196 protein-coding genes, 1 tRNA gene, 3 pseudogenes and 1 riboswitch (2 of these 201 running past the window's edge) are annotated in these 230,686 nt (G+C 63.3%); of the genes and pseudogenes, 107 read left to right on the top strand and 93 right to left on the bottom strand.

Annotated features, from left to right (window positions below):
* The 7 genes from CSQ92_RS09560 to CSQ92_RS09530 form a co-directional block, all read left to right on the top strand.
* Positions 1-190, top strand: partial view of an ExeA family protein gene (locus CSQ92_RS09560; protein WP_034781117.1) — the end only. The gene continues 716 nt to the left of window position 1, outside the view; the window shows 190 of its 906 coding nt (coding positions 717-906); the start codon falls outside the window, past its left edge; it ends in the stop codon at positions 188-190.
* 17 nt (positions 191-207) lie between these two features.
* Complete coding sequence (locus tag CSQ92_RS09555) at positions 208-1,299, top strand: tetratricopeptide repeat protein (RefSeq protein WP_257219179.1); 1,092 nt, start codon at positions 208-210, stop codon at positions 1,297-1,299.
* Positions 1,300-1,372: 73 nt separating this feature from the next.
* Positions 1,373-2,020 carry a hypothetical protein gene (locus tag CSQ92_RS09550; RefSeq protein ID WP_143450321.1) on the top strand — a complete coding sequence of 216 codons (648 nt, stop codon included), beginning with the start codon at positions 1,373-1,375 and terminating at the stop codon, positions 2,018-2,020.
* Positions 2,017-2,448 carry a hypothetical protein gene (locus CSQ92_RS09545; RefSeq protein WP_034781121.1) on the top strand — a complete coding sequence of 144 codons (432 nt, stop codon included), beginning with the start codon at positions 2,017-2,019 and terminating at the stop codon, positions 2,446-2,448. Before CSQ92_RS09550 ends, CSQ92_RS09545 begins: the two co-directional genes overlap by 4 nt.
* Before the next feature lie 87 nt (positions 2,449-2,535).
* A complete protein-coding gene (locus tag CSQ92_RS09540) occupies positions 2,536-3,438 on the top strand; it encodes an alpha/beta hydrolase (RefSeq protein WP_257219178.1) in 903 nt (300 codons plus the stop codon).
* 88 nt (positions 3,439-3,526) lie between these two features.
* Positions 3,527-4,189, top strand: coding sequence for a DUF2625 family protein (locus tag CSQ92_RS09535; protein WP_099393967.1), 663 nt, complete (start codon positions 3,527-3,529; stop codon positions 4,187-4,189).
* 229 nt (positions 4,190-4,418) lie between these two features.
* The gene (locus CSQ92_RS09530) at positions 4,419-4,877 is read left to right on the top strand and encodes a nuclear transport factor 2 family protein (protein WP_099393966.1); all 459 of its coding nucleotides are present in this window, start codon (positions 4,419-4,421) and stop codon (positions 4,875-4,877) included.
* Positions 4,878-4,915: 38 nt separating this feature from the next.
* On the opposite strand, the gene CSQ92_RS09525 is transcribed toward CSQ92_RS09530, so the two are convergent.
* From CSQ92_RS09525 to CSQ92_RS09515, 3 genes are all read right to left on the bottom strand, one after another.
* Entirely contained in the window at positions 4,916-6,019 is a 1,104-nt protein-coding gene (locus tag CSQ92_RS09525) for an HD-GYP domain-containing protein (RefSeq protein WP_099393965.1), read from the bottom strand.
* A 54-nt stretch (positions 6,020-6,073) separates the two neighbouring features.
* Positions 6,074-7,252, bottom strand: a complete 1,179-nt coding sequence (locus CSQ92_RS09520; protein WP_099393964.1) for a pyridoxal phosphate-dependent aminotransferase — start codon at positions 7,250-7,252, stop codon at positions 6,074-6,076.
* An 83-nt stretch (positions 7,253-7,335) separates the two neighbouring features.
* Positions 7,336-7,770, bottom strand: a complete 435-nt coding sequence (locus CSQ92_RS09515; RefSeq protein ID WP_070281998.1) for a putative toxin-antitoxin system toxin component, PIN family — start codon at positions 7,768-7,770, stop codon at positions 7,336-7,338.
* Positions 7,771-7,800: 30 nt separating this feature from the next.
* Between CSQ92_RS09515 and yaaA the strand changes: the two genes are divergently transcribed.
* The gene (yaaA, locus tag CSQ92_RS09510) at positions 7,801-8,571 is read left to right on the top strand and encodes a peroxide stress protein YaaA (protein ID WP_070281999.1); all 771 of its coding nucleotides are present in this window, start codon (positions 7,801-7,803) and stop codon (positions 8,569-8,571) included.
* Positions 8,572-8,608: 37 nt separating this feature from the next.
* On the opposite strand, the gene CSQ92_RS09505 is transcribed toward yaaA, so the two are convergent.
* Positions 8,609-9,412 carry an outer membrane protein assembly factor BamD gene (locus CSQ92_RS09505; RefSeq protein ID WP_034781139.1) on the bottom strand — a complete coding sequence of 268 codons (804 nt, stop codon included), beginning with the start codon at positions 9,410-9,412 and terminating at the stop codon, positions 8,609-8,611.
* Positions 9,413-9,501: 89 nt separating this feature from the next.
* Between CSQ92_RS09505 and CSQ92_RS09500 the strand changes: the two genes are divergently transcribed.
* Both CSQ92_RS09500 and pgeF read left to right on the top strand, forming a co-directional pair.
* Positions 9,502-10,527, top strand: coding sequence for an RluA family pseudouridine synthase (locus CSQ92_RS09500; RefSeq protein WP_034781141.1), 1,026 nt, complete (start codon positions 9,502-9,504; stop codon positions 10,525-10,527).
* Positions 10,527-11,312 (top strand): peptidoglycan editing factor PgeF, encoded by a 786-nt coding sequence (gene pgeF / locus CSQ92_RS09495; protein ID WP_099393963.1) that lies wholly within the window; start codon positions 10,527-10,529, stop codon positions 11,310-11,312. Before CSQ92_RS09500 ends, pgeF begins: the two co-directional genes overlap by 1 nt.
* A 16-nt stretch (positions 11,313-11,328) precedes the next feature.
* On the opposite strand, the gene CSQ92_RS09490 is transcribed toward pgeF, so the two are convergent.
* Positions 11,329-11,553 carry a hypothetical protein gene (locus tag CSQ92_RS09490; protein WP_306508607.1) on the bottom strand — a complete coding sequence of 75 codons (225 nt, stop codon included), beginning with the start codon at positions 11,551-11,553 and terminating at the stop codon, positions 11,329-11,331.
* Positions 11,554-11,644: 91 nt separating this feature from the next.
* Between CSQ92_RS09490 and phaC the strand changes: the two genes are divergently transcribed.
* Positions 11,645-13,390 carry a class I poly(R)-hydroxyalkanoic acid synthase gene (gene phaC, locus CSQ92_RS09485; RefSeq protein ID WP_180276979.1) on the top strand — a complete coding sequence of 582 codons (1,746 nt, stop codon included), beginning with the start codon at positions 11,645-11,647 and terminating at the stop codon, positions 13,388-13,390.
* Positions 13,391-13,615: 225 nt separating this feature from the next.
* On the top strand, positions 13,616-14,179 hold the full coding sequence (phaR, locus tag CSQ92_RS09480; RefSeq protein WP_010399000.1) for a polyhydroxyalkanoate synthesis repressor PhaR: 564 nt from the start codon (positions 13,616-13,618) through the stop codon (positions 14,177-14,179).
* Positions 14,180-14,270: 91 nt separating this feature from the next.
* Here the strand turns inward: phaR and CSQ92_RS09475 are convergent, their stop codons facing one another.
* Positions 14,271-15,866: a hypothetical protein gene (locus tag CSQ92_RS09475; RefSeq protein WP_099393962.1), complete on the bottom strand. Its 1,596-nt coding sequence runs from the start codon at positions 15,864-15,866 to the stop codon at positions 14,271-14,273.
* A 307-nt stretch (positions 15,867-16,173) separates the two neighbouring features.
* On the opposite strand from CSQ92_RS09475, the gene rimO reads away from it, so the two are divergent.
* Entirely contained in the window at positions 16,174-17,529 is a 1,356-nt protein-coding gene (gene rimO / locus CSQ92_RS09470) for a 30S ribosomal protein S12 methylthiotransferase RimO (RefSeq protein ID WP_175444794.1), read from the top strand.
* Between the two features lie 82 nt (positions 17,530-17,611).
* Here rimO and CSQ92_RS09465 read toward each other — a convergent pair whose 3' ends face one another.
* Complete coding sequence (locus tag CSQ92_RS09465) at positions 17,612-18,187, bottom strand: PEP-CTERM sorting domain-containing protein (protein ID WP_099393961.1); 576 nt, start codon at positions 18,185-18,187, stop codon at positions 17,612-17,614.
* 207 nt (positions 18,188-18,394) lie between these two features.
* Here CSQ92_RS09465 and CSQ92_RS09460 point away from each other — a divergent pair, with 207 nt between their 5' ends.
* Positions 18,395-19,561, top strand: coding sequence for a cystathionine beta-lyase (locus tag CSQ92_RS09460; protein WP_092606878.1), 1,167 nt, complete (start codon positions 18,395-18,397; stop codon positions 19,559-19,561).
* Between the two features lie 36 nt (positions 19,562-19,597).
* Here the strand turns inward: CSQ92_RS09460 and CSQ92_RS09455 are convergent, their stop codons facing one another.
* A complete protein-coding gene (locus CSQ92_RS09455) occupies positions 19,598-19,960 on the bottom strand; it encodes a DUF4870 family protein (RefSeq protein WP_070256844.1) in 363 nt (120 codons plus the stop codon).
* 86 nt (positions 19,961-20,046) lie between these two features.
* Here CSQ92_RS09455 and CSQ92_RS09450 point away from each other — a divergent pair, with 86 nt between their 5' ends.
* Complete coding sequence (locus CSQ92_RS09450) at positions 20,047-21,921, top strand: serine hydrolase domain-containing protein (protein ID WP_180276978.1); 1,875 nt, start codon at positions 20,047-20,049, stop codon at positions 21,919-21,921.
* A gap of 4 nt (positions 21,922-21,925) precedes the next feature.
* Here the strand turns inward: CSQ92_RS09450 and CSQ92_RS09445 are convergent, their stop codons facing one another.
* From CSQ92_RS09445 to CSQ92_RS09415, 7 genes are all read right to left on the bottom strand, one after another.
* On the bottom strand, positions 21,926-22,192 hold the full coding sequence (locus CSQ92_RS09445; RefSeq protein ID WP_092605444.1) for a hypothetical protein: 267 nt from the start codon (positions 22,190-22,192) through the stop codon (positions 21,926-21,928).
* On the bottom strand, positions 22,189-23,043 hold the full coding sequence (locus tag CSQ92_RS09440; protein ID WP_180276977.1) for a DUF692 domain-containing protein: 855 nt from the start codon (positions 23,041-23,043) through the stop codon (positions 22,189-22,191). The genes CSQ92_RS09445 and CSQ92_RS09440 overlap by 4 nt, the downstream gene beginning before the upstream one ends.
* Positions 23,033-23,947, bottom strand: coding sequence for a TIGR04222 domain-containing membrane protein (locus CSQ92_RS29020; protein WP_099393959.1), 915 nt, complete (start codon positions 23,945-23,947; stop codon positions 23,033-23,035). The genes CSQ92_RS09440 and CSQ92_RS29020 overlap by 11 nt, the downstream gene beginning before the upstream one ends.
* Positions 23,944-24,672 (bottom strand): nucleotidyltransferase domain-containing protein, encoded by a 729-nt coding sequence (locus tag CSQ92_RS29550; protein ID WP_139144156.1) that lies wholly within the window; start codon positions 24,670-24,672, stop codon positions 23,944-23,946. Before CSQ92_RS29550 ends, CSQ92_RS29020 begins: the two co-directional genes overlap by 4 nt.
* A 98-nt stretch (positions 24,673-24,770) precedes the next feature.
* Positions 24,771-25,613: a phosphoserine phosphatase SerB gene (serB, locus tag CSQ92_RS09425; RefSeq protein ID WP_070256887.1), complete on the bottom strand. Its 843-nt coding sequence runs from the start codon at positions 25,611-25,613 to the stop codon at positions 24,771-24,773.
* Positions 25,614-25,668: 55 nt separating this feature from the next.
* The gene (gene mfd, locus CSQ92_RS09420) at positions 25,669-29,112 is read right to left on the bottom strand and encodes a transcription-repair coupling factor (RefSeq protein ID WP_099393958.1); all 3,444 of its coding nucleotides are present in this window, start codon (positions 29,110-29,112) and stop codon (positions 25,669-25,671) included.
* Positions 29,113-29,330: 218 nt separating this feature from the next.
* On the bottom strand, positions 29,331-30,266 hold the full coding sequence (locus CSQ92_RS09415; protein ID WP_099393957.1) for a 5'-nucleotidase: 936 nt from the start codon (positions 30,264-30,266) through the stop codon (positions 29,331-29,333).
* Between the two features lie 340 nt (positions 30,267-30,606).
* Between CSQ92_RS09415 and CSQ92_RS09410 the strand changes: the two genes are divergently transcribed.
* The 4 genes from CSQ92_RS09410 to CSQ92_RS09395 all read left to right on the top strand — a co-directional run bounded on the left by CSQ92_RS09410 (position 30,607) and on the right by CSQ92_RS09395 (position 38,098).
* Positions 30,607-32,394 carry a methyl-accepting chemotaxis protein gene (locus CSQ92_RS09410; protein ID WP_099393956.1) on the top strand — a complete coding sequence of 596 codons (1,788 nt, stop codon included), beginning with the start codon at positions 30,607-30,609 and terminating at the stop codon, positions 32,392-32,394.
* 344 nt (positions 32,395-32,738) lie between these two features.
* A complete protein-coding gene (locus CSQ92_RS29545) occupies positions 32,739-34,337 on the top strand; it encodes a methyl-accepting chemotaxis protein (protein WP_306532418.1) in 1,599 nt (532 codons plus the stop codon).
* Positions 34,337-35,269: a putative bifunctional diguanylate cyclase/phosphodiesterase gene (locus CSQ92_RS09400; RefSeq protein ID WP_180276976.1), complete on the top strand. Its 933-nt coding sequence runs from the start codon at positions 34,337-34,339 to the stop codon at positions 35,267-35,269. The genes CSQ92_RS29545 and CSQ92_RS09400 overlap by 1 nt, the downstream gene beginning before the upstream one ends.
* A 99-nt stretch (positions 35,270-35,368) precedes the next feature.
* On the top strand, positions 35,369-38,098 hold the full coding sequence (locus CSQ92_RS09395) for an ATP-binding protein (RefSeq protein WP_180276975.1): 2,730 nt from the start codon (positions 35,369-35,371) through the stop codon (positions 38,096-38,098).
* Between the two features lie 3 nt (positions 38,099-38,101).
* Here the strand turns inward: CSQ92_RS09395 and CSQ92_RS09390 are convergent, their stop codons facing one another.
* Positions 38,102-39,019: a lipase secretion chaperone gene (locus CSQ92_RS09390; protein ID WP_099388057.1), complete on the bottom strand. Its 918-nt coding sequence runs from the start codon at positions 39,017-39,019 to the stop codon at positions 38,102-38,104.
* Positions 39,020-39,029: 10 nt separating this feature from the next.
* Positions 39,030-39,944: a lipase family alpha/beta hydrolase gene (locus CSQ92_RS09385; RefSeq protein ID WP_099393953.1), complete on the bottom strand. Its 915-nt coding sequence runs from the start codon at positions 39,942-39,944 to the stop codon at positions 39,030-39,032.
* A gap of 375 nt (positions 39,945-40,319) precedes the next feature.
* On the opposite strand from CSQ92_RS09385, the gene CSQ92_RS09380 reads away from it, so the two are divergent.
* Positions 40,320-40,979, top strand: coding sequence for a TetR/AcrR family transcriptional regulator (locus CSQ92_RS09380; RefSeq protein ID WP_070254233.1), 660 nt, complete (start codon positions 40,320-40,322; stop codon positions 40,977-40,979).
* Positions 40,980-41,081: 102 nt separating this feature from the next.
* Here CSQ92_RS09380 and CSQ92_RS09375 read toward each other — a convergent pair whose 3' ends face one another.
* Entirely contained in the window at positions 41,082-43,409 is a 2,328-nt protein-coding gene (locus CSQ92_RS09375; RefSeq protein ID WP_257219177.1) for a penicillin-binding protein 1A, read from the bottom strand.
* 199 nt (positions 43,410-43,608) lie between these two features.
* On the opposite strand from CSQ92_RS09375, the gene CSQ92_RS09370 reads away from it, so the two are divergent.
* Positions 43,609-45,876, top strand: coding sequence for an OPT family oligopeptide transporter (locus tag CSQ92_RS09370; RefSeq protein ID WP_099393951.1), 2,268 nt, complete (start codon positions 43,609-43,611; stop codon positions 45,874-45,876).
* 56 nt (positions 45,877-45,932) lie between these two features.
* On the opposite strand, the gene CSQ92_RS09365 is transcribed toward CSQ92_RS09370, so the two are convergent.
* Together CSQ92_RS09365 and CSQ92_RS09360 are read right to left on the bottom strand one after the other, a co-directional pair.
* Entirely contained in the window at positions 45,933-46,862 is a 930-nt protein-coding gene (locus tag CSQ92_RS09365) for an AAC(3) family N-acetyltransferase (RefSeq protein ID WP_099393950.1), read from the bottom strand.
* Positions 46,855-48,048: a terpene cyclase/mutase family protein gene (locus tag CSQ92_RS09360; RefSeq protein WP_099393949.1), complete on the bottom strand. Its 1,194-nt coding sequence runs from the start codon at positions 48,046-48,048 to the stop codon at positions 46,855-46,857. The genes CSQ92_RS09365 and CSQ92_RS09360 overlap by 8 nt, the downstream gene beginning before the upstream one ends.
* A gap of 146 nt (positions 48,049-48,194) precedes the next feature.
* On the opposite strand from CSQ92_RS09360, the gene CSQ92_RS09355 reads away from it, so the two are divergent.
* The gene (locus CSQ92_RS09355; protein ID WP_034755374.1) at positions 48,195-48,422 is read left to right on the top strand and encodes a hypothetical protein; all 228 of its coding nucleotides are present in this window, start codon (positions 48,195-48,197) and stop codon (positions 48,420-48,422) included.
* A gap of 9 nt (positions 48,423-48,431) precedes the next feature.
* On the opposite strand, the gene CSQ92_RS09350 is transcribed toward CSQ92_RS09355, so the two are convergent.
* From CSQ92_RS09350 to CSQ92_RS09335, 4 genes are all read right to left on the bottom strand, one after another.
* Positions 48,432-48,812: a hypothetical protein gene (locus tag CSQ92_RS09350; protein WP_099393948.1), complete on the bottom strand. Its 381-nt coding sequence runs from the start codon at positions 48,810-48,812 to the stop codon at positions 48,432-48,434.
* Between the two features lie 13 nt (positions 48,813-48,825).
* Complete coding sequence (locus tag CSQ92_RS09345) at positions 48,826-50,529, bottom strand: hypothetical protein (protein ID WP_099393947.1); 1,704 nt, start codon at positions 50,527-50,529, stop codon at positions 48,826-48,828.
* Between the two features lie 12 nt (positions 50,530-50,541).
* Positions 50,542-51,234 carry a UPF0149 family protein gene (locus CSQ92_RS09340; protein WP_099388050.1) on the bottom strand — a complete coding sequence of 231 codons (693 nt, stop codon included), beginning with the start codon at positions 51,232-51,234 and terminating at the stop codon, positions 50,542-50,544.
* A gap of 130 nt (positions 51,235-51,364) precedes the next feature.
* Positions 51,365-52,813, bottom strand: coding sequence for a peptide MFS transporter (locus CSQ92_RS09335; RefSeq protein ID WP_440589170.1), 1,449 nt, complete (start codon positions 52,811-52,813; stop codon positions 51,365-51,367).
* Between the two features lie 368 nt (positions 52,814-53,181).
* Here CSQ92_RS09335 and ppnN point away from each other — a divergent pair, with 368 nt between their 5' ends.
* The 11 genes from ppnN to CSQ92_RS09280 all read left to right on the top strand — a co-directional run bounded on the left by ppnN (position 53,182) and on the right by CSQ92_RS09280 (position 63,748).
* Complete coding sequence (gene ppnN, locus CSQ92_RS09330) at positions 53,182-54,552, top strand: nucleotide 5'-monophosphate nucleosidase PpnN (protein ID WP_034782951.1); 1,371 nt, start codon at positions 53,182-53,184, stop codon at positions 54,550-54,552.
* A 203-nt stretch (positions 54,553-54,755) separates the two neighbouring features.
* Positions 54,756-55,823 (top strand): LacI family DNA-binding transcriptional regulator, encoded by a 1,068-nt coding sequence (locus CSQ92_RS09325; protein ID WP_099393946.1) that lies wholly within the window; start codon positions 54,756-54,758, stop codon positions 55,821-55,823.
* A 210-nt stretch (positions 55,824-56,033) separates the two neighbouring features.
* Positions 56,034-56,840, top strand: a complete 807-nt coding sequence (locus CSQ92_RS09320; RefSeq protein ID WP_092605401.1) for a transporter substrate-binding domain-containing protein — start codon at positions 56,034-56,036, stop codon at positions 56,838-56,840.
* A 91-nt stretch (positions 56,841-56,931) separates the two neighbouring features.
* Complete coding sequence (locus tag CSQ92_RS09315; RefSeq protein ID WP_099393945.1) at positions 56,932-57,624, top strand: amino acid ABC transporter permease; 693 nt, start codon at positions 56,932-56,934, stop codon at positions 57,622-57,624.
* Between the two features lies 1 nt (position 57,625).
* Positions 57,626-58,276, top strand: coding sequence for an amino acid ABC transporter permease (locus tag CSQ92_RS09310; protein WP_099393944.1), 651 nt, complete (start codon positions 57,626-57,628; stop codon positions 58,274-58,276).
* Positions 58,263-58,997: an amino acid ABC transporter ATP-binding protein gene (locus tag CSQ92_RS09305; RefSeq protein ID WP_099393943.1), complete on the top strand. Its 735-nt coding sequence runs from the start codon at positions 58,263-58,265 to the stop codon at positions 58,995-58,997. The genes CSQ92_RS09310 and CSQ92_RS09305 overlap by 14 nt, the downstream gene beginning before the upstream one ends.
* Positions 58,994-59,740, top strand: coding sequence for a sugar phosphate isomerase/epimerase family protein (locus CSQ92_RS09300; protein ID WP_099393942.1), 747 nt, complete (start codon positions 58,994-58,996; stop codon positions 59,738-59,740). The genes CSQ92_RS09305 and CSQ92_RS09300 overlap by 4 nt, the downstream gene beginning before the upstream one ends.
* Complete coding sequence (locus CSQ92_RS09295; protein WP_257219176.1) at positions 59,737-60,711, top strand: sugar kinase; 975 nt, start codon at positions 59,737-59,739, stop codon at positions 60,709-60,711. Before CSQ92_RS09300 ends, CSQ92_RS09295 begins: the two co-directional genes overlap by 4 nt.
* Before the next feature lie 19 nt (positions 60,712-60,730).
* A complete protein-coding gene (locus CSQ92_RS09290; RefSeq protein WP_034782942.1) occupies positions 60,731-61,690 on the top strand; it encodes a 2-hydroxyacid dehydrogenase in 960 nt (319 codons plus the stop codon).
* Positions 61,691-61,717: 27 nt separating this feature from the next.
* The gene (locus CSQ92_RS09285; protein ID WP_099393941.1) at positions 61,718-62,734 is read left to right on the top strand and encodes a porin; all 1,017 of its coding nucleotides are present in this window, start codon (positions 61,718-61,720) and stop codon (positions 62,732-62,734) included.
* A 12-nt stretch (positions 62,735-62,746) separates the two neighbouring features.
* Entirely contained in the window at positions 62,747-63,748 is a 1,002-nt protein-coding gene (locus CSQ92_RS09280; RefSeq protein ID WP_099393940.1) for a Gfo/Idh/MocA family protein, read from the top strand.
* 74 nt (positions 63,749-63,822) lie between these two features.
* Here the strand turns inward: CSQ92_RS09280 and lysS are convergent, their stop codons facing one another.
* From lysS to prfB, 3 genes are all read right to left on the bottom strand, one after another.
* On the bottom strand, positions 63,823-65,352 hold the full coding sequence (lysS, locus tag CSQ92_RS09275) for a lysine--tRNA ligase (RefSeq protein ID WP_099393939.1): 1,530 nt from the start codon (positions 65,350-65,352) through the stop codon (positions 63,823-63,825).
* 18 nt (positions 65,353-65,370) lie between these two features.
* Complete coding sequence (locus tag CSQ92_RS09270) at positions 65,371-66,066, bottom strand: HAD family hydrolase (RefSeq protein ID WP_099393938.1); 696 nt, start codon at positions 66,064-66,066, stop codon at positions 65,371-65,373.
* 2 nt (positions 66,067-66,068) lie between these two features.
* Positions 66,069-67,173 (bottom strand): peptide chain release factor 2 gene (gene prfB / locus CSQ92_RS09265; protein WP_115057524.1). Its coding sequence is split into 2 segments (ribosomal slippage): positions 66,069-67,091 and positions 67,093-67,173, totalling 1,104 coding nucleotides; the frame shifts between segments, so codons are not numbered across the junction.
* Between the two features lie 202 nt (positions 67,174-67,375).
* Here prfB and CSQ92_RS09255 point away from each other — a divergent pair.
* On the top strand, positions 67,376-69,409 hold the full coding sequence (locus CSQ92_RS09255) for a bifunctional 2',3'-cyclic-nucleotide 2'-phosphodiesterase/3'-nucleotidase (protein WP_099394645.1): 2,034 nt from the start codon (positions 67,376-67,378) through the stop codon (positions 69,407-69,409).
* Positions 69,406-69,897, top strand: a complete 492-nt coding sequence (locus tag CSQ92_RS09250; protein ID WP_099393937.1) for a tetratricopeptide repeat protein — start codon at positions 69,406-69,408, stop codon at positions 69,895-69,897. Before CSQ92_RS09255 ends, CSQ92_RS09250 begins: the two co-directional genes overlap by 4 nt.
* Before the next feature lie 12 nt (positions 69,898-69,909).
* On the opposite strand, the gene CSQ92_RS09245 is transcribed toward CSQ92_RS09250, so the two are convergent.
* Both CSQ92_RS09245 and CSQ92_RS09240 read right to left on the bottom strand, forming a co-directional pair.
* Positions 69,910-70,308 (bottom strand): hypothetical protein, encoded by a 399-nt coding sequence (locus tag CSQ92_RS09245; RefSeq protein WP_070254185.1) that lies wholly within the window; start codon positions 70,306-70,308, stop codon positions 69,910-69,912.
* 9 nt (positions 70,309-70,317) lie between these two features.
* On the bottom strand, positions 70,318-71,193 hold the full coding sequence (locus CSQ92_RS09240; RefSeq protein ID WP_143450319.1) for a hypothetical protein: 876 nt from the start codon (positions 71,191-71,193) through the stop codon (positions 70,318-70,320).
* Between the two features lie 345 nt (positions 71,194-71,538).
* On the opposite strand from CSQ92_RS09240, the gene CSQ92_RS09235 reads away from it, so the two are divergent.
* From CSQ92_RS09235 to CSQ92_RS09220, 4 genes are all read left to right on the top strand, one after another.
* Positions 71,539-72,696, top strand: coding sequence for an ABC transporter substrate-binding protein (locus CSQ92_RS09235; RefSeq protein WP_070254187.1), 1,158 nt, complete (start codon positions 71,539-71,541; stop codon positions 72,694-72,696).
* A gap of 85 nt (positions 72,697-72,781) precedes the next feature.
* Entirely contained in the window at positions 72,782-73,672 is an 891-nt protein-coding gene (locus CSQ92_RS09230; protein ID WP_034782923.1) for a branched-chain amino acid ABC transporter permease, read from the top strand.
* 7 nt (positions 73,673-73,679) lie between these two features.
* A complete protein-coding gene (locus CSQ92_RS09225) occupies positions 73,680-75,623 on the top strand; it encodes a branched-chain amino acid ABC transporter ATP-binding protein/permease (RefSeq protein WP_070282035.1) in 1,944 nt (647 codons plus the stop codon).
* A 10-nt stretch (positions 75,624-75,633) separates the two neighbouring features.
* Positions 75,634-76,356: an ABC transporter ATP-binding protein gene (locus CSQ92_RS09220; RefSeq protein ID WP_034782920.1), complete on the top strand. Its 723-nt coding sequence runs from the start codon at positions 75,634-75,636 to the stop codon at positions 76,354-76,356.
* A 64-nt stretch (positions 76,357-76,420) separates the two neighbouring features.
* Here CSQ92_RS09220 and CSQ92_RS09215 read toward each other — a convergent pair whose 3' ends face one another.
* The 7 genes from CSQ92_RS09215 to CSQ92_RS09185 form a co-directional block, all read right to left on the bottom strand.
* On the bottom strand, positions 76,421-76,741 hold the full coding sequence (locus CSQ92_RS09215) for a DUF2288 domain-containing protein (RefSeq protein WP_070254191.1): 321 nt from the start codon (positions 76,739-76,741) through the stop codon (positions 76,421-76,423).
* 51 nt (positions 76,742-76,792) lie between these two features.
* Positions 76,793-77,494 (bottom strand): RES family NAD+ phosphorylase, encoded by a 702-nt coding sequence (locus CSQ92_RS09210; RefSeq protein ID WP_099393935.1) that lies wholly within the window; start codon positions 77,492-77,494, stop codon positions 76,793-76,795.
* Positions 77,494-77,931 carry an MbcA/ParS/Xre antitoxin family protein gene (locus CSQ92_RS09205; RefSeq protein ID WP_034755432.1) on the bottom strand — a complete coding sequence of 146 codons (438 nt, stop codon included), beginning with the start codon at positions 77,929-77,931 and terminating at the stop codon, positions 77,494-77,496. Before CSQ92_RS09205 ends, CSQ92_RS09210 begins: the two co-directional genes overlap by 1 nt.
* Positions 77,932-78,068: 137 nt before the next feature.
* Positions 78,069-80,690 carry a S53 family peptidase gene (locus tag CSQ92_RS09200; protein WP_099394644.1) on the bottom strand — a complete coding sequence of 874 codons (2,622 nt, stop codon included), beginning with the start codon at positions 80,688-80,690 and terminating at the stop codon, positions 78,069-78,071.
* Positions 80,691-80,773: 83 nt separating this feature from the next.
* Positions 80,774-80,860, bottom strand: a riboswitch (cyclic di-GMP riboswitch).
* 275 nt (positions 80,861-81,135) lie between these two features.
* Positions 81,136-81,549 carry a fosfomycin resistance glutathione transferase gene (gene fos, locus CSQ92_RS09195; protein WP_099393934.1) on the bottom strand — a complete coding sequence of 138 codons (414 nt, stop codon included), beginning with the start codon at positions 81,547-81,549 and terminating at the stop codon, positions 81,136-81,138.
* A 231-nt stretch (positions 81,550-81,780) separates the two neighbouring features.
* Entirely contained in the window at positions 81,781-83,481 is a 1,701-nt protein-coding gene (recJ, locus tag CSQ92_RS09190; protein ID WP_092605370.1) for a single-stranded-DNA-specific exonuclease RecJ, read from the bottom strand.
* Complete coding sequence (locus tag CSQ92_RS09185; protein ID WP_099393933.1) at positions 83,478-84,530, bottom strand: hypothetical protein; 1,053 nt, start codon at positions 84,528-84,530, stop codon at positions 83,478-83,480. The genes recJ and CSQ92_RS09185 overlap by 4 nt, the downstream gene beginning before the upstream one ends.
* Before the next feature lie 392 nt (positions 84,531-84,922).
* On the opposite strand from CSQ92_RS09185, the gene CSQ92_RS09180 reads away from it, so the two are divergent.
* The 11 genes from CSQ92_RS09180 (at position 84,923) to CSQ92_RS09130 (ending at position 100,218) form a co-directional block, all read left to right on the top strand.
* A complete protein-coding gene (locus CSQ92_RS09180) occupies positions 84,923-88,435 on the top strand; it encodes an SdrD B-like domain-containing protein (protein ID WP_180276974.1) in 3,513 nt (1,170 codons plus the stop codon).
* A gap of 112 nt (positions 88,436-88,547) precedes the next feature.
* On the top strand, positions 88,548-89,213 hold the full coding sequence (locus CSQ92_RS09175; RefSeq protein ID WP_070254198.1) for a PEP-CTERM sorting domain-containing protein: 666 nt from the start codon (positions 88,548-88,550) through the stop codon (positions 89,211-89,213).
* 201 nt (positions 89,214-89,414) lie between these two features.
* Positions 89,415-91,580, top strand: a complete 2,166-nt coding sequence (locus tag CSQ92_RS09170) for a type I secretion system permease/ATPase (protein ID WP_257219175.1) — start codon at positions 89,415-89,417, stop codon at positions 91,578-91,580.
* Positions 91,577-92,890 carry an HlyD family type I secretion periplasmic adaptor subunit gene (locus tag CSQ92_RS09165; protein WP_099393930.1) on the top strand — a complete coding sequence of 438 codons (1,314 nt, stop codon included), beginning with the start codon at positions 91,577-91,579 and terminating at the stop codon, positions 92,888-92,890. Before CSQ92_RS09170 ends, CSQ92_RS09165 begins: the two co-directional genes overlap by 4 nt.
* Complete coding sequence (locus CSQ92_RS09160; protein WP_230521295.1) at positions 92,890-94,182, top strand: TolC family protein; 1,293 nt, start codon at positions 92,890-92,892, stop codon at positions 94,180-94,182. Before CSQ92_RS09165 ends, CSQ92_RS09160 begins: the two co-directional genes overlap by 1 nt.
* A gap of 94 nt (positions 94,183-94,276) precedes the next feature.
* Positions 94,277-95,554: a lipoprotein-releasing ABC transporter permease subunit gene (locus CSQ92_RS09155; RefSeq protein ID WP_034788543.1), complete on the top strand. Its 1,278-nt coding sequence runs from the start codon at positions 94,277-94,279 to the stop codon at positions 95,552-95,554.
* Positions 95,555-95,586: 32 nt separating this feature from the next.
* Positions 95,587-96,852, top strand: a complete 1,266-nt coding sequence (locus tag CSQ92_RS09150) for a lipoprotein-releasing ABC transporter permease subunit (RefSeq protein ID WP_034788539.1) — start codon at positions 95,587-95,589, stop codon at positions 96,850-96,852.
* A gap of 16 nt (positions 96,853-96,868) precedes the next feature.
* Entirely contained in the window at positions 96,869-97,594 is a 726-nt protein-coding gene (gene lolD / locus CSQ92_RS09145; RefSeq protein ID WP_099393929.1) for a lipoprotein-releasing ABC transporter ATP-binding protein LolD, read from the top strand.
* Between the two features lie 12 nt (positions 97,595-97,606).
* Positions 97,607-98,404, top strand: coding sequence for a TatD family hydrolase (locus CSQ92_RS09140; RefSeq protein WP_099394643.1), 798 nt, complete (start codon positions 97,607-97,609; stop codon positions 98,402-98,404).
* Between the two features lie 4 nt (positions 98,405-98,408).
* Entirely contained in the window at positions 98,409-99,650 is a 1,242-nt protein-coding gene (locus CSQ92_RS09135; RefSeq protein ID WP_099393928.1) for a PQQ-dependent sugar dehydrogenase, read from the top strand.
* Positions 99,651-99,744: 94 nt separating this feature from the next.
* Positions 99,745-100,218 carry a T6SS effector amidase Tae4 family protein gene (locus CSQ92_RS09130; protein WP_070254202.1) on the top strand — a complete coding sequence of 158 codons (474 nt, stop codon included), beginning with the start codon at positions 99,745-99,747 and terminating at the stop codon, positions 100,216-100,218.
* A 3-nt stretch (positions 100,219-100,221) separates the two neighbouring features.
* On the opposite strand, the gene CSQ92_RS09125 is transcribed toward CSQ92_RS09130, so the two are convergent.
* Positions 100,222-102,207, bottom strand: coding sequence for a helicase-related protein (locus tag CSQ92_RS09125; protein ID WP_099388027.1), 1,986 nt, complete (start codon positions 102,205-102,207; stop codon positions 100,222-100,224).
* A gap of 86 nt (positions 102,208-102,293) precedes the next feature.
* Positions 102,294-103,127 carry a class I SAM-dependent methyltransferase gene (locus CSQ92_RS09120; RefSeq protein WP_099393926.1) on the bottom strand — a complete coding sequence of 278 codons (834 nt, stop codon included), beginning with the start codon at positions 103,125-103,127 and terminating at the stop codon, positions 102,294-102,296.
* 184 nt (positions 103,128-103,311) lie between these two features.
* Between CSQ92_RS09120 and CSQ92_RS09115 the strand changes: the two genes are divergently transcribed.
* Both CSQ92_RS09115 and CSQ92_RS09110 read left to right on the top strand, forming a co-directional pair.
* Entirely contained in the window at positions 103,312-105,747 is a 2,436-nt protein-coding gene (locus CSQ92_RS09115) for a DNA internalization-related competence protein ComEC/Rec2 (RefSeq protein WP_099393925.1), read from the top strand.
* Between the two features lie 44 nt (positions 105,748-105,791).
* Entirely contained in the window at positions 105,792-106,313 is a 522-nt protein-coding gene (locus CSQ92_RS09110) for a GNAT family N-acetyltransferase (protein WP_099393924.1), read from the top strand.
* Between the two features lie 3 nt (positions 106,314-106,316).
* On the opposite strand, the gene CSQ92_RS09105 is transcribed toward CSQ92_RS09110, so the two are convergent.
* Positions 106,317-107,240, bottom strand: a complete 924-nt coding sequence (locus tag CSQ92_RS09105; RefSeq protein WP_099393923.1) for a LysR family transcriptional regulator — start codon at positions 107,238-107,240, stop codon at positions 106,317-106,319.
* Positions 107,241-107,391: 151 nt separating this feature from the next.
* On the opposite strand from CSQ92_RS09105, the gene CSQ92_RS09100 reads away from it, so the two are divergent.
* The 5 genes from CSQ92_RS09100 to CSQ92_RS09080 all read left to right on the top strand — a co-directional run bounded on the left by CSQ92_RS09100 (position 107,392) and on the right by CSQ92_RS09080 (position 110,886).
* Positions 107,392-108,153, top strand: a complete 762-nt coding sequence (locus CSQ92_RS09100; RefSeq protein WP_034784407.1) for a sulfite exporter TauE/SafE family protein — start codon at positions 107,392-107,394, stop codon at positions 108,151-108,153.
* A 21-nt stretch (positions 108,154-108,174) separates the two neighbouring features.
* Complete coding sequence (locus CSQ92_RS09095; protein WP_099393922.1) at positions 108,175-108,870, top strand: HAD family hydrolase; 696 nt, start codon at positions 108,175-108,177, stop codon at positions 108,868-108,870.
* A gap of 58 nt (positions 108,871-108,928) precedes the next feature.
* Positions 108,929-109,729 carry an alpha/beta fold hydrolase gene (locus CSQ92_RS09090; protein ID WP_099393921.1) on the top strand — a complete coding sequence of 267 codons (801 nt, stop codon included), beginning with the start codon at positions 108,929-108,931 and terminating at the stop codon, positions 109,727-109,729.
* Between the two features lie 133 nt (positions 109,730-109,862).
* Positions 109,863-110,432 (top strand): dCTP deaminase, encoded by a 570-nt coding sequence (gene dcd, locus CSQ92_RS09085; RefSeq protein ID WP_034755486.1) that lies wholly within the window; start codon positions 109,863-109,865, stop codon positions 110,430-110,432.
* Positions 110,433-110,544: 112 nt separating this feature from the next.
* Positions 110,545-110,886 carry a FlxA-like family protein gene (locus CSQ92_RS09080; protein WP_099393920.1) on the top strand — a complete coding sequence of 114 codons (342 nt, stop codon included), beginning with the start codon at positions 110,545-110,547 and terminating at the stop codon, positions 110,884-110,886.
* A gap of 42 nt (positions 110,887-110,928) precedes the next feature.
* On the opposite strand, the gene CSQ92_RS09075 is transcribed toward CSQ92_RS09080, so the two are convergent.
* Together CSQ92_RS09075 and CSQ92_RS09070 are read right to left on the bottom strand one after the other, a co-directional pair.
* On the bottom strand, positions 110,929-112,428 hold the full coding sequence (locus CSQ92_RS09075) for a HAMP domain-containing sensor histidine kinase (protein WP_099393919.1): 1,500 nt from the start codon (positions 112,426-112,428) through the stop codon (positions 110,929-110,931).
* Positions 112,429-112,430: 2 nt separating this feature from the next.
* A complete protein-coding gene (locus CSQ92_RS09070) occupies positions 112,431-113,120 on the bottom strand; it encodes a response regulator transcription factor (RefSeq protein WP_099393918.1) in 690 nt (229 codons plus the stop codon).
* A gap of 192 nt (positions 113,121-113,312) precedes the next feature.
* Here CSQ92_RS09070 and CSQ92_RS09065 point away from each other — a divergent pair, with 192 nt between their 5' ends.
* Together CSQ92_RS09065 and CSQ92_RS09060 are read left to right on the top strand one after the other, a co-directional pair.
* Complete coding sequence (locus CSQ92_RS09065; protein ID WP_099393917.1) at positions 113,313-113,807, top strand: Spy/CpxP family protein refolding chaperone; 495 nt, start codon at positions 113,313-113,315, stop codon at positions 113,805-113,807.
* Positions 113,808-113,961: 154 nt separating this feature from the next.
* A complete protein-coding gene (locus tag CSQ92_RS09060) occupies positions 113,962-114,816 on the top strand; it encodes a dioxygenase family protein (RefSeq protein WP_099393916.1) in 855 nt (284 codons plus the stop codon).
* On the opposite strand, the gene CSQ92_RS09055 is transcribed toward CSQ92_RS09060, so the two are convergent.
* Both CSQ92_RS09055 and CSQ92_RS09050 read right to left on the bottom strand, forming a co-directional pair.
* Complete coding sequence (locus tag CSQ92_RS09055; RefSeq protein WP_099393915.1) at positions 114,813-116,252, bottom strand: DUF1501 domain-containing protein; 1,440 nt, start codon at positions 116,250-116,252, stop codon at positions 114,813-114,815. The two genes, CSQ92_RS09060 and CSQ92_RS09055, sit on opposite strands and share 4 nt — an antisense overlap.
* Before the next feature lie 10 nt (positions 116,253-116,262).
* Positions 116,263-118,068: a DUF1800 domain-containing protein gene (locus CSQ92_RS09050; protein WP_099393914.1), complete on the bottom strand. Its 1,806-nt coding sequence runs from the start codon at positions 118,066-118,068 to the stop codon at positions 116,263-116,265.
* Positions 118,069-118,492: 424 nt separating this feature from the next.
* On the opposite strand from CSQ92_RS09050, the gene CSQ92_RS09045 reads away from it, so the two are divergent.
* The 8 genes from CSQ92_RS09045 (at position 118,493) to CSQ92_RS09010 (ending at position 126,697) form a co-directional block, all read left to right on the top strand.
* Positions 118,493-119,059 (top strand): hypothetical protein, encoded by a 567-nt coding sequence (locus tag CSQ92_RS09045; protein ID WP_099393913.1) that lies wholly within the window; start codon positions 118,493-118,495, stop codon positions 119,057-119,059.
* A 63-nt stretch (positions 119,060-119,122) separates the two neighbouring features.
* Positions 119,123-119,851 carry a hypothetical protein gene (locus tag CSQ92_RS09040; RefSeq protein ID WP_099393912.1) on the top strand — a complete coding sequence of 243 codons (729 nt, stop codon included), beginning with the start codon at positions 119,123-119,125 and terminating at the stop codon, positions 119,849-119,851.
* A 4-nt stretch (positions 119,852-119,855) separates the two neighbouring features.
* Entirely contained in the window at positions 119,856-121,211 is a 1,356-nt protein-coding gene (locus CSQ92_RS09035) for a hypothetical protein (RefSeq protein WP_099393911.1), read from the top strand.
* A gap of 10 nt (positions 121,212-121,221) precedes the next feature.
* On the top strand, positions 121,222-123,396 hold the full coding sequence (locus CSQ92_RS09030) for an 8-amino-7-oxononanoate synthase (protein WP_099393910.1): 2,175 nt from the start codon (positions 121,222-121,224) through the stop codon (positions 123,394-123,396).
* 20 nt (positions 123,397-123,416) lie between these two features.
* Positions 123,417-124,463, top strand: coding sequence for an aminotransferase class I/II-fold pyridoxal phosphate-dependent enzyme (locus tag CSQ92_RS09025; protein ID WP_099393909.1), 1,047 nt, complete (start codon positions 123,417-123,419; stop codon positions 124,461-124,463).
* The gene (locus CSQ92_RS09020) at positions 124,447-125,274 is read left to right on the top strand and encodes a GIY-YIG nuclease family protein (protein ID WP_143450317.1); all 828 of its coding nucleotides are present in this window, start codon (positions 124,447-124,449) and stop codon (positions 125,272-125,274) included. The genes CSQ92_RS09025 and CSQ92_RS09020 overlap by 17 nt, the downstream gene beginning before the upstream one ends.
* 34 nt (positions 125,275-125,308) lie before the next feature.
* Positions 125,309-125,959, top strand: a complete 651-nt coding sequence (locus tag CSQ92_RS09015; RefSeq protein ID WP_099393907.1) for a hypothetical protein — start codon at positions 125,309-125,311, stop codon at positions 125,957-125,959.
* Positions 125,960-125,968: 9 nt separating this feature from the next.
* The gene (locus tag CSQ92_RS09010; protein ID WP_099393906.1) at positions 125,969-126,697 is read left to right on the top strand and encodes an amidohydrolase family protein; all 729 of its coding nucleotides are present in this window, start codon (positions 125,969-125,971) and stop codon (positions 126,695-126,697) included.
* Here the strand turns inward: CSQ92_RS09010 and CSQ92_RS09005 are convergent.
* The 4 genes from CSQ92_RS09005 to CSQ92_RS08990 all read right to left on the bottom strand — a co-directional run bounded on the left by CSQ92_RS09005 (position 126,657) and on the right by CSQ92_RS08990 (position 132,116).
* Complete coding sequence (locus CSQ92_RS09005; RefSeq protein WP_257219174.1) at positions 126,657-128,075, bottom strand: sigma-54-dependent transcriptional regulator; 1,419 nt, start codon at positions 128,073-128,075, stop codon at positions 126,657-126,659. The genes CSQ92_RS09010 and CSQ92_RS09005 overlap by 41 nt on opposite strands.
* Before the next feature lie 291 nt (positions 128,076-128,366).
* On the bottom strand, positions 128,367-130,625 hold the full coding sequence (locus CSQ92_RS09000; protein WP_099393905.1) for an arginine/lysine/ornithine decarboxylase: 2,259 nt from the start codon (positions 130,623-130,625) through the stop codon (positions 128,367-128,369).
* 238 nt (positions 130,626-130,863) lie between these two features.
* Positions 130,864-131,349 (bottom strand): dihydrofolate reductase, encoded by a 486-nt coding sequence (locus tag CSQ92_RS08995; protein ID WP_099393904.1) that lies wholly within the window; start codon positions 131,347-131,349, stop codon positions 130,864-130,866.
* On the bottom strand, positions 131,346-132,116 hold the full coding sequence (locus CSQ92_RS08990) for an alpha/beta fold hydrolase (protein WP_099393903.1): 771 nt from the start codon (positions 132,114-132,116) through the stop codon (positions 131,346-131,348). Before CSQ92_RS08990 ends, CSQ92_RS08995 begins: the two co-directional genes overlap by 4 nt.
* A 222-nt stretch (positions 132,117-132,338) precedes the next feature.
* Between CSQ92_RS08990 and CSQ92_RS08985 the strand changes: the two genes are divergently transcribed.
* From CSQ92_RS08985 to CSQ92_RS08970, 4 genes are all read left to right on the top strand, one after another.
* On the top strand, positions 132,339-132,914 hold the full coding sequence (locus CSQ92_RS08985; RefSeq protein ID WP_034784423.1) for a TerD family protein: 576 nt from the start codon (positions 132,339-132,341) through the stop codon (positions 132,912-132,914).
* A 243-nt stretch (positions 132,915-133,157) separates the two neighbouring features.
* Positions 133,158-134,411 (top strand): TerD family protein, encoded by a 1,254-nt coding sequence (locus tag CSQ92_RS08980; protein WP_099393902.1) that lies wholly within the window; start codon positions 133,158-133,160, stop codon positions 134,409-134,411.
* 9 nt (positions 134,412-134,420) lie between these two features.
* Entirely contained in the window at positions 134,421-135,764 is a 1,344-nt protein-coding gene (locus CSQ92_RS08975; protein ID WP_099393901.1) for a VWA domain-containing protein, read from the top strand.
* Positions 135,765-135,928: 164 nt separating this feature from the next.
* Positions 135,929-138,196, top strand: a complete 2,268-nt coding sequence (locus CSQ92_RS08970; RefSeq protein WP_099393900.1) for an outer membrane beta-barrel family protein — start codon at positions 135,929-135,931, stop codon at positions 138,194-138,196.
* Here the strand turns inward: CSQ92_RS08970 and CSQ92_RS08965 are convergent.
* Both CSQ92_RS08965 and CSQ92_RS08960 read right to left on the bottom strand, forming a co-directional pair.
* Positions 138,193-139,233, bottom strand: a complete 1,041-nt coding sequence (locus CSQ92_RS08965; RefSeq protein WP_099393899.1) for an SMI1/KNR4 family protein — start codon at positions 139,231-139,233, stop codon at positions 138,193-138,195. The two genes, CSQ92_RS08970 and CSQ92_RS08965, sit on opposite strands and share 4 nt — an antisense overlap.
* A complete protein-coding gene (locus CSQ92_RS08960) occupies positions 139,233-140,207 on the bottom strand; it encodes a thymidylate synthase (protein WP_099393898.1) in 975 nt (324 codons plus the stop codon). The genes CSQ92_RS08965 and CSQ92_RS08960 overlap by 1 nt, the downstream gene beginning before the upstream one ends.
* A 205-nt stretch (positions 140,208-140,412) precedes the next feature.
* Between CSQ92_RS08960 and CSQ92_RS08955 the strand changes: the two genes are divergently transcribed.
* Together CSQ92_RS08955 and CSQ92_RS08950 are read left to right on the top strand one after the other, a co-directional pair.
* Entirely contained in the window at positions 140,413-143,118 is a 2,706-nt protein-coding gene (locus CSQ92_RS08955) for a bifunctional diguanylate cyclase/phosphodiesterase (protein WP_070280814.1), read from the top strand.
* A gap of 198 nt (positions 143,119-143,316) precedes the next feature.
* Positions 143,317-144,750, top strand: a complete 1,434-nt coding sequence (locus CSQ92_RS08950; RefSeq protein WP_034784427.1) for an OmpP1/FadL family transporter — start codon at positions 143,317-143,319, stop codon at positions 144,748-144,750.
* Between the two features lie 152 nt (positions 144,751-144,902).
* On the opposite strand, the gene CSQ92_RS08945 is transcribed toward CSQ92_RS08950, so the two are convergent.
* From CSQ92_RS08945 to wrbA, 9 genes are read right to left on the bottom strand one after another with little or no spacing between them, the layout of a single operon-like run.
* A complete protein-coding gene (locus tag CSQ92_RS08945) occupies positions 144,903-145,994 on the bottom strand; it encodes a threonine aldolase family protein (RefSeq protein ID WP_099393897.1) in 1,092 nt (363 codons plus the stop codon).
* 9 nt (positions 145,995-146,003) lie between these two features.
* A complete protein-coding gene (gene leuE / locus CSQ92_RS08940) occupies positions 146,004-146,678 on the bottom strand; it encodes a leucine efflux protein LeuE (protein ID WP_099393896.1) in 675 nt (224 codons plus the stop codon).
* Positions 146,679-146,689: 11 nt separating this feature from the next.
* Positions 146,690-148,552, bottom strand: a complete 1,863-nt coding sequence (locus CSQ92_RS08935; RefSeq protein ID WP_034784430.1) for an ABC transporter transmembrane domain-containing protein — start codon at positions 148,550-148,552, stop codon at positions 146,690-146,692.
* Positions 148,553-148,588: 36 nt separating this feature from the next.
* A complete protein-coding gene (locus CSQ92_RS08930; protein ID WP_099387999.1) occupies positions 148,589-149,665 on the bottom strand; it encodes a lipocalin-like domain-containing protein in 1,077 nt (358 codons plus the stop codon).
* On the bottom strand, positions 149,665-152,256 hold the full coding sequence (locus CSQ92_RS08925; protein WP_099393895.1) for an FtsX-like permease family protein: 2,592 nt from the start codon (positions 152,254-152,256) through the stop codon (positions 149,665-149,667). Before CSQ92_RS08925 ends, CSQ92_RS08930 begins: the two co-directional genes overlap by 1 nt.
* Positions 152,244-152,672 (bottom strand): DUF4124 domain-containing protein, encoded by a 429-nt coding sequence (locus CSQ92_RS08920; RefSeq protein WP_099393894.1) that lies wholly within the window; start codon positions 152,670-152,672, stop codon positions 152,244-152,246. The genes CSQ92_RS08925 and CSQ92_RS08920 overlap by 13 nt, the downstream gene beginning before the upstream one ends.
* Positions 152,669-154,099: an FAD-binding oxidoreductase gene (locus tag CSQ92_RS08915; RefSeq protein WP_099393893.1), complete on the bottom strand. Its 1,431-nt coding sequence runs from the start codon at positions 154,097-154,099 to the stop codon at positions 152,669-152,671. Before CSQ92_RS08915 ends, CSQ92_RS08920 begins: the two co-directional genes overlap by 4 nt.
* Positions 154,096-154,506, bottom strand: coding sequence for a DUF2069 domain-containing protein (locus CSQ92_RS08910; RefSeq protein WP_373606041.1), 411 nt, complete (start codon positions 154,504-154,506; stop codon positions 154,096-154,098). Before CSQ92_RS08910 ends, CSQ92_RS08915 begins: the two co-directional genes overlap by 4 nt.
* Positions 154,506-155,114, bottom strand: a complete 609-nt coding sequence (wrbA, locus tag CSQ92_RS08905) for an NAD(P)H:quinone oxidoreductase (protein WP_070280806.1) — start codon at positions 155,112-155,114, stop codon at positions 154,506-154,508. The genes CSQ92_RS08910 and wrbA overlap by 1 nt, the downstream gene beginning before the upstream one ends.
* Before the next feature lie 67 nt (positions 155,115-155,181).
* On the opposite strand from wrbA, the gene CSQ92_RS08900 reads away from it, so the two are divergent.
* Complete coding sequence (locus CSQ92_RS08900) at positions 155,182-156,558, top strand: YihY family inner membrane protein (protein WP_257219172.1); 1,377 nt, start codon at positions 155,182-155,184, stop codon at positions 156,556-156,558.
* A 20-nt stretch (positions 156,559-156,578) separates the two neighbouring features.
* Here the strand turns inward: CSQ92_RS08900 and CSQ92_RS08895 are convergent, their stop codons facing one another.
* The 4 genes from CSQ92_RS08895 to CSQ92_RS08880 are packed head-to-tail and all read right to left on the bottom strand — an operon-like array spanning position 156,579 to position 162,144.
* A complete protein-coding gene (locus tag CSQ92_RS08895; RefSeq protein ID WP_099393891.1) occupies positions 156,579-158,579 on the bottom strand; it encodes a DUF6630 family protein in 2,001 nt (666 codons plus the stop codon).
* 26 nt (positions 158,580-158,605) lie between these two features.
* A complete protein-coding gene (locus CSQ92_RS08890; RefSeq protein WP_099393890.1) occupies positions 158,606-159,997 on the bottom strand; it encodes a PoNe immunity protein domain-containing protein in 1,392 nt (463 codons plus the stop codon).
* Between the two features lie 28 nt (positions 159,998-160,025).
* Positions 160,026-160,832, bottom strand: a complete 807-nt coding sequence (locus CSQ92_RS08885) for an alpha/beta fold hydrolase (protein WP_099393889.1) — start codon at positions 160,830-160,832, stop codon at positions 160,026-160,028.
* Between the two features lies 1 nt (position 160,833).
* Positions 160,834-162,144, bottom strand: a complete 1,311-nt coding sequence (locus tag CSQ92_RS08880) for an O-acetylhomoserine aminocarboxypropyltransferase (RefSeq protein ID WP_099393888.1) — start codon at positions 162,142-162,144, stop codon at positions 160,834-160,836.
* 284 nt (positions 162,145-162,428) lie between these two features.
* Between CSQ92_RS08880 and CSQ92_RS08875 the strand changes: the two genes are divergently transcribed.
* Both CSQ92_RS08875 and CSQ92_RS08870 read left to right on the top strand, forming a co-directional pair.
* A complete protein-coding gene (locus CSQ92_RS08875) occupies positions 162,429-163,052 on the top strand; it encodes a 2OG-Fe(II) oxygenase (protein WP_099393887.1) in 624 nt (207 codons plus the stop codon).
* Positions 163,053-163,276: 224 nt separating this feature from the next.
* Complete coding sequence (locus CSQ92_RS08870; protein ID WP_010398828.1) at positions 163,277-163,723, top strand: CBS domain-containing protein; 447 nt, start codon at positions 163,277-163,279, stop codon at positions 163,721-163,723.
* Between the two features lie 69 nt (positions 163,724-163,792).
* Here the strand turns inward: CSQ92_RS08870 and CSQ92_RS08865 are convergent, their stop codons facing one another.
* On the bottom strand, positions 163,793-166,054 hold the full coding sequence (locus CSQ92_RS08865; protein WP_070255853.1) for a putative bifunctional diguanylate cyclase/phosphodiesterase: 2,262 nt from the start codon (positions 166,052-166,054) through the stop codon (positions 163,793-163,795).
* Between the two features lie 433 nt (positions 166,055-166,487).
* Between CSQ92_RS08865 and aroC the strand changes: the two genes are divergently transcribed.
* The gene (gene aroC / locus CSQ92_RS08860; RefSeq protein WP_099393886.1) at positions 166,488-167,582 is read left to right on the top strand and encodes a chorismate synthase; all 1,095 of its coding nucleotides are present in this window, start codon (positions 166,488-166,490) and stop codon (positions 167,580-167,582) included.
* Between the two features lie 111 nt (positions 167,583-167,693).
* On the opposite strand, the gene CSQ92_RS08855 is transcribed toward aroC, so the two are convergent.
* Both CSQ92_RS08855 and CSQ92_RS08850 read right to left on the bottom strand, forming a co-directional pair.
* Entirely contained in the window at positions 167,694-169,190 is a 1,497-nt protein-coding gene (locus CSQ92_RS08855) for an HDOD domain-containing protein (RefSeq protein WP_070255859.1), read from the bottom strand.
* Positions 169,187-170,926 (bottom strand): putative bifunctional diguanylate cyclase/phosphodiesterase, encoded by a 1,740-nt coding sequence (locus tag CSQ92_RS08850; RefSeq protein ID WP_099393885.1) that lies wholly within the window; start codon positions 170,924-170,926, stop codon positions 169,187-169,189. Before CSQ92_RS08850 ends, CSQ92_RS08855 begins: the two co-directional genes overlap by 4 nt.
* A 396-nt stretch (positions 170,927-171,322) precedes the next feature.
* Between CSQ92_RS08850 and CSQ92_RS08845 the strand changes: the two genes are divergently transcribed.
* From CSQ92_RS08845 to CSQ92_RS08830, 4 genes are all read left to right on the top strand, one after another.
* On the top strand, positions 171,323-173,005 hold the full coding sequence (locus tag CSQ92_RS08845) for an isovaleryl-CoA dehydrogenase (RefSeq protein WP_099393884.1): 1,683 nt from the start codon (positions 171,323-171,325) through the stop codon (positions 173,003-173,005).
* Positions 173,006-173,160: 155 nt separating this feature from the next.
* Entirely contained in the window at positions 173,161-173,811 is a 651-nt protein-coding gene (upp, locus tag CSQ92_RS08840) for a uracil phosphoribosyltransferase (protein WP_010398816.1), read from the top strand.
* A 22-nt stretch (positions 173,812-173,833) separates the two neighbouring features.
* The gene (locus tag CSQ92_RS08835) at positions 173,834-174,196 is read left to right on the top strand and encodes an Hpt domain-containing protein (protein ID WP_070280690.1); all 363 of its coding nucleotides are present in this window, start codon (positions 173,834-173,836) and stop codon (positions 174,194-174,196) included.
* A gap of 298 nt (positions 174,197-174,494) precedes the next feature.
* A complete protein-coding gene (locus tag CSQ92_RS08830; protein ID WP_010398811.1) occupies positions 174,495-174,698 on the top strand; it encodes a cold-shock protein in 204 nt (67 codons plus the stop codon).
* Between the two features lie 366 nt (positions 174,699-175,064).
* Here the strand turns inward: CSQ92_RS08830 and CSQ92_RS08825 are convergent, their stop codons facing one another.
* Positions 175,065-175,976, bottom strand: a complete 912-nt coding sequence (locus CSQ92_RS08825) for a LysR family transcriptional regulator (RefSeq protein ID WP_096235744.1) — start codon at positions 175,974-175,976, stop codon at positions 175,065-175,067.
* A gap of 216 nt (positions 175,977-176,192) precedes the next feature.
* On the opposite strand from CSQ92_RS08825, the gene aceB reads away from it, so the two are divergent.
* On the top strand, positions 176,193-177,791 hold the full coding sequence (gene aceB / locus CSQ92_RS08820) for a malate synthase A (protein WP_070280688.1): 1,599 nt from the start codon (positions 176,193-176,195) through the stop codon (positions 177,789-177,791).
* 80 nt (positions 177,792-177,871) lie between these two features.
* On the opposite strand, the gene gloB is transcribed toward aceB, so the two are convergent.
* Positions 177,872-178,681: a hydroxyacylglutathione hydrolase gene (gene gloB / locus CSQ92_RS08815; RefSeq protein ID WP_070280686.1), complete on the bottom strand. Its 810-nt coding sequence runs from the start codon at positions 178,679-178,681 to the stop codon at positions 177,872-177,874.
* Between the two features lie 19 nt (positions 178,682-178,700).
* Between gloB and CSQ92_RS08810 the strand changes: the two genes are divergently transcribed.
* The 5 genes from CSQ92_RS08810 (at position 178,701) to CSQ92_RS08790 (ending at position 181,664) form a co-directional block, all read left to right on the top strand.
* The gene (locus CSQ92_RS08810) at positions 178,701-179,477 is read left to right on the top strand and encodes a class I SAM-dependent methyltransferase (RefSeq protein ID WP_034784446.1); all 777 of its coding nucleotides are present in this window, start codon (positions 178,701-178,703) and stop codon (positions 179,475-179,477) included.
* A complete protein-coding gene (gene rnhA, locus CSQ92_RS08805) occupies positions 179,470-179,907 on the top strand; it encodes a ribonuclease HI (protein ID WP_034784447.1) in 438 nt (145 codons plus the stop codon). The genes CSQ92_RS08810 and rnhA overlap by 8 nt, the downstream gene beginning before the upstream one ends.
* Positions 179,908-180,008: 101 nt before the next feature.
* Positions 180,009-180,725, top strand: a complete 717-nt coding sequence (gene dnaQ, locus CSQ92_RS08800) for a DNA polymerase III subunit epsilon (RefSeq protein ID WP_034784448.1) — start codon at positions 180,009-180,011, stop codon at positions 180,723-180,725.
* 81 nt (positions 180,726-180,806) lie between these two features.
* Positions 180,807-180,881, top strand: a tRNA-Val gene (locus CSQ92_RS08795).
* 291 nt (positions 180,882-181,172) lie between these two features.
* On the top strand, positions 181,173-181,664 hold the full coding sequence (locus tag CSQ92_RS08790; RefSeq protein ID WP_218964044.1) for a hypothetical protein: 492 nt from the start codon (positions 181,173-181,175) through the stop codon (positions 181,662-181,664).
* 410 nt (positions 181,665-182,074) lie between these two features.
* Here CSQ92_RS08790 and CSQ92_RS08785 read toward each other — a convergent pair whose 3' ends face one another.
* On the bottom strand, positions 182,075-183,001 hold the full coding sequence (locus tag CSQ92_RS08785; RefSeq protein ID WP_306532417.1) for an NAD(P)H-dependent oxidoreductase: 927 nt from the start codon (positions 182,999-183,001) through the stop codon (positions 182,075-182,077).
* Here CSQ92_RS08785 and CSQ92_RS08780 point away from each other — a divergent pair.
* Both CSQ92_RS08780 and CSQ92_RS28645 read left to right on the top strand, forming a co-directional pair.
* On the top strand, positions 183,000-183,905 hold the full coding sequence (locus CSQ92_RS08780) for a LysR family transcriptional regulator (RefSeq protein WP_099393883.1): 906 nt from the start codon (positions 183,000-183,002) through the stop codon (positions 183,903-183,905). The genes CSQ92_RS08785 and CSQ92_RS08780 overlap by 2 nt on opposite strands.
* Before the next feature lie 380 nt (positions 183,906-184,285).
* Positions 184,286-184,837: a hypothetical protein gene (locus CSQ92_RS28645; protein WP_143450316.1), complete on the top strand. Its 552-nt coding sequence runs from the start codon at positions 184,286-184,288 to the stop codon at positions 184,835-184,837.
* 39 nt (positions 184,838-184,876) lie between these two features.
* Here CSQ92_RS28645 and CSQ92_RS29345 read toward each other — a convergent pair.
* Positions 184,877-185,020, bottom strand: a pseudogene (locus tag CSQ92_RS29345) (IS5/IS1182 family transposase); the annotation flags it as partial.
* Positions 185,021-185,072: 52 nt separating this feature from the next.
* Positions 185,073-186,731 carry a glycoside hydrolase family 13 protein gene (locus tag CSQ92_RS08775; protein WP_180276973.1) on the bottom strand — a complete coding sequence of 553 codons (1,659 nt, stop codon included), beginning with the start codon at positions 186,729-186,731 and terminating at the stop codon, positions 185,073-185,075.
* A gap of 483 nt (positions 186,732-187,214) precedes the next feature.
* On the opposite strand from CSQ92_RS08775, the gene CSQ92_RS08770 reads away from it, so the two are divergent.
* The 7 genes and pseudogenes from CSQ92_RS08770 to CSQ92_RS29610 form a co-directional block, all read left to right on the top strand.
* The gene (locus CSQ92_RS08770) at positions 187,215-187,631 is read left to right on the top strand and encodes a PAAR domain-containing protein (protein WP_099387980.1); all 417 of its coding nucleotides are present in this window, start codon (positions 187,215-187,217) and stop codon (positions 187,629-187,631) included.
* Positions 187,628-188,140 carry a DUF4123 domain-containing protein gene (locus CSQ92_RS08765; RefSeq protein WP_225317467.1) on the top strand — a complete coding sequence of 171 codons (513 nt, stop codon included), beginning with the start codon at positions 187,628-187,630 and terminating at the stop codon, positions 188,138-188,140. The genes CSQ92_RS08770 and CSQ92_RS08765 overlap by 4 nt, the downstream gene beginning before the upstream one ends.
* Positions 188,124-188,471 (top strand): hypothetical protein, encoded by a 348-nt coding sequence (locus tag CSQ92_RS08760; protein WP_099393881.1) that lies wholly within the window; start codon positions 188,124-188,126, stop codon positions 188,469-188,471. The genes CSQ92_RS08765 and CSQ92_RS08760 overlap by 17 nt, the downstream gene beginning before the upstream one ends.
* Positions 188,471-189,055 (top strand): Tox-REase-5 domain-containing protein, encoded by a 585-nt coding sequence (locus CSQ92_RS08755; RefSeq protein WP_099393880.1) that lies wholly within the window; start codon positions 188,471-188,473, stop codon positions 189,053-189,055. The genes CSQ92_RS08760 and CSQ92_RS08755 overlap by 1 nt, the downstream gene beginning before the upstream one ends.
* Positions 189,056-189,134: 79 nt before the next feature.
* Positions 189,135-189,788, top strand: coding sequence for an immunity 52 family protein (locus CSQ92_RS08750; protein WP_180276972.1), 654 nt, complete (start codon positions 189,135-189,137; stop codon positions 189,786-189,788).
* A gap of 539 nt (positions 189,789-190,327) precedes the next feature.
* Positions 190,328-191,041, top strand: a complete 714-nt coding sequence (locus CSQ92_RS08745) for an immunity 52 family protein (RefSeq protein WP_257219171.1) — start codon at positions 190,328-190,330, stop codon at positions 191,039-191,041.
* Positions 191,042-191,161: 120 nt separating this feature from the next.
* Positions 191,162-191,295: pseudogene (locus CSQ92_RS29610) on the top strand (IS110 family transposase); the annotation flags it as partial.
* Positions 191,296-191,594: 299 nt separating this feature from the next.
* Here the strand turns inward: CSQ92_RS29610 and CSQ92_RS08740 are convergent.
* Both CSQ92_RS08740 and CSQ92_RS08735 read right to left on the bottom strand, forming a co-directional pair.
* Positions 191,595-191,924: pseudogene (locus tag CSQ92_RS08740) on the bottom strand (LysR family transcriptional regulator); the annotation flags it as partial.
* The gene (locus CSQ92_RS08735) at positions 191,917-193,452 is read right to left on the bottom strand and encodes an MFS transporter (RefSeq protein WP_257219170.1); all 1,536 of its coding nucleotides are present in this window, start codon (positions 193,450-193,452) and stop codon (positions 191,917-191,919) included. The pseudogene CSQ92_RS08740 and the gene CSQ92_RS08735, both read right to left, overlap by 8 nt.
* 192 nt (positions 193,453-193,644) lie before the next feature.
* Here CSQ92_RS08735 and CSQ92_RS08730 point away from each other — a divergent pair, with 192 nt between their 5' ends.
* Positions 193,645-194,547, top strand: coding sequence for a LysR family transcriptional regulator (locus tag CSQ92_RS08730; RefSeq protein WP_099393878.1), 903 nt, complete (start codon positions 193,645-193,647; stop codon positions 194,545-194,547).
* Between the two features lie 429 nt (positions 194,548-194,976).
* Here CSQ92_RS08730 and CSQ92_RS08725 read toward each other — a convergent pair whose 3' ends face one another.
* Positions 194,977-196,200 (bottom strand): FAD-dependent monooxygenase, encoded by a 1,224-nt coding sequence (locus CSQ92_RS08725; RefSeq protein WP_099393877.1) that lies wholly within the window; start codon positions 196,198-196,200, stop codon positions 194,977-194,979.
* A 137-nt stretch (positions 196,201-196,337) separates the two neighbouring features.
* Here CSQ92_RS08725 and CSQ92_RS08720 point away from each other — a divergent pair, with 137 nt between their 5' ends.
* Positions 196,338-197,255, top strand: coding sequence for a LysR family transcriptional regulator (locus CSQ92_RS08720; RefSeq protein ID WP_092606833.1), 918 nt, complete (start codon positions 196,338-196,340; stop codon positions 197,253-197,255).
* Positions 197,256-197,338: 83 nt separating this feature from the next.
* Here CSQ92_RS08720 and CSQ92_RS28635 read toward each other — a convergent pair whose 3' ends face one another.
* The 4 genes from CSQ92_RS28635 to CSQ92_RS08710 form a co-directional block, all read right to left on the bottom strand.
* Positions 197,339-197,608, bottom strand: coding sequence for a hypothetical protein (locus tag CSQ92_RS28635; protein WP_034784458.1), 270 nt, complete (start codon positions 197,606-197,608; stop codon positions 197,339-197,341).
* A 370-nt stretch (positions 197,609-197,978) separates the two neighbouring features.
* Positions 197,979-198,170 carry a hypothetical protein gene (locus CSQ92_RS29340; RefSeq protein ID WP_257219169.1) on the bottom strand — a complete coding sequence of 64 codons (192 nt, stop codon included), beginning with the start codon at positions 198,168-198,170 and terminating at the stop codon, positions 197,979-197,981.
* Complete coding sequence (locus tag CSQ92_RS29335) at positions 198,167-198,433, bottom strand: helix-hairpin-helix domain-containing protein (RefSeq protein WP_257219168.1); 267 nt, start codon at positions 198,431-198,433, stop codon at positions 198,167-198,169. Before CSQ92_RS29335 ends, CSQ92_RS29340 begins: the two co-directional genes overlap by 4 nt.
* 112 nt (positions 198,434-198,545) lie before the next feature.
* The gene (locus CSQ92_RS08710; RefSeq protein WP_099393876.1) at positions 198,546-200,018 is read right to left on the bottom strand and encodes a hypothetical protein; all 1,473 of its coding nucleotides are present in this window, start codon (positions 200,016-200,018) and stop codon (positions 198,546-198,548) included.
* Between the two features lie 136 nt (positions 200,019-200,154).
* On the opposite strand from CSQ92_RS08710, the gene yddG reads away from it, so the two are divergent.
* Positions 200,155-201,060, top strand: a complete 906-nt coding sequence (gene yddG / locus CSQ92_RS08705; RefSeq protein WP_099393875.1) for an aromatic amino acid DMT transporter YddG — start codon at positions 200,155-200,157, stop codon at positions 201,058-201,060.
* A 59-nt stretch (positions 201,061-201,119) separates the two neighbouring features.
* Here yddG and CSQ92_RS08700 read toward each other — a convergent pair whose 3' ends face one another.
* The 11 genes from CSQ92_RS08700 to CSQ92_RS08655 form a co-directional block, all read right to left on the bottom strand.
* Positions 201,120-201,407 carry a hypothetical protein gene (locus tag CSQ92_RS08700; protein WP_099393874.1) on the bottom strand — a complete coding sequence of 96 codons (288 nt, stop codon included), beginning with the start codon at positions 201,405-201,407 and terminating at the stop codon, positions 201,120-201,122.
* Positions 201,408-201,472: 65 nt separating this feature from the next.
* Positions 201,473-202,834, bottom strand: coding sequence for a Vps62-related protein (locus CSQ92_RS08695; protein ID WP_099393873.1), 1,362 nt, complete (start codon positions 202,832-202,834; stop codon positions 201,473-201,475).
* A 104-nt stretch (positions 202,835-202,938) separates the two neighbouring features.
* Positions 202,939-203,982, bottom strand: a complete 1,044-nt coding sequence (locus tag CSQ92_RS08690) for a helix-turn-helix domain-containing protein (RefSeq protein WP_099394636.1) — start codon at positions 203,980-203,982, stop codon at positions 202,939-202,941.
* A 41-nt stretch (positions 203,983-204,023) separates the two neighbouring features.
* Entirely contained in the window at positions 204,024-204,197 is a 174-nt protein-coding gene (locus CSQ92_RS29015) for a hypothetical protein (RefSeq protein ID WP_180276971.1), read from the bottom strand.
* Positions 204,198-204,217: 20 nt separating this feature from the next.
* Positions 204,218-205,381 carry an MFS transporter gene (locus tag CSQ92_RS08685; RefSeq protein WP_099393872.1) on the bottom strand — a complete coding sequence of 388 codons (1,164 nt, stop codon included), beginning with the start codon at positions 205,379-205,381 and terminating at the stop codon, positions 204,218-204,220.
* An 87-nt stretch (positions 205,382-205,468) separates the two neighbouring features.
* Positions 205,469-206,050: a violacein biosynthesis enzyme VioE gene (vioE, locus tag CSQ92_RS08680; RefSeq protein ID WP_099393871.1), complete on the bottom strand. Its 582-nt coding sequence runs from the start codon at positions 206,048-206,050 to the stop codon at positions 205,469-205,471.
* Positions 206,051-206,060: 10 nt separating this feature from the next.
* Positions 206,061-207,179: a tryptophan hydroxylase gene (locus tag CSQ92_RS08675; RefSeq protein ID WP_099393870.1), complete on the bottom strand. Its 1,119-nt coding sequence runs from the start codon at positions 207,177-207,179 to the stop codon at positions 206,061-206,063.
* Positions 207,179-208,468 carry an FAD-dependent oxidoreductase gene (locus CSQ92_RS08670; protein WP_070256920.1) on the bottom strand — a complete coding sequence of 430 codons (1,290 nt, stop codon included), beginning with the start codon at positions 208,466-208,468 and terminating at the stop codon, positions 207,179-207,181. The genes CSQ92_RS08675 and CSQ92_RS08670 overlap by 1 nt, the downstream gene beginning before the upstream one ends.
* 1 nt (position 208,469) lies before the next feature.
* Positions 208,470-211,490 carry an iminophenyl-pyruvate dimer synthase VioB gene (vioB, locus tag CSQ92_RS08665; protein WP_099393869.1) on the bottom strand — a complete coding sequence of 1,007 codons (3,021 nt, stop codon included), beginning with the start codon at positions 211,488-211,490 and terminating at the stop codon, positions 208,470-208,472.
* The gene (locus tag CSQ92_RS08660; protein WP_099393868.1) at positions 211,487-212,794 is read right to left on the bottom strand and encodes an FAD-dependent oxidoreductase; all 1,308 of its coding nucleotides are present in this window, start codon (positions 212,792-212,794) and stop codon (positions 211,487-211,489) included. Before CSQ92_RS08660 ends, vioB begins: the two co-directional genes overlap by 4 nt.
* A gap of 542 nt (positions 212,795-213,336) precedes the next feature.
* A complete protein-coding gene (locus CSQ92_RS08655; RefSeq protein WP_099393867.1) occupies positions 213,337-215,490 on the bottom strand; it encodes a TonB-dependent receptor in 2,154 nt (717 codons plus the stop codon).
* A gap of 365 nt (positions 215,491-215,855) precedes the next feature.
* Between CSQ92_RS08655 and CSQ92_RS08645 the strand changes: the two genes are divergently transcribed.
* Positions 215,856-218,087, top strand: a complete 2,232-nt coding sequence (locus CSQ92_RS08645) for an NADP-dependent isocitrate dehydrogenase (RefSeq protein WP_034786464.1) — start codon at positions 215,856-215,858, stop codon at positions 218,085-218,087.
* Between the two features lie 93 nt (positions 218,088-218,180).
* On the opposite strand, the gene CSQ92_RS08640 is transcribed toward CSQ92_RS08645, so the two are convergent.
* The 3 genes from CSQ92_RS08640 to CSQ92_RS08630 all read right to left on the bottom strand — a co-directional run bounded on the left by CSQ92_RS08640 (position 218,181) and on the right by CSQ92_RS08630 (position 220,471).
* Positions 218,181-218,624 (bottom strand): DUF411 domain-containing protein, encoded by a 444-nt coding sequence (locus CSQ92_RS08640; protein ID WP_034786439.1) that lies wholly within the window; start codon positions 218,622-218,624, stop codon positions 218,181-218,183.
* 68 nt (positions 218,625-218,692) lie between these two features.
* Positions 218,693-219,079: a hypothetical protein gene (locus CSQ92_RS08635; protein WP_143450315.1), complete on the bottom strand. Its 387-nt coding sequence runs from the start codon at positions 219,077-219,079 to the stop codon at positions 218,693-218,695.
* Positions 219,080-219,127: 48 nt separating this feature from the next.
* The gene (locus tag CSQ92_RS08630; RefSeq protein WP_099393865.1) at positions 219,128-220,471 is read right to left on the bottom strand and encodes a sensor domain-containing protein; all 1,344 of its coding nucleotides are present in this window, start codon (positions 220,469-220,471) and stop codon (positions 219,128-219,130) included.
* 256 nt (positions 220,472-220,727) lie between these two features.
* Here CSQ92_RS08630 and CSQ92_RS08625 point away from each other — a divergent pair, with 256 nt between their 5' ends.
* From CSQ92_RS08625 to CSQ92_RS08610, 4 genes are all read left to right on the top strand, one after another.
* Positions 220,728-222,353, top strand: a complete 1,626-nt coding sequence (locus CSQ92_RS08625) for a hypothetical protein (protein ID WP_143450314.1) — start codon at positions 220,728-220,730, stop codon at positions 222,351-222,353.
* 107 nt (positions 222,354-222,460) lie between these two features.
* Complete coding sequence (locus CSQ92_RS08620; protein WP_099393863.1) at positions 222,461-222,994, top strand: sigma-70 family RNA polymerase sigma factor; 534 nt, start codon at positions 222,461-222,463, stop codon at positions 222,992-222,994.
* 5 nt (positions 222,995-222,999) lie between these two features.
* Complete coding sequence (locus tag CSQ92_RS08615; RefSeq protein ID WP_257219167.1) at positions 223,000-223,923, top strand: FecR domain-containing protein; 924 nt, start codon at positions 223,000-223,002, stop codon at positions 223,921-223,923.
* Positions 223,924-224,028: 105 nt separating this feature from the next.
* The gene (locus CSQ92_RS08610; protein ID WP_099393862.1) at positions 224,029-226,572 is read left to right on the top strand and encodes a TonB-dependent siderophore receptor; all 2,544 of its coding nucleotides are present in this window, start codon (positions 224,029-224,031) and stop codon (positions 226,570-226,572) included.
* A gap of 76 nt (positions 226,573-226,648) precedes the next feature.
* Here the strand turns inward: CSQ92_RS08610 and CSQ92_RS08605 are convergent, their stop codons facing one another.
* Complete coding sequence (locus CSQ92_RS08605; RefSeq protein WP_034786435.1) at positions 226,649-228,013, bottom strand: amino acid permease; 1,365 nt, start codon at positions 228,011-228,013, stop codon at positions 226,649-226,651.
* A gap of 153 nt (positions 228,014-228,166) precedes the next feature.
* Complete coding sequence (locus CSQ92_RS08600; protein WP_205412592.1) at positions 228,167-228,607, bottom strand: acyl-CoA thioesterase; 441 nt, start codon at positions 228,605-228,607, stop codon at positions 228,167-228,169.
* Between the two features lie 135 nt (positions 228,608-228,742).
* Here CSQ92_RS08600 and CSQ92_RS08595 point away from each other — a divergent pair, with 135 nt between their 5' ends.
* The 3 genes in view from CSQ92_RS08595 to CSQ92_RS08585 are tightly spaced (at most 17 nt apart) and all read left to right on the top strand, a layout consistent with a single transcriptional unit that may run on beyond the window.
* Positions 228,743-229,477 (top strand): GntR family transcriptional regulator, encoded by a 735-nt coding sequence (locus CSQ92_RS08595; protein WP_099394634.1) that lies wholly within the window; start codon positions 228,743-228,745, stop codon positions 229,475-229,477.
* A complete protein-coding gene (locus CSQ92_RS08590) occupies positions 229,452-230,219 on the top strand; it encodes an SDR family NAD(P)-dependent oxidoreductase (RefSeq protein WP_257219166.1) in 768 nt (255 codons plus the stop codon). The genes CSQ92_RS08595 and CSQ92_RS08590 overlap by 26 nt, the downstream gene beginning before the upstream one ends.
* Before the next feature lie 17 nt (positions 230,220-230,236).
* Positions 230,237-230,686, top strand: the 5' portion of a protein-coding gene (locus tag CSQ92_RS08585; RefSeq protein ID WP_099393861.1) for an aspartate/glutamate racemase family protein. It continues 243 nt past the right edge of the window; the window shows 450 of its 693 coding nt (coding positions 1-450); the start codon lies at positions 230,237-230,239; the stop codon falls past the right edge of the window.

The raw sequence follows: 230,686 nt of genomic DNA, 5'->3' as shown, positions 1-230,686 counted from the left end.
GCACAAGGCGCTGATGGTGGCGTATGGCGAAGGCCGGCAGCAGGTGAGCGGCCGCCACGTGGCGCTGGCCGCCAGCGATACCCTGGCCAGCAAGCCGCGCCGCTTTTGGCGGAAGCCGTGGCCATGGCTGGCAGGCGCCGGCGTGCTGGCCGCCGCCTGCGGCGTGAGCTGGACTTTATTGAACCGATGACGAAGATGAGCCTGTAGATGAGCCTGATTAACAAGATGTTGCAAGACCTCGATGCCCGCGGCACTCCCGATGGACGCGGCGACGCGGCCGGCATCCGCTCCGTGCCCGAACGCGAGCGGGGCGTGTCGCGCGCGCTGGTCTTCGGCGGCGCTGCCGGCCTGACGGCCGCCGCCATCGCCCTGGGCTGGGTTTACCTGAAGCGTCCGGCCGTGCCGCCCGTGCTGGTCAGCGTGGCCAGCACGCCTGTTTTGGCTCCTGTGTCGGCTCCCGTGCCGGCGCCGGCGCCGGCGCCTGCCGCCGTTGCTCCCGCGCCTGCGCCCGCGCTCGTGCCCGTGCCCGTCGCGGCGGCGGAACCCGAGCCCGTGTTCCTGGCCGAGGAAGCCGCCCCCGCGCCGAGCAAGGCGCGGCCCGCCGAATTGCGCCGCGTCGTGGAAAAAGCTGCCAAGCCCGCCGCCGCGCCCATGGTAAGGACGGCATTGCCCGCTGCCAGCGAACGCATCATCGACGGCAAGCAAGTCACCGCGCAGCAGCGCGTGGAGAACGAATACCGGCGCGCGCTGGCCCAGTTGCAGGATGGCCGCGTTTCCGACGCCATGCTGGCCTTGCAGCAGACCCTGCAGATGGACCCGCGCCACCAGGGCGCGCGCGAAACCCTGGTGCGCCTGCTGCTCGAAGCGCAGCGCCCGGACGAGGCGGCCCGCCAGCTGCAGCTGAGCCTGGCGCTGGACCCGAAACAGCCGGCGCAAGCCATGATGCTGGCCCGTTTGCAGCTGGACAAGACCAGCGGCGGCGCGGCGGCCCTCGACACCCTCATGCGCAGCCTGCCGTACGCCAGCGACAGCGGCGAGTACCGCGCCTTCCTGGCCGGCGTGCTGCAGCGCGAACAGCGCTACCGTGAAGCGTCCGAGCACTACCAGCAGGCCCTGCAGACGGCGCCCGACAACAGCGTCTGGTGGATGGGGCTCGGCATCGCCTTGCAAGCCGACAACCACCCGGCCCAGGCGCGCCAAGCGTTCGAGCGCGCCAAGGGCTTGCAAACTTTATCTCCCCAGTTGCAGGCGTTTGTCGAGCGCAAACTGGTGCAGCTGACGGCGGTTGGCACCAAGTAAGCGCTAGCCGAGCGCACCACATACATCTCCCCCGCAAGCGACATCGTAGGCTGGGGGGATGGATCTGTAGCACATGACTGAGGCGGATGATCCCGCAAACAAGATGACCACTGCCTGGAAATTCTCCGATGCCCCCAATACTGCCTGCTTCACGACCACGGAGGTATTGAATGGTGCTCCCGTCGTGCATGTGTCCCATGATTACGAAGGGGATTGGCAATTTCACGGCGAGCCAGGCGCAACAGTATCGAGCTCCGTCAAAATCGTCAGTTTGGCATACATGATAGGTCGCGATGATGTGCTGGCGCGCCTGCATGACTTGCCCTATGGCTGGAGCGCGCAATGGAATGCAGGCGCAGGAAGCTGGGAGCGTTTCAAGGACAATCCGTTTCCCTCGTTTTCGGAGCATGGCTATTACCTGGAAGACGCCATCTGGCTTGCCCAGTATTTGACAGATATCAAGCCTCCGCCTGTGGAAGTGCGCGAGCAACTGGCTATCGGTTCGTGCGTGAAACTGGTTTTTCGCTTCGCCGCCGAAGATGGTGCGCGCGAAGATGGCCAGTGCGAAAGAATGTGGGTGCTAGTGACGGGTATCGATGAAGGGGAAGGCTGGTACACCGGCACCATCGAGAATGATCCGCAGCATCCGGCGGCCAGATACGGCGACCTTATCTCGTTTCATCCCCTGCATGTCGCAGATATTGCTCATGAACAGGCATGAAAGGAAACGCCGTGCGAAATGAACGCGAAGGTGCGAAAGACGCCCGTCAGGAAATCAAGCGATACCAAGAGCATATCAATTCGCCTCGCCTTTGCCCGGATCAGTGTTATCGCATGGCCAGTCCGACTTATGCCTTGGTGGGCTACGTCAATCAGGTAACGGGACTTTTCTTGAGCAAGAACTATTACATGATCCCAATCTTCCTTCAGCGCGCATACGGGGTGCTGCTGGCATTGAAGCCGGAACGTGTCAGTGAACCGTATCGTCATCTGATCGAGCAGTATCTGAGCCATGTCGCGCATTTCATCGTCAACTATCAATGCCTGGCGGAAGATGAGCGGCAAGCCGCACAATGTATCCCACCGGCGTTGCTGGCGACCGTGCCTGTTTCGTTACCGCGAGACCTGGTCATACCGGGCGAGTTTTGACGGTATTGTTGCCGACCTCGCCTGCGAAATTCCCTGCGACATTCATGTGGCTGTCGCATGCTTACTGTGATAAGGAAGGAAGCCCATTTGAAATCTTTTAGCCTGCTCTTTGCGTTCTGCTGCCTGTGCAACAGCGCACTTGCCGCGCCCGCCAGCGCGCCTGCCAGCTACGTTCTGGACAATACGGAAGTGCGCGATATCCGTGCGCAAGCCCTGAAACGCGATTATCAGCTGTATGTCGCCTTGCCCGATTCCTATCGGCAGGGGAATAAACGCTATCCGGTGCTGTTTGTCGTCGATGCCAATTATTCGTTTGCCATCGTGCGCAATATCGCGCAGCGCCTGAACAAGCATGCGGGGATGGAGGAAGTCATCGTGGTCGGCTTGTCGTACGCCAACGGCGAAGGCGGGGTGTACAGCCGCCGCCGCGACTACACACCCACCACGCCGCGCAAGCATGATTACCGCTCGGATATGCCGGGGCGGCAACCGGCGTTCGGCGAAGCGAAGGCGTATGGCCAGTTCATCTCGGGCGAGGTGTTTCCGTTTATTGCGCAACAGTATCGCGTCAACATGCAGCGCAAGGTCTTCATCGGCCATTCTTACGGCAGCCTGCTGGGCCTGCAATTCCTGCTGACGGAACCGCGCACCTTCGAGCACTACATTCTCGGCAGTCCGTCGCTGTGGTACGACGCCGGCGTCATGTTCGACCGCGAACAGGCGTATGCCGCCAGCCACAAGGACTTGCCCGCGTCCGTATTCTTTGGCATCGGCGGCCTGGAAAAGCTGGCGGCGGGCAAGAAGCGTTCGCGTTCGGAAGAGGACGCTGACATGGTGGCCGACTTGCGCGAGTTCGACGGGAAGTTGACATCGCGCAAGTTCCCCGGCCTGAAGACGCGCTTGCGCGTCTTCGCGGATGAAGATCACGCGAGCGTGTTTCCTTTCGTGCTCACGCATGGATTGCGGGCGTATTTGACGTCCGCAAAATGAAGGGTGCAGGGCGCCGCCCGCCAGACAGCGCCAGCGCCGCCATGCATACTCCGACCGCCGGAAGCGGTCATCGATAAGGTCAGCTGACATGCGTACATTGAATGAATTATTGGATAGTGAAGACCCGGCGTTTCCGCTGATCAGGCAATGGGCCAGCGAGGCCGACATCCCGGTGGAATTGCTGCCGCCCTCGGCCGGCAGGGAAGATGTGCTGCTGAGCCTGCAAGTCACCACGCGTTCACCCCTCGGCGCGATCGCCTACGAAACCGGCGGCATCCTGGTGGATGACGGCTGGCTACGGATATTGGGGTCCGGCCATGACAAGCTGGGCCGGAACATTGTTACGTGGAACGAAGGAAAGGCCGAGGGCTTTCTGTTGGTGGCCGACGACGTGCTCGGCGGCTTTTTTGCCATCAACGGCGGCGCGCTCGGGGCCGACCAGGGCAAGATGTATTACCTCGCGCCCGAGACACTGGCATGGGAAGCGCTGGAGATCGGCTACACGGCGTTCGTCGAATGGGCTTTTACTCGCCAGTTGCGGCAGTTTTACGGCCGGCAGTCGGGCGATGCGCAGGAATTTGACGAATTGCCCTTGCCCGGCGACCTTTGCCTGAATTTTTATCCATTTCTGTGGACGCAAGAAGGTTCCCTCAAGACCAGCTCGCGGCGCGCCATTCCGGTGGAAGAGCAGTGGGCGCTTAACCTTGATCTGCAACAGAAGTTGCTGGACGCTCCTGCGGGCGCGAACTGAGGCATGGCTTGCGGGCGTATCTGAGGGCATCGCCATGCGCATCCCGGGCCGGCGAAATGGCGTTTCAACCCCCGATTCAAGCGCTTTGTCGCAATGGCCGGCGCGAGAAAAGGGCAAGGGGATAGCATACGGTGGGCTTTCTCGCGATGCGCCGCCCGCCAGCGAGTGTCCGATATTGCCGCGGCAGGCAACGGATGCTTCTCAATGACCTCGACCAGGATGAATACGCATGAAATTGACCCTTCCACATGTCCTCTCCACTTGTTTGCTGGGCGCCTTGGGCGTGATCGGCAGCGCGCACGCGGCTCCCGCCGATGCCGAACTGGTCGCCTTGGTGCAGCGCCATGCGCAGGCGCAGAGTAACTTTGATCAAGTGGCCTTGAACGCCATCACGGCGGAGAATTATGTGGAAATATCGCCGGTAGGCGAGGTGGACGGGCGTGAAAAAATGCTCGCCTTCTATGCGCCGGAGCAGAAGCGGCCGAGTCCACAGCTCCAGGTCGATGAACCGGTGGTGCGCCTGTTTGGCGATACGGCGCTCATCTCGGCGCGCCTGTCCTACCGTCTCAACCAGGATGGGACCGCCCGCAGCTTCGCCCTGCGCGCCGGTTATGTCGCTCGGCTTGTCGACAAGCAATGGCTGCTGGTCAGCGCACAGTACACGGGCATCCGCCCGCCGAAACCGTGAAGTGCCCCGTGCCTGGCGCCCGGCGTTGCCCGGCCAGCCTACAACCTCGCCTCGTCCCCCCACACATGCCGCATGCTGAAATGTAGGCCGGCATCGTCCTCGTGCAGTGATGACACGATGGCGTAACGGCTGTCGGCCGTGTCGCGGGGAGACAGTTGTGCCAGCTCGGCGGGGGCCAGCGGCGCGCCCATCGGGTCGCTGAGCGGATGCACGTGGCCGGCGCCCCGTTGCGTCACCACTCCCAGCTCGCCGCTGCGCAGGCGCACCAGGGTGCCGGGCGGATACTTGCCCAGCAGGTTGACGAACTGTTCGCCCAGCAGCGCGTCGATGGGCATGCCCTGGTCGAGGAAGATATGCTGCAGCGCCTGGTCGGGCACGATGGAACGGCGGTAGTTGCGCGCCGAGACGCGGGCGCAATAGCGGTCGGCCAGGCCGATCAGCTTGGCATTTTGCAGGATTTCATCGGCCGTGCGCCCCTGCGGGTAGCCGCTGCCATCGTCGTTTTCATGGTGCAGGAGCACGCAGCTCAGCCATTCCTCGTCATCGACGCCGGCGCAGCGCAGCAATTCCGCGCTTTCCTGCGGGTGCTGGCGCACGATGCGCATTTCATCGTCATTCAGGGGGCCGCGCCGGTCCTGGAAACTGTCGTGGTGGCGCAGCATGCCCACGTTCATCGTCAGCGCGGCCGCGCCGATCAACAGCAGTTCATCGTGGGACTTGTGCATGCTGCGGCCCACCAGCATGGCCAGCAAGGCCGTTTCGATGCAGTGGCGCACGGCGTAGCTGCCGGCGATCTGGTTGAGGAGGATGCTGGCCAGGGCGATATCGGCATCGTGTTCCAGCGCGCGCAGCAGTTCGCGGGCGATGTCGCGCACGTCGCGCTCGGCATTGTTTTCGCTGCGCAAGGCCAACAGCAAGCGTTCCAGGCGCTGCGCCGCCTCGTTGAGCTGGCGCAAGACGGAAGGCTGATCCGGCGTGCCCACATACAGGCCCAACTGCATTAGCCGCCCCAGCTGTGCGCCATCCGTGATGATCTGCCCCTTGCGCAGTTGCGGGCCGGCACTATGGTCGGCGAGAAACAGATCCCAGGGCAGGGGTTCGCCGGGAACCAGGTCGGCCGGGCCGATGCGACGCTGTACCATGTTGTTGTTCCTCAGTCATTCTCTGCGCCGCAGCGCAGCAGTGCCGTATTTACATTAAATGCTGCGCAGGCGCTCCAGCGCCAGGCGCAAGGTCTCGTCTTTCTTGGCAAAGCAGAAGCGCACGATGCCCGATTCCTTGCCCTGCGCATAAAACGCGGACACGGGAATGGCGGCCACCTTGATTTCCGCCGTCAGCCATTCGGCGAACTGCGCTTCGGTCTCTTGCGAAATAGCATCGTAGCGCACGCACTGGAAATACGTGCCGTCGGCCGGCAGCAGGCTGAAGCGACTGCCCGCCAGGCCGTCGCGGAACAGGTCGCGCTTGTGCTGATAAAACGCGGGCAAGTCCAGGTAGGGCTGCGGGTCCGCCATGTAGGCGGCCAAGCCGTGCTGCATCGGCGTGTTGACGGTAAAGACGTTGTACTGGTGCACCTTGCGAAACTCCGCCGTCAAGGCGGCCGGGGCCGCCACATAGCCGACCTTCCAGCCCGTCACGTGATACGTCTTGCCAAAGCTGGAAACGATGAAGCTGCGCGCCGCCAGTTCCGGGTTGCGCGAGAGCGACGCATGCGGCACGCCGTCGTACACCATGTGCTCATACACTTCGTCGGACAGGATCAAAATTTGTGTGCCGCGCACGATGTCGGCCAGCGCGGCCACATCGGCAGGGCGCAAAATCGTGCCCGTCGGATTGTGCGGCGTGTTGATGATGATCAAACGCGTCTTGCTGCTGACGGCGGCGGCCAGCTTGTCCCACGGCATGCTGTAGCCCTCTTCGCCCACCTGCATCGACACCAGCACGGGCACGCCGCCGGCCAGCGCGATGGCGGGCAGATAGCTGTCGTAGGCCGGTTCGATGACGATGACTTCATCGCCCGGGTGCACGCAGCACAGGATGGCCGTGGTGAGCGCCTGCGTGGCGCCGGCCGTGACGGTGATTTCCGTGCCTGCGTCATAGCTGTGGCCGTACAAGCTGGCGATCTTCGCGGCAATGGCTTCGCGCAGGGGCGCGGCGCCCGTCATCATCGGATACTGGTTGTGGCCGGCGCGCATGGCGTCGTTGACGAGGTCGACCAGTTTTGGGGCGCAATCGAAATCGGGGAAGCCCTGGCCCAGGTTGACGGCGCCATGCTGGGCCGCCAGGCTGGACATGCGGGTAAACACGGTGGTGCCCACGAGAGGCAGGCGGGTGGTCAGGGCGGGAGTCGGGTAGGGCAGGGACGGGCTGTTCATGAACGGTAGGGTCGCGGTGCGGAAAGTGGAATCGTTCCCCATTCTAGCGCAGCGCGCCCCGTTGCGTGTGGGGCTTTGGCGCCTCAGCCTGGCAATGCCCAGCCTTCCGGCACCATGATCTTGAACATGCCGGCCTTGGCCGTCTTGCGGGCCAGTTTCAGCAGGGCCTTGTCCTTGGTGATGAGGATGTCGGCGTTGGCGTCGCGCGCCAGTTCGAGGAATTTCTGGTCATCCTTGTCCGTGCAGACGGGCAGGCGCACGCCGGAGACGGGCGGCGCCACGACGGTGATATGCGCGTCGAAGCGGGCGGCCGCGACGGCGCGGCTGGCTTCGTCGAGCGGCAGATGCTTGTAGTGCAACACGACAAGATATTCCGCGCGGCAATCTTCGCGCGTGATGGCGTGCACGGCGCCGCTTTCCATGGCTGCCAGCAGGGGCGCCCAGCGCGGGTCGTTGAAGACGAACAGGTCGAGGCAAACGTTGGTGTCGAGGACGAGTTTTTGTGGAGCAGGTATCATGTCGGCAATTCTATTCTGTAGTGATAATTTATGTTGATCGTGCTTTCGCCCGCCAAGAGTCTCGACCTGGAGACGCCGCCAACAACCTCGTTGCACAGCACCCCCGATTTTCTCGACCATTCCGCCCAGCTGATCGAGCGCATGCGCCAGTTCTCGCCTGCCGAAGTGGGCAGCCTGATGGGCATTTCCGACGCCTTGTCCGCCTTGAATGTGGCCCGCTACGCTTCCTGGACGCCCAAGCTGGCGGAAGCGCGCCAGGCCATCATGGCTTTCAATGGCGACGTGTATGCCGGTTTCGAGGCCCGCAGCCTGCAGCCGGCCCAGCTCGACTATGCCCAGTCGCGCGTGCGCATCCTGTCAGGCCTATACGGCTTGCTGCGCCCGCTGGACCTGATCCACCCGCACCGCCTGGAAATGGGCACGCGCCTGTCGACCGCGCGCGGCAAGGATTTGTACGCGTTCTGGGGCGACACCATCACCAATGGACTGAACCGCACGGCCAGGGAGCAGGGGGCGAAAGTGCTGGTCAATCTCGCTTCCGAAGAATATTTCAAATCCGTCAAGCCGCGCCAGCTGGACGTGCCCGTCATCGCGCCCGTGTTCGAGGACTGGAAGAACGGCAAGTATAAAATCATCTCGTTCTACGCCAAGCGCGCGCGCGGCATGTTGGCCCGCTATGCGGCAGTCAACCAGATCCGCGACCCGCAGCAGCTGAAGCAATTCGATGTCGATGGCTATGGTTTCGTGCCGGAAGCGTCGAACGATACGAGCTGGGTGTTCCGGCGCAAGGTTGGCGAATAAGTAAAAAAACCGGGCTAGCCCGGTTTTTTATTGCAGCTTACTGCCAGAATTTCCACCACTTGCGTTCCTTGTTCACCCCTTCCGGGCTGAGGAATGCCGTGTTCGGGTAGTTCTTGGTCAGCACGCGCAAGGCATCGTCGCGCAAGTCGGTCAAGCCCAGCTTGTCATACGAGCGGTACATGATGAACAGCGCTTCTTCGATGGCCGGCGAGGCACGGAAGTCGCTGACCGTCGTTTGCGCGCGGTTGGCGGCGGCCAGGTAGGCGCCGCGGCGGAAGTAATAGCGCGCCACGTGCACTTCGTATTTCGCCATGGCATCGATCAAATAGTTCATGCGGGCCAGCGAATCGGGCGCGTATTTGCTATTTGGGAACTTGTCGACCAGTTGCTTGAACGCCGCAAACGCTTCGCGCGTAGCTTTCGGGTCGCGCTCGGTCGGGTCTTGCTCGTACAGGAAGTTCAGGAAGCTGATCTGGTCGTTAAAGCTGATCAGGCCACGCAAGTAGTACATATAGTCTACATTGGCGTGGTTCGGATGCAACTTGATGAAGCGTTCGACGGCAGCCAGTGCCTGCGCCTGGTCTCCCGACTTATAATACGCGTAAGCGATCTCCATCTGCGCTTGCAGAGCATAGTTGCCGAAAGGATAGTTAGCCTCCAGCTTCTGGAACAGGCCGATTGCAGCTTCATAGTGCTGCCCGGCCATTTCTTCACGCGCCTCCGAGTATAATTTCGTAACGGACCAGTTTTTGGTCTCATCCACTTTTTCAGGCAACAAGCTGCAAGCGGACATGCCGAGCAGAACGACTGAAGCGACTACCAACGATAATTTTTTTTGCATGACGTTTTGCAAGAAGGTTTTAACCAAGATTTTACAATAGGCTGATTATAGCCGATGGGAATGCTGTGATATTAACTCCGAAGCCTAATTTGGCTGACCCCGCGTTTGACTCCCTTTCTGACCATGCTGCCGAAGAGGCGTTTGACGGCGATTTTGCCGCTGACGACGTCTTCGAGGAAATGGCCCCGATTACATTGGAACTGACGCCGGACGCCTGCGGCCACCGCCTCGATAAAGTCATCGCCCAGCTGGTGCCGCAATACTCGCGCAGCCGCTTGCAATTGTGGCTGGAAGCCGGTTTCGTGACCGTCGATGGAAAAGTTGCCAAACGCAACATGACCGCCTATGGCGACGAGAAGATCGTCATTCTGCCGCAAAGCGCGCCGGAAGACGAGGCTTTTAAGCCGGAAGCGATGGAATTGAACATCGTGCACGAAGATGAGCATATCATCGTCATCAACAAACCGGCCGGACTGGTCGTTCATCCGGGGCCCGGCAACTGGTCGGGCACCTTGCTCAACGGCCTGCTGCACCACTGCCCGCAGCTGGCTGGCGTGCCGCGCGCCGGCATCGTGCACCGTCTGGACAAGGATACCAGCGGCCTGATGGTCGTCGGCAAGACCCTCGCTTCGCAAACGGACCTGGTGCGCCAGTTGCAGGCGCGCACCGTCAAGCGCGAGTATTTCGCGCTCGTGTGGGGCACGCCGAAAATGGCGGGCACCATCGATGCCTCCATCGCGCGCCACCCGCGCGACCGCGTCAAGATGGCTGTCTCGGAGAATTTCACCGCCAAGCCCGCCATCACGCACTATGAATTGATCGGCAGCGGCGAACTCGACCGCCGTCCCGTGAGCCTGATGCAATGTCGCCTGGAAACAGGCCGCACGCACCAGATCCGCGTGCACATGCAGCACCTGGGTTTTGCGCTGGTCGGTGACTACGTGTACGGCAAGCAGCACCTGGTGTCCGTCTTCTCGCGCCAGGCACTGCAGGCGCGTCGCCTGGGCCTCGTGCATCCGGGCACCCTGGAAGCGTGCGAGTGGATCGTGCCGCTGGCCGATGATTTCGCTCAGCTGATCGCCACCGCCGGCATTCCCGAGCCGGAACAGGTCTGATGACGGCTGCCTTGCCTTATATCACTCCCCATTGGCCAGGCTTGCCCGCGAACGTGGGCGCGCTGGCGACCGTGCGCGCGGGCGGCGTCAGCCAGGGTCCGTATGGTGACGGGCAGGGCGGTGGCGGCTTGAACCTGGGCACGCACGTGGGCGATGATCCTGCGCATGTGCTGGCCAACCGCGCGCGGCTGGTGACCGTCTTGCCAGCGCAGCCGGCCTGGCTGTCGCAGGTGCATGGCGTGGCCGTGGCCGATGCCGGGAAGCTGGACGGTTGCGTGCCCGATGCCGACGCCAGCATCGCCACGCAGCCTGGCGCCGTGTGCGTCGTGATGACGGCCGATTGCCTGCCGGTGCTGTTCTGCTCGACGGATGGCCTCGTCGTCGGTGCGGCTCACGCGGGCTGGCGCGGCCTGGCCAACGGCGTCTTGCAGCGCACGGTGGACAGCATGCGGGCGCATGGCGCGACGGATATCCTTGCCTGGCTGGGGCCGGCGATTGGTCCGCAGCAATTCGAAGTGGGACACGACGTGCTGCAAGCGTTCCGCGACGGCGCGCGCGATGATGTCGAGCGGCAAGTATTGAGCTCCGCCTTCGTCGCCATCGCTGGCAAGCCGGACAAGTACCTGGCCGACATCTATGCGCTGGCGCGCACCATGCTGCTGCGCGATGGCGTGGCGCAAGTGGCGGGCGGGGAATATTGCACCGTCAGCGATGCGGCGCAGTTTTACTCGTACCGGCGCGATGGCGTCACGGGACGACAGGCCAGCTTGATCTGGCGCAAATAATCTGCACGGCAGACACTTATGTGTCTGCCGTTTTTGTTTTATCGTCTGCTGAGGCCAGCGCGCGGGCCTGCAGTTCCGCGATGCGCGCCGCCTTGCGTTTGCGTCTCCTTGAGCCCGTCAGATAGAATAGGATGGACAGCGGGATGACGCAGTACAGCACGAAGGTCATCACCCCGGCGACGATGGACGGTTCCGTCAGCGCCATGAGGCCGACGACATAGATCCAGGCAACAGCGGTCATGAGCATCATTGGTATTGGCAGTCAGTAAGAGTTTGCATGCAGGTGGCCCGGAAGTAATTATTTATCAATTCTTGAATGGATTTATATAGCTATGAACATGCCCGATCCTCAAATGATGACCAAGGAATGGATGGCGCAGATCAGCAATCCTGAACAGTGGAAGACGTGGTTCAACATGGTACCGCAGCCCCAGGGCAATCCGATTGCCGGCATTTTGCAGGATGCGGGCGCCAGCATCAAGCCGGAAGCGATCGAGCAACTGAAAAATGCCTACGTGGCCAAGCTGACGGGCTTGTGGGCCGACTTTATGGCCGGCAAGGCGCCGGAATTGAAAGACCGCCGTTTCTCCGCGCCCGCCTGGCACGCCAGCCCCCTGTCGGCCTTCAATGCGGCTGCCTATTTGCTGAACGCCGAGTTTCTCAGCGCCATGGCCGACGCCGTGGAAGCGACGCCGCACCAGAAGCAAAAGATTGCGTTTGCCGTGCAGCAAATTGTCGACGCCATGTCGCCCGCCAATTTTCTCGCTACCAATCCCGACGCCCAGCAAACCCTGATCGAGACCAAGGGTGAAAGCCTGGCCAAGGGCTTGAGCAATATGCTGGCCGATATGGGCAAGGGCCGCATCTCGCAGTCCGACGAATCGGCCTTTGAAGTGGGCCGCAACGTGGCCACCACGCCGGGCACAGTGGTGTTTGAAAATGCCTTGTTCCAGCTGATCCAGTACACGCCAAGCACCCCCACGGTACACCAGCGGCCGCTGCTGATGGTGCCGCCATGCATCAATAAATTCTATATCCTTGACTTGCAGCCGGAAAACTCGCTCGTGCGCTATGCGGTGGAGCAGGGCAATACCGTGTTCCTGATGTCCTGGCGCAATCCGGACATGAGCATGCAGCACCTGACGTGGGACGATTACGTCGAGCAAGGCGTGATCGAAGCCATCAAGGTCACGCAGGAAATCAGCGGCCAGGACAAGCTCAACATGTTCGGCTTTTGCGTCGGCGGTACCATTGTCTCGACGGCGCTGGCCGTGCTCAAGGCGCGGGACGAGAATCCGGCCGCCAGCCTGACCCTGTTGACCACCTTCCTCGATTTCTGCGACACGGGCGCGCTCGACGTCTTTATCGATGAGCCGCAGGTGGCGCTGCGCGAGCAAACCCTGGCCAAGGGCGGCCTGATGTCGGGCCGCGACTTGGGCAGCACTTTCTCCAGCCTGCGACCGAACGACCTCGTGTGGAACTATGTGCAGTCGAATTATCTGAAGGGCAAGGAGCCGCCCGCGTTTGACTTGCTGTACTGGAATGGCGATGGCACCGGCTTGCCTGGCCCCATGTTCTGCTGGTATCTGCGCAACACTTACCTGGAAAACAGCTTGAAAGTGCCGGGCAAGCTGACGGTGGCCGGGGAAAAGGTCGACCTGAGCAGTATCGACGCGCCCGCTTTCATCTACGGTTCGCGCGAAGACCATATCGTGCCCTGGGGCGCGGCGTATGCCAGTACGGCCGTGCTGAACCCGAAAAAACCGAAAGCCAACCGCTTCATCCTCGGCGCTTCGGGCCACATCGCCGGCGTGATCAATCCTGCCTCGAAGAAAAAACGCAGCTACTGGAGCAATGACGCAGGCAAAGGCGTCCGCACGGCGAAAGCCAAGCCCTTGACTGCCGAGCAGTGGATGGAAGGCGCGACAGAGCACGTGGGTAGCTGGTGGCCTGAATGGGCGGCCTTCCTGGCCGAACACGGCGGCACGCAGGTGAAGGCGCCTGGCAAGCCGGGCAACAAACGCCACGCGGCAATCGAGCCGGCGCCGGGGCGGTATGTTAAAGTCAGGGCGGACTAGTTTACAAAAGCTTCTGGCCTGGCAAGACCGGCGTAATCTCCGGTCTTGTCAGGAATCTACTTTTAGTTGCGTTGCAATAAATGCGGGAATCTACTACCCTGATGTGCAATGGAGCCGTTTTCCACTCTATAATGGAAAACGTAGGCAGGTGCGAAAGCGGACCCACGTTCGCTTTTTTTTCGGATTAACTCAGTATGCGCTGCGGCGCAATAAGTGGAACTTGTGATGAGTAGTGCAAAAAAAAGTATAGACCGCCTGATTAAAAAATATCCCAACCGCCGTCTGTATGACACGCAAACCAGTTCCTACATCACCTTGACGGACGTCAAGCAGCTGGTGTTGGACAATGAGGTGTTTACCGTCGTCGATGCCAAATCCAATGAAGATTTGACGCGCAGCATCTTGCTGCAAATCATTTTGGAAGAGGAAGCGAATGGCGCGCCCATGTTCTCGAGCAGCGTGCTGTCGCAGATCATCCGCTACTATGGCCACGCCATGCAGGGCATGATGGGATCCTACCTGGAAAAGAACGTGCAAGCGTTCACCGATATCCAGCACAAATTCACGGGCACGTCGGCCGGCAGTTTCGAAGGCAAGCCATTCAGCCCGGAAATGTGGACCCAGTTCATGAATGTCCAGGGTCCGATGATGCAAGGCATGATGAACAACTACATCGACCAGAGCAAGAGCCTGTTCGTGCAGATGCAGGAACAGATGCAAAGCCAGAGCAAGAATCTGTTCGGCACCTTCCCGTTCGTGCCGCCAGTGCCGCCGACGGACAAAAAGTAAGCCGCAGTCCATGCGGTCCACACAACGGCACAGGAATTCCTGTGCCGTTGTGCTTTGCGGATGTCATGCCGGCGGCTGCCGATGCTGCATGCTATTGCTTCAGTTGTTGCAGCGTGGAGAGCAGGTCCTGGTTTGAATGCTCGAGCTTCCATGTTTTGGCATTGTCCATGGAACTGTAAATGCTGACGCGACCCTTGAAATCTTCCTGGATATTGAGCGCAAGGCCGGAAGGGAAAATCATTGGCGTCTGACGCAATGTATATGGTGCATACGGCCCCCAGGTTTGACCATCGTCGCTGCTGACCAGCAGTGCGCCCTCGTTATACATGCCCGCTTCCATCAGCAATCTGCCGTCATTGAGCGGCGCCACGGGCGACATCAGGACTTTGAACGGCGAAACGATCGTCTTCCAGTTCTGGCCGCGATCCCGTGAAATATAGGCGTCGGGAAATCTTCCCGCCAAGCCAGCCGCTACCAGAACGCTTTCCGTCCCATTCGGTTGATGGGTAAATTGCGTCAGGTTTTTCTTGTGCGGACTAAAGCGTTCGGTCAACTTGCCCGTGCTGTAATCGAGTTCGCCGATCAAGCCGCTTTCCAGCGCATAGCCGATGCGGCCCGCGTCTTGCCACGTCCAGAGCAAGCCCGGGCCATGCAGCCAGGATCCGGGCAAGGTGGCGTGGTACACGGATCGCCAGTCGCCAGCGTCCAGTTGGTTCGCATGGAAAATGTTCAACTCGTCTCCCTTGCGATGCATCAGGTACCAGCCATCCCTGGGGTTGCCCCCGATGCGCAGCAGATTGCCGGGCGGTAGGTTGCCTGTATCGACAGGTGACAGCTGCTCACTGTCACGCGCCTTGCGGAGCAGGGAACCGGATTCGCCTACCGCAATCAATTCGGCATTGGGCAGGTCGACAGGAAACACGCAGGACAGCGACTCAACCGATGGCGCATTGAGGATGCTCCATAGCCCTTGCGTCGAGCGCATCAGGACGGCACCCATGCGGCTGGCGGCAGCCACCCGGCCATCGGGCATTTCGGTGGTGCACTCGGCCCCGGCCGGGTGGGCGCGGGCAAATTGCTCGACATCGTCCTGGGCGTGGCGTGGCGTGCTCCAGCCAGGAGCGGCAGCAGCGCCGAACATGGCGTTGTAGTCAGGGGCAAAGCGCCGGATCAATTCCGCATTCGATGCCACCTGGGCGCTACGGCCGTATTGCACGCCGAAATTGCCGCGTGTCACAATCAGCCGGCCCAGATCCGTCGATTTGCCCGCTTCGATCTTGAAGCTTCCCACGATGGTCGAGTACACATGCAAGAGCTTGTTGGCACGGGTATCGATTAATTCGACAAACTCATACTCGCCAGGCGGCAGGGCGCCAAGGAACAGGGACGTATCGCCTGCCATCGCGCTGTCGACCTTTTTCATCACCAGGTTTTCGGAAACCAGCTTGAAATCACTGCGCTGCTCCCCCGCCACGACACGGCGTAACTTGATCATATTGAAACCGTAAATATCTTTGGTATTCGACGTGATGCTGACCGCCACCGGGGTTTCTCCCGATTGTGCTTGCATTTTCAGTGGATCAACCACCGAGGTGTTGACGGCGCAGCCGTTCAGCAGCAATGCGCTCAAACCGCAAGCCGCGACAGCCAGGCGCCGCGCTTTCAGATTGGAAATGGAAAAGGACATGGGACTCATTTAGTTTTTTAAAAAACAATTATATGCCAGTCATTAGTTTCTTTGTGGCATTATTTTTTAATTTCTTGATACCGGTGATGCGTGGCGGAACCTGCTTCAAGCACTGACCTGATGGCAGTGACCGGAGCATAGTTGCGGTGGAAGCGTTGCAGATGCGCCAGCAAAAGGAGTCCGCGCTGACAGCAAGGGGCGGCTCGGGGTACAATAGCCGATTCGCCTCACCATTTTCTAGCTGCCAACTATGTCTGAAATTCACCGTATTCCCGTTCCTTCCGCCCAGCCCGAGGCCATGCTGGCCATGCCAGGTGCGGCGCCGAAAGTGGGCTTTGTCTCGCTCGGCTGCCCGAAAGCGCTGGTCGACTCCGAACAAATCCTGACCCAACTGCGCGCCGAAGGCTACGAAACGGCGAAATCCTACGCTGGCGCCGATCTGGTGATCGTCAACACCTGCGGTTTTATCGATGCTGCCGTGCAAGAGTCGCTCGACGCCATCGGCGAAGCGCTGGCTGAAAACGGCAAAGTGATCGTGACCGGTTGCCTGGGCGCCAAGAAAGATGCTGCCGGCGACGACATCATCATGAAGGTGCACCCGAAAGTGCTGTCCGTCACGGGCCCGCACGCGCTGGCCGAAGTGATGGATTCCGTCCACTTTCACCTGCCGAAACCGCATGCGCCATTCCTCGACCTGGTGCCGCCGCAAGGCGTCAAGCTGACGCCGAAGCACTATGCCTACCTGAAAATTTCCGAAGGCTGCAACCACCGTTGCAGCTTCTGCATCATCCCATCGATGCGCGGCGATCTCGTCTCGCGTCCGATCGGCGAACTGATGATCGAAGCGGAAAACTTGTTCAAGGCCGGCGTCAAGGAATTGCTGGTCATTTCGCAAGACACCTCGGCGTATGGTGTGGATGTGAAATTCCGCTCCGGCTTCTGGAATGGCCGTCCCGTGAAAACCCACATGACGCAACTGACGGAAGCGCTGGGCGAACTGGCCAAGACCTACGGCGCCTGGGTGCGCCTGCACTATGTGTATCCATACCCGCACGTGGACCAGATCATTCCGATGATGAGCGGCGGCCACATCCTGCCTTACCTCGACATTCCGATGCAGCATGCGCATCCTGACGTATTGAAGCGCATGAAGCGTCCGGCCAGCGGCGAGAAAAACCTCGACCGCATCCAGGCCTGGCGCGCCATCAATCCGGACCTGACGATACGCTCGACCTTCATCGCCGGTTTCCCAGGCGAAACGGAAGCGGAATTCGAGTACTTGCTGGACTTCCTCAAGGAAGCGCAGATCGACCGCCTCGGCTGTTTCGCCTATTCGCCTGTCGAAGGCGCGACCGCCAACGCCATCGCCAACCCCGTGCCGGAAGAGCTGCGCGAAGAGCGCCGCGGCCGCGTGATGCTGCTGCAGGAAGAAATCTCGAAAAAACGCCTGCAAGCCAAGGTCGGCAAGACCGTGCGCGTGCTGATCGATGAAGTCACCCGCTCCGGCGGCGTGGGCCGTTCGTCCGCCGACGCGCCGGAAATCGATGGCGTCGTGTACGTCAAGCCGCCATTCGAGCCGCACCGCAAGCTGGCGGTCGGCCAGTTCGTCGATGTCACAATTACGTCCGCAGATGCGCATGACCTGTGGGGTGCTGCAGAGTAACGCTGTCTTGGTTGACCGATCGCGTTGATGTTGTTCTGCAAAGAGGGATCGCCAGTTGGCGGTCCCTCTTTTTTTTCGTGTGTTAAATGGCGCGGCGCCGGCGCCGCATCCAGCTGATTCCGGCCAGGCCCAGCATCAGCATGGCATAGGTTTCAGGTTCGGGTACGGGGAGCAGCACGGGACTGATCGTCAGCCTGGTGTCGGGCGACCAGCGTACGCGGATGCTGTTCGAACCGGGATCGAAAGGATGGTAATAGGTGTAGGCGAAAGAGTCGCCCGTCTTCAAGGTGCCAAAATCGATGGTATCGGGATAGCTGCCGGTGAAATACGCTGAAATCTTCAAGCCGCCTTCAGCCGAATACTCCAGTACATTGACGCCGCAGCGCATGTAGATATTGCCATTGTTGCAGTCGTGGTAGTAGTTCTGTCCATTGAACACCAGGTTGTAGGCTTCGTTTTTCGTGATGATATTGTCGCCATTGGCATTGTTGACATTAAAGCTTCCTTCCAGTCGCAAGTCGGGGTTCCATGCGCCGCCGTTCAAGTCATCATAAAAACCGGTATAGGAAAAATTGACCAGGTAAGGCGTGGCCGGAGCGGCCAGCGCCGTCGTCGTGGCCGCGGCCAGGGCGCAAGCCAGTACTGCATTTCTCAACATGGAGTATCCCTTCAGATTGAAATGTATAAATTCAAAATATTAAAAATAAAGCATGCAAATAATACATGATTAATATTAAGCCACTATCGGATTTATTCTTTCATTCACCATGCGCCTGACACCAGTTGTACGGCGGTTTCTGAGCAAAGCCCTTACAATCAAGGCGGATCGCAATTATTGCAGTCCGTTTTTTTATTTGCCGACACCATGACCACACCCAAATCTCCGCAAACCGCGCTGATCCACAGCGATTACCAGGCGCCGCAAGGCTTTGCCGCGTTTCCCAACGCCATACATCACGCATCGACCGTGCTGTTCAAGGATGTGGCGGCCATGCGCTCGGGCGACTGGAAAGAGAAGAATGCCTATACCTACGGCTTGCACGGCACACCCACCACCTTCACGCTGGAAGCGCGGCTGGCCGAGATCGAAGGGGGCAAATATTGCCTGCTGGCGCCGTCGGGCCTGGCGGCCATCGCCATGGCGGACTTTGCCCTGCTGAAAACGGGCGACGACGTCTTGTTGCCGGAAAATATCTACAACCCGAACCGCGAACTGGGACGCTGGCTGTCGCAGGACTTCGGCATCACGGCCCGCTATTACGATCCGCTCATCGGCGCCGGCATCGCCGGCTTGATCCAGGAGAATACCAAGCTCATCTGGACGGAAGCGCCCGGTTCCGTGACGATGGAAGTGCCGGACTTGCCTGCCATCTGCGCGGCCGCCCACGCGCGCGGCGTGCTGGTAGCGTTGGACAACACCTGGTCGGCCGGCCTGGCCCTGCGCGGCTTTGAGCTGGGCGTGGACATCATCATGCAGGCGCTGACGAAATACCAGTCGGGCGGCTCCGATGTGCTGATGGGCGCGCTCATCACGCGCGAGCGGGCGCTGCACGACCGCCTGGCGCAGGCGCACATGCGTCTGGGCATGGGCGTGGGGGCGGACGACGCCTACCTGCTGCTGCGCGGCTTGCCCACCATGAAACTGCGCTTCGACGCCCACGATGCGGGCGCGCGCACGGTGGCCGCCTGGCTCAAGGGACGTAGCGAAATTGCCACGGTGCTGCATCCGGCTTTCGAGGATTGCCCCGGCCACGCCATCTGGCGGCGCGACTTCACGGGCGCGGGCGGCCTGTTTTCCGTGCTGTTCGATGCCCGCTACACGGAGGCGCAGACGGACCGCTTCGTCGATGCCTTGCAGTTGTTCAAGATTGGCTACAGCTGGGGTGGCGCAAACAGTCTGGTGATGCCGTACCGCATCGCGGCCATGCGCAAGGGTTGGAAGTTGCCGGGCCAGCTGGTGCGCCTGAACGTGGGACTGGAAGATCCGCAGGATCTGATCGCCGATATCGAACGGGCGTTCGCGGCGATGTAGGCAGCGGCAAGCCGTTGGCTTGCCGCGAAGCACCTTTTACATGGGCACGGGCTTGTTGTTGTTCAGGTCGAGGAAGCCGCGCAGCAAGCGGTAGGCTTTCCACAGCCAGGCCACGCCCCACACGATGAGTGCCAGCGGAATGCCGATCAGCGTGATCCACAGGATGGCGCCGACGACGATCCAGGCCGCGTACCACCAGAAGGAACGGATCATCCAGCTGTGATGGCTGTGCACGAAGGTCCCGGCCGCCTCGTCCCGCTTCACATAATTGATGATGAGCGGAATGAAGGAAAACGCGCCCAGCGAAAACACAAAGCTGGCGCCATGTATCAGGTACAACCACCAGGCCAGGTTCTTGGTCTGCTGGAGTTGGGTATCCAAAATAATATCTTGTGACATGAAAGCTCCCGTCGTTGCTCAATTTTTAATTGTAACAAGCAAAGCGGCACGGGAGCGCAGTCCATGCAAAAAGGCAGAATACATTGTTGAAACGAGATCGTTATCCCACCCTGGCCGCGCGCGCCAGGTCATGGCTGCGCCAGGCCTTGCCGGCCTTGCTGCTGTGCGCCAGCGTGGCCCACGCCGCCGCCCCCCTGGAAGCGGAGTTTGCCGCCGGCTTGAAGGAAGAGGGCCTGGCAGGCGCTGTCTGGAGTGAAGTTTTGCCCGACGGAACAGTCAAAGTTGGCGCGTCCGGCTTGCGCGATGCTGCCAAGCAAATACCCATGCAGGCGGACACGCGCATGCAGGTGGGCTCCGTGGGCAAGGTGGCGCTGGCGCTGGGCATCTTGCGCCTGGTCAGCGAAGACCGGCTCACGCTCGACACGCCCCTGCAACAGGTGCTGCCGGAACTGGCGCTGAAAAACCCGTGGCAAGCCAGCGATCCCGTGCGCATCCGCCACCTGCTGGCGCACACGTCCGGCCTCGATAACGTGCGCTTCTGGCAGGCGTTCAGCCTGAACCCGGCGCCGGACATGCCGCTGGCCGAGGCGTTTGACGGCGGCCGCAATCTGCTGCGCGTGCGCGCGCGGCCCGGCAGCCGCTACGCGTATTCGAACATGGGCTATGGCTTGCTGGGCATGGTGATCGAGAAAGTCACGGGCCAGCCGTACGAGCGTTACCTCGATGCGCAGCTGTTGCAGCCGCTGGGCATGGCGGACAGCACGTTTGCCTTCGTCACGCAAATGAGCACGCAGGCGGGAGCGCATGCCGACCCGCGCCTGGCCATGGGCCACTTCGAGCATGGCGTGGCGCAGCCGGCCGTGCCCCAATACCTACGTCCGGCCGCGCAATTTACCACCACGGCGGCCGACATGGGCAAGCTGGCGCAATTCCTCATGGGCGACGGCAAGCTGCAGGACAAGCAATTCATCGACATGGCACTGATGGGCGCCTTGTCCGAACCGGCCGGCACGGACGCGGCGCAGGCGGGCCTGGCAACGGGCCACGGCCTGGCGCTTGCCGTGCGCGACCGCCACAATGTGGTGGGCGCCTGCCATCCTGGCACGGCCGTGGGTTTCCGCGCCATGCTGTGCATCTATCCGGAGCAGAACAGCGCCTTCTTCGTGGCCTTCAATACGGATGCGGAGCAGGCCGACTATGAACGCTTCAACCGCCTGCTGCTGCGCGATCTGGAGCTGCCGCTGCGCGCGCCGGCCCCGCGCGGCACGCCCGCGCCCACGGTGGAAAACTGGCAGGGCGTGTACGTGCCGTCGCCCAGCCCCATGGCCAGCATGGCCTGGGTCGATGCCGTCTTTGGCTTTACGCGCCTGAAATGGGATGGCGAGTCGCTGTTTCTGATCCCGTTCCAGGGCGAGCCTAAGGAACTGGAACCGGTGGGCGGCTTGCTGTTCCGCGCCAGCGACCGCAGCACGCCGTCGCACGTGCTGATGCAAGAGGATGGCAAGCATGTGCTCAGCGACGGCTTGCGCAGCTATGAGCGCGCATCGATGCTGCGCATGCTGGTGCTGTGGGGCAGCCTGGCCCTGGGTGCTGCCGGCTTGCTGTATGTGCTGGTGGTGGGCGTGTGGCGCGCTGCGCGGCGCAGCCTGGGACGGGGCGACCATCTGTTCGCGCCCTTGCTGTCGCTGCTGGCGCTGCTCTTGCCGCTGCCGTTTTTCTATTTCCAGTCCTACCTGCGCCTGGGCGACGTCACCATCGCCAGCGTGCTGCTGGCACTGGCGACAGGCGCGCTGCCGCTGGCGACGGCGTTCGGCCTGGCGCGCTGCTGGCGCAGCCGCGGCACGGCGGCCGAGGCGGGCTCGTGGGCGAAATGGGATTGGGTGGCCTTGCTGGCGGCCTTGCAGCTGCTGCTGGTGCTGGCCTGGTGGGGGCTGCTGCCGCTGCGGCTGTGGCACTTGTAGGCCGTCAGGTCCAGGCAGCCAGCAGCCGGCGCCACCAGCGCTGCGCCGGCCTGGGCTGGCCGCCCTGTTCGGCGCGTCCGGCCCGCTTGGCACGATAGCTGGCCGCCGCCATCTGCAGGCCGATGTGGTCCATCGATGCCATGGCATCGACTTCCTGCGGCGACAAGCCCTGTAGCAAGGCTTGCGCACGGGGCTCGCGCAGGAAGGCTGCACGCAGGGCGTCGTCCGTGTACAGCCTTGCCAAATAGGTTTCCAGTGCGGGGGAACTCATGCGTTTCGCCCCGCGCGCAAGGCCGCGCGCGCCAGCTCCAGCTGGTCCAGCACATGCTCGAACGATGGGTAATTGCCGTCGCGTTCGACGATCACCGTCAGGGGCTGGGGCGCCTGGCGCGCCAGCACGGTCAACAGGGCGAAGACGGCGGGCGGCACGTCGTGCAGATGGTCGTCCAGCAGGCGCTGGCCGCCGCCCGGCGCGTCGATCCAGTGGCCGCCGCTCAGGTGCACGGCGCCAACCCTGTCCAGCGGCAAGCGCAGCAGCAGTTCCTCCGGTGCCTCGCCAAAATTGACGGCATTCGCATACAGGTTGTGCAGGTCGAGCAGCAGCGGCACTTGCGCGCCGTGGATGATCTGCGCCAGCCATGCGGCTTCGTCCAGCGTGCTGGCGGGCGGCTGCACCAGGGTGGCGATGTTTTCCATCAGCGGCGCGCTGCCGACGATGCGCGTGGCCAGCGCGATATTGGCGATGGCGCCGGCGGCGCTGTGCGGCGTGCGCGGCGGCGCTGCCAGGTGGCCGATTTCCACGCCGCCGGCGCGCACAAAACTCAGGTGCTCTGACCACGACTCGGCTTGCACCTCGTGCATCAGGCGCGCCATCGCATGCAGGCGGCGCGGGTCGGCCGGTATCGTCGACGCCAGGCCCATGCCCACGCCGTGCAGGCTGACCGGCACCTGGCGCGCCAGGCTGCGCAAGGCGTCGATGCCGGCGCGCGAGGCGCGGTAATAGTCGTCGGCGATCACTTCCAGCACGTCGATGTGCGCCAGGTTGGACAGGATGCCGGAAGCGAGTTCGCCGCGCCAGCCCAGGCCGACGCGGTCGCGTGCCGGACTCTTGTCAGCTGCCACAGCCGCCACCACCGCCGCAACCGCCACAGCCGCCGGAAGAGCCTCCACCGTCGCCACCGCCCGATGACGAGTCGCCCGAGCTGCTGGACGAGGAGTCGCCGCCCGTGTTTTTTCGGGGTACCGGGTACAGCTCGGCGACATAGGCGTACACGGACACGGGCAGGGCGCCGAGGCCGAAGATGGCGGCCAGCAGTGCCATGTCGGCGCTGCTGCTGCCTGGGTTCAGGCGCGACGAGCGCATGTTCAGGCGGCCAAACAGCATGCGCAAGTCGGTCAGCAGCCGCTGTGCGCTCCAGCTGGTCGCCTGGGTGCGCAAGCCGCGCAGCATGAGCAGGAATATCACCAGCAGCAGGGCCAGGAACAGCAGGTTGTAGTGCTGGCGGCTGATGGCGATGACGGCCTTGACGGCGGCCACCGTCAGCAGCAGGTAGCGCGCGGCCCCGGTGATGCGTTCGCGCCGGCGCAGCAGCCGCGGTCCGACCAGCAATTCCTGCCATTTCAAGGAGTCCAGGTAGGCGCGGCACGATGGCAGCATGTCTGCCTGCTCGGCCAGTTCCCTGCTGTGGCCCTGGCGGCCCAGATACAGCCGCAGTACGTCGCGTTCGATGTCGTGATTGGCGAAGCGCAGGCTGTCGGCGCTGGCCGTTTCCAGCAGCGGGCCATCGGCGCGCAGCAAGCCGCGGTCGACCAGCACGATGGCGGCAATTTTCACGGCTTCGAGGGCGCCGCCGCGCAAGAAGGCGATGCGGTAGGGATCATCGGCCAGCGACAGCTTGGCATGCGGATTGCGCAGCTCCTGGCGTATCAGCAGCTCGCGCGCGAGGTAGTACACGAGCACGCCGAAGATCAGGTAGGCCAGCAGGAACCATGGCCCGCTCCAGTCAAAGGGATTGAAGCCGTTCACCGCATGTGCTCCGCGTGTTCGCGCAAGTGTCCGGTAATCGTCATCAAGCCCGTAAAGGCGGGCAGCGCTTGCCCCGGCGCCAGGCGCGCCGTTTCGCGCGCCGCCGACATGGCTTGCAAGGCGGAGTGCAGGGCAGGGTCGCCCAGCTGGTCGACAAACGCTTCGAGCGCCTGCTTGCCGGACAGCGCGGACTTGCCCTCCAGCTGCGCCAGCGAGGCCGCCGCCGCACGCAGCGGACCGGCTGCGTCGGCGATGGCGCCGGCCAGCTGTTCCTCATTCAGGCTCAATAGCATATACCGTTCGCGCATGCGCACCTGCTGGTTGAGCAGCACTTGCCGCAGCCGGCGCAGCACGGCGTCGCGGCTGGTGTGCAGGCTGGCGAAAGGGTCTAGGCCGTGCAGCACCTTGTGGCGCGCGATGATGTCGGCGAACTTGACGGCGAAGGCGTCGGCGGCCTGCGTCAATTCGCTGTCGAGCAGGAACATCACCTGCAAATCGATGGCGGCGTGCGCCAGGCGCAAGGGCCCGCGCAATGTATCGGCCGCCTGCGGCGTAAAGCGCTTGAGCAGCAACAGCAGGTTGACGTCGGAGGTGGCGCGCACCTGGCCATCGGCGGCCGAGCCAAACAGCACGGCGGCGGCAAGGTCGTCGCCAAACGCGCTGTGCGCGGCGGCGACAAACACATCCAGGTGGCGTTGTATCTCTTCTGGCAGCGGTGGCGGCATGCGGTGTACTTTCACGATGGGTTGGCGGGATGCGCATAAGTTTTCAATATAGCAAACTTATGCCATCGTGCGCGCACCGTCCGCCAGATGGCGCCAACTCAGGTCAATACGTTGAGCAAGCCATCGAGTCCCACGAAGTTCAGCGCCACGTCGGCCTGCGAGCGCACCACGGGCTTGGCGCGGAAGGCCACGGACAGGCCGGCGATGCCCATCATTTTCAAGTCGTTGGCGCCGTCGCCCATGACGATGGCTTCAGACGGCGAAATGCCCATCTCCTTGCACACGCGCTCCACCGTGCGCTGCTTTTCCTCGGCGTCGACGATCCCGCCGAGGACTTTGCCCGTCAGCTTGCCGTCGACGATTTCCAGTTCGTTCGCGTGCGTGTAGTCGAGGCCGAGGCGCTCTTTCAGGCGTTCGGTGAAGAAGGTGAAGCCGCCCGACACCAGCAGGGTTTTCAGGCCGGCCTTCTGCACGGCCGCCAGCATGGCTTGCGCGCCCGGCGACAGTTTCAGGCGCTCGTCGTAGACGCGCTGCAGGGCCGATGCATCGAGGCCTTCGAGCAGGGCCACGCGCTGCTTCAGGCTGGCGCTAAAATCGAGTTCGCCGCGCATGGCCGCTTCCGTGATGGCCGCCACTTGCGGTTTCAATCCCTGCATGTCGGCGATTTCATCGATGCACTCGATGGTGATCAGGGTCGAATCCATGTCCATCGCCACCAGCTTGAATTCACTCAGTTCGCGCTGGCCCATCATGTAGGTGGCGTCCAGCTGCGCCGCCTGGGCCGCCACTTCGATGGTGGGGCGCAGCGCCGGCGAATAGGCGATCTGCTCGCAGCGCACGGCGTTCGGGCCGAGGCGCGTGATGGACGTGGGCGCGGCCAGCGCGGCGATGCGCTCGAGGCGGGCGCTATCGCCGTCCAGGCCCTGCAGGATCAGATTCATGGTGATGGTCTTGGTATTGTTCATGGGTCAGCCCTGCATAAATGATAGGAATAGTCTAAACCGTCAATTGCTTGATGGTGGTCTTGATCTGCGTCACGCGCGCGGCCAGGTCCGGCATGGCGGCCGTGATTTTCAGCTTGTCCTGGCCATGCAGCTTGATATGGCGGTTCTTCTGGATCAAGTCGATGATGCGCATCGGGTCGATGGGCGGCTTGGCCATGAATTGCAGGGTGGCCGCCTCGCCATGCACGTCGATCTTGACGATGCCCACGGTTTTCGCGGCGATGCGCAGGCGGTGCGTCTCGACCAGGGCCTTGACGGCGTCGGGCAGCTTGCCGAAGCGGTCGATCAGCTCTTCCTGGATATCGTCGATCTTGTCCTGCGTGGCGCAGTTGGCCAGGCGCTTGTAGATCGACAGGCGCTCGTGCACGTCGCCGCAGAAGTCGGCCGGCAGCAGGGCCGGCACGTGCAGGTTGATCTCGGTGGTGGACGCCAGTGGCGCCGCCAGGTCCGGCTCCTTGCCCGCTTTCAGCGAGCGCACGGCTTCGTTGAGCATGTCCGAATACAGCTGGAAGCCGATTTCCGTCATCTCGCCCGACTGGCTCTCGCCCAGCACCTCGCCGGCGCCGCGGATTTCCAGGTCGTGCATGGCCAGGTAAAAGCCGCTGCCCAGTTCTTCCATCTGCTGGATGGCGTCCAGGCGGCGCTGCGCCAGTTTCGTCAGGCCCTGCACATCGTGCACCAGCAGGTAGGCGTAGGCCTGGTGATGCGAGCGTCCGACCCGGCCGCGCAGCTGGTGCAGCTGCGCCAGGCCGAACTTGTCTGCGCGGTGCATGATGATGGTGTTCGCCGTCGGCACGTCGATGCCCGTCTCGATGATCGTCGTGCACAGCAGGATGTTGAAACGCTGGGCGACGAAGTCGCGCATGACCTTTTCCAGGTCGCGTTCATGCATCTGGCCGTGCGCCACGGCGATGCGCGCCTCGGGCAGCAATTCCGTCAGCATGGCCAGGCGGTTCTGGATGGTTTCCACCTCGTTGTGCAGGAAGTAGATCTGGCCGCCCCGTTTGAGCTCGCGCAAGCAGGCTTCGCGGATGATGGCTTCGCCCTCGCTGCGGACAAAAGTCTTGATGGCCAGGCGCTTTTGCGGCGCCGTGGCGATGATGGAAAAGTCGCGCAAGCCTTCCAGCGCCATGCCCAGGGTGCGGGGGATCGGCGTGGCCGTCAGGGTCAGCACGTCCACTTCCGCGCGCAGCGCCTTCAAGGCTTCCTTCTGGCGCACGCCGAACCGGTGTTCCTCGTCGATGATGACCAGGCCCAGGCGCGTAAACTTCACGTCGTCGGACAGCAGTTTATGCGTGCCGATGACGATGTCGATGGTGCCGTCGGCCATGCCCTTGAACGCCTGCGTGATCTCCTTGCCGCTGCGGAAGCGCGACAATTCCGCGATGCGCACGGGCCAGTCGGCAAAGCGGTCGGCGAAGGTTTGCGCATGCTGTTCCGCCAGCAGGGTGGTGGGCGCCAGGATGGCTACCTGCTTGCCGCCCATGACGGCGATGAAGGCGGCGCGCAGCGCCACTTCCGTCTTGCCGAAGCCGACGTCGCCGCACACGAGGCGGTCCATCGGTTTGCCGGAAGTCATGTCCTTGATGACGTTGTGGATGGCCTCGGCCTGGTCCGGCGTTTCGTCGAAGCCGAAGCTGTCGGCGAAGCGCTGGTAGTCGTGCGACGAGAATTCGAACGAGTGGCCCTGGCGCAGCGCGCGGCGGGCATACAGGTTGAGCAGCTCGGCGGCCGTGTCGCGCACCTGTTCGGCGGCGCGCTTTTTCGCCTTTTCCCACTGTCCCGAGCCGAGCGAATGCAGCGGCGCATCTTCCGGCGAAGCGCCCGAATAGCGAGAGATGACATGCAGCTGCGACACGGGCACGTACAGCTTGGTGTCCTTGGCGTATTCCAGGTGCAAAAATTCCGTCTCGCCTTCGCCCAGGTCCATGCTGGTCAGGCCCATGTAGCGCCCGATGCCGTGGTTGATGTGCACGACGGGGTCGCCGATCTTCAGCTCCGACAGGTCGCGCACCATCGATTCGACCTGCGTCACGCCTTCCTGCTTCTTGGTGCCGACCCGGCGGCCGGAACCGGCGTACAGCTCCGTCTCGGTGATGAAGGATAAATTTCCTTCCGGCGTAAACAGCTCGAAGCCCGCGTGCAGAGGCGCCACGCCCAGCATCAGCTTGGCGCTTGATTGCAAAAAGCCGTCGCTGCCTTCCACGGGCGTCAGGTGCAGATCGTATTCGGTGAAGTACTGCTGCAGGGTTTCGCGGCGGCCGTTCGATTCGGCGCAGATCATCACGCGGCGGCCCGATTGCAGCAAATAGCTGCGCAGGTTGGCCAGCGGGTCGTCGGCGCGGCGGTTGACGGCGATGTTCGGCACGGGGGCCGACAGTTCGGACGCCAGCGCATCGTTCGATTTGGCGATCGCCAGGCGCGGATACGGCTTGGCCAGGCCGAAGAACTGCTCGTCGGACAGGAACAGCGATTCGGGCGGCAGGATCGGCCGCTCGCGGTCCGCCTTCAAAAAGCGGTAGCGCGACTGGGTATCGGTCCAGAAGCGGCCAATGGCCGCGTCGATCTCGCCTACCAGGGCCAGCGAGGCGTCTTGTGGCAGGTAGTCGAACAGGGTGGCCGTTTGTTCAAAAAACAGGGGCAGATAGTATTCGATGCCGGCCGAGGCGATGCCGCTGCTGATGTCCTTGTAGACGACCGAGCGCGATGGGTCGCCCTCGAACTGTTCGCGCCAGCGGTTGCGGAAGGTGGTGCGCGCCGCTTCATCCATGGGGAATTCGCGCCCCGGCAGCAGCCGCACTTCATGCACGGGATACAGCGAGCGCTGGGTGTCCGCGTCAAACGTGCGGATGGTCTCGATGGTGTCGCCGAACAGGTCGAGCCGGTAGGGCAAGGCCGAACCCATGGGGAACAGGTCGAGCAGGCCGCCGCGCACCGAGTATTCGCCGGGCGACATCACTTGCGACACATGGCTGTAGCCGGCCAGGGTCAGCTGCGACTTCAGGCGCGCTTCGTCGAGCTTTTCGCCCTTCTTGAAGAAGAAGGTGTAGGCGGCCAAAAAGGACGGCGGCGCCAGGCGCACGAGGGCCGTGGTAGCCGGCACGATCAGCACGTCGCACTGGCGCGTCTGGATTTCATGCAGGGTGGCCAGGCGCTCGGAGACCAGGTCCTGGTGCGGCGAAAACGCGTCGTAGGGCAGGGTTTCCCAATCCGGCAGCAAATGGCAGCGCAGGTCCTTGCCGCCAAACCACGGGATTTCATCGAGCAGGCGCTGGCCATCGCTGGCCTGCGCCACCACCACGGCCAGCATCTGGCCCCGCGCTTTCAATTCCAGCGCGGCCAGCGCCAGGGCATAGGCGTCGGATGAACCATACAGGGCGGGCAGCGCATAGCGGTTGCCGGGCTTGGGGAGGGCTTTTGTTAAGTCTAAGGACATGCAGGCGATGACACTAGTGGCAGAGGCAGTTGAATGGGACAGCTGTGGTGCGCGCAGCGCCGCCAGTGACGGCGCCGACAGGCGAGATTATAGACCATCACTTATATCTCCGCGCTTGAGAAAACCGTCGTGAGCGGCAGTGATTTGTGGCTAAGAAGCGCAACCGTACTTTAGTACGGTGAGCATCGCAGGCCGCAAAGCACGACGCGCAGCAGGTTTTATCCTGCGCGGACATTCGCAATGCCGAACGGGACATGCACCATCGGGATGGTGCCGCCCGCCGATTTGAGGTGGCTCAACTGGTCATCGAAGAAGATATGCGGCTTGAACACGGCCAGCACGCGGGACTTGTCCATGCCGCCGAGGAAAAACGTTTCGTCGGCCGCCACGCCCCAGCTTTTCAGGGTCGTCACGACCCGCTCGTGCGAGGGCGCGTTGCGCGCCGTGATGATGGCGATGCGCAGGATCTTTTTATAGCCGGGGTCGCGCCGCTGGGCCCTTTCTTCCAGGCGCTGCATGGTGGCCAGCTTCTGGAACAGGCCGGCCAGCGGGCCGGGGCGGTGCGGTGTGCCCACGTTCAGGGTTTCATGGGCGTGGAATTCATCGACGTCGTTATTGCGCTTGAATACGCTTTCCGCTTCGTCGTCAGCGATCACGCCGTCGAAATCGAAGGCCACGCGCAGTTCCTCGTCGTTTTCGTCGTCTTCCGTGCGCGACGGCAGCACCAGGCCGGCAGGATAGTCGCAGGCCAGGGCGCTGCGCACGTCGTCCTCATTCGCGCTGAGGAACAGCGACGCGTTGAAGGCGGGCAGGTAGGGGTAGGGCGACTTGCCTGTCATGAAGGCGGCGCGCGAAATGTCCAGGCCGTAGTGAGCGATGCTGTGCATGACGCGCAAGCCCGTTTCCGGCGAATTGCGCGAAAACAGCACCACTTCCACGGGCGACTGGCGCGGATAGTGCTTGTTGATGTTCAGGAAGCGGCGGATGAAGGGAAAGGCCACGCCGCGCGGCAAGACCGTGTCGATATGCGTTTCCTGGTATTTGCGGTATTCCTCCGGGCCGTTGTCGAGGTAGACCTGGTGCGATTCGGCCAGGTCGAACAGGGCGCTGGAAGCGACCCCGATCACCAGTTTGTGTTCGATAGGATAAGCCATGGTCTGCCTGTTGTTTGCTTGTTGCTCATCTTATACGACTATCAACTGCGTAGCCAATAGCGACGCGCGGGGATTTTTTGCACCAAAGCAGGGCATGGGACGGCTTTTCGATGCCACTGTGCAAGGCGCACCACAGTAAGGAAAGAAATATTGATTTGTATCAAGTATGTAGCTGTCAGCGCGTCCGTTTTCCACTATGCTTCCACTTATAAAATCTCGCCAATTGTAACGAAGCGTACGCCCCATCCCCGCCGCCTTTATACAAGTGTCAGCTGTTTTACTCGAACATGCCAGCCCCGACTTCGCCAGCAGTCTTCGTGACTTTATAAAGGACCTCGCCATGTTTAAGAATTTACTGATCAAATGGAAGTTGGCGACGCTTGTCGCCGTGATGATGGTGGCCTTGCTGGTGGTGGGCATCAGCGGCTACACGGGCATCGCCACCGTGGGGCGTGCCGTCAATGAAATCGGCGTGGTGCGCCTGCCGTCGATCCAGGGCTTGATGATGATCAGCGAAGGCCAGACGGCCGTTGCCGCCGCCACCCTGACGGCCGCCATCTATGAAAACAATTACCAGGCACAGGACAAGTTCGCGGAAGCGCTGCAGCTGCGCACGCGCGCCTGGAACAATATCGAGGCGGGCCGCAAGCTGTACGAACCGCTGCCGCAAACTACCGAGGAAGCCGCGCTGTGGCAGCGCTTCCAGGGCGAGTGGACGGCCTGGAAGGCGGACGACGACAAGGTGCGCGCCATCTTGCGCCAACTGGCCGACAACCGCGACGAGCCGCGGCAGAAAGAGTTGTTCGTGGCGTTCTACAAGCAGTACCAGGATTCGCGTGCGCTGTTCGGCAAGGCCGAAGGCACGCTCAACGACATCATCAAGCTCAATAACGGCGTGGCCGATGCCAGCGTCAAGGACGGCAGCGCGGCCGTCATCCGCTCGGAAAGCCTGATGGTCATCCTCGGCTTGCTGGCCTCCGCGCTGGGCATCGGTTGCGCCGCCTACATCACGCGCGCCATCACGCAGCCGATCAACTCGGCCGTGAAAGTGGCGCAGACGGTGGCCTCGGGCGACCTGACCAGCCACATCGAGGTGCACACGACGGAAGAAACGGGCCAGCTGCTGCAGGCGCTCAAGGACATGAATTCCAGCCTGGTCAGCATTGTCGGCCAGGTGCGCAGCGGCACGGAGACCATCGCCACGGCCTCGTCGGAAATTGCCAGCGGCAACCTGGACCTGTCCTCGCGCACGGAAGAGCAAGCCAGTTCGCTGGAAGAGACTGCGTCGTCGATGGAAGAGCTGACGTCCACCGTGCGGCAGAACGCCGACAATGCCCAGCAGGCCAACCAGCTTGCGCTGAGCGCCTCGGGCGTGGCTGTGAAAGGCGGTGAGGTGGTAGGCAAGGTGGTGCAGACCATGGACGCCATCAACGACTCGTCGCGCAAGATCGTCGACATCATTTCCGTCATCGACGGCATCGCCTTCCAGACGAATATCCTGGCCTTGAATGCCGCCGTGGAAGCGGCGCGCGCAGGCGAGCAGGGACGCGGTTTCGCCGTCGTGGCGACGGAAGTGCGTAATCTTGCCCAAAGATCCGCTGGCGCAGCGAAAGAGATCAAGACCCTGATCGGCGACTCCGTGGTGGCGGTCGACGCGGGCAGCAAGCTGGTGGCCGAGGCGGGCAGCACGATGGCCGAAATCGTCTCCAGCGTGCAGCGCGTGACGGACATCATGGCGGAAATCAGCCTGGCCACGCAGGAGCAAAGCTCGGGCATCGACCAGATCAACCAGGCCATCGGCCAGATGGACCAGGTGACGCAGCAGAACGCGGCCCTGGTGGAAGAGGCGGCCGCCGCGGCCGAATCCCTGCAGGAGCAATCGGGCCAGCTGGCCGACGTGGTCAGCGTCTTCAAGCTCGATGGCGCCCAGGCGCCTGCCGCGCGCGCAAACGCGAACGCAAAGCCGGCCGCGCCGCGCGCCGCGCTGGCCAGCGCCGCGCCGAAGCGTCCGGCAGCGGGTCCTGCATCGCGTCCCGCATCACGCCCCACCGCAGGCCGCCCGGCCTTGCACGCCGTGCCATCCCAGCGCCAGAGCGCGCCGCGCGACGACGAGTGGGAAGTGTTCTGACGGATTGACGGCGCCAGCATGCGCTTCCGGACGGCCGCCTTGCGCGGCCGTTTCCACATGCGCGCACAGGTTCGCACTGCGGTTACTACTTACTAAAAAAACAGCGTTATAAGAATAGCTGTTTTGCCATCTAAGCAAATCTTTTCAAAACTTAACGCGACATTGCTTGTGAGATAACTCACACTGCCTGCCGTACCACCCTTGTTCCCGCCTCGGCCACATCCCGGCTGACCCCTCCGCCTGCTGCGTCCAGCCATTCGTGGCAGGCGGCAGCCATTGCCGTCAGCCTTGCATGCGAGCCCGGCGCGATGACCGATGCACCACACTGAAGGATGCGAATAAAGATGGCAAATATGAAAATCGGCACGCGCCTGCGCTGCTCCTTTGCGTTGTTGACCTTGCTGCTGCTGGCGACCGCCGTGCTGGGCATGCTGCGCCTGTCCAGCCTGGAACTGCGCATGCGCGACGTGATCGATGACAAATATCCGAAAACCGTGCTGGCCAACGACATCATCAAGAATGTCAACATCATCGCGCGCTCCTCGCGCAACCTGCTGCTGATGACGGAGCCGCAGCAGCTGGCGCAGGAACGCGCCACCATCGCCAAGGCGGGGGGCGAAACGGAAAAGGGCCTGGCGCAGCTGGACAAGGTGGTGCTGTCGCCGCAGGGCCGCCAGCAGATGGCGGCCGTGACGCAGGCGCGGGCCACGTTCAACGGCGGCCGCGACAAGGTACTGGCCCTGCTGGAAGAAGGGGCGCGCGATGAAGCGACCAGTTTGCTGCTCGGCACCGTGCGCGGCGACCAGCTGCGCTACATGGCGGCGCTGGAAAGCCTCATCGCGCACCAGCATGACCTGATGGAGGAGGCGGGCGCCCAGGTGCGCCACGAATACGCCACGGCGCGCAACATGATGCTGGCACTGAGCGCGCTGGCCGTGCTCTTTTCGCTCGTCACGGCCTGGCTGGTCACGCGCAGCATCGTCAATCCGCTGCGCCATGCCCTGACCGTGGCGCAGACCGTGGCCGCTGGCGATCTGACATCGACCTTCGGCCGCCACGGCGGCGATGAAACGGGCAAGCTGCTCGACGCGCTGTGCATCATGAACGGCAACCTGCTCGACATCGTGCAGCAGGTGCGCAGCGGCACCGACACCATCGCCACGGCGTCGTCGCAGATCGCGGCAGGCAATATCGACCTGTCGTCGCGCACCGAGGAGCAGGCCAGCTCGCTCGAACAGACGGCGTCGGCCATGGAGGAACTCAGCTCCACCGTGCAGCAGAACGCGGACAATGCCCGCCACGCCAGCGTGCTGGCCGTCGAGGCGGCGAATATCGCCGGCGCTGGCGGGCAAGCCGTGGGGCAGGTGATCCATACCATGGACGCCATCAGCGCTTCCTCGGCGCAGATCGCCGACATCATCGGCGTGATCGACATGCTGGCCTTCCAGACGAATATCCTGGCCCTGAACGCGGCCGTGGAAGCGGCGCGCGCGAGCGAGCAGGGGCGCGGCTTTGCCGTCGTGGCGACGGAAGTGCGCAACCTGGCGCAGCGCAGCGCGGCGGCGGCGCGCGATATCCGCGCCCTGATCGCCAATTCCACGCAGCAGGTGGACGCGGGCGCGGCCCTCGTGGCGCAGGCTGGCGCCACGATGCAGGAAGTGGTGGCGGCCGTGGGCCGTGTCAGCCAGATGGTGGCCGACATCACGGCTGCCAGCGCGGAGCAAAGCACGGGCATCGGCCAGGTCAGCCAGGCGGTGCTGCAGATGGATGAAGTGACGCAGCAGAATGCCGCCCTGGTGGAAGAGGCGGCGGCCGCGTCGCAATCGCTGGAAGGCGAGGCGGCGAAGCTGCTGCAGGTGGTCAGCGTGTTTCGCCTGCAGCAGGGACCGGCGCACACCTTGCCGCGCCGCAGCGTGCCGGCCGCGCCGCGCCTGCTGGCCTAGTGGCGCGCCTGGCAAGGTTCTGGCTCGGCTGCGTCGTGCTGTGGCGGGCGCGGCGCCAGGCGCGGGTTGGGCCGGCAGGCGAACCGGTGGCGTCGGCGCGCAGCCGGGAGCTGCAAGCGCGCCTGGACAGCGCCATCGTCGCTGGCGAGTTCCGCTTTCACTACCAGGGCAAGTTCGATACGGCGCAGCTGCGCCTGGTCGGCCTGGAAGCACTGCTGCGCTGGGAGCATCCGCGCCATGGCCTGATCTACCCGAACGAATTCATCGGCCTGGCCGAGCAGACGCAGGCCATCGCGGCGCTGGGCAACTGGGGCATCGATGCGGCTTGCCGCCAGCTGGCGCAGTGGCGCGCGGCTGGCCTGCCTTTGGTGCCGGTCGCGGTGAATGTCTCGGCGCGCCAGCTGTGCCAGCCGCACTTGCCTGACTTCGTGCTGGGCTGCCTGCGGCGCCACGCCATTCCTCCCGGCCTGCTGGAGCTGGAAGTGACGGAAAGCTGCTGTATCGACGACATGGCGCAGGCGGCGCAGGGATTGCGCCAGCTGCGCGCGCTGGGCCTGAGCATTTCGCTTGACGATTACGGCACCGGCCATTCGGGCTTGAGCCATGTCAGGATGCTGCCGATTCACACCATCAAGATCGACCGCTCCTTCATCCGCGACCTGGATGGCAGCGCAGGCAGTGACGCCGTGATCGTCGCCTCGACCATTGCGCTGGCGCATGGCCTGGGCTTGCAGGCGCTGGCCGAGGGCGTGGAAAACGGGGAACAGCTGGCGCAGCTGCGGCGGCTGGGCTGCCCGCAGGTGCAGGGCTTTTACCTGCACCGCCCGGCGCCCGCGTCCGAGGTGGCCGCGTTGCTGTCCGCTGGCGCGCCGGCCGGCCTTGTAACAGTGCCGAAACACGGCGCCATGCGGCATGGCGCGGATGCTCAGTAGAATATGGCCACTGCAAGCCGCGTGCTTTAACACCTTCTCCTCCACGCAAGAATGATAAACAGTCCTGTCCCGGCCTATGTCTTTGGCCCGTTTCGCCTTTTGCCGCTAGAACGCCTGCTGTTCGAGGGCGATCGCGCGCTGCGCCTGGGCAGCAGGGCCATGGACTTGCTGCTGGCCCTGCTGGAGCGCGCCGGCGACATCGTCGACAAGCATGAACTGGTGGCCATCGTCTGGCCCAATGCCGTGGTCGACGACGCGACCTTGCGCGTGCACCTGGCGGCGCTGCGCAAGGCGCTTGGCGATGGCCGCGATGGCCAGCGCTACATCACCACCATCCCCGGGCGCGGCTACGGCTTCCTGGCGCCGCTGGCGCACACGGGCGGGCCGGCGTCCGGTACGGCGGGCGCCGAACCGCGGCATAACCTGCCCGTCATGCTGACGCGCATGCTGGGCCGCGCCGAGGTGCTGCAAACGATGGCCAACCAGCTGCTGCAATTGCGCCTGCTGTGCATTGCCGGTCCGGGCGGCATCGGCAAGACCACCCTGGCAGTCGTCCTGGCCACGCGGGTGCTGCGCCGCTATGCCGACGGCGTGTGCTTCGTCGACCTGTCGCCGCTGGACGAGGGGCATCTGGTGCCGCTGGCGCTGGCCACGGCGCTGGGCGTGGCGGTGCCGGCCGGCGACGCCATGCCGGTCCTGCTGGCCTATCTGCGCCCGCGCCACATGCTGCTCGTGCTCGATAACTGCGAACACGTGATCGGCGCGGCCGCCACCCTGGCCGACGCCTTGCTCAAGGGCGCGCCGCTGCTGCACGTATTGGCCACCAGCCGCGAGCCGCTGCGCCTCACCAGCGAACAGCTGCAGCGCCTGCCCGCGCTGGAATTGCCGCCGGCCGATGCCGTGCCCGATGCGGCGGCGGTCCGGCACTTTGCCGCGGTGCAGCTGTTTTGCGAACGCTGCGCGGCCGTCGACGATACTTTCGTGCTGGCCGACGCCGACGTGCCCGTGGTGGTGGATATCTGCCGGCGCCTCGATGGCATTCCGCTGGCGCTGGAGCTGGCGGCCGGGCGCATCGGCCATTTCGGCTTGCACGAATTGCGCCGCCAGCTCGACGACCGCTTTCGCCTGCTCACGCGCGGCGCGCGCAACATGCCCTTGCGCCACCAGACCTTGCGCGCCACCCTGGACTGGAGCTACGGCCTGCTCGACGCGCAAGAGCGCCAGGTGCTGCAGGCGCTGAGCGTGTTCCGGAGCCGCTTCCGGCTGGAGTCGGCCAGCGCCGTGGCGGGATGCGACGTGTTCGACACGCTGGCCGACCTGGCCGCCAAGTCCCTCGTCAGCATCGAGTTTTGCTGCCAGCATGTGTATTACCGGCTGCTCGACACCACGCGCGCCTATGCTGGCGCGCAGCTGTCGGCGGGCGGGGGCGAGGGCGCCGTGCTGCTGCGCCATGCGCGCCATTGCCTGGGACTGGCCGGGCGCATCGCCGCCGACTGGGCAAGCATGCCGCCGGCCCGCTGGAGCGCGTGCTATGGCCGCCATGTCGATGACCTGCGCGCCGCCATCGACTGGGCTTTCGGCGAGGAGGGCGACGTGGCGCTGGGCGTGGCGCTGACCTTGGCCGCGCAAACCCTGTTCTACCAGCTGTCGCTGATGGATGAATACCGCGTACGCGTCGAGCGGGCGCTCGAGCGCATGGCCGCGCACGCGGTGGACGACCCTGACAGCGAGATGCAGCTGCATGTCTCGCAGGCGCACCTGCTGCTGCATACGCAGGGCATCACCGGCACCATGCTGCGTTCGTTCCAGCGCGGCTATGCGCTGGCCATGCGCACGGATGATGGCAGCCGCCGCGCCGAAGCCATTTGCGGCATGTGGATCTGCAGCCTGAAGCTGGCCGATTTCCAGCGCGCCGACAACTACGTCACCGAGCTGGCCGTCCTGTGCGCAACGCGCGACGACATGGCGATGCGCCTGGTGCTGGCGCGCATGCGCTCCGTGGGCGAATATGTGCAGGGACGCTACGCGCAGTCGGCGGCGCTGGCGCGCATGGTGCTGGCGCATCCCGAGGGCGCGGCGCAGCTCGGTTTCAACAATGCCTTGCTGGCCGATCACCAGGTTTGCCTGCGCGGCACGCTGGCGCGCTGCCTGTGGATGCAGGGCCGCCCCGACGATGCCCTGGTCCTGGCGCGCGAGGCGGTGGCGGTGGGCTTCGAGCACAATGGCGTCACGCTGTGCGTGGCGCTGGCCATCAATGCCATTCCCGTCGCCCTGTGGTGCGGGCAGCGGGAACTGGCGCATGCGTGGATTTGCCTGCTGTGCGAACACGCGGCCCGCTATGGCTTGCTGTACTGGAGCGCCTGGGGCGCCGCCTACCAGCGCCTGCTCGACGGGGGCGAGGCGATGTCGCCATTCCCCTGGCCGTCGGTGCGCAGCTGGCCGATACAGGTCGATTTGATGGCCACCCTGCACGACGCGGCCGCCGATAGCCAGGCGCTGCGGCGCGCGCGCATGGGCCTGGCGCCGTGGAGCGCACCCGAAGTGCTGCGCCGCGACGCGCATCACCGCTGGCGCGCGCTGGCGCACGGCGATGCGGCCGGCCTGGAAGCGGTGCGGGCGCAGCTGGAAGAAGCGCTGCTGCTGGCCAGGGGCCAGCAGGCGCCGGGCTGGGAACTGCGCTGCGCCACCAGCCTGGCGACCGTGCTGCAGGCGCAAGGCCGCGGTGCCGCCGCGCATGCCGTGCTGGCTCCTGTCCATGCGGGCTACCGGCAGGGGCGCGAGAGCACGGACGTGATGGCGGCAGCAGCCTTGCTGGCGCAGCTGGCCTGATGGCTATTCGTAGGCACCCAGTCTGCGCTGTTCCTCCGGCGAGAAACTGGCGTCGCGCAGCCGCTGCAGGGCTGCCGCATCCTGCGCGCCGCCGGGCAGGCTGTTTTTTTGCGCCTGGTAGGCGATGATGCGCTGCTGCCACTGCGATTCCTCGCGGTCCAGTTCCGCCAGGCGCGCCGCCGCTGCCGGCGTGAACGTGCTGGCGCGCAGGCGGTAGACTTCATTGTCGCCGCCGCCCTGTGCCCGCAAGGTCTTGACGGAGGCGTCCAGCTGCGCCACCTGCAGCGGCGCGTCGCGCGCGGCGCGCTGGGCCGGCGACATTTTCTGGTCCAGCGCGGCCAGTTGCGCCTGGCGCTGTGCTTCGTCGAGCGAGGCATCGCCGAGTATGGCCATGCGCGCCACGGCGTCGTCGTCATACGCGTCGCTGGCACCGAACAGGCCGGCGCTTTCCTCGGCTGTAAAGTAGTTGCCGCGCAAGGCGCGCATGGCTTGCAGGCGCGCGCGCGCCGCCAGGGCCGCATCGGCTTGCGCCGGCAAGGCCTGTTCCGCGCCGGCCAGCGCCTGCTTGTAGGCCAGGTACGCGCCCAGCAGGCGCTTGGCTTCGCGGGCGGGGACGGGCGCCAGGCGCCGGTCCAGTTCCGCCTCGATCTGGCTGCGGATGGCGGCCAGCGGCTTTTCGCCGAGGCCCGCCAGGTAGTAGTCGAACAGGTGGCCCAGTTCCGCATCGACCACCAGCTTGTCGCCGGCGGCCACCGTCACGTTGCCGTCGGGCCGCGTGCCTTCCATCGAGCGCACGAACGCGAACAGGTCCGGTTCCGTCTTTTCCGGCGGCGGGGCGGGCGGTTCCCCGGGGCGCAGCACCAGGTACAGGGCCAGGGCCGCCAGGCTGCCGCCGATGATCCATTTCGCGTTCGTGCGCATCGTAGGCTCCTTACAGTCCCAGGCCTTGCAGGCGGTTGGCTTGCTGGCGGAAGACCGTAACGGGGTTCGTCTCGAACAGGTTGACGATGCCGACGAACTGGTTGACTTCATCGAGATGATTCATGGCGTAGTCGTCGCGGATCACCTTGCCCAGGTGGCTGGAGCAGCTGCTGACCAGGCCATCGTTCTTGACGCCGCCGAAGGCCAGGCTGATGGCGGCCAGCAGCGGGTCGCCCACGTCGAGCACATTCGTGTACGGTTGCGCGCCGCTCCATGAAAAGTAGTGCACGCCTTGTACCTGGTAGGCGCCTTCGCCGCAGGCGGAGGTGGGCACGCCTTGCGGGTGGCGGCTGTTGAAGGCCAGCGAACCGGCCGTCGACAGCGAGGCCAGCGAGGCGCCCGCGTTTTGCGGCAAACCCTTGCTGCCCGACAAAATGCCGATCAGGGAGGCGAGCGCGTTGCCCAGCGCGCCGCTGGTGTTGGGTATGGCGCCGCTGAGGATATCTGCCACCTTGGAGCCCTTGTTGACGCCGGCCACGCTGGTGACGGACGCCACCAGGTCGGGGCGCACGGAGGCGACATAGCGGGCCGTGGGGCCGCCGTGGCTATGGCCGATCAAATTGACCTTGGCCGCGCCGGTGGCGGCGAGGATTTGCCGCACCTGCGACAGCAGCTGCTCGCCGCGCACTTCCGTGCTGTTGGCGGCCGACACGGTGGTCACATACACTTGCGCACCGCCGCTGCGCAGGGCGGTGGGGACGCCGTAAAAATATTCGACGGGACCGAGCTTGTCGAAGCCGAACAGGCCGTGCACCAGCACGATCGGGTACTTCGTCTGCGTGTAGCCGGCGGCGCTGGCGCTGCCGGGCAGGATGGCGAGGGAAAGCAGAAGGGTGGATAGCAGTTGCCAAAAGCGAGTCTTCATTTTGTCTCCGTTATGTATTATTAATAGTGGAAATGAGTGGAAATGTCGATGCTGTAGCGATGAACCGTGCGCTCCTGTACATTCTCGATGCATTAAAAATAGCGAGCGCTCGGTTTTTTGAATGTAGCACTGCTGGATTTAAATTGCATTTGAATTGCATGATGCAGCGCAATAACTGTGGGAATTTGACGTTGCTTATATGCCCATTGCATAGTTGAAAAGTCAAATAGTTGTTTTCCTGAGCTATAATCGGCCCGGCATCAGCCGTCCCGCCGTCTTGCCATGCCGCGTCCAGGCATGGCATGGATATCGCTCCTACACCGTTACTTGGGAATGCACTTGTCGACCCATTTTAATTTTGAACAGTTTCAGCAGATGACGCCTTTGAATGGCGAAAACATCTGGGAATATATTCTTGACCGCCACGCGGAACGTATCGGCGTCAAGCGCCGCAAGCCGGCGCTGGAAAATCTTGAACGCATCTTCGTCGCCACCTTCCGCCTGGCCAATGACGTGGGTTTCCGCGCCATGAGCTTGCGTGACCTGTGCCGCGAGACGGGGCTGTCGATGGGCGGCCTGTATGGCTACATCACCAGCAAGGACCAACTGGCCGAAATGATCGAGGACGTGGTGCGCCACGCCACGCAAGCCTTGCCCTTGCTGTTCGCCGACGTGAAGTCGCCGCTGGACCGACTGGAGGCGATGATACGCTCGTCGATCTACCTGTCCGAAGTGCTGCAGCCGTGGTTTTATTTTGTCTTCATGGATTCGCGCGTGCTGCAGGTGGAGCAGCGCAGCATGGCGAAGAATTCGGAACTGTATGTGCAGACCCTGATCGCCGCCACCATCGGGGAAATCGAACCGAAGCCGCAGGGCGATCCCACCTTGCTGGCCGCGCACTGCCTGGCACTGTTCCAGGACTGGTACGTGAAACGCTGGAAATACCGCGCGGCGAAGGTCAATGTCGACGATTTCGCCGATAGCGTCGTCAGTACGGTGCGCGGGTATTTGAACATGACCGGTAGGTCGGATTAGCGGGGCCGCCGAGGCGTAGCGTAATCCGACACGCGCGGACGGCGGCTCATGTCGGGTTACGCCGTTCCGGCTAACCCGACCTACGCGAACTGCCCTTTACCATCAGTTCGTGGTTTCTGGCGGCACCGTCTCCGGCACTGCCGCCGGGTCGGTCGGCGTCTCCATATCCATATCCAGCGTTTTCACGCCGTTCATGTCGATGAATTCATCGTACTGCCATTCGCCATCGACCTGGCTCAGGCCCGCCGGCACGGCGCGCGTGATTTGCGGGCGCGTCGACAGGGCCGTGCGCATGTAGTCGATCCAGATCGGCATGGCCAGGGTCGAGCCGAATTCGCGTCCGCCCAGGGACTTGGGCTCGTCATAGCCCATCCACGCCACGGCCACGATGCCGCCGCCATAGCCGGCGAACCAGCCGTCGACGGCGTCGCTGGTGGTACCCGTCTTGCCGGCGATGTCGCTGCGTCCCAGTTTTTTCGTCGCCGCGGCGCCCGTGCCGGTGCGCGCCACTTCGCGCAGCATGCTGTCCATCACGAAGGCGTTGCGCGGGTCCAGCGCCAGGGTCTTGTCGTCGTTCGGCGCGGGCGGCTTGGTCTGCATCAGCACCGCGCCCTTGGCGTCGACGATGCGGTCGATCAGGTAGGGTTCCACCTGGTGGCCGCCATTGGCGAACAGGGCGTAGGCGCCCGCCATCTGCACGGGCGTGACGGAACCCGTGCCCAGCGCCATGGTCAGATTGCTTGGCTGGCGGGCCGGGTCGAAGCCGAATTTTTCCATGAAGTCGTGCGTGTACGACACGCCCAGCGCGCGCAGGATGCGTACCGAGGCCACGTTCTTCGACTGCGCCAGCGCGTAGCGCATGGTGATGGGACCATCGAACTTGAAGTCGTCATTCTGCGGCGCCCAGACCTTGCCGCCCGCCTGCATTTCCAGCGGCGCGTCGTTGATCAGGGTGGCCGGCGAAAAGCCTTTTTCCAGCGCCGCCGAATACACGAACGGTTTCATGGCCGAACCGGGCTGGCGCCACGCCTGCGTCACGTGGTTAAACTTTTGCAGGTTGTAGTCGAATCCGCCCACCATGGCGTGGTAGGCGCCCGTCTCAGCATCGAGAGAGACGAAAGCGGCGGCCACCAGCGGCACTTGCGTGATGGCCCAGTTGCCCTTGGCGTCCTGGGTGATGCGGATCACGGCGCCCGGGCGCAGCTTGATGCCGGCGCTCGCCTTGGCGGACAGCGCAGGGGCGGCAAAGCGCAAGCCGTCGCCCGTGATGGCCTTGGCGTCGCCATCGCCCGTGTCGGCGATCACTTTGCCGTTCACCACTTCCGTGACGACGGCGGCGATCAGGCCATCGCTGTCCGGGCGTTTTTGCAGCGCCGCGTCGATGGCGTCGTCGCGCTGCTCGGCCTCAAGCGGCATGTCGATGAAGGTCTCCGGGCCGCGGTAGCCGTGGCGCTGGTCGTAGGCGATGACGTTGCGGCGCGTCGAGGCGTAGGCCGCGTCCTGGTCCGCCTTCAAAATCGTCGTGTAGACGCTGATGCCCTTGGTGTAGCTGCCTTCCTTGAACTGCGCAAACACGGCCTGGCGCGCCAGTTCGGCCACGTATTCGGCGTGCGTATCGAATCCCTGCTTGCCGCGGGTATTGATATGCAGCGGCTGGGCCAGCGCCTGCCGGTACTGGCCTTCGCTGATGTAATCGAGTTCGCGCATGCGTTTCAATACCAGTTGCTGGCGCGCGTGCGCCTTTTTCGGATTGCTGATCGGGTTGTGGCGCGAGGGGTTTTGCGGCAGTCCGGCCAGCATGGCCATTTCCGCGATCGACAGTTCCGACAGGGGCTTGCCGAAATACGTCTGCGCCGCGCTGCCGAAGCCGAACGAGCGCTGGCCCAGGTACATCTGGTTCATGTACAGCTCGAGGATCTGGTCTTTCGACAGGGCAGCCTCGATTTTCAGGGCCAGCATGATTTCATTGAGCTTGCGCGAGGCGACTTTTTCACGCGTCAGGAAGAAGTTGCGCGCCACCTGCATGGTGATGGTGGAGCCGCCGCCGTGGCCGAAGCCGTGGCGCAGGTTCGACAGCACGGCGCCGCCGGCGCGCACGAAGTCGATGCCGTGGTGTTCGTAGAAGCGGCCATCTTCGATGGCCAGCAAGGCTTTCTTCATCATTTCCGGCACTTGCGCGATTGGCACGAAGTCGCGGTGTTCCTCGCCGAATTCGCCGATCAGCACATTGTCGGCCGTGTACACGCGCAGCGGTATCTTCGGCTGGTAGTCCGTGATGACGTCCAGTTCGGGCAGGCGGGGGCGCACGTACAGGAACAGCCAGGCAGCCAGCAGCACGGCTGCGGCCAGCGCGGCGCAGCCGGCGATGATGAAGCCGCGCACGGCGGCGCGGCGGGAAGGCCAGGGGAATCCGGTTCGTTTGTCAGTCAAGGCAGTCTCACGTGAGCGTGCAAGGCACGGTGGCAGCGATTATAGACCAATGCGCCAGCGCTTCCTGTGCGGGCATGGCGGCGGGGCCGGGCTCAAAAAACCTTTTCATCGAAACGCGGCTGTGCGATAGTCTCGGCTTCAAGAAAATAGCCCGGACGTCGATCCGGGCTGTTTATTTTTAAAAATTAAGGAAATATCCATGGCAAAAGATGCAACACCGAGCGTCGTGAAGCCCTACATCCCGGCCGATGCGAAGCTGCCCGAGATGACCTTCCGAGCGCTGTTCATGGGCGTCATCCTGGGGATGGTCTTTGGCGCCTCCTCGCTGTACCTGGTGCTGAAAGTGGGCCTGACCGTCAGCGCCTCGATTCCCGTCGCCGTGATCGCCATCACCCTGTTCGGCCTGGCCAAGAAGGTGGGTGGCAAGGATTCGTCGATCCTGGAAAACAGCATCACGCAAACGGCCGGTTCGGCCGGCGAATCGCTGGCCTTCGGCCTGGGCGTGACCATGCCCGCCATCCTGATCCTCGGCTTCGACCTGGAAATCTCGCGCGTCATGCTGGTCGGTATCCTCGGCGGCCTGCTGGGCATCCTGATGATGATCCCCATGCGCCGCACCATGATCGTCGACCAGCACAAGGAACTCAAATTCCCCGAAGGCACGGCTTGCGCCGAAGTGCTGAAGGCGGCCGCCACGGAAGAATCGCGTATCGCCGCCGGCGAAAGCATCGAGAAGGATTCGGCTGCCGCGCTGGACGCCAAGCGCCGCGCCAAGATCATCTTCGGCGGTTTTGCCGTCGGCTTGCTGTATAAAGTCTTCAATATCTCGTTCAAGGGCTGGAAGGATACGCCGGGCGTGGAATTTGCCGCGCCGCTGAAGGGCGGCTCCATCGGCGCCGAGATCTCGCCTGAATTGCTGGGCGTGGGCTACATCATCGGCCCGCGCATCGCCGCCACCATGGCGGCCGGCGGCGTGCTGTCGTACCTGCTCCTGATCCCGATGATCAAGTTCTTCGGCGACAGCCTGACCACCGTGCTTTCGCCAGGCACCAAGTTGATCAGCGAAATGGGCGCCGACGATGTGCGCAGCGCCTACGTGCTGTACATCGGCGCGGGCGCCGTGGCCGCCGGCGGCCTGATTTCGCTGGTGCGCGCCATGCCCATGATCTGGCGCAGCCTGTCGGCCGGCCTGAAGGGCATCGGCAAGGGCGCCAAGACCAATTCCACCTTGCGCACGGACCAGGATATCCCCCTGAAATGGGTCATCATCGGCTGCCTGTCCATCATCGCCGTGATCACTTTCGCCACGCCGCTGCACATGAATTTCCTCGGCGCGCTGCTGATCCTCGTCTTCGGCTTCCTGTTCGCCACCGTGTCGTCGCGCCTGACGGGCGAAATCGGCTCGTCGTCGAACCCGATCTCCGGCATGGCCGTGGCTACCTTGCTGTTCACCTGCCTGATCTTCCTGATCATGGGCTGGACGGGCGGGCGTTACTATGTGACGGCCCTGTCGGTGGGCGCCATCGTCTGCATCGCCGCCAGCAATGCGGGCACCACGTCGCAGGACTTGAAAACGGGCTACCTGGTGGGCGCCACGCCGCGCCTGCAGCAGTACGCGATTCTGGCGGGCGCGCTGTCGTCGGCCCTGATCCTCGGACCGATTTTGCTGAAACTGAACGAAGCGAGCACCGTCTACGTGCCGGCCGCGCAAGTGGCGCCTGGCCTGACGGTCGATGCGTCGAAGCTGACGGTGACGGGCGAACTGCATGGCCCGCAAGCCGAGACGGACCACAACACGTATAAAGTCTGGCAAAAGACGGACACCGTGGGTGGCCCGGCCGGCAAGTATTTCGTCAAGGAAGACGGCCAGCTGGCTTACCTGGTCGATCCGGGCATCAATGGCCATTACAGCAAGCGTCCGGACGGTTCGGAAGTGAAGAAATACGATGCGCCTAAGGCCGTGCTGATGTCCTACATCATCAAGGGCATCCTCGACCAGCAGCTGCCGTGGACCCTGGTACTGTTTGGCGTGATGATCGCCGTGGTGCTGGAAATGGCCGGCATTCCGTCGCTGGCGTTTTCCGTGGGCGTATACCTGCCGCTGTCGTCCACCTTGCCGATCTTCGTCGGTGGCCTGGTGCGCTGGCTGGCGGACCGCCGCAACAACAAGCTGGAACACAACGCGAAACTGAACGAGGAAGAGCGCCAGCTGGCGGGCGACCGCAGTTCGGGCGTGCTGCTCGCTTCCGGCTACATCGCCGGCGGCGCGCTGGCTGGCATCATCATCGCGATCACGGCCGGCGTGCTGACGCACTTCGACCAGATGATGGCCGACTGGGCCGAGCACGGCAACCCGTTCTACGCGGGCCTGCACTCGGACGCGCTGTCCCTGCTGCCGTATGCGGCCATCATCGTGCTGCTGTATATCGTGGCGCGCGAGAAGAAAGCGGGCAGTTCGCAGGCTTGATGTTGTAGCCAACCCAAGGAAAACCGCCCGGCGTCATGACGATCCGGGCGGTTTTTTTATGCGCGCCCGATGGGCCGCGCCGCCAGTTGCGCCGCGCTCGCGTAGATCGTCACGTGCTCAATGGCCAGTCGGTGCAGGTGCGCATAGAACGCCTGCGCCGGAATGCACCACGCCGCCGCATCGCCAACTTGCCCGTTGATGCGCAGCCCGGCGGCATCGAATTCCCGGTGAAAGTAATCGCGCAGGTCGCCGCGGCCGGGCTGGTCGATGCGGCGCTGCGCGATTGCCGGCTCGAAAGGGCGCACGGGCACTTCCCAGCGACGGCCCGCGTGGTCCAGGCAAGCCAGCAGCTTTGTATCGTCTTCCCATACGGGCACGGGAAAGGCGTCGCCCATGGCGTCTTCCAGCGCGTGATAGAACGTCACCGGTCCCATGGAAATGCCGAGGCCCAGCACCTTCGCGTGGTCGCAGCCGATGAACCGCTGCCAGGGCGAGTCGATGCCGAAGATCGAGGGCGCGCGGTGGTGCGCCTCGGTGAGATATGCTGCATGGCGGCCCCACGCGGACACGGAGTGGGTCGGGTGGATGCTGCGATGGATCGCATCGCTGGCCAGGAAGGCTTCCGGCAAGCGCCCCATGTGCGTGCCATGGCGGCGCGGGTCGAACACATAGCCTGGCATGGCGCAGGCGGCGCGCAGCGTGCCGCCCGGCAGATAGTAGGTGGGCAGCAGCAGGGTGCCTTGCGGGCCGACGGCGTCCTGCAGGGCGCCTATCACGGCCAGCGCGCCGCCTTCCACGTAGCCGAGGCTTTTCAGCGATGAATGCACGAACAGCGTATCGCCTGGCGCCACGCCGAGCCTCGCCAGGCCGGCGGCCAACCCGGCGCGCGTCACGTGGGGCGCGCTGTGGCGCACATGCCGGGCGCTGGCGGCGCGGCGCCATGCGTCCAGCGCGGCGTGGATGGCGTTTCTTGCATGTTCAAGCATCGCCGATGTCCATTTCCAGCAGGTTGGCATCGATGCAGAATTTGGCGGCCCAGTTCAGGTAAGCCCAGGTGCCGTAGTCGCCATCGACGGGAAACGAGCCCTTGACGCCGCCGCGCGCGTGCGCGGGACCGTCGATGCTGACCGAGCGCCGCACGAAACTATTCAGGCGGCGAGCCGCATCGCGGTAGCGCCGTTCGCCCGTGATCTGGTACAGCAGGAACAGACAATGCGCGTTTTGCGCGGAACCCGTGAGGCAGGCGTAGCTGGCCCCTGGCTGGAAGTCGGGACCGAGGCGGCCGGCCAGGTGGCCGTCGGCCGCCACGGCCCTGGCGATGCCCGTTCCGGTGCGCGCGGCGGCGTCCAGCAGGTCGGCGCGCGCCGAAAAGCGGTGCGCTTCGAGCAGGCCGCGCAAGGCGTAGCCGATGGTATGGGTCAGGGGCTGCAGCGGGTTGTCCAGGCAATTCGAGGCGAACCAGCCGTTGGGACGCTGTTTGGTCAGCGCCCAGTCGACCTGGCGCAGGCCGGCCGCGCCATAGCCGTGGCCCGGCGCGACGCGGTCCGCTTCGAACAGGCCCCACGCCACGTGCGTTTCATAGGCCTTGTCGCCGGCGCTGGCGAACGGGGTCGGATGTCGGCGCCAGCAGCCATCGGCATCCTGGCTGTCGCGCAGCCACCTTGCCGCGCGGTGCATGGCGTCCTGGTATGCCGCGCCGTACGCTTGCACGCCGGCGGCCAGGCCAAGCAGGATCTGGCCCGTGTTGAAGGTGACGGGCACGCGCGGCGTGGAATCGATCTTCCCGCCCTGGTAACCGCCTTCCGGGAACTGGATGGCCACGCACCAATCGAGCATGCGCCGCGCGCGTCCGTGCAGCGCATCATCCCCGCCCTCGTCGCCCGTGCGCTGCGCCAGGGCGATGAGGGTGGGGATGATGTAGCCGGTGGTCTCCGGGTAGGAGCTCGACCAGCCTGTCAGCAGGCTGTAGTCGCGCGCGACGCCGCCGTCGTTTGATCTGGAATTGTCCTGCGCCGCGCATAGCCAGGCCGTGCAGGCATTGACGACGGCTTGCGGGCCGGGGTCGAAGGCAGGCAAGCCGCGCCGGTCCGACAGGCGCTCCATGCGCGCCGCTGCCGGCAGGCTCGCCTGCGGCGCCAGTGTATTCCGGATCTTCGTGAGCAAGGTGCGCATGGCAGCGATGGCGTGGTGGTTGGCTCCGGTTACTGTAGCGCTGGCAGCTGCTATGCCGATTGACTTGCCGCAAGGTTTTGTCGTCGCATCGCTGCCGCCGGAATTGACGCATAATGGATGCCTCACCACCGTTGACGAGGCCCGCCATGAACAATGTCACGCTTGAGTACTCGGTCGTCACCAATCCCGACTCCTTTGTCGGCTTCAAGTACTACGTCAAGGCGGGACAGGCATTCGATGCCGACGATTTCGCCTATTCCTACAAGCTGAAACGCTCCGACCTGGACCCGGACAGCGTGCTGGCCACGCGCGAGGCGGCGGCGAATCTGCAGCCGGGCGAGTGGCTGACGGTGTCGCATTCGATTGCGGCGTAGCCGGCAGCCCTACGCTGGCGCAAACCAGGCGCGCAATTCATCCTCGGCGCGCTGCGCCGTCTCCCGCGTCAAGGTCAGCACGATGATCTTTTCCTGCGCCGGGCGGTGCCCATCGCTGCCGGCCAGCTCGATGGCTTGCTCGAAGCTCGTGTAGCCGTGGCCGCATTCATGCGGGCATTGCTGCACGATGCGCGCCGCCTTGCCGGCGTTCCTGTCGGCCAGGTTGACGATGGGATTGCCGTCATGGAACGGCTGGCCATTGGCAAACGCGGTGCGCAGATACGTCGTGCACTGCCCGTCGAGGAAGGCCAGGCGCGCCTGCCACCAGGCCTCTGCCGCCGCATACGCGGCCTGGTCCTCGAGAAAATCGGCAAACAGGAAGTCGTTCATATGGTTTCCTTGGCTAGATGCCGAACACTTTCAATATGGCGTCCGTAAAACCCTCGAACCAGCTGCCCACCTTGCCCGGCTGCTTGCCGTGGCGCGGGGTTTCTTCGTACAGGTAGACGCCATTGTCGCCGTCGAAGCGGTCGTTGAGCAACGCTTGCTGGCCGCGCAGGTAGGGGATGAAGGTTTCGCTGCGCAGGGTCGAATACAGCACGTCGGTGGTAAAGCCCAGGGTGGCGGACTGGCTGATGGAGCGGCCCTGGCCGGCCCGTTCCAGGCGCACGCCGCGGCAGCCGCGCACGATCAGGGTGACGGGGCCGCGAAAGACGATGAAGCGCAGCTGCAGGGTGAGCCAGGCGTGCAGGCTGCCCAGGCGCCAATGGCTGCTGATCGCCAAAGGCTGGCCCGCATCGGTGATCAAGCCGACCAGTCCCCGTGGCTGGAACACGAGGGCGCTGCCGGCAGGCAGGTGGACGACGGCCACTTCCAGCAGCGGGTCGTCGCTGGCGGAAATCGTCACGGATGCCGTCGTTTCGCTTTCCAGCCGCGTCAGCGCCACCATGCCGGCGGCCAGGCTGGTGAACGGGAAGCGCCAGTCCAGCAGCCACTGTGTGCGTTTGATGCTGCTGACGGGCGACGATTGCAGGTATTCGGGATGGAGCAGCATCTGCTGCCCAGGTTTTAGCTGTAATGCCTGCGACACGGCGGAGATGCGCGATTCGCCATGCGGCGGCAGGGGCAGGGAGCTGCCATTCAGCTGCAGTTCGCGCGCGATCGACAGCGGCGGCAAACGGGAAGCGACGGGCGCCAGCACGAAGTAAAAGAAAGCCTTGATGGCGACGGGCAGCAGGATGGCCGACAGCACCAGCAGGGCGGCCGTGGGCGCCACGTCCAAGACGGGGGCGCGCCAGCGGGCGATCCAGTTGCGCGCCAGTTGTCCTTCGCCCGCCGCGATGGCCTTTTGCACGGGCGCCAGCGCGCCGGCCAGCGCTGGCTCGTCGATGGCAAATGGGGCGGGGCGGGCGGCGGTCGTGGCGTTGCCGGTGCGCGCGCGCTGCGCTGCCCAGGCCTGGTAGGCTTGCAGATTGATCTCGCGCAGGCGCTGGCCCTGCGCTTCAAGCAGCGACAGCTGCGCGTAAGCGTCGCTGCCGGGCAGGCGGGCCGCCACGGGGTGCCGCGCTTCCAGTTCCCGGCGCTGGCGCAGGTTGTGCTGCAGCGCCGCATACGCGCTCACGTGTGCCGCGTGCAGGCGCGCCAGCGTCTGCCGCGCATCCTCGCCGCTCAGGGCCGCTTGCAGGGCGGTCAGATAACGGGCTTCCTGCACCAGCACTTCGATCTCCACGCGGCGCGCGGCTTCCTCCTGCGCGTGCAGGGCCAGGGTGTTCGTATCGGGCAGGGGAAGGGTAAACAGCGATGGCTGCTGCCGCGCGCGCAAGGCCGCCAACTGCGCCTGGACTTGCGCCAGGCGGGCCGTGATGGCTGTTTGTGAGGTTTTTTGCAGGGCGTTGACGCGCGCCGTGGCCGCAGCGGCCAGGCCAGCGCCATGCTTGTCGGCGCCGTCGGCGGCCAGCCTGAGTGCGGCGATGGTCTCGCTGCTGGTGCTGTAGGCGCGCCATTCGGCCAACAGCAAGCGTCCGGCCAGCAGGATGACGATGAACAGGGCGAACTGCAGCGCGTGGCGCAGCAGGAAGCGCAGGATGGCCGTCAGCAGCTGGCGCAAGCTGGCGTCGCCTTAGCCTTGGCTGGCCGCGCTATCGGCGTCGGCGCAGCATTTCTTGTACTTTTTGCCGCTGCCGCAGTGGCACGGGTCGTTGCGGCCCGTCTTCGGCACTTCGCGCAAGACGGTGGCGCCGGGCTGGCTGTGAGCCTGGCTTTTCAGGTGGCGCTGGCGCGCCCAGGCCGCGTTGATGGCGATCACGGAAGGAATTACGCCATCCATGGCCGTTTCGGCCGCATCGTCATCGAGTTCGCCGGCCGTGGCCAGGTGCTGGAACGGCGCCAGGTATTGCGGGTGGCTGACGGCCAGGGCCGCCCACTGGGGCTTGTCCAGGCTGGTGCCAAGGACAAAACCGGCGCACCAGGCGGGCACGCTCCATTCGGGGCCGCATACGTAGATGGGCTCGAAACTGTCCGGGTCTTTCGCCAGCCATTCGACCATGTAGGCATGGTGGCGCTGCGCCAGGCTGGCCGCCCGTTCGCTGGCTTCGTCCTGTGCCGGCAAGGCGCTGCCGGCAGCCTTGTCCCAGACCCAGGGCAGCCATTGTTCCGGCGTGATCTGTTTCGGGCTCAGGGCGACGGCCGTGAGAAAACCTTCCAGCATCGACACGTCCATGGCACGGCTGGCCAGCGCAGGCGCGGCCAGCAGGGTGTCGAGTTCGGCGTATTCGTCGTCGGAGAGGGGCGAGGTGGTGGAGATGCTGGACATGGGATTTTTCAGTAATGTGGGTGGATGGCCGCTGGCCCTGGCGGTATTGTACCGCCAGGCAATGGGAAAAACGGCGCCGGAATGAAAAACGGCGGCCCGCAGGCCGCCGTTGTCAGCTATGGCAGAAAACTTACTTCACGCCGTGCATCAGTTTGTTGATCAGCGGTGCGATCAGGAACAGCACGACGCCGGCGCCCAGCAGGGACCAGAAGCCGAAGGTGTAGCCGGACAGTGCCGATTGCACCGACATGCCGCTTTCGCCGCTGACGTGGCTGGCGAAGATGCCGGACAGGTTGTTGCCGATACCGGTCGACAGGAACCAGCCGCCCATGCCCAGGCCGACCAGGCGCACTGGCGCCAGCTTGGTGACCATCGACAGGCCGATAGGCGACAGGCACAGCTCGCCGATCGATTGCAGCACGTACACGGTGGCCAGGGTCCAGAACGGGATCTTGTTATCGGCGCCAACCAGGCTCGACAGAGCGAAGATCAGCAAACCGAAGGCCAGGGCATTGCCCAGCAAGCCCAGGCCGAATTTGCGCGGGATCGAAGGATTGACGTTGTGGCGCGCCAGGAAGACCCAGACGGCGGCGATGATCGGCGCGAAGACGATAATGGCGACCGAGTTGACGGTCTGGAAGTAGGCGGTCGGGAAGATCCAGAAGCCCAGGTCGCGGTTGACGATCTTGTCAGCCAGGAAGGTAAACGAGCTGCCTGCCTGTTCGAAGAACATCCAGAACAGGATGTTGAAGACAAAGATCAGCAGCATGGCGATGACGCGGTCACGCGCCACTTTACCGTTGCGTATGCCTTCGATCATCAGCATCACGGCCAGGCCGATGAACAGCGCGGTCAGGACGATTTGCAGTTTTTCAGCGCCGACGGTCAGCAGGAAGTACACGAGCGGGATCACGCACAGGGAGCCGACGGCCACCCAGATGACGCGCATCGGGTTGCCTGCGCCGGCTTCCGGAGCGCCGATGCCCTTCAGGGCGCGGCGGCCGATGGCGAACCATACCAGGCTGATGAGCATGCCGAAACCGGACGCCATGAAGACCATCTTGTACGAAGGCATGGCGCTGGTGCCGAAGATCGACTCGGCCAGCCACTGGGTGAAGACAGGGGCAACCATGGCGCCCATGTTGATACCCATGTAGAAGATCGTGAAGCCACTGTCGCGGCGCGGATCGGCTGTCGTGTACAGCTTGCCGACCATGGTCGAGATGTTCGGCTTGAACATGCCGTTACCGACGATCATGGTGGCCAGGCCCAGGTTGAAGATGTCCTGGTTCGGTACCGAGATGCAGAACAGGCCGGCAGCCATGAAGACGGCGCCCAGCAGGATGGAGCGCTGGTAACCGATGACCCGGTCGGCGATGTAGCCGCCGAACAGGGCGCCGGCGTACACCAGCGCGAGGAAGGAACCATAGGTAAGGTTGGCCGCAGCCTGTCCCGAACCGTCGCCGCCGTGGAACTGGGCAACGATGTACAGTACCAGCGCCCAGCGAACTCCGTAGAACGCGAAGCGTTCCCAGAATTCAGTCATGAACAACATCCACAATGGGCTTGGATGGCCCATAATCTGCTTGAACTCGGGAATAACGGCTTCCTTGTTGGGCGTAGTCGCACCGCTCATGCGGTTCCTCCTGAAAAATTATTATAGTCAATCGATACAACGAACTTATGGAAGCCTGCGGGCGGCGGGGACTCTCATGAAGAACCTCACGCACGGGAATTCCAATAGGCTGGCATTCTAATCTACAAATTGCGCTGAGCGAAGATTTCGATTCGCATTAGCAAGAATGACTGTTTCATATTAGTCAAACCGGTTTGCAGGCAAGGGCGGCCCGGGCGATTTTGCGGCGGCACAGCACAACTTGCCTGACTTGTCGTATATTAAGGCTGCAAGACCTTCGAGCATCGATTTTTAAAGGGATTTTTCGCATTATGGAACACGACGTTATCGATACTCTGGTTTCACCGGAAGGCCGCCTGGACGTGCTCTCCAAGACTGAAGTCAACAAACTGCTCGACACCAGCCAGGGCGGCCTGTACAACACTTTCCGCCGCTGCGCGCTGGCAGTGCTCAATTGCGGCAGCACCATCGACGATGGCCGCGCCCTGCTGGAGCGCTACCAATCGTTTGAAATCTCCATCATCCAGCGCGAGCGCGGCATCAAGCTCGACATCAAGGGTGCGCCGGCCATCGCCTTTGTCGACGGCAAGATGATCAAGGGCATCCACGAGCACCTGTTTGCCGTGCTGCGCGACATCATCTTCGTCAGCGATGAAGTGACGGGTAACCCGAAATTCGACTTGCAGAGCACGGAAGGCGTGACGGACGCCGTCTTCCACATCCTGCGCAACGCGAACGTGCTGCAAACCCAGCTCAACCCGAACCTGGTCGTGTGCTGGGGCGGCCACTCGATCAACCGCGCCGAATACAATTATTCGAAGGAAGTGGGCTACCAGCTGGGCTTGCGCGGCCTCGATATCTGCACCGGTTGCGGCCCCGGCGCCATGAAGGGCCCCATGAAGGGCGCCACCATCGGCCACGCCAAGCAGCGTTTGCACAATGGCCGCTATCTGGGCATCACCGAGCCAGGCATCATCGCGGCCGAATCGCCGAACCCCATCGTCAACGACCTCGTCATCATGCCGGACATCGAGAAGCGCCTGGAAGCGTTCGTGCGCGCGGGCCACGGCATCGTCGTGTTCCCCGGCGGCGCCGGCACGGCCGAGGAGATTTTGTATATCCTCGGCATCCTGCTGCACCCGGACAATGCCGAGATTCCTTTCCCGCTGATCTTCACGGGCCCGGAAACCTCGCGCGAGTACTTCGTGCAGATCAACCAGTTCATCAGCGACACCCTGGGCCCGGAAGCGCAGCAGCGCTACAAGATCATCATCGACGACCCGGAACTGGTGGCGCGCGAAATGCTCGAAGGCATACGCCAGGTGCGCGAATTCCGCAAGGCGCACAGCGACGCGTATTACTTCAATTGGCTGCTGAAGATCGACCACGAATTCCAGAAGCCGTTCCAGCCCACGCATGAAAACATGCGCAACCTGAGCCTGCACAAGAACCAGCCCACGCACTTGCTGGCGGCCCAGCTGCGCCGCGCGTTTTCGGGCGTGGTGGCGGGCAACGTCAAGGATGACGGCATCCGCTCGATCGAAGAGCACGGCAACTTCGAGATCCACGGCGACAAATCCATCGCCGGCCCCATGGACGCGCTGCTCGCTTCCTTCGTGGCGCAGCACCGCATGAAACTGGCGGGCACGGCATACGTGCCTTGCTATACCGTGGTCCAGTAAGTCGTTTTTCAAGCAGCGCCGTCCGCCCCCTGCGTGTGCAAGGGTAGGGCGGCGCCTTTCATCCGCGTTCCCGGCCATGCCCCCATCGTGTTCCTTCGCCGCCACAGGCAATCAAATCGCTTGCGTCATCGATTCGTGGGTGCTATCTTTGGAACCGGTTCCAAAATAAAAATATGCATATCAACAGGTAGTGGAGATCAACCTTGGATTCAGTACGCGGCAGCAAAAAAACAGTCTCCGGCGAGCCGGCCCGGCCCGTGACCATCGCCCAGGTGGCGCGCGAGGCGGGCGTGTCGAAGACGAGCGTGTCGCGCTTTCTCGGCGGCGAACTCGATGCCCTGTCCGAGAACATCCGCCAGCAGATCACCAGCACCATCGCGCGCCTCGGCTACCAGCCGAACCAGATGGCGCGCGGCCTCAAGCGTGGACGCACGCGCCTGATCGGCATGGTCGTGGCCGACATGCTCAATCCCTACACGGTGGCCGTGCTGCAAGGCGTGGAGGCGGCTTGCCAGCAGCATGGCTATACCTTGATTCTGTGCAATACCGGCAATGACGAACTGCGCGAGCGCCAGTCGCTTGCCGCGCTGCGCTCGTACAGCGTGGAAGGGCTGATCGTCAACACGCAGGGGCGCAATATCGAGTCGTCCGATTTGCAGCAGGCGGGCATGCCCATCGTGCTGGTCGACCGCCGCATCGAAGGCGTCGATTTCGACCTGGTGGGCCTGGACAATGTGCAGGCTGGCCGGCTGGCCACGGCGCATCTGATCGGGCAGGGTTTCGACGCCATCGCCTTTGTCGCGCCGCCCTTGACGGGTGTCAGTTCGCGCCTGATGCGCGCCGACGGTTTCCAGTCCGTGATGGCCGAGCATCCGGGCTGCGTGGGCGAAGTGCTGGCGGTGGACCTGGACGACCGGCCTTCCATCGACGCACAGGTGCGTCTATGCCTGGCGCAATGGCGCGGCCGCCGCGTGGCGCTGCTGGCCTCGAACGGCATGGTGGCGCTGGAACTGGCGCTGATGCTGCAACGCCTTGCATTGCGCATGCCGCAGGACGTGGGCTTGCTGGGCTTTGACGAATTGCCATGGTCGCCGCTGGCTGGCCTGAGCACGATCGAGCAGCAGACCTATGAAATCGGCTTTTCGGCGATGACGTGCATGCTGTCGCGCCTGCAGGGCGATCAGTGCCCGCCGCGCGAGGTGCTGTTGCCAGGCAAGCTGATTGTGCGCAATTCTACCCAGGGTAGCGAAGTGCGCAAGGACGGCGATTGACGGGAAGAGGGCGTTTGCCCTTTTTTTTGGGTAAGTAATGGAACCGGTTTCATAAAAGGTGTTTTCACCGGAAAGGGGCATGAATCGGCAAGGCAGGGCAATGGCAGGAGGTTGGTACAACACGGCAAGAGACGATCTGAATCGTCCATTTGACAATATTTCCGGAAATGCCTCGACGAGGCCGGTACCGGGATCACAGGAGACGGAAACATGAAGATGACCACACTGTTCTATTCGAAAATACTGGCTTGCGCACTGGCAGCCACGTGCGCCCTGGGCGCAGCCGCCGACGCCGGCGCCCAGACGCTTGGCGACCTGATCAAGAAAGGGAAGCTGACCATCGGCGTGGTCAGCGGCACGCCGCCGTTTGGCAGCATCGACGCCAAGGGCGTGCCCGTCGGCTATGACGTCGACGTCGCCAACCTGATCGGCAAATACCTGAACCTGCCCGTGGAAGTGGTGCCCCTGACGGCGCCGTCGCGCGTGCCGTCGCTGGAATCGGGCAAGGTCGATTTTCTCGTGGCGACCCTGGCGCCCACGCCGGAGCGGGCCAAGACACTGATGTTTACCATGCCCTACAGCGCGTTTGAGTTGGCGATCGTCGCGCCGGTCGGCGGTAAACTCAAGGCCCTGGCCGACCTGAAAGGCAAGAAGGTGGGCGTGACGCGCGGCACCACGAATGACACGGCGCTGAGCCGCATGGCGCCGGCCGGCACCAGCATCGTGCGTTTCGAGGATGATGCCACCGTTACCCAGGCCTTGCTCAGCAAGCAGGTCGATGCCGTCTCGATCCCCAGCACGATGGCGCTCGACATCATCAAGACGCGCGGCGCGGGCAAGATCGAGGTCCGCTTCGCCTACTCGCTGCAACCGAACTCGATGGCGGTGCGCCGCGGCGACTTCGAACTGCACCAGTGGCTCAACAACTTCATCTACTACGTCAAGCTGAACGGCGAACTCGACGCCATCGCGCGCAAGTGGAGCGGCGCGCCGCTGCCAGCGCTGCCGACCTTCTGATACCGCCACCCGCACAGGGAGAGTGTTTGTCCGCACGGCGCGCCGCCATGGTGGCGTCGCCGGGGATGCGCACGTAGAAAAGGAGTTGAGTATGCCGTATGAATTTCATTTCGAACTCGTCATGCAATCGCTGGACCGCCTGTTGTGGGGTGCGGCGCTGACGATACGCCTGAGCGCCCTGTCCATGGTGCTGGGGCTGGCGGTGGGCGTCTGCGCCGCCGTCATCCTGAAGAATGGTCCCGCCTATGCCCGCGCGGTGGTGCGCGCCTATGTCGAGATCATCCGCAGCACGCCATTCCTGGTGCAGCTGTTCATCATTTACTTCGGCTTGCCGTCGCTGGGCCTGCAGCTCGACGCGAACGGCGCCGCGCTGGTCGCCATGACGGTCAACCTGGGCGCCTACGCGGCGGAAATCGTGCGCGCCGGTATCGGCGCCGTGCATCCGTCGCAGCTGGAGGCGGCGCAGGCGCTGGGCATGACGCGCTGGCAGGTGATGCGCCACGTAGTGCTGCTGCCGGCGCTGGAAAAAGTGTATCCGGCGCTGGCCAGCCAGTTCACGCTGATGATGCTTGCCTCGAGCGTCGTGTCGGCCATTTCCGCCGAAGAACTGACCGCCGCGGCCCACCTGCTCGACGCGGAAACCTTCCGCAGCTTCGAGATCTACATCGTCGTGATGGTGCTGTACATCCTGCTGGCCCTGCTGTTCCGCTTCGGTTTCTGGGTGCTGGGCCAGATCGTCTTCAAACGCCGCCGCCGTCTGGGCGCGGTGCGCATGGGAGCATGACATGATCAGTGATTTTTCCTGGGATAACCTGCAATTCCTGCTCGAGGCCACGCGCTGGACCATCGGCCTGTCGCTGATGGTCTTCATCACGGGCGGCATCGCCGGCTTCGCCGTGGCGCTGCTGCGCACGGCGCGCAGTCCCGTCCTGCGCTGCATCAGCGCCCTGTACATCCAGCTGATCCAGGGCACGCCCGTGCTGATCGTGCTGTTTCTCACCTATTACGGCCTGGCCCTGTTCGGCTACAAGCTGTCGCCGGTCATCGCGGCGGGGGCGGCGATGACGATCTTTGCCAGCGCCTACCTGGGCGAGATCTGGCGCGGCTGCATCGAAGGCGTGCAGCGGCAGCAGTGGGAAGCATCGGCCGCGCTGGCGCTGAACCGCTACCAGCAGCTGCGCTACGTCATCCTGCCGCAGGCGCTGCACCATTCGCTGCCGCCGACGGTGGGCTTCATGGTGCAGATCATCAAGAACACTTCGATCACCTCGATCATCGGCGTGGTGGAACTGACGCGGGCAGGGCAACTGGTCAGCAACGCGACCTTCCTGCCTTTCATCGTCTTCCCCGTCGTCGCCCTGATCTACTTCGCGCTGTGCTATCCGCTGTCGCGCTACAGCCATTCACTGGAAAGGAAATTCCATGCCCATCGTTGAAATTGACAATATCAGCAAGAGCTTCGGCGCCAACCATGTGCTCAAGGGCGTGTCGTTCGCCGTCGAGCGGGGCCAGGTGATCGCCGTGATCGGCCGCAGCGGCTCCGGCAAGAGCACGATGCTGCGCTGTATCAACGGCCTGGAAACCATCGACAGCGGCAGCATCGTCGTGGCCGGCCATACGCTGACGGCGCGCCAGGAGCATCTGCTCGACTTGCGCAAGGATGTCGGCATGGTCTTCCAGAGCTACAACCTGTTCCCCCACCTGACCGTCGAAGAAAACGTCATGCTGGCGCCGCGCATCGTCAAGAAAGTGCCCGACGCCCAGGGCCGCGCCACGGCGCTACGTGTGCTCAAGCAGGTGGGCCTGGACCACAAGCGCGAAGCCTATCCCGAGCAGCTGTCGGGCGGCCAGCAGCAGCGCGTGGCGATCGCCCGTTCGCTGGCGATGGAGCCGCAAGTGATGCTGTTCGACGAAGTGACGTCGGCGCTCGACCCCGAGCTGACGCAGGAAGTGCTGAAGGTGATGGAAGAGCTGGCGCAGGCCGGCATGACGATGCTGCTGGTGACGCACGAGATGGAGTTCGCGCGGCGCATGGCCGACGTCACCGTCTTCATGCACCAGGGAACGGTGTGGGAGAGCGGGCCTTCGGAAGCCTTCTTCAGCAACCCGCAAACGCCCGAAGCGCGCCAGTTCGTCGGCGCGGGAGCGATCAAGTGAGCCCCGTCCTGGTGGCGGCATCGGCCTATGGCGCAAGCAGGGTACGGCAATTGGGGCAAAGCCATTTCATCGACGTGGTGGCCGATGCGGGCGGCGCCGGCATCGAGATCCGTCGCGAACTGTTTACTTCCGACTTGCCGGACCTGGCGCGCATGGGCGCGGCGGTGGCCGCGCGTGGCCTGTACTGCGTGTATTCCACGCCCATCGAATTGTGGGGCGCGGACGGATTGCTGCAGCACGAGCTGCTGCAGCAGATGCTGGACGAGGCGGCGCGCCTGGGCGCGCGCTACCTGAAGGTGTCGCTCGGTCATTACCCGGCCGCGCCGGAGCTGCCGGCCTTGAAGGCCCGGCTGGCGTCCGCGTCCGTGGCACTGCTGGTGGAAAACGACCAGACGGCCCATGGCGGCAGGCTGGCGACGATGGCGCGCTTCCTGGCGGCGGCGCGCGAAGGCGGACTGCCGGTGGGGCTGACCTTCGACATCGGCAACTGGCGCTGGGTGGGCGAGGACGCGCAGCAGGCAGCGCGCCTGCTGGCGCCGTACGTGCGCTATGTGCACTGCAAGGCTGTCCTTGACGACGGCGGAAGGCTGTCCGCCTGCGCCGTTTCCGAGGCCGATCCGGCCTGGCGCGCCGTCTTCGCGCACTTTGCGCCGGGCGTGCAGCGGGCCATCGAATTCCCGCTCGAGGGCGCCGACCTGGTGGCCGAAACGGGCCGCTACATTCAAATCCTGGAGGCCGCATGATCAAACACGAAATGCTGCAAGGGGAGCACGCGCTTGATGTCGTCACCTACGGCGAGGCGATGGCGATGTTCGTTGCCGAGGAAACTGGCGACCTGGCGGCCGTGGCGCATTTCACGCGCCGCCTGGCCGGCGCCGAGACGAATGTCGCCATCGGCCTGGCGCGCCTGGGCTTGCGCGTCGGCTGGCTGAGCCGGGTGGGCGACGACTCGTTCGGCCGCTTCATCCGCGCCAGCGTGCAGGCCGAGGGCGTCGATTGCAGCCGGGTCGTCACCGTCGCCGGCCAGTCCAGCGCTTTCCTGCTCAAGGAGAAGGCCGAGAACGGCGCCGATCCGCTGGTCGAATACTTCCGCAAGGGTTCTGCCGCCAGCCGGCTGGCGCCCGAGCACTTCGACCCCGCCTATTTCCTGTCCGCTCGTCATCTGCACGCCACGGGCGTGGCCGCGGCGCTGTCCGAGACCAGCCTGGCATTCGCCGGCCAGGCCCTTGACTTCATGCGAGCCAACGGCCGGAGCGTATCGTTCGACCCGAATCTGCGGCCCTCGCTGTGGCCGTCGCAAGCCGTGATGGTGGAACAGATCAACCGCCTCGCCGCCAAGGCGGACTGGGTGCTGCCCGGCCTGGGGGAGGGGAAAATCCTCACCGGCCACGACCTGCCGCACGACGTCGCCGGCTTTTACCTGCAGCAGGGCGCGCGGCTGGTGGTCATCAAGCTGGGCGCCGAGGGTGCCTATTACCGCACGGCCGATGGCGACAGCGGCATGGTGCTGGGCGAGCGCGTGGCCAACGTGGTCGACACGGTGGGCGCCGGCGACGGCTTCGCGGCCGGCCTGGTCAGCGCCTTGCTGGAAGGCTTGCCGCTGGCGCAGGCGGTCAGGCGCGGCAACCGGGTCGGCGCCTTCGCCATCCAGGTGGCCGGCGACATGGAAGGCTTGCCGACCCGCGCCCAGCTCGACGCGCTGGTCCCATCTTGAACCGAACAGGGGAAAACTCGTGAAAAAACATGTGGTTGTGTATAAAAAGCTGGCCGAGCCGCTGCTGGCGCGCTTGCGCGCCGAATGCGAGGTGACGTACTTCGAAGCGATCGATGCGGGCAACCGCGCCGCCTTCGCGGCCGCCATCCGCGGCGCGCACGGCTTGCTGGGCGCCAGCGTGCGCCTGGACCGCGAACTGCTGGACCCGGCGGAAGAGCTGCGCATCATTTCCACCATTTCCGTGGGCGTCGACCAGTTCGACGTCGATTATTTGCGCGAACGGGGCATCTTGCTGGCCAATACGCCCGACGTGCTGACGGAGACGACGGCGGACACGATCTTCGCGCTGATCCTCGCCAGCGCGCGGCGCGTCGTCGAACTGGCCGAATTCGTCAAGGCGGGACGCTGGACGCGCAGCGTGGGTGAAAGCCAGTACGGCGTCAACGTGCATGGCAAGACCATCGGCATGCTGGGCATGGGCCGCATCGGCCGCGCCGTCGCCCGCCGCGCCGCGCTCGGCTTCGGCATGCAGGTGCTGTATGTGAATGGCGAAGCGGTGCCCGAGGTGGAGGCGGCGCTGGGCGCGCGCCAGGTGGCGCTCGACGACTTGCTGGCCGGCTCCGATTTCGTCTGCGTGGTGCTGCCGCTGACGGCGCAGACGGAACGCATGATGGGCCGGCGCGAGTTCGCGCTGATGCGCCCCGGCGCCATCTTCATCAACGGTTCGCGCGGGCGCATCGTCGACGAGGCGGCGCTGATCGAGGCGCTGCAGCAGGGCGCCATCCACGGCGCCGGTCTCGACGTGTTCGAGCGCGAACCGCTGGCGCCGGACAATCCGCTGCCGGGCATGGCCAACGTGGTGGCGCTGCCGCACATCGGCTCGGCCACGCACGAAACGCGCTACGCCATGGCGCAGCAGGCCGTGGACAACCTGCTGGCAGGCTTGCGCGGCGAGCGTCCGCGCCATCTGGTGAGCTAAGCGCAGTATCCACAGACAGGGAAAGAGATGAAGAAGAAGGTAGTAGGGGCAATGATCATTGGCGCCGGCAGCGGCCTGTGTTGCGCGCAGTCGAACGTGGCCGTGTACGGCATCATGGACATGGGCGTGGTGTCCGAGAGCGGCGGCCCCGGGGGCAGGGTGCTCAAGCTGACCAGCGGCATCGCCAACGGCTCGCGGCTCGGTTTCAAGGGCAGCGAAGACCTGGGCGGCGGCATGACGGCGATGTTCACGATGGATGCGGGCATCCTGGCCGACACGGGCGCTTCGGCCCAGGGCGGCCTGCTGTTCGGGCGCCAGGCCTTCGTCGGCCTGGGCGGCGCGGCGGGCACGCTGCGGCTGGGCCGCCAGTACACCTTCATCGACAGCAGCCTGGGGGCGCTGGACCCGTTTTACCTGGGTTTTGCAGGCAGGATGAGCAATGTCTTCACGGCCGGCTACATCAGCCGGGTCGACAACAGCATCACCTACAGCTCGCCCGTGCGCGGCGGCCTTTCCGGTGAACTGGCGTACGGTTTCGGCGAAGTGCCCGGCGACGCTTCGGCTAAGCGCTACACGGGCGCGGCGGCCACCTATGCCAGCGGGCCGCTGTACGTGCGCATGGCGCACCAGGATGCCAACACCATATCCAGCGCGCTGGTGGCGGGCAGGGCGCGCAACACGGTGCTGGGCGCCACCTGGGACTTCGGCGTGGTCAAGGCGCATGGCGCCGTCGCCGTCAGCAAGAGCACGGCGGGCGCGGCCACCACGGTCGACAGCGCGGACCTGATGCTGGGCGCCACCTTGCCGGTGGGCCCGCACCGCGTCCTGTTCTCGTACGTGCGGCGCGACGACCGGCGCGCCGCCAACGGCGACGCTTCCCAGGTCGGCATCGGCTACACCTATGCGCTGTCGAAGCGCAGCACCTTGTATGCCGCCTACGCGCATATCGACAACCGCAACGGCGCCGCCTATGTGGTGGGCAATGCCACCGACAACGGCACCGGCAACCAGGCCTGGAACCTCGGCCTGCGCCACACTTTTTAACGGGAGAATCGAATGAAGAAGATCGGATGGATTTTGGTGGGCGCCAGCACCGTGGCACGCGAATGGATGGTCGACGCGATCCGCCAGCAGGGCGATGCCGAAGTGCTGGCCGTGGTCAGCAGGGACGCCGCGCGCGGCGCCGCCTTTGCCGCGCAATTCGGCATCGGCGCCAGCTACACGGACCTGGATGCGGCGCTGGCCCATCCGGGCGCGGACGCCGTGTACATCAGCACCACCAACGAGTTGCACATGGCGCAAACCTTGCAAGCAGCGCGCGCCGGCAAGCACGTGCTGTGCGAGAAGCCGCTGGCGCTGAACCTGGACGACGCCCGCCGCATGGTGGACGGCTGCGTTGAAGCGGGCGTGGTGCTGGGGATTAACCACCACCTGCGCAACGCCGCCAGCCACGGCAAGGTGCGCGAGCTGATACGCGCCGGCGAGATCGGCCAGCCCCTGTATTGCCGCGTGCTGCACGCGAACAACCTGCCGCAGCACCTGCGCGGCTGGCGCCTGGACGCGCCGGAGTCGGGCGGCGTCACGCTCGACATGTTCGTGCACGACGTCGACACCCTGCGCTTCCTGCTGGACTCGGAGCCGCGCCACGTGACGGCCTGCGCCACCAGCGGCGGCATGACGGTGGCCGGGCTGGAAGAGGGCCTGATGGCCGTCATCGAGTTCGACAACGGCACCCTGGTGCAGGTGCACGACGCGTTCAACGCGCCGCATTCGCTGTCCGGCGTGGAAATCATCGGCAGCAAGGGCACCATCTTCGCCACGGGCGTGATGACGCAGCGCCCCGTCGGCAGCATTACCCTGACGCGCGACGGCGGCAGCATCGACATCCCCGTCGAGCATGAAAACCTGTACGTGCGCTCGGTGCGCGCCTTCCAGCGCGCCATGCGCGGCGAAGGGCAGCCGGCCGCCACCGGCGACGACGGCATGCGCGCGCTGGCCACGGCATTGGCGGCGCAGCAGGCCAGCCGCAGCCACCGGCGCGTGACCCTGGCCGGCTGACGGCCGGCCGCAGACGTAAAAAAGGCCGCCTGATCGTAAAAATCAGGCGGCTTTTTATCGGCTTGCGGCCGTGATTATTCTTCGCGGCGTAAATGCGGGAACAGCAAGACGTCGCGGATGTTCGGCGAATCCGTGATGATCATCATCAGGCGGTCGATGCCGATGCCGCAGCCGCCGGCTGGCGGCATGCCGTATTCCAGCGCGCGGATGTAGTCGGCGTCGTAGAACATCGCCTCTTCATCGCCGGCGTCCTTGGCGGCCACTTGCGCCAGGAAGCGGGCCGACTGGTCTTCCGCGTCGTTCAACTCGGAGAAGCCGTTGGCGATTTCGCGGCCCACCATGAACAGCTCGAAGCGCTCGGTGATGCCGGCCACCGTGTCGGAAGCGCGCGCCAGTGGCGACACTTCGACCGGGTAGTCGATGATGTAGGTCGGTTCCCACAGCTGCGCTTCAGCCGTTTCTTCGAACAGCGCCAGTTGCAGCGCGCCCAGGCCGGCCGTGGCGAACGGCTTGACACCAAATTTCTTCAGCTCTTCCTTGATGAATTCCGCATCGTTCAACTGCTCCGGCGTGTAGCCCGGTGCGTACTTGTTGATCGCTTCGACGATGGTCAGGCGGTGGAACGGCTTGGCCAGGTCCAGCTCGCGGCCGCCATAGGTCAGGGTGGCGGTGCCGTGCGCGTCGATGGCGGCCTGGCGGATGACGGCTTCCGTGAAGTCCATCAGCCATTTGTAGTCGGTGTAGGCCGCGTAGAATTCCATCATCGTGAATTCAGGGTTGTGACGGATCGACACGCCTTCGTTGCGGAAGTTGCGGTTGATCTCGAACACGCGGTCGAAGCCGCCCACCACCAGGCGCTTCAGGTACAGCTCGGGCGCGATGCGCAGGAACATTTGCATGTCCAGTGCATTGTGGTGCGTGATGAACGGCTTTGCCGCCGCGCCGCCCGGGATCGTGTGCAGCATCGGCGTTTCCACTTCCATGAACTCGTTCTTTTCCATGAAGCGGCGGATCGACGAGATGGCGGCGGTACGCGCCTTGAAGGTGCGGCGCGTCTCTTCGTTCATGATCAGGTCGACGTAGCGCTGGCGGTACTTCGTTTCCTGGTCGGCCAGGCCGTGGAATTTGTCCGGCAGCGGGCGCAGCGACTTGGTGATCAAACGCAGTTCCGTGACCTTGATGGTCAGTTCGTCCGTCTTGGTCTTGAACAGCGTGCCCGTCACGCCCAGGATATCGCCCAGGTCATAGTGGTGCAGGGCGGCCATGGCCGCTTCGCCGGTGAGATCCAGCGTGGCGTAGATCTGGATGCGGCCGTCGGCTTTCGGGCCGGAGGCGTCCTGCAGGGTGGCGAAAGCGGCTTTCTTGCCCGCTTCGCGCTTGAGCATCATGCGGCCGGCCAGCACCACGGTGACAGGTTCGGCTTCCAGCTCTTCGCGCGTCTTGGCGCCGTATTGCGCGTGCAGATCGGCCGCCTTGTGCTCGGGGCGGAAATCGTTCGGGAAGGCGACGCCTTGTTCGCGCAGTGCTGCCAGCTTGACGCGGCGCTCGGCGATGATCTTGTTTTCATCGGGGGCGGCGGCTTGTTCTTGGATATCCGTAGTCATGGTGTTCTTCGTTGGTGATTATTGATGATGTGGTGCCAGCGCTGGCGCCACGCTGGCAAACAGTGCGTCGACGTCGAGCGAGGAGAAATCCGGCACGATGGCAATGACGTTGTCGAAGGCGGCAAACGCTTCCGCCGGCAGGGTGGTGGTGAGTACCACGACCCGCATGCCGGCACGGCGCGCCGCTTCCACGCCCAGGGGCGCGTCTTCAAAAACGATGCAGTTGTGCGGCAGCGCGCCGGCCAGCAGCGCGCCTTTCAGGAAAACGTCCGGGTGCGGCTTGCCCCGTTCCACGTCGGCGGCGCCGACGATGGCGTCGAAGCGGTGGCGCAGGTCCAGGCCGTCGAGCGTGAACGCGATGTTCTCGTCCGGCGCGGCCGTGCCCACCACCAGTCCCACGCCAGCCTGGCGCGCGCTGGCGATCAGCCGGTCGAAGCCAAGCACCGTGGCCAGGTGCGGGCCATACAGTTCGCGGTAGACGACTTCCTTTTCAGCCAGCAGGGTGACGTGGTCGGCTTCCTCGCCCAGGTACTTGGCGATGATTTCGTGTCCCTGCCGTCCTGCCGTGTCGCGGAAAAAGGCGTCCGCGTCCAGCGCATGGCCGTGGCGTTCAAAGAACGCCAGCCACGATGTCGTGTGGAAGGCCATGTTATCGACAATCGTGCCATCCATGTCGAACAGGAAGGCGCGCTGCGCCGGAGCGGATGCGTTCATCCTTATACGCCTTGCTTGAGCGAGGCGGAAATGAAGTCGTCGATGTCGCCATCGAGCACGCCCTTGGTATTGCCCGTCTCGAAACCGGTGCGCAAGTCCTTGATGCGGGACTGGTCCAGCACGTAGGAGCGGATCTGGTGACCCCAGCCCACGTCCGTCTTCGAATCTTCCAGCTTTTGCTGCTCGCTCATGCGCTTGCGCAGTTCATGCTCGTACAGTTTCGCTTTCAGCATTTCCATCGCTTCGGCGCGGTTGCGGTGCTGCGAACGGTCGTTCTGGCACTGCACCACGATGCCGGTCGGCGCATGGGTCATGCGGACGGCGGAGTCGGTCTTGTTGATGTGCTGACCACCGGCGCCCGACGCGCGGTAGGTATCGACGCGGATATCGGCCGGGTTGACGTCGATCTCGATCGAATCATCGACTTCCGGATACACGAACAGCGACGTAAACGAGGTGTGGCGGCCGTTGGCCGAGTCGAATGGCGACTTGCGCACCAGGCGGTGCACGCCCGTTTCCGTGCGCAGGAAACCATAGGCGTGATCGCCCTCGACCTTCAGGGTGGCCGTCTTGATGCCGGCGACCTCGCCGTCGGACTGCTCCAGGATTTCGACCTTGAAGCCCTTGCGTTCGCAATAGCGCAGGTACTGGCGCAGCAGCATCGAAGCCCAGTCCTGGGCTTCCGTGCCGCCGGCACCAGCCTGGATGTCGATGAAGCAGTTGTTCGGGTCCATCGGATTGTTGAACATCCGGCGGAATTCCATGCTTTCGATGACCTTGCGGATTTCCTGCACGTCCTGCTCGATCGCTTCGAGCGTGTCGTCGTCGCCTTCTTCGCGGGCCATGTCGAACAGGTCGCGGGTGTCGCGCAGGTCGGCATCGGCCTTGGCCAGGGTGAAGACGATGGCTTCCAGCGCCTTCTTCTCTTTACCAAGGTCCTGGGCGCGCTTCGGATCGTTCCAGACGGTTGGGTCTTCCAGTTCTTCGTTGACTTGCTCTAGTTTCTCCGACTTGACAGTGAAGTCAAAGATACCTCCGAAGTTCGGCTTCGCGGACCGTCAGGTCGTTGAGCAGGGCGGAGATGATATTGATGCGTTCGGCTTCCATAATGTTCTGGTCTTCTATGGTGAAATCAAACCCTGAATTATACGCGAGCGCGGCGCGTTTCCGCTGCCGCCGCGGCGCAATTGCTGCCGCACGGGGCAATAAAATGACGATTTTGCTGTATTTGCGACAATATTTTTGCCTTGATGATGGCTACCGTGCTGCGTATGATGCTGGCGATATTGTCTTTCCACAGGAATACATCATGCTTCAATCTCCCCGTCTCGCCCTGTTACCGCTGCTGCTGGCCGGCTGCGGCGCCTTGCCGCCCGCCGCCCACGGACCCGCCCAGCCGCTGGCCGCCGCGCCCGCGGGCAGCAGCGCCACCCTGGCCCTGCTGGAGACGACGGACTTGCACGCGAATGTGCTCAGTTATGACTACTACAAGCTGCAGGCGGAACCGTCGATCGGCCTGGAACGCACGGCGGCGCTGATCGCCCAGGCGCGCGCGCAGTTCCCGAACAATCTTTTGCTCGACAACGGCGACACCATCCAGGGCACGGCCCTGGCCGACTACCAGGCGCTCGTGAAACCGCTGGCCTGCGACCAGACCCTGGCCATCTACAAGGCCATGAATCTGCTGAAGGTCGATGGCGGCGGCATCGGCAACCACGAATTCAACTACGGCCTGGCGTTCCTGAACCAGGTGACGGGCAATCAATTCGACGTCGACAGCGTCGATGCCGGCAAGCCGCGCTGCGCCGGCCCCGCGTTCCCGCAAGTGCTGGCCAACGTCTACAGCGTCAAGACGGGCAAGCCCCTGTTTGCGCCATATCACATCATCGACAAGCAGATCACGGCGACAGGCCCCGATGGCAAGGCCGTGACGAGCATCGTAAGGGTCGGCATCATCAGCTTTGCGCCGCCCACCATCATGGCCTGGGACAAGCGCTGGCTCGAAGGGCGCGTCTACACGCAGGGCGTGCGCGAGACGGCGGAAAAATTCATTCCCGAGATGCGCGCCAAGGGCGCCGAGCTGGTGGTGGCCATTTCGCACGGCGGCTTGGATAGCAGCCCGTATTCGCCGACCATGGAAAACGGCAATTACTACCTGTCGCAAGTGCCGGGCGTGGACGCCATGCTGATCGGCCACTCGCACCAGCTGTTCCCGAACGCGGCCAGCACGGTGCCGCAGTTCAATCTGCCCGGCGTCGACAAGGTCAAGGGCCTGGTCAATGGCGTGCCCACCGTGATGGCCAATTTGTGGGGCAAGCACCTGGGCGTGATCGGTTTGCGCCTGCGCCACGACGGCAAGCAGTGGGTCGTCGACAAGAGCGCCACCACGGTGGAAGCGCGCGGCATCCAGAACGGGGACAAGAGCTACGTCCAGGCCGATCCTGCCATCGCCAGGCTGGTGGCGGAAGAGCACGCGGCGACGATTGCCTACGTGCAGACGCCCGTCGGCGCCACGGACTTCCGCATGTCGACGTATTTTGCCGACGTGGGCGACGTCAGCGCCATCGAAGTGGTGAACCAGGCGCAGGCGGGCTATCTGGCCGCCTACGTCAAGGCGAACTTGCCGCAGTATGCCAACCTGCCGGTGCTGTCGATGTCGTCCCCGTTCAAGAGCGGCTCGGCCGGCGTGTCCGACTACACGGACGTCAAGGCGGGCAATGTGGCGCTGAACAACGCGGCCGACCTGTATTTGTATCCGAACGCGCTGTACGGCGTGAAGATGAATGGCGCGGAGCTGAAAGCCTGGCTGGAACAGTCGGCGCAGCGCTTCAACACCATCGATCCGAACAAGCTGGAAGCGCAGGAACTGGTCAACACGGCCCATCCGAGCTACAACTTCGACGCCATCACCAGCGCTGACGTGCGCTACCAGATCGACGTCACGCAGCCGCCGGGCCGTCGCATCCAGGGCCTGACGTACCAGGGCAAGCCGGTGGACGCGGGCCAGGAATTTTTGATTGCGACGAATAACTACCGCGCCAGCGGTGGCGGCAATTTCCCTGGCCTCGACGGCAGCAAGACGGTGGTGGCCTCGCCCGACAACAACCGCGAACTGCTGATTGCCTATGTCACGCAGCAGAAAAACCTGACGCGCGCGAAAAACGGCTCGGCGCGCAGCTGGCGCTTTGCCAAGGTTGCCACGAAGGGCCCGGTGGTCTTTCATTCGGCGCCGAACGTGATCGAGCTGGCGAAAGCGGCGGGCATCGATAACGTCACGCAGCTGAAGCCTGATGATGGTGCGGGCAAGGGCTTTGCGCTGTACCAGCTCGACCTGTCGAAATGATGCTGGCAAACCTGCTGCTGGCCGCCGCGCTGGCGTCCCCCGCGGCAGCTACGGCGCCCGATGCCACGGCACAGGCCAAGGTCTTGATGCGGGCGAGCGAGGCGACTCAGCCGCAGGCGCGCGCCCTGTTCGAACAGGCGGCGGGGCAGGGCAGCGGTCCTGCCGCGTACTACCTGGGCTTGATGCACAAGAACGGCATGGGCGGCCCGCAAGACAGTGCCGCCGCGCTGCGCTGGCTGGAACTGGCTGCGCAACGCGGCGTGGCGCCGGCCATGTTCATCGTGGCGAACCTGCTGCAGGACAGCGACGAAGCTACGGCGCGCTACTGGCTCGACGCTGCCTGCGACCTCGAATACCCGGAAGCGCTGCAGCAGAAGTCCGTCGCCCTGGCGGAGGGCCGCATGGGTTATGCGCACAATGAGGAGCAGTCCTTCCTGTACCTTAAGATGGCGACGCACGCGATGGGGCACAGGGCGGAAGAGCCGTGATTGTCCGCCAGGTCAGGCCCGCAGGCTATTCGCAGCCTCGGCAATGGCCAGCGGGTTGCGCGACAGCAGGGCGGCAGCCAAGTCCAGCAGGCCTGCCGCTGCCTTGATGGCCGCATGCGTGTGCCCGATGTCGGCCACGGTTTTCCTGCCTTGGTCGATGGCCGTGTTCACATTGGCCAATGCCTGCTGCGCACCCTGGTTGATCAGGTAGATGCCGTGGGCGCGGAAAAAAGACACCATCTGATCCAGGTGGCTTTCATATTGTTTGAGATCATGCAGCACGGCTGACGGTGTTGGCGGCGTGCGGTCGGTCAGCGCGATGCGCAGCTCCAGTACCTGGTTCGAGGCCTGTGCCAGCTTGTCGGCGATTTCCGTGGTTTGTTTTTCATCGAGTGCGATAGCGTTGCCCATGTCCGGCTCCTACCAAGGGGATGGTGAATAATTGGCGGCCTGCTTTTGCAGGGTATCGACTTGCCTGGCAAAAGTGTCCAGTTGACGCTCCACTGCCGGGTCTTGCATGGACTTGGCGCGCAAGGTGCTGAGACTGTTTTGCAATTCGGTCATGGCGGCAAGATAGGCCTCGATGACCTTGCCACGCTCCTGCAATTGCCGCCCATCCAGGTAGAGCTTGGCCTTCAGATAGTTGCTGGTCACGGGTTCCCTGCCGGCGGCGTTGTCGAGCGAGCGATTCAGGGATGCCAGCGTCAGGCTCTCGTCGTGCAGATTGGCCTGGTAGTTTTGCTGCGCATATTTTTTCAGCGCATTGCTGATGATATAAATATCGTCCTCGCGCGCCAGCAGTTCGTTGATTCCCGACTGCTGTCTTTGCTGCGTGACGATCTGGCTGATCAGTACGCTCAGGCGCGTGACCTTGTCCAGCTGGTCGGCGTCGAGTACTGGCGCCATGCCGCCCGACCGCTGCAAGGCGCCCAGCGAACCGCCAAGGGCGCCGATCTCATCCTTGTAGTTCGCCAGCTTGTCGTTGGCCAGCGCGGCAAGTACTTCCGCGTAGCGCTTCAATACATCGTTCAGTTCGGCTGTACCCGCCAATTGCGCCGCATAGTCCTTGCAGCGCCGGAGCAGGTCCTGTTCCGTTTCCTGCGCAACGTAGGGGCGGTCGGTGATGATGCTGTTGCGCCGTACATTATTGGTGCAACTGCTCATGGAGTACGTCAGCATGGGTTTGAATACTTCCGTGATCGCCACCGTCTGTCCCGCGAACTTGTCGACCGGCGTGAAGTTCTTGCAGGCGCTACTCATGCCGGCGATCAGCAGGCAGGCGCAGATGCTTGTCATGGGCTGGCGCATAGGGTCTCCATGGTAGGGAAGGGATTGCCGCCATGGCCGGTTGACCCTGGTTCAATGACCATATCACCATTGCATGGCCATACTTTTGACGCAGGTCAGACATATGCACCGTGTGTCAAGGTGTAGCACCTGTGTCAATTTGCGTCATATTTTCCTTACAAAAGACTGACAACAGGCCTGCAATTGCGGCTTTTCCGCATGTTGCGACGCGTCATATGTAGTTGTTGCTGGTGCATGTTTACTCACCTACAATGATTTATCGATGGGGCGGTTATCCAGCGTACGACTATAAAAATAAGTGGCATTAAAAACGTTGTATCAGAGGAGATGACAATGAATTTGAAACAGAAATTGCTCGTGGCAAGTTTGGTTTTGGGTTTCTCGCAGGCGGCAGTCGCAGCCGACCCCATCAAGATCGGCGTGTCCGGTCCGTTCACGGGCGGTTCCGCGCCGATGGGCGTGTCGATGCGCGACGGCGTCAAGCTGGCTGTTGCTGAGATCAATGCCAAGGGCGGCGTACTGGGCCGTTCCCTGCTGCTGATCGAGCGCGATGACGAAGCGAAGAATGAACGCGGCGTGCAGATCGCGCAGGAACTCATCAACAAGGAAAAGGTCGCCGCCACCGTCGGCTATATCAACACGGGCGTGGCCCTGGCTTCGCAGCGCTTCTACCAGGAAGCGAAAATTCCCGTCATGAACAATGTGGCGACGGGCTCCATCGTCACCAAACAGTTCGCCGACCAGCCGGAAAACTACATTTTCCGCAATGCGGCCAATGACACCATCCAGTCCGGCATGATCGTGCATGAGGCGGTCGAGAACCGCAAGTTCAAGAAAGTGGCGATCCTGGCCGACTCCACCAACTATGGCCAGCTGGGCCGCGAAGACCTGGAAAAGGCACTCGACAAGAAGGGTATCAAGCCCGTCGTTGTGGAAAAATACAACATCAAGGACGTCGACATGACGGCCCAGCTGCTGAAAGCCAAGCAGGCGGGCGCGGAAGTCGTGCTGACCTACGGCATCGGTCCGGAACTGGCGCAGATCGCCAACGGCATGGAAAAACTGGGCTGGAAAGTGCCGCTGATCGGCAGCTGGACCCTGGCCATGGGTAACTTCATCGACAACGCGGGCAAGAACGGCAATGGCACGCGCATGCCACAAACCTTCATCCAGGATGCCAGCACGCCGAAGCGCAAGGCCTTCATCGATGCCTACGTGGCCGCCTACAAGCCATCGGGCGGACGCATGCCGTCGGCTGTCTCGGCCGCGCAAGGCTACGATTCCATCTACCTGCTGGCCGCGGCCTTCAAGCAGGCCGGCGGCACGGATGGTCCGAAAGTACGCGCCGCGCTGGAAAACCTGAATGAAAAAGTGGAAGGCGCCGTCACCACCTACAACAAGCCGTTCAGCAAAACCAACCATGAGGCGATCACGGCCGACCTGACAGTCTTCGGTGAAGTCAAGGACGGCAAAGTCGTCCTCGCGAAATAAGCCTGGCAGACATTCGCCGCGCAGTGGCCAGCCTTGAGGAATCAGGACTGGCCATTTTTTCATCTTTCGTCTTCCGGGGAATACCATGGAAATCTTCCTGCAGCTCGTCTTCAGCGGCATCGCGCTGGGCATGATCTATGCCGTCATCGCCTTCGGCTACCAGCTGACCTTTGCCACTTCCGGCACCCTCAATTTCGGCCAGGGCGAATCCCTGATGCTGGGCGCGCTCGTGGGCCTCTCCCTGGTGGGCACCATCCACGGCGGCCCTTACATGAGCTATCTGTTGATGATCCCCATCGTCATCGTCTTCGGCGCCTTGCAGGGCGTGTTTGTCGAATGGATAGGCGTGCGGCCCGCCATCAAGATCAAGTCCGAATTCGGCTGGATCATGTCGACCATCGCGCTGGCCATCATCTTCAAGAATGTGGCGGAAAATATCTGGGGCAAGGATGACCTGATGTTCCCGTCGCCGCTATCGGCCGCGCCGTTCCAGGTGTTTGGCGCCAACGTGCAGCAGATGCAGGTGGCCGTCATCGTCGGCGCGCTGGCGATCATGCTGGCCGTCGAAGTGTTCAACCGCAAATCGATCTACGGCAAGGCCGTCGTGGCGACGGCCAACGACCGCGACGCGGCCGGCCTGATGGGCATCAACACGGGCATGGTCATCACGTTTTCCTACGCGCTGTCGTCGGCCACGGCCGCCTTTGCCGGCGTGCTGGTGGCGCCGCTGACACTGACGGGGGCCACCATGGGCGCGTCGCTGGGCTTGAAAGCCTTTGCCGTGGCCATCATCGGCGGCCTGACGTCGGGCGTGGGCGCCATCGTCGGCGGGCTGATACTGGGCATCGCCGAGACCACCACCGGCTATTACATCTCCACCGGCTACAAGGAAGTGCCCGGCCTGCTGCTCCTGCTGCTGGTACTGGCCATCAAGCCGTCCGGCCTGTTCGGCAAAGCCGCGATCAAGAAAGTCTGAGGACGACATGAACAAGAAAATCACCATGCTGGCATTGAGCGCGGCGGGCCTGGCCGTGCTCGCGCTATTCCCCATCGTCATTCCGAACCCATATTACATCCACCTGGCCGAGACCATCCTGATCTACGCCATCCTGCTGTTCGGCCTCGATATCGTCGTCGGCTACACGGGGCAGGTGTCGCTGGGCCATGCGGGCCTGTTCGGCATCGGTTCGTACGTCACGGGCGTGCTGGTGTTCAAGCTGGGCGTGTCGTTCTGGCTGGCCATCCCCGCCAGCATCCTTGGCGCGGCCGTGTTTGGCGCCATCCTGGCCTTGCCGGCCCTGCGCGTGACGGGGCCCTACCTGGCCATGGTGACCCTGGCCTTCGGCACCATCGTGCAAATCCTGATCAATGAAATGAGCTTCCTGACGGAAGGGCCGATGGGCATCAAGATCCACAAGCCCGTCCTGTTCGGCCACAAACTGACAGAAGTGGAGTACTACTACATGGTCGCCGCGCTGCTGGTGATCTCGCTGGTGGTGGTGCACCGTATCCTGAAATCAAACCTGGGCCGCGCGTTCGAAGCCTTGCGCGACAGCCCCATCGCCTCGGACTGCATGGGCGTCTCCGTGTACCGCTACAAGGTATATGCCTTCGTCATCAGCGCCGGTTTCGCGGGCCTGGCCGGCAGCCTGTACGCGTATTCGGAAGAATACATCTCGCCCAATACCTACAACTTCGAGCTGACGATTTTGTTCCTGCTGGCCGTCATCATGGGCGGGCGCAAGACGCGCTCGGGAGCCCTGATCGGCGCCCTGATCGTCGTCATGCTGCCCAGCCTGCTGTCGGACATCGAGCTGTTCCGCAAGATCGCCGTGGCCGCCGCCGTGCTGGGCGTGATCGGTTCCGCCTTCATGCTGGCGAAAAAGCGCTCCACCGTGCGCGGCGTGCTCGTGCCTTTGGTCGCCACCATCGGCCTGGCCGCATATTCGTACAAGCTGGAAAACATGGTCGACTGGCGTTTGACCATCTTCGGCCTGATGACCTTGTTTGTCGTGTACTACCTGCAGGACGGCATCGTCGGCTTCCTGATGAGCTTTATCGGCAAGGGCCGGCGCCATGTGCAAGCCGTCGCTTCGCACGGCGTGGCGCCGTTTGACCACGCCCAGGGCGGGCAGCAGGGCGCGACCCTGCTGCGCGTGGACCAGGCCCTGATGCAGTTCGGCGGCCTGAAAGCGCTGAACCAGGTGGACTTGAACGTCACGCAAGGTTCCGTGCACGGCTTGATCGGGCCGAACGGCTCGGGCAAGAGCACGATGATGAACGTGCTGACGGGGATCTACAAGCCGACGGCGGGCAGGGTGGAATTTGCCGGCGCCGTGATCTCCGGCCGCACGCCGTCCGAGATCGCCTTGGGCGGTGTGGCGCGCACCTTCCAGAACGTGCAGCTGTTTGGCGAGATGACGGCCACCGAGAACGTGCTGGTGGGCTTGCACAACACGTTCAAATCGAACGTGCTGGACGTGATGCTGCATACGCCCCGCTACAAGCGCGAAGAGACGGCGGCGCGCGAGCGGGCCGCCAGCATCCTCGAGTTCGTGGGCCTGGCGGACCTGGCCAACGAAGAGGCGCGCAATCTGCCGTATGGCAAGCAGCGGCTGCTGGAAATCGGCCGCGCGCTGGGCCTCAATCCGCGTCTGCTGCTGCTCGACGAGCCGGCGGCGGGCCTGACGGCGCCCGACATCAAGGAGCTGATGGCCATCATCCGCAAGATCCGCGAGCACGGCATCACTATCATCCTGATCGAGCATCACATGGATGTGGTGATGGCCCTGTCGGACGTGGTGACGGTGCTGGACTTCGGCCAGAAGATCGCCGAAGGCGCGCCCGCGCTTGTCCAGAGCGATCCGAAAGTGATCGAAGCCTATTTGGGCGGCAGCGCCGAAACCCTGGCGCCAGCGGCGCACTGAGAGGAAGACCATGCTGACCATTAACAATCTGCACGCCGCCTACGGCAAAGTCGAAGTCCTGCACGGCATTTCGCTCGACGTCCCGAAGGGCAAGCTGGTGACCCTGATCGGCTCGAACGGGGCCGGCAAGACCACCACCATGCGCGCCATTTCCGGCATGCTGAAACCGAAATCCGGCACCGTCACCCTGGGCGGCAAGGATGTCACGGGCCTCGATTCGCACCGCATCGCCCGTGCCGGACTGGCCCATTCGCCGGAAGGCCGGCGCGTGTTCGCTTCCATGTCGGTGACGGATAACCTGCTGCTGGGCGCCTTCCCCCGCTTTACGCGCTCGCGCCCGAAAGGCGACATCAAGGGCGACCTGGACAAGGCGCTGGAACTGTTCCCCCGCCTGAAGGAGCGGCGCGACCAGCTGGCCGGCACCTTGTCGGGCGGCGAGCAGCAGATGCTGGCCATGGCCCGCGCCGTGATGCTGAATCCGGAAGTGATCCTGCTGGACGAGCCGTCGATGGGCCTGGCGCCGATTTTGGTGGAAGAAGTCTTCCGCATCATCACGCGCTTGAAGGCGGAAGGCGTGACCATGCTGCTGGTCGAGCAATTCGCTGCCGCCGCCCTGAACGTGGCCGATTACGGCTACGTGCTGGAAAACGGCAGCATTTCCGTGCATGGGCCGGCGGAAAGCCTTAAAAATGATCCGAAGGTGATTGCGGCTTACCTGGGCGGCGGGCACTGACACGGGCTGGCGCATTATCAAACTTATCACGCTGCGCCCGATGCCCGAGCGCAGCGTGCAAGCGTCAATGTCTGGTGGGCTTTTCCTGCTGCACCAGAATGAAGGGGCTGACGACGACGGCCCACAGCGCGGCGTCGGCGGCCTGCCAGTCCAGCGCCTGCTGGTCAGACACCTTGGCGACCTTGCCATCGGCCATCCATTGCGTGATGGTGGCCTTGTCGTCGTGCGAGATGCGCACGGCCACTTCGACCAGGTCCAGCTCATTGGCGACCCAGACGACATTGCCCTGGGCGAAGTGCTTTTCCAGCTCGCTCCAGGCCAGGCGGGCCGTTTCGCTGTTCACTTTGAGGCGCAGTTCGGTGTCTTTTTCAGGATTGGTTTGCATGCGAAATATCAGGTTGCGGTGAGTCGGGTGCCGTTGCGCGCTTGCGTTGCCTTAAAGGGCTTCCACCTGCGGCGTCGGCGTACCCCGCCATGTTAACCGATAGGCGGCGCCTTTGCGAACATTGCCCACGAGGGCAGGGCGGAAGCAGGCCAGGTTGGTGCCGCCCGCCAGCCGGGTACTGGGGAAGATGACGCCCATGGAACCGGCTTCGAGCAGGATGGCGGCCAGGTCTTGCGAAGCGATGTAGCTGGCCGGATCGAGGCAGGCCGCATAGCGCTCCTGGCCGCGCAAGTCGTGGAAGCTGGCGGAAAAATCGGCCAGCAGCGACTGGTAATTGACGCTGTCGTCGAAATAGTCGATTTCCTGGTATTCCACGGTCTTGTGGAAAATGATCTCGGCCAGCGCCGTTTTCATGTCGAAGGCACAATACCAGGCGCCCCGTTCGCCATCGTTGAAACGCGCCCCTTCCGGCCGGGCATAGGTGTAGGCGGCGTTGATGATGCGAAAGTGCGGCACGCCAAAAACCAGCTCGTCCACGCCAATTCCTGGCGCGCCGCCGTACTCGGCCACCAGGCGCGCATTCGTCGCGTTATCGAGTTCGAACAGCTCGCGCAGGTGATCGTCGTCCTCGGCCAGGGGCGCCAGCACGGAGTCTTCCATGTCGGCGAAGCGCGAGGGAATCAGGCGGCAAGTGTCGATCTGGCGCAAGGCGGCCAGCGGCGGCAGCTGTGTATGCGGGACTGTCGCCACCATTACAACCCTCCGCGTCGCGCATCGAGCAGCTTGCGCACCGTCTGCATGGCCAGCAAGCCGCCGGCCAGCATCTGCGACAGGGGCGTGCGGCCGCCAAACACGGGATTCTTGTTGGGCAAACTCACCCATTCGTCGGCCAGCTTGTCGCCATACAGGATGTGCAAGGCCTTGTAGATGCCCAACAAGTAGGAAATGCGCGTGATGCGGTCCACTTCCAGCACGCGGTCCGGGTGCTTCTTCCACTCGTAATAGGCGCTGCTGGACAGGCCGCCCAGCAATTCGCGCGCATCGTCGTCGCGCAGCTTCCAGGCGGCGGCCAGCTTGAAAAACCCTTTCAATGCCGCCTGCGACAAGCGCTCGCGCTCGGCTTTGGCATTCAGGTCGACGAGCACGGCCGGTTCGAAGCGGCTCTTGGGGTAGGCGTAGGCGAGATTCATGGCATGTCCTTCGTTAAAACTCTGTATGTGGATTATTTATACTCCTTTTCCGGATTTTCTGCAACGGCCGCGCGCATGCAAAACGGGGCGCAGCAGGACAGGTGTCCCGGTGCGCCCCGTTGGCGGGCCGCGTTCGCTTATCTTGCCGTGACGGTGATGGGTACGTTGAGCTGCGCCGTCAAGCCGTTACTGTCCACTGCCACGACTTTCAGCGTATAGCTGCCCGTCACCGGCAGGGGCCAGCGGGCCGTGATGGTCATGCCGCTCATGGAAAACTGCATGCCCAGTGGCGCACCGAGGATGGAGATCCACAGGGCGTTCGCGCCGGGCGCCGTCAGCACGATGCTGCCGCTCATGGCCTTGCCGGCCACGCCCGCCATGGCGGCGGCGCTGATCGTGGGACCGGCGGCGGCGATTTTCACTGCGGCCACGGCCTGGCCCGTCAAGCCCGTCCTGGTATCTTTGGCGATGATGGTCACGCTGTAGCTGCCCAGCACGGGGCTGGCCCAGCTGACGACGCCGGCGGCGCTGACGGCCATGCCGGATGGCGCGCCCGACAGGCTGTAGGTGACGGGGTTGGGCGCCACCGTCGTGGCGGCGAACGACAGGGCCACGCCCGGCTTGCCGCTCACGCTGGCCACGGTCACGACGGGGGGCAGCGGGGCGGCGATGGCCACCGTATAGATGCCTTTGCCGCTCAAGCCAGTCTTGCCGTCCGTGGCGGTCACGGTGACGGCATAGGTGCCGGCCACCGGGGCGGCCCAGCTCACCAGTCCGGCGCTGCTGATCGTCATGCCGGCCGGCGCGCCGCCCAGCGTGTAGCTGACGGGATTGGGGGCGGAGACGCTGACATTGAACGCCAGTGCCGTGCCAACCTTGCCCGTGATGGCGCCGGCGCCGACGACGGGCGGCGCGACGGGGGTAATGACGATGCTGTACACGCCCTGGCCACTGAGGCCGCTGACGGTATCCTTGGCCACCATGGTCACGGCATACGTGCCCGCGGTGGGGGCGGCCCAGCTGACCACGCCCGTGGCGGCGATGCTCATGCCGGCCGGCGCGCCCAGCATGGTATAGCTGAGTGGATTCGAAGCGCTGGCCGAGACGGTGAACGACAGCGGCTTGCCGGCCGCGCCGCTGATGCTGGCCGGCGCCACTACGGGCGCGGCCGGTGCGGTCTGCGTGCCCGACAGGCCGGCCAGCAGGCTTTTCACGTTCGGCGTGCCCAGGCCGCCCAGCGGGTCATAGCCGACCCTGGCCGTGCACACGCTGCACGTGCCGTTGCTGCCGCGCGTGATGTCGGCAAAGTTGCTGGCGAAAGTGCCGGGCACGCTGGCGATCTGGCCGTAGAGTATGCCGTGCGGCAAGCCGAGCGCCGTCTTCGCTTGCAGCGCGCGGCTGGCGTTGGCGATGGCGACCAGGCCGGCCCATTGCGGCGTGGACAGGCTGGTGCCGCCGATGCTGAGCCAGCTGGCGGTGCTGCTGCCGGGTGTCATCACGGCCGTGTACTGGCCCGTGGCGGGGTCGGCATTGAAGGCCACGTCGGCCACGTTGCGGCGCAGCAAGTTGGTCAGGCCGGGCACGCTGGCCGTCTGGTAGGTGGGCAGTGCCGTATAGGCGCTGATGCCGCCGCCCGTGCCGGACCAGGCCGTTTCGCTGCGCACGCCGCTGCCGCTGTAGCTGAGCGTGGTGCCGCCCACGGCCAGCACGTTGGACGACACGGACGGCCAGGACACGCCGCTGCCCGAATCGCCCGTGGCGGCCAGGTAGCTCATGTTCTTGCCCGTGAAGGCGCTGTCGACGGAAGCTGTCCAGTTGCCTTCGGCGGCGCCAAAGCTCATCGACACGACGCCAGGCCCCATCTGGTTGGCCAGGCGCACGGCGCCCAGCAGGCTGTTGATGGAAGCGTCGGGCGCCTCGATCAGCACGATGCGCGCCAGCGGCGCCGTGGCATGCGCCCACTGCACGTCGAGCGCGATTTCCATGGCCCAGCCCGAGTTATAGGCGGGCGCCGTGGCCGTCATGGTGCTCGATGGCGTGTTGTAGACAACAGAAAATTCACAGCCGCTGGCCGGGGCGGGCGGCAGGGGCAGGGTGGCATTCGTGGCGATAGCCTTGGTGGTGCAGCCGGGCAAGCCGAATTTCTGGTTGAAGATGGCCAGTTCGGCCGCCGCGTTCGGGTTGTGCATGGCGTCGACGATGTAGATCGTCTGTCCCGCGCCCAGCTGGGCCGCCTGGGCTGGCGTCAGCGCCGTGCCGGCCGCCGGCAGGGCGGGCAAGTCGTAGGCGGCGCGGATTTGCGCGGGAGAATAGGTCGCCACCACGCTGCTGCCGGCCATGGGCGCGGCGATGTCGCTGGCGCCGCCGCCGTTCAGCAAGGGGGCGATATCCTGTGCCGCCTGTTCCGAGGCGGCGATTTTTTGCGCCGTCAGGCGGCGCGTGGTCATTTCCCGCATGGCGCCGGGCACGTTTTGCAAGTGCGGCCGCCAGTGGGCCGAGCCGCTGCTGTTGGCGCTGTCGCGCCCGTCAGGCGCATCGAGCAGGGCCGGGGCCGCATGGAACATCGGTTGCGCCACCAGCGCGCCGACGGCGGGAGGGATGACGGGCACCTCGACAGTGAACTGTGTCGCGGCCGTGGCGATGGCGGCAGGCGGTGTCGATGTCTCCTGGCCGGGACCGCAAGCGGCCAGCAGGAGGGCGGCTGTGGCGCCCAGCAGCAGGCGCCCGTGACGGTGATGCGGGGGAATGTTTTTTTTCATGGCGAAACTCTCCGAGTTGGGCGAGGGCCACATCTCGACAATGCTTCCAGGCTGGCGCCGCGCGCTGGCGGTCCCGGCCCTGCATTGGCAGCCCCGCTGCCGTGGCGCTTGCGCGCGGTAGGCCGGTGGCTTTGCGTCCCCGCCTTTCGACGGGTTTGCCCTCAAAACTGATCATGCATCATTGGGAATTTCCTGATGCGTCATCGATTTTAGTGAATTTGCCAAATAAATGTTAACTATTTTCAATCAATATTTCTATTTATGCAATAAAATGTGGCAAATTTGCCTAGGGATCGATGGAACCTTGTCAGCCTGATTAAGTCTTAAAAGCAAGGTTATCAGAGGTGTATCGAGGCGTGACGGTGTTTTTTCACAGCAACGGCGCTTGCATTTTTTGTTTTATAATGAATTTAACGAATTTACTGAATGTGCGATCTTGCCGCTCTCAATCCTCGAATACCATGCCCTGATACGGCGCTGCGCGGCAGGCCGCCAGCCGCTGCGCAAGGCTGCCAGCATGGGCTTCCAGCCGGTGGCCGTCCGGGTCGAGAAAATACAGGGAATCGCCGGCGCTGCGGTTTTGCTGCCATTCGGGCACGCCGGCGGCGCGCAGGCGGGCGGCAAACGGAGCGAAGTCGGTGGGCTCGATGGAAAACGCGTAGTGCGTATAGGCCGGGCTGGCCAGCGCGGCCGTGTCCTGACCATCCAGCGACAGGCACAGCCACCAATCCCCGGCCGACAGATACGCGCCCCTGTCCCAGCGCGCATGCAGGCGCAGACCCAAGGTGTCGCGGTAAAAGACGATGCTGCGCGCCAGGTCGCGCACGGACAGGGTGAGGTGGTTCAGGCCGGTCAACATGGGGCTGCTTTCAGGTGGAGTGGGGGCCGGTTCCAGCTTCCGCAGTGGTTTGATGCGACATTGCTCCAGGTAAAAGTATGAGACACGGCAATAAGACCGCAAACGTCGCAACACCTGACACAACCGTAGCGAGCGGAAGGAAGAGGTGGTCGAGAAGCGCAACCGTACTTCCAGTACGGTGAGCATCGCAGGCGACCTATGCCGACGCGCAGTAGGTTGTGTTAGGTGTCACTACACAGGCTCGGCGTGCTCCACCATAAGTTGTACTTTGGTCGTGCCATTGTATTCATTCGCATCGAGCCTGAACGCGACCCGCGTGCGTTCGCCCAGTGCGTCCGTATGCCCGAACCAGATGGCATCAAAACGCACGCCGTTCTTTTCCAGCAGCAGTTTCAAATGGCGCTCTTTCAAGATGCGCTGGCTGACGACGCGGAATTCGTCGCAGAAGACGGGCGGGGCGAAGCCCTGGCCCCACACCTGGCCATCCATCAGTTCGATGAAGGCCGTCGTGTAGTAGGCATCTTCCAGCGGGCCGTCCGTTTCCACGACCCGCTCCAGCTGTTGCTGGCTGAGCCAGGCCTGGCCGACGGCTTCGAAGGCCTGGGAAAAGGCGTCGAAGGCGTCGGCGCGGATGGTGAGTCCAGCCGCCATGGCGTGGCCGCCGAACTTGTCGATCAGGCTGGGCGCCCGTTTCGACACGAGGTCGAGCGCGTCGCGCAAGTGGAAGCCGGGGATCGAGCGGCCGGAACCCTTGATCCAGCCGTCCGCGCCGGGCGCAAACGTGATCGTCGGGCGATAGAATTTTTCCTTCAGGCGCGAGGCGACGATGCCGATCACGCCCTGGTGCCAGGATTCGTCGAAGACGCTGATGGTGCTGCTGTTGGCCGGTTCGAAAGCATCGAGGTGCAGCAGGGCCGTATCCTGCATTTCCGCCTCGATTTCACGGCGTTTCAGGTTGATGTCGTTGAGTTGCTGGGCCAGCGCCCAGGCGCGGCCTTCGTCGTCCGTGACCAGGCATTCGATGCCCAGGGACATGTCCTGCAGGCGGCCGGCCGCATTCAGGCGCGGTCCCAGGGCAAAACCGAGGTCGAACGGCGTGGCGCTGCGCGCTTCGCGGCCCGCCACGCGAAAGAGCGCCGCCACGCCCGCGTGCATATTGCCTTTGCGCATGCGTTTGAGACCTTGCGCGACGAGGATGCGGTTGTTCGTATCGAGGCGCACCACGTCGGCCACCGTGCCCAGCGCCACCAGGTCGAGCAGGTTGTCGAGCTTGGGTTGCGTTTGCGCATCGAAGATGCCGCGCCGGCGCATTTCCGCGCGCAGGGCCAGCAGCACGTAGAACACGACGCCCACGCCCGCCAGGTGTTTCGACGGAAAACCGCAGGCGGGCTGGTTCGGATTGACGATGACGGCCGCGTCGGGCAGGGTATCGGCCGGTAAATGGTGGTCGGTGACAACCACCTGGATGCCGCGCCGGTTCGCCTCGGCCACGCCGTCGATGCTGGCGATGCCGTTGTCGACGGTGATGATGATGTCGGGCGACTTTTCGCGGGCGGTGAGCTCGACGATTTCCGGCGTCAGGCCATAGCCGTATTCAAAACGGTTGGGCACGATGAAATCGACGTCGGCGCCCATGGCGCGCAAGCCGCGGATGGCGACGGCGCAGGCGGTGGCGCCGTCGCAATCGTAATCGGCCACGATGACCATGCGTTTCTTGGCGGCAATTGCGTCAGCCAGGAAGACGCCGGCCGCGCCGATGTGCAGCAAGCCGGACGGCGGTATCAAGTCCTTTGCCTCAATCGAGAGTTCTTTTGCGTCGGACAGGCCGCGCGACGCGTACAAGCGGGCCAGCACGGGGTGGATGCCGCCCTGGCGCAGCAATTCGGATTCGCGGTAGGGGCAGGGACGGGTGGCGATGCGGGTACGGGTCATGATGCTTTCAACTTGTTCAGGGTAATCGCGCGCCAGAATTTGCGCTGCGCATGCTTGCTGGTGGTACAGGCTAGCCAGGCGTCGCGGTGGCTCAGCACCAGGCGCAGCTGGCCCAGGCGGCCATCCTTGAGGGCCGCCAGCAGGGGCGCGAACCAGTCTGCTTCCAGCGCTTGCAACTGCTGCAGCCACATGCCCCATTCCTGCGCCTGCGCCGCTTCGGTCAATCCGCCCAGCACGACAATCGCGTCCTGCTGGCTTGCCAGCACACTGTTTGGACTGGCATCGCGCTGCGCCGGTTCCGCCAGCGCGGCCAGCCAGCCCGGCGCGTCCTTCGTATGCAGGCTGGCCGCGCAGCGCGCAGGTGCAGGCGCAGCCAGGCTGCCGCCCCAGATCCAGAACGAGTTGATGGCTTTCAAGCCCCGTTCTTCGCGCGTCGCGTTGACCGGATGTTCATGCCACAGCATCTGCACTTCATTCTGCAGGCGGCGCGCGGCGCGCGCATGCTCGCCTTCCGGCATCCACACGGACAGGTCTTGCGTGGTGGCGGCATCCGGTGTGGCGCACTGCAAATCGTTCCAGCCATCGGCGCGCATGAACCAGGTGCCCGCGTCGCCATATGACAAGGGCTGGCCGATTTCGTCGAAATACGGGCGCGCCGTGTCGAACAAGGCGCGGCCATCGGCCTCGCTCAGCTTGAGCTGGCGCAAGTCTTCCAGGCTGATATGGCTGCGGGCGATGGCCAGGTGGGCCGGATGCAGCAGGAAGTAGCGCGCGCCCGGTTCCGGCACGAGGCCGTAGCCGCGCATGGTCTGGGCCGCAAAGGCCGCTTGCGCCGCCTCGCCATTGGGCGCGGGCGACAGGGCCAAGGCATGCGCCAGCCACGCTTCGTGCGGCAGCAGGCGGTTGGCATTGTCAAAGGTTTCTAAATTGCAATCGGAGGTGCGCGACAGCAGCGCCGCCAGCGCGGGCGCCTGCAAGACCTTGAGCAGGTCGGCAGCCAGTTCGGCATTGGGCAAGGCGAAGGGCAAGACGAGGGTAAGTTGATTCATCCCGAGATTGTAGGCGATTGTGGTGCGGGCCGAGAAGGCGTATGTATTTTCAGGCCCGCGACGGCAGCGGCGGCGGCGCTGGAAATGCACAAAAATTATAAAAATTTTATCAGCGCTGATGGAAATTAATTTGCTTTTAAAAATATATTGGATATAATTGCGACAACTTAAATATCAGAAATACAATCACCCCCTGCTGCGTGGTTGCGTCGTCTGGCTCCTGTGTCCCTCGAAACTGTATACAAGATCTGCCGGCTTCATTTTTTAAACAAGTTCTTTCTTGGAAGCCCACCTATGTATACATTCGCCGCTTTGCGCGGCCAGGCTGATTGCGCCCTGGCCCCCCGTATTTCCGCTCCTGCCGCCGCCGTGGCATGCCGTCAGGAGGCCGCATGACTACGTACAACCTGTCGACCACGGTCCACGTCTGCGAAGACATCAACAAGAATTTCGATATCCGCGACCTGCTGATCCAGGCCGGCTACTCGGTGCAAGGCGAACTGAATATCAAGAATTTTACGGTTTTGTTGCCGGACGATACGGAATCGACGGAGAACACGCCGCTGTTCGGCATGCTCGACGCGGACACCGTGTACGTGCGTCCCGGCGACTGGGCCGCCAACTACAACGGCAGCTTCTCGACCATCCAGGTAACGATCGACAAGGGCAATGGCGACATCGTCCAGCTGAGCCTGCAAGTCATCATCGATCCCGTCAATGACGCGCCCGATGCGGCCGACAAGACCTTCACCCTGGTCGACGGCGCCAGCGTCGTGCTGAGCGAAAGCGATTTCGGCTTCCACGACGACGTCGAGAACAACGGCTTCAAGTCCGTCGTCATCACCAATACCACCACGGCGGGCCAGGTTTTGCTGAATGGCGTGGCCGTTGCGGTGGGCACGGAGATTTCCATCGACGATATCCGCGCAGGCCACCTGGTCTTCGTGCCGAGCCAGACCGTCGCCGGCGACTTCGACCTCGGTTTCAAGGTGCGCGATGATGGCGGCACGGAAGGCTGCAATGCGCAAGACCTGAGCCTGGCGCCCCATTACCTGACCTTCAAGGTGCCGATGGCCCACCTGGGCGATTTCGTGTGGGAAGACAAGAATGCCAACGGCGTGCAGGACGCGGGCGAGGCGGGCATCGCCAATGTAGTCGTGCAACTCAAGGATACGGCCGGCAATGTGGTGGCCTCCACCACGACGGACGCGACCGGCGGCTACCACTTCGACGTCAATCCGGGCACCTATTCGGTGACCTTGGTGGCGCCCGCCGGCTATGTGCCGACGGCAGCGAACCAGGGCGGCGATACGGGCAAGGACAGCAATATCGATGCCAGCGGCAAGATGGCGCCCGTCACCCTGGCGCCGGGCGAGACCAACCTGACCCTCGATGCGGGCCTGTACCGCACGGCCGAGCTGGGCGACCGGGTCTGGTTCGATACCAACAAGAATGGCGTGCAGGATGCGGGTGAAGCGGGCGCCGCAGGTGTGAAAGTAACCTTGCTCGATGCGTCGGGCAACGCCGTCGGCAGCCCGCTCGTCACGGATGCGAATGGCAACTATTTGTTCACGAATCTGAAGCCGGGCGCCTACAGCGTGCAGTTCGATAAAACCACCTTGCCAGCCGGCTACGCTTTTACGGGCCAGGACCAGGGCGGCGACGACCAGCGCGATTCCGATGCCAGCGCCATCGATGGCAAGACGGCGCAAGTGCTGCTTGCTTCCGGTGACAGCAACCATAGCCTGGATGCGGGCATCGTTGCGCTGCCGGCCTCCCTGGGCGACCGCGTCTGGCATGATGCCAACTTGAACGGCGTGCAGGATGCGGGCGAAGCCGGCATCGGCGGCGTCACGGTGCAGCTGAAAAACGCGGCCGGCAGCGTGATCGGCTCGACCTTGACGGACGCCACCGGCTATTACAACTTCAATGTCGATCCGGGTACGTATTCGATCGCCGTCGTCGCGCCGCCAGGCTATTTGACCACGGTCAAGGACGCGGGCGGCAATGATGCGCTCGACAGCGACATCAATGCCGCAGGCCAGAGCGGCCTGGTGACGGTTGCCGCCGGCCAGAACTACAAGGATCTGGATGCGGGCTTGTACAAAACGGCTGCCATTGGCGACCGCGTGTGGTTTGACGCCAACGGCAACGGCACGCAGGATGCGGGCGAAGCGGGTGTCGGCGGCGTGAAAGTCAATCTGTACAACGCCTCGGGTGCCGTGGTGGCCAGCGCCACCACGGATGCCAGCGGCAACTACCTGTTCAGCAACCTGGTCCCCGGCAATTACTATCTGGGCTTCGTGCCACCGGCCGGCTATACCTTCACCAAGGCGGATGTGGGCGGCTACGCCACCGATTCGGATGTCAATCCGGCCACCGGCCTCACCACTACCTGGATCGCGCTGAAATCGGGCGATGTCCAGCTGGAGTGGGATGCCGGCCTGGTCAAATGCGCGCCTGTCACCGGCAGTATCGGCGACCGCGTGTGGGAAGACAATAACTACAACGGCGTGCAGGATGCGGGCGAACTGGGCGTGGCGGGCGTGAAGGTCAACCTGCTCAATGCCAGTAATCAGATCATCGCCACGACAACGACGAATGCCAGTGGCAATTATCTGTTCGACAAGCTGGTCGCCGGCGGCTACAAGGTGGAAGTCGTCCGTCCATCGGGTTTCTATTACACCAAGGCCAATGTGGGCAGCGACACGGCCGATTCCGACGTCGATACGAGCACGGGGCGTTCCGGCCTGATCAACCTGGCCGCCGGCCAGAACGACATGAGCTGGGATGCGGGCATTTACCGCAAGGCCAGCCTGGGCGACAAGGTATGGCGCGACGCCGACCATGATGGCGTGCAGGACTACAACGAGGCAGGCATCGCGAACATCAAGGTGCAGTTGTACTCCGGCAGCGGCGCCTTGCTGGCTACCACCTACACGAATGCCAGCGGCAACTATTTGTTCAGCAACCTCGATCCGGGCAGCTATTCGCTCAAATTCGACAAGAGCAATGTGATGCATGCCGGTTACGCCATGAACAGCTGGCGCTGGGGCGCCAAGAACGTGGGCAGCAATGACAACATCGATTCGGACGTCAACAGCAACGGCACCCTGGCCAACGTGGTGTACACGGATATCCTGAAGCTGGCCTCGGGCCAGAACGACATGAGCTGGGATGCGGCCATCACGCCCATCGTGATCGACCTCAACGGTGACGGCGTGCACACGATCGCCCGCGCCGACTTCCACGGCAGCTTCGACTTGCTGGGCACGGGCAGCGCCATCCAGACGGGCTGGGTCTCGGCTCAGGACGGCTTGCTGGCCATCGACAGCAATGGCAATGGCAAGATCGACAACATCTCGGAACTGTTCGGCGGCAACGAGAAGGGCACGGGCTTTGCCAAGCTGTCCAGCTATGACTCGAACGGCGACGGCGTGGTCGATGCGCACGATGACAAGTTTGCCGAATTGCGCATCTGGCGCGACGCCAACAGCAATGGCGTGACGGACGATGGCGAGCTGATGTCGCTGCACGACGCCGGCGTGGCCAGCCTGACGGTGAGCTACACGGAACTGCCGTTCCTCGACGCCAACAGTAATCTGCACCTCGAGCGCAGCAGCGCCACCCTGGCCGACGGCAAGACGGTCGACATGACTGACGTGTATTTCAACGTCGACGCCAAGGATGCGGCCAAGGCCGGCATCACCTTGCCGAGCATGGCCGACCTGCTGCGCGACGACAGCACGCTCGACGTGGTGCTGGGCCAGGACGGCACGGTCAACACGGTCGCTGCCGCCCCGGCGGCTCCGGCCGCCGAAGCCCAGGCCCAGTGCGAGATGGCCGAAGCCTTGCGCCGCGCCATGGCCCATGTGAATGCCCAGCCCCAGGAAATGGCTGCCTGATGTCCCTTGCCGGGCCGTAATCCTGCCCGGCAATGCCGCACCGGCGCACCCGTCACGGGGCGCCGGCGCTTTCCATACTTACATCTTACATAACAGAAATAGGGAAACCACCATGAAACAATCCATGCACCTGCTCGTTCGCGGCGCCATCGCCGCAGCCACGTTCGCCCTCGCCAGCGGCAGCGCCCTGGCTGCGTCCAACCTGCAAGTCGTCGATTCGCACAGCGTCAGCCTGTTTACGGCTGCCGGCGGCGCCTTCGGCTCGGGCAACGCCATCTCGCCGACCTTGTGGGAAGTCAAATACGACAGCAACACTTTCCTGGCGTTTTGCCTCGATCCCCATGTCGCACTGAGCAATAGTTCGAACAGCTACAGCAGCGGCGCTTTTGCCGCCAGCGATTCCGTCAAGCGCCTGTATGAAGGGTATTACGCCTCGTCCATCGCGAATGTGTCTACCAGCGCCAACAGCGCCGCCGCCTTCCAGCTGGCCCTGTGGGAATTGAATAACGACAACACGAACCTGCTGACGGGCGACCTGCGCTTCAAAAACCTGAGCAATGCCGTCGTCAGCCAGGCCAACGCCATGCTGGGCGTTGCCACGGGCAATGGCGCCATCCAGAACCTGTATAGCTACACGAGCTTGACGAGCGTCAACCCGGCTTCGCAAACCTTGCTCAGCGTGTCGCCGGTGCCGGAAGCGCAAACCTGGGCCATGCTGGTCGCGGGCCTGGGCCTGCTGGGCTTCATGGCGCGCCGTCGCAAGGCTGGCGCAGTATAAATCGGCAGCAGTGGTATTGACTTGGTAGTTTCTGCTGCGGTGCGTCCGTCAAGACGCACCGCAGTTTTTATTTTTTCACAACATCATTCTGAATAGCTGTTATTACTATGGCACAATGTTTCTGCAAACCACCACTGCGCGACCTTGACAATAGTTCCTCACTGTTCATTGCAACTGTCTGAGATCGGATTTGAGCTCATCATGACGCCACCTTCTGCCGCGCACGCCGCCGTCGACGCTTCCCCATCCACCGCCTGCGCTGACACGCTTGCCGACGCCATCGTCTTCCTGGCCTGCCTTCTTGGCACCGGCGTGCAAGCCGAGCGCCTGCGCGCCAGCGTGACCGCGCATGGCGACCCGGCCGCCGCCGATTTTCTCGACCAGGCGCTCAGCCATGCCAGCCTGGCCGGCACCGCGCTGCCCATGGACAAGCCGCGCCGTCCGACGGAAATGCCGGCCTTGCTGCTCAATGGGGAAGGGCAGGCGCTGGTGGTGCTGAGCATTGCCGATGGTAAATATGAATGCCACGTGCCCGGCATCGCCGGCACCTCCTGGCTCGATGCGGCCGCGCTGGCCCGGGAAGTGCCCGCCGGGCGCTGGGTGGCCGTGCGGCCCGTGATGTTTTTCGACCAGCGCAGCTTGCTCTACAGCATGCCCGTGGCGGGACGCTGGTTCTGGGATGTCTTCAACCGCAACCGCTGGGTATTTCGCTGGGCCCTGCTGGGCACGCTGGTGCTGAACGTCATCGGCGCGCTGGTGCCATTCTATGCGATGGCCGTGTATGACCGCGTGATCCCGAACAATGCCACGTCCAGCCTGTGGGTGCTGACCATTGCCGTGGTGGTGCTGACGGGCTTCGAACTGGCTCTGCGCCTGCTGCGCGGCGAACTGGTGGAAACGGCGTCGCGCCGTATGGACGTGGCGCTGTCGTCGAACATCTTCGCCCAGTGTCTGCGCCTGCGCGCGGCCAGCCGTCCCGCTTCCGGGGGGACTTTGGCCAATACCGTGCGCGATTTCGAATCCGTGCGCGAATTCTTTGCCTCGACCACCCTGACGACCCTGGGCGACTTGCCGTTCCTGCTGCTGTTCCTGCTGGTCATCGCCTTTGTCGGCGGCTGGCTGGTGCTCGTGCCGCTGGCCGTCATTCCGATCCTGCTGCTGGTGGCCTTTGCCTCGCGCGCCGCCCTGGCGCGCCACGTGGCCGCCTCGATGCAGGAAAGCGCGCAGCGCACGGCACACCTGTTTGAAACCATGAATGGCCTCGACACCATCAAGGCGCTGGGCGCCGAAGCGTGGAGCCGGCGCAAATGGGAAAGCCTGACGGTGGCCATCGCCGCCAACAGCGTCGAGACGCGCGAAATCGTCAGTCGCGTCAACTACATCAACACGGCCGTGCTGGCCCTATCCGGCGTGGCCGTGGTGGCCACGGGCGCCTTGCTGATGGGCGAACACCTGCTGACCCTGGGCCAGATCATCGCCGTGAGCATGCTGACGGGACGCGCCCTGGCGCCCGTGAGCCAGATCGCGGGCCTGATCATCCGCTGGGAACAGACCAAGCTGTCCTATCATGCGCTGAACAAGATCATGGAAGCGCCGACCGATGACGACGTGGCCAGCCTGCAGGCGCCCCCCCTGTCGGGGCGCATCGAGTTCCGCGACGTGGGCTTTGCCTACCCGAATTCGCCGCCGCTGCTGGATAAACTGAACCTGCACATCCGTCCCGGCGAACGGGTCGGCGTGATCGGCAAGCTCGGTTCCGGCAAGAGCACCCTGCTGCGCTTGCTGCTGAACCAGTATGGTCCGCAAAGCGGCAGCGTACTGTTCGACGACCTGTCCAGCACCCAGCTGGAGCCTTTGAGCCTGCGCCGCCAGATCGGCTACGTGCCGCAGGACGTGACCCTGTTCCACGGCACCCTGCGCGAAAACATCGAACTGGGACGCAGCCAGCCCGACGATGCGGCCCTGCTCGATGCCATCCGCCTGGCCTGCCTCGATGACATCATCACCCAGCTGCCCAACGGCGTGGCGACGGAAGTGGGCGAACGGGGCGAACGCCTGTCCGGCGGCCAGCGCCAAGCCGTGGCCATGGCCCGCGCCTTGCTCGTGAAGCCGCCCATGCTGCTGCTCGATGAGCCGAGCAGCATGTTCGACCCGGCCACCGAGCAGCGCCTGATCGCCCGCCTGCGTACATTAAAGGATACGACCATCGTGCTCGTCACGCACCGCATGGCCATGCTGGCGCTGGTGGACCGCCTGATCGTCTTCGACAAGGGGCGCATCGTGGCCGACGGCCCGCGCGATGAGGTCATGCGCGTGCTCAATAGCCAGGCAGCCAAGCCTGCGGTGGAACAGGGAGCCACGGCATGAGCGCCCTGAACGCCCGTCTGCTGCCGGCGGCCCACCCGGACCCGGAACGCGAACCGCAGCGCATCGTCATGCGCATGCTGGCGCTGATCGCCGTATTGCTGGTGCTGGTGCTGGCCTGGGCCACCTTCGCCCAGCTCGACGTGTCCGTGAATGGACGCGGCGCCATCACGCCGCCGTCGCACCTGCAGGAAGTGCAAAGCCTGGAAGGGGGCATCGTGCGCGAAATGCTGGTGAAGCCGGGCCAGCGCGTGCGCCGCGGCGACTTGCTGCTGCGCCTGGACACGGCCCAGTACGAGGCCAACCTGGGCGCCAGCGTGCAGAATCGCCTGGCCGCGCTGGCGGGCAGGGCGCGCCTCGATGCGCTGCTTTCCGGCGGTACTCCCCGGTTTGCACCGGAATGGCAGAAAGAGGCGCCCGAGCTGATCGCCAAGGAAACGCAGTTGTGGCGCGATGGCCAGCGCGAGTTCGCGTCGGCCACGGCGGCCGCGCGCGAAGGCGTGACGCGGCGGCGCGGCGAGTTGGCCGAGGCGCACAGCCGCATCGCGCAACTCGATACGGGCCTGAAGATCGCGCTGGAAAGCCTGTCGATCGAGGAGCGCCTGTTCAAGGAGGGCGCCGGTTCGCGCGGCGACTACCTGAATGCGCAGCAGCGCGTGCAGCAGCAGCGCACGGAACTCGACAGCCTGCGCGCTTCCGTGCCGCGCCTGGCGGCCACCCTGGCCGAGGCGCAGGCGCAGGCCGGCGAAGTGGAAGCGCGCATGCGCGGCCAGTGGGGCGCCCAGCGCAGCGAATATGAAACCAAGGCGGGAGCCCTGGCCAGCACCGTGAAAGGTCAGCAGGACCAGGTGAGCCGGCGCGATGTGACGGCGCCCGTCGACGGTGTCGTCAACCGCGTGCTGGTGGCGACGGTCGGCGGCGTGGCGCAGCCGGGCAAACCTATCCTGGAAATCGTGCCCGCCGATTCGGAAATGCTGATTTCCGTGCGCGTGAAACCGTCGGACATCGGATTTATCCACGTGGGGCAGCGCGCTTCGGCCAATGTGCTGGCGTATGACGCCACCACCTATGGACGCATGCAGGCGCAGGTGGTGCGCGTGGGCGCCGATGCGATTCCCGATGAACGCAACGAGCCGTATTTCGAGGTGCAGCTGAGTACCGACCGCAGCCAGTTGACGGCGCACGGCAAGGTGCTGCCGATTACGCCTGGCATGCCCGTCGACGTGGGCATCCTGACGGGGCGCCGCTCGGTGCTGCAATATGTGTTCAAGCCCGTGCTGCGCGGCTTGCAGTCTTCCCTGCAGGAGCGCTGATGCGTGCTTTTTTACTTTGCATGGCATTCGCCTGCGCAAACGCGGTGGCCCAACCGGCACCGCCGGCCACTTTCCAGGCGCAGTCCACGCGCGGCTTGCCCGCCTTGCTGGCGCGCGCCGTGCCGCGCGACCCGCAGGTGATCGCGGCGCAGGCGGCGCTGGCCACCACCGAAGCGCGCTACAAGCAGGCCCGCTCTCGCCTGTTCCCGACTGCGGCGCTGCAGGCGACGCGGGGGCGCAGCAATGACCTCGATGGCGCGCTGGACGTGGAACGGCGCACGCACCAGGTGGAAGCGAGCGTGCGCTGGAATGTGTACAACGGCGGCGCCGACCGCGCCGAACTCGATGCGGCCGAGCGCGAAATGGCGGGCGCCGCCTTCGACGTGGAGCGGGCACGCGCGGAAAGCGCGGAAAAACTGGCCGAAGCGTATTTCGACATGCAGCGCCTGGAACGCAGCCTGATGCAATCGCAGGAACGCCTGCGCGACGTGACGCAGCTGGTGCGGCAGGTGACGCGCCAGGCGGAACTGGGCAAATCGTCGGAAGTGGACCGCGAACTGGCGCAAAGTTCGCAGCTGGACGCGGAACTGGTGCACGACGGCTTGCTGACGGACCAGCAGGCGGCGCGCATCAAGCTCGAGGCGCTGGCCTTCGAGCCGGTGGCGCAGTTTGCCGATTTCGCCTTTGCGCCGCTGCCGGCGCAAGCCCTGGAAAACGCCGATACGCAGCAGGCGCAGTTGCGCGCCGCGCGCGAGCGGGCGGCGGCGGCCCAGCTGCGCGTGCGCGGCGTGGCGGCCACCCTGGCGCCGAAAGTGGACCTGAACGTCAGCCATCTGCTCAATAACAAGACCACGCCGCCGCCCTCGACCATCCAGCAGCGGGGCTGGTCGGTGGGCGTGAGCTGGGAATTCCCGCTCGGCGGCGGCAGCCTGGCGCAGCGCGACGAGAGCATCAGCCGCGCCCAGGCGGCCGATGCGGACGTGGCGCGCGCCGAGCAGGGCACGCGCGCCGACCTGGCCAGCATGCTGCCGCGCATCGCCAATGCGCAGCGCACCCTGGCCCTGCTCGACGAGCAGGAAAGGAAGTTGGCCTTCGTCGTGCGCGGCGGGACCATCCAGTACGAGGCGGGACGGCGCAACCTGCAGCAGGTCATCCAGACGCGCGACAGCTATTTCACGGTGCAGCAGCGGCGCATCGACCAGCTGCACCGTCTGACCCTGGCGCAGATGCGCCAATATGCGCTGGCGGGGCAGCTGCTGGCCGTGTTCGGCCTGGCGCAGGAGGAAAAATAGGGCCGGCGTGCGCTGTTTCACGCAGACTTGATGCATGAAATGCCCATTGTGTGGCACACTGCGCGCTCGCATATCATCGTTGTCGCGGGAGCGCATGAGCATCATCAAACAATTTCCCTTCGAGTGGCAGGTCGGCGTGCGCTATACGCGCGCCGGGAAACGCAGTGGCCGCAACAGCTTCATTTCCTTCATCTCCCTCATTTCCGTGGCCGGCATCGGCCTGGGCGTGGCCGCCCTGATCGTCGTCCTGTCCGTCATGAACGGCTTCCAGAAGGAAGTCACTGACCGCCTGATGTCGGTGCTGGCCCATGTCGAGGTGTTCGATACCAGCGGCTCCATGCCGAACTGGCAGGCGCAGGAGCGCGCCGCCTACGCCAACCCGCAAGTGAAGGCCGTGTCGCCGTTCGTGGAAACCCAGGGCATGCTGCTGAACGACGAAACCATGCGTCCGTCCGTCGTGCGCGGCGTGCTGCCGCAGCAGGAAGCCACCGTCTCCAGCGTGGCCTCCCAGATGAAGCAGGGCAGTTTCAAGGATCTCACGCCAGGTTCCTATAACATCGTGCTGGGCATCGACCTGGCCAAGGCCCTCGATGTGAAAGTGGGGCAGAACGTCACCCTGATGCTGGAACGCGAGCCGAGGGCGGGCGACCCGGCCAATGGCATCGTCATGCCGCGCATGCGCGCGCTCAAGGTCGCCGGCATCTTCGAGGCCGGTCACAATGAACTCGATGGCAGCCTGGCCTTCGTGAACATGCAGGACGCGGAGCAGCTGCTGCAGCTCGATGGCCCGTCCGGCCTGCGCTTGCGCCTGCACGACATGAACCAGGCGCCGCAGGTGGCGCGCGAACTGAAAGCCTCGATGCCGGGCCAGCTGTGGATGCGCGACTGGTCGCGCGCCAGTGCCAGCTGGTATGCGCTGGTGCAAAGCCAGAAGAACATGATGTTCATCATCCTCAGCATGATCATCGCCGTGGCCGCGTTCAACCTCGTCTCGACCCTGGTGATGTCGGTCACCGACAAGCAGGCGGACATCGCCATTCTGCGCACCTTGGGCGCCTCGCCGTTCTCCATCATGAAGATTTTCATGATCCAGGGCGCGCTGGTGGGCTTGCTGGGGAGTGCTTTGGGCGTGATCGGCGGCGTCGTGCTGGCGCTGAACGTGGGCGTCATCGTGCCTTTCATCGAAGGCATCTTCGGCCTGCATTTCATTTCCAAGGAAATCTACCAGATCAGCGCCGTGCCGTCGGACGTGCATTGGCTGGACGTGGCGCAGATCGGCCTGATCGCCTTTGGCCTGGCGCTGGTGGCGACCATCTACCCGAGCTGGCGCGCCGCGCGTGTCAAGCCGGCCGAGGCGCTACGCTACGAATAACACATCAAGAAACGATAAAGACCGCCTGAACAATGAGTATTTTCAAGAATCTGCCCTTCGAATGGCTGGTTGGCTTGCGCTACACGCGGGCCGGCAAGCGCAGTGGCCGCAACAGTTTTATCTCCTTCATCTCCCTCATTTCCATGGCCGGCATCGGCCTGGGCGTGGCGGCGCTGATCGTCGTGCTGTCCGTGATGAACGGCTTCCAGAAGGAGGTGACGGACCGCATGCTGTCCGTGCTGGCCCACGTGGAAGTGTTCGACAATAGCGGCAGCATGCCGGACTGGCGCGCCGAAGCGGCGCAAGCTTTTAAAAACCCGGCCGTGAAGGGCGCCGCGCCGTTCGTGGAAACGCAGGGCATGCTGCTGCGCGACGATGCGCTGCGCCCCGCCATCGTGCGCGGCGTGCTGCCCGAGGAAGAGCCGAACGTTTCCGACGTGGCCGGCCAGACGCGCATGGGCAGCTTCAAGGCCCTGCAGCCTGGCACCTTCAATATCGTGCTGGGCATCGAGCTGGCGCGCGCCCTGCGCGTCAACCTCGGCGAAAAAGTGACGCTGATGCTGGCGCAAGGCCAGGTCACGCCGGCCGGCGTACTGCCGCGCATGCGCAGCTTTACCGTCAGCGGCATCTTCCAGGCGGGCCACAATGAATTCGACGCCGGTCTGGCTTTCATCAATATCGAAGACGGCCAGCGCCTGCTGCGTCTCGATGGCCCGTCCGGCCTGCGTTTGCGCCTGGCCGACATGAACCAGGCGCCGCAAGTGGCGGCGGAACTGAAAAAAACCATGCCGGGCGACCTGTGGCTGCGCGACTGGTCCAAGCTCAATGCCAACTGGTTCGCCGCCGTGCAGACGGAAAAGCGCATGATGTTCATCATCCTGACCCTGATCATCGCGGTGGCCGCCTTCAACCTGGTCTCGACCCTGGTGATGACGGTGACGGACAAGCAGGCCGATATCGCGATTTTGCGTACCCTGGGCGCGTCGCCCCGCTCCATCATGAAGATATTCATGATCCAGGGCGCGCTGGTGGGCATCCTGGGCACAATTCTGGGCGTGGGCGGCGGCGTGCTGGTGGCCATGAACATCGACGTCATCGTGCCCTTCATCGAGCATTTGCTGGGCGTGCAGTTCCTCTCCAAGGACATCTATTTCATCAGCACCGTGCCGTCCGACCTGCGCTGGCCCGACGTCACCAAGATCGGCGTGCTGGCCGTGATCCTCGCCTTTTTGGCGACCCTGTACCCAAGCTGGTGGGCTGCCCGCGTCAAACCTGCGGAAGCCCTGCGCTATGAATAAACCACTGACTACGACCATGACCGATCTGAACAAACCTGCCTCCAATGGCGCTTCCGCCGATTCTGCCGTGCTTTCCTGCCGCGGCCTGGGCAAGACTTTTACGCAGGGCAGCTACAAGGTGCAGGTGCTGGCCGGCATCGACATCGACGTCCACCGCGGCGAGCGGGTCGCCATCGTCGGCGCCTCCGGTTCCGGCAAATCGACCCTGCTGCATCTGCTGGGCGGCCTCGATACGCCCACCAGCGGCAAGGTGACCCTGCTGGGCAAGGACTTCGCCACCCTCAGCGAAAAGGCGCGCGGCGACTTGCGCAACGCCTCGCTGGGCTTCGTCTACCAGTTCCACCACCTGCTGCCCGAGTTTTCCGCGCTGGACAACGTCGCCATGCCTTTGATGATACGGCGCATGAAGCGCGCGCCCGCCAGCGAGCTGGCGCAGCAGATCCTCACGCGCGTGAACCTGGCCAAGCGCGTCACGCACACGCCGGGCGAGTTGTCGGGCGGCGAGCGCCAGCGCGTGGCCCTGGCCCGCGCCCTCGTCACGCAGCCGGCCTGCGTGCTGGCCGATGAACCGACGGGCAACCTCGATCACGCCACGGCCGAACAGATTTTCGACCTGATGCTGGAATTGTCGCGCACCCTGGGCACGGCCTTCGTCATTGTCACGCACGATATCGAGCTGGCCAAGCGCTGCGACCGCGTGCTGCGCCTGACGGACGAAGGGCTGCAGCCGTACCAATATTAAGGAGCCGCCATGCTGTGGATCGACACGCACTGCCACCTTGACGCGCATGAATTCGGCAGCGAATCGCTGCAGGTGGCGGCGCGCGCGCAGCAGCAGGACGTGGCGATGATCGTCATTCCCGCCGTCGAACGGGCCAATTTCGCCATCGTGCGCGACCTGGCGTCTGCGGCGCCCAACGCCTGCTATGCGCTGGGCATCCACCCGATCTACGTGCCGCACGCCACGGAAGACGATTTGATCGCCCTGCGCGAGGCCGTGGCCCTGGCGATGAACGACCCGCGCTTTGTCGCCATCGGCGAAATCGGCCTCGATTTCTTCATCCCCATGCTGTGCGAGCCGGCCATGCGCGTCAAGCAGGAGCATTTTTTGCGCGAGCAGCTGAGAATCGCCCGCGACTTCGATTTGCCCGTGCTGGCCCACGTGCGCCGCTCGCAGGACATCGTCCTCAAGCACGCGCGCCAGATCCGCCCGAACGGCGGCATCGCGCACGCGTTCAACGGCAGCTTCCAGCAGGCGCAGGGCTATATCGACCTCGGTTTCAAGCTCGGTTTCGGCGGCGCCATGACGTTTACCCGCGCGCTGCAGATACGCCGCATGGCCGCCGACCTGCCTTTGGCATCCATCGTGCTGGAGACGGATGCACCCGACATTTCCCCAAGCTGGGTCCACCCGGGCCGCAACAGCCCCGAAGAATTGCCGCGCATTGGCGCCGTGCTGGCCGAGCTGCGCGGCCTGGCATTGGCCGACGTGGCCGTTGCCACCAGCGCCAATGCGCGCGCCGTGATGCCCCGACTACCCCTGATGGAGTGAGACCATGAACAAGAAAATGCTTGCGGGCGCCCTGGCAGCCTGTATGTCCACCGTGTTGGCGCCCGCCATGGCGGCGACGGCCAGCGCCCAGTGCGACGGTATGCCGCGCCTCGACGTCGCCACGCCGGCCGGCTTTTGCGTGGCCGTGCTGGCCGACGGCCTGAAATTCCCCCGTGGCGTGCTGCCGCTGACGAATGGCGATATCCTCGTCACGGATATGACGGGATGGGCGCCAAAGCAGGGTAAATTGTGGCTGTTGCAGCCCAAGGCGGCCGGTGGCGGCTACGAGCGCAAGCTGCTGCTCGACAAGCTCGATCGGCCGAACGGCATCGTGCAGGGGCCGGACGGCATGGTCTACGTGGGCGAGGTGGGGCGCATCTTCCGCTTCGACCTGCGCGACACCACGCGCACCCTCACCGACGTGATCGGCGGCAAGGCCAAGACGCCGCGCCTGCCGGGCCTCGGTTTGCACCTGCTGACGAACATGCGCTTCAGCCCCAAGGGCGACCTGTATGTGAACGTGGGTTCCAGCACCGACCATTGCGAGAATGATGGCAAGGCGCCCGACCCGGCCAAGGCTTGTCCTTCGGCGGAGGGCCTGGAAGCGCTGGGCGCCATCCGCGAATACACGATGGCCTGGCCGGCCGGCACGGTGACGAGCTGGCGCACGCATGCGCGCGGCTTGCGCAATTCGATGGCGCTGGCTTTTCACCCTGCGACGGGCGAGCTGTGGCAGGCGGAAAACTCGCGCGACGCCATCCAGGCCGCCATGCCGCAACTGAAAAGCGACGAGAACCTGCCGCACGAAGAACTGAATTTGATCAAGGCAGACCGGCACTACGGCTGGCCGTACTGCTACGACGACAATGTGGCCAGTCCCGAATATCCGAAGACGGCTTGCGACGCCCAATATGCGGCGCCGGAGCGTTTGCTGCCCGGCCATGCGGCCCCGCTGGGCATGACTTTTTACACGGCCAGCCGCTTCCCTGCGTTGTACAAAAATAGCCTGATCATCGGCTACCACGGCTACCGCAGCAACGGCCACCGCCTGGTGGCCCTGCTGCCCGACAAGGCCGGTGCGCCTATGGGCAAGTCCGTCGACTTGATCAGCAACTGGGAGCGCAAGGGCAAACAGGGCAGGGGCGCGCCCGTCGACGTGAAGCAGGGCCAGGATGGCGATATCTATATGGCCGACGACCATAATGGGCTGGTGCTGAAACTGCATTACGCGGTGGCCAAGCCGTAATGCAGATCGCTTGACTTCGCTCAGTGCGGGGCTGCAGCATCCTCCTACAATCTGCCTGATGTGCCCTGGCGACCAGGGGCAACGGGAGGTTGACGTGAAACCTGCATTCATCAATCTGCGTGAAAATTACTCGAGCGTGGCGGCCGTCGACCAGGCAGCCCTGTTCCGCGAAATCGGCTGGGAAGACTTGATCGGCAAGGACAGCTTTGCCAACACCTGCGCCATCCGCGTCAGCCTGGCCCTGATCAAGGCCGGCGTCCAGGTCAGAGGCCGCATGGCCATCCGCAAGGGACCGTTCAGGGGCGCGCTGATCGAGCCGGGACAGGCCAAGCTGGCGCACATGCTGGCCAGCCCCTCGATGTTCGGCGCGCCCGAAAAATTCAGCCGGGATGCCGCCATGGCCGGCATCGGCCAGCGCCAGGGCCTGGTCGCCTTCTTCCGCATTCCCGGCTACCTGGGCGGCGCGGGCGGCCATATCGACATCCTGCTGCCGTCCATCGGCGTGAAGGTGTGCGGCACCGAATGCTACTGGGATTGTGGCGAGGTCTGGTTCTGGCCGCTCGGTTGAGGCTTATTTGAACTTCTTCGACCGTCCGCGCGAAGCCGCATTGTGCGCGCGCAGGATGGAGTCGACCCGCTCCGACGCATCGCGCGACAGGTTTTGCGCGACGGCGATATCGGGGAAGAACTCGGGCAGGCGGTAGCTGAGCCAGGCATACGCGGAATAGTAGCGGCAGGTGTCTTCCACCTGCTGCAGATTCTGCGTGCCGCCGCCGTACGCGTGCTGGCGCAAGGTGCTCGTTTTTCCCTGCGACAGATTCTTCGCCCAGTGCTCCCACGCCGTTTGCAAGGACGGCACCTTGCTCGATATCGGCACCAGCGACAGGGTGAACTTGTCGGCCACGGACAGGGGCAGGGTGTCGAGCCAGACGGCGCGCTCCTTCTGGTCTTCCGTGATGCGGGGGAAGAAAAAGCCGTCCGGCACGTCGATATTGTGGATGAAGCGGCGCAGCAGTTTTGACAGCGACAGTTCGCCCGTCACGGACGAAATGCGGTGCAGATGTTCGAGCGACGGCGCCACGGCAAAGCCGCTGGTGTTCAGCGGATGCAGCTTTTCCTTCAGCAGGGCGCGCATCACTTCATGCGTTTCGTTGTCGTAGCCCGCCACAAGGCCCTCTTCATGCACGCCGTAGCGGCCCGCGCGTCCGGCGATCTGGCGCGCCAGCGCGGCTGAAATCTCTTCCTCTTCGCGGCCATTGTATTTGACGCAGGTGGTCATGACGATGCGCGCGATCGGCATGTTCAAGCCCATCGCCAGCGCATCCGTGCCGACGACGATATCGGCCGTGCCGTCGCGGAAGCGCTGCGCCTGCGCGCGCCGCACTTCGGGCGACAGGTTGCCGTAGACGGTGGCCACCGACAGCCCCGTTTCCGTGATCATGTCGCGCCACATCAGCACTTCGCGGCGGGAAAAGGCGATGACGGCGTCGCCGCGGCGCAGGTTGCGCACCTTGCGCACGGCGGTCGGCTCCATCGACAGGGGCGCCATGCGTTTGAGTACGTGCACTTCCAGCGGGCAGTCCAGGCGCTCGGCCAGCGCCTCGATGGCGCGCCGCGCTTCGGGTGCCCCCACCAGATAGACGGTGTGGGCGGGCGCGCCGCAGACGGCGGCCGTCCACGCGGCGCCCCGGTCCGGGTCGGCCAGCATCTGGATTTCATCGATGACGGCCACTTCCACGACGGTTTTCGTGTCCAGCATTTCCACCGTGCTGGCCACGTGCGTGGCGCCGTCGACGACCCTGCGCTCCTCGCCCGTGATCAGGCTCACGGCCAGCGGCTTGCCATGCGGCGCGGCTTCCTGCAGGCGTTCGTAGTTTTCCAGGGCCAGCAAGCGCAATGGCGCAAGATAAATGCCGCTCTTTGCCTTCACCAGCGCTTCCATGGCGCGGTGCGTCTTGCCGGAATTGGTGGGGCCCAGCAAGGCGATGAAGCGGCGCGGCAGGCGGCGCGCCATCTCGAACGAGGCCGGATACTCGGCCAGGTTGATGCTCTGGCGCGTGCGCGCCGCGTGCTGTTCTTCCTGCTGGCGCTCGATGGCGTGATTGAAACGCTGGCGGATGCGGTCGAACACCATGCCGGCCGGCTCCGACGTCTGCATGTCGGCCAGGGTATGCAGGAAAACCATCGGGTCCGTGTCGACGTCTTCGCTCAGTCCCGCGATATCGGCGACGAAATCGATCACATGCTGGCGCAGTTCCTCGAAGACGGCCGCGCTGGCCCGTTCGCGCACCAGTGCCAGCTTGGTTTCGCGGTCCATCTTGCGCCACTTGGCCGGCCGCGCCAGCACGCCCTGGCTTGGTACCAGCGCATACGGCACCACCAGATGGCCCGCCTTGACCACGCCGGAAAAGCGCACGAAGACGCGGCCTTCCATCTTCACGAGGCGGATATGCTCGGCCAGTTCCCCCAGTTCCGCTACCAGGGTGGCATCGTTATTGTCTTCGCTGCTGTCGGAAATGTCGGTGGAAGTATCGGGAGGAAGTGCGGAGGAAGTCATGTCGTGCCTGGGTGTTGAAGTAAGCGAGGCCGATTATACCGTCGATGGGGGGCGACCGGTGATGGCCGGGCCTGGTGCTTGCATGTTCAGGCGGTACGCGCGCGCACCAGGCGCAGGCCCCAGCCCGTGGCGATCTTGCCTTCGCTGTCTTGCAGATGCGCTACGGCATCCAGGAACGCCTCGCGCAGGCGCTGCCTGGCGTCATCGTCCAGGCGGTCGATATCGTAGGTGTCCAGCAGGGCCGTCCACAGTTCGCCCGGCGTGGGCGTCCATGGGACATCGATGTCGTCGACTTCAACGTCTGCGAAACCGGCATCGAGCAGTTCCCGCCAGCCGGCTTCGGAGCCCGTGCGGCGATCGCCGAAGCGCAGCGGCGGCAGCCCGGTGCTGGCGACCGGCTTGAACACGCGCATGAAAATGTCGTTCACTTCGCCCAGCAAGAACGTCCGGCCGACGATGGCCGCGAACTGGCCGCCGTGGCGCAACACGCGGCGGATTTCACGCATGACTTGTTCGATGTCGTCCATCAGCATCAGCGCCATGTGCGAGACGAGATAATCGACGCTGCCCGATGGCAGGTCGAGAGCCTGGCCCCGGCCTTGCAGCAGATGCACGGACGGGGGCAGGGCGGCGCGCGCAGCGGCCAGTTCAGCCTCGCTCATGTCGACGCCGAGCAGTTGCAGCCGGGACTGCCGCCTGGCTGCCAGCAAGCCCAGCAGATGGCCGTCGCCGCAGGCCAGGTCGAGCACGCTCAATGGCGTGTCCACGGTCGGTACCAGGCTGGTCAGCACGTCGTAGGACGAGGCCCAGCTGCCGGCGGGGGAACTGGCCGGCAGGTGGCCAAACGCGGTGCTGGTCACGCCGACTTGCCTTTGATGAAAGTCCTGTAAATAGGTTTCGGCCGCTGTCAGTAGGGTCATGCAAGATCCGCAAAGTCGTGGCGCCTTTGCGCCGGATGGCCATCTTAGCATGCGGAAAGTTTCGCCAGCGGTGGTGCCGGATGGCGTGACTGAACGTTCTTATTCAGGGCACCATTGCGCCAGATCAGACGGTAAAGAGTGGAAAGGGGGCACAGTTGCTGAGCCCTTTTCGCAGCGAGCTCCCATGCGCACCCTGATACTCGGCTTTGCCGCTGGCGCCGCCTGGTTGCAGACGCAGGCAAGCTTGCCGCCGTACGGGGGCGTGCTGCTGTGGGTGACCGCTGGCGTGTCGCTGCTGGCGGCACTGCTGCTGTGCCGCCATGCGCGCTGGCGTTCCTGCTTGCATTCCACTGTTGCGCTCGCCGCTGGCGTGGGACTGGGCTTTTACTGGGCCGCCTGGCTGGCCCAGGCCGCCATGGCGCCGCAACTTGCGCTGGCTGATGAAGGCCAGGACATTGTTGTCACGGGTACGGTAGCCAGCCTGCCGTACCGCTTCGAGCAGGGCGTGCGCTTCAATTTTGCCGTGGAGAAGGCTGTTGGGGCGAAGGTGCCGCCCCTGATCGCCCTGTCCTGGTACGCAGGTTTTCGTGATGAAGTGACGAACGAGGTGGGCGACGTGCAGCCGGGCGAACGCTGGCGCCTGACGGTGCGCTTGCAGCGTCCACACGGCAATGCGAACCCGATGGGTTTTGACTACGAGGCGTGGCTGCTGGAGCAGGGCGTGCGCGCCACGGGCTATGTGCGGCCCCAGCCGCGCGCCGATACGCCGAACGTGCGCCTGGCCGCCTTCGTGCCCGGTTTCGGCAACGTGGTGGAGGCCAGCCGGGCGGCATTGCGCGCGCGCATCGTGCGCAGCCTGGACGGAAAACAGTATGCGGGCGTGATCGTGGCGCTGGTGGTGGGCGACCAGCGGGCGATTCCCCAGTCGGACTGGCAAGTGTTCAACCGCACTGGCGTGAGCCATCTGATTTCGATATCCGGTCTGCACATTACCATGATCGCGGGACTCTTTGCGCTTGGTGCCGGCACGCTGTGGCGGCGCTCGTTTTTTACCGGCTGGCAGTTGCCACTGCGGCTGCCGGCGCAAAAGGTGGCGGCGCTGGCCGGCGCGCTGGCGGCATTTTTGTATGTGCTGCTGGCCGGCTTTGGCGTGCCCGCGCAGCGCACCTTGTATATGTTGCTGGTGGTGGCGCTGGCCCTGTGGCTGGGACGTATCACCAGCATCGTCCATATCCTGTGCTTGGCGCTGGGCGTGGTCGTGCTGCTCGATCCGTGGGCCGTGCTGTGGCCCGGCTTCTGGCTGTCGTTCGGCGCCGTCGCCACCATGTTGTACGCAACGGCAGGGCGCACCACGGCGTCCATGCCGCCGCAGGCCGGACGCTGGCGCCGTTTGCGTGCTGCCGTGGCGCTGGGCGCGCACACGCAGTATGTGGTGACGGTGGGGCTGGTGCCGTTGACGATGCTGCTGTTCTCGCAAGTGTCGCTCGTGTCGCCTGTCGCCAATGCGCTGGCCATTCCCGTCATCAGCCTGGTCGTCACGCCTTTGTCGCTGGCTGGCAGCCTGCTGCCAGCGCCCCTGTCTGACGGATTGCTGCTGCTGGCGCACGCCATCGTGCAGATGCTGGCGCAGGTGCTCGAATGGCTGGGCGCGCGCCGCTTTGCCGTGTGGACGGCGCCCGCGCCGCCAATGTGGAGTTTTTGCTGGGCATTGTTTGGCACGGCCTGGCTGCTGGCGCCACGCGGCTGGCCGCACCGCTGGGCGGGCATGCTGGGCTGGCTGCCGCTGCTGACGGCCTTGCCGTCCAGTCCGCCACCGGGTGGCATGTGGGTGACGGCCTTTGACGTGGGGCAGGGCATGGCCGTGCTGGTGGAAACGCACGGCCACCGCATGCTGTACGACACGGGGCCCGCCTACAGCCTCGATTCCGATGGCGCCAGCCGGGTCATCGTGCCTTATCTGCGCGCACGCGGCATAGCCAAGCTGGACGGCGTGATCATTTCCCACAGCGACCTCGATCACGCAGGCGGCGCCATGTCTCTGTTGGATAACGTGCAGGTGGGCTGGCTGGCCTCGTCGCTGTTCGATGGCCATCCCGCCGTCGAGGCGCGGCGGGCGTTGCACAAACCCTATCTGCACTGCATGGCGGGCCAGAGCTGGACGTGGGAAGGCGTGCACTTCGCCATGCTGCACCCGCTGCCGGCCAGCCATACGGACATCGGCTTGACGCCGAACGCCCGCAGCTGCACCGTGAAAATCACGGCAGGCAATCACTCGATCCTGCTGGCCGGCGACATCGAGGCGGCGCAAGAGGTGCAATTGCTGGCGCGCTCGGCGGAGGGCGACCTGGCCGCCGACGTATTGCTGGCGCCCCATCACGGCAGCGGCACCTCGTCGACACAGGCGTTCTTGAACGCCGTCCATCCGACCCTGGCGATTTTCCAGGTGGGACACAGGAACCGTTATAAGCATCCGAAGGCGCAAGTGTATGCGCGCTATGGGGACATGGGGATTGCGCGGCTGCGCACGGATGTGGAAGGAGCGGTGGTGCTGGCGTTTGGCGATGGTATCGGCGTGACCTTGTATCGGGCAAGCCGGCCGCGTTACTGGCATGGGCGCTAGCGCTTTCATGCTACGCTCCCGCAACATCGTCCCAGGAGTCCAGATTGCGCCATTCCAGCCATCCTTATCTTGTCAGCACGGCCCAGGCCGCCGACATCGACTCCATCACAGTCTTGCTGCAAGCCAATTCCCCCTCGCAGGGCGGCAGTCTGACGGGCGAGTTTTCACGCGACAAGGTGGCCAGCATGGCGGATGGCGCGTCGCCCGTCATCGTGGCGCGGCGCGCAGCGGACGGATCTGTCGTTGGCGTGTTGTTCAGCGCGGCGCCAGCCGCTGCGCAGGCGCTCGTGGTATTGGCCATGCTGGCCGCGTATGCGGGCAGTGGCAACGCCTATGTGTACGGCCCCGTCTGCATTGCGGACTCGGAGCGGGGGCAGGGTTTGCTGGCGCTGCTGTACTCTGCCATGCGCGAGCAGCATGCGGGCAAGGAAGCGGTGCTATTCATCCGGCGCGACAATCCAGGCTCGCTGCGCGCGCATGAACGGCTGGGGATGCGCGAAGTGGCCGCTTTTGCCTTCGATGGCGCGCAGTTCGCCGTGTATAGCGATGCTATCGTCCGGGAATAGTCCTTAAATTACACGTTCATCCGGTATTTCCAGCCCCCGCTGCCGCACATACTCCAGAAACAGCCGCGCCCCCTTGGCCATGCGCGAGGTGCCATACACGGCGTGGATGCTGGGGTCCAGCTCCTTCGACGACGTGAGACGGTATGCCGTGCAGACCCGCCGCAAGGTGCCCGCTGCCACGGCCGGTTCCGCCAGCCAGCTGGCCAGACGCACGATGCCGGCGCCTTCCAGGGCCGCCTGGAAGGTGGCGATGCCGGAGGTGAAGCGGAAACGCGGTTGCACCTGGTAGCGCACGTTGCGCTCGCCGGAAACGAAATGCCAGTCGCGCAGGATGCGGGGGGCCGAGTGCATGATGATGTCGTGGCCGGCCAGTTCCTCCGGTTCCCCGGGCGCGCCCATGCGCTCGATATAGTCGGGCGAGGCATACATGTAGCGGCGGTAATTCCACAGGGGATAGCCGATCAGCTCGCTGGATTGGGGAAACGCGCCGCGGATGGCGAAGTCCAGCTTTTCCTGGATGGGGTCGATGGATTTATCGGAGAAATGGATGTCCACCGACACATTCGGGTAGTCGCGCGAAAATTGCGCCACCACTTTCGGCAAGAAGCCCAGCGACAGGATTTCCGGTGCCGAGAGGCGCACCCAGCCTTGCGGCGAGTTGCTCAATTCCGCCAATTGGTCTTCCGCCTCGGCTTGAGTTTCCAGCAAGTGCTTGGCCGACGCGTAATACGTTTCGCCGGCCGTCGTCAGGGTGAACTGCTTTTGCGTGCGCAGGATCAGCTCGGCGCCGATGGCGTCCTCGAGGAACTGGATGGCGCGCGTGACGGCCGACGGCGAGCGTCCCAGCATGCGCGCCGCGTGGATGAAGCTGCGCTTTTCGACCACGGTGCAGAAGGCGCGTATCTCCCACATCAGTTTCATCGACATCGTGCGGCTCCCGGCAAAAGAGGCCAGTAGACCGCATGGGGCGCATTCCGTCAAGCGTTACGCCTGATTGCGTTTTCCGCAATATGAAGTTGCATCCGGAAAAATCCACGGCGCCTATACTGCCGCTGTCGCCCATTCCTTACTGCCTATCATGCTGACCATCTCGCTGCTGTGTTTATTTGCCTTCTTTGCCGGCCTGATCGATGCCGCCGTGGGCGGGGGCGGGCTGATCCAGCTGCCGGCCCTGTTCAACCTGATGCCGAACATGGCCTCGACCTCCTTGCTGGGCACGAACAAGCTGGCGTCCGCCTGCGGCACCACGTTTGCCGCCCGCTCGTTTGTCGGCAAGGTGCACATTCCCTGGCTGCTGGTGCTGCCGGCCGTGGCCAGCGCCTTCGTCATGTCCTTCATCGGCGCGGCCGCCGTGTCCTACGTGCCGCAACAGGTGGTGCGCCCCATGGTGCTGGTATTGATCATCATCATGGCCATCTACACCTTCATCAAGAAGGATTTCGGCACGACGCGCGAAGCGCGTCCCATCGGATCGCGCGAACGCATCCTCGCCATCGTCATCGGCGGCGCCATCGGCTTTTATGACGGCCTGTTCGGGCCGGGCACGGGCAGCTTTCTGATTTTCCTGTTCATCCGCGTCTTCGGCTTCGATTTCATCCTCGCCTCGGCCTGCTCGAAACTGGTGAATATCGCCACCAACGTGGCCGCGCTGGCCTTCTTCATCCCTGCCGGCCACGTGGTGTACGCCGTGGCCGCACCGATGGCTGTGTGCAATATCCTGGGCGCGCTGACGGGCACCTGGATCGCCGTGCGCCGCGGCGCCGCCTTCGTGCGCATCCTCTTCCTCGTGTTGCTGGTGTTGCTGATCGTCAAGTTGTCCTACGATATCTTCTTCAAGTAAGTTTTTGAACGACAACAAGCCATGAAAACCATCCAGGGCGTGCTGTGGGACAACGATGGCGTGCTGGTCAACACCGAGCAGCTGTTTTACGAAAGCAACCGCGACTTGCTTTTGCCTTATGGCATAGACCTGACGCCGAAGCAATTCTTTGACTGGTTCCTGGACAATAACTACGGCGCCTGGCATGTGCTGCTGGGGCAGGGCCACGCCATCGAGCTGGTCGAACGCCTGCGGGCCGAGCGCACCGTGCTGTTTGCGCAACGCCTGCGCCAGGCGCGCCAGCTGGCCATGCCCGGCATCGGGCCAGTGCTGGCGGCGCTGCGCCCGCATGTGGCGATGGGCGTCGTCACCAGCGCGTATGCGCAGCACTTTGACATCAGCCATGCTGCCACGGGCTTGCTCGGCCACTTCGACTTCGTGCTGACGCGGGAAATGTATGGCGAAAGCAAGCCGGCGCCCGACGGCTACCAGCTGGGCTTGCAGCGCCTGGGGCTGGCCGCCGCCGACTGCGTGGCCGTGGAAGACTCGCCGCGCGGCTTGCGCGCCGCCAACGCGGCCGGGCTGGAATGCATCGTCGTGCGCAATCCCATGAACCGGCACCATGCGTTTGACGACGCTTTTTGTGTGGTGGATTCAAATGCCGAGCTGGGCGAAGTGCTGGCGGCGTTCGTGCCCGGCATGGCCCATGCGCCCCGGCAATTAGAGTCCTTCCTCTGATACGCCTTGCCGGCATGCCATTACAATTGTTTATCGCATTCACCGGCACCGACCCACGATGACCCTCCCGCAACTGCACTTTGCCCACGCCAACAGTTATCCTGCCGGCACCTACCGCAAGCTGTTCGGCTTGCTGGGCCAGCACTACACCGTGCAGGCGCTCGACATGCATGCGCACGACCCCGCTTACCCCGTCAGCACGGGCTGGCCCGAGCTGGTGCGCGAGTATATCGATGAGCTGGAGCGCCGCTACACCGCGCCCGTGATTCTCGTCGGCCATTCGCTGGGCGGCATGCTCAGCGTGATGGTGGCCAAGCAGCGGCCCGACCTGGTGCGTTGCGTGGTCTTGCTCGATTCGCCCGTGGTGGCGGGCTGGCGCGCCTTGCTGGTGCGGCTGGCGCGCAACACGGCGCTGGGCGAGCGGTTCTCGCCGTCACGTTTTTCCGCCCGGCGGCGCAAGCTGTGGCCGGATGCGCAAGCCGCGTATGAACACTTCGCGGCCAAGGACATGTTCGCCATCTGGGCGCCGCAGGTCTTGCGCGACTACATCGACAGTGGCCTGGTTCCCCATCCGGAAGGGGTGCAGCTGCGCTTTACGCGTGAAGTGGAAACGCAGGTCTACCGCAGCCTGCCGCACCACATCGGCGGTCTCGTCAAGGACGGTTTTCCTGTTCCCATCGGTTTTATCGGCGGCACGGAATCGGTGGAATGCCGGCAAGCGGGCTTGAAGGCCACGCGCAAGCTGGTCGGCAAGTTTTTCCGCCAGGTGCCGGGCGGGCATCTGTTTCCCATGGAAAACCCGGAACTGACGGCGCAAGTGGTGCGCGAGATGATCACGGCATTGCTGGCGAAGCAATAGAATATCGCCAAGGATTTTCAGGGGATGGGGGCCAACAACGGCGGATTTTCGCGTAAAATCCTGCCATCCGGGCCGCGCCTGCAGCAAGCGTGCGGCCCCAGCCATTCCGATATTCTAGAAAGATACCCCTGCGATGACGATTAAAAGCGATAAATGGATACGCCGCATGGCGGAAACAACGGGCATGATCGAGCCGTTTGAACCGGGCCAGGTCAAGGAACGCGACGGCAACCGCATCGTTTCTTACGGCACGTCCAGCTATGGCTATGACATCCGCTGCGCCGACGAGTTCAAGTTATTTACCAACATTAACACGACCATCGTCGACCCGAAGGATTTTGACGCAAATAACTTCGTCGACGTGTCGGGCAAGGGCTATTGCATCATTCCGCCGAATTCATTCGCGCTGGCCCGTACCGTGGAATATTTCCGCATTCCCCGCAATGTGCTGACGATTTGCCTGGGCAAGAGCACCTATGCGCGCTGCGGCATCATCGTCAACGTCACCCCGTTCGAACCGGAATGGGAAGGTTATGTGACGCTGGAGTTTTCCAACACGACACCGTTGCCGGCGAAAATCTACGCCAACGAAGGCGTGGCGCAAGTGCTGTTCTTCGAGTCCGATGAAGTGTGCGAAACGTCGTACAAGGACCGCGGCGGCAAGTACCAGGGCCAGGTTGGCGTGACATTGCCGAAGACCTGATCGCCGTGAAGGGCAGGGCGCCAGCCGTCTTTACCTGCCTTTACACCTGCCGCCCTACATCCGCCCTCCATGCTTGCCGTTAACCTTGGTATTGAAACACTGAGGAGGCAGTATGGTAGCGGCAATCGGTTCAGGCGGCGCGGTCAGCGCAGCCAGTAGCGCCAGTGCTGGCAGCGGTTCGCAGATCGCGGCGCTGCAAAAGCAGATCACGGCGGCGCAAAAGCAGTTGACGGAGTCGCAGAAGGGCGAGCAGACGGAGGCGTCGCAAAAGCTGCAGCAGCAGCTGGCGCAGCAAATCCAGGCCTTGCAGGCGCAAATTGCCCAGTTACAGGCGGCGGCCGCGCAGAAGGCGGCGCAGCAGGATGCTCAACCGGCCAGCAGCGCCGATACGGCGACGAGCACGGCCAAATCGACCTCGTCCACCCTGGGCAGTATCATCGATACGCAGGCGTAACAGCATTCTCCGCGTATAAAAGACGCCAGGCTCGCCGACAGGTCAGCCTGGCGTTTTGACGGGCAGCAGCATTTCCACGCACAGGCCGCCACCGCTGCGCAAGCTGGCCCCGATGCTGCCGCCATGGGCGTTGATGACGTGCCGGGCGATGGCCAGGCCCAGGCCGTGGCCATCCGTGCTGTGCTGGGTATTGCTGGCGCGGAAGAACGGTTCAAAAATGCGGGCCAGGTCGGCGCTGGCCACGCCGGGGCCACGGTCCAGCACGGCAATGCGCAGCCACTCCTGCTTGCCATCATGCAGGCGCGACAGCTCCACGTCCACCGTGCCGCCATCGAGGCTATGCTTGACGGCATTGCGCACCACGTTTTCCACGGCACGGGCCAGCAGTTCCGGCTGGCCCGTGACGCTGGCGTCGGCCATGGCCGCGTCGACCGCCAGGTCGATGCCCATCAGGCGCGCCCTGGCTTCATAGCGGGCATCGTCAACGATGTCGTGCACGAGGTCGGCGATGCCGACGTCTTCGCTGTGCGCGTGCCCGGCGCCCGCTTGCACGGCGCCCGCTTCCAGCCGTGACAGGGTCAGCAGTTCACCGATCAGTTTATCCATGCGTTCGCTTTCGCGTTCGATGCGCTGCATCGAGGCGGCCATCTTTTCCGGCTGCTGGTGCGCCAGGCCGATGGCGGCCTGCAAGCGCGCCAGCGGCGAGCGCAACTCGTGCGAGACGTCATGCAACAAACGCGTCTGGCTATCCATGAGGCTGCGCAAACGGCCCGTCATGCGGTCGAAATCGCGTCCCAGGTCCGTCAATTCATCGCCGCGCTTGCCGCTGGGGTGAAAGCGCGGCGCCAGGTTGCCGTGCGAGGCGGCTTCGAACGCTTGCCGCAAGTCGCGGATGGGGCGCGCAAAATACCAGGCCAGCAAAAAAGCGAACAGCAGGCTGGCGGCGATGGCGGCGGCCAGGGGAATGAAGGTGCGGTAGGGGCTGTCCATGCGCGGCGGCATGCCGCGGCCGAATTCGCCGCGTGGCGGCGGGGCGCCCGCGTCGTTGGGCCGCGGACCGGGTCCCATGGCGCGCGGGCCGCTCATGGCGACGGCGATGAGCGTGTCGCGCGCGGCGCCCGCCTCGGCATTGCGGAAACGTTCGGACGAGGGCAGGAACAGCAGGTAGCGCTGGCCATCGCTGCCGGCCGCTTCGCGCACGACGGGATGGGCCTGGCCCTGTTTCAGCATGGCGCGCGCCTTGGCCAGCATGGCGGGATGCACGGCGCGGCCCATCAATTCTTGCCCTTTGGCATCGACGGCAAACACGCGCATGCGTTCGAGCTTGCCCAGGAATTGCCGCAATGCCTGGCTGCCGCCCGCTTCCAGGGTGGCGCTGGCGGCCTCGATGATCATTTGCGCGGGCGGGCTGGTATCGATGTCGAGGGCCCGCTCCTGCTGCGCGGCCCGGTTTTTCAGCCAGAAGGTGCCGCCGATGCCGATGGTGGCCGTCACTTGCGCCAGCATGATGCACAGAAAAAACTTCCAGAACAGGCGGCCCACGCTTACTCCTTGATCAGCTGATAGCCGAGACGGTACACGGTTTGCAGGCAGGAGCGGCCGTCGGCCAGGCTGCCGAGCTTGCGGCGCAGGCTGCTCAAGTGCACGTCGATATTGCGGTCGAAGCGGGCCATGGGCCGGCCCAGGCCCAGTTCGGACAATTGATTCTTGCTGACGGGCTTGCCCGCATGGCGCACCAGCACTTCCAGCAGGTTGAATTCCGTGCTCGTCAGCTCCAGGTGCATGCCGGCCCAGGCGGCGCGGCGCTGTTCGGGCCACATCGTCAACTGGCCCACGGTCAGCGGCGCCAGGCCCGACGTATCGGGCGGCGCCGCTTGCGCACGGCGCAGGATGGCACGGATGCGCGCCGTCAGCTCGCGCGGCGTGCACGGTTTGGTCACGTAATCGTCGGCGCCCAGCTCAAGCCCCACGATGCGGTCCGTATCGTCGCCGCGCGCCGTCAGCATCAGGATGGGCAGGTTGCTGCCGGCGCGGATGCGGCGCAAGGTTTCCAGGCCATTCATGCGCGGCATCATGACGTCGAGGACGGCGATGGCATACAGGCCCGTCAGCGCTTCGGCCGCACCGCTTTCGCCGTCATGCACGGCGCGGGCGTCAAAACCTTCCTGCGTCAGGTATTCCTGGAACATGCCGACCAGTTCCACGTCGTCATCGATTAACAAAACCTTGCTCATGCCTGTGCTTTTTCGGGTGAATATCGCCCGATGATAGCAGTCAAAGGGGGCTGTTCACGGTGGTTTTACCCGCTTTTACATACGTCTGCTTACATTCCGCCCCTTTCCTTTACACGCTTTTACGCGGCCCTAACGTTGCTTTACACGCCAGGCGCCGACAATCAGGGCTGATCGCCACGAAAGGAAAGCCCGATGAAATACCTGAGTATTGCCGTATCCCTGTTGCTGCTGTCCGCCTGCAGCATGCCGCTGCTGGCACTGGCCCAGCAAGAATCTGCACCGGACGGCCCGCCAGCGCGCACCGTGGAAGGACCGCCGCCCGGCTTTGGCCATGGCCCGGGCGCGCCATGCTTGCCGCCGTTCCTGCACGGCATCGATTTGAGCGAAGCGCAGCAGGACAAGGTCTTCGCCGCCACCTATGCCCAGGCGCCCTTGCTGCGGGAACAGGAAAAGATCGCCTTCAAGGCCCATGCGCAGCTGCGCGCGCTGGCCGGATCCAGCGCCTACGACGATGCCAAGGCCAGCGCGCTGGCGAATACGGCGGCGCAAGCCATGGCAAAGATCAGTTTGCAGCAGGCGCGGCTGGAGCAGCAATTGCTGGCCGTGCTGACGCCGGAACAGCGTCAGCAGGCGCAGCAGTGGCACGACAGCCGCCAAGTTCCGCGCGGCCCCCGGCGCCTCCCGTAAAACGCACGCGCGATCACAGGGAGAGTCAGCATGCGCATCCATGCCTTGCGTCCGGGCAGCAGCTTGCAGGCGCTCTCGCGACATGCGACACAGGCGCTCTTCCTGTGCGCCAGCCTGAGCCCCGCCTTGGCGGGCTTGCCTTAATGGAGTATGTATGGAATTACATGATCACGGCCTGGCATCCGACCTCGAAATGATGCGGCAACAGGCAGCTGAGCGGCGGCAAGTGTTGCGCTGGCTGCTGGCCGGCGCCGCCACCTTGCCTTTGATGAGCTGCGGCGGCGGGTCGGACGCCAGCAGCACGGGAAGCAGCGGCGCTGCCGCTGGCAGCGCCGGCACCGTCACGATACCGACCACGGGCGCCTGCACGGTGATTCCCGAAGAAACGGGCGGGCCGTATCCGGCCGATGGCACGAACACGAGTGGCGGCAGCATCATCAACGTGCTGAACCAGTCGGGCGTCGTGCGCAGCGATATCCGCGCCAGTTTCAATGGCGCCACGGGGGTGGCGGCGGGCGTGCCATTGACCATCAATTTGCAGTTGCTCAACGCCAGCGGCAGTTGCGCCAGCCTGGCCGGCTACGCCGTCTATCTGTGGCATTGCGACCGCGAAGGCTTGTATTCGCTGTATTCGAGCGGCGTGACGGCGCAGAATTACTTGCGCGGCGTGCAGGAAACGGACAGCGCCGGCAACCTCAGCTTCACGACCATCTTTCCCGGCTGCTACGCGGGACGCATGCCGCACGTGCATTTCGAGGTCTATCCCAGCCTGGCCAAGGCGGCCTCTGCCGCGAACCGCATCAAGACGTCGCAGTTCACTTTCCCGATGGCAACGTTGAGCGAGGCCTACACGGCCAGCGGCTACACAGCCAGCGTGCGCAACCTGTCGCAGATCAGCTATGCCACCGACAATGTCTTCAGCGACGGCACCAGCTTGCAGATGGCCACGGTGACGGGCAATGCCACGCAGGGCTATGTCGTCACCCTGATTGTCGCCGTGAACGGTTAAGTTGTCGTCATGAAACCCAGGTCGCGCCGGCTGAAGTTGCCGATGTTCGGGAACACCCCGGCCAGCTGGCTGTCGGCCACGCCGAACCACTTGGCCAGGGTGGCGCCGTACTGGTCGACGGAGGTGGTCGGCAGCAGGGCGCCGGAACCGACGTCCAGCTCATGGCCCAGGCCTGTGACGGGGAAGGCGCCGTAGATGTCGCGGCCCTTCACGGCGCCGCCCACGACAAAGTGGTGCGCGCCCCAGCCGTGATCCGTGCCGTCGCCGTTGCTGCTGAAGGTGCGGCCGAAGTCCGACGCCGTAAACGTCGTCACCTGGCGCCGCAGGTCCGCGCCCTGCAGGGCCGCCAGGGTCGTGTCGAAGTACGCCAGCGCATGGGCCAGGCGGGCCATCAGGTCGGCATGCAGCACTTTTTGCCGGTCATGCGTGTCGAAGCTGCCCAGTGTCACATAAAACACTTGCCGTTTCGCCCCCAGGGCGCCGCGCCCGCCGATGATGCGCGCCACGGTCTGCAATTGCACGGCCAGCGGATTGACGCTGGACACGCCCGTGTTCGGATTGATGTAGGGCGGGGGATTGGGCACGCCGCCCGCGCCGGCTGCCAGCATGGCGCCGCTGAGGATGCTCTGGCTGGAAATGGCGCGCTGCACGACGGCAACGTGCTCCTGTTCGATCAGGTCGCTTCCCGCATCGTTGATGATGGCTTGCAATGCGCCCGCACCGCCCGTGCTGCCAAACAGGTTGCCGCTCAATCCGCGGATGGGCACGGCGCCCGCCTGGCCTACCTGGAACTGGCGCACCTGGCGCCCGCTGAGGAAGACGGTGTTCCCCGCAGCGGAAATGGCCGTGAACATGGCATTCGTATTGAGCGAGCCGGCCACGTCGGCCGCCCGGCCGCCCCAGCCCGTGCTGGCCCCTTCGGGTGAACCCGATTGCCACGTCGATTGCTGGTCGTTGTGCGAGAACAGTTTGGGTGGCAAGGCCACGCTGCCTGCCTTGTACTGCGCCAGGGTGGCGGGCTGGATCAGGGTGCCCACATTGGCCACGATGGCGGCGCGGCCATTGTCGAACAGGTCTTTCAGGGGCGCCAGCTGGGGATGCAGGGCGAAGGCGCGGCCCGTTTGCGCGGTGGCGGGCACGATGGGCAGCACGCCACCGGTCTCGCCCACGCCGGGCAGATGGATGGAATCGACGCCGCCCGTGTTGCGCAGGCGCGCGTATTCATTCCATGACGTGGGATCGGTGGCCAGCACCGTGTTGAAGGCGTCGTTGCCGCCTGCCATGAACAGGCACACCATGGCCTTGTAATCGCCGGCCGTTTGCGCGGCGGCGTTGCCCATGGCGGCCAGGTTCAGGGCGAAGGGGGCGGCCGTGGTGCCGGCCAGGCTCAGCATGGAACCGAGGAAACGGCGGCGGGAAAAGGGGAGATTTTGCATGTGATCGCTCTTACTTTTGTACCAGGTAGGCCGGCGAGGCCATGGTCAGGAAAATGGCCAGCTTGACGCGGTTGGCCTGGGCCGTGGCTACCTGCGCGGCATTGCTGGCCGTGGCCGCGGGGATGCTGACGCCATTGATGGCGGTCAGGATTTGTCCGCGCAGGCTGGCGGGCATGCTGCCATGCATCAGGAGCAGGTTGATGCGGTCGAGCAGCGCGCCCGTGTCGCTGACAAGTGCCAGTTCGCGCGTGTAGTCCGGCTTGATTTCGCGGGCTTCGCCCACGCCCCTGTCGAGCACATCCTGCATGTAATTCAGGTAGCCGGTGACGGACGGCTCCGATGTGATCTGCAGTTCCGGCGCCACCAGGCCCGCGCCGGCCAGCGCGGAGTTGGGCGGTATGTAGGAAGGGCGGAAGAAGCTGAACACGGATGCGGGATTCAAGGGCCCCTGGCCCAGCCCGGTCAAGGGATCATCGAGATAGTAGATGCGGTAGCGTGCGTTGGACGCCTTGGCGTCGAAGGCGCGGATCCAGCTGGCGAGGCGCATTATCGGTTCGCGCAGCTTGCCGGTGCGCAAACTTGTCCCGCTGGCCGCCAGCGCTTCCTGATCGAGCAGCACGGCGCGGACGATAGCTTGCATGTCGCCGCGCACGCCATTGCCGTTGTTGGCAAAGGCGGCCGCTACCCGGCCCACATAAGCGGGGCTGGGATTGCTGCTGACGAGGCGCTGGATCAGTTGGCGGGCAAAGAATGGTCCCGCGTTCGGATGGTTGAACAGGGTATCGAGCGCCAGTTTCAAGTCCGCCTCGCCGCTGGTGACGCCGGATATGCTTTGTCCCAGGAAACGCTTCTCTCCGCTGGAATGAAACGCAGGGTAGTTCTGCATCGGTTTCCAGTCGCGGTCGGGATCGGCCACGTTGCCGATGAAGCGGTTGTTGCTCAAATCGGGACCGGCCCAGCTCCAGCCGGTAAACACGCGGGCAAGCCCGACTACGTCGTCGCGCGTATAGGTGGCGATGGGTTTGCCTGCAGCCAGTTTCAGGCTGCCATCAGCATTGAGCTGGTACAGGCCGATGGTAAACAGCTGCATCACTTCGCGCGCGAAATTTTCGTCCGGTGCACGGGTTGCCGTTTCTTTCTGATTGCGCATGTGCGACAGGTACAGCCCCATCATCGGATGCAGGGCCACGTCATTGAGCAGATTGCGGAAGTTGCCGAAAGCGTGGTGGCCCAGCATGTCGTAGTAGGCGGCCACGCCACGCACTCGTGGCTGGATGGCATCGTTTTGCATGGAAATGACGAAGATTTCCGACAGGGCAAAAGCGATGCGTTGACGCAACTGGTCCTCGCCGCGCATGCTTTGCTGCCAGAACGATTCGTCAAAGCCGCGCGACGTCAGCTTTTCACCTCCGGCCGCTTCGGCCGCCAGCAGTTTGTCGATATACGCGCGGTGCAAGGTTTGCGGTTTGGAAAACTGAGCCCTGAACCACGCATCGCTGTCGCTGGCCGCCAGCGCATCGATGGCTGCCATGTTGGGGCCGAACGTGGCGCGGCCCAGGAAGCGCGACGCTTCCTGGCGCGTGAAGGTGGTGGCCGCCTGGCCGGCCGGAGGCGTGGTCAGCGGCGGCGGAGGAATGGTATCGCCTGGCGTGGTGCCGGGGGCTGCCGGATCGCCGGGGGCGGTGGTCCCTGGAGGAACCACCGAGATGTCCGGGTTCTGGATGGCGCCGGTGTTGCTGTCGCCGCCACCGCCGCAGGCGGCAAGCAGGCTGACCAATGTGATGGCCAGCAAACGGCGCAAAGTTGGGTCTGTCATTTAGTTTCTCTCGGGCAATCAAATTTTAGCCCATTAATTGTAGGCCCTAGCTACCACAATCCTGTTTTCAATTAACTATTTACGTGTTGGCCACGTTTTCATTTGCCTGACGTTGGCGTGGTGTTGATGCTGTTTTCGGCGCTGTAGGGCGAACTTTATTCTTTGAAAATGGAAAATATTTTTTGCCGATTACGCGCACTGTGGCGGATAGGCGACGTAATCATTCCCGCCAATTAAGCTTGTTTGAAAGCTCATCTTGGCAACGAAACTCGCTTCGCCGGAAACCATGGTTTTTACGTCATCGGCGAAATGCCGTTCGCCACCCGCTCTGTTTTTTCCCCGCGTCCTTTCCCTGCGCATGGCTGGCATGGCCCTTGCGTCAGGGAGGCATGGGTCACCCGCCCGCCTTTCACCGGAGCCTGCCATGACCAGCCGTCTGCTCGCCTATCGTCCCGAAATGGAATTGCCTGAAGCGCCGGGCCTGCTGCCCCTGCAGCAGGAAGACGAGCTGGCACTGGCGGCGCAGTTGCTGGAACTGCAGGCGCCGGCCCAGTTCGACGCTTTCCTGGCGCGCCAATTGGGCGCCACTGCGGCGGGCCGGCAAGTGCGCGGTACGCCGCTGGAAGGACCGCTGCACCAGCTGCTGGGCAAGGTGGTGGCGCCCCTGTTGCCGCTGCATGGTGGTTCGCCGCAGGCGCTCAAGCGGCGCGCTGCCGGCATCTTCGGCATGGAACTGGAAGGTTTGAGCCCGGAAGACAAGGAATTCGAACTGGCGCGCCAGGTCGTGCATCTGATCGATGCCGTCAATACGGAGCTGGCGCAGGACGGCGCCACCGGCGCGCGCGCTCCCAGGGCGCGGGTGGAAACGGCCCTGCTGCAAGTGGCACGCAGCGTGGCGCCAGGCTTGCTCAGGCAGGCGGCGCAAACGCCAGGACGGGACGCTGGCCGCTGGCGCCGCGAGGGCGGGCACATCGTCGTGCTCGATTGTTAGCCGGACGGCCAGTCTGTCCGGCAAGGTAGTCCCAACCGAGGTTATAACTTTGAGGAGCTCATCATGCATGACTTGGATCGTACGACCCTGGAATACGGACAGGAGATGTCCGGTTTTGAAGCGGAGCAGTTCGAGTTTGGCCAGGGCGAGTGGAGCGGCGAGGGGGGCGCGAACGCCATGTTTTCCGAGACCGAGGAGATGGAACTGGCGAATGAATTGTTGTCGGTCAGCAATGAAGCCGAACTCGAGCAGTTTCTCGGCAATTTCCTGCGCAAGGCTGCTTCCGTCGCGGGCGGCATCATCAAGTCGCCCGTGGGGCAAGCCATCGGCGGCGTGCTCAAGGGCGTGGCGAAGAAGGCCATTCCCCTGGCCGGCGGCGCCATCGGCGGCTATTTCGGCGGCCCGCTGGGGGCCAAGATAGGCAGCGGCCTGGCCTCGGCCGCTGGCGGCGCACTGGGGCTGGAAGCGGAAGCGTCGTCGAACGAGGACCGCGAATTCGAGGGCGCCAAGCAGTTCGTGCGCCTGGCCGCCGATACCGTCAACCGCGCCGCGCAAGCGCGCGGTGCGGGCGATCCGCGCGCCATCGCCCAGTCGGCGGTCAGTGCGGCGGCGCGCCAGTTCGCGCCAGGCTTGCTGGGACGCCCCGGCAGCCAGGTCTCGACGCAGAACGGCAGCGGCGCTGGTGCGGGTGGCGGCATGGTGCCGGGCGGTGCGCGCACCGGCGCCGGCATGCGTCCGTCCAGTGGCCGCTGGGCGCGCCAGGGGCACAAAATCGTCCTGTACGGGGTCTGACATCATGGCCATCGGCGCTTATGCTGCCTGGATGCTGGAGCAGGAGGCGCGCTCGCTGCTGACGCGGCTGGCGCGGCTGGAGCCGTTCGCGCTGATCGAGCCGACGGTGCTGGCGGCGGCCCTGATGCCCAGTGCCCAGTCGGCCATCGAAAGCCAGCTGGTACAGGGCCGGCGCGCATTGCGGCGCATGGTGGCCCAGTTCCAGTGGTGGCTGCGGCGCGAGCACGCCGATGACGCCAGCATGGCCACGGCCGCCGAGGCGCAGCGCCGTTTTACCTTCCTGCGCCTGAAGTTCAATGCCGCGCTGACCCAGTTCGACCTGTTCAACGAAGTCATCACCCAGCGCAGCGAGCACAAGACGGGCGTGTGGCTGGCCGGCCTGGACATCGTTGCCGCCGACGCGCTGGCGCTGCCCGGCAATGTGTACCAGGCGCCGCCCGTGATCTGCTACCTGGACCGGGGGGCGGGGGCGGCCATCCGCCGTGCGCGCACGCGCCTGCCCGGCGGCGGCGACAATCCCGTCGCCATCATCCGCCTGCCGCGCGAACGCATGATCGGCAGCAGCATCGCCTCGTCGCTGGTGCACGAAATAGGCCACCAGGGGGCTGCGCTACTGGACCTGGTGGCGTCCTTGCGGCCCGTGTTGCAAGCGATGCAGCATGGCGGCAGCGGCTTTGTTCACGTGTGGCAATTGTGGGAGCGGTGGATTTCCGAGATCGTGGCCGATTTCTGGTCGCTGGCGCGGGTCGGCGTGGCCGCCACCCTGGGCCTGATCGGCGTGGTCAGCCTGCCGCGCGTGTTTGTCTTCCGCCTCAATATCGACGATCCCCATCCAGTGCCATGGCTGCGGGTGCGCCTGAGCTGCGCCATGGGACGGGCCTTGTATCCGCATCCGCAGTGGGACCGGCTGGAGCAGCTGTGGCTGTCGTACTACCCGCTGGCCGGCCTGCCGCCGGCCCGGCAGCGGCTGCTGGAACAGTTGCAGGCCAGCATGGCTGCCCTGGTGGGCTTGCTGGTGCAGCACCGGCCGCCGGCCTTGCGCGGCGGCTCGCTGGCCGAAGCCATGGCCGTGCACACGCGCCAGCCTGCCATGCTGGCGCAGCTGTTTCGCAGCTGGAGCCTGGCGCCGGGGCAGATGTACCGGGCGACGCCGACCCTGGTGTTCGCCGTGCTGGGCCAGGCGCGCGCCAGCGGTGCCTTGAGCCCGGAAGACGAGAGCGAGCTGCTGGGGCGTTTGCTGACCCACTGGGCCCTGCGCAGCACCCTGGACACGTCGGAGCTGTGCGCGGATGTCGTGCGGCATGGCCGCCAGCCCGGCAGGCCGCTGCCGCCCCTGGCATCGCGTTTGATTATCCATTGAGGAGAATGACATGAGCAGCAAGATGAGCAGCAATATGGGGGGCAAGATGAGCAGCAGGAGCGGGGCGGCGGGCCAGGCGGGACCGAAACACCACGGCGGCAGCATCGCTGTCACCGTGCACGAGCAGGACAGCGGGGCCATGGTCGTCAATGCCGCCATCAGCCTGTACCGGGGAGCCGAGGCAGATTGCCATGATTTTAATGCCGCCACCTGGGTAGCCGATCCCGCCATGCTGGTGGGCGTGCGCTGGACGGATGGTCATGGCAGTACCGTGTTTGCCGACCTGGCCACGGGCAGCTACGTGGGGGTGTATGGCAATTTCCCCGCCACGGCGCCGCAGTGCGTGACGGTGCAGTCCGGCTGCAGCGCCGTGCTGTGTTTCAAGCCGCAGCTCAATCCGCAGGTGGGGCTGGTTTTTGAAACGGCGGACTGCCATCCCAGCGACTGCAATTTTGGCAGGGTGGGTGACCGTGCCGTGGCCACCGTCTCGTTTGACGGCGATCAAAGCGCAGACGGACGCGACCAGGTGCAGGTGCTGGCCGCCGCCCCGTGGGTACCCATGCGTGGTGCGCCGAATGCCTTTTCCACTCCCGTGCGGCGCGCCGGCATGCACCGTTTCACGGGGCAGATGATGCTGTCGCAGCGTCCAGAACTGCGCAATGCCTTGCCCGTGCCGGAAGGGCTGAGCCCGAACGCCATGCTGGCCGTGGACGCGGAATACGAGGCGGAGGAGCGCCAGCCTCAGCCCATCTCGGGCAATGTGGGCGTGTCGCTGACGCGCACGGAAACGGAGCCGACGGAAGACTTGCCGCTGTGGACCCTGATACGCAACAGCACTGAAGCGATGTCGTTTACGAATTACCTGCATTTCATGGACAGCCTGTTTTGCGGCGACCTGGCCAATGTGCGCGGCTTCGAGCAGGAGCGCTTCGTCAAAAAGGCCGACATGTTCCAGCAGCTCAAGCAGCGCCGCGCGCTGCCGTTCTCGGATGCCGATTCCTACCGCGTGCTGAAAGTGGCGACGGAGGCGTTCGTGATGGTCAATTGCGGCGTGCTGAACCAGCCGCTGACCTTCAATCCCGCGGAAGACAACGCCTACCTGGACCGGCGCGACATCCCCCAGGGGCGCGACCTGGAAACCGTGCTGCGCAACGATTACCTGGAAAACATCGATGGTTTCCAGACCTTGCCCTACCTGGCCGTGATCCGCCGCAAGCTGCCCGACATCCCCATCAGCATCCCGCGCGGCCAGGAAGGCGAAGTGGACCTGTGCTTTGGCATCATCCAGGAAAAGCTGGCCAATCCCTGCCTGCTGGAACTGATCTGGTCGTACTGGCACGAAGAGGGCATGCTGGTGCAGACCATGAATGCCATCGCGCAACGCTTCCAGAATCTGCGCGCGCCGGGCAAGCATGTCGATCCCCTGTCGAACACGGAAATCGACATGCTGCGTCCGTTGAATAATTTACTCTGGGGATACACGCAGGATGAGCAGCATCGGCTGACCGTGATGCGCCGGAACTATGAGTATGACCATCACTACGGTGTGCGCCTGGATGGCAAGGCAGTGCAGCACTTCCGGCCAGCCGATAGCCGCTCCAAATTCCTGGAAGCGTTCCACCACTTGCTGCGCCTGCTCACTTCATTCTACAAGCAGGATGACGACACCACCGTGAAGGCGGACGCCTTCCCCGTGCTCAACGCGCTCAAGGAAATTCATTTGATCCTGTCGCAGGGCGCGCACAACCAGTTTGGCGATTTGCCGTCGACGGCGCGCATCGAAATGCTGATGCAGCAATGGATGCTGGCGCGCCCCGAATTCCGTGAATTTTTGCCTACGCGCGTGATGGTGGCGTATCCGGAACCGTGGATGGACAGGGTCGATGCCATGAAGAAATTGCAGGGCTGGACGGATACGAGCGTGATGCACTTCCGTAACCTCGCCATCTTCGGCGAGCAATTGCTGCTGTCCGTGCGCTATGGCAACTGGAGCGACATCTATGAACCGACGCAGGCATTCAACTGGGCGCGCTTCTGGCGCCCGCAAGTGCAAGGCTACATCCACGGCTACCGCGCCGCCACCGGGGTCGACCTGTCCGTCGACAGCAGCGACCCGGCGATCGAATCGACGATGCCCTCGGTGTTGCTGCGCCAGCGCCTGAGCCAGCAGCTGCGCAGTGTCTAGGACGGGGGCGGGGCGGGTGCATGCTCGACTTTACCAGCGCCCTCTACCTGGGCATGCGCCATCCGGCGCCCGCGCTGGCGCCATGGAGCAGCTTGAGCCTGGGCCAGCCGGCCGCGCTGCAGGAGCCGCCCGGCGCGCAGGCCCTGGCAGCAAGCCTGGCTGCGCTGCAAGGCTGCGAGGCGGCCTGCGTGCTGCCGTCGACCTTGCACCTGTTCTGGGACCTGTTCGGCATGTTGGCTGGCGAGCGCCTGGTGATCCTCGTCGATGGCGGCAGCTACGCCATCGCGCGCTGGGGCGCCGAGCGGGCGCAGGCGCTGGGTTTGCCCTTGCGCTTGTTTCCCAGCGGCGAGATGGCGGCGTTGCGGCAACTGGCGGCGGCCTGGGGCAGGCAAGGGCGGCGCCCCCTGATCCTGGCCGATGGCTATGTGCCGGGCAGCGAACAGGTCTTGCCGCTGGCCGGCTATGCGGCCCTCGCATGCCAGGGAGGCGGTTACCTGCTGCTGGACGATACGCAGGTGCTGGGCGTGGCGGGTACGGCCGGTGGCGGCTCGGTGCGGCTGCATGGCTTGCCGGGCGGCTACGACAAGGGCGGCGGCCACGTGATCGTCGGCGCCTCGCTGGCCAAGGGATTTGGCGTGCCGCTGGCCGTGCTGGCCGGCAGCCGCAAGCTGCTGCGGCGCTTCGCGGCGCATAGCCAGACGCGCATGCATGCCAGTCCGCCTTCGGCAGCCGTGCTGGCGGCGGCGCGGCGCGCGCTGGCGCTCAATGCCCGCCATGGCGACGCCCTGCGCGCCAGGCTGGCGGACAGGGTGGCGCAATGGCGGACGGGGATGGCGGCGGCCGGCATTGCCTGCCGCGGTGGCAGCTTTCCCGTGCAGCGTTTGCCCGGCCGTGCCCATTTGCGGCAAGCCTTGCGCGCAGCGGGCGTGCTGGCGCTGGCGCAAGCGGGAGACGGTCCCGGCGCGCTGACTTTTTTGCTGCGGGCCGACCAGACGCCGCGGCAACTGGAGCAGGCGATGGGCTTGCTTGAACATCACATCAGGAGGCGATATGAACGAAGCGTTTGAAATACTGCCCTTTGCGGGGCAGCCAGGGGCGGCCGGCGAACAGGAATGGTCGCAAGAGTGGTCGCAGGAGTGGCAAGGGGAGGAAGAGGGGGAATGGGAGGAAGAGCGCATGCGTCCTGGCGGCGGGCGAGGCGGCCTGCGTGCAAGGGCGCCGCTGCGAGGCGCGCGCCGTCCCGCGCCGCCGCGCTACCAGGGGCAGGGCCGCCGTCTGCCCCGCTTTGCTCCCCAGCCCATGCCCTACCTGCCGCCGCGCTACCGGGGCTGGGGCGGCTATGCGCCCATCTACCCGACCATTTATCCGGCGGCTTATCCTGTGGCGGAGCCGGCCTTTGGCGACAAGCAGGGGTCGGACCAGGGAATGGATACGGACCAGGGCCAGGATCAGGGGCAGGACGATGACCAGCAACAGGGCGAAGTCCCGCCAACCCTGGCCGGCACCATGGGCCGGGTGCCGGAAGCGGCCGCCCTGCGCTACCAGGCGCTGGGGACGCTCGCCGACGCCTTGCGCGACGCGAATGGCCGGGGGCCGGGCCTGTACGTCATCGAGTTCGATGCGGGCGGAAGGCGCCGTGCCTACAGCGGCCAGACGGACGATCTGCACCGGCGTTTGCTGCAGCACCGGCTGTGCGGCCAGATGTTGGCCGTCGACGTGAGCGCGCACCAGGTGTATGTGGCGCCCCTGTCCTCGGCGGCGCAGCGGCGCCGGATCGAACAGCGCATCCACGACGACATGTTCGCCAACCAGCGCGGCGTGCTGACGAACCAGCGGCGCGAACTGGAACTGGCTGTACTGGGTGAAATGTGGGGCTGACGACAGCGCTTTGACGACTGCGAAGGAGAACATCATGCACCAACTCGAATGCGAATGTGCGCAATGCCGGCAGCGGGCCGGCGCTGCGTTTGAAGTGCTGGAGTTCGGCCAGGACTGGTCCGGCAAGGGCCGCGCGCCGGCCGTCTTCAGCGAAGAGGAAGAACTGCAGCTGGCCATGGAATTGCTGGAAGTGTCCAGCGAAGCGGAGCTGGAACAGTTTCTCGGCAATGTCTTCAAGAGCGTGTGGAAGGGAGTCAAGAAGGTGGGCTCGACCATTGCCAAGGTGGCCAAGCCCTTGGGTGGCGCCTTGAAGGCCGTGGCCAAGACGGCCTTGCCCTTTGTCGGCGGCGCGCTGGGCTCGATGATCCCGATACCGGGCGTGGGCACGGCGCTCGGCTCGGCCCTGGGGCGCGCCGCCAGCAACGCGCTGGAACTGGAAATGGAGGCCGAGGTGCCGGCCGACCGCGAACTGGAGCTGGCGCGCCGCTTCGTGCGCATCGCGGGGCAGGCGGCACGCCTGGCTGCCGACGGCGACGGAAGCGCGCGTGCCGTGGAAAGCGCGCTGACGCGGGCCCTGCATCAGCAACTGCCGCATTTTCGTTCGGCCGCGCCGCAGAGCGAGGAGGAGAGCGGGCGCTGGCGCCGGCGCGGCAACCGCATCGTCGTCATGGGCGACTGGCAATAGCGCGACAAGATGATCATCGATTGCCACTGCCATGCGGGACCGGGCGACGGCTTGAGCGGGCCGTGGGACAGCGATGCGCCGCTGCAAGCCTACCTGCGTCGCGCGCAGGCGGCCGACATCGCCCGCAGCGTGCTGTTCGCCACTTTCCACTCCGATTACGCCATCGCCAACCATGGCGTGGCGCGCCTGGTGTCGTCCGATCCGCAGCGTTTCTACGGCTTTGCCTTCGTGCATGCGCGGCGCGACCGGGGCCGCATCATGGACCTGGTGCGCACGGCCGTCGAGCGGTACGGCTTTGTCGGCGTCAAGGCGCACCGGTTGGACGCGCGCATCAGCGGCGAAGTGTGCGAGGCGGCCCGTTTCTTCGGCTTGCCCGTGCTGTACGACCCGGCCGGCGAGGTGGCCGTGGCCGAGCTGCTGGCGCAGCAGTATCCCGACGTCGATTTCATCCTGCCGCACCTGGGCAGCTTTGGCGACGACTGGGCCGCGCAGCTGGCGCTGATCGACCATCTGGTGCGCCACCGCAACATCCATACGGATAGCTCGGGCGTGCGGCGTTTCGACTTGCTGCAGCAGGCCGTGCGCCGCGCGGGACCGCACAAGGTCTTGTTCGGTTCAGATGGTCCTTGGCTGCATCCGGGGCTGGAATTGCACAAGATCGAGCTCTTGGGCTTGCCGCCGCTGGATATGGCGCTGATCACGGGCGGCAATTTTTTGCGGCTGGCGCGGCTGGCGTGACCGGCGCTGCCGCGACAGTGGTGGCGGCGGTCGCTTGTGCAGCGCAAGCGGCCGCCTTGCGGCGTAGCTGCAGGGCGCGGTCGGTCACCCCAAGGCGGGCGGCGGCGCGCTGGTTGTTGCCGCGCTCATCGGCCAGCACGAGGCGGATGGCCATGTCGGTGGCGCAGCGCGTGATGTGCGACAGCGTGCAGCCCTGGGCCAGGGCCCGTTGCACGGCCGCTTCGAAGTGCTGGTCGGGCCAGTGCGGCGCCAGCAGCCGTTCTTCCGGGGGCAGGGCGCCGATGGTGATGGGGCCGGGGCCGCAATGGCGGTGCCAGATGTGCGTGACGGTCTGGCGCAGTTCGCGCACATTGCCCGGATAGTCGCGCAGCAGCAGGTATTCGCGCACGGCGGCGTCCAGCGGGGGCGGCTGCTGCTGGGCCAGTTCAGCGAGGAAGTGGCGGGCCAGCGGCAGGATATCGTCCTGGCGTTCGCGCAAGGGCGGTATCTGGCAGCGCCAGCCGGCGATGCGGTAATACAGGTCGGCGCGGAAGGCGCCGCGCGCCACCTCGCCTTCCAGTTCGCGGTTGGTGGCGCAGACGAGCCTGAATTGCGTCGGCTGCCAGGTATTGCCGCCCACGCGCTTGTATTTGCGCTCCTGGATGGCGCGCAGCAGCTGCGCCTGCAGGAGCAGCGGCAGTTCACCCACCTCATCGAGGAAGAGCACGCCGCCGTCGGCCAGGGCAAAAGCGCCGTCGCGCGCGGCCGCCGCGCCCGTAAACGCGCCCCGTTCATGGCCGAACAGTTCGCTGCCGGCCAGTTCCGGCGACAGGGTGGTGCAGTCGAGGATGGTGAAGTCGCCTCTGCAGTTGCCGAGGCGGTGAACCAGTTGCGCCAGTAAATCCTTGCCCGTGCCCGTCTCGCCTGTGATCAGCATCGACGCCTGGCTGAAGGCGGCCATTTCCACTACCTGGTGCAGCAAGGCGGTCCAGGCCGCGCTGTCGCCCACCAGATGCTGGCGCACGGCGCTGGATGCCAGCATCTGCGCCACGGCCTGCCAGCGCTGCAGGCGCGCCAGCACCTGGCCCGCATCGACGGTGCCGCCAGGCCACAGCAGCACATCGAGCGCGCCTGCCGCCATCAGGGCCCGCTGTTGCGCGCAGCTGGGAGGGCGGCCGCAGGCGGCAATGGCCAGCACGCGGGCATGGTCGCACAGCGCCGGCAGCGCTTGCAGCAGGGCCTTATCGGTCTCGGCAAACAGCACGATGCCCGCGCCGTCTTCCTCGCCATCGTGCCGCCGGGCTACAGTTACCTGAGCCTGCTTCAAGGCCGTCATCAGCAAGGCGCCACTGCCAGCCGCCGCCTGCTGCATGATTTCCAGCCACACCTTGAGCGTCATATGCCTGCCGTCACGAGGGCACGAGTCGCCCATCTTAGAAGCCCGGTACCCCAGCCGTTTGATCTGGCGCAAGCGTGCGCGCTGGCCCACAATGAAAAACGCCACCTGAAAGGTGGCGTGAATGAATGGCGTTCAACAAACGTCAGAATTAACCGTTTTTAACGAACGTCACGACGGTTCATCCAATCGTCGCGAGCGGCAGTGATTTGTGGCCGAGAAGCGTAACCGTACTCCAGTACGGTGAGCATCGCCGGCCGCAAAGCGCGACAAGCGAGATTGGATGAGCCGTCATTAATCATCCAGTTTGACGCAATCGACGAAGTAGCCGCGTTTGCCATCGACTTCGCGTTTCACGAGGCCATGCACATCCGTCTCGAAGCCAGGGAAGCGCTCGTTGAAGTCGCGTGCGAAGCGCAGGTAGTCGACGATGGTCTTGTTGAAGCGCTCGCCCGGGATCAGCAGCGGAATACCCGGCGGGTACGGCGTCAGCAGGATGGACGTGATGCGGCCTTCCAGTTCGTCGATGGCCACGCGCTCGATTTCGCGGTGCGCCATCTTGGCAAACGCGTCCGACGGCTTCATGGCCGGGATCATGTCCGACAGATACATTTCCGTCGTCAAACGGGCCACGTCGTAAGCCTTGTAGAAATCATGGATCTGCTGGCACAGGTCGCGCAAGCCCATTTTTTCGTAGCGTGGGTTGGCTGCCGCAAATTCCGGCAGGATGCGCCACATCGGCTGGTTCTTGTCGTAGTCATCCTTGAACTGTTGCAAGGCGGTCAGCAGGGTATTCCAGCGGCCCTTGGTGATACCGATGGTAAACATGATGAAGAACGAGTACAGGCCGCATTTTTCAATGATGACGCCGTGCTCGGCCAGGTATTTGGTGACGATGGACGCGGGGATGCCCGTGTCGCCGAACTGGCCGTCCAGCGACAGGCCCGGGTTGACGATGGTCGCCTTGATCGGGTCAAGCATGTTGAAGCCGGGAGCGAGGTCGCCGAAGCCGTGCCAGTCATCCTCGGCGCGTATCATCCAGTCTTCCTGCTGGCCCATGCCTTCGTCGTTGAAGGTGGCCGGACCCCACACCTGGAACCACCAGTCCTGGCCCCATTCCTGGTCGATCTTCTTCATGGCGCGGCGGAAATCGAGCGCTTCCATGATCGATTCTTCCACCAGGGCCGTGCCGCCCGGCGCTTCCATCATGGCCGCGGCCACGTCGCACGAAGCGATGATGGAATACTGCGGCGACGTCGAGGTGTGCATCAGGTAAGCCTCGTTGAAGGCATCCTGGTCCAGCTTGACCGTGTCCGATTCGCGCACGAGGATTTGCGAGGCCTGCGACAGGCCGGCCAGCAATTTGTGCGTGGACTGGGTCGAGAAGATCATCGATTCCTTGGCGCGCGGACGGTCCTTGCCGATGGCGTGCATATTCTTGTAGAAATCGTGGAAGGTGGCGTGCGGCAGCCACGCTTCATCGAAGTGCAGGGTGTCGATCTTGCCGTCCAGCATTTCGCGCAGGGTTTCCACGTTGTAGATCACGCCATCGTAGGTCGATTGCGTGATTGTCAGGATGCGCGGTTTCTTGTTCTTCGCTTCGCGCGCGAACGGATTGGCCTCGATCTTGCGGGCAATGCTTTCCGGCGTGAACTCATGCAGCGGGATAGGGCCGATGATGCCCAGGTGGTTGCGTGTCGGCATCAGGAACACGGGAATCGCGCCGCACATGATGATCGAGTGCAAGATCGACTTGTGGCAGTTGCGGTCGACGACGACGATGTCGCCCGGCGCCACGGTCGAGTGCCACACCATCTTGTTCGAGGTCGAGGTGCCGTTCGTGACGAAATAGCAATGGTCGGCATTGAAGATGCGCGCGGCATTGCGTTCGGACGCGGCGACAGGGCCCGTATGGTCGAGCAGCTGGCCCAGTTCCTCGACGGCGTTACAGACGTCGGCGCGCAGCATGTTTTCACCGAAGAACTGGTGGAACATCTGGCCGATCGGCGACTTCAGGAACGCCACGCCGCCCGAGTGGCCGGGGCAGTGCCATGAGTAGGAGCCGTCGTTGGCGTAGTGCACCAGTGCGCGGAAGAATGGCGGCGACAGGCCGTCCAGGTAGGATTTCGCTTCGCGGATGATGTGGCGCGCGACGAATTCCGGCGTATCTTCGAACATGTGGATGAAACCATGCAGTTCGCGCAGGATATCGTTGGGGATATGGCGCGAGGTGCGCGTTTCGCCGTACAGATAAATAGGGATATCGGCGTTCTTGTAGCGGATTTCCTCGACGAAGGCGCGCAGCGATTTCAAGGCGTGATCGGTTTCCTCGATGGAACCGGCGCCGAATTCTTCATCGTCGATCGACAGCACGAAGGCTGACGCGCGCGATTGCTGCTGGGCAAATTGCGACAAATCGCCGTAGCTGGTCACGCCCAGCACTTCCATGCCTTCTTTTTCCATTGCGGCGGCAAGGGCGCGAATGCCCAGGCCGGACGTATTTTCAGAACGGAAATCCTCGTCAATGATGACGATAGGGAAACGAAATTTCATGCATGTCTCCAAAAAAGCAAGCCGCCCCTGACATATGTGAAGGGGCGGACTAGGGCGCGACGGTCAGGCGGTAGTGCAACCCGGCAGCCGCAGAAAAAAAATAAGAACGGGATTCTCGCAGAAATGCGGCGTCTGCGGGAAAAAAATATCGTAGCAAAGCGTCACAAGCGTGCGCTAGCGTGACGCATGGGTGTGACAGGGGTATTACAGCAACATTCTGCTAGTCAATATAACCTTATCAGGCTTTGCGTTGCAGCGTGACAAAGGCGTAAGGCAGGCCGGATTTCTCCGAAACATGCGCTACGCGCGCGGTTTCTTGCCACACGGCATGATCAAGGGTGGGGAAAAAGGCATCGCAGTCAAACGTCTGGCCGATTTCCGTGATGATCAAACGCTGTGCCAGTGCCAGCGACTGCTGGTAGATTTCCGCGCCGCCGATGACATAGCCTTCGGCGCCGTCCAGCAGCGCGATAGCCGCTTCCAGCGACGACACCGCTTCCACGCCCTCATGGCGCCAGTCCGGATTGCGCGTGATGACGATGTTGCGGCGGTTCGGCAGCGGACGGCCGATGGAATCGAAGGTCTTGCGGCCCATGAGGATGGGATGGCCCGTCGTCAGACGCTTGAAATGCGCGAGGTCTTCCGGCAGTTTCCACGGCAGGGTGTTGTCGATGCCGATGCCGCCTTGCTGGTCGGTGGCGACGATGATGGTCAGTAAGCTCATTGGTTCTGTGAAAAAGGTGGGGGCGAGGCCCGATGCCCGCCATTATCGTTGAAATTGCCGGCGGTCTCCAGATGCGCACGCATGGCGTCGGCCAGCGCGCCTGGCGCTTCCAGCGGAATCATGTGACCGGTGTTGTCTGTCAGCAGGTGCAGGGTGGCTTGCGGCAGGCGGGCCGCCATGGCGCGCAGATCGCCGGGATCGACGAGCTTGTCCTCTTCGGCACCCACGATCAGCACGGGAAAACCGAGTTCCGGCAAGCGCGCCATCAGGTCGGGGCGGGCGATGGTGGTGATGAATTGCGCCAGCAGCACGTCCTTGCCCAGGTCCAGCCCCATCTGCCGGATCAGGCCCGTGATGGCGCCGTCCTCCAAGTGAGACGGGTGCAGCAGTTCGCGCAGGCGCTGGCGCGTGATGCCCGCATAGGCATTGCGCTCGAGCATGGCGACGATGCGCTGGCGCGCTTCGACCTCCGCCGGGAGCAAACCTTTGGCCGAATTGGCGATCAAAGTGAGGGACTGGACGCGCTGCGGGTGCGCCAGCGCGTGTTCGAGCGCCAGGTAGGCGCCCAGCGAAAAGCCCACCAGATGGGCTTGAGGAGCGCTGTGGCTGGCAATCATCTGCTGCATCTGCGGGCGCGTGCGCGCTTGGTGCAGGGGCACGTGCTGCAGATCAAAGGCGTCGCCCAGGGCAGGCGCCAGGCGCGACCACAGGCGCTCGTCGCACAGGGTGCCGGGAATACAGTCGAGTCGTATCTTGGTATTGTTCAAGGACAAGCCTGGGGTCAGGATGGTAAAAATTTTTGTCGAGCGGCATTATCCGTCATTTTGCGCATTGGGGCAGCGGCACGGTCTTTTCCGCATGGCATTATTTTCAATAGTGCGCGGCTGGCAAGCAGTAACTTTATGGTAGGCTCATGGCTCATCAAGCCGGTACGCTGGCGACGTGACCTGAAACACCGAATGCAACCCCCACATTAAAGAGGAATTACCATGGCGATCAGTTTGCAAAAAGGCGGCAATGTCAACCTGAGCAAGGAAGCTCCTGGCTTGAAGAAAATCGTGATTGGCCTGGGCTGGGACCCGCGCGCCACCGATGGCGCCGCATTTGACCTGGACGGCAGCGCCTTCCTGCTGAAAACGGATGGCAAGGCCCGCTCCGATGCCGATTTCATTTTCTATAACAACCTGAAGTCGGCTGACGGCTCCATCGTCCACGCGGGCGACAACACCACGGGCGGCGGCGATGGCGATGACGAGAAAGTTGCCGTCGACCTGGCCAACGTGCCTGCCGATATCGACAAGATCGCCGTGGCTGTCACCATCCACGACGCGGAAAACCGCAAGCAGAACTTCGGCATGGTCGGCAAGGCCTACATCCGCTGCCTGAATGGCGACAACGGCGCGGAAATCGCCCGCTACGACCTGTCGGAAGACGGCTCGACGGAAGCGGCCATGATTTTCGGCGAAATCTACCGCGCCGGCAGCGAATGGAAATTCAAGGCGATCGGCCAAGGCTTCAAGGGCGGCCTGGGCCCACTTGCACGTTCCTTTGGTATCAACGCTTAAGAGCTCCGGAAAACGGCCCATGGCCGCGTTGCGTCACCTCGCCGTACTATTCGTACTGTCTTCGGTGACGCGCCTTGCCCTGAACCGTTGTCCGAAGCTCTTTTAGCTTTGTATAGAACCCAGAACGTCAGTCCATGGCGGCGTTGCTCCGCCATGGACTGACTGTACATTCGTACTGTCTTCGGACGACGGGCCTCGCCTTGAGCCCTTGTCCGAAGCTCCCACACCTGAATAAATAATCGCATGGAAAACCTGATCAAGGGGCAGCGCCTGGCGCTGTCCGGCCTCGTCACGGGCAATGTCGTGCAACTGGGCCTCGCCAGCGCCGGCGTGGCGTTGGACTTTGCCTGTTTCGGCCTCGATGCCAACGGCAAGCTGTCCGACGACCGCTACATGACTTTCTTCAACCAGCCGCGCACGCCGTGTGGCAGCGTGGAAACCGTGGCGCCGTCCGGCGATGCGGCCGGTTTCAGCTACCAGCTGGAGCGTTTGCCATCCTCCATCGAGCGCCTGGTCGTCACGGCCGCCATCGATGGCGCGGCCACCATGGCGCAGCTGGGCAGCAGCTATCTGCGCCTGCTCGATGGCGGGCGCGAGCTGGCCCGCTACACCTATGCGGGCGCTGATTTTGCGCAAGAAAAAGCCGTCATGCTGGGCGAGTTCTACCGCAAGGACGGCGGCTGGCGTTTCATGGCCGTGGGCCAGGGTTTCAATGGAGGCCTGGACGCGCTGGTTGCGCATTTCGGCGGTGAAGTGGCGCAGGCGGTAGCGGAAACGGCGCCATCACCCAAGATTTCCCTGTCGAAAATCTCGCTGACCAAGGCAGGCCAGACGCACAAGGTGTCGCTGGAAAAGGGCGCCGGCGCGCCGGGCAAACTTACCGTCAAGGCTACCTGGGTCGATAACGGCGATGGCGACGACGACAACGACGACCTTGATTTGCGGGTCGGCATCCTCTTGCCGAATGGCCAGATGCGCTTCATCCAGGCGCCCGATACGCCCGGCAACTTTGGCGCCATGCCATTCGTGCGCCACCTGGGCGACGTGGCGGGCGCATCGGGCAAGGAGCCCGCCACGGAAACCGTGGAAGTCAATCCCGCCCTGGCGCAGCATTACGGCGGCACCGTGGGGCTTGTCTTCAGCGTGTATTCGGCGCTGGCCAATGGCGCCGTCTCCGTCGCTTCCATGCGGCCGAAGATGGTCATGCAATATGGCGAGCAGATCGTCGAGTGCGCGTTCGATTTCCGCCTGTCCAAGGCGGCCGACGATGATTCCGTCTATACCTATGTGATCGGCATGGCGCGCATCACGCCCGACAGCATCATTCTGGAACCGTCGGGCAAGACGTCGGAACCGGGCAGCGAAGCGACGCCGTGGCTGAGCTGGCAGGGCGAGAGCCTGCAGCTGGCCTTCAATGGTCCCGTCGTCTTCAAGGGCGAGGACAAGGAAGACGAAGATGATTTCAATGCGGACAATCCGCGCCGCTACATCGCCTAGGAGACACTGATGGAAACCTTGTCCAAGGGACAGCGCTTGCCGCTGGCCAATCTCGTTCCCGACGGCGTGCTGCAGGTCGGCGTGGCCGCACAGGGACTGGCGCTCGACGTGGCCTGTTTCGGCCTCGATGCCGACGGCAAACTGTCCGACGAGCGCTACATGACCTTTTTCAACCAGCCGCGCACGCCATGCGGCGGCGTGGAAGCGCGTTCGGGCAGCGCTGGCGACATGACCGAGTTTGCCATGCAACTGGCGCGCTTGCCGGCCAGCATAGACCGCCTTGTCGTGACGGCATCCATCGATGGCGGCGGCGTGATGTCGCAGCTGCAATCTGGCCACGTGCGCCTGCTGGCGGGAGGACGGGAACTGGCCCGCTTCGCTTTCGCGGGAAGTGATTTCGCGCAAGAAAAAGCCGTCATGCTGGCCGAACTGTACCGCAAGGATGGCGGCTGGCGCTGCATGGCCGTGGGGCAAGGTTTCAATGGGGGGCTCGACTCCCTGGTGCGCCACTTCGGCGGCGAAGTCGACCAAGCCGCGCCTGCCGCTCTTACTAGCCCTGCGGCGGCGTCTGCCGTCATGCAGGCGAAGATCAACCTGGAAAAGCGTGTGGAACGCGAAGCGCCGCAGCTGGTCAGCCTGGTCAAGCAGGCGGGCGTGTCGCTGCAAAAAGTGGGCTTGCTTGACCACCGCGCCAAGGTCTGCCTGTGCCTGGATATTTCCGGTTCCATGGGGCGGCTGTATATTGAGGGACTGGTGCAGCGCTTTGCCGAACGCATCCTGGCCCTGGGCTGCAAGTTCGACGACGATGGCGAGATCGATGTTTTCCTGTTCGGCAAGAACGTCCATCATCCGGCACCGATGGACTTGAGCAACTGCAACACCTATGTGGGGCGGGCGATCATCCGCCACCCGCTGGAAGGCGACACGCGCTATGGCGCCGCCATGCAGGCGATCCGTGCGTTTTACTTCCCTGACGCGGCCGGCGGCGAGCGCACGCGCCCCGTTGCGGCGGAATTGCCCGTGTACGTCATGTTCGTTACCGATGGCGGCACCAGCGACCAGGCGACGACGGAGAAACAATTGCGCTGGGCCAGCAATGAACCGATCTTCTGGCAATTCATGGGCATCGGCAAGGGGCGCAAATCGAAAAGCAAGTTCCTCGCCGCCTTTGCCGATTCCGACTTCCCTTTCCTGGAAAAGCTCGACGAATTGCAGGGACGCCTGGTCGACAATGCCAATTACTTTTCCGTCAGCTCGCCCGACGAGCACAGCGATGAGGAACTGTATGACTTGCTGATGACGGAGTATCCGGGCTGGCTGAAACTGGCACGTAGCAATGGCCTGCTGACCTAGCTGCTCTCCAAGGTGTGAGGCTGTAATGCCACAAGCGCAAGAGATTTGTAAATTGAAGTAAATTGCAATTGTTTGGCTATGCGTTGGCCCCTAGAATCATGGCATTCGATTCCCGGTTGCCACGCGTTTGCGTTGCGCCTCACAGTTTCTGGGCTATTTATTTCATGCATAAAATTGTTCTCTGCTGCCTGGCTGGCGGCAGCCTGCTGTCTGCCAATGTTTCCGCTCAGGCACAGGCCGCGGCTACCGGCGACGCCGTCGTCAAGCCGGCGCCGGCCAAGGCGCCCGCCATTGATGCACCGCCTTCCGTCAGCGTGACGGCCGAGCGTCCCACGGGCCGCATCGACCGGCAAGTCTACGACGTCAAGTCCGACGTGGGCAGCAGCAACGGCACGGCGGCCGATGCCTTGAACAATGTGCCGTCGGTGGCCGTCGACCCCGATGGCAGCGTTTCCCTGCGCGGCAGCAGCAATGTGCAGATATTGATTGATGGCAAGCCGTCAGCCATGTTGCAGGGCGATTCGCGCGGCGCCACCCTGAATGCCATGGCGGCCGACGATATCGAGTCCGTGGAAGTGATCAACAACCCCGGTGCCCAGTTCGGCAACGAAGCCGGTGGCGGCCCGATCCTGAACCTGGTGATGCGGCGCAACCGCAAGCCGGGCGGCTTTGCTACCGTCAACGCGAATGCGGGCATCGCGGGGCGCTACAACAGTGCCGTGTCCGGCACCTACAACGAAGGGCCGTGGGGCTACCAGGGCGGCATCAATGTGCGCCACGACGGCCGCAATTCCGTGGGCGAAGTCAGCCGCGAGCGCCTGGAACGCGGCACGGGGGCATTCGCCCCCAGCAGCCAGCAGTCCAGCAACAATGGCTTGAACGATTCGCTGGGCTTGCACGGCACCGTGAATTACAACCTGAACGCCAACGATACCCTGGCCGCCAGCGTGTCGTATAACGGCCGCAGCAACGACCAGCGTTCGCTCGACCGCTACATCAATGGCGACAGCACGGGCAGCACCATCGGCGACTATGTACGCAGCACCGTGCGCAACGGCGACAGCCGCAACTACAGCTGGGGCGCGCGCTACGACCACAAGGGAGAGTTGCCGGGAGAATCGCTGAAGATCGACTTGCGCGTTTCGTCGTCGACCAACGAGAGCGACAGCGATTACGCCAATACCTACGCGGTGACGCCCGTGAATGCCTTTGACAGCCGCGCGCGCCAGCACAGCGAGACGGGCAACCGCATCGTCGACTTCAGCGGCGACTACGAGCGTCCGCTGGCGGGTGGCACGGCCAAGCTGGGCTACAAGGTAGCCGACAACAAGAGCAGTTTCGATACCTTATATACGGATATCAACCCGGGCAGCCTGCTGGAGACCGTCAATCCCATGCGCAGCAACCGTTTCGAGCTGGACGAGCGCACCATCGCGCTGTACGGCTCCTACCAGATGCGCCTGACCGAGCGCTGGGGCGCGCTGGCCGGCTTGCGCGCCGAATACACGGACTTGAACGTGCGCCAGATCACCAGCGGCGTCGAGGCCAGCAACAACTACGTCAACTATATTCCCAGCCTGTTCGCTACCTATAAGGTCAGCGACGAGAGCAACCTGCGCTTCAGCTATGCGCACCGCATCCGCCGTCCGAATGCGGGCGACCTGAATCCTTACGTGGTCTACCGCGACGAGTTCAATGTGTCGGCCGGCAATCCCAAGCTGAAACCCACGCAGACGGACTCGTTCGAGATCGGTTATGAAACGAAGATCGCGGGCCTGGAAAGCAGCTTGCGCGCCTACCACCGGCGCGACACGGACGCCATCGTCGATTACCGTTACTTTATCAGCGACAATGTGCTCTTGACCACGCGCGAAAACGGCGAAGGCAGCCATTCGAGCGGCCTGGAATTCAGCGTCAGCGGCAAGCTGACGCCATCGCTGACCCTGAACACGAGCGGCAACCTGGCACGCAGCCAACAGACGAGTTCGGATGACCTGGGCAACCGCAGCACGCGCACGGCGAATGCCCTGAGCGGCCGCGCGCGCCTCAATTACCAGCTCAATACGGCGAACCAACTGCAACTGGCCCTGCAAATGCAAGGCAAGATGCTGTCGGGACAGGGTTACCGTTCGCCAAATAACACCTTGAATGTGAGCTGGCGCCACACGGTGACGCCGCAACTGAGCCTGGTCATGAACGTGACCGATGTGTTTAGCAGCAACAAGATGGAAACCGTCATCAACAGCGCTTCCCTGCGCGAGACGAGCACGCGGCGCTTCGATGGACGCATGATCTATGTGGGGCTGTCGTACCGCCTGGGCGGCGCCACGTCGGCGGCGAAAGAGGGCGAGCGTGAACCGCGTTTCGGCCCGCCGGGCGGACGCGGGCCAGGCGGCCCCGGCCCCGGCGGTCCGGGAGGCGAAGCAGGCTAGGCCGCTGTCGCGATCTCGTTCAGGAAATCGATGAAACTGTCCGTATGGCGCTCGAAGCGCCATGTGCCCATGCCATGTTCGGCGCGATACACGGGGGCATCGCCATCAGCGACGGCGCCCAGGTCCAGGCAATACGGATCGGCGCCCGCATCGGCGATCACCAGATACTGCTCCGGCCAGCCGGCGATGGCTTCACCGCTGACGGGATTCCAGGCGTAACCGTGCTGGGCCTTGATGAGCCCGGCCGCGCCATACAGGCTCAAACCCTGGAAATACTGCCGGCTGTCGATAAACACCCGCAGCGGCGAATGGCAAGCCAGGAAGCGCCGGTAGTGCTCCGGCAAGGCCCAGCGCTGCGCGATGCCGGCCATGTCGGCGGCGCTGGCGATGGTCAGCCAGTTCGATGGCTGCGCCAGGTCCTGCTCCTTCTTGCGACTGGCTGCCAGCTTTTTCTCCAGCCTTGCCGCGGCTTTTTCCAGCGGTGTGCGGGGATCCTCGAGCGACGCGTGGGTGGCGGGCACGGCATGGCCTGCGCCATCCGGATAAGCGTGGCTCTGCCAGGCCAGCACGTCGGCCAGCCGTAGCTGTTCTGCCTTCCAGTGGCCGGGATCGTAAGGCAACCCCGCATCGAAAGGCTGGCGGCTGAACACGGCCAGGCTTTTGACGGCCTTGGCGCGCACGCTCAGCTTGGCATTTTCCGCAGTGGCCAGGGCCACGAGCGGAGCATACGCCGCCTTGCCCATGCTTTTGAGCATGCCATCCACGCCCCAGTAGGCGAGGCCGTCCATATCGAGGCTCCAGCTGAAAAAATCGCCGTATTCTCCCGGCTCGGCCAGGGCGACGATATCCGTCATCAGGAAGGCGCGCCAGTGCAGCAGCTGGCCGTCCCTGGCGTAGGCGATCAGGATGGCGAGCACGGCTTGCCGCTCGTCGGCAGCATGCTTTTTCAGCAGCCTGTCCTTCAGGCGGGCGAACTTGTTTCCGTCGGTTTCATCAAACAGCTTGCGGTGCAGGGCTGCCAGCGGTGCGACCGCCATCAGACGGCCATCGCGGCCTTGATGGGCGCGTGATGTTCATAGCCTTCCAGCGAAAAATCCGATGGTTCGATTTTTTCCAGCCATTCCGGCTCGTACTTGCCGGTTTTGGTAAAGTCGGGCACGCGGTCGGAAATGACGAAACGCGGCGCCGGGAACGGTGTGCGCTTGAGCTGTTCTTCCACCATGTCGAGGTGGTTTTCATAGATATGCGCGTCGCCGATGAAGTACGTGAACCAGCGCGGCGTGTAGCCCGTCAGGCGCGCCACCAGGTGCAGCAGGGCGGCGCCTTCGGCGATGTTGAACGGCGTGCCCAGGCCGATGTCGTTGCTGCGCACATATAAGCACAGCGAGATTTCGCGCGTGCTGGCGTTCGGGATGAACTGGTACAGCAAATGGCAGGCGGGCAGGGCGACGGCGTCCAGCACGGCCGGGTTCCAGCCGTGGAACAGGATGCGGCGGCTGCCGGGGTTGTGCATGATGGTGTCCAGGCATTCGCGCAACTGGTCGACGGCCTTGTACAGCAAGACCTTTTGCACGCCGTTTTCGGCGATGGGGGCGATCAAGGTGAAACCGTTCGCTTGCGCATCGGCGATCTGTGCCGGCTGGTCAGCGTCCAGCAGTTTATACGCGGGCCATTGGCGCCATTGCACGCCGTACACGGGGCCCAGGTCATCTTCGCCTTCGCGGTAGGGGTTGGCCAGCCATTGCGCATTTTCATTGGCGTTCTGGTCCCAGACTTTACAGCCCAGTGCGCGGAACTCGGCCGCGTTGCGCGAGGCGCGCAGGAAGGCGCACAATTCGCCGATCACGGATTTGAAAGCCAGTTTCTTGGTCGTCACGGCAGGGAAATTGCCGTTGGCCAAGTCGAAACGCATCATGGCGCCCGGCACGCTCAGGGTGCGGATGCCTGTGCGGTTGTCTTGCCAGCTGCCCGTTTCGAGCACGGTCTTGATCAAATCTTGATATTGCTGCATGTATTTCTCCAACGGTAAGGATGGTGATTGTAACGCAGGCGCGACAGGCGGGCTGCGGCCCGCACACATAATTACGCTGCTGTCTTACCTGCAAACATGACTCTGTGGTAATTTGTGTGTCCTTGAAGAAATACACAGAAACGGCAGATGCTGCACCATGTTCTTGCGACAATTTGTAAATAATAATAACGCCGCCGTGGTGGAGATGAGCAGGGCCGATTTTCTCAAGGCCAACCTGCGCCTGATCCTGGCCTGGCCCTTGCTGGGACTGATCCTGTGCGCCGTGCTGTGGACGGCCACCTTGCTGCAGCTGGAGGCGGAAAAGAAGGTGGCGCAGCAGCAGGCGCTCGACAGCGTGTCTTCCTTGTCGAAAGCGTATGGCCAGTATCTGCTGCGCACCCTGGAGCAGATGGACCAGCTGACCTTGCAGCTCAAATACGAGTGGGAAAATTCGCGCGGCCAGCTGCGTCTCGACCAATTGAAGACGCAGGGCATGTATGCCTTGCCGCAATTTGCCATCGTCGCCATCCTCGACCGCAAGGGCCACGCCGTGACGGCCACGGCGCCGTTGCAGCGCCTGCGGGTCAACGAGCGCAGCGATTTCCTGCTGCGCCACTGGCGCAGCAATTCCAGCGCGCTGCGCATCGCGCTGGGGAGGGCCAATGCGGCCAGCGAGGCCGCGGTGCCGGGCGCCGATGAAAGCCTCGTGCATTTCACGCGCCGGCTGGAAGACGAGGATGGCAATTTTGACGGCGTGCTGCTGATCTCCATCCATTCCAGCTATTTTTCTGAATTCTACAACAGCGTCAGTTTTGGCAAGTTCGGCATGTCGGCCATGGTGGGCGAGGAGGGTGAGCTGTTCAGCACGCGCCTTGGCTCGCGCGTGTTGCCGACCCCGAGCGGTGAGGACACGCCGTTTCTCGACACCAGCTTCCTGGAAACGGAGAGCGGTGCCCTGCATTCGGGCGGCAGGATCGCTTTTTCCGACCAGCAAAGCCGCTACGTGGGCTGGCAGGCGCTGAAAGCCTATCCGTTTACGGCCGTGGTCGGATTGTCGGACGGCGAAATGCTGCATCCCTACGAGGAAACGCGCACGATATATATCGGCATCGCCTTTGCCGTCACCTTGCTGCTGCTGGCCTTTGCCGCCGTCGCCACCGTGCTGTCGCTGCGCCTGGCGTGGCGCCACCACCAGTCCGAGGGCGTGCGCAATGCCTACCGCATGGCCACCGAAGGCACGAGCGACGGCTTCTACATCATTGCCGCCCTGCGCGGCACGGATGGCAGCATCCTCGATTTCGAGATCGTCGACTGCAACGAGCCGGGCGCCGGCTACTTTGGCGTGCGCCGCGAACAGTTGCTGGGCATGCGCCTGCAATCGCGCGCCCACGAGCCGTATTTCCGCGACCTGATCCATAATTACCGGGCCGCCATGGTGTCCGGCTTTTCCGAGGAAGAGATCGAGCTGCCGGAAGGCAACCCCTTCAAGCTGCGCTGGATACGCCGGCGCCTGGTGCGCAGTGGCGACCGCCTGGCCGTCACCCTGCAAGACATCAGCACGGCCAAGGAGCACGAGCGCGACCTGCGCCGCCTGGCCAATGAAGATGGCTTGACGGGCTTGCCCAACCGCTACTGGCTGCAGCAATTCCTGCCCGGCGCCCTGGGCCGCGCCGCCATCGCGCGGCACATGCTGGCGCTGCTGTTCATCGACCTGGACGGCTTCAAGGATATCAACGACACGCAGGGCCACGCCGAGGGCGACAAGGTGCTGCGCGCCGCCTCGCTGCGCCTGAAGGCCGTGCTGCGGCCCGGCGATCACGTGGTGCGCCTGGGGGGCGACGAATTCGTCGTCGTGCTCGACCCGGTGGAGGACGACAGCCGCGCCGAGCAGGTGGCGCAGCGCATCGCCATCGCCTTCGATGAACCGTTTTACCTGGGCAGCGAGCGCCACAAGATGGGGGCGTCGATCGGCATCAGCCTGTATCCGCGCGATGGCGCAGAGACGGAAGTGCTGCTGAAGAACGCCGATATCGCCATGTATGCCGTCAAGGTGGCGGGCAAGGGCCATCACCGTTTCTTCCAGCCGGAACTGTTTGAAACTATCCGTAACCGCCGCGAACTGGAGCAAAGCCTGGTGGCGGCGCTGGAGCAGGACCAGTTCCTCGTCGTCTACCAGCCGCGGGTCGACGCCATGAGCGGGCAGCTGTGCAGCATGGAGGCGCTGGTGCGCTGGCACCATCCGCAGCATGGCATGGTGCCGCCGCTGGAATTCATCCCCGTGGCCGAGAGCAGCGGCCTCATTTCGCAGCTGGGCGAAGTCGTCATCGAAAAGGTGTGCCTGCAGATGGCGCGCTGGCAAGCCAGCGGGCTGGAACTGGTGCCCGTGTCCATCAACGTCTCGGCGCGCCAGTTCGGCCGCGGCGACGTGCACCAGGTGCTGGCCTCGGCCCTGACGCGCCACCGCATCGATGCGCGGCTGATCGAGGTGGAAATCACGGAATCGGCCATGATGGATGAACAGAACCGCGCCGTGGAGCAGCTGTCCGCCATCCGCGCGCTGGGCGTGCGCCTGCTGGTCGACGATTTCGGCACGGGATATTCCTCGCTGTCGCAGCTGCAGAAGTTCGCCATGGATGGCTTGAAGATCGACCGCGCCTTCACCATGGAGCTGGGCCGCTCGGAGCAGGGCGAAGTGTTCGTGCGCGCCATCCTGTCGATGGCGCATGCGCTGGGCATGAGCGTGGTGGCCGAAGGGGTGGAGACGCGCGAGCAGCTCGACATCCTGCGCGCGCTGCAATGCAACGAGGTGCAGGGCTATTTCATCTCGCGCCCCGTGCCCGCCGAACAGATGCTGTCGCTGATGCATCAGCGCTTTCTGATACCGCTTCCAGCCCCTGCGCTGGCACTGTAGAAGGTCGTATGCGCAGGAAAAACAACGCCGTTTCATAAAAAGAGCGAACGTTCGCTTTTTTCTAAAAAATATTATATGCTTCGCTCATGCCGTCAGTGAATTGGAGTTCACGGCGGCAAGAAAAGTGCAAGACGGGGCAGCTGGATATGCCCGCGATAGTGTGCCGAAGACAATTTCATATAATAAAGAGAGACTAACTTGAAACATAAATATCTGCCCCTCCTGATCGTTGCCGCATTCGCCGGCATTTCCTCCACCGCACAAGCATCGGGCTACCGTTTCGGTTCGCAAAGCGTTTCCGCCCAGGGCACGGCCGATGCCAGCGGCGCCGAAGCGGCCGACGCATCGACCATTTTCTACAACCCGGCCGGTTTGTCGCGCCTGGAAGGCACGCAGTTCATGGGCGGCGGCACCCTGGTGGTACCGCATTCGACCTATGAAGACACGGGTTCGAGGACGTTTACCGGCCGCACGCCGGGCGGTACGACCAAGGACTATGCGCCGGACGCCGTCTTTGCGCCAGCCCTGTATGCCAGCAAGAAGGTCAATGATCAATGGACGGTTGGCATGGGCCTGTTCGTGCCATACGGCGCCAAGCTCGATTACGGCAATGACTGGAGCGGCCGCTATGCGATCACCAACATCAAGCTCGAAGCCATCGCCCTGAATCCTTCCGTTTCCTTCAAGGTCAATGAACACCACTCCTTCGGTTTCGGCGTCACCGCTGAACACATGAAGGCGGAACTGGGCCAGGCAGTCGACGTGCCGGGTTCCGTGGCCTTCCTGGCCCAGCACGCGCCAGCCGCGTCGCAAGCCTTCCTGGCCAATATCGCCAAGACGCAGGGCCTGGCCGCCGCGCAGGCAGCCGGCGCCGCACTGAAGGGCGCCAAGGATGGCCATGCCTCGATGGATGGCGATGACTGGGGCTTCGGCTTCAACCTGGGCTACCTGTACCAGATGAATGAAGGCACGCGTTTCGGCATTTCCTACCGTTCGTCGATTTCGCACAAGCTGAAAGGCGACACGATCTGGGACTTCTCGCAAGTGTCGGACAACGCCGCCGTGAATGCCTTCATCGCCAAGGCATCGAACAAGGTCAATTCCAAGGCGCTGGTCGAAGTGCGCACGCCGGAAACCCTGTCGGTCAACGCCTTCCATCAGATGGATGATCGTTGGGCCTTGATGGGCGACGTTACCTGGACGCGCACTTCGCGCCTGCAGAACCTGGACATCCAGTTCCCGCCGACGGCCGAAGGCCCGGAGCGCATCCGCCAGCAGTGGAAGAACACCTACCGCGTGTCGCTGGGCACCAACTACAAGTACAGCGAAAACCTGCTGCTGCGCGCCGGTATCGCGCATGACCAGGCACCAGTGCGCAGCGCCGAGCTGCGTCATCCAGCGCTGCCGGACAGCGACCGCATGCAGTACTCGATCGGCGCGAACTGGAAGCTGAACGCCAATTCCTCGCTCGACCTGGCTTACAGCTTCATCGACTTCAAGGATGCTACTGTCAACTACAAGAATGACTGCTCGCCGGTGACCCCTGGCTGCACCGGCAACGGTGAAACCACCAAGGGCCTGTTCAAGACCCGCATGCAGTTGATCGGTCTCGCTTACAACTACAAGTTCTAAGCAGGTAGTGGCGGCCAACCCGGCCGCCATGAAATGAAAAAAGCGCCTTCGGGCGCTTTTTTTTTGAGGGCAGACCCCGGCCTTTCATGGGTTTTCGGATGTTGTCGGGTGACGCGCTGCGCGCTACCCCGACCTACCCCGACTTGCGCCGGCTACTTCCGGGCGCGCATGGCCTGATCCAGCAAGGTCAGGGCCAGCCGCACGGTGTCGTCCGGCAGTTCCAGCAACTGATCTCCCACATACCATTCCACCACGCTGTGCCCGGGAAGCGCTGCGTGGCTGGCGCGGCCGAACAGCCAGATGCCGTGGTCTTCGGCCAGCTGATTGCGGATGGCGATGGCCCGCTCGCGCGAGACGGGCAGGTGCAGGTGCAGCATGTTGGCTTGCGGCTGGGCGGGATTGACGGCAATCGACGGGAAGTCGCGCAGCAGCGCGTACAGCCACTGTGTGCGTGCAAAATACTGCGGCATGGCGGCCAGGCGCGCGTCGAACTGCATGGCGGCGGCCACCACGTACGGCGTGCGGTGCACGATATTGCCGCCCTGGCGGCGGAACCACTCGCGCGCCCGCTCGACGAACGGGCGGCTGCCGGCCAGCATGGCGCCACCGAGGCCGCCGATGCCCTTGTACAGCGACACGTACACGGAATCAAAACCATCGCAGATGGCGGGCAGGGATTGGCCGAAACCGGCTTGTGCTTCCCACAGGCGCGCGCCATCCATGTGCAAATGGATGTTGTGCTCGCGGCAGTGCCGCTTGATGTCATTCAATTCATCCCACGATTGACACTGGCCGCCGATTTCCCGCATCGGCAGCTCGACCTGCGCGGCGCCCAGCGCGTCGGGCACGGCGCGCAAGTCGTCCACCGTCCACGGGCGGTGCGGGTCGCCGAGCATCAAGCCCTTGAAGTGATCGAGCAGTTCATGGTTGCCCCGCTCGTGGCGCAGGATGTGCGAAGTGGGATGCAGCGCCACCAGGGGCGAACCCCGGTCCTGGCAGGCCAGGCGCAGGGCCGTCACTTGCGTCATGGTGCCCGTGATGCAGAACACGGCCGCCTCGAAACCGAGCAGGCTGGCGATCTTGTTCTCGAACTGTTCGATCAGCGCGCCTTCGCCATAGGTGTCGTGCGCAACATGGTTGGCGTCGCACCAGGCGGCCATGGCGGCGAAGGTGGCCGCTGGCGTGGGCTGGCGGTGGCCCGGCAGGACGGTATGGCAGCGCTGGCGCAGCTCAAGTTCGTTCACGGTAATTCCTTACAATGTGGCCGTGGCGAGTTTCGCGCCGAAGCCGATGAACATGGCGCCCACGCCGCCGCCCATGCCGGCCGACAGGCGGCGACGGCGGCGGAAGGTTTCGGCCAGGCGCGCGCCGACAAAGATGATGGCCGTCAAGTAGGTAAAGCTGATCACCTGGCAGATCAGGCCCAGGCCGATGAAGGACAGCACGGGGTTCGGGAAGGCCGGGTCGACGAACTGGATGAAAAACGAGATGAAGAACAGGATCGCCTTCGGGTTCATCAGGCTGATGATCAGCGCCTTGCGGAATGGATCGCTTTCCTTGACGGGGGCAGGGACGGCCGCCGCTTCACCGTCGGCTGGCGCAGGCGCGCGCAGCTTGCGCCAGCATTGGACCAGCATCTGCAGGCCGATCCAGCCCAGGTAGGCCGCGCCGATGTATTTCACCACGTAGAACAGGGCCGGGCTGGCTTTCAGCAGCGAGGCCACGCCGCAGGCCGACAGCACCATCAATATCAGATCGCCGGCGAAGATGCCGAAGGCGCCCTGATAGGCAGGCCGCACGCCGCGCTGGGCGGCGACCGACAGCACATACATGGAATTGGGACCGGGCAGGATGACGATGAAGATTGTCCCCAATAAAAAGGTCCAGAAATCGGTGATGCCCAGGTTGGCGTGGAAAAGTGCGTTCATGATGGTTCTGTTTAATTGATTTGTGCGTGATGAAATTGCAGTGCCGCGAGATTCGCATAGATGCCGCCTAGGGCCACCAGCGACGCGTGCGTGCCCGTCTCGACGATCTTGCCGTCTTCCATGACGATGATGCGGTCGGCCCGCTGCACGGTGGCCAGGCGGTGGGCGATGATGACCGTGGTGCGGCCCACCATGGCCGCTTCCAGCGCCTTTTGCACCAGGCGTTCCGATTCCGCGTCCAGCGCGCTGGTCGCTTCGTCGAGCAGCAGCAGCGGCGGGTTTTTCAGCAGGGCGCGGGCGATGGCGATGCGCTGGCGCTGGCCGCCGGACAGGCGCACGCCCCGTTCGCCGAGGAAGGATTTGTAGCCGTTCGGCAGGCGTTCGATGAATTCGTGGGCGGCCGCCATCTTCGCGGCGGCGATGACTTCCTCGTCGCTGGCGCCGGCGCGGCCATAGCGGATGTTTTCCATGGCGTCGGCCGAGAAGATCACCGTATCTTGCGGCACGATGCCGATGGCGTCGCGCAAGGTGTGCAGGTCCAGCTGCTTGATGTCCACGCCATCGAGGCGGATGCTGCCGCTTTGCGGGTCATAAAAACGTAAAAAAAGCTGGAACAGGGTGGTCTTGCCGGCGCCCGACGGACCCACGACGGCCACCGTTTCGCCGGCGCGGATGTCGAGGCTGACGTGGTCCAGCGCGTGGGTGTCCGGACGCGACGGGTACGAGAACATGACATCGTCCAGCGACAGGGCGGCGCCAGTCGCGGCGCGCGCGGGCAGTGGCAGCGGCGTGGCCGGCGATGCGATTTCCGATTTCACGGCCATCAGTTCCAGCAGGCGCTCGGTGGCGCCGGCGGCGCGCTGCGCTTCGCCCATCACTTCGGACAGGGCGCCGATGGCGCCGGCCACGATGGACGCGTACAGGATGAACTGGCCCAGGTCGCCGCCCGTCATCGAGCCTTCCAGCACGGCGCGCGCGCCCAGCCACAAGACAAACACGATGGTGCCGAAGACCAGCAAAATCGCGATCATGGTCAGCAGAGCGCGGGCGCGGATGCGGCGCATGGCCGTCATGAAGGCGCCTTCGACGGAGTCGCCGAAGCGTTTCGATTCGATCTTCTCGTGCGTGAACGCTTGCACGGTGGGCATGGCGTTGAGGATTTCGCCGGCCATGGCCGACGCGTCGGCGATGCGGTCCTGCGAATCGCGCGACAGCTTGCGCACGCGGCGGCCAAACACGATGATGGGCACGACGACAAGGATCAAGAGGCCGATGATGATGCCCGCCAGCTTGGCGCTGGTGACGAACAGCATCACGAGGCCGCCCAGGAACAGCAGCACATTGCGCAGCGCCATGGAAATGCTGGTGCCGACCACGGCCTGGATCAGGGTCGTGTCGGTGGTGATGCGCGACAGGACTTCGCCCGTCTGCGTGGTTTCAAAGAATGCGGGGCTTTGCGTGACGACGTGGCGGTACACGGCGCTGCGGATGTCGGCCGTGACGCGCTCGCCCAGCCATGACACCGTATAGAAGCGCGCCGCCGTGGCCAGCGCCAGGATGGACGCCACGCCGAACAGGGCGAGGAACACCAGGTCGACGTGCTGGATGCTCTTCGAGCCGGCCGCGCCGCCGAAGCCGAGGTCGATCATCTGCTTGAAGGCGGCGGGAATGGCCAGGGTCGAGGCGGCGGCCACCACCAGCGCGATACCGGCCAGGAAGAACTGCTTGCGGTACGGCGTCAGAAAGGGCATCAAGCCCTTGAAGGCGGCCAGGCTGCCTTTTTTCAGTTCGCGGCTGGTGCCGGTGTCGGGAGTCGGTGCGGTGCTTGCGGCGGTTGCTGTACTCGTACTGCCTGTTTCTGTGCTGGTTGTCATTGTTTTTCGCTTAGTATTTACTGTATTTTGTACTGCTTATAACTTCATCGGCTGCACGTAGCCCGTCATTTCCAGGTAGGCGCGGCCCACCGGCTGGCCGCCGCGCTCCACTGTCACGGCGCCTTCCCAGTACACGGCCCCCGTCGAGCGGCGCGAATCGAGTTCCTGGTCTGCCTGCAGCGGCTTGATCTGCCAGCGCGTGGCACCCGTGCGGATCTCGGTGGCGACCGGGTATTCGGCTTGCGTGCGCGGCGACCGCCACAGCTGCGTGGGCGTGAAATCGACGTCGCCGGGCGCGAACTGCGTCATCTTACCGGACGCGTCGCGCCATGTCGCGTGTGCCCATAGTTTAGCACCTGTCTTGCTGCGTATCTGGAAGGCCATCAGGGCGCCACCATCATCGAGGTTGGCGCCTATCCAGTTCCAGCCGCTGGCATCCGCGTCAAGCACCTGGCTGGACCACTCGTGATCGAGCCAGGTGGTGCCCGTCACGGCTTCCGGCTTGCCGCCCGCGCGCGCGATCGTGCCACGGGTAGCCAGCTGCGGTTCGCTGTAGTAGTAGCTCGATTGCGCGGGCCGGGCGCCCTTGCGCGAGTAGCCGCCTTCTCCCTGCAGCAGCACGGGCTGGGTGGGGGCCAGGGTCAGCTGCAAGTTGAATTCGCGCGCCGCCAGGCTGACCCGGTAGCTGCCGTCCGCTTGCCGCTGCATGCGCCAGTCGTCGAGTTTGACGTCCGTGTCGCCCACCTTGGCGTAAGCCAGGCCGAAACCTTCGCGCGCACTTTTCTCGTCGTGCAGCAGCTTGCCTACTTTCGGGTCGGACAGGGCCGCGTGGCCGATGATCAGCTGTTTCGGCGCAAATGCGCTGGGGTTGTCCGCATCGGTGGCCGTGGCGCTGCGAAAGAAGGTCACCTGGTAGCCCAGTTGTTCGCCGCCGCTGGTTTTTACCCAGCCCGTGGCGTACCACCATTCCGTCTTGTACGCGGGATGGGCGCCGAAGTCGTGCGGCAGGCGCAGGGTCTGGCCGGCGGGCAGCGGCGTGACGGGGGCGAAGGCGGGCGGCGCGGCGGTGGCGGCGGCGCTGCAGAACGCGAGTAAAAGAGTCAAACGGCGCATTACCAGTCCTCCCTGACGGCGCGTATGGGTCCTGCGGACAGCGCCTGACGACCCGCGATCAGCGCCGTCGCGGCGGCTGCCGTCAGCAGGGCGCCGGCCACGGTGGCGATCAAGGGCCACGGCAGGTGCAGCTGCATGGTCCAGTGGAACGATTGCGGATTGACGATGAAGACCAGCACAAAGCTGATCAACAGGCCGAGGATGAAACCGGTGGCGATGCCCAGCGCCGTCAGCGCGCCTCCTTCCAGCGCCAGGATGGACAAGATTTGCCCGCGCGTCACGCCCACGTGGCGCAGCATGCCGAATTCGCGGGCGCGCGCCAGGGTCTGGGCCGAGAACGTGGCGGCCACGCCAAACAGGCCGATGACGATGGCGATGGCTTCCAGCAGATAGGTGACGGCGAAGCTGCGGTCGAAGATCTGCAGGCTCAGGGCGCGGATGGCCGAAGGATTCGACACTTCCAGGCTGGCGCCAAAGGGCAGGTTTTTCAGGCGCTGTTGCAGCGCGTCGCCCGTGGCGTCCTTGGCCAACCACAGGGCCGCATCGCTGACATCGAGGTCGCCCGTCAGCGCGCGGTAGTCGTCCAGCGGCATCTGGATGGCGCCGGAAGAGCGCGCATAGTCGCGCCAGATGCCGGCGACAAAGAAGGTGTGCAAGCCGCCCGCCAGCGGCAGGGCTATGTGCTGGCCAGGCTTGACGTTATACAGGTCGGCCGCCGCCTCGGACAGCCACACGGGCCGGCTGCCTGCCGGCACGGGCAAGGTATTGCCCACCAGCACCATGCTCTTGCCCGGATCGGCCAGATTGACGGGACGCGCCAGCAGCGCCACATTCGGGCGGTCGGGCGCCAGCGACAGCGAGCGCACGCGCTGGAAGTCCACCCTGGCCACCTCGGGCAGGGCGGTGATGCTGGCCTGTTCGCGTGGATTCAAGCCTGCCGTGCCGCCGCTGGCGGCCGTGCGCGCGTACACGTCGGCCGGCAAGATCTGCAGCAGCCAGTCGTCGACGGAAACGCGGAAACTCGACACCATGATGGCCATCGCCACCATCAGGCTAAAACTCGACAGCACGCCACCGAGGGCGATGCCGGCCTGGCCCGAGGCGTTCGCCAGGCGGGCCAGGGTCAGGCTGCGCACGGGCGCATGCTTGCTCGTTTCCGTGCGCAGCCAGGCGCGCTGCAGGAAGCGGAAGACGACGGCCGCCAGCTGCGGCATCAGGGCGATGGCGCCGATCAGCAGCAGCGCGATGGACAGATAGCCGAACAGGGGCAGCTCGAACACGGGCGGCAAGAACGTCAAGGCGCCGGCCAGCAGCAGGCAAGCCAGTGCGGGCCATGTTTTCGCCAGGCGCGTCGTCACGACTTCCTCGCTGCCCGATTTCAGGGCGATGGCGGGGGCGGCGCGCGCCGCTTCCAGCGCGGGTGCGGCGCAGCCCAGCAAGGCGACACCGAGACCCAGGGCGAAGTAGACGAAGGCAGCGACGGGCGTGAACTGCACCTGCGGCTGCACGCCCGCGAAATAGCCGGCGCCCAGGTCGCCGCCGAAGAAGCGCAGGGCCACGGCCGCCATGGCATAGCCGCCGGCGATGCCCAGCGCAGCACCGACGATACCGAGGCTGGCGCCCTCCAGCAGCACCTGGCGCAGCAGCTGGCCCCGCTCCATGCCCAGCACGCGCAGCAGCGCGAACTGGCCGCGGCGGCGGATGACGGACAGGGCCTGCGTGGAAAAGACCAAAAAGGCGCCCGTAAACAGGGCGACGAGGGCCAGCACCGTCAGGTTGACCCGGTAGGCGCGGCTGAGGTTATTGTTGCGGCTATTCTGGTTTTCGTCATTGGGCTGGCCTACCTGGAAACGCCCCGGGTATTGCGCTTCCAGCGCGCGGGAGAGAGCCGCCTGGAAAGCGTCGCGGTTCACGCCCTGGCGCAGTTTCAAATCGATGCGCGACAGCTTGCCAGTTTTTTCGAAGCGCCACTGCGCCGCGCCGATATCCATCACGGCAATGCGCTGGCCGGCGCGCGCCCGCTGCAGCGAACCGGCCACGCGCAGGGATACCGTGCCCGTGCCCGATTGCAGGGCGACCTGGCCGCCTTCGGCCACATTGAGCCAGCGCAGGGCGGCCGGCGATAAGAACAGGGCGTCGTCGGCCAGGGTGTCGAAAGGCTGGCCTTCGGCTGGCGCGCCGATCAGGTCGGGCGAGATGAAGCCGGCGCGGAAGACGTCGAGCGCCAGGATGTGCAGCGGGCCGCCGTCCTTCTTGCCGGCCACCGTAGCCTGCAGCTCCAGCACGGGCGAAGCCACGGCCACGCCGTCGCGCTGCGCCAGCCATGGGTAGATGGATTCGTCGAACAGCGCTTCGCGCCCGGCCACCTGCACATCGGCCTGGCCGGACAGGCTTTTGACGGCCGTGGAAAATTCATTGAAGGCGGCCGCGTTGATCAGATGGATGGCAAAGCCCAGCGACACGCCGATGGCGATGGCGAGGATGGCGACGAGGGCGCGCACTGGATGCGCGCGCCATTCGCCCAGCAGCAGCCAGCGCGACAGCAGGCGCGTAGTCGCCGGGCTGGCCAGCGGCGCAATCAATTCAGGCATTCGACGGCCAGGCGTTCGCCGGCGCGCCGCGCTTTCAGTTGCGCCGCATCACGGTTCTTGTCGCCGGCGCCGACGGCGTCCTGCGCCGCCCATTTCTGCTCCAGCCGCAGCTGGGCGCAATGCTTCTCGTGCATGTCCTTCTGTTTGGCGGCCCGTTCACGGGCCTGGTCTTCGAGCTTCTCGCGCTGCTTGCGCGCCGCTTCCATCTGGCTGGCCACCCGTTCCTGGCGCGTGGCCGCGCCCTTGTCGATGGCAGGCGGAGGCGCGGGGATTTCCAGGATCTGCAGCTGGCCGGCCGTGCACGGCGTGGCGCTGTAGCTGGTCTGGCCATCCTGCACGCATTTATAGACGTCCTGCGCACTGGCGGAACCGGCCAGCAAGGCCATGGCGCATAGCAGGAGGGACGACGGCTTCACAATATCTTCCCCGGATTCATGATGTTCTGCGGGTCCAGCGCCTGCTTCACGGCGCGCATCAGCTGCAGTTCCAGCGGCGACTTGTAGCGGGCCAGGTCGTCCTTTTTCAGGGCGCCGATGCCGTGTTCGGCCGAAATCGAGCCGCCAAAGCCGTGGACCTGGTCGTGCACGATGCGGTTGATGGCATCCTGGTTGGCGAGGAAATCCTGATCCGTCATGCCGGCTGGCGGCGCCACGTTGTAATGCAGGTTGCCGTCGCCCAGGTGGCCGAAGCACACGAGCTGGCAGCCGGGGAAGGCCGATTCAAGGGCCGTATCCGTGACGGCGATGAAATCGGCGATGCAGGAAATGGGCAGCGAGATATCGTGCTTGATGTTCTTGCCCGCCTGCGCCTGGGCCAGCGGGATGTGTTCGCGCAGCTGCCACAGTCCCTCGGACTGCGCCACGGAACTGGCGACGACGGCATCTTCGATCAACTCGTCTTCCAGGGCCGCGCCGATGCTCGCTTCCAGCAATTCCACGGCGTGCGCCTCGGACTGGCTGCTGGACAATTCGAGCAGCACATACTGGCCGTGCGCGTCGGCGAATGGGCGCGGCAGCTGCGGGAACTGCTCCGCCACCAGCTGCAAACAGTACTGCGACATCAATTCAAAACCCGTCAGGCTGGCGCCGCAATGGTCTTGCATCAGCGAGAGCAGGCGCAGCGCATGGGCGGGCGAGGGCATGGCGGCCAGCGCCGTGATGCAGGCTTTCGGCTGCGGATACAACTTCATGACCGCGCCGGTGATCACGCCCAAAGTACCCTCGGCGCCGATGTACAGGTCGCGCAAATCATAGCCGGTATTGTCCTTGCGCAAACCGCGCAAGCCGCTCCAGATCTCGCCTTGCGGCGTGACCACTTCCAGGCCCAGGCACAGCTCGCGCGTGTTGCCGTAGCGCAGCACGGCCGTGCCGCCCGCATTCGTCGCCAGGTTGCCGCCGATGGTGCAACTGCCCTCGGCCGCCAGCGACAGGGGGAACAGGCAGCCGGCGGCGCTGGCCGCTTCCTGGATGGTTTGCAAAATGCAGCCCGCGTCCACCGTGATGGTGCGGTTGACGGGATCGAGCGCGCGGATGCTGTTCAGGCGCGCCAGCGACAGCACGACGGCCGTGCCGGCCGCATCGGGTATGCTGCCCAGTACCAGGCCCGTGTTGCCGCCTTGCGGCACGACGGGAACCTGCCATTGCGCGCAGACGCGCAGGATTGCTGCCACTTGTTCCACCGTGGCGGGGCGCAGCACGGCCAGGGCCTTGCCGGTAAACCTGTCGCGCCAGTCGGTGAGGAAGGGCGCCGTGTCGGCGTCCTGGGTGAGGACGTAGGCGTCGCCCAGCAGGTCGCGGCAGACGGCGAGGAAGTCGGCTTGGTCAGTCACAGGCTTGTCGCTCATTTCTTGATGCTCACTTTATTCACTTTTTCCAGCAGTTCCCTGGCCATGCGCTTGGCCGCCTTTTTATACGGGCGCAGATACAGCACGGCGCAGACAAAATAGATGCAGACGATGGCCGCCTCGCCCCAGGCCATCAGCGCCGAGGTGGCGTTCGTGTCGCTGTAGCCGCGCACCACGCCTTCCGTGAAGTACAGCAGGATCACCATCGACGACCATTGCAGGGTGTAGACGTCGCGCTTGATGACGCCGTACAGGGGAATGAGCAGGGGCGCCGCCTTCAGGACGACCCAGGAGCCGCCCGGCTGCAGCGGCGCGATCACGGTTTCCCACAGCACGCACCAGACGATCAGGGTGAGGAGGCTGGCGATGGCGCCCCAGTGAAAATACTTGTGCAGTACGCCGTGCATCATGCGCCTGCCAGTTTCGCGGCATTTTCCGCCAGGCGCCGGCCCAGGGCGATGGCCAGGCGTTTTTCATCTTCGCTCAAGGCCTTGTCGCCGTCTATGCCCGACCAGTGCGTGGCGCCGTAGGGCGAGCCGCCGGTGGACGTCGTCATCAGTTCAGGATGCGTGTAGGGCAAGCCCATGACCAGCATGCCATGGTGGAAGAGGGGGATCATCATCGACAGCAGGGTCGATTCCTGGCCGCCGTGCAGGCTGCCCGTGGACGTGAATACGCAGGCGGGCTTGCCGGACAGGCTGCCGGCCAGCCAGTCGCTGGCCGTGCCATCCCAGAAATACTTCATGGCGGCGGCCATGTTGCCGAAGCGCGTGGGCGACCCCAGGGCCAGGCCCGCGCATTCCTGCAAGTCTTCCAGTTCCACGTAGGGCGCGCCGTCCAGCGGCACTTCCGGCGCCGTCGCTTCGGCCACCGTGGAGACGGCGGGCACGGTGCGCAGGCGCGCATCGCAGCCAGGCACGCTTTCCACTCCCTGGGCTATCAGCTCGGCCAGCTGGCGCGTGGCGCCATGGCGTGAATAAAACAATACGAGAATAATCAGATTGGTTGGCTTCATCATTGGTATTATAGGGCGCTTTACAGCCTGATACGACTGCTGTCATGGCGCCGTTCTGATTTAGCACATGTTTTCAAAATATATATTCCCCATCTTCCAATACCTGTGGCGCACCTTGAGCATGGGACTCGCCGTCGTGCGCGGCCTGACGTGGTCCGAAACGCGCGACCTGCTGCAGTTCGCGCGCCGCCGCGTGCGCGAAGAAAGCCTGCCGCAAGTGGCCGGCAGCCTGACGTTTGCCACCGTGTTCGCGCTGGTGCCGCTGCTCACCCTGGCCCTGGCGATCTTCACCACTTTCCCCCTGTTCAATACCTTCCGCCACGCGCTGGAAGATTATTTCGTGCAAAGCGTGATGCCCAAGGGCATATCGAATACCATCCTCGGCTACCTGACGACGTTCGCCTCGAAGGCCACGCGCCTGTCTGCCATCGGCGCCGGTGCCCTGATCGTCACTTCGGTGGGCATGATGGGTTTGATCGAGCGCGTCTTCAACCGCATCTGGCGCGTGCGCCAGGAGCGCCGCTGGACCAAGCGCCTGCTGGTCTACTGGGCCATCGTCACTCTGGGGCCTTTGCTGGTCGGCGTGTCGCTGACGGTGACCTCGCGCGTCTTCATCGCCACCAGCGGCGTGGTAGGCGCCGTGCCGTTCCTCGGTACCGTGTTCTATACCCTGGTGTCGATCGGCCTGACCATGCTGGCGTTTACCCTGCTCTATATCGCCGTGCCGAACCGCGACGTGGACTGGCGCGACGCGGCCTGGGGCGGCCTGCTGGCGGCGCTGGCGTTCGAGGTGGCCAAGCGGGGCTTCGGCGAATTCATCCAGGAATTCCCCACCTATTCGCGCATCTACGGCGCACTGGCCGCCTTGCCGCTGTTCCTCGTGTGGATATACCTGAGCTGGATGATCACCCTCGTGGGTGCCTTGCTGGTGGCTGCCTTGCCCGTCGTGAAATATGAACGCTGGTGGTACGAAGCGGTGCCGGGCAGCGAATTCGTCGATGCTGTCGCCATTTTGAAAGTGCTGCACCAGGCTTGCCACTGCGCCGATTCGGCCCTGGTGGGCGCGGCCGAGATCCGCCGCAGCACGCGTCTGGGTTTCGAAGAGATGGAAACCCTGCTCGACAAGATGGTGCAGCAGGGCTGGGTGGGACGTGTGAACGTGGAGGGCGCCGTGCGGGTGCAGTGGGGCAAGCGCGTGGCCGACAGTTCCGACCACTGGGTCTTGCTGGGCAACGTCAACCGCATCAGCCTGGCCGATGTCTACCGGCTGTTCGTCTTTGGCGGCATGCGCGTGAACTCCGGCTATCCGGCCGGTTCCACCAATGAACGCGATATCAAGGCGGCGGAAGAAGCAGCCGCCCTGGCGGCGCAGGTGGAAAACGCCGTGGAGCAGGGGCTGGGCCTGACCCTGGCGCAGCATTTCGGCGCCGTCAAATGCAACTGAGCGGTCTTAACTGAGCGGTCTTAGTACACCACGGGCCGCAAGGCCGCCTGCAGCGCCACCTTGCTGAACGCGGCCGCATCCTGCTCCCGCACCACGCCCAGGTAATACGTGTCCTCGCCGCCTTGCACGTTCACCAGGCGCAGCTGATGCGGCGCCAGGTGGGCGGCGATGGCGGCCAGGCCTTCGGCCATCGCATCGTCATCTTCGCGCTCCGTCCAGCGGAAGTCCCGCAGCGCGGGCAGGCCAATATGCTGGCCGATGCGCGGCACTTCATCGACGGCTTTCCAGTCCAGGGTGGTGCCGTGGCCCAACGCATCGGCAGCTGTGGACCAGAGCAGGAAGAAGCACGCCGCTTCGGGCGTGTCGCCTTCGTATTCTTCTTCCGGGTCGTCCTCCGCCAGCTCTTCCAAAGTGATGTCCACGCAGCGCGCGGCCAGTGCCGCATCGCCCAGCAAGAGCAGGGCGGCCATGGCGCGCAACTGCTCGCGGTCGGCCTTTGCCAGGATTTGCGGCGGCGTAAAGCTGCGGCGCCTGACGGGCTTTTTCTTGCTCAGGCCCAGGGCCGCGCTCAGCTGGGCCGTGACGGCCGCCTTGAAGTTGTCCACGGTGTCGAACTGTTCCAGCAGCTGGCCCGTGAAATCCATGCTCCAGGCCATGCCATCCTTGACCACATATAAAAAATCGCTTTGCACGGCCACGCCGCGCAAATGGTGGGCCGGTGGATACAGGGGCGTGAAAACCTGTTTTCCATCCAGTGTCAGCATGCAGGCCAGCCCCTGCGCATCGATGGCGAAGATCAGGTTCTTGCGCAGCTTGGGCGACGACGAGGTGGTGGCGCAGTCGATGGCTTCGTACTGGCAGGGCGCCAGCAGCTCGCCCTGGCTATTGACCAGGCCAAACAGGAAGCGCCCGGCGATGCGCTGGCTGACGACGGCGATTTTTTTCTTCGTGCCGAAATCCTGCACGGAGCTGTAGACGGGCGGCACCACGACCTTGCCTATCTTGTCGAGCACGCCGCAGACATTGTGCTTCTCGTCATCGTCTGTCTGGTCTGTCTGGCGTTCGATGTCGATCAAGCCGTCTTCGCGCTGGCATATGTTGTCCACCCTGTCGATCAGCAGCGCGCCATCTGGCAGGCGCAGCAGACGGCTGGCGCCGTCCGCATCGATCTGCTGCAACAGATGGGGGGTAATCACATACAGGGCGCCGGGGGCGGGCGGCAGCACCACCGTACCGTTGAGGTCCAGCACGCCGTGCGCATCGGGGGCGTCCACCGTGGCAAAGGTGATCCAGCCATCGTCCGCGTAGTAAACGCCCAGGTCGACATAGCGCTGCGACAGCGGCACGATCCAGCGGCCATAGGGCGTGACCAGGCCGGTGACGTCCGGTTCGCCGGCGGCGCTCACTTCATGGCACAGCACGTCTTCCTCCCATCCCACCACTTCCAGGCCTTGCAGGAAAGGCAGTTCGTCCGCGGCGAGTTCCTCGACATCGGCCAGCTGCGCGACGGCCGTGGCCGACCAGTAGCCGGTGGCGGGCGATGCGGTGCCGGCGGCCAGCAGGGGCGCCAGCGCTTCCCGCTCGCCACGCTGCAGGGCGGAGTGCAGGGCTTGCGCCTCGGCGCGCAGGCCCTCGAGCCCGGCCGCGTACTCCGGCGTGCCGATATCGTGCGGGATTAGCTGCACGCAATCGAGGATCAGCCACGGCTGGCCGCCCGCCAGCAGGGTGCTGATGGCGCTGCGCGCGACGATGGCGGCCGCGTCGCGCGGTCTGTCCATCAGGGAGGACAAGGCTTGCCAGCTGGCTTGCGCCTGGACCATTGGCGCGGCCAGCACGCAGGGACAGTCTTCGCCATCGCCGTAGATGGGCCAGGCGGTGGCTTGCGCGCCGGCGCCGACGAGCAGCTTGAACAGCATCGGTATGTCCAGCCGCCATTCGGCCAGGCCCGTGATGGCGTCGGTGTCGAAACCGGCTTGGCCGGGCAAAAAGGCGGTGCTGAACAGGGCTGCGGTATTGATCATGTCTCTTCGTTCAAAATGTTGGAAGGTCAGGGCGCCGGCGGCATGACCCAGTGCGCCAGCGCGCCGCGATCGAGTCCCAGCTGCTTTGCCGCGGCGGCGGCCTCGAAGGCCCACAGGCCGTAATAGCCGCCCAGGCCCTGCGCGCGCAAATGGCCGTTGAACCAGTCTTCGCGCACCAGCGCGCCATGCCAGGTAGCCAGGTAATGCCGCAGATGCTCGAGCTGCTGCGCGGGATCGTCCGCGTCCAGGCACTCGTACAGGGCCGAATAGGGCTCGGCGAAATACCATTCGTCGACGGCGGGACGCTGCGGATCGATGGCGGACAACAGCGCTTCGTACACGCCATCTTCGCCATCGAAGGCCGTCTGCAGGGCGGTCAGGCGCGCGGCCAGGTCGTGGCGGCCGAACAGCAGGGTCGCGCCCAGCAGCTGCAGGGTGCGCGCATAGTCCGTCAATTGTTCGAAATCAAAGGCGGGCAAGGCGTCGTCATCGTAGGCCTCGGCCAGGGCCGCGCGCGCCGTTTCGCAGGCGGCAACGGCCGCTTCCAGCGCCGTTTCCACGTCAGGCAAGGGCAAGCCTGCCGTGTAGCGCAGCGAGAAGACCTGGTAAGCCGTGCTGGCGGCCGCGCACGCCCAGTAGGCCGCGTCGCCACCGTCGTTTTCCGCCTGCGCCTGCGCACGGACATAGGCGGCCAGCAGGGCGTCGAGGTAAGCCAGGTTGCGGCTAAAGTCGAACGGGGAGGGCGGCACCTGGCGCGGCGTGTGGGGCCAGGGCGTGGACGACGCCGGGCAGGTGGCGGCGCAATCGCGCTGGATGGCCCAGTCGGCGAAGATTTGCTGCATATACTGCGCCGTTTCGTCGTCGTGGATGATGGCGCCGACGCCCACCATGGTCGTGCCCAGCAGGGTGTAGCCAGGGAAGCGGCTGCTCTCGTAGGCGATGGTCGTCACGCTCTGGATGGTCCTGCCGTCGCTCAGGTCGCGCACGCGGAAGTACACGTCGTCCCAGCCGGCCAGCGGTGGCGCTGGCGGTTCATCCGGCAGGGTGTTCCAGCTGCCGTCCGCCTGCTCTTCATAGGCGTCGAGCAGCTCGTCGAGGCCACCGGGGCGGTCGATGCGGTTGTTGGCGTCGTATTGCAGGCCCAGTTCGGCCGCGAAGGCTGCCGCGTGGCGGCCCTCGAAGACCAGGTACTGGGAGCTCGTGGTGCCGACCAGCAGATCCGTGTGCTGGCCCGCCACGACGAGCGCCTGCGGCAGCCGGCACCATTGGTAATACGGAATGCCGGCCATGGGACCGCCTTCGTCCGCCAGCGGGTTGGTGAAGCGCAGCTGTTCCAGCCATTTATAGCGTTCGTAGCGTTCATCTTCCGTGCCGCTGCCGCGGCCAGTCAATTCGTCAAACAGGGTATTCAGCAACATCGTCCATCTATCCTAAAAAAACATGTGCTCACGCTGCCTGCGCAAACGCAAACAGCGCGTCGAGCACGGCGTCGGGCTGCTCGGCCATCAATTCGTGCCCGCTGTCGACCTGCACCACCGTGCCATGCGCGATTGCCGCTGTCAGCAGCCGGGTCGATTTGGGCGGCGTCATCATGTCGCGCGCGCCGAAAATGAATAAAGTCGGGCAGTGTACCGAAGCGGCGGCGATTTCGCCGTTCGCGTAGGCATTGCAGGCGAAAAAATCCGTGTGAAACACGTGATCGGGATTGAGGGCGGCGATGCGCTGTTTCAAGCGCCGCGCGCCGCCCATGGCATAGAAGCCGGGGCCGGGAAACGACGGCTTTTGCGCGATCGACGAATGCGACCAGATATTGACCATGTCGATGGCCGCCTGTTCATCACTCAATGACGTTTCCAGCAGCGCCGGCGAGACCTTCATCGGGTAGGTGGAGCCCAGCATGGCCAGGTGGCTGACCCGCTCCGGCGCCAGGTGCGCCGCTTCCAGCGCGATCAGGGACCCCATGCTGTGCCCGATCAGCATGGCCTTGGCCGCGCCGGCAGCGTCCAGCAAGGCCAGTATCCAGCGCGCCAGGTCTGCGACATTATCCTTGGCCGTACCCAGGCTGCGCCCATGGCCGGGCAAGTCGACGGCCAGCACGTTCCAGCCGTGGTGGGCAAAATAGCGCGTTTGCAGGGCCCACACGGAATGGTCGTTCTGCGCGCCGTGGATGAAGACGGCCGTCGGCTGGCCCGGGTTGTATGGTTTGCCGCCCGTGTAGCAGTAGGCGACGGTATGGTCGATGGTGAACAGCATCTCAGGCGCCTTTCTGCGACAGTTTCAGGCCACGGGCCAGGTCTTCGATCAAATCATCGGCGTCTTCCAGGCCTACCGATAAACGCATGGTGCCCTGCGTGATGCCCGCCTGTTCCAGCTGATCGTCGGGCACGCGGAAATGCGTGGTGGAGGCGGGGTGGATGACGAGCGACTTGGCGTCGCCCACATTGGCCAGGTGCGAAAAGATCTTCAGGCTGTCGACAAAGCGCTGGCCCGCCGCGCGGTCGCCGCGCAGGCGGAAGGTGAACACGCCGCCCGCGCCTTTCGGCAGCAGGGTTTTCGCCAGTTCGTAGTCGGGATGCGACGGCAGTTCGGGATAGGACACGGATTCCACGGCCGGATTGGCCAGCAGGAAGTCAATCACCTTGCGCGTGTTGGCCACGTGGCGGTCCATGCGCAAGCCCAGGGTTTCGATGCCCTGCAGGATGGCGAAGGCGTTGTGCGGGCTCATGACGGCGCCGAAATCGCGCAAGCCTTCGCGCCGCGCGCGCAGGGCAAACGGCGCCACCGTCGATTCCTCGGCAAAGACCATGCCGTGGAAGCCTTCATACGGTTCGCACAGTTCGGCGAAACGGCCCGTCCTGTCGTACGCCGCCTGCCAGTCGAAGGTGCCGCCATCGACGAGCAGGCCGCCGATGGCCGTGCCGTGGCCGCATAAAAACTTGGTGGCCGAGTGGAACACCAGGTCGGCGCCATGCTCGAAGGGGCGTAGCAGATACGGCGTGGTAAACGTCGAATCTAGCATCAGCGGCAACTGGTGTTCGTGCGCGAGGGCGGCGATGGTCGGGATGTCCAGCACGTCGAGGCCGGGATTGCCCAGGGTTTCCGCAAACAGCACTTTTGTATCTGGGCGGATGGCGGCGCGCCAGGCGTCCACGTCGCGCGGATCGACAAAGGTGGTGGCTATGCCGAAGCGTTTCAGGGTATAGGCCAGCAGGTTGTGCGAGCCGCCGTACAGGGCGCGCGAAGCGACGATGTGCGATCCCGCGCCCGCGATGGTGGACAGCCCCAGATGCATGGCGGCCTGGCCGCTGGCCGTGGCGATGCCGGCCACGCCCCCTTCAAGGGCGGCGATGCGCTCTTCCAGTACGGCGTTGGTTGGATTCGAGATGCGCGAATACACGTGGCCGGCCCGCTCCATATTGAACAGCGAGGCCGCATGCTCCGAGCTCTTGAAGGCAAACGAGGACGTGAAATGGATGGGCGTGGCGCGCGCGCCCGTGGCCGGGTCGGGCGCGGCGCCCGCGTGCAGGGATAAAGTATCGAAACCGGGGTATTTCGGGCCGCTCATGGTGTCTCCGCCAAGTTTTATAGTGGCAAGATCGTAACCTGATTTGCAGCCGAGCAAAAGAGCTCCTGTGCAGGGCGCATGGCGCCGTGCTGGCGGGTGGCGCGTGTAACCTGAAGTGTAAAAAAAGTGACCGGCGCGGCACGGCGGTGGTAGGATACCGGATCAGCGATATTCGGGCTGTTTTACCTGCGCGCGTGCGCCGCGCCGCAGGAGAGGCTGCTGCGTGCAAGCGAAATCCTGGGCTTCAGGCGAACTCTCATCGCATGTCCACCAGGAAAGATTTTATGCCCGCAATATCGTTCGACGGCTCCCTTGCCGTTCCCGGACCATCTATCGTCGACGGCCTGTGCCAGGCAGGCTGGCTCATGCAAGAGCATTTCATCTCCCCCGAACTGAGCCGCCAGCTGGCCGCCGAATGCGTGCAATCCATGCTCAGCGGCAAGATGAAGGGCGCCGGCGTGGGCAGCGGCCATGCACCGCTGCTGCAGCCGGACATCCGCGGCGACCATATCGAATGGCTGGAAACGGGCCGCTCGGAAGCGTGCGACCGCTACCTGGAACAGATGGAAGCGCTGCGCTGCATGCTCAACCGTGAGCTGTTCCTGGGACTGGAGGAGTACGAAAGCCATTTTGCCCTGTACGCGCCGGGCGCCTTTTACCGGGCCCATCTGGACCGTTTCCGCGATGACGACAAGCGTACCGTGTCCGTCGTGCTGTACCTGAACGACGACTGGCTGCCCGAGCACGGCGGCGCACTGCGCCTGCACCCGCAGGGCGGGCCCGTGGTGGACGTCTTGCCGCAAGCGGGCCGCATGGCGATGTTCATGTCGGGCGAGATGCTGCACGAAGTATTGCCGACGGCGCGCGAGCGCCTGTCCATCGCCGGCTGGTTCCGCCGCAGAGCGTGAGAAAAACTACTGCGCGTCGCGGGGCACGGCCGGCGATGCTCACGGTACTCGCGTACCGCTGCGCTTCTCGGCCGCGCCGCGCATCCGCTCGCTACGTTTTTCTTGCCCGACAATCCCCCTCGATTTGATTGCGCGCAAGGCTGGATTTTTCCGCAGGCATAGGCTACAGTCGCAGTAAGGGCTAGAATAACTAAAATACCAATCACGCGGACAGGACGGCCAATATGAAAGTATCTGAAATTCTCCAAGTCAAGGGCAATATCCTCTACACGGTCACGCCTGACCAGCCCCTGCTTGACGCGGCCAATACCATGGCTGAAAAGGACATCGGTTCGCTGGTGGTCATGGAATTTGGCGACCTGGTCGGCATGCTGACCTTCCGCGAAGTGTTGAACGCGCTGCATGAAAACGCGGGCCAGATCGGCGGCGGCACCGTGCGCAAGCACATGGATGACCACCCGATCACCGTGACCCCCGATACGGAAGTCAATGAAGTGCGCCGCATCATGCTGGAAAAACACGCGCGCTACCTGCCCGTCATGAATGCCAAGACCTTGCTGGGCGTCATTTCCTTCTACGACGTGGCGCGCGCCGTGCTCGAAGCGCAAAGCTTTGAAAACCAGATGCTCAAGGCCTACATCCGCGACTGGCCGGCCGAAACCACCGACTAAGTTTCGCCCATGCAGTAAAAATAACGCCGGCAACTGCCGGCGTTTTGCATTGGCTAGCCAAGGTGGCGCCTATGCGGCGCCCTGCAGCGCTTCGTTGTTCAGCCAGGTGCCCAGCGCCGTGGCCGTCATCGGGCGGGCGAACAAAAAGCCTTGCGCCATGGGGCAGCCCAGCGCCTGCAGGATCTGTGCTTGCCGCTCGTCTTCCACTCCCTCGGCGATCACGGCCAGGCCCAGGTTGCGGCCCAGCTGGATGACCATTTCGGCGATGCTGCTGCCGCGCGCCGAGCCCGTGATCTCGGTGACGAAGGCGCGGTCGATTTTGAGGCGGTCGACTTGCAGGCGCTGCAGGTAGGACAGGGATGAGAAGCCCGTGCCGAAGTCGTCGATGGCGATGCTCACGCCCGTCTGCTTGATCTGCCACAGCATCTTGATCAGCAGGTCCGGCTCTTCCATGGCCATCGATTCCGTGATTTCCAGCTCGATGAATTCGGGCGGCGCCTGCGTCTCTTCCAGCGCCGCGCGCAGCATTTCCAGGAACAGCGGGTGGCGGAACTGCACTTGCGATACGTTGACGGACATGACGAAATTGCGGTGGCCCTGCTCGCGCAGCAGCACCAGTTCGCGGCAAGCCGTGCGCAGCACCCATTCGCCGAGGTCGATGATGATGCCCGAATACTCGGCAATCGGGATGAAACGGTCGGGCGAGATGAACTTGCCGTCCGGCGTCTGCCAGCGCAGCAGCGCTTCGGCGCCCACGGGGCGGCGCGTGGTCAGGTCGATCTGCGGTTGATACACGACAAACAGCTGGTCCTGGCTGAAGGCCGTGCGTAGCGCATGCATCATGCGCACCCGTTCGCGGATTTCGATGCCCATGCTGCGCGAGAAATAGAAGTGCCCGGCGCGTTGCTGGCTTTTCGCCCGTTTCAAGGCGATATCGGCATCCTTCAGCGCGTCGGCGCCCGTGCCCGCATGCTCGCCCAGCCGTACCAGGCCCAGGGTGGCGGACAGCTGCACGTCCTGGCCATCGATGCAGAACGGCGCCTGGAACAGGGCCAGGATCTTGCTTGGGTTGACTTGCGAAGAGTCGCCCAGCACGCAAAAGATGTCGCCGCCCAGGCGCGCCACCGTCAGGTGGGGCCCCAGCTGGGTTTGCAGGCGTCCGGCCACGGCGACCAGCAGCATGTCGCCGAACTGGTGTCCCAGCGCGTCGTTGGTCTCGGCAAAATGGTCGAGGTCGACCAGCGACAGGGTGGCGTCGTCGCGCGCGGGGCCGGCCAGGGTGGCGTCGAGGATCTCCACCAGGCGCGTGCGGTTGGGCAGCTTCGACAATTGATCGTAGAAGGCGGCATTGTGCAGGTGCGACACCAGCTCGACGTTGTCGAGGCCCACGGCGACGTTGCTGCAGAAGACTTCCAGCAGGCTTTCATCGATGGCCGAGAGGGGGCGCGGCAGCACCAGGTAGGCGGCCGCGTCGCGGCTGGCCTTGCCCGCGAAGTACAGGGTGGCGTAGTCATGTGCGTACACATTGCGCCGTTGCGCCAGCGTGTGTTCGATGGCGGCCATCACGCGGGGGTTTTGCAGGCCGCACAGGGCGCTGTGCGGCAAGCTGGAAAAGCTGCCCGTGCAGGCCGAGACGAGCAGTTCGCGGGAGCCGTTGTCCTGCAAGTCCTGCACGCACAGCACGCCGTCGGCGCGGATGCCCAGCAGGTCGGCGATCTGCGCCAGCACGCCGGCCGAGAAATTCTGCACGCCGTGCAGCGCCATCAGCTGCGTGCTGGCGTGGACGATACGGTCCAGGCCGCGCCGGCTGCTGCTGATCGAACGGATCTGTTCGTACGAGCGGATGGCGGCCGTCACCGTGGTAAACAGCTTGATGCGCGTCAATTCGGACTTGGTCTTGTAGTCGTTGATGTCGAAATCGCGGATGGCGTCGATTTCCGGCGCGTAGCCGGGCTGGCCCGTGCGCAGGATGATGCGCACGTCCGTCATCTTGAGGGTTTCGCGGATATAGCGCACCAGGTGCAGGCCCGCGTCATCCTGTTCCATCACCACGTCGAGCAGGATGACGGCGATGTCGTCTTCATGCTTGAGCAGTTCGCGCGCCTGGCCGGCCGAATACGCATGCACGAATTCCAGCGGGCGGTGCTGCATTTCCAGGTTGCCCAGGGCGAAAGTGGTGGTGGAGTGGACGTCTTCATCGTCGTCGATGATCATCACCCGCCAGACGCTGCGCGGTGCGACGGCCAGCGGCGGCGCTGGTTGCTCATCGAGGAATACCAGGTCGTCGTGATCGTCCTTGTTGGCGTCAAGGGGGATGATCGGTGCGGGCATGTATAGCTTCTCCAGGATGACTCAGTACGGGATGTGAGTACATCAGAAATGTCCATGGCGTTGTTGCACCGCCTCGCCGTACTCGCGTACTGTCTTCGGCGGCGCGCCTGGCCCTGGCCATTTCTGATGCACTCAGGGCACATCGAAAAAGCAGCACTCAAGTGTTGCCGAGACTCGCCCATTTTCTGATCGCCCATCATCCAAGTATATAGCTATTTAATAAGCAAAATGTTTTTTTAAGTATCCTGTGGAGTGCAATATTTCTTGTATTGCATGATTGCAACTCTTATTTGGTATTTTTTATATGAAAAAATACGCGGGATTTTAAAATGGCGAGATCGGTGGGGAATATCCGGCCTTGCTGCGGCATTAGCGGCATGGCATGCGCCGCAGGCTGGTAGAATTGAGTTTTCCAGTCCTTACACTTCCTACTATGTCCGGCAATTCTTTTGGCAAGCTGTTTACTGTTACCACTTTCGGCGAATCGCATGGTCCGGCCATCGGCTGCGTGATCGATGGCTGTCCACCAGGATTGATCCTGTCGGAAGCCGATATCCAGCCTGAACTGGACCGCCGCAAGCCGGGCACCTCGCGCCACGTGACGCAGCGCCAGGAATCCGATACGGTGGAAATCCTCTCCGGCGTGTACCAGGGCGTGACGACGGGCACGCCCATCGCGCTGCTGATCCGCAACGAAGACCAGCGCAGCAAGGATTACGGCAATATCGCGGAAAGCTTCCGCCCCGGCCACGCCGACTACACCTACTGGCATAAATACGGCGTGCGCGATCCGCGCGGCGGCGGGCGCTCCTCGGCGCGCCTGACGGCACCCGTCGTGGGTGCGGCGGCGATCGCCAAGAAATGGCTGCTGCAGCAATACGGCACCACCTTCAAGGGCTGCATGAGTCAGTTGGGCGACATTCCCGTGCCGTTCCAGTCCTGGGAGCACGTGCATGCGAATCCATTCTTTGCCGCCAGCGGCGACGCGGAACTGATCGCGCGCATGGAAGCGGCGATGGACCAGTTGCGTCGCGATGGCGATTCCATCGGCGCGCGCATCGATGTGAGCGCGCAAAACGTGCCTGTTGGCCTGGGTCAGCCCATCTATGACAAGCTCGATGCCGACATCGCCTACGCCATGATGGGCATCAATGCCGTCAAGGGCGTGGAAATCGGCGCCGGTTTCGATTCGGTGGCGCAAAAGGGTTCCGAGCACGGCGACGAACTGACGCCGGAAGGCTTTATCGGCAATAACGCCGGCGGCGTACTGGGCGGCATTTCGACGGGGCAGGATATCAGCGTCTCGATCGCCATCAAGCCGACCTCGTCGATCCGCACGCCGCGCCGCTCGATCGATAAAGAAGGCAATCCCGTGATGGTGGAAACGTTCGGCCGCCACGATCCGTGCGTGGGCATCCGCGCCACGCCGATCGCCGAAGCCATGCTGGCGCTGGTCCTGATCGACCACGCCCTGATGCACCGCGCGCAATGCGGCGATGTGTCGGTTTCGACGCCGAAGTTGAAATAAGCTGAATGTTGTCGGATTACGGGCCTGCGGCCCTAATCCGACCTACGCCCCATGCCATGTAGGTCGGATTAGCGCTTGCGCGTAATCCGACGCCATTGTCGGCGCTTCCTGTCACGCCACCTTGTTCGCCACCAGCTCGAGTTGATGGCGCATCTCCACCGACTGCACCAATAACGCCCGGATATCGTTGATCAGGTTGAACTCCGTCTGGTTCAACTGGATCGGCGGGAAGCTGTCGTCCCAGTCGCCGTACAGGAATCCCGTGGGGTGGCCGTTGGCCGACAGGGGCAGCACGACGAAGCTGCGTGCTTCCGACAGCGTGGCTTTCCACCATTGCGGCAGCTTGGCGGCAAATTTCGGGTCGCGCGCATTGTCGATGAAGATCACGCGGTCGCTGTTGAGGGCCGCGTGGAAGACGTTCGGTTCATACGCGTCGCCAAACACCATCAGGTCCTGCAGGTCGGCCATGCCTTCGCCCATGCTGATGCGCGCCGAATACAGATGATCCCTGTGGTTGCGCACGAACGCCACCGAGCGTGAAAAATCAAAGCCCTGGTGCAGCGTTTCGAGCGCCATCGAGACCATCTGTCCCGGACTGGCGCTGCCGATGGCGCCGCGCAGGTCGGCCAGGCCACCTATTAATACGCGGTTGCCTTCGGCGCGCATGCGCGTCGATGCCAGCTGGCGCGCGCGCCGCTCGGCCGGTTTCGACAGGGGCGCGATCGACAGGTCGGCCGCCGCCATCGCCTTGGCCTTGTCCACGGCGGCCACCAGATCGGTCGATGTGATGCCCAGGGTGCCCGCATAATCGTCGATCAGCGCGTGCACCTGCGCCGCACCGGCCGCATCGTCATGCCACAGCGAGTCGGCGCAGCGCGCCGCCATCGTCGACAGTCCTGCCATCCAGTCGGCGCCGCTGACGGGGGAGTTGTCCGGCGACGGGTCCATCGGACGCATGCCGTTGATCAGGTGTTGCGGCAAGCCCCAGTGGGCGGCCGTGGCATAGCCCACTTCCGGCAGCGACAGGCCGAGGATTTCGCGCGCGGCGGCCGCCTCGTTGCCGGGACCCGCATGCGCCTGCATGCGCGCCCAGAAGTCCGTCATGTAGAACGTCACCATCATGCGGCCCAGGGTGTGCAGCATCGAGCAGACGACAGCCTGCTCCGCCTGCAGGCTGCCGGCGCTGGTGGCCACCTGCTGCGCCACCATCCCGGCCAGCACGGCCTTTTCCATTTCCACGTGGGCGCTGACGGAATCGGGCGACGCCTGCGACAGTTCCTCGATCAGTTTCAGTCCCAGCGCCAGGTGGCCGATGGCGTCGATGCCCAGCACCAGCACGGCCTTTGAGACCGTATTGACGCGCTGGCCGAAGGCCGAATACATGCCGCTGTTGGCCAGGCGCAGTACCTTGTGCGTGAGGACAGGGTCGGACAGCACCGTTTGCGTGATGTCGAATTCGTGGTCATCCTCGCCGCGCATGGCGCCCAGGATGGCGCTGATGGCTTTCGCGAAGCCGGGCATGTCGCCCTGCTGGCGCGTGCGCGCCCACAGCAGGTCCAGGGTGTTTTTGCCGAGCTGTGTCGGCGCCGTGAAATGACCTGGATTCATTGCACCCCTCCGCGCGGTTCATTGGCAGGCGGCGCAGGCACCAGCGCCGCATAGGTTTTGTCGCTCAAGGCCGATAGCGCGGCGTGGGCCGGCATCGGTTTGCCCGTCAGGTAGCCCTGCACATACTGGCAGCCGCGCGACTCCATGAAATGCATCTGTTCCTCGGTTTCCACGCCCTCGGCCACCACGGACAGGTTCAAGTGCTTGGCCAGGTCGAGAATGGTGTTGCAGATGGCCGCATCCTTGCTCGATTCGGGCAAGTCCTTGATGAAGGTGCGGTCGATCTTCAGCACGGAAATGGGGAAGCGCTTCAGATACGCGAGCGAGGAATAGCCGGTGCCGAAATCGTCGATGGCGATGCGCGCGCGGCGCTCCGTCATCTTGACGAGGATGGTTTCCGCATGCACGGGGTCGATCATCAGGGTGCCTTCCGTAATTTCCAGCACCAGGTGTTCGCCCGAGAGTCCCGAAAACGCGATGGCGTCATCGAGCACGTCGAGGAATTTGTCGTTGCGGAACTGGCGCGGGCTGATGTTGACGGAGATGTACAGCGGCCGCCTGGCCACTTCCTGGAACTGCTTGAGCTGTACGCAGGCCGCTTTCAGCGCCCAGGCGCCCAGCAGGTTGATCAGGCCATTGGCTTCGGCAATCGGGATGAAGCGCACGGGCGGCACCAGGCCCAGGGTCGGGTGCTTCCAGCGCATCAGGGTTTCGAAACCCTGGATTTGCCGCGTGTGCGCGTCGACGATGGGCTGGTAAAAGAGCAGGAATTCGCCTTCGCGCACGGCGTGGAACATCGCCGCTTCCAGCGAAATATCGTGTTCCGACGGGCCATTCAGGCGCGGGCTGTAGACCAGGCAGCGGGCCTTGCCCGTTTCCTTGGCGCGCGACATGGCCGCATCGGCCAGCGCCACCAGGCGTACTTCATCTTCCGCGTGCAGCGGATAGATCGAGACGCCGACGGAGGCGCCCACGTAGATCGTGTGGCCGTCCACTTCGAACGGCGCCTGCAGGGTGGCCAGCAGACGGCCCGTCACCAGCTTGATCTGCGCGTCCGTGGCGCTGCCGGGCAGCACGGCGACGAATTCATCGCCGCCCACGCGCGCCAGGGTGTCGCTGTCGCGCAGGGTCTTGCGCAATCGTGCGGCGGCCAGGCGCAGCACGGCGTCGCCGACGGGGTGGCCCAGGCCATCGTTGACCTTTTTAAAGCCATCGAGGCCGATGGTGGCGACGGAAAAGCCCTGGCCCGAACGGGCGGCCTGGGCGATCACCATGCGGATGCGGTCCGACAGCAGCAAGCGGTTCGGCAAGCCCGTGAGCGCGTCGTGCGTGGCCATGTGGCGCAGCCGTTCTTCCGTATTGTGCTGGGCCGACGTGTCGCGCCCGACCACCAGCAATTCGGCCACGCCGGCCGCATTCATATAAGAAGACAGGCGCAGCTCGAACCAGATTTCCTGGTCCGGCGTTTGCAGGCGTACTTCCAGGCGGCCCGGTTCGGCCAAGGCGTCTTCCAGCGCCGCTTGCAGCGCAGCGCGCGACGCTTCGGCGGCCAGCGGCAGCAGCAAGTGGCCGGACAGGCCCGATGGCGCGCCAAACAGGGTGGCCGCACGCTTGCTGGCAAACAGGATCAGGCCGTCCGTATCGAGCCGGAACACGACGTCGCCTGCCTCTTCCATGAGGTTGTCCAACTCGTGGCGAGCCTCGCGGTGGGCGGCGGATGGGGTACTGGAAAACATCGTGCTGGCTTTTACCTTTTTATTATCAGTGCCGGCGCTCGCTGCAGAGCAGGGCGCCAACGGAAAGAGTGCATCGTGCGTGAGGCGTGCCATAGGGGCCGAAAGGGCGGCTATCGGAACGCGATCCACACGAAATGTATCATTGAAAAGCACCCGATTACATGAAATAGAGCAACATTGCTTCAGGTTTTGTAAATATTCCTGCCTTCCATGAAAAAAATCATGCCGCGCGACATCCACAGGCATTTTCATTCCACTTAGAAACATTTATCTGCGCCTGCCTTCACTGGCGCGCTTGCCCCGCCATGCGCTTTGCGCTAGTCTGGCTGGCAGACGGTGTTGACGGTGCGCCAGCGACGGCAAGGGCGCCATGATAACAAATCGCGGGAGACTCCCATGAATGCCTTTGACACGCATGAAGTTTTCAACCAGGCCACGCCTTTTGAAAATGTCAATCTGTTCGCCTGCGATCCGGCGCTGATCGAAGCGCTGCTGCGCGAGGGCGGCGGCGCGGCGTTGCAGGAGATCGATGCGCTCGGCGAAAAGCTGGGCCGCGCCGAGACCTATGCGCTGGCGCGCCAGGCGAATATCCACACGCCCGAGTTGCAGCAGTTCGACCGCGCCGGGCGCCGCATCGACGAGGTGCTGTTCCATCCGGCCTGGCATGAGCTGATGGCCATCCTCGTGGGCGCGGGCGCGCATGCTTCGCCGTGGGCCTCGCCCGGCCCAGGTGCCCAGGTGGCGCGCGCGGCGGCCTATCTATTAGTGGGGCAGGTGGAAAACGGCACGCAGTGTCCCGTGACGATGACGTATGCCTCGGTGCCGGCCTTGCGCCAGGCGCTGGACCTGCCGCACATCGCGCAGCGCTGGCTGCCGAAAATCCTCTCGCGCGAATATGATCCCCGCTCCCTGCCTGTGGAGCAGAAACGCGGCGCCCTGGTGGGCATGGGCATGACGGAAAAGCAGGGCGGCTCCGATGTGCGCAGCAACACCACGCGCGCCGTGCCCGTGCCGCCGGCCGAGGCGCAAGCCCTGTTCGGCAGCGAGGCCGGCGGCGCCTGGCGCATCGTCGGCCACAAGTGGTTTTTCTCGGCGCCGCAATGCGACGCGCATCTGATCCTGGCGCAGGCGGACGAGGGCGGATTGTCCTGTTTCTTTTTGCCCCGCTACCTGCCCGACGGCAGCCGCAACGCCATCCGCGTGCAGCGCCTGAAGGATAAGCTGGGCAACCGCTCGAACGCCTCTTCCGAAGTGGAATTTACCAATGCCTACGGCTGGCTGGTGGGGCAGCCGGGGCGGGGCATACCCGCCATCCTGGAAATGGCCAGCCACACGCGCCTCGATTGCGTGCTGGGCAGCACCGGCATCATGCGCGCCGCCTTGAGCCAGGCGCTGCACCATGCGCGCCAGCGGGCCGTGTTCGGCAAGCCGCTGGCCGAGCAGCCGCTGATGCAGAACGTGCTGGCCGACCTGGCGCTGGAATCGGAAGCCGCCACGGCCTTTGCGCTGCGCCTGGCCCGCTGTTTCGATGAAAAGGATGATCCGCAGCAAGCGATGCTGGCGCGCGTGCTCACGCCGGCCGGCAAGTACTGGATCTGCAAGCGCGGTCCCGGTTTCGGCTTTGAGGCGATGGAAGTGCTGGGCGGCACCGGCTATGTGGAAGATGCGCCGCTGGCGCGCCTGTACCGCGAACTGCCCGTCAATTCGATCTGGGAAGGTTCGGGCAACGTCATGTGCCTCGACGTTTTGCGCGCCTTCGGCAAGTCGCCGGCCGCGCGCGACGCTCTGGCGGCCGAGCTGGCGCTGGCCGGCGATGACGATGCCATTTTGCTTGACTACCGCGCGCGCCTGCTGGCCGACCTGGACGGGCCGCAGACGGACGAATTTGGCGCGAGGCAATTATCCGAGCGCATCGTGCTGGCCGTGCAGGGGGCCTTGCTGCTGCGCCATGCGCCACCGTTCGTGGCGCAAGCGTTCCTGCAATCGCGGCTGGCCCAGGCGCCGGGCGGGGCGTATGGACGCTTGCCGGCCGGCACCGATTGCGCGGCCATCCTGGCGCGCGCGCTGCGCGAGTACTGAGTTTGCCTCGGCCCGGATACGCAATTATTTCGAAAATTCCGGCCACAGGCGGGCTGGGGGCTGGGATAATGCTGCAATCCATCATTTTATCGATACACAGCGCGCCTGCGGCCCAGGCTTGCCGCCGCGCCAGATAGCAGAGAAAGAAAAATAACATGAAACAAGATCCACGCTTCCCGAATTTGTTCATTACCGATCACCCTTTGATCCAGCACAAGCTGAGCCACATGCGCGAGCACGATACGTCGACGCGCACCTTCCGCGAATTGCTCAAGGAAATCACCTTGCTGATGGGCTATGAAATCACGCGCGACCTGCCGCTGACCACGCGCGAAATCAAGACCCCGCTGGTCACCATCGACGCGCCCGTCATCGCTGGCAAGAAACTGGCCATCGTGCCGATCCTGCGCGCCGGCATCGGCATGAGCGATGGCTTGCTGAACTTGGTCCCATCGGCGCGCGTCGGCCACATCGGCGTGTACCGCGATCCTGCTACCCACATGCCGGTGGAATACCTGGTGCGCCTGCCTGACTTGAACGAGCGCACCTTTATCTTGTGCGACCCGATGGTCGCGACCGGCAATTCGGCCGTGTATGCCGTCGACGTGCTGAAGAAGCGCGGCGTCACGGACGAACAGATCATTTTCCTGGCCCTGGTGGCCGCACCGGAAGGCGTGACCGTGTTCCAGAACGCGCATCCGAACGTCAAGATGTTCTGCGCCTCGCTCGATTCGCACCTGGATGACCACGCCTATATCGTGCCGGGCCTGGGCGATGCCGGCGACCGCATCTTCGGCACCAAGTAAGCCAACTCAGGCGAGTATTGCGATGGCAACCTTGATCGATCCGGATTTCCGCGCGCGTTTGCGTGCCCTGAATGAAAAATATGCGGCTGGCGTGCCGGCCCTGTTGCAGGCGATCACGCAGGCAAGCGGCCGCTGCGACAGCGAAGGCCCCCGCCTGGAACCCTTGACGGAGCTGCACCGCGCGCTGCACGCGGTGGCCGGCTCTGCCGCTACCTTTGGCTTTGCCGCGCTGGGCCAGGAATGCCGGCGCATCGAGCAGCTGGTGCGTGCCATGCTCAATGCCCCTGCGCAAGCGGTGGCGGAATGGCCCGCCGTGCGGGCGCAAGTGGTAGCGCTATTGGACTGGGCAGGGCGCGATGCGGCCGCCACTCACTTCACCGCGTGAGTGACCGCGTCATAGTAATGTGGTTGCAATGATTCATTTGATGCAACGCAAAGCACCCGCGTCGCAGATTAGGATATAGTGTGTCCATGCCGCTGGTACAGGGCGCCGCAAGACGGGGATTTGGCTATTAAAGTAGTGTTCGCAAGTTTATTTTGCGAAAGAATGGTTTTTCTCAGTTTTGTTGGTATAATTGGGCATCGTTGGATTCGAGGTAGTAGTGCAGTTTGTCTGTCATTTCTTTCTTGCTTCAAACGATATAACGGGCGCAAGCCCAACTTAACTGAAATAGGAAATTGTAATGGCAACTGGCATCGTAAAATGGTTCAATGATTCGAAGGGTTTCGGCTTTATTACCCCTGACGAAGGCGGCGAAGATCTGTTCGCTCACTTCTCGGCTATCCAGTCGAACGGCTTCAAGTCCCTGCAAGAGAACCAACGCGTTTCTTTTGAAGTGACCGCTGGCCCTAAAGGCAAGCAAGCTTCGAACATTCAGCCAATCTAATACGCTGGATCAAACGAAATAAAGAAATCCTCGGTCTCCGAGGATTTTTTTTCGCCTGAATTTCCGTGAGGCACCGGTTTTGCGTGGGCTGCGCGTTCTTTTTGGCATGTTTGCATCGCCGCGTAAGCCGACAATGGGGATGTGTCGGCTTACGCGACGCTAAGCCGACCTACGCCAACCTGCGCCAACTAATGCTGATCCGGCTGCCAAGGTTGTTTCCTCATACGTCACGACGGCGGACAAAACCGTCGCGAGCGGAAGGAAGAGGTGGCCGAGAAGCGCAACCGTACTAGGTACGGGGGGCGCCGAGCCGGTGAGCATCGCAGGCCGCCTATGCCGACGCGCAGCAGGTTTGGTCCCGCGTCCTCAGATAGCCCGTTCGCGCCAGTAATCTGGCTGGGCATATGAATGCCTTAAAAAATCCACGAATGCGCGTATGCGCAGCGGCAAGTGGCGGCGCTGGGCGAACACGGCGTAGATGTCGTTGCCCGGCGCGGCGAACTGATCGAGTACCGTTACCAGTTGTCCCGAGGCGATTTCGGCGCCCACTTCCCACATCGAGCGCCACGCCAGGCCCTTGCCGGCCAGTGCCCAGTCGTGCAGCACTTCGCCATCGTTGCAGACCATATTGCCCGCCACCTTCAGAATTACATTCTTGCCGTTTTCGCGGAAGGTCCAGCCCCGCTGGCTGCCTTCGCTGCTGATCGCCAGGCAATTGTGTTTCGCCAGATCGGCCGGGATGCGCGGCGTGCCCGCCCGTTTCAGGTAGGCGGGCGAGCCGACCAGCACGCGCTGGTTGTTGGCCAGCTTGGTGCTCACCAGCGAAGAATCGGACAAGCTGGCGATGCGGATGGCCACGTCGATACCTTCACCGATCAGGTCGACGAGGCGGTCGTTCAGGTTCAGCGACACCGTCACGTCGCGGTGTTCGGCCACAAAAGAGGGAATCAGGGGCGCCACGTGCTGGCGGCCGAAGCCGGCCGGCGCGGAAATGAGCAAATGGCCGCTGGCCTTCACGCTGCGCTCGGCCACGGCCGCTTCCGCCTCTTCCAGTTCTCCCAGGATGCGCTGGCAATCTTCCAGGAAGGCGGCGCCTTCATTCGTCAAGGCCAGCTTGCGCGTCGTACGCTGCAGCAATTTGACGCCCAGGCGCTGCTCCAGCGCGTCGAGGCGCCGGCCTATCATGGCCGGGGCGATCCCTTCCGCACGGGCGGCAGCCGACAGGCTGCCTTTGGCGACCACTTCCACGAACGTTGATATTTGTCTGAACTGGCCCATGTTGTGCTCCTGCAATGCCATCACTTGTGATAAAAACGCATAGATGAAGTGATTTTTAATCTCGTTTCCATGCCTTATAGTGCAATACTATAGAACAAACGCGCCGCCCGGCAGAGTGTTTTTGCGGCTCTGTCCAGCTTGTCCGCGCAGTCGTTCAGCATATACTTGGATCACCAGATTACCTTTGCCTATATTTATTAAAAACCGGAGAACTTCATGACGCAGAATACGATCGCACTTCCAGAAGGCATGCAAATCACGGGGGAAATCGCCCCCGGCTATGAACAGATTTTGACGCCGGCGGCGCTGGCGCTGGTGGCCAAGCTGACGCGCGAATTCGAACCGCGCCGCCAGGAATTGCTGGCCGTGCGCGTGGAACGGGCCAAGCGCCTCGATGCGGGCGAGCGTCCTGATTTCTTGCCAGAAACCGCGCACATCCGCGACGGCGACTGGAAGATCGCGCCGATCCCGAAGGCGCTGGAATGCCGCCGCGTGGAAATCACTGGCCCCGTCGAACGCAAGATGGTCATCAACGCCTTCAATTCCGGCGCTGACAGCTACATGACGGACTTCGAGGATTCGAACACGCCGAACTGGGATAACCAGCTGACGGGCCAGATCAATATGTTCGATGCCGTGCGCAAGACGATTTCGCTGGAGCAAAATGGCAAGTCCTACAAGTTGAACGACAAGATCGCGACCCTCGTCGTGCGTCCGCGCGGCTGGCACCTCGATGAAAAGCATGTGTTGGTCGATGGCAAGCGCATTTCCGGCGGCATTTTCGATTTCGCCCTGTTCATGTTCCATAACGCCAAGGAACAACTGGCGCGCGGCGCCGGTCCGTATTTCTACCTGCCGAAGATGGAATCGCACCTGGAAGCGCGCCTGTGGAACGATATCTTCGTCATGACGCAGAATGAACTGGGCTTGCCACAAGGCACGATCAAGGCGACTGTGCTGATCGAAACCATTTTGGCGGCGTTCGAGATGGATGAAATCCTGTATGAGCTGAAAGAACACAGCTCGGGCCTGAACGCGGGCCGCTGGGATTACATCTTCTCGTGCATCAAGAAATTCAAGCTGGACAAGGATTTCTGCCTGGCCGACCGCGCCAAGGTCACCATGACGGCACCGTTCATGCGCGCCTACGCCTTGTTGCTGCTGAAAACCTGCCACAAACGGGGCGCGCCAGCGATTGGCGGCATGGCAGCCCTGATCCCGATCAAGAACGATCCGGAAAAGAACGACATCGCCATGGGTGGCGTGCGCAACGACAAGGCGCGTGATGCCACCGACGGCTACGACGGCGGCTGGGTTGCCCATCCGGGCCTGGTGGAACTGGCCATGGGCGAGTTCACCAAAGTGCTGGGCGACAAGCCGAACCAGATCGAGAAACAGCGTCCCGACATTGATGTGAAAGCGTCTGATCTGCTGAACTTCCAGCCGGAAGCGCCGATCACGGAGGCGGGCTTGCGCTACAACATCAACGTGGGCATCCATTACCTGGGTAGCTGGCTGGCCGGCAATGGTTGCGTGCCTATCCACAACCTGATGGAAGACGCGGCCACGGCCGAGATCAGCCGCTCGCAAGTGTGGCAGTGGATCCGTTCCAGCAAAGGCGTGCTGGAAGATGGCCGCAAGGTCACGGCCGAGATGGTGCGCGCCATGATTCCGGAAGAGCTGGCCAAGGTGCAGCGCGATGCGCCGGGCGGCAACGGTCCGACCTATGTGCGCGCCGGCCAGATTTTCGAGGAAATGTCGACGTCGGAATCGTTCGCCGAATTCCTGACCTTGCCGCTGTACGAGGAAATCTGATCCTGATCAAATAGATCGATAAAAAATCCCGGCGATGCCATAAAGCATCTGCCGGGATTTTTTATTGCAGAGGGATCCGCTTAAAAATTATTCTTCCACATCCGCAAGGCCGCGAATGCTTCCACGGGCGAAGCGTCGGTGGCCAGCTTGCCTTCCACCTTCAGGCTGGTCAAGATCGCCGGTTCACGGTAGCGCAGGAAGGGATTCGTGGCCTTCTCGAGGGCGATGGTCGATGGCACGGTCGATAAACCTTGCTGGCGCTTTTCCGTGTCGATGGCGATGCGTTCCTGCAAGGCCACATTGCCCGGCTCGACGGCGTTGGCAAAGCGCAGATTGGACAAGGTGTACTCATGCGCGCAAAATACCTCGGTATCGTCGGGCAGGGCGGCCAGCTTGCCCAGCGAATCGGCCATCTGGCCCGGCGTGCCTTCGAACAGGCGGCCGCAGCCGCCGGCAAACAGGGTGTCGCCGGAAAACAGCCACGGTGCGCCGCTGCGCTCGTCGCGCTGGCGCACGTAGGCGATATGCCCCTTGGTGTGGCCGGGCACGTCGATAACGGTCATCTGCAAACCCAGCTCGGGCACATAGGCGACATCGCCTTCGGCAAGCGGTTCCGTGATGGCTGTGATAGCCTCATTGCGCGGGCCGAAGACTGGGACGGCGAAATGCTGCAACAATTCAGGCACGCCACCCGTGTGGTCGGCGTGGTGATGCGTGAGTAAAATGGCGGTCAAGGTCAACTGATGGGCTTGCAGCGCATCGAGAATGGCCATCGCGTCGCCAGGGTCGACGACGGCGGCGTGGCGGCCGTCATGGATCAGCCACAGGTAATTGTCGGCAAAGGCGGGCACGGCAAGTACCGATAAAGCGTGTTCAGGGGAATTGGTCATGAGCAAAAGAGAAAACTGAATGGACAGTGTGGCATCCGAAAAATCCATTATAGCGCTTGACGGCTGGCTGCAGACGCCGGCCGGTCTGTACGTGCGTGCCTGGGAGCAGCAATGTCTCGACAGCCTGACTGTCGATATCTTCGGTTTTAATGCCGTGCAGATCGGCTTGCCCCAGCTCGACGCGCTGGCGGCCAACCGCATGCCCAACAAATGGCTGCTCGATGCGCGCCTGCCTTCGCTTCCGCCGCAGGAGCGCCGCCTGACGCTGGTGTCGGCATTCGATGAGCTGCCGTTCGATTCGCAAAGCCTGGACCTGGTGGTCTTGCCGCACGTACTCGAATTTGCTGCCGAGCCGCACCAGGTCTTGCGCGAAGTCGAACGCGTGCTGATACCGGAGGGGAGGGTGATCGTCTGCGGCTTCAATCCGGCCAGCCTGTGGGGCGCGCGCCAGGGGCTGGGGCGGGTCACGGGACGCCATTACCTGCCGCAGGCGGGCGAGCTGATCTCTATGCCGCGCATGAAAGACTGGTTAAAATTGCTGAACATGGGCGTCAGCCAAAGCCACTTCGGCTGCTACGCACCTGCTTGCAGGACAGAAAAATGGCTGCGCCGCAACGCCTTCATGGACAAGGCCGGTGCGCGCTGGTGGCCATATCTGGGCGCAGTGTATATAGTGCAGGCGATCAAGCGCGTCAAAGGGATGCGTTTGATCGGTCCGGCGTGGACCAAGAAACCGGCGACGGCGCCCGCAGGCGCACCGGTCACGAATAAAAGGCGGGAACAGCAAGATGGATAAGGTTGAGATTTATGCCGATGGCGCATGCAAGGGCAATCCGGGCACGGGCGGCTGGGGCGCGCTGATGGTTGCCGATGGCGCCAAGAAAGAAATTTACGGCGGGGAATTGAATACGACGAATAACCGCATGGAATTGAAGGCCGTGATCGAAGCCTTGACGGCGCTCAAACGTCCGTGCCAGGTAGTGCTGTATACCGATAGCCAGTACGTGCAGAAGGGCATCAGCGAATGGATCCACGGCTGGAAGGCGCGCGGCTGGAAAACGGCGGCCAAGGCACCCGTGAAGAACGTCGACCTGTGGCAGGCGCTCGATACGGCCCAGGCCGTGCATGAAGTGGAATGGCGCTGGGTGCGCGGCCATAATGGCCATCCCGGTAACGAGCGGGCCGATCAGCTGGCCAACCTCGGTGTGGAAACGGTACGTGCCTGATAACTAAATTTCTGCCCTGAAGCAGCGGGCAGGCCGTAACCGGAGGGCACAGGTTTGCTATACTGTGCCCTTCGCTTTTTGCTTTTACGACTGAATCTGCCATGCGTCAAATTGTTCTCGATACTGAAACCACCGGCCTGAACCCGCGCACGGGCGACCGCATCCTGGAGATCGGCGGGGTCGAACTGAACAACCGTATGTTGACGGGGAATAATTTCCATCAATACATCAATCCCGAGCGCGATTCGGAAGAGGGGGCGCTGGCCGTCCACGGATTGACGACGGAGTTCCTCAGCGACAAGCCAAAATTCGCGGAAATCGCGGAAGAGTTCCGCGCGTTTATCGCCGGCGCCGAGCTGATCATCCACAACGCCCCGTTCGATATCGGCTTCCTGAATGCGGAATTCAAGCGCCTGAACCTGCCGCCAGTCCACGAGCAAGTGCATGGCGTGATCGACACCCTGGTGCAGGCGAAGGAAATGCATCCAGGCAAGCGCAACTCGCTCGATGCCCTGTGCGACCGCTACGGCGTCTCGAACGCCCACCGCAAGCTGCACGGCGCGCTGCTCGACTCCGAATTGCTGGCCGATGTCTACCTGGCCATGACGCGCGGCCAGAACAGTCTCAGCATGGAAGAAGAGGTGGAAGTGGCCGCCGATGGCGCCGCCCTGGAAATCGTACCGCTGGCCGAAGTCATCTTCCAGAGCGCCACGGCCGACGAGCTCGCCGCCCACGAAGCCACCATCGCCGGCCTCGACAAGGCCGCCAAAGGCCAGTGCATCTGGACCGCCGTCACGGCGCCGCCAGCGGCTGCCTGAGAAAGAAGCGGGGCACGATAAATTTCCTCTCGCCAGCCCTTGCAGATGCCGCAACACCTATGCGATAATTCGCCTCGCTTCGGGAGGTTAGCTCAGGGGTAGAGCACTGCATTCACACTGCAGGGGTCGCAAGTTCGAAACTTGCACTTCCCACCAAATTTTTAGTTTGTATTCAATGAGTTAGGATTTTTCATCCTGCCAAAATACGAACTTGGGGCAAACTTGGGGCAATGGGATTTTTATTCCACCGCCTAGCCTCAACGATACGGCCGCTTTCTGCGGCCGTTTTCACATCACGCTGGCGTAGGCCGCGCCTGACATTTTTCTCATTTGCTTTCTCAGCAATGGCCTCGTACACTGCGCTATTCTGATCTTCAGTTTTTCAGCGTCAACTATGACGGCGACCGCTGCGTTCGCAACGACGTGGTGCAAGGATCGGAATGGGTAATGGAAGGACATGGCGTAGCTACGCGCAAATGGGACGGGATGGCCGTCCTGGTAGAATCGGGTAAGGTATTTAAACGTTACGATGCCAAAGCTGGGTGCACACCACCTCCTGAATTTGTTCCAGCTCAGCCCGAATCCGACCCTGTCAGCGGACATTGGCCGGGGTGGGTTCCAGCTATCGGCCCTGATTCTGCCAGAATCATGGAGGGAATTGCATGGGGTAGCAAAAACCTATTTCACAACCTGCCGGTTCCCGATGGTACCTATGAGGTATGCGGCCCGAAGATTGGCACACGGCATGGCCCTAATCCTGAAAACTTAACCGAACACATTCTTGCGCCTCATGGGCGCGACATACTCGAAGATTGCCCGCGTACCTTCGAGGGAATCCGCGATTATCTGGCGACAAGGCGCATTGAGGGCGTTGTTTGGCACCATCCTGACGGGCGAATGGCAAAGATCAAAACCGCCGACTTCGGCATTAAAGGATAACGCTACAGCGAATAACTTGGGTTTGCCAAGCTATCCGATATCCAACTCAAGGAACGGATGGCGCGCTCCAACTCAAGCCATCGCAGCGCTGAGCCGCAGCAATCAAACCTCGCGACAGAGCCTGAAAACCGTCGAAGCTTAACCAGCTTTTGTTCGTGCCGGGCAGAATTCTCTGCAGGGCAGAGGAGATAGACAGGCCAGACCCAATCTCGTCGTTGAATCAGGCGACTACCCCTGCGGCCTTGTGTGCCGGCAAACCACACGGCAGGTGGCTTAGTTTAACCGGTCGTCAGGCCGTTGCTTGATTGCTGAACACCATTTGTGTCAGCGGTCATTGGCATTCGGCGCGGGAAGGTTGTCCAGTGCGTCGCCAGAAGCTTCCGTACTATGCGTGAGGATGACAATCGCCTTTACTTTAGCCCTCCAAAGGCAGTTGGGATAGGGGCGCTGAGTTCCTCGGGCGCGGCGATGTGAGCCGCCAAACCAGTCTGAGTTGGTGCGATGTAGTCGGCCAACACATGCTGGTCTGGATAGTCGCCACTGCTCTGTTGACGGAAAGCAATCGGTACGTCCTCGAACAGTCGCTTCACTCGGATGCGCCAGGCCATAGTTGCTTCAGCAATGCCGTTGCCATCGATTCGAGCAGTCTCATATACCGCGAATGTGGGTAGCACCTGCATACCGGGAAAGAACAAAGTGCCGTGTGTGATGGGAAAGAGCAGCTGCTCCAACGGCCCATTGATGCCACGGGAAGAATAGTCGTCCGCCGGCCCACCAACTGACACCGCCAGCAGTGCGCGCTTTCCGGCAAAGCCACCCTCACCGTAACGATAGGCATTGCCAGCCCCTTTGTAGCCGTAGGCCAAACCAAAGGCCCACACGCGATCTATCCACCCCTTCATGATTGCGGGCATGCTGAACCACCATAGTGGGAACAGCAGAATCACCGCATCCGCCGCCAGGATCTTTCGCTGCTCTTCTTCGACGTCGGGAGTCTGGCAACCGTTGGAAAAGGCATATCCAGATTCGTCAATGAAAGACAGGCGCTTCTGGTTAACTCGTTTGGGAAAGTCCTGGCTGTCAAACACTGCCTTCCATCCCATGGCGTATAGATCCGATTGCATTACCTCGTGGCCTTGAGCCTTCAGTACCTCGGCAGATATCTCGGCAAGTTGACACGTTACGGATGTCTGTTCGGGATGAGCATGGACGATAAGAATTTTTCTATTGGTTGACTGCATGGCGTGGCTTTCACAGAGTATTGAGAGTGGAGACAGTTTGCATTGCCTCAAGGTATCTGTGAAATCAAAAAAATTTTCTGCTACTATCCATTTCATGGATAGCAAAAAGCGTTTGGACCTCAATCTCCTGGTCACACTGGAAACCCTTTTGGTGGAACAAAACGTGACCCGTGCGGCTGAGCGCCTGTACCTTAGCCAGCCAGCAGTTAGCGCACAATTGAGCCGCCTGCGCGAACTGTTCGATGACCCTTTACTGATACCAGTGCAACGTGGCATGCTGCCAACTGCCAAGGCTCTCGAACTGCTTGATCCGCTTCGCCACGCGTTAGATCAGGTGCGCGCCACATTGACTGGACACCGCCACTTCGATCCGATAAAGGCTCGACTTACCGTTACCATCGCCTGTACAGACTACCTGCAGAAGACGGTGATCCAGCCATTGGTAGTTGCGCTACGAAAGCGTGGTCCCGGTGTGCGATTTGCTTTGCGCCATCTTGATCCGCTACAGTTGGAAGCGCAGATGGCTAGCGGCGAAGTGGACCTGGCGCTGATGACACCCGAGCATGCTCCGGTCAGTTTACGCAGCCGGCATCTGTTTGACGAGCACTATGTGCTTATCGGCAGACATAGGCATCCCGGACTGCGACGAGGACTTTCTGTTGAACAGTTCGCACGACTGGACCAGGTTATCGTCTCGCTGCGTGGAGGCGACTTCACGACGCCTGTGGACGAAGGACTCGCAGCGCTAGGCTATAAGCGTAATGTTGTGCTTTCAGCGGCGTCGTTCCTGCTCGTACCTGAAATTGTCGCGCACTCTGACTTTGTCGCCCTGGTGCCGGAACGGCTGGTGCGTAATTGCGGCGAAGTGCTCAAGGTGGTCGGATGTCCTTTTCCTGTGCAGGGCTTCGCCGTGAGCATGCTGTGGCATGAGCGCAACCATGACCACAGCGGACAACGCTGGGTACGCGAAGCTGTCATTGATCTGGTAGGCAAACTGTAACCTAAAAAGGGTTATAGTTTTTCAGATGATTTTTCGCTCTCGCGTGGATCGCAGTTCACACGATATTTGAATCACTACGAGTTTGCCAGACGCTCTTCAGACGCTCAAAATACTGCTTTTCGCAATTGGGCGGGCTGGGAGGCTCACGATGACCAGTCCACCATCAGAGCGTGACCGAGCGCACGAAGCAGATGACGGGCTAGTTTATCTTAGCCAACTGTGCCGCTATCGCGCGCGAAAGCAGGCGCTCTGCTGTTGCACCCGTCAGCTATGCCATCCTTCGCCGGCAGTTATGGCTAGGGACGGCCGGCTTTTGCTAGCGCGCGGGAGGAGTCTGTGCAGGGTAGGGGCGATAGACAGGCCAGCCCCGATCTCGTCGTTTGAGCAGCCAGCTACTAGATCGCACACCAGGTGCTTCAGAGGACACCCAGGCTCCTAACACAATCCATCGGTTCTTCATCTTCAAGAACTATGGATTAGAAGAGTCTAAGCGACTGGTGGCAATTCACTATATGGCGTTCAGCGACTCCCGTCCCACATTTAAAAAGCTCCAAACAGAGGCAGAGGCCGAAGAGGCTACCAACGCATCGCCCGCCAACGACAATCCCAGGTCGAAAACTTGGAAGTTCCTTGCTGAGCAAGACACGGACAATGCTCTCGCTATCAGTTGGATACGCTGGGTACCAGATTCCCCAATTCCACTGCAGCGCTACATAAGTAAATATGGCAAACCTGAGAAGACTGGATTTGGAGACAGTGATATGCGGCCATATGCCTCTTGGCCCAAGAAAAATATTCATGCAAACTTATCTGATGACGAAAAATTTGTCAATAACGTTGAATTTGGATTTACAAAACAGGAAAAAATTGCTGCCTGTCATGAGCGAACGGCCAAGAAATTTTGGCCAACTAGTTGCAATTATAGCGACTGAATGAACGATAAAAATTTCGATTCATATGTCTAAGAACGCTTAACAAAACCGCTGAATGTATCTCCAGCAGATGAGTATGCAGGCAAGCGAGAGAAGCGCCTGGTGGATATTGGCACGGCGTTCGTAGCGGATGCGTAATCGGCGGAAGCGGTGCAGCCAGCCCAGCGTGCGCTTACCCATCCATCACCATTTTTCCAGGCGTTCGCGCGACTCGACGTGATTGCACAACAACGCTTTACCCGCGCCCCGCCTCACACTCGTACGCGATAGCAAACGATTCGTATGGCTGCAGGCTGAGGTGGTCGGTCCAGCTGTCACGCTGGGCATAGTTGCTGATCAAGCCTTGCCCGACTATGCCGTGCAGCATTGCTGGCAGATCCAGTTCGACGTGTTCGCCGGAGAAGTTATTGACGACAACCAACTGCTGGCTACCCAGGCTGCGCCGATAGGCGAATACCTGCGGGTGCTGCTCCAGCAAAGGCAGGTATTTTCCGTAAACCATGACGTCCCAGTGCTTGCGCAGTTCGATCAGCTTCTGGTAGTGGAAGAAGACCGAATCGGGTTGTTCCAGTGCGGCCGCGACGTTGATCTCGGGGTAGTTTGGATTCAGCTTTAGCCATGGCGTGCCAGTACTGAAGCCGGCGTTGTGTGTGCTGTTCCACTGCATTGGGGTGCGTGCATTGTCCCGCCCGTTGGCGTGGATGCCGGCCATCATCGTCTCCGGCGACACGCCGGCGGCCGTGCGTTCGTGGTAGAGGTTGAGCGATTCGATGTCGCGATAGTCGTGGATGGAATCGAAACGTACATTGGTCATGCCTATTTCCTCGCCTTGATAGACATAGGGCGTACCCTTGAGAAAATGTAGCGCGGTGGCCAGCATCTTGGCCGACTCGACCCGGTAACGGCCTGGGTCGCCATATTTGGATACGGCGCGCGGCAGGTCGTGGTTATTCCAGAACAGCGAGTTCCAGCCGGCATCGGCCAGCTCAGTCTGCCACTTGCTGATGATCTGCTTGAATTCGATCAGATCGAACGGCCGCGGCTTCCATTTCCCTTCCTTGGTATCGTGGGTCATTGTGATGTGCTCAAACTGGAAGACCATCGACAGCTCCTGACGCGTCGGGTCGGAATACAGCTTGGCGCTCTCCGGGGTGGCGCTCCACGTCTCGCCCACCGACAATACATCGCGTGCGGCCAAGGTCGCTTGGTGCATTTGCTGCAGCAGCGGGTGCAGTTGTGCGCCGTTGGCGATAATCTGCTGGTCGACCTGTTTGCCGATGAGATCGATCACATCCATGCGGAAGCCGCCGATGCCCTTGTCCAACCACCAGTTCATCATGCGATGCACCTCTGCCTGCACCTGTGGATTTTCCCAGTTCAGGTCCGGCTGTCGTTTCGAGAACAGATGGAAGTAATATTCATCGCTGGCGGCGTCGTATTCCCATGCACCCCCGCCAAAATACGAACGTTGCTGGTCGGGCGGGGAGCCGTCGGCGCCTGCATTGCGCCAGATGTAGTAGTCACGGTAGGGATTATCCTTGGATTTCTTCGCCTCGACGAACCAAGCATGCTCGTCAGAGGTGTGGTTGACCACAAGATCCATCAAAATACGGATGTCGCGCTTGGCCGCCTCTGCGATCAACAGCTCCATCTCGGCCAATGTGCCGAATTCAGCGGCGATATCCTGATAGTCGGAGATGTCATAGCCGTTATCGTCCATCGGCGACCGGTACACTGGCGACAGCCAGATCAGGTTGATTCCCAGATGTTGCAGGTAGTCCAGTCTGCTGATGATGCCGGCCAGATCACCGACCCCATCGTGATTGCTGTCTTGAAAACTACGTGGGTAGATCTGATACACGACGGCGTTATGCCACCATTTCTTATCCAACATGATTATCTTTCTCGCTTATTGATTGGCGGGGTAATTCCCCATTTTTAGAGCGCTCTAAAAGTAGGGGTAAGCGGCCATGGCAAGCTTCTGTTCTGGCGCGATACCGCCAGGTGCCATGTCGCGTCAGCCGTGATGGCAACTCCAACGCCAGCATGCAAAATCGTCGATCCCATTTCGCGCCTCAAGTAGATGAGGGGTAGGCTGTCGAAGCCAATTGTGTCGTTATACCGCTCAGTAGCAGGCATTCTGCCGTGGTTGCTCGATCGAAAATAATACCATTTACCATCCGTTATGCCGGGGAAGGTTCAAGTCTACCTTTACATCGGCATCAATGTCCCAATTCGCATTTAGAACAAAGAAAAGTTCATTGCGCTTCGATCCAACCGCATTATTGTTAATTTTGAATCGTGCTAACCTGATGTATCTGGAAAATATGCTATAAATGCAACTTATTGCGTTGCAGCACCCATTCAGGAGCATCATTTGAGCAGACCTTTCATTGTCATGGGCGACAAGACCAGTCATGGCGGCACGGTCATCAGCGCCGATTTCACCTGTGACATCAATGGCAAGAATATAGCGCGCGTCGGCGACATGACGGTATGCCCCAAATGCAAGGGCACGTTCCCCATCACATCTGGACCGGCCGACGTCGTGGACGGCACTGGCAATGGTTATGCGCGTCACTTGGATTCGACCGCTTGCGGTGCAAAACTGATTTCAGGCCAAATCACGACGATCTGGTTGGACCAGTCTAGCGTGGGCGACCCGGCTGATGTCGACGACAATGACGTGATGGAAACCGCCGGCAACATCGCCGCAAATACCGACTCCGGCATTTGCCTCGAATGCTTGCTTTCTGCTGCCGCCGCTGGCGCGACCGCCGTTATCAGGGAGTGACAATATTGATTGACGTCCTGGAACGCCTGAAGCAACTTCAGCAACATCACTCGGCGCTGTGCTTATACGCACTGGTCGACGGTGTTCAATATGAGACACACCGCCAAACGCGCATGACGCAGGATGGGACGCGCTACCCGCTATTTACCGGCACACCCGACGCTGCGCTCGCGCATGCGGGACCCTGGTTGGTCGACGTGGCGGGAGCAGCGCCTTCGTTTCTTGAAGACGTGGCCGCACTGGAGCAAGAAACACCTTCCGTTACCTGGCTGTTCGCCGTGCACGACCTTGGTGGCCTGGCGCAGTTGCTGCAACTACACTTGGAAACACGGCTACCGGATGGCCGCGCAGCGCTGCTGCGCTTTTGGGATCCACGCGTGTTGGTGAAGCTGGCACAAATACTTGAGCCGGCACAGCGGGAGGCGATGTTTGGCCACATTCATGAATGGCACTTGCTGCTCGACGGCAAGCGGGCAATCATAGGGAGGCACGATGCTGACGTTCAGTGAGGAGCAATGGCGTGCAGTGCAAACCGGCGACATGAGCGATTTCGTCATCGCAGTGGCGGACCAATTTTTGGCCAAGCGTGCCGACATGGCAATCCAGCCAGGCCGGGCGGCCGTGATCGAGCGCATGCAGGCGGCGTACACCTACGCCATTCGAATCGGTTTCAGGTCCACGCCGCATATCGTACATCTGATGTATCTGGCGGCCGACGCGCCTGGGATTCATGACGACCCGCTGGTTGATGCCTACCTGCGCAAGCCTGGCGCCACGCCGGAACAGAGGTTCGACGAACTGATCGCGGTGATGGATAAAAAACTGGAAGGAGAGCACTAATGGGTGCGCTACCGATATTGGTAATACCAGCAGTCGTGGAAAAAATTTTGTTAGCCTTGGGTATCGCTGCGGGAGCAGTGCTCACGGACGAAGCCTTGCGCAAACGAAAAAAAGAGGCAGAAGACGCAAAAGACGCCCGCGTCACCCCCCTCGCGCGTGCCGAGACGCGAAGCGATACCAAAGAAAGATGCCGGTGCCCGCCAGACAAGGGTACGCTTATGGCTGTTAAACACAGCATGTCGCCCGCCGCGCGTGATTATCAAGCCCGTATCACTGGTTTTCTGATAGGCATGGAATGGTTGTTTGAAGAGAGAGACTTTGACGGCTTCCAATCCCGCTTGTGCTTGTTGCAAGAAGCAAAAGCGGATTATGACCAGTTTTTTAAGTCAAACGGTGAGTTTAAATACGACTTTCAAGAACAAATATTCGAGAATATGGCATTGAAGCAGGCCGCGGCTCAGTCCAACATTGTCAAGAATAACCCGCCAGCTTCGCTGTCATGGTACTTCCAAACGCCACTCGCTTATAAGCACATGCGCCCCCAGTTAACTGAGCTGGGCATTGCCACTTTTTACATTCCATAACATGATAATAAAATCTTTATTTAAACGTGATGCTGTGAACCCATCCATTGCGTTCCGACCTGCCGTCAAAAAAATCGCAATGGTAGCCCGTTTCTTGCAGAAAACCGAGGCGCTTGGAAAGAACTGGTTTTTGTCGCAGGATACTAAAGAGAAGTCGTTTCTGTATCCGGTTTTCGACGCTTCGGGAGAGCTCACCACAGCGGCCGAAGCCGTACTTGAGACGCAGTTCAAGGGCGAGAAATTCCGATTTCTCAGCGCCTGGAATGGCGAACTTGGAGAGGGTGAGGGCGCGACTATGGCGCTTGGGTTTAGCGACAGTGACTGGCCCGCTTGGTCGTTTAAGATCAGCTACAAAGGCGTCGGGGCGAAACGGCTTGGCATACATGGAGTGAAAGAGCTGCTGTCCATTATCGCGGGTTCTCTGCGGCCGGTATTGATCACAGTTGCACGTAACGATTATTTTGAAAAACAAGTCTTCAAAGATCGTCCAGGTGTTGGCTGGATGTTGTACCTGCCGCGTGTACTGACGACCCAGCAAGTGCCAGAAGCCCGTGCCTTGGTACCCGTCATGGCGACGGGCGAGCAAGGTAAAGACAAGCAGATCGGCACCATCATCGTAAGTGTCACCGACGAGCCTTTCAATGATGAGAATCCTGAGCACGTCAAGATCGCCAATGCCATTGAAATTCGTCTGGTCGATCAGGACTTGCTGCCTCGCTATGTCGATATTTGACACAGGATAACTCACTTCGATGGTACGAAAATATCCTGCCATGCAGGGGATAATCACTGTTCGACAACAAGGTCAAGTCAATTGGCCTTTGGTACACATCGTCCTAATCTGCAGTAGCTGCACGCTGACCGGATTTGATGCGGCCTTAGTAAGAGACGGGCACGCCGCCTACTTCGACGCTTCGACCGCCCCCTCTCTGGAACTATGGATGCGACCAGCTTTACGCTGGTCACTCCCCGCCGACCTATCACATCGTCACGCATTAACACGGGTACGCCGAGGCGCCCTTGCTCGTAAAGACGGCGTCAGCTGAACACCTGGTTGGCATTGAAACCGTGTTCGCGGGCGGTGCGAGCTACCGAGGCGCACGGTAGCAGCGGCAGCGCCACCAATGCGCGTTTGAACTCCAAGGGATGCTGGCGATAGTGGGCGATGCCACCGGTTCAACTCCGCTGGTACTTCATGCAATCTAAAAGTTATCGGTTTTTCTCAAAAGCACTCATGACCATGCGGCTTCCAATCGAAACGATATTCAATCCATGAAACGTCCCTACGAATTTACCACCATATTCCGTCATGCCAGCGCGCTTGAGATCAAGACGATGCTGGATGAACTGCATGGGCTCGTGCCTGAGCTTCTTGCTTGTTCACCGATATTGGATGGATGGCTTCTCAAAGGCAACACAAAAGCAGAAGCGCTACTTTACAAAGTTTTTGGGCCTGCTGGCCCGACCACAGCAGCAATTGCAGTGCTGACTGAGTCCTTGAAGCACGATGTGGACCCGCGTATCGTCAGCATGTGGAATGGCCGCGACGGCAGCGAAGGTGCGTCTGTTCAGTACGTTGGCCGACCGATACCGGAAACAAGTATGGTGGTACTGCGTGCAAAGCCTGGCGCCTTCGCAAAAGATTGGCAACTCGTCACAAGCCTAATTCACAAGTCCATAGTACTCTGGCATCCCACCTTCGTGACGATTGAATCGGCCGGCTACTTTGACAAAAAGGTTTTCAAAGACCGCCCAGGAATCGGCTGGATGTTGTACCTGCCTCGGGTACTCACTGTTCAGCAAGTACCCGAGGCTCGCGCGCTAGTGCCGGTTCTGGGAGCCGACAAGAAGCAGATTGGCACGATCATCGTCAGTGTCACCGACGCGCCATTCTCTGACGAGAATCCCGAGCACGTCAAGATCGCCAACTCCATCGAAATCCGATTAGTCGATCAAGACTTGCTGCCCCGATACGCGGATTTTTGAACGACATCAACCTTCGTGCGGTATCGCGGAAGGTTCTAATGGAATGGACGCCCTCTTTCAAACAGGCATCTAGGTGCCAAAATAGGGGGGCTATCTCCCTAACCGAAAGGAGCGTCCACCATGAAGATGACTACTGCAGGCATTGACCTGGCAAAGAACGTTTTTCAGGTGCATGGCGTAGATGCACAGGGTAAAGCCGTGCTGCGCAAAATTTGGATCGATCGGAGATGACGAAATACTTTGTCGATCTACCGCCAACGCATCAAGTCAAAGTCGGCGCCCCGCAAAACCTCAGCTATAACGTTGCAAGGTGTTTAGGCATGGAAGATAGCCTACCGGAACCCGCCACAGCCGGATTGGCTTTTGCTAGCGCGCGGTAGGATTCTCTGCGGGGCAGGGGAGATAGACCCCACCCCGATCACATCGGTAGATCAGGCAGCCACGCGATTGCACACCAGGAATCTGGCAGAACACCCAGGACCTAACACGATCCATCGGTTTCTCATCTTTCAAGGACTATGGGGCAGGAGAGTCTAAGCTACTGGTGGCAATTCAAGCGCCACGGCGTGATGCCGTCGGACAACGCGATGCGCAACTGGCCGTGGAAGCCGTTTGCCGCCGCTTTCACGCTATCGCGTGCCTGCTGCAAGGCGGCGAAGACGCGCGGTACATGATCGAGGAACAGTTTGCCCGCGCGAGTCAGCCGTGTACTGCGCGTGGTGCGGGCGAGCAGCACAACACGCAGTTCTTCTCCCAGCTCCTGTATGACGCGCGACAGCGGAGATTGCTTGATGTGCAGCCGCTCGGCGGCGCGGGTGAAGTGTCGTTCTTCAGCGACGGCCAGGAAGTAACGTAAATGTCTTAATTCCTTGCGATCAGTCATGCCGTCTTACCCTGCCCAACAGCAGGAGCACCAGGATCGCCGTCGCTGCCGCAGCGCCCGCCAAGACAAGAAGCTGAAAACGGAATGCGTCCTCGTATACCTGCAACAGCAGCGACCGTCCGGCCGTCGGCAAATGCACCAGCGCATTTGGTAGATCGCTCATCGCCAACCGGCTCGATGCTTCGACCAGGTCGGCATTCGCCACTTGCCCTGATGTGCCATTCGGCACTGAAGCCACCAGTCCAGAGAAAATGTTGGCGGACATCAGGGCCCCCACGGCGGCGATGGCCATCCCGTCGCCGGCCAGGCGTACCGCATTGAAGATTCCGGCCGCCATGCCCGCCCGTTCCTTGGGAACAACGCTCACGGCCAAACCATCCATCAACCCCCAAGGCAGGCCGATGCCGATGCCGATCACCAGCATCGCCAGCAAACGCGCGCTTTGCGCATCGCCGGATAGCGTCAAGCCCAAGCAGGCAAGTCCGGCTGCCGCAATGGCGAGGCCAATGCCAGAGAGCACGCCAACGTTGATCCAGCGCGCCAGCAGGCCGGCAATGAAGGGCACCACTAGCAGCGGCGCGGACAATGCAATCATCATCTGCCCGGCTGCCAGTGCGCTGTATCCTTCGACCCCGATGAATCGGGCTGGCAGCATGACCAGCAGCACGATGTACGCATAGGCCGGCGCAATCGCCAGCACCTGCACTCCGACGAACCGGGCATTGACGAACAGAGACAGGTCGAGCATGGGCTTGGTCTGCCGGCGTTCGATGACGACAAAGGCGGCCAGCAACATGAGGGCGCTCGCCAGGCAAGCCAGGACCCAGGCATGGCTCCAACCTCGCTCGGGGGCAAGAATGATGCCGTAGGTCAGCAGGGCCAGACCGGAGGTAAAGCTGATGGCGCCGGGCCAATCCAGTCCCGTGGCGTCGGGGGCGCGCGTCTCGCGGGCAAATGGTGCAATGAGTGCGGATGCCAGCATGGCGACGAGCGCCGGCAGAAAGAACACCCATTGCCATCCCAGGGTGTCGATCAGCAGGCCAGCCATAAATGGGCCGAATGCCGCTCCAGCACCGAAAGTCGTACCGATCAGGCTGAATACGCGCGTGCGGGCGTGTCCATCGAACTCTTGTGTCAGCGCAGCCATCGCGCCCGCAAAGGCTGCTGCCGCGCCCAGGCCTTGGATGAGGCGCAGGATGTCGATCCAGAGCACGGACGGCATGAAGGGAATCGCCGCCGTAATCAAGGCGAACAACAGCATCCCAGACAGCCAGACCCGCTTGCGCCCATAGGTGTCGGCCAGGCTGCCTGCGGCCAGTGTCGCACTGCCGTAGGTCAGGATGTAGGCGTTGATGATCCAGTTTAGCTCGACCGCGCTGCCGCCAAGCGCCTGGTTGATCGAGGGAACGACCACAGCGGGGCTGGCAATGCTCAACGGAATGACCGCAGCGGTCAGGCAGCCGGTCACGATCAGCGGGGTCTTATGAACCCTCGCGTCCGACGCAGATGCGATGGTGGTGGTACTCATCGGGTATCCCTTAAAGATGGCGAGTCACTCCTGGCTTCCTCTGAGAGTGACTCACGCTCTCGGATTCATGGCTGTGGCGGCAATGCCACGACGGCCCTACTGTATAACTGAGGATACAATGGAACTATTCATGGAAAAATAGTGCAGATATCATGATTAACATGACTGATTTGTCATCAATTGGAAGGTGGAATGGATAGCCACAGCGGCATGACGATCTTTGTGCAGGTCGCCGAATTGCGCAGCTTCGCGGCAGCGGGACAGCGGTTGGGTATCTCCGCGTCGGCGGTCAGCAAGGGAGTAGCACGGCTGGAGCAGAAGTTTGGCGTGCGCCTGTTCCAGCGCAGTACTCGCAGCGTGAGCCTCACAGCGGAAGGCGCGCTGTTCCTCGACCGTTGCCGGCGTATCCTTTCCGAGATCGCGGCGGCCGAGAATGAACTGGCCAGCACGACGACAAACCCGCAAGGCCGACTACGGGTGAGCCTGCCGCTGGTCAGCGGATTGATGTGGCCAGTGTTGTCTGCCTTTGCCAGCCACTATCCGCAGATCGAACTCGACCTGGATTTCAGCGACCGGCTGGTGGACGTCGTGGACGAAGGTTTCGATGCGGTAGTGCGCACGGGAGACTTGAGCGATTCCCGCCTGATGAGCAAGCGCCTGGGGATCAGCTGCTTTGTCTGCGTGGGCGCGCCACGCTATTTTGAGCGATACGGTACGCCCGAACGGCCCGAGGACATCGCCCGGCACGCTTGCCTGCTGCATCGCATCCCAAGCACCGGCCTGCTGGAAAAATGGCGCCTGCGGCGCGGCGACGAGGACCTCGACATGCGCCCCGCGGCAAGCATGACGAGCAATCACCTCGAGACCCTGCGGCATATGGCCATCCAGGGCCACGGCATTGCCTACCTGCCGGATTTCGCGGTCAGGCCGGCCCTGGATCGCGGAGAACTGGTGACGGTGCTGGACGAATGGTCCGGTTCGTCCAGTACCTTTTGGCTATTGTGGCCGTCTAATCGGCAAGTGTTGCCCAGAGTCCGGGCGTTCGTTGATTTCATGGCTGAACATCTGTTTCCGGTGGGATCTTCAGATGATTGAAAGAGCGCGTTGCCGCCCGGTCTCCCACGACAGGCCACCGCCGCGCACCGTCGCGGCGATCTTGCGCCTCTTTAGGGCTGCTGCATGAAGAAGATCCTTCATTCAACAGTAAAACGCCTTGCATGCGCTACTGGTGGCGATTCAAAGGCCGGCTTTTGCTAAAACGCGGCAGGAGTCTCAGCAGGGCAGGGGAGATAGACAGGCCAGACCCGATCTCGTCGTTGGATCAGGCTGCTACTAAATTGCACTCCAGGTGCCTGGCAAGACCCCAGACCCGAACACGATCATCGGCTCTTCTTCTTTCGACAACCATGCATCAGGAGAGCCTAAGCTACTGATGGCGATTCAGTCCGAAAATGCCAGGCTCGCTCAATAGTGAGGCGTCTCGCGGCCGGAGACGCTATGCGGTGTCTACGTTGGCATAGTCTTTCAGAGACGGTACAGACTATCGGAGCCAACGCTGTCCACCGGCGTGCCATCCGTGCAGCCGGCCATTGGCAAACCCTGCGCCCATCCTGCTGCCAAGGCATGCACGTCACGCAAGGGATCGGACGCCTTGGCGCGATCATTGCGAATGCGGCAGGTTTCAGGATCAGTGGCAAACAGGCCGCGCGCGAAAACGCGACCCTGCTCGGCCAGCTTCGCGGTCTTCGGCCCGCGGATCTCCGCGAAGCGCAGCAAGGCTGCATCGAGGCAGCCGTCCGCCCCAACCAGACACCGCGCCAGATGCCAGGCGTCTTCCAGCGCCTGACAGGCGCCCTGGCCAGATGTCGGCAACGGCGCGTGCGCCGCATCCCCCACGAGCAGCACATTGGCCCGGCTCCACGTGTGCAGCGGCTCCAAGTCGTGCACGGCAATCAGTCGGATGGCATGCGCCGGTGTCGCCTGGATGATGCGGGTGACAGGCTCCGGCCATCCCGCGAACAGATCCTCAATCTCCTTACGCATATCCGCTGCGGGCGTCGCCCCCGGCAATGGGCGTGCCTGCGCCGCCGCCCAGTAGACCAAATCCGGCCGGACCGCCACGCAACCGAAGCGATCCCCCGAACCCCAATAATCCTGAATCGCGATATCGTCCACCAAGGCACTCTTTCCCTGCGCCACACCCACCCAGTTCACGAAGCCCTGATAAACTGGCGTGTTGTCCCCCGCGACGAACCGGCGTGCCACCGAGTCCATGCGGCCATCGGCGCCGATCAGCAGATCCGGACGAATGCTTACCCCGTTTTTGAACCGCGCTACGGCTTTGCCGCTAGCATCGAGGTCGATCGCCACCGCCCGATGCCCGAATTCTACCGGGATCCCGGCCTGTGCCGCATGATCCAGCAGTACCGCCTGCAAGTCCCGGCGCAAAATCGTATGGGTCGGATGTCCCATAATCTGATCTAGCAGCGCAATATCGATGCCCCCCAAAGAATTGCCCGCGGCATCCTGGCGGTGCATGGCCACTGGCCGGCCTCCCACTGCAGCGATGTCTTGCAGCAGCCCCAGTTCCTCCAGCACAAAGCCGGCGTTGGGCCAGAGCGTAACGCCAGCCCCCATCGTCGCAGGCCCCGCCCGGCGCTCATATACGCGGGGACTGTACCCCAGCTTGCTCAAGGCAAGCGCCACGCTCAAGCCTGCAATGCCGCCGCCAAGTATTCCGATTTCCATGCTGAAGCTCTCCTATTCAACCCGTCCCGACGCGCCGCCGACGGCGATACATCGGACGAGACGGCATCTTAAATTCCGCCACTGTGGAGTACTAGTATGTGAAAATGGGCGGCTTTCATACCTTAATCGGGATAATCATGCGCAATGCCCTCGACCTGAATACCGTCCGTGTCTACGTGGCGGTCGTCGATGAACAAAGCTTTGCCGGCGCGGCACGCCTGCTGACCCTGCCATCTTCTAACGTCAGCCGCCACGTCGCCTCGCTGGAACGCATGCTGGGCGTCCGCCTGCTGGAACGCAGCACTCGCCATCTGCGCATGACGGAAGCTGGCAGGCTACTCTACGAACGCGCCAAGCCCTTGCTCGACGCCTTACTCTCCACCGAGGAAGAGCTTGGCGCAGTGCAGCGTGAACTGCGCGGCACCCTAAGGATGTGCATGCCAGGCGAAGCGCCAAGGCTGCTAGCGCCTATCCTGGCCGAATTCTGCAGCCTCCATCCCGGCGTCGAGCTGGAATGCGATACGCGCCTGACCGGTCTCGAAGCTCTCCGGGAAGACATGGACCTGTCCATCGTCTTCCATCGTGGGCGCCAGGACGACAGTACCTTCATCACCCGCGAACTCGCTACGCTGCCCAGCATCGTGGTCGCGGCGCCGGCCCTGCTAGCCAAAACTGGGATACCGCGCCAAGTGCGCGAACTTAGGTCATTGCCTTGCATTACCACCTTGAGTGCGTTAAAGGGCCAGCCCTGGCAGTTTCTCGACGCCACAGGCGAAATCGTGAAGGTATCCGTGCGTAGCCGCTATCGCGTTAACAGCGGAGAACTGGCATTGGCGGGCGCGCGGCAAGGCATCGGCTTTGCGATAGTGGCGGCCTATCCATGCCAGGAAGATCTTGCCGCGGGCCGATTGCAGGAAGTGCCGCTGGACCTGTGCCCTGCGCCGCTGCAATTGCTTGGCGTGTACAGCCATCGTCATTCCGTGACTGCGCGGGTTCGGGCTTTACTGGAATTGATACAGGTGCGGTTGGAAGGAGTCGGGAGCGGCTCAAAATGAAAATCGCATTGAAGAACGCGGCCGCATAGCCGAATGTCTGCTCCGCAACCCGAAGCGGTCATAGAATTACCGAAGTAGGCGGATCAATGAAGTGAATTCACAGCGTCTTGGATATCGTTGATCAACAAGGCGAGATCGGGATTGTCGCCGTACATGTCGAGTTCGCGAGTGGCAATCAATCCCATAGACAGCGGCCCTGGCGCTGGGTCGGAAGGACCTCCAGACACAAATCCCTCACTCCAACCTAGTTGTCGTAGGATAGATTGCCCAGGCGGCCAGCCTTTCGCTGCCAGAGGCTGAATCTGCTGAATAGCTGATTGAATCTTCCGCAAGAGCATGATTTTATCTTCCATTTTTTCTTGCTCGCACGAGTGACCGCTTGTGGTCAATTGTGTTGAAAAACGCGGGTACGTTGACGTTACGATAGAAATCCTGCCAGCCTAGACTGGCCAGAACTGCCGCTGTTGAACGATCAGCGATTGCCTGAAGGTCTGAGACCTTCAGAAATTGTTGCCGCTTGACTTCTTCAACACAATAGCTCCAAAGCAGACCTTTTTGCCATTGATTACCACGTAGGAAACAGCATGTACGTCATGCCTTCACGTCATGGTACGCAGCCCCTGGCCAGCTGGCCATCGCTGAAGGTGTTCAGGATATCTGACGGCACAAAGCGCATTTTATTGAGGCGCTCGCGCAGGAGAGCAAGCGGATGCCGGCCCAGTGTCAGGCCCACATGCCGGTAGTCCGCCACGATGTCATCGGCTCCGTGGGCGGCGCCAGCTCCAGCATGGGTTCGGCAATGGTCGTCGCGCGCATCCAATCCCGCTCCGGCACGCTCGCCGCGGCATCCCACATGGCCATGCGCCGGTTGCCCGTCAGCGTTACCAGGGCATTGGCCGACGCCAGGGCCTTCATATCCCCGCATCGCGCGTGTTTTTGAAGGGGGCTGCAGCGCGGGCTTCCTCGATGCGCCAGGCCGCCTCTTTCACCATCCCGTTGATATTATTCAAACCAAGGCGTACCGCCAGTCTGCCGTCCGCCATCGGCTCCAGGCATGCTTCCCATCCGCTCGTACAGACATCGACGGACCTTACCTCGACGTCATGCCGGCGCGCGTCCTGCACCAGAGAGGAGCGGCTATGAAAAACCATGGGCTGGCTGTTGAGCAGGGCGGCCAAGAACTCGGCGGGATGATGGCGTATGGGAAAAGATGACTGTTCAGGGGGCGGCGTGCATCGTCAGGATGCGCCTCCCGCCATCAATTCACACTGCTGCAATTTCTTGCGTATGCTAGTTCCCCACCGCCCGATCCGGGACGATCCATTGGAAATCCGTGAGGGTGAACGGTGCCAGGCAGGAGCTCCTGGGGTTGAGCGAGGCGCGCAGGTTCGGGCATTGTGGATTTTGATAGCTGGCCACACCCGGTGTCATGGCTTTAAAGCTGCTGGGCCAGCCCGCGTTGGCGTGGCAGGTGTAGCAACTGGTGCCGACGGGGTGCGTCACCAGTTCGATGTACGGGTTGGTGGCGACGGGAAGCAATGCCGGATTGCCTTTTTCCGGGATGCCGTAGGCTTCCGTCAGCAGATAGTGTTTCCATGGCCCCGTGGCCTGGATGTCGGCCGGGCGGTTGGCGGCGTACGGCATGCTGTCGGGGCGGTCCGACCACCACACGCTTTGCAGGCCCCAGCTGGGAATTTCCTTGGTATTGATGTGCATGGCGACGGTGACCAGGTAGTCGCCTGCGCCGAATGGCTGGCCGTTCAGCCAGTAGCTGGCGGCGTTGATGATGGCCTTGTCGGCATCGTCGAAACTGGCCCAGTCGGCGTCGCTTACCTTGTGGTGGTAGAAGTCCTGCAAGCCGTATACCTTGGCCAGTTTGGTGATGCTTGGCCATGGCGTCGTGCCGTCGTGCTTGTACACGCCATGCAGGTAGCTGACCTTCGCCATCTGGCCGACTTGCTTGCCGTCCGGGTCGATGGCAACGGCGGTATGCCACTGTTCGTAGCCCGCATAACCGGTATATTTGGCGCTGAAGTCGTCGTGCCACACGGGCAAGGCGGTCAGACCCTTGGCTTTCACTGGCCAATACATGTGTTTGGTCACGACATAGCTGGCTGGCGCATTCAGGTTATGCACGCGCTTGGCAGGATCGTCCTTGCTGTACAGTGCGTCCAGGGTGCTTTTCTTGTAGACGGGCTGTTTGGGATCGCGGATGAAATCGAGCGCTTCTTTGCTCAGTGATTCCGTCGCGATCATGATATCGCCGTTGAACGCGAAGTGGATGCCATCGAGGATGCCGCTGACTTTGCCATCCTTTGCGTACGTGATGGCGCGCGGATAGGCCTTGATGACCTGTTCCGGAATCGGGTAGCTTGGCGTGTTTTTCAGGTTGACGGGAGTCAAGGTGCTTGCGCCCAGGCGGCCCATGTGGCGCTTGGATGGCTTCGCGCCCGCCGTGTCGGTTGCCGCAGTGGCGGTCAATGCCGCGGTGTCGGCAAACGCGTCAGTGCCGTTGGGCCAGGTGTACCAGACTGGCCAGTCCAGGCCAGCGGCCGGTTGCATGATGCCCGCCCACAAACGCCAGCCGTGCGCACGCACGATGGCGTTGTCGCCAGTCTTTACGGCCGTCTGCAGCGCGCGGGTTTCCGCCGGTTCCAGATAGCCATAGCCCTTGGGGAAGGGCTGGTAGGCTGGCGTGCCGGCGGCTGCGGTGGCGCAGAACAACACGGCGAGGCTGGCGGACACTAACTTGGGAACGGACATGAATGCACCTGTTTAAGTTTAGTTATTGAAAGACATAGTATCCGCAAATAATTGATGGAATCTCAACAATTGTCACTGCGTATTGCCCTCGCGAACGACACCGGGCGTTTGATTGCATCACCTGAATGACATGAACATGAAAAATACCAACAAGGCCACCCTGACCGGGCTGGGCGCCATTCTGCTGTGGAGCTCGATTATCGGGCTGATCCGCAGCGTCACCGACCTGCTGGGACCCACTGGCGGGGCGGCGTTGATGTACAGCGTGGCGTCGGTGTTCCTGCTGCTGTCCGTGGGCTACACGCGGCCGGGCGAATTTCCACGCCGCTATCTGGTCTGGGGCAGCCTGCTGTTCGTCACCTATGAACTGTGCCTGGCGCTGTCGATAGGTTATGCCGCCACGGCGCGCCAGGCCATCGAGGTGGGCATGGTGAACTATTTGTGGCCAACCTTCACCATCGTCGCGGCCATCGTGTTCAATGGACAGAAGAGCAATTTTTTGATACTGCCGGGTTTCCTGCTGTCCGTCGCTGGCATCTGCTGGGTACTGGGCGGCGAACAGGGCTTCGACCTGGCCGGCACCGTGGCCAACGTGCGCGGCAACCCGCTCAGCTATGGCCTGGCCTTTGCCGGCGCGCTGATCTGGGCCGCATATTGCACCGTGACGGCGCGCATCGCGCAGGGCAAGAATGGCGTGACCCTGTTCTTTATCCTCGTTTCCATCAGCTTGTGGATCAAATACCTGCTGCAAGGGGGCGGCCCCATGGCGTTTACTTCCGAGGCCGTCATCTACCTGCTGCTGGCCGCCGGCGCCATGGGTTTTGGCTACGGCGGCTGGAACGTGGGCATTTTGCACGGCAACGTCACGATCCTGGCCGGCGCCTCGTATTTCATCCCCGTGCTGTCCGCCGCGCTCTCGTCGCTGCTGCTGCGCACGCCGCTGTCACTGGCCTTCTGGCAAGGCTCGGCGATGGTATGCGGCGGCGCCATCCTGTGCTGGCTGGCGACGCGGGCGGGGCGCATCAGTCCAGTCAGCAACTAGAACGGCGCAATACACGCAGCCAGGTTGCCCGCCAGGCAGGGCAGGCTCAGGCATCGTCGTCAGAAAGTCCGGCAGCCCGGACCGGGAGCGGGTCCCCACGACTTGCCGAAGCTGCCCCGCCTGCACGCTTCAATCGTGAAATTGGGCCTGGATTTGCCGCTGCATTGCCGCGCGGACCAGCAAGGGGCGTGGCCTACCTGGTCCGCGGCGGTATCCTTCTCTGCCTTGGCGGTGGCCGGGCCGGCCGCCGCATTTTCCTTGGGTGTTTCCTTGTCCTGCTTGGCGGCACCCGCCATCGATACGGCCGAAATCAAGGCGACAAGGCAAAACAGACGTTGCAGCTTCATATGAACCTCCTGGTTGAATGAGAAATGTCAAACACACTGTTGTACTGCTGGGAAAGAAAGGCGATTCAATTTTTCATGGCTTCCGGCGGGCTCGCCTTGTCCGGTGGGGGAATGTTGGTCCGGTCCTGATTCCGGTAGGCGATCGGCCTGATCTGTGTCCCATCCGAGCGCGTCACCACCAGGTCGGTCAGCAATTGCCATTGCCATACACGCGCTGTTTCCTTAAAGATCAGCTGTTCCGAGTATTCGACGCTGGTCTCTTCCGTGCGGCCGCTCAGCTGCGTCAATGAAAACGTGTTGGTCATGGAGAGGGATGCCGAGGCGCTGGGACCTTCGAACACGGCACCGACCTCGACATTCGTGGTGATCGACGTCGACCGCTCGAAGGTCGTGGATTCTTCTTTCGTCACGCCCACGCGGTAGGTTGTCGTCGTGGTGCCGCCCCCGGTCGGCGATAAAACGTTGTAGCAAAAATAGTAAGGCTGGGCGGCGATGAAGTAGAAGGGCGACGTGTAAGGCTGGTCGGGTACGTTGCTGGCATCACCGGGGATGGCGGTAAACGGGACGATCACGACAGGGCTCAAGCCGGCCTTCAGCTTGTGGTTGACCACAATTGCGGGGTCCAGCTCCGGCTTTTGCGGGGCGGGAAAATCAAATGGTTCCACGTTGAGGCAAGCCATGGGCAGGCGCAGGTAAAATGCCGGCAAGCCGCCATAGGTATACGCCAGCGGCGACAACAGGACGTATCCATCCTGAACATCCTTCCATTTGTCCGTCCGTGCTTTCGGCGCTTCCACGCTGCCGCTGCCTTGCCATCCGTGTTCCTGCCATACCCGGATCTTGTCGACGGAAATACACAGGTCTTTTCTTACGCACCAATACTTGCTTATGTCCGGCTCCCTGGGGTTAAAGCAGATGCCAAGCGCGTAATAGCCATCCGGCGCAATGGGTTGCCAGTAGCAGATGTCCCTGGGGTTTTTGGAGCCTCTGTCATTGACCAGGAAACGGAACCCCGTCGGATGCGCCAATGCGGGACCCAGGGCGGAAGGCGTTGCTTCCGGGCACGGTGACAGGTAAAACATGGGAGACGCCCGCGGCGGCTGATACGGCGGAGCCAGTCTGGTGGACACGGCGATATCGCCGACAGGGAGGCAATTCGCATCGCGCTGCCCGCTGCCCGTGAACTGGTAAAGGCCGATCCACGGCATGTTGTTCAGGTCGGGGGGGAACTTGCTCAGGTCCAGTTGGCTCCAGACTTCGGTGAACTCCTCCGGCTTGCCTAAAGTCAAGCAAATTTCACCGTAGCGCACCGCCGTCCTTGTCCAGTCACTGGCGCGTACCGCCTTGACGATGGCGGCGTTCGCCTTTTCATTGTATGGCGCCAGAGCGAGGGTGGCGTCGCTGGCATCGTTGTTGTCGTTAAGCATGGGCGCTGAACTCCGTCGAGAGTAGGAACCGGCCCCGCAGCTGTCGCGGGCGTGTAGGGAGCTTGATTCTCCCTCCCTGGTTCACGCCGACTTGACACCCTGTTTCACTTTTTCAAAATATTATTTTGAGGAAATATTATTCCGAACTGTTCACGGTAGTCGCGCGGCGACATGCCATACGCGCGGCTGAATGCGCGTGAGAAATCGGAGGCGCTGTTGAATCCCAGTCCCAGTCCGATCTGCGTCACGGCAAGATGACGCATGCTGGTCAGTTCATGTGCCGCGTCGCGCAGGCGGCAATGGCGGATGTAGGCGGCCAGGCCCCCCTGGGATTCAAACAGGCGGTAGATGGTCGAGCGGGCGACGGGGAATGCCCGCATCACGCCGTCCGGCGTCAGGTGTTCCTCGTGCAGGTTCGCCTGGATATAGTGTTCGATCTGTCCCTGCAGCGCGGCGCGGGCTGCAGCGCGCCCATGCTCTTCCAGGCGCTGCTGCTTGGCAAATGCGGCAATGATCAGGCGGGCGCAGGTGCGTATCGTCTGCTCTTGCTGGTCTGCCGGCAGCGCTGGCAGGCGCTGGCACAGGATCTTCAGGTAAGCCGGCAGCATGCGCGTCAGCGGCGTGGTATAGCCGACGATGCGGCCGTGGATGGCTTCGGCATCGGGCAGGTGTGCGCTGACTGCGGCACGGGGCAGGAAGAAGGCCAGTACATGCGCCCGCGTCGGCCGCGCCATGCTCATGGGCTGGTTCATGTCCAGGGCCAGTATGCCTGGCGTATATTGCTGCGCCTTAGCGCTGGGGCGTGCCGTGCTGGTCTCGATAATGCCCTGCACGGCGATGTGAAAGACGAAATCGCGCATGCTGTCGGTGGAGATGCGCTGATTGCTGCGTAGCTGGGTCACCGCATCCGTGCGGCTATCCAGATACGCCATGTCCGGCAGCAGGTAAGTGTCGAGTTCTGCGTGAAATCCATTGTCCAACTGCTGGCGCCGTACCTGCAAGTCAAGAAACCGGCCCAGATAATCGCGCCAGGCCAGCAGCTGCAGTTCCTTGTGCTCGCTGGCGACGCTGAAATGCTGCCGCGTCAGCCCGCTGACGGGGGGCGTGCGGGCATGCCTGATGTCACGCGCGGCAAGCAGGTCGCGCATCGCCGTGGAATATTCCTGGCCCAATGGTGGTCGCTCCAGTGCTAGAGGGTAGCTGTTGCCGGCAGCTTGTCCGCCAGCGGCATGATCTTGCCGGGATTGGGCGTGGCCGTCAAGACAGGTTGTCGTCCGCTCAGGAGCGAAACGATGACGCAGCAGCATCCCGCGATGGAAACAAGGCGTTCCGCATCGGGGCTGGGCTGACGGGCGGTTGGCAATGCCAGCCGCCCGTCAGCCGCTAATGCGACAACACCGAATCGCGCGACCTGTGCCCGAGGTAGGGCAGCAAGCTGATGAGGCCAAGCACGGCCAGTGCGACACCGACCCACAGCGGGGAGCGCAAGCCGTAGCCGGCGGCGATGCCGAGGCCGCCGAGCCAGGAACCGGCGCCCAGGCCGATGTTGATGACGGACGTGTGCACCGTGTTGACCAGCGGCCCCGGATGGGCCGTTTTCATCACGCGGGCGATGATGGCGGGATTCATCGACATGCCGACCAGGCCCGTGACGACCAGCAAGGCGACACTGATGGTTTTGTCGTGCGCAAAGACGGCGAACAGCGCCAGGCTGATGCTCAGGATGACCATGCCCCACACCATGATGACGGTGGTGTAGCGGTCCGCATAACGGCCGACCACGCCATTGCCCACCACGTTGGCGACGCCGTAGACACCCAGTAGCCAGGGGATTGAAGATGCTGGAAAACCGGTAATTTCCGTCAGGATGGTCGCGAAATAGCTGAACGCCGCGAAAATCGCGCCGATGATGAGGCCGCTGCTGGCGTACGCTGCCCACAGGTGGCGGTTGCGGAACTCCCCCAGTTCATTGCCGAGGCTGACGACTTCGGATGGTTTGGCGCGCGGCACCAGCACGGTGATGAGCGCCAGGCACAATAGCGCCAGCAGCACCACCAGCCAGAAGCTGGCGCGCCACCCCAGGTGCTGGTCGATGAGCGTGGCGACCGGCACGCCCACCACCGAAGCGAGCATGAGGCCGCCGATCACGACGGCGGCGGCGCGTCCGCGCGCGTTGGGAGCGACGATTTCGGCACAGATCGCCAGGGACAGGCCAAAGCAGGTGGCGGCGGCCACGCCCGTGACCACTCGCGCGATGGCCAGGATGTCATAGCTGGTGGCGGACGCGGCAACGGATTGGGCAAGGACATAAAAGCCCAGCAGCCACAGCAGTCCCTTCTTGTTCGGTACGCGCAGCTTGAGCAGGACAATGGTGCTCAGCGGTCCGCCGATGACCATGCCCATGGCGTAGAGCGAGATCAGATAGCCGATCCGTGTCACCGGTTCGTCCATGGCCAGGGCCAGCGACGGCATCATGCCCGCCACCATGAATTCGGATGTCGTTAACGAAAAGATCGTCAACCCCAAAATGTAAACAACCAGCGGCATATCAATATCCTTCGAGAGTAATAACAAAAACACTTGCCAGGCGTGGCGCGCTCCGACTGCATGCGGCCGGAGCGCGCCACGGCCCGATCAGGTGTTGCAAGACGTAAAGACGCTGTCCGGAATGTCGCCGACAAACATGTTGGGAAAGTCGCGTACCGACAGGTGCTGCGGGTCATTGCCGGTGATCATGCGCAGCAGGCGGTTGCCACCGGCCTCCAGGTAAAAGACCGATGGCGGCTTGCCCGCCCGCTCGACTACCCAGGCGTCCGCCTCCCGGCCCAGCACGGTGTGGCGGCCGTCGTGACGGGCACTGCCGTCCAGCAGCACCGCCTGCGGCAGGAACAGCTCATGGAACGGGGTCACCTCATCGGCCAGCGCCGTGCCCTGCAGCTGCTCGCCAGCCGCCTCCGCTTGCCTTGCGTAGGCCACTTTCTGCTTGCGGCTTTGTTCGCGCCTGGCGTCGCCGATTTCCGACATCCACAGCAGGTGTCCATGTTCCTTTTCCGACCAGGGGTTGAACAGGCCGTCGATGCGGCAGATATTGCGCGCATAGTCGAACCAGCAGTAGCCGGACGTGACCTGGTCATCCGCCTGCATCGGCGTCCAGTAGGAAACATAGGCGCTGCTCCATTGCATCGGCAGCAGCGGCGGGGAGACGTGTGTCGGCATGGTATCTCCCTTAGCGGCCCAGCGCGTAGCCAAGGCTGGCCATCAGCGCTTCTTGTAGCGACGGCAAGTCCTTGCGGCGGGCGTCGAAGCTGGCGGTCAGCTCTTCATTGCTCAGTTCGATACGTTCGCCCACGCTTTCAAACCACAGGCGGCTGCTGTTGGCGTGCTCCTTGAACAATTGCACCAGGGGCACGGCACGCGCATTGAAGCTGTTCAGTGCGGCGGCCTTGCCGTCTTCGGTATTGAGGATTTTGACCAGCAGCAGGGCGACCACCACCGCCATGGTGGTGCCATGGCCGATGGAAAAATGCCCCGATTGCAGCGCATCGCCGAGCAGGACGAACTTGCCGTCGCAGGCCTGGTCGTGGCTGAGGGTCATGAAGTTGCGCCAGCCCTGGCCCGGTTGGCTCTGCAGTCCATGCTCGCCGAGTTCGGCCTTGAACGTTTTGGCGATGTACGCGGCGGCATCACGTTCGGACAGCGCCTCCAGCCCGGCCTTGGCGTACGTCTCTTCGCTGCATTCGACGATAAAGGTGCTCATCGTGTCCGAGTATTTGTAGGCATGGCCGATGAATATGCCGTGCTCATTGCTGCGGAACACCAGGTTCATCTGGTCGAACAGCTGGGTGGTGCCGTACCAGATGTATTTGTTGCGGCCGAAATCGATGTGCGGCGCCAGTGCTGGCGGCAATTCCAGCGATTTGTAATTGACGCCATTCGATACCACCACCAGGTCGTACTCGGCTTCCAGCTGCGCCTTGTCCGCCGGCGGCGTTTCGTAACGGATGGCGATGCCGGCCGCCACGCACTTGGCGCGCAGTGCCTGCACCAGGGCCTGGCGTCCGACGCCGCACAGGGTAACGCCGGTGCTCATCAGGTTGGGTTGGTCGTGATGCACGAGCTTGAATTCTTCCAGGAACTGCGGATTGAGCCGTTCCGGCTGCTCCAGGTAGGAGAGCGGATTGGCGGGGTGGCGCGGCGGCCGCCCCGGCAGCACCACGCCCCAGCCCAGCACTTCTTCCGGGGTGTTTTTTTCCGTAATGCTGATATCCCAGCCGGGCTGGGCCTGTTTCATTTGACTGGCAAAGAGCAGTCCTGCGGGGCCTGCGCCGATGACGAGAATTTTCATTAATTTACCCTTCCAAGTTTGTACCAAACGTTTTGTTTCTTCTGGATTTGCTGCAATTCATCGTAAGGAACCGATGTGAAGTACAGTTTCTCCGCCATGTCTGGCGGATAAACACGGGGGAATTTCTTGTGCATGTAGCGCGTGTAGCGCGTCTGCAGGAAGAAAATCAGATTCGGATTGCTCAGCGCCTCATAGTTGGCGATCGCCATGTCCTGCATGGCGTCCGCCTGCACCTTGCGCTGCTGCGTGAATTCGGACAGGGCAGGGCCCAGGGCATTGCCGTGCTTTTCCAGCAGGGAAACGAAGACGTGGACGTCTTCCAGCGCCATGTTCATGCCTTGTCCGAGGAACGGGGCGGTGGCATGCGCCGCATCGCCGATCAGCAGGATATTGGCCTTGTAGTGGAAGGTGCTGGAACGGACATTGATGAGGTCGTTGCTGGGCAGCGCCATGAACTGGTCCAGCATTTCCTTGCGACGGTCCGGCGGCAGGGTGCCGAAGTAGCGGCTGAAGAAGTCGGCCATGGCTTCGCGGTTGAGCGTGCCCAGGCTGGGCGTGCCGGTGTAGGGCAGGCACAGGGCAAAGCTGATGCTGCCGTCCGGGATGGTGGCCGCGCGGCCGGCAAACAGGCCCTTGGAATCCATGCCGAAGAAGTACAGCAAATCCTTCCTGAAACCCAGATCCGCCGCGTTCGGCAACACCAGCGTCTTGTAGCCGTGGCGGAAGTAACTCTGCCTGAACTCGAAACGGCGCATGCCGCTTTGCATGGCGCGCCGCACGGCAGAGTGGGCGCCGTCGGCGCCAATGACCAGGTCGCCATGCAGCTTCTGCAAGGCGCCGTCCGGGCCCTGGATCAGCACGATCTTTCTTTCCAGGTCGACATCCAGGCATTTATGCTCAAAGTAATACTTCACCTCGTGCAGGGCGGCATGCCGGTTCAGCAGGCGCTGGAAGGCGGTGCGGTCCAGCGACAGGGGGAACAGGCCTTCGAGCGGGGTCAGCTCGCGTATCCGGTGGCGGCCGCCCACGCTGAATGCCATGCCGACGATGGGTTCGCCGCACTGGTCGAGCTCCTGCTTGCTGATGCCGGCGGCCAGGACGGCCTTGATGCCACGTACCGTCATGCTCACGCCGATGGCGCGCGAGTTGACGGGGTCGGCGTTGGCGGCATTCTCCAGCAGCGGATCGCCGCGCTTTTCGACAACGTGGACATCGTGTCCCCGTTGCGCCAGATAAATGGCGCTGAGGCTGCCTGCCAGGCCTCCGCCGACGATAATGATTTTATGCATTTCAAGCCTCTCTTGACATCTTTCCCCGAGATAAATCGGTAAGTTGCTGATTAAAAAACTCCAACATTTCTATCGGCGCCATGCCGATGGCATCGCTCTCAATGCTGCGCGCGTACTGCGCCAGCGCCAGGCATTTCTGCGCCAGCATGTCGCAGCCCAGGCTGTAGTCGCTGCTGACCCGGCTGCTGACTGGCTCGGGCACGGGCGGTCCAGCATGGCGGCCAGGCAGGCCGGACGGCATGTTCATCAGGGCCGCAGACAGGGGGCGCAACAGGCCGGTCATAATGTCGATGGAGGCGTTCATCAGGCGCGAGCGGCGCAGGCTGCCCAGCGGCTGCTGCGCAAAATGGTGCGCCATCATCAGGAAGGTCAGTTCATAGCAGCCCTGATACAGCTGCATCAGCGCGCGCGCCTTCTGATCGGTTACCACGCTGCAGTCCGCGCGCGCTTCCAGCACGGGATTCTTCAGCGCCGGCAGCGCCGGTTCGAACGGCTTGTCGCAGGCCGAAAACCTGCCGGCGATGGTGCGCAGCCGCTGGAAGTGCGAGGAGGCGAAATGCGGCGAATCGACGGCCACGCCTTCTCCCTGTTCCGTGACGAAATCGATGGCGAACAGCGCGCTGTCGCGGTCGGATACTTCCAGCTGGTAGCCGGGATAGGCGCGGTTGGTCAGTTCTTTCAGGAACAGGTGGTGCTCGCCGCCGCGCTTGCCGCCGCCGCTTTCGAACAGGCCGGGCAGCTCGGCCAGGGCCTGGCGGATCGCGATATAGAAGGTAGCGATGGATTTGCCCGGCGTGGGAATGTAGTCGGGCCATTCAAAACGCACGAAGCGGGCCAGCACGTGTTCGGAAAATGGTTCGAACGCAAATTCCGTGTCCAGGCCGAAACGCTGGCGCGCCTGCTGGCCCAGCAGCGGGGTACCGCTGTAAAACGGTTCGCCAAGCGCCATCAATACATTGTTCACCAATAAGTAGTGAATCATTTCTTCATGGGCGATTTCCAGCAGCGCGCCGCGCGTGCCGCTGTTGCGGCGCCGGTCTTCGGCGCCGCAGGCCAGCTCCAGCTCGGCCGGCAGCCAGCGGCCGGACTGCACCAGCGCCGCCCCCTGCGCATAATTGGGAATGGAATACGCGGCATACAGGTATTGCAGCATCAGCGACAGTTCCAGATCGATGGCTTTTTTCAGCTCGTCGATCAACTCCGCCTTGCAGCCGATGGCATGCGGCGTGGCCGGTTCCGGTGCCGCCGCCTTGGCCGCGGCTGCCGCCTCGACCTGCGTCAGGTATTTCAGGAACAGGCGCGACTTTGGCAGCGACAGTTCGCGGGTGCTGGGCATGTAGTAGCTCTTGTCGCGGTTCTGCGGATCGCACATCTGCCACATCAGGCGCGAATACGTTTCGCACTTGCACTGGTCCGCCAGGCTGAAAACCTTGTCCGACATGAAGGGATACACGAGCTCGTAGTAGATCATCACATGCCGGTACAGGAAGGCGTAGTCGACCTGTTCGGCCGGCACGTCGTCGAGGTCCCAGTCGTCGGGCAGCACGCGCACGCCGAGGTATTGCTTGGCCTTGCCTGTGCCCAGCACGATGCGGGTCGCGCCCGGCTTGCGCCCCGTCAGCGTCAGCGCCGTGTAGCCGTGCCCGAGCGGCGACGGATGCTGCTCCACGGCCAGCAGCGCGCCGTCTTCCGCCTCCGCCAAGGACGGGGGCGCCGCCAGCTCGCCGCGAAAGCGGCTTTGCACGGTAATGGTCTGCGGAAATTGCTCGTGCTTGTTCCGGTTTGGCGCTTCCAGGTACAGCTGGTTGCTGTCCGATTGCAGCACCCAGTCGGCTTCGTCCCACTGCGCCTGCGCGCTGCTCAGGCTGAGCGAGCCTGGCGCCGCGCCAGCGTGCTGCAGCGGCACGTCGAAGACGCCGTGATGGCGCCAGTAGTCGCGGTACAGCTGCTCGGGAATCCGCGCCAGAACGGTGCCGGCGCCGTCATGCAGCAGCAGGTCGCCCAGCGCCTGCTTGCCGCCCAGGGCATGCGTGGGATGCTGTTCCGAGACGGCGCCTATGTCGCGCGTGGTGAAGGGAATGGCGGTCGGCATGTTGAACGAGACCCGGTCCGCATGCACTTTCACCAGCACCGGCCCCAGACTGCCCTGGCGCGGCTGCAGCAAGCGGCCGGCCGGATAGGTGGCCAGCTCGTCGCGCCGCCACAGGCCGATGCTGCCGGCCAGGTCGTAGAACACGGGCGAGTCGGGTTTTTGCGGCGTCGACATATTGAACAGGCAGTACTGCACCGTCAGGCCCAGCACCTCGTCGTCGGCCAGGGCTTGCTGCAAGGCATGCATACTGGCCGGCAGCGGCAGGTCCGGATTGAACAGGAAATGCGGGTCCTGCTTGGCCACGGAAAACTGGAACAGCCTGGCGCGGCCGAATTCCTCGTCCAGGAAATGTCCGCTGCGTTCCGTGATGTGGCCGCTGCCGAGCCAGCGCACCGAGTGCGCCTGCGCGATGTCGGCCGTGAACAGCGTGGGCGTATTGGGCGTGGCCAGCTTGTCGCTCAAGGTGAACTGGCCCGCGTAGATCAGCGTGGTGTCGGGCTGCGCCGGGTTGTTGTCGATCCACCTGGCGCGGTTGAACGTCGTGCGCAGGTACTCGTTGTAGTGGCCCCACAGGCCCAGCTTGGCGCCCACCAGCGCGTCCTGCGTATCGACCTCGCCATCGCGCAGCTGGACGCCCGTGATCCGCGCGTTTTCCCACGAGAAATGGTTGTTCCCGCAAAAATTATAGCCTGCCGCCTGGCTGAAGATGCCGTCCGGATCGGGCTTGCCCTGTGCGTTGAAGCGGGGGGCGAGCTGTTTCAGGTGCGCATGGAATTCGGCTGGCGGCCGGCTCAGGTCGACAGCCTCGCCCGCCATCGATACCGCATTCGTGGCGATATCGATGTTGCCGTGCGTATTGCGATTCCCCGTCGGCACATTGGCGCGGGCAAAACCCCGAAAATGCAGGCGGGGGAAGTCAAGTAGGCTCATGCGCGCTCGGTCGAGGAAGTGATGAAGGTATCGTTGGCAGCTTCTTCTTCCGTCCGCTGATCTAGCCGCTGCAGCAACAGGCCGCTGGCGTGCTGGGCGCTGATCAGGCTGCCTTCCATCCAGCCGCAATGCGCGGTATAGGCATCCGAGCAGGAGATGATGCCGTCCCGGTGCAGCAGGATGGCCGGGTGGTCGGCTTCCGGCTCCACGCAAAACTCGACGCCATGCGGCCAGAACTTGTGGAAGTGGGCCTTGATCTGCGGCAGCGGCTGGCCATCGAGCGGCAGGACTTCTTCCAGGTGGCTGCGGACCCGCTCCAGGTACACGTCTTCACCAAGCTCCAGGCTGTCCCGCCAGTAGGTGGCGCTTTTGCTGTCGGTGTAGAACAGCACGTATTTGTCGCTCTTGAAGTAGATCTTGCGCAGGGGATTGGCCGCCATCAGCACCTTGTCGGTCAGCCCCAGCGCATCCCACCAGGCTGTGTCGAACGTGAAGAATCCCTTGAACAGGGGCAGCGAGTCGTACTGGAACGGACTCCAGGCGTTCGGGAAATCCAGGTTCAGGCGCGGCATGGCGGACGGCGGGATGGCCATCACCAGATGGCGCGTGCGGTGCATCTGCGTGTCGCCATGGTGGCTGAAGGCGAGCACATGGTCGGCGCCCGATTTTTCAACGGACAGCAAGCGGTGCTCGAGCCTGAATTCCACCCCGGCGACCTGGGCCTGGTGCTGCAACTGGCACAGCAATTCGTGGTAGCCGTCGGTGGCATAGTGCCACTGGTTGGCGGCGTTTTCCGTAAAGTGCTGCGTTTCCGGGTGCTTCTTGATGATGTCGTAGGCCATGGCCGCCGACACCATCGGCAGCAGCAGGGCGTCATAGCCGGTCGCCTTGATGATGTGGCTGGCCTTGGCGGCGCCCAGGTAATGGCTGACGAACTCGAGGAAGGAGTCGTTCGGATGCATTTTCAGCATCGGGCTCAGCTCATCCAGCGTTGCCTTCAGCTCTTCCAGTACGCTATCGTGGGAGATGACCTCGGTGAACGGGTAGACCGCATGCGGCAAGCCGCTGCCCTGCATGAGTTGCTGGAAATGCGGATGCAGCTGCGGCGAGTAGCGGGCGGCGCCGAGTTCGGCGATTTCCTCGCCATCTATTTTTCGCGACTGGATGCGGCCGCCTACGGTGGCATTCAGGTCGAATACGCGGATGCGCAGGTTCCTGCTGGCGGCGGCGTCGATCAGGTTGTTGGCGCAAGTCAAGCCTCCTATGCCGGCGCCAACGATGCAAATGTCAGAATACGTGCTCATACGAAATTCCTTTTTAACGTTCATTAATCAAAAAGCCGCAAAATCGCTAGCAAAAGTTTCCCCAGCACGTGTAGGCAAGGGAGGGGGAACGCAGGGTGTTACCGCACTTGGCGAGCGTTATCGGCTGGGGAGTGAAAAGCCTGGCGAGAACTGGCGTTGTGTCTGGTACGGTCGATTCTTGGCAGCAGAGTTTCTGTTTCAAATCAAAGATGGCACCGACAGTAGCCCAGGCATCGGGCACTCAATTTGATAAATATCAATGTAGTTGTCGTTCGGTGTTGCGATTGTGTTCACGCAGCGCTGCATGCGCGATGGCGGCGGCCGTGTGCCGGGCGGTGGCAGGGAGGACTGGAATGCGGTGCGGTGCGGCGTATCGAGCCGCTGCGGGAGTGTCACCGTTTGCCGATGATGCCAGGATCAGTAGTGGGTCCTGGCGCCTTCGGCGGTGGCTTGGTCTGCTTCTTGCTGTTTTTATTGTTTCTGACTTTGCGGCTGGCGCGCAGTGCACGCGCCAGCCGGGCGATGCCGGATGCCGGCGCCCGTCAAAAATCCACGGCAGCCGACAGTTGCACGGTGCGGGGCGCCGATTGCGAAACGGTGCCATACGAAGCCACGCCGGCCCAGTAATGGCGGTCGAACGCGTTCATCAGGCCGCCGCGCAAGGTCGTCGCCTTGCCGGTGATGGCCGTGCGGTAGCGCAGGCCCAGGTCTACCTTGGTCCATGAAGGCACGGATTGTAGATTCGCCTGGTCCACAAACTGCTTGCCCGTGTAGCTGGCGGCGCCCGTGGCCGTCAAGCCGGGCCAGTACGGCACATCCCATTCGCCGCCCAGGTTGGCCATGGACGTGGGTACGCCCACGGGGCGCTTGCCCATGGTGGCGGCGTTGTTGGTTTTCACCAGGCGCCCGTCGAGCAAGGTGATGCCGGCGAGCAGGCGCACGGCCTTGCTGGCGGCGCCCGACAGGTTCAGTTCCAGGCCCCGGTTGCGCTGCTCGCTGTCCATGCGGTACACCTGACCATACAACTGGCCGCTGGGTTTGCTGACCTGGAACACGGCCAGGGTCGCCAGCACCATGCCGAAATCGGCCTTCGTGCCCACTTCATACTGCCGGCTCTTGTAGGGCGCGAACACCTGGCCCGCGTTGCTGGCGATGTTCGGCGCGATATCACCCTTGCTCAAACCCTCGATATAGTTCGCGTACAGCGACACGTGGCGCAATGGCTTGACGACGATGCCGGCCAGCGGCGTCAGGGCGCCCTGCTTGTAGTGCGTGGTCAGCGCGCCCGTCGTCGCATGGTAGTTTTTCGCTTCGACCAGCTGGCGGCGCACGCCCAGGGTCAGCTGCACGCGCTGGTCCAGCATCTCCAAAGCGTCGGCCACGGCCAGGCTGGAGAGGGTGGAGGCGGACAGCTTCGGCGCGCGTGCCGGCGCGGGAATGCCGGGGTCGGGCACGGCCACGGGATGGTAGATGTTCGAAGTGATGAGCTTGCCGGAATTGCTCACGCTGCCAAACTCGTCGCGGTAGACATTGCCCATCACGACCAGTGCATGCTCGACGCCGCCTGTGCGAAAGCGCGCGCGCACGCCCGTGTCGCCGCTGGCGCGCCGCACGCGGAATTTCCAGTTCATGGGCGTGACCGTCATGTCGCCCGCCGCGCTGGTGATGGTCGGCGTCTGGTCCGAATAGCGCGATACATCGGAGCGCGTGCCGCCCACATCGGCAAAGACGGTGACTTTGTCGTTCAGGTCGTATTCGAGCTTGCCCAGGGTGGCCAGGTCGTTGGACTTCCACCAGCCCCAGGATTGGGCGATATTGCGGCTGCCATCGGGCGCTGCCGGCACGGGCAGGCGCGCGGCCACGAGGAAGGGGCGCGTGGGGGCGTCGATCCACTGGTATTGCTCGATCAGGTCAAGCGAGGCGCGCAGGCGCTGGCCCTGGTAGTCGAGGGCGACAGCGGCCACTTCCGCGCGCGAGGTCTGGTGGTCGAGCGGCGTGTGGCCCTGGCGGTGCAAGCCATTGAAGCGGATGCCGAAACGCCGCTCCTCGCCGAAGCGGCGGCTGACGTCGATGGCCGCGCCAGCCTGCGAACCCGAGCCGTAATCGACGGTCAGGCGCGTCAGGTCGCGCGGCAGCGAGCGTTTCGGCACGGCATTGACGACGCCGCCCACGCCGCTGTTTGGCGACATGCCGTACAGCAGGGCGGCCGGTCCCTTGAGCACTTCCACGCTCTGCAGGTATTCCGTGAACAGGTGGTAATTGGGCGACACGCCATACACGCCGTCAAACGCCACTTCGCTCAGATTACCCTCGTTGAGGGGAAAGCCGCGGATGAAGAAGGAATCCGTGACGCCGCCGATCTGGCCCGTGAAGCGGGTGGACGGGTCGCCGCCCAGCACCTCGGCCAGGGTCAGCGCCTGCTGGTCGAGCATGCGCTGGCTGGTGTAGCTGTTGACGCTGAACGGCGTATCGAGCAAGTCTTTTTCACCGAGCAGGCCGGCGCGCGCGCTTTTAGCGATCTGCCCGCCGGCATCCGCTTCGGCCTGACCATTCACCAGCACGGTGGCGAGCGGGGCGGATGCATCGGCCGCCGCCTGGGCGATCGCCTGCGGCGTCACGCTGGCAACGAGCAGGCCGGCGAGGATCAGCCGGGTCGTGAGGTGGGGATGGGGGAGTGGGGACTGTGGAATGGGCATCGAGGGCGAGTGTATGAAGTTAGTAGGGAGGAATTGCATGCACGACATTATAAATGAGAATCATTACGATTTATAATGATTAGCATAGTCATTGCTGCCACGCTCATGACCATGCCGCGCGCATGCCTGGAGGGCATTTCCGCACGGAAAATGGCCATCCTGGGCCTTCAGATCCGGATATTTGCTGTCTTATATAAGATTCGTCGCCATCGGATACACAAACAGCGGCAGGACAGTCTAAAATACGTGGTGGGCAAGCACGGCGTCACCGCCGGCACACTAGCCGTCCAAAGCAAGGCTAACCGTCCTGTGTTTGGAATGAAGAAAGTTAACCACCAGGCATCACCGCATACAAGGGAATGAACATGGCAACACAAAAATCCAAAATCATCTACACGCTGACTGACGAGGCGCCGCTGCTCGCGACGTATTCCCTGCTGCCAATTATCAAAAAATTCACCGCGCCGGCTGGCGTGGACGTCGTTTCCAGCGATATTTCGGTGGCGGCACGTGTACTGGCTGAATTTCCAGAATTCCTGACGGACGCGCAAAAAGTCCCGAACACCCTGGCTGAACTGGGCAAATTGACCCAGAATCCGGACACCAACATCATCAAACTGCCGAACATCAGCGCCTCGCAAGGCCAGCTGATCGCCTGCGTGCGCGAATTGCAAGGCCGCGGCTACAAGCTGCCGGACTATCCGGAAGATGCGAAGACGGACGAAGACAAGGCCCTGAAAGCCCGCTACGGCAAGTGCATCGGCAGCTCGGTCAACCCGGTCCTGCGCGAAGGCAATTCCGACCGCCGCGCACCGAAGGCCGTCAAAGAGTATGCACGCAAGCACCCGCACTCGATGGGCGAGTGGAGCCAATCGTCGCAAACGCACGTCTCGCACATGCACCATGGCGACTTCTACCATGGCGAAAAATCGCTGACCCTGGAAAAGGCCCGCGACGTCAAGATGGAACTGGTCACGGCCTCGGGCAAGACCATCGTGCTGAAACCGAAGGTTTCCCTGCAAGCAGGCGAAATCATCGACAGCATGTTCATGAGCAAGAAAGCGCTGCTGGAGTTCTACGAGAAAGAAATCGACGACGCCTTCAAGACGGGCGTGATGTTCTCGCTGCACGTCAAGGCCACCATGATGAAGGTTTCGCACCCGATCGTTTTCGGCCACTGCGTGCGCATCTTCTACAAGGACGCGTTCGCCAAGCACGCCGCCCTGTTCGACAAGCTGGGCGTGAATGTCAACAATGGCATGAGCAACCTGTACGACAAGATCGAAACCCTGCCAGCGTCGCAAAAAGATGAAGTGCTGAAAGATCTGCACGCCTGCCACGCCAACCGTCCGGAACTGGCCATGGTCGATTCGGCCAAGGGCATCACCAACTTCCATTCGCCGAACGACATCATCGTCGACGCGTCGATGCCAGCCATGATCCGTATCGGCGGCAAGATGTGGGGCGCCGATGGCCGTCCGAAAGACGTCAAGGCAGTCATGCCGGAATCGACTTTCGCGCGCATCTACCAGGAAATGATCGGCTTCTGCAAATGGCATGGCAACTTCGATCCGAAGACCATGGGCACCGTGCCGAACGTGGGCCTGATGGCGCAGCAAGCGGAAGAATACGGTTCGCACGACAAGACCTTTGAAGTGCCGGAAGGCGGCATCGCCAACATCACCGACCTGGAAACGGGCGAAGTGCTGCTGACGCAAACGGTGGAAGAGGGCGATATCTGGCGCATGTGCCAGGTCAAGGACGCGCCGATCCGCGACTGGGTCAAGCTGGCCGTCACGCGCGCGCGCAACTCGGGCATGCCTGCCGTGTTCTGGCTCGATTCCTACCGTCCGCACGAGAACGAGGTCATCAAGAAGGTACAGGTTTACCTGAAGGATCACGACACCAAGGGCCTGGACATCCAGATCATGTCGCAGACGCGCGCCATGCGCTACACGCTGGAACGCGCCTTCCGCGGCCTGGACACCATCTCGGTGACCGGCAACATCCTGCGCGACTACCTGACCGACCTGTTCCCGATCCTGGAACTGGGCACCTCCGCCAAGATGCTGTCGATCGTGCCGCTGATGGCTGGTGGCGGCATGTACGAAACGGGCGCCGGCGGTTCGGCACCGAAACACGTCAAGCAACTGGTGGAAGAAAACCATCTGCGCTGGGATTCGCTGGGCGAGTTCCTGGCCCTGGCCGTGTCGCTGGAAGACATGGGCATCAAGACGGGCAATGCGAAGGCCAAAATCCTCGCGAAAACCCTGGACGAAGCCACCGGCAAGCTGCTGGACAACAACAAGTCGCCATCGCCACGTACCGGCGAGCTGGACAACCGCGGCAGCCATTTCTACCTGGCCATGTACTGGGCGCAAGCCCTGGCAGCGCAGAAGGACGATGCGGAACTGGCAGCGCATTTTGCGCCGGTAGCCAAAGCCCTGGCGGACAACGAAGAAAAGATCGTTGCCGAGCTGAAAGCAGTACAAGGCAAGGAAACGGATATCGGCGGCTACTACCTGCCAGATCCGGCGAAGACGGAAGCGGTCATGCGTCCTAGCGCCAGCCTGAATGCCGTGCTGGACAGCATCTGATGCAGTCATGAAGGCAGTCAGTTCCTGACTGCTGCCTGATAAAAAAACGCCGCCGGAAGCGATTCCGGCGGCGTTTTTCATTTCCCCTCGGGATTATTGGTAGTGCTTGTAGACCTCGGTGCTGCCATTGCTCTTGACCAGCAGGACGTCATACGCATCCTTGCGCGGTCCTTCCATGCCTGGCGAACCCATCGGCATTGCCGGCACGGCCAGGCCTTTCGCCTTGGGTTTCTCGCGCAGCAACTGCTTGATCTCGCTGGCCGGCACATGGCCTTCGATGGCGTAGCCGTTGACGAGGCCCGTGTGGCAGGAACCGAGCGCGTCGGGAATGCCGGCCAGCTTGCGGTATTGCGCCGGCATCTCGACATTTTTCGCGCGTACCGTAAAACCGTTCGCTTCCAGGTGCTTGATCCATGCGGAACAGCAGCCGCAGGAGGCGCTCTTGTAGACTTCAATGACGGGCAGGGCTGCCATGGCGAACGTGGGCAGGCCCAGCATGGCGGCGAAGGCGCCGCGCACCAAGAAATGTTTGATCATGTGTTGCTTTCAGACGCAGTAAGGTTATCGTGGCCACCTTGGTGGCCTGCTTGGGACGAGCTTGGAATTTAAGCGGAAAGCGGTCGCGGCGGCCGGCGCGGGCCGTCGGGAATGAATCCCGCCAGCAAGGTGGCCGTGGCGATGGTGACTTGTTGCGCGCCGCTGCAGGCGGCGGCAGGCAGGGCCAGGGAAGGCGGCATCAGCGCGCCCAGGCAAAAGCCGGCGCAGGCGCCGCACGCGGGGTGCTTGGCAGGGGTCTTGTTGTCTTCTGGCGTGCTGGCGCTGTCCGGCATGGCGGATGACTGCGCAGCATGCTGCTGGCAGGCCGCTGTCATCGCGGTGGCAGGCGAGGCAGCGAGCGGCGCGCACAGCAGCATGGCGCCTGCGGCGGCCGCTTGCAGCGGCACCGTCGTGATCAGCAGCAGGATCAGCCATGTTTTGAAGAGTCTTAGCATCGCCGAAAAGTATAGCATAGGGGCACTATCGCCAGGAGCTGGCGGCCGCTAGCGCGAGGCGGCCGCCAGCACCTTCGAGGCATACATGGCCCGGTCCGCGTGGCGCAGCAGCAGTTGCATGGTGTCGCCATCTTCCGGATAGTGGGCCACGCCGATGCTGACGGCGATCTGCAATTGCTGTCCGTTGCCCAGGTGCAGCGGCGTGGCCAGGGCCGCATGGATCTTTTGCTCGATCAGGCTGACGTCCACCGGCGCGGTATTGCTTTCCAGAAGCACGACGAATTCATCGCCGCCCATCCTGGCCAGGGTGTCGGTTTCGCGCATGCAATCGCGCAGGCGGCTCGCCACCGTTTGCAGCAGCAGGTCGCCGCAGGCATGGCCGTGGTCGTCATTGACGCGCTTGAAGTTGTCGAGGTCCAGGAACAGCAGCGACAGCCGGCCTTCCTGGCGGTGCGCGCGCGCGAACGCCGTGTGCAGGCGGTCGTGGAACAGGCGGCGGTTCGGCAGGCGGGTCAGCTCGTCGTGCATGGCCATGAACTGCATCTGCGTCTGCAACTGCCGGCGCTCGATGGCGGTGGCAAGTTGCTTGGCGACAAATTGCAGCAAATCCTGGTCTTGCTCCGTGCCGATGACGGCATCCTGGCCGCCCTGCAAGGCCAGCGCGCCGATGCTGCCCATGGAGGAATATAGCGGCACGGCAAGCCAGCACGAGGACAGGGCGCAGGCTGCCGTTTGCAGCGCCGCCGGCAGGCTAGCCAGTTGTCCCGCCTGCAGACGCAGGGGACGGCCGCTGCGCAGCACTTCGTCGCACAGCAGGCTGGCCAGGGACGACGTTGGCTGGGGCGCGCTGTCCTCGGCATGGGAAGTCATGGGAGGCTGTATGCCGTGTTCGTCATGCAGCAGCAAGGTCAGGCTGCGCGCGGGCAAGTGTTCGCCGATGATGAGCTGGATGCGGTGCAGCAGGGCGGGCAAGTCTTGCGTCGCCTGCATGGCTTCGGAGATGGCGTACAGCGCGGCCTGCTTTGCCTGGGCCTGTTTCAGCAAGGTGATGTCGCGCGCCACCGCCACGCGCAACTGGTCGGCGGCGGACCAGCGGGCGGACCACATGATGTGCGCCAGGCTGCCATCCTTGCGCAGGTAGCGGTTTTCAAAGTGCGTCTGCGCATGGCCATCCATGATGGCTTGCGCGGCGGCGAGGGTGCGGGCGCGGTCGGCGGGAGCGACCATGTCGAGCATGCGCTTGCCGATCATTTCCTGCTGTGTGTAGCCGAAGATGCGTTCGCAGGCGGTGCTGACGAAGACGAAGCGCCCCTCCACGTCGACCATGCACACGGCATCGAGCAACAAGTCGGTAAAGCTGGCCAGCGGCGCGCGCAGAATCTTGTGTTCCATAGTGGCATTTTAATGGACATTCCCTGCTGTGATTGAACTTGTTGGGAGCCAACGAGGCCAGCGGCATGAAAATGTTTCATTTCCCCGACGCTCATGCTTTTCCGTTTCTTGCCGTTAATGCAGTATTGCCATGCAGTACTTGCCATCACGCCAGCAACGTGACGCAAGGTTTGCCTGGCGTCAGGAAATTGCAAAAAAACTAAACATATCGATATCTTATGATGCCTCTTCTCGCTACTAGTAAGGTTACAGCCCCATGACCTCCATTTCTCCACTGTCAAGCTGGAACAGCGCCCCGTCACGGGCTTCCGCCGCCACGCCGAACCGCACGGAGGCGCCGGCGCCGTCCGCCTCCACGCCGTCTTCCATCGTCGCCCTCAGCCCGGAGAGCGTGAACGGAAGCAATCCTGCGGCGTTGGTGAAACCGCCGATGGTGTGGGAAAGCGCGACGCGCGACAAGGTGAGCGACGCGATGACGAAGAGTTTCTCGTCGTATGCGTTTGGCGGCCGTTTCAGCGGCCTGGGCGAGGCCATGCTGGGACAGGCCAAGCTGGGCAACTATAATTTTTCGCAGGCGATGCGGCAGCCGCCGCCGAGTACGACGCCCAATGTCTATGGGGCATCGGCCATCGCGCCGGGCGACCTGCATGGCAATGGCGAAGACCGGGTTGCCCTCAGCATCACCACCAAAAGCGGCGTGGAAGTCAAGCTGTCGCTCGACAGCCAGGGCGACGGTTTGGCCGTGAACATGACGGCGAGCGGCGAGCTCAGCGACGCTGAAGCGAGCGCGCTGGGCGAACTGGCGAAAGGTTTCCAGGAGACCATCGACGGCATGGGAGAGAGCACGCCGAAACTCAAGCTGGCAGGCTTGATGCAATTCGACCAGCAAGTGCTCGAATCGGTGAAGCTGCATGCGGAAGTCAAGGTGCGGGGCGAGCCGGAAAGTGTGCAGACCCTGGATTTCCAGGCCGATGGCGCGCAGCGCAAAGTCAGCTTCAGCGGCGTGGCCGGCAGCCTGGACCTGAAGGTGGACGCCAGTCAGCTCAATACTCTGGGCAGCCGCGAACGGCAAGCCAAGGCGGTGGACAGTTATATGAAGCAGTTCGACCAGGCGGCGTCGCGCGGCCATGGCGACGCGGGCCTGGTGGCCATGCTCAAGGATGGCTTTACGGCCCTGCACGGCAATACCTCCGCGCCGCAAGCGGCCACGGACACGCCCGAAACGGGCAAGTGGCGCCTGGCGGCCGAGGACAAGTCCATCCTGACGGGGCTGGCGGATTTCAGCGCCTCCGTGTCGCAAGCCGTGAATTTCAGCAATCCCATGCGCAGCATGGAAAAGGATGGCTTCAACTATGAAGTATCGCAAAAGACGCTGCAGGCCGGCGCCAGCCAGGACGAACGCTCTGTCAGGCAGCAGCAGCAATCGAAGCTGAGCGCCAGCTTCCATCAGTCGCTGGTGCCCGGCGTGCCGCTGCGGCTGACGACCAGCACGGAATCGCAGAACTATACCTACCACCAGATCGAGGATACGGCCAGCAGCGACGCGCAGGTGGCTTACAAGGACGGCAAGATGGTGAAGGCGAGCTTGCGGCAGGAGGGTAGCCAGTCCGAGCGCGTCATGAAGTATTTCCTGGGCAAGCTGGAATCGGACAAGACCACGCCGGGTAATTATTCCGTGCTGCGCGACTTGCTGCCCGTGCTGGGGCCGTACAGGTCGGGCGAGAAGGAGATGACGCCCGAGGCGCGCCTGGAGCAGCGCAAGCAGGCGTTGCTGACCTTGAGCGATGACGTGCTGTTGCAATCGTATGCGGGCCGTACCATCAGCCTGTGGCAAGCCGATGTGCTGCCCGCGGAGGCCGACAAGACCGCGGGCGCGGTCTAGGGAGCAAACCGGCATCATTGCTCGGGGAAACTTGCGCGGGCACGCGCATATGGCTACAATTAATAATGATTCTCATTTATTATTGATGCTCTCCTGAAAGTGCCCGCATGATTGCCGCGCCTGTTTCTGCCGACCCCCATGGCTCGACCATCACGGTGCTGTATAGCGAACACCATGGCTGGCTCAGGACATGGCTGCAGCGCAAGCTCGGCTGTTCCTTCGATGCGGCCGACCTGGCGCACGATACATTTGTGCGCATCGTCATGGGCTACCGTACCGGCAAGCAGGGCGCGGCAGTGCCCATGCGCGAACCGCGTGCTTACTTGCGCACGGTCGCCAATGGACTGATGATCGACCTGTTCCGCCGCCGCTCGCTGGAGCAAGCCTGGCTGGCTGCGCTGGCCGGCCAGCCCGATGCCGTCGCCATTTCCCCCGAAGAGCGCCTGCTGGTGCTGGAAGCCTTGCAACGGCTTGATGCCATGCTCGATGCCATGCCGGCCAAGGTGCGCAGCGTGTTCTTGCTGTCGCAGCTGGAAGGCTTGACCTATCCGCAGATCGTCGAGCGGTTGGGTATTCCCTTGCGCACGGTGAAGCGGTATATGCAGCAAGGCTTCGCACAGTGCTTGAGCCTGATGCTGTGAGTACGGTGTCCGTCGATCGTCGCATCGTGCACGATGCCGCCGCCTGGCTGGTCAAGCTGCATGGCGACGAGATGACGGCGCGCGAGCATGTCCGGCTGGCGCAATGGTGTGCGCAGAGTCCGGAGCACGAGCGCGCGTGGCAAGCGGCCAATGAACTGGCGCGCACCTTCGGCGCCGTGCCGACAGATATCGGGCAAGCCACTCTGGGGCGACAGCGCGACCGGCGCGCGGCCTTGAAGGCATTGGCCGCCGTGGCACTGGTTTCGCCGCTGGCATGGCACTACAGCCAGCGTGCCGCTTATCACACCGCAACGGGCGAGCAAGCCAGTTTTATCCTGGACGATGGCAGCGTGCTGACGCTCAATACCGCGTCGGCGGCCGATGTCGTGTTTGACGGGCAGCAGCGGCTGGTGATCTTGCGTGAAGGCGAGATGCTGCTCGAGACGGCGAGCGATGCCCGCGCGCGGCCGTTCCGGGTGCGCACGGCGCAAGGCAGCCTGCGTGCGCTGGGAACGCGCTTTGCCGTGCGCCAGTACGCGGGACGCACGGAACTTGCCGTGCTGGCCCATGCGGTGGAAGTACGCGCCAGTGCCGTGGCGCGGCCCGTGGTCGTGCCGGCCGGCTTTCATGCCAGTTTCAGCGCACAGGCCATCGGGGCGGCACAACGCTCGGGGGCGGCGCAAACGGCCTGGCAGCGTGGCCTGCTGCTGGCAGACAAAATGCGCCTCGATGATTTTTTGCTGGAACTGGCCCGTTATCGCCGAGGCATCCTGCGCTGCGATCCAGCCGTGGCGGGCTTGCGCATTTCGGGCATCTTTCGAACCGATAATATCGACCAGGCACTCGATGTACTGCAGCAAACCTTGCCCGTCGCTATCCTGTCGCGCACGCCGTACTGGCTCACCGTGGTGGCGGCGCCGGCCAGCTGATGCCATTGTTGTAGCAGAAATTCAAAAAAAACTGGCCCCTTTTTACATCCCGTCCGGCAAGTCAGAGAGAGCAGCTTTTCGACTGACTTTATCCAAGGGATTGTTATGCAGCAAACAGTAATCGAGTTTCACCCTCCACGCACCCCCAGCCAGCCAGCGCACCGCCTCCGGCTCCATCTGCTGGCCGCCGCCCTGCGCGGTGCGCTGTTGTCGGCAGGTCTGGCCGGCGTGGGCATGGCTGGCGCACAGGCGGCCGAAGCGGCCAAGGCGGCCAAGGCGGCCGACGCCAAGCACAGCTACGCCATTGCCGCTGGCCCCCTGAACCAGGCGCTGTACCAGTTCGCCAGCGAGGCCGGCATCACCCTGTCGTTCGCGCCGGCCCTGGCGGAAGGCCTCCTATCGCCTGGCTTGCAGGGCAGGTATGCGCTCCAGGATGGCCTGGCCGCCTTGCTGGCCGGGTCGGGCCTGCACGCCATTCCCGGCGTCACCGGTGGGTATCTGCTGAGGAAAGCTGGTGCCGAGGCTGGCGCGGGACCGCAGGTCTTGCCTGCCGTCAAGGTCATGGAGCGGCGCGCACACGATGGCACCACGGAAGGTAGCGGCTCCTATACCAGCCGCGTGACGAGCATCGCCTCGAAGAGCGACCAGTCGTTCCGCGAAATTCCCCAGTCCGTTTCGGTGGTAACGCGCCAGCAAATGGATGACCAGCGCCTGGTGGACATCAGCGATACCCTGAAGCTCACGCCGGGCATCGTTGCCAACCGCGCCAGCTTCAATGCCTACAATTTCTATTCGCGCGGCTTCCAGATCACCAGCATGCAGATCGATGGCGGTTCGCCGCTGGCGCTGGGCGCGTTTTCCTACGATGCGCAGCAAGACATGGCCTTCTATGACCGCATGGAAGTGATGCGCGGCGCATCGGGATTGTTGGGCGGCATAGGCGATCCGGGCGGCATCATCAATCTGGCGCGCAAGAAGCCCCTGGCCGAGCGCCAGATCATTACCGAAGCATCGCTGGGCCGCTGGAATAACCGCCGCGCCACCGTGGACATGACGGGCCCGTTGGCCGACGAGGGGCGATTGCGGGGCCGCGCCGTGGCCGTGTATGAACAGCGCGACTATCACCTCGATGACCGCAGCGTGGAAAAGCCGCAGCTCTACGGCGTACTGGAAGCGGATCTGGGGCGCAGCAGCCTGCTGACCGTGGGCGCCAGCTATGGACGGCAAAATGACAATGGCTACGGCAGCGGCTTGCCGCGCTATAGCGACGGCCGCAATATCGGCTTGCCGCGCAGTGCCAGCTTGACCCAGCCGTGGGCTTTCAATGACCGCACGGCCAGCGAGGTGTTCGGACAGTTCGAACACCAGTTCGCCAACCGCTGGAAACTCAAGGTCAATTTGACCCACAGCAATATGGATATTATCTCGGATACGGCGTTTGCCAACGGCGCCGTCGATCCGAAGACTGGTCAGGGCCCCTTGTGGGGAGGCGGGCGCTACGAGGTAAAGAACCGGCAGGACGTGGCCGATATCAGCCTCAGTGGCACATTTGCCGTGCTGGGCCGCACCCATGAATTCCTGGCTGGCGTCGACTGGCAGCGGGTGAAGGCGCGCTGGGGCACGGGCAAGCCCGTGGATAACTGGGCCGTGCCAGCCGATGTGTTCCACCGCAATGCCTGGAATCCTGACCTGGACGTACCGCTCAGCTATGTGTTCGAGCCATGGACGCAGGAACAGAAGGCCGTGTACGGCATGCTGCGCTTGCATCCCACTGACCGCTTGCACCTGATCGCCGGCGCGCGGGCCAGCCGCTACAGCTTTGGCCAGGTGACGTATCTGGCCGATGAACAAGGGGTATTGCAACTCGATACGGACACGCCCTTCAGCGAACCGACCAAGCTCACGCCGTATGGCGGCGTGATTGTCGATGTGAGCGACAAGTGGTCGGCCTACCTCAGCTATTCCTCCATCTTCAAACCGCAAGCCTTGCTGAAAGCGGCGCCTCTGCCTGGCACTTCCCTGCCGCCGATCCGCGGCAAGAGCATCGAGGCTGGCCTCAAGGGCGAATTGATGGATGGCCTGCTGAACGCGACCCTCAGTGTCTTCGACGTGCAGCGCACGGGCACCGGGGTGCAGGACATGCGCTACCCGTACACAGAGTATCCGTTCGCGGGCAACTGCTGCTACCTGGCGCAAGGCAAAGTCACCAGCCGGGGCGTTGACATGGAGCTGGGCGGCGAGCTCGGTACGGGCTGGCAAGGCACGGCCGGCTACACCTACAACCAGACCAAGGACGAGAGCACGCACACCGATTACAGCAGCATCACGCCCAGGCATATGTTGAAGGTCACTACCGCCTACGCCTTGCCGGGCGCGCTGTCGCAATGGAAGGTGGGCGGCAATGCCATCATCCAGAGCAGTACCTACGTGGCGGGCAAGGTCGACGGCAAGGCCTACGATTTCACGCAAGGCGGCTATGCCGTCGTTGGCCTCATGGCGCAATACCGGATCGATCCGCGCTGGACCTTGAGCCTGAATGTCAACAATCTGTTCGACCGCGTGTATTACGAGCGCGTCGGCTCAGTGACGAATGCCAACTACTATGGCACGCCGCGCAACTGGCAACTGACCCTGCGCGGCCAGTTTTAAACCCAAGCTGAAGCAAAAAGCCCGTCTTCCTGCGAAGACGGGCTTTTTTGCTTCAGCTTGATACGGCGCAAGCAGCCTATGCCTTGGCCTTGCTTTGCTTGATCCAGTAGCCGACGCCCAGCGCGGCGAGCCACACGGGTATCAGGTAGACGGAGATGCGCAGGCCCGGCGTCAGATACATGATCACCAGGATGCCGGCCAGGAAGACCAGGCACAGGTAGTTGGTGAACGGGTAGCCCAGGCTCTGGAACAAGGTCGTCTTGCCTTCGATTTTTTTCTGCGCGCGGAAGCGCAAATGGATCCAGCTGATCATGGCCCAGTTGATGATCAGCGCCGACACCACGAGTCCCATCAGCACTTCAAACGCTTCGCCCGGCATGAAGTAATTCACCACCACGCAGGCGCCCGTCGCCAGGGCCGATACGCCCAGCGCGACGAGCGGCACGCCGCGGCGGTTCAGGTGCAGCAGCGCGCGCGGCGCATTGCCTTGCTTGGCCAGGCCGAACAGCATGCGCGTGTTGCAATACACGCCGCTGTTATACACGGACAAGGCGGCCGTCAGCACCACCACGTTCAGGGCCGTGGCCACCAGGTTGCTGTCGAGCGCATGGAAAATCAGCACGAACGGGCTGCCGCCGGTGACGACGTTTTGCCACGGGTACAGCGACAGCAAAATCCCCAGCGCGCCGATGTAAAAGATCAGGATGCGGTAGATGGCCTGGTTGGTGGCGCGTGGAATCGTCGTGCTCGGGTCGTCCGCCTCGGCCGCCGTGATGCCCACCAGTTCCAGGCCGCCGAACGAAAACATGATGACGGCCATGGCCATCACCAGGCCTTGCCAGCCATTCGGGAAGAAGCCGCCGTGCTGCCACAGGTTGGCCACCGACGCCTGCGGGCCCGCGTCGCCGGAGGCCAGCAGGTACGCGCCGAAGACGATCATGCCGATGATGGCGACCACCTTGACGAGGGCGAACCAGAATTCCATCTCGCCAAACGCCTTGACGTTCAACAGACTGATGGCGTTGATGACGCAAAAGAAGACGAGCGCCGAGACCCAGGTGGGCACGCCCGGCCACCAGTACTGCACGTAGATGCCGACGGCCGTCAGTTCGGCCATGCTGACGAGCACATACAGCACCCAGTAATTCCAGCCCGACAAAAAGCCGGGCAGGTGGCCGCAGTATTTGTCGGCAAAATAGCTGAAGGAGCCGGCGACGGGTTCGTCGACCACCATCTCGCCCAGCTGGCGCATGATCAGGAAGGCGATGACGCCGGCGATGCCATAACCCAGCAACACTGAAGGGCCGGCCATCTTGATGGTTTGCGCGATGCCCAGAAACAGGCCGGTGCCGATGGCGCCGCCCAGGGCGATGAGCTGGATGTGGCGGCTTTTCAGGCCGCGCTTGAGCTCTTGTGGTTCGGTAATCCCGACTGCCGTCATATGTTTTATCCTGTTTTTACGGGGCTGAGGTCGCTGATTCTAAAGCATGAACGGGCAAATCAGGAGCGAAATGCATGTTGCACTGCGGAGGCGCAAGAAAAGCCCCGCATCTTCGCTGAACGGCGCGCAAAACGGCGCTCCAGGCGTCCGCGTTCATGCGCCGGCCGCGACGATGGCCGGTTCGTACGTGGCCAGGAACTCGGGCGGCAGGCGGCGCGCGCGGCCGCTGCTCAATTCGATGCAGATCAATTCCCAGCGTCCGCGCACGACGGTGGCGCCGTCGCTGTCGCGGATCAGCTGGAAGCGCCGTTCCATGCTGGAGCGGCCATCGCTGGCGCACAGCCAGGTAGCCAGCGTCAGCGCTTCGCCGGCCCGCGTCGGCAGCAGGTAGTCGTATTCGCCGCGGCGTATCGCCATGGCCCGGTCCAGGCGCCGGTAATCGTCCAGGTCCAGTCCCAGGGTGGCCGAATGGTGCCAGGCGATATGCTCGCACCAGCGCACGTAGACGGCGTTATTCGTATGCTGCAAACCGTCGATGTCACCCGGTTCGGGCGTGACGGGCAGGGTATGGGCGTGCGGATAATCCCAGTTCAAGTGCATTCCTTTCGAGACGGTGGCGGCTGATTGTACGGTCTGGCGGCGCTTCCTGTCTCTGGCGCACGCATGGAAAAACACTGTTTTTCACATTGATGTATGATGCATCATAATTTTTCAAAGATCAAAAAACGCATGAATCATCCATTGGACAGTCTGGTGCACGTCAACCTGGGCAAGTCCGTGTACGCCATGCTGCGCGAAGCGCTGGCGGCCGGGCGTTTCCAGCCGAATGACCGGCTGCGCATCCGCGAGCTGGCGCTGCAGCTGGGCACCAGCGTCACGCCCGTGCGCGACGCCATGCTGCAGCTGGTGCAGGAAGAGGCGCTGGTGCTGCGCTCGCCGCGCGACTTCCGCGTGCCCGTGCTGAGCGTGGCGCGCTACCTGGAAATCCGCGCGCTGCGCCTGGAACTGGAAGGCCTGGGCGCGGCCGAGGCGGCGCAGCGTATCGACGGCGCCACCCTGGCCGACCTGGAACGCCTGCTGCAGGCGAATGAAGAGGCCATCGCGCGGCACGACCTGGCGGCGGCCCTGCAATGCAACCAGGCGTTTCACCTGGGCCTGGCGCAGGCGGCCGGCATGCCGACCTTAAAACGCTTCGTCGACCACCTGTGGATGCAGACGGCGCCCCTGATCGCCGCCGGCTACGCCAGTTTTTCGCCCGACATGCGGGTGGGGCACCACCACGCCATCATCAGCGCGCTGCGCCAGCGCGACAGCGCGGCCGCGCGGCGCGCCATCGAACAGGACATTCTCGACGGCGGGACGCAGATGCTGGCCTATGTCATGCGCCAGGAGCGCATCCACGCCGGCGCAACCGGACAAGAAGACGACGAGGAAGAACATGACGAACATCCAGCACACGATTGAACAGAACATGGAACAGAAAACCGCCATCGTCACGGGCGCCAGCCGCGGCATCGGCCACGCCGTCGCGGAGCGCTTTCGCAGCCTGGGATGGCGTGTCATCACCGTCTCGCGCAGCCCGATTCCCGGCGGCTGCCCGCGCAGCCAGGAGCACAACACGCATGTGTGCATGGATTTGTCGGACCTGAGCCAGATCGGGCAGATGGTCGAGACGCTGCGCCCCATGCTGGGCGACTCGAAACTGCACGCCCTGGTCAACAATGCGGGCGTGTCGCCGAAGGGACCGGGTGGCTCGCGCGTCAATTCGCTGACCACCGACATGCAGACGTGGCAGGAAATGTACAACACGAATTTCTTTGCGCCGCTGGCCCTGACGCGCGGCTTCGCGCAGGAATTGTCGAATGCGCATGGCGCCGTCGTGAACCTGTGCTCGATCGCCGGCTACCGCGTGCACCCGTTTGCCGGCTCGGCCTATGCCAGTTCGAAGGCGGCGCTGGCGTCGCTGACGCGCGAAATGGCCAACGACATGGCGCCGCTGAACGTGCGCGTCAATGCCATCGCGCCGGGCGAGATCGATACGGCCATCCTGTCGCCCGGCACCTCGCACATCGTCGACACGCAAATCCCCCTGCGCCGCCTGGGCACGACGGCTGAAGTGGCCGACTTGGTGGAGTTCCTGTGCAGCGAGCGCGCCTCGTACATCACGGGCGCGGAAATCCCCATCGACGGCGGCCAGCGTATCTAATTGAAAAGGAAGATCGCATGACACAGCATATCGGCATCGTCGGCTGCTCGGCCGAAGGCGCAGCCCTGTGCTACCGCACGATCTGCGAAGAGGGCGCGCATGCGCTGGGGGCATATGAACACCCGGAAGTATCGATGCACACGCCGTCGCTGGCGCGCTACGTGGATTGCCTGAACGGGGGCGACCTGGCAGGCGTGGCCGAACTGATGCTGGCGTCGGCGCGCAAGCTGGCCGCCGCCGGCGCCGATTTCCTGATCTGCCCCGACAACACCATCCACCAGGCATTCGAGCTGATGGCGCCCCGTTCGCCGCTGCCATGGCTGCATATCGCGGACGTCGTGGCCAGCGAAGCGGCGGCGCGCGGTGTCCGGCGGGTGGGCCTGACGGGAACGCGCTGGCTGGTCGACAGCGCCGTGTATCCGGACAGGCTGGCCGCGCGCGGCATCGCCTGCGTGCGGCCCGGCGAG

Origin of the sequence: Janthinobacterium sp. BJB446 (genome assembly GCF_002735655.1) — a bacterium.
Taxonomy (GTDB): domain Bacteria; phylum Pseudomonadota; class Gammaproteobacteria; order Burkholderiales; family Burkholderiaceae_D; genus Janthinobacterium; species Janthinobacterium lividum.
The sequence above is the reverse complement of the archived record's forward strand: the minus strand, read 5'-3'. Positions and strand labels throughout refer to the sequence as shown.

Coding starts and splice junctions, on each gene's coding strand:
- CSQ92_RS09555 (WP_257219179.1), top strand. CDS start 208: ATGAGCCTGATTAACAAGATGTTGCAAGACCTCGATGCCCGCGGCACT.
- CSQ92_RS09550 (WP_143450321.1), top strand. CDS start 1,373: ATGACTGAGGCGGATGATCCCGCAAACAAGATGACCACTGCCTGGAAA.
- CSQ92_RS09545 (WP_034781121.1), top strand. CDS start 2,017: ATGAAAGGAAACGCCGTGCGAAATGAACGCGAAGGTGCGAAAGACGCC.
- CSQ92_RS09535 (WP_099393967.1), top strand. CDS start 3,527: ATGCGTACATTGAATGAATTATTGGATAGTGAAGACCCGGCGTTTCCG.
- CSQ92_RS09530 (WP_099393966.1), top strand. CDS start 4,419: ATGAAATTGACCCTTCCACATGTCCTCTCCACTTGTTTGCTGGGCGCC.
- CSQ92_RS09525 (WP_099393965.1), bottom strand. CDS start 6,019: ATGGTACAGCGTCGCATCGGCCCGGCCGACCTGGTTCCCGGCGAACCC.
- CSQ92_RS09520 (WP_099393964.1), bottom strand. CDS start 7,252: ATGAACAGCCCGTCCCTGCCCTACCCGACTCCCGCCCTGACCACCCGC.
- CSQ92_RS09515 (WP_070281998.1), bottom strand. CDS start 7,770: ATGATACCTGCTCCACAAAAACTCGTCCTCGACACCAACGTTTGCCTC.
- yaaA (WP_070281999.1), top strand. CDS start 7,801: ATGTTGATCGTGCTTTCGCCCGCCAAGAGTCTCGACCTGGAGACGCCG.
- CSQ92_RS09505 (WP_034781139.1), bottom strand. CDS start 9,412: ATGCAAAAAAAATTATCGTTGGTAGTCGCTTCAGTCGTTCTGCTCGGC.
- pgeF (WP_099393963.1), top strand. CDS start 10,527: ATGACGGCTGCCTTGCCTTATATCACTCCCCATTGGCCAGGCTTGCCC.
- CSQ92_RS09490 (WP_306508607.1), bottom strand. CDS start 11,553: ATGACCGCTGTTGCCTGGATCTATGTCGTCGGCCTCATGGCGCTGACG.
- phaC (WP_180276979.1), top strand. CDS start 11,645: ATGAACATGCCCGATCCTCAAATGATGACCAAGGAATGGATGGCGCAG.
- phaR (WP_010399000.1), top strand. CDS start 13,616: ATGAGTAGTGCAAAAAAAAGTATAGACCGCCTGATTAAAAAATATCCC.
- CSQ92_RS09475 (WP_099393962.1), bottom strand. CDS start 15,866: ATGTCCTTTTCCATTTCCAATCTGAAAGCGCGGCGCCTGGCTGTCGCG.
- rimO (WP_175444794.1), top strand. CDS start 16,174: ATGCCAGGTGCGGCGCCGAAAGTGGGCTTTGTCTCGCTCGGCTGCCCG.
- CSQ92_RS09465 (WP_099393961.1), bottom strand. CDS start 18,187: ATGTTGAGAAATGCAGTACTGGCTTGCGCCCTGGCCGCGGCCACGACG.
- CSQ92_RS09460 (WP_092606878.1), top strand. CDS start 18,395: ATGACCACACCCAAATCTCCGCAAACCGCGCTGATCCACAGCGATTAC.
- CSQ92_RS09455 (WP_070256844.1), bottom strand. CDS start 19,960: ATGTCACAAGATATTATTTTGGATACCCAACTCCAGCAGACCAAGAAC.
- CSQ92_RS09445 (WP_092605444.1), bottom strand. CDS start 22,192: ATGAGTTCCCCCGCACTGGAAACCTATTTGGCAAGGCTGTACACGGAC.
- CSQ92_RS29550 (WP_139144156.1), bottom strand. CDS start 24,672: ATGCCGCCACCGCTGCCAGAAGAGATACAACGCCACCTGGATGTGTTT.
- serB (WP_070256887.1), bottom strand. CDS start 25,613: ATGAATCTGATCCTGCAGGGCCTGGACGGCGATAGCGCCCGCCTCGAG.
- mfd (WP_099393958.1), bottom strand. CDS start 29,112: ATGTCCTTAGACTTAACAAAAGCCCTCCCCAAGCCCGGCAACCGCTAT.
- CSQ92_RS09415 (WP_099393957.1), bottom strand. CDS start 30,266: ATGGCTTATCCTATCGAACACAAACTGGTGATCGGGGTCGCTTCCAGC.
- CSQ92_RS09410 (WP_099393956.1), top strand. CDS start 30,607: ATGTTTAAGAATTTACTGATCAAATGGAAGTTGGCGACGCTTGTCGCC.
- CSQ92_RS29545 (WP_306532418.1), top strand. CDS start 32,739: ATGGCAAATATGAAAATCGGCACGCGCCTGCGCTGCTCCTTTGCGTTG.
- CSQ92_RS09390 (WP_099388057.1), bottom strand. CDS start 39,019: ATGCGCACGAACGCGAAATGGATCATCGGCGGCAGCCTGGCGGCCCTG.
- CSQ92_RS09385 (WP_099393953.1), bottom strand. CDS start 39,944: ATGAAGACTCGCTTTTGGCAACTGCTATCCACCCTTCTGCTTTCCCTC.
- CSQ92_RS09380 (WP_070254233.1), top strand. CDS start 40,320: ATGACGCCTTTGAATGGCGAAAACATCTGGGAATATATTCTTGACCGC.
- CSQ92_RS09370 (WP_099393951.1), top strand. CDS start 43,609: ATGGCAAAAGATGCAACACCGAGCGTCGTGAAGCCCTACATCCCGGCC.
- CSQ92_RS09365 (WP_099393950.1), bottom strand. CDS start 46,862: ATGCTTGAACATGCAAGAAACGCCATCCACGCCGCGCTGGACGCATGG.
- CSQ92_RS09360 (WP_099393949.1), bottom strand. CDS start 48,048: ATGCGCACCTTGCTCACGAAGATCCGGAATACACTGGCGCCGCAGGCG.
- CSQ92_RS09355 (WP_034755374.1), top strand. CDS start 48,195: ATGAACAATGTCACGCTTGAGTACTCGGTCGTCACCAATCCCGACTCC.
- CSQ92_RS09350 (WP_099393948.1), bottom strand. CDS start 48,812: ATGAACGACTTCCTGTTTGCCGATTTTCTCGAGGACCAGGCCGCGTAT.
- CSQ92_RS09340 (WP_099388050.1), bottom strand. CDS start 51,234: ATGTCCAGCATCTCCACCACCTCGCCCCTCTCCGACGACGAATACGCC.
- CSQ92_RS09335 (WP_440589170.1), bottom strand. CDS start 52,813: ATGGGCCATCCAAGCCCATTGTGGATGTTGTTCATGACTGAATTCTGG.
- ppnN (WP_034782951.1), top strand. CDS start 53,182: ATGGAACACGACGTTATCGATACTCTGGTTTCACCGGAAGGCCGCCTG.
- CSQ92_RS09320 (WP_092605401.1), top strand. CDS start 56,034: ATGAAGATGACCACACTGTTCTATTCGAAAATACTGGCTTGCGCACTG.
- CSQ92_RS09315 (WP_099393945.1), top strand. CDS start 56,932: ATGCCGTATGAATTTCATTTCGAACTCGTCATGCAATCGCTGGACCGC.
- CSQ92_RS09310 (WP_099393944.1), top strand. CDS start 57,626: ATGATCAGTGATTTTTCCTGGGATAACCTGCAATTCCTGCTCGAGGCC.
- CSQ92_RS09305 (WP_099393943.1), top strand. CDS start 58,263: ATGCCCATCGTTGAAATTGACAATATCAGCAAGAGCTTCGGCGCCAAC.
- CSQ92_RS09295 (WP_257219176.1), top strand. CDS start 59,737: ATGATCAAACACGAAATGCTGCAAGGGGAGCACGCGCTTGATGTCGTC.
- CSQ92_RS09285 (WP_099393941.1), top strand. CDS start 61,718: ATGAAGAAGAAGGTAGTAGGGGCAATGATCATTGGCGCCGGCAGCGGC.
- CSQ92_RS09280 (WP_099393940.1), top strand. CDS start 62,747: ATGAAGAAGATCGGATGGATTTTGGTGGGCGCCAGCACCGTGGCACGC.
- lysS (WP_099393939.1), bottom strand. CDS start 65,352: ATGACTACGGATATCCAAGAACAAGCCGCCGCCCCCGATGAAAACAAG.
- CSQ92_RS09270 (WP_099393938.1), bottom strand. CDS start 66,066: ATGAACGCATCCGCTCCGGCGCAGCGCGCCTTCCTGTTCGACATGGAT.
- CSQ92_RS09255 (WP_099394645.1), top strand. CDS start 67,376: ATGCTTCAATCTCCCCGTCTCGCCCTGTTACCGCTGCTGCTGGCCGGC.
- CSQ92_RS09250 (WP_099393937.1), top strand. CDS start 69,406: ATGATGCTGGCAAACCTGCTGCTGGCCGCCGCGCTGGCGTCCCCCGCG.
- CSQ92_RS09245 (WP_070254185.1), bottom strand. CDS start 70,308: ATGGGCAACGCTATCGCACTCGATGAAAAACAAACCACGGAAATCGCC.
- CSQ92_RS09240 (WP_143450319.1), bottom strand. CDS start 71,193: ATGACAAGCATCTGCGCCTGCCTGCTGATCGCCGGCATGAGTAGCGCC.
- CSQ92_RS09235 (WP_070254187.1), top strand. CDS start 71,539: ATGAATTTGAAACAGAAATTGCTCGTGGCAAGTTTGGTTTTGGGTTTC.
- CSQ92_RS09230 (WP_034782923.1), top strand. CDS start 72,782: ATGGAAATCTTCCTGCAGCTCGTCTTCAGCGGCATCGCGCTGGGCATG.
- CSQ92_RS09225 (WP_070282035.1), top strand. CDS start 73,680: ATGAACAAGAAAATCACCATGCTGGCATTGAGCGCGGCGGGCCTGGCC.
- CSQ92_RS09220 (WP_034782920.1), top strand. CDS start 75,634: ATGCTGACCATTAACAATCTGCACGCCGCCTACGGCAAAGTCGAAGTC.
- CSQ92_RS09215 (WP_070254191.1), bottom strand. CDS start 76,741: ATGCAAACCAATCCTGAAAAAGACACCGAACTGCGCCTCAAAGTGAAC.
- CSQ92_RS09210 (WP_099393935.1), bottom strand. CDS start 77,494: ATGGTGGCGACAGTCCCGCATACACAGCTGCCGCCGCTGGCCGCCTTG.
- CSQ92_RS09205 (WP_034755432.1), bottom strand. CDS start 77,931: ATGAATCTCGCCTACGCCTACCCCAAGAGCCGCTTCGAACCGGCCGTG.
- CSQ92_RS09200 (WP_099394644.1), bottom strand. CDS start 80,690: ATGAAAAAAAACATTCCCCCGCATCACCGTCACGGGCGCCTGCTGCTG.
- fos (WP_099393934.1), bottom strand. CDS start 81,549: ATGTTGACCGGCCTGAACCACCTCACCCTGTCCGTGCGCGACCTGGCG.
- recJ (WP_092605370.1), bottom strand. CDS start 83,481: ATGACCCGTACCCGCATCGCCACCCGTCCCTGCCCCTACCGCGAATCC.
- CSQ92_RS09185 (WP_099393933.1), bottom strand. CDS start 84,530: ATGAATCAACTTACCCTCGTCTTGCCCTTCGCCTTGCCCAATGCCGAA.
- CSQ92_RS09180 (WP_180276974.1), top strand. CDS start 84,923: ATGACTACGTACAACCTGTCGACCACGGTCCACGTCTGCGAAGACATC.
- CSQ92_RS09175 (WP_070254198.1), top strand. CDS start 88,548: ATGAAACAATCCATGCACCTGCTCGTTCGCGGCGCCATCGCCGCAGCC.
- CSQ92_RS09170 (WP_257219175.1), top strand. CDS start 89,415: ATGACGCCACCTTCTGCCGCGCACGCCGCCGTCGACGCTTCCCCATCC.
- CSQ92_RS09165 (WP_099393930.1), top strand. CDS start 91,577: ATGAGCGCCCTGAACGCCCGTCTGCTGCCGGCGGCCCACCCGGACCCG.
- CSQ92_RS09160 (WP_230521295.1), top strand. CDS start 92,890: ATGCGTGCTTTTTTACTTTGCATGGCATTCGCCTGCGCAAACGCGGTG.
- CSQ92_RS09155 (WP_034788543.1), top strand. CDS start 94,277: ATGAGCATCATCAAACAATTTCCCTTCGAGTGGCAGGTCGGCGTGCGC.
- CSQ92_RS09150 (WP_034788539.1), top strand. CDS start 95,587: ATGAGTATTTTCAAGAATCTGCCCTTCGAATGGCTGGTTGGCTTGCGC.
- lolD (WP_099393929.1), top strand. CDS start 96,869: ATGACCGATCTGAACAAACCTGCCTCCAATGGCGCTTCCGCCGATTCT.
- CSQ92_RS09135 (WP_099393928.1), top strand. CDS start 98,409: ATGAACAAGAAAATGCTTGCGGGCGCCCTGGCAGCCTGTATGTCCACC.
- CSQ92_RS09125 (WP_099388027.1), bottom strand. CDS start 102,207: ATGACTTCCTCCGCACTTCCTCCCGATACTTCCACCGACATTTCCGAC.
- CSQ92_RS09120 (WP_099393926.1), bottom strand. CDS start 103,127: ATGACCCTACTGACAGCGGCCGAAACCTATTTACAGGACTTTCATCAA.
- CSQ92_RS09115 (WP_099393925.1), top strand. CDS start 103,312: ATGCGCACCCTGATACTCGGCTTTGCCGCTGGCGCCGCCTGGTTGCAG.
- CSQ92_RS09105 (WP_099393923.1), bottom strand. CDS start 107,240: ATGTCGATGAAACTGATGTGGGAGATACGCGCCTTCTGCACCGTGGTC.
- CSQ92_RS09100 (WP_034784407.1), top strand. CDS start 107,392: ATGCTGACCATCTCGCTGCTGTGTTTATTTGCCTTCTTTGCCGGCCTG.
- CSQ92_RS09095 (WP_099393922.1), top strand. CDS start 108,175: ATGAAAACCATCCAGGGCGTGCTGTGGGACAACGATGGCGTGCTGGTC.
- CSQ92_RS09090 (WP_099393921.1), top strand. CDS start 108,929: ATGACCCTCCCGCAACTGCACTTTGCCCACGCCAACAGTTATCCTGCC.
- dcd (WP_034755486.1), top strand. CDS start 109,863: ATGACGATTAAAAGCGATAAATGGATACGCCGCATGGCGGAAACAACG.
- CSQ92_RS09080 (WP_099393920.1), top strand. CDS start 110,545: ATGGTAGCGGCAATCGGTTCAGGCGGCGCGGTCAGCGCAGCCAGTAGC.
- CSQ92_RS09070 (WP_099393918.1), bottom strand. CDS start 113,120: ATGAGCAAGGTTTTGTTAATCGATGACGACGTGGAACTGGTCGGCATG.
- CSQ92_RS09065 (WP_099393917.1), top strand. CDS start 113,313: ATGAAATACCTGAGTATTGCCGTATCCCTGTTGCTGCTGTCCGCCTGC.
- CSQ92_RS09060 (WP_099393916.1), top strand. CDS start 113,962: ATGGAATTACATGATCACGGCCTGGCATCCGACCTCGAAATGATGCGG.
- CSQ92_RS09055 (WP_099393915.1), bottom strand. CDS start 116,252: ATGCAAAATCTCCCCTTTTCCCGCCGCCGTTTCCTCGGTTCCATGCTG.
- CSQ92_RS09050 (WP_099393914.1), bottom strand. CDS start 118,068: ATGACAGACCCAACTTTGCGCCGTTTGCTGGCCATCACATTGGTCAGC.
- CSQ92_RS09045 (WP_099393913.1), top strand. CDS start 118,493: ATGACCAGCCGTCTGCTCGCCTATCGTCCCGAAATGGAATTGCCTGAA.
- CSQ92_RS09040 (WP_099393912.1), top strand. CDS start 119,123: ATGCATGACTTGGATCGTACGACCCTGGAATACGGACAGGAGATGTCC.
- CSQ92_RS09035 (WP_099393911.1), top strand. CDS start 119,856: ATGGCCATCGGCGCTTATGCTGCCTGGATGCTGGAGCAGGAGGCGCGC.
- CSQ92_RS09030 (WP_099393910.1), top strand. CDS start 121,222: ATGAGCAGCAAGATGAGCAGCAATATGGGGGGCAAGATGAGCAGCAGG.
- CSQ92_RS09025 (WP_099393909.1), top strand. CDS start 123,417: ATGCTCGACTTTACCAGCGCCCTCTACCTGGGCATGCGCCATCCGGCG.
- CSQ92_RS09020 (WP_143450317.1), top strand. CDS start 124,447: ATGAACGAAGCGTTTGAAATACTGCCCTTTGCGGGGCAGCCAGGGGCG.
- CSQ92_RS09015 (WP_099393907.1), top strand. CDS start 125,309: ATGCACCAACTCGAATGCGAATGTGCGCAATGCCGGCAGCGGGCCGGC.
- CSQ92_RS09010 (WP_099393906.1), top strand. CDS start 125,969: ATGATCATCGATTGCCACTGCCATGCGGGACCGGGCGACGGCTTGAGC.
- CSQ92_RS09005 (WP_257219174.1), bottom strand. CDS start 128,075: ATGACGCTCAAGGTGTGGCTGGAAATCATGCAGCAGGCGGCGGCTGGC.
- CSQ92_RS09000 (WP_099393905.1), bottom strand. CDS start 130,625: ATGAAATTTCGTTTCCCTATCGTCATCATTGACGAGGATTTCCGTTCT.
- CSQ92_RS08995 (WP_099393904.1), bottom strand. CDS start 131,349: ATGAGCTTACTGACCATCATCGTCGCCACCGACCAGCAAGGCGGCATC.
- CSQ92_RS08985 (WP_034784423.1), top strand. CDS start 132,339: ATGGCGATCAGTTTGCAAAAAGGCGGCAATGTCAACCTGAGCAAGGAA.
- CSQ92_RS08980 (WP_099393902.1), top strand. CDS start 133,158: ATGGAAAACCTGATCAAGGGGCAGCGCCTGGCGCTGTCCGGCCTCGTC.
- CSQ92_RS08975 (WP_099393901.1), top strand. CDS start 134,421: ATGGAAACCTTGTCCAAGGGACAGCGCTTGCCGCTGGCCAATCTCGTT.
- CSQ92_RS08970 (WP_099393900.1), top strand. CDS start 135,929: ATGCATAAAATTGTTCTCTGCTGCCTGGCTGGCGGCAGCCTGCTGTCT.
- CSQ92_RS08965 (WP_099393899.1), bottom strand. CDS start 139,233: ATGGCGGTCGCACCGCTGGCAGCCCTGCACCGCAAGCTGTTTGATGAA.
- CSQ92_RS08960 (WP_099393898.1), bottom strand. CDS start 140,207: ATGCAGCAATATCAAGATTTGATCAAGACCGTGCTCGAAACGGGCAGC.
- CSQ92_RS08955 (WP_070280814.1), top strand. CDS start 140,413: ATGAGCAGGGCCGATTTTCTCAAGGCCAACCTGCGCCTGATCCTGGCC.
- leuE (WP_099393896.1), bottom strand. CDS start 146,678: ATGAACGCACTTTTCCACGCCAACCTGGGCATCACCGATTTCTGGACC.
- CSQ92_RS08935 (WP_034784430.1), bottom strand. CDS start 148,552: ATGACAACCAGCACAGAAACAGGCAGTACGAGTACAGCAACCGCCGCA.
- CSQ92_RS08930 (WP_099387999.1), bottom strand. CDS start 149,665: ATGCGCCGTTTGACTCTTTTACTCGCGTTCTGCAGCGCCGCCGCCACC.
- CSQ92_RS08925 (WP_099393895.1), bottom strand. CDS start 152,256: ATGCCTGAATTGATTGCGCCGCTGGCCAGCCCGGCGACTACGCGCCTG.
- CSQ92_RS08915 (WP_099393893.1), bottom strand. CDS start 154,099: ATGAGCGACAAGCCTGTGACTGACCAAGCCGACTTCCTCGCCGTCTGC.
- CSQ92_RS08910 (WP_373606041.1), bottom strand. CDS start 154,506: ATGCACGGCGTACTGCACAAGTATTTTCACTGGGGCGCCATCGCCAGC.
- wrbA (WP_070280806.1), bottom strand. CDS start 155,114: ATGAAGCCAACCAATCTGATTATTCTCGTATTGTTTTATTCACGCCAT.
- CSQ92_RS08900 (WP_257219172.1), top strand. CDS start 155,182: ATGTTTTCAAAATATATATTCCCCATCTTCCAATACCTGTGGCGCACC.
- CSQ92_RS08895 (WP_099393891.1), bottom strand. CDS start 158,579: ATGATCAATACCGCAGCCCTGTTCAGCACCGCCTTTTTGCCCGGCCAA.
- CSQ92_RS08890 (WP_099393890.1), bottom strand. CDS start 159,997: ATGTTGCTGAATACCCTGTTTGACGAATTGACTGGCCGCGGCAGCGGC.
- CSQ92_RS08885 (WP_099393889.1), bottom strand. CDS start 160,832: ATGCTGTTCACCATCGACCATACCGTCGCCTACTGCTACACGGGCGGC.
- CSQ92_RS08880 (WP_099393888.1), bottom strand. CDS start 162,144: ATGAGCGGCCCGAAATACCCCGGTTTCGATACTTTATCCCTGCACGCG.
- CSQ92_RS08875 (WP_099393887.1), top strand. CDS start 162,429: ATGCCCGCAATATCGTTCGACGGCTCCCTTGCCGTTCCCGGACCATCT.
- CSQ92_RS08870 (WP_010398828.1), top strand. CDS start 163,277: ATGAAAGTATCTGAAATTCTCCAAGTCAAGGGCAATATCCTCTACACG.
- CSQ92_RS08865 (WP_070255853.1), bottom strand. CDS start 166,054: ATGCCCGCACCGATCATCCCCCTTGACGCCAACAAGGACGATCACGAC.
- aroC (WP_099393886.1), top strand. CDS start 166,488: ATGTCCGGCAATTCTTTTGGCAAGCTGTTTACTGTTACCACTTTCGGC.
- CSQ92_RS08855 (WP_070255859.1), bottom strand. CDS start 169,190: ATGAATCCAGGTCATTTCACGGCGCCGACACAGCTCGGCAAAAACACC.
- CSQ92_RS08850 (WP_099393885.1), bottom strand. CDS start 170,926: ATGTTTTCCAGTACCCCATCCGCCGCCCACCGCGAGGCTCGCCACGAG.
- CSQ92_RS08845 (WP_099393884.1), top strand. CDS start 171,323: ATGAATGCCTTTGACACGCATGAAGTTTTCAACCAGGCCACGCCTTTT.
- upp (WP_010398816.1), top strand. CDS start 173,161: ATGAAACAAGATCCACGCTTCCCGAATTTGTTCATTACCGATCACCCT.
- CSQ92_RS08835 (WP_070280690.1), top strand. CDS start 173,834: ATGGCAACCTTGATCGATCCGGATTTCCGCGCGCGTTTGCGTGCCCTG.
- CSQ92_RS08830 (WP_010398811.1), top strand. CDS start 174,495: ATGGCAACTGGCATCGTAAAATGGTTCAATGATTCGAAGGGTTTCGGC.
- CSQ92_RS08825 (WP_096235744.1), bottom strand. CDS start 175,976: ATGGGCCAGTTCAGACAAATATCAACGTTCGTGGAAGTGGTCGCCAAA.
- aceB (WP_070280688.1), top strand. CDS start 176,193: ATGACGCAGAATACGATCGCACTTCCAGAAGGCATGCAAATCACGGGG.
- gloB (WP_070280686.1), bottom strand. CDS start 178,681: ATGACCAATTCCCCTGAACACGCTTTATCGGTACTTGCCGTGCCCGCC.
- CSQ92_RS08810 (WP_034784446.1), top strand. CDS start 178,701: ATGGACAGTGTGGCATCCGAAAAATCCATTATAGCGCTTGACGGCTGG.
- rnhA (WP_034784447.1), top strand. CDS start 179,470: ATGGATAAGGTTGAGATTTATGCCGATGGCGCATGCAAGGGCAATCCG.
- dnaQ (WP_034784448.1), top strand. CDS start 180,009: ATGCGTCAAATTGTTCTCGATACTGAAACCACCGGCCTGAACCCGCGC.
- CSQ92_RS08790 (WP_218964044.1), top strand. CDS start 181,173: ATGGAAGGACATGGCGTAGCTACGCGCAAATGGGACGGGATGGCCGTC.
- CSQ92_RS08780 (WP_099393883.1), top strand. CDS start 183,000: ATGGATAGCAAAAAGCGTTTGGACCTCAATCTCCTGGTCACACTGGAA.
- CSQ92_RS08785 (WP_306532417.1), bottom strand. CDS start 183,001: ATGAAATGGATAGTAGCAGAAAATTTTTTTGATTTCACAGATACCTTG.
- CSQ92_RS08775 (WP_180276973.1), bottom strand. CDS start 186,731: ATGTTGGATAAGAAATGGTGGCATAACGCCGTCGTGTATCAGATCTAC.
- CSQ92_RS08760 (WP_099393881.1), top strand. CDS start 188,124: ATGCTGACGTTCAGTGAGGAGCAATGGCGTGCAGTGCAAACCGGCGAC.
- CSQ92_RS08755 (WP_099393880.1), top strand. CDS start 188,471: ATGGGTGCGCTACCGATATTGGTAATACCAGCAGTCGTGGAAAAAATT.
- CSQ92_RS08750 (WP_180276972.1), top strand. CDS start 189,135: ATGGTAGCCCGTTTCTTGCAGAAAACCGAGGCGCTTGGAAAGAACTGG.
- CSQ92_RS08745 (WP_257219171.1), top strand. CDS start 190,328: ATGAAACGTCCCTACGAATTTACCACCATATTCCGTCATGCCAGCGCG.
- CSQ92_RS08735 (WP_257219170.1), bottom strand. CDS start 193,452: ATGAGTACCACCACCATCGCATCTGCGTCGGACGCGAGGGTTCATAAG.
- CSQ92_RS08730 (WP_099393878.1), top strand. CDS start 193,645: ATGGATAGCCACAGCGGCATGACGATCTTTGTGCAGGTCGCCGAATTG.
- CSQ92_RS08725 (WP_099393877.1), bottom strand. CDS start 196,200: ATGGAAATCGGAATACTTGGCGGCGGCATTGCAGGCTTGAGCGTGGCG.
- CSQ92_RS08720 (WP_092606833.1), top strand. CDS start 196,338: ATGCGCAATGCCCTCGACCTGAATACCGTCCGTGTCTACGTGGCGGTC.
- CSQ92_RS28635 (WP_034784458.1), bottom strand. CDS start 197,608: ATGGAAGATAAAATCATGCTCTTGCGGAAGATTCAATCAGCTATTCAG.
- CSQ92_RS29340 (WP_257219169.1), bottom strand. CDS start 198,170: ATGAAGGCCCTGGCGTCGGCCAATGCCCTGGTAACGCTGACGGGCAAC.
- CSQ92_RS08710 (WP_099393876.1), bottom strand. CDS start 200,018: ATGTCCGTTCCCAAGTTAGTGTCCGCCAGCCTCGCCGTGTTGTTCTGC.
- yddG (WP_099393875.1), top strand. CDS start 200,155: ATGAAAAATACCAACAAGGCCACCCTGACCGGGCTGGGCGCCATTCTG.
- CSQ92_RS08700 (WP_099393874.1), bottom strand. CDS start 201,407: ATGAAGCTGCAACGTCTGTTTTGCCTTGTCGCCTTGATTTCGGCCGTA.
- CSQ92_RS08695 (WP_099393873.1), bottom strand. CDS start 202,834: ATGCTTAACGACAACAACGATGCCAGCGACGCCACCCTCGCTCTGGCG.
- CSQ92_RS08690 (WP_099394636.1), bottom strand. CDS start 203,982: ATGCGCGACCTGCTTGCCGCGCGTGACATCAGGCATGCCCGCACGCCC.
- CSQ92_RS08685 (WP_099393872.1), bottom strand. CDS start 205,381: ATGCCGCTGGTTGTTTACATTTTGGGGTTGACGATCTTTTCGTTAACG.
- vioE (WP_099393871.1), bottom strand. CDS start 206,050: ATGCCGACACACGTCTCCCCGCCGCTGCTGCCGATGCAATGGAGCAGC.
- CSQ92_RS08675 (WP_099393870.1), bottom strand. CDS start 207,179: ATGAAAATTCTCGTCATCGGCGCAGGCCCCGCAGGACTGCTCTTTGCC.
- CSQ92_RS08670 (WP_070256920.1), bottom strand. CDS start 208,468: ATGCATAAAATCATTATCGTCGGCGGAGGCCTGGCAGGCAGCCTCAGC.
- vioB (WP_099393869.1), bottom strand. CDS start 211,490: ATGAGCCTACTTGACTTCCCCCGCCTGCATTTTCGGGGTTTTGCCCGC.
- CSQ92_RS08660 (WP_099393868.1), bottom strand. CDS start 212,794: ATGAGCACGTATTCTGACATTTGCATCGTTGGCGCCGGCATAGGAGGC.
- CSQ92_RS08655 (WP_099393867.1), bottom strand. CDS start 215,490: ATGCCCATTCCACAGTCCCCACTCCCCCATCCCCACCTCACGACCCGG.
- CSQ92_RS08645 (WP_034786464.1), top strand. CDS start 215,856: ATGGCAACACAAAAATCCAAAATCATCTACACGCTGACTGACGAGGCG.
- CSQ92_RS08640 (WP_034786439.1), bottom strand. CDS start 218,624: ATGATCAAACATTTCTTGGTGCGCGGCGCCTTCGCCGCCATGCTGGGC.
- CSQ92_RS08635 (WP_143450315.1), bottom strand. CDS start 219,079: ATGCTAAGACTCTTCAAAACATGGCTGATCCTGCTGCTGATCACGACG.
- CSQ92_RS08630 (WP_099393865.1), bottom strand. CDS start 220,471: ATGGAACACAAGATTCTGCGCGCGCCGCTGGCCAGCTTTACCGACTTG.
- CSQ92_RS08625 (WP_143450314.1), top strand. CDS start 220,728: ATGACCTCCATTTCTCCACTGTCAAGCTGGAACAGCGCCCCGTCACGG.
- CSQ92_RS08620 (WP_099393863.1), top strand. CDS start 222,461: ATGATTGCCGCGCCTGTTTCTGCCGACCCCCATGGCTCGACCATCACG.
- CSQ92_RS08610 (WP_099393862.1), top strand. CDS start 224,029: ATGCAGCAAACAGTAATCGAGTTTCACCCTCCACGCACCCCCAGCCAG.
- CSQ92_RS08605 (WP_034786435.1), bottom strand. CDS start 228,013: ATGACGGCAGTCGGGATTACCGAACCACAAGAGCTCAAGCGCGGCCTG.
- CSQ92_RS08595 (WP_099394634.1), top strand. CDS start 228,743: ATGAATCATCCATTGGACAGTCTGGTGCACGTCAACCTGGGCAAGTCC.
- CSQ92_RS08590 (WP_257219166.1), top strand. CDS start 229,452: ATGACGAACATCCAGCACACGATTGAACAGAACATGGAACAGAAAACC.